This is a genomic window from Trichococcus collinsii (assembly GCF_900107505.1).
GTDB classification, from domain to species: domain Bacteria; phylum Bacillota; class Bacilli; order Lactobacillales; family Aerococcaceae; genus Trichococcus; species Trichococcus collinsii.
The window spans coordinates 1-230,686 of sequence record NZ_FNQH01000004.1 but is presented as its reverse complement, the minus strand read 5'-3'; the positions used below and the strand labels follow the sequence as shown (position 1 = coordinate 230,686).

At 46.6% G+C, this 230,686-nt stretch carries 207 protein-coding genes, 1 rRNA gene, 3 pseudogenes and 1 other annotated feature (1 of these 212 cut by a window edge); of the genes and pseudogenes, 158 read left to right on the top strand and 53 right to left on the bottom strand.

Going from position 1 to position 230,686, the window contains the following annotated elements:
• The 4 genes from BLV66_RS11180 to BLV66_RS11170 form a co-directional block, all read left to right on the top strand.
• Positions 1-255: the final stretch of a DUF4153 domain-containing protein gene (locus BLV66_RS11180; RefSeq protein ID WP_086986244.1), read on the top strand. 1,554 nt of this gene lie to the left of the window's left edge; 255 of the gene's 1,809 nt are visible here — the last part of the coding sequence; its start codon lies beyond the left edge, outside the window; its stop codon occupies positions 253-255.
• A 306-nt stretch (positions 256-561) separates the two neighbouring features.
• On the top strand, positions 562-1,782 hold the full coding sequence (locus tag BLV66_RS11175; protein ID WP_218131841.1) for a MalY/PatB family protein: 1,221 nt from the start codon (positions 562-564) through the stop codon (positions 1,780-1,782).
• A gap of 50 nt (positions 1,783-1,832) precedes the next feature.
• On the top strand, positions 1,833-1,961 hold the full coding sequence (locus BLV66_RS15805; protein WP_256327902.1) for a hypothetical protein: 129 nt from the start codon (positions 1,833-1,835) through the stop codon (positions 1,959-1,961).
• Positions 1,962-2,143: 182 nt separating this feature from the next.
• Positions 2,144-3,034, top strand: coding sequence for a DMT family transporter (locus BLV66_RS11170; protein ID WP_086986243.1), 891 nt, complete (start codon positions 2,144-2,146; stop codon positions 3,032-3,034).
• 235 nt (positions 3,035-3,269) lie between these two features.
• Here the strand turns inward: BLV66_RS11170 and BLV66_RS11160 are convergent, their stop codons facing one another.
• From BLV66_RS11160 to BLV66_RS11115, 10 genes are all read right to left on the bottom strand, one after another.
• The gene (locus BLV66_RS11160; protein WP_086986241.1) at positions 3,270-3,641 is read right to left on the bottom strand and encodes a hypothetical protein; all 372 of its coding nucleotides are present in this window, start codon (positions 3,639-3,641) and stop codon (positions 3,270-3,272) included.
• Positions 3,642-4,043: 402 nt separating this feature from the next.
• Positions 4,044-4,898, bottom strand: coding sequence for a MurR/RpiR family transcriptional regulator (locus tag BLV66_RS11155; protein WP_086986240.1), 855 nt, complete (start codon positions 4,896-4,898; stop codon positions 4,044-4,046).
• 11 nt (positions 4,899-4,909) lie between these two features.
• Complete coding sequence (locus tag BLV66_RS11150; protein ID WP_086986239.1) at positions 4,910-5,833, bottom strand: exonuclease domain-containing protein; 924 nt, start codon at positions 5,831-5,833, stop codon at positions 4,910-4,912.
• 48 nt (positions 5,834-5,881) lie between these two features.
• Positions 5,882-6,172 carry a hypothetical protein gene (locus BLV66_RS11145; RefSeq protein WP_086986238.1) on the bottom strand — a complete coding sequence of 97 codons (291 nt, stop codon included), beginning with the start codon at positions 6,170-6,172 and terminating at the stop codon, positions 5,882-5,884.
• 108 nt (positions 6,173-6,280) lie between these two features.
• Positions 6,281-6,991: a Crp/Fnr family transcriptional regulator gene (locus BLV66_RS11140; protein ID WP_086986237.1), complete on the bottom strand. Its 711-nt coding sequence runs from the start codon at positions 6,989-6,991 to the stop codon at positions 6,281-6,283.
• Between the two features lie 82 nt (positions 6,992-7,073).
• Entirely contained in the window at positions 7,074-8,945 is a 1,872-nt protein-coding gene (locus BLV66_RS11135) for a heavy metal translocating P-type ATPase (protein ID WP_086986236.1), read from the bottom strand.
• A gap of 393 nt (positions 8,946-9,338) precedes the next feature.
• Positions 9,339-10,733 carry an L-cystine transporter gene (locus tag BLV66_RS11130; protein ID WP_086986235.1) on the bottom strand — a complete coding sequence of 465 codons (1,395 nt, stop codon included), beginning with the start codon at positions 10,731-10,733 and terminating at the stop codon, positions 9,339-9,341.
• A gap of 544 nt (positions 10,734-11,277) precedes the next feature.
• Positions 11,278-11,499 (bottom strand): heavy-metal-associated domain-containing protein, encoded by a 222-nt coding sequence (locus tag BLV66_RS11125; RefSeq protein WP_086986234.1) that lies wholly within the window; start codon positions 11,497-11,499, stop codon positions 11,278-11,280.
• 296 nt (positions 11,500-11,795) lie between these two features.
• Positions 11,796-12,146 carry a YtxH domain-containing protein gene (locus BLV66_RS11120; protein ID WP_086986233.1) on the bottom strand — a complete coding sequence of 117 codons (351 nt, stop codon included), beginning with the start codon at positions 12,144-12,146 and terminating at the stop codon, positions 11,796-11,798.
• 141 nt (positions 12,147-12,287) lie between these two features.
• Complete coding sequence (locus BLV66_RS11115) at positions 12,288-13,160, bottom strand: MurR/RpiR family transcriptional regulator (RefSeq protein ID WP_086986232.1); 873 nt, start codon at positions 13,158-13,160, stop codon at positions 12,288-12,290.
• Between the two features lie 167 nt (positions 13,161-13,327).
• On the opposite strand from BLV66_RS11115, the gene BLV66_RS11110 reads away from it, so the two are divergent.
• From BLV66_RS11110 to BLV66_RS11095, 4 genes are all read left to right on the top strand, one after another.
• On the top strand, positions 13,328-14,737 hold the full coding sequence (locus BLV66_RS11110; RefSeq protein ID WP_086986231.1) for a glycoside hydrolase family 1 protein: 1,410 nt from the start codon (positions 13,328-13,330) through the stop codon (positions 14,735-14,737).
• Between the two features lie 53 nt (positions 14,738-14,790).
• The gene (locus BLV66_RS11105) at positions 14,791-16,128 is read left to right on the top strand and encodes a PTS sugar transporter subunit IIC (protein ID WP_086986230.1); all 1,338 of its coding nucleotides are present in this window, start codon (positions 14,791-14,793) and stop codon (positions 16,126-16,128) included.
• A 36-nt stretch (positions 16,129-16,164) separates the two neighbouring features.
• A complete protein-coding gene (locus BLV66_RS11100; protein WP_086986229.1) occupies positions 16,165-17,655 on the top strand; it encodes a glycoside hydrolase family 1 protein in 1,491 nt (496 codons plus the stop codon).
• Positions 17,656-17,971: 316 nt separating this feature from the next.
• Positions 17,972-19,402 carry a 6-phospho-beta-glucosidase gene (locus tag BLV66_RS11095; protein ID WP_086986228.1) on the top strand — a complete coding sequence of 477 codons (1,431 nt, stop codon included), beginning with the start codon at positions 17,972-17,974 and terminating at the stop codon, positions 19,400-19,402.
• 247 nt (positions 19,403-19,649) lie between these two features.
• Here the strand turns inward: BLV66_RS11095 and BLV66_RS11090 are convergent, their stop codons facing one another.
• Together BLV66_RS11090 and BLV66_RS11085 are read right to left on the bottom strand one after the other, a co-directional pair.
• Positions 19,650-20,333: a response regulator gene (locus BLV66_RS11090; protein ID WP_245826686.1), complete on the bottom strand. Its 684-nt coding sequence runs from the start codon at positions 20,331-20,333 to the stop codon at positions 19,650-19,652.
• Complete coding sequence (locus BLV66_RS11085; RefSeq protein ID WP_245826685.1) at positions 20,330-21,889, bottom strand: Spo0B domain-containing protein; 1,560 nt, start codon at positions 21,887-21,889, stop codon at positions 20,330-20,332. Before BLV66_RS11085 ends, BLV66_RS11090 begins: the two co-directional genes overlap by 4 nt.
• 233 nt (positions 21,890-22,122) lie before the next feature.
• Here BLV66_RS11085 and BLV66_RS11080 point away from each other — a divergent pair, with 233 nt between their 5' ends.
• The 3 genes from BLV66_RS11080 to BLV66_RS11070 all read left to right on the top strand — a co-directional run bounded on the left by BLV66_RS11080 (position 22,123) and on the right by BLV66_RS11070 (position 25,607).
• Positions 22,123-23,421 (top strand): 2-hydroxycarboxylate transporter family protein, encoded by a 1,299-nt coding sequence (locus BLV66_RS11080; RefSeq protein WP_245826715.1) that lies wholly within the window; start codon positions 22,123-22,125, stop codon positions 23,419-23,421.
• Between the two features lie 49 nt (positions 23,422-23,470).
• Complete coding sequence (locus BLV66_RS11075) at positions 23,471-24,643, top strand: NAD(P)-dependent malic enzyme (protein ID WP_086986226.1); 1,173 nt, start codon at positions 23,471-23,473, stop codon at positions 24,641-24,643.
• 280 nt (positions 24,644-24,923) lie between these two features.
• Positions 24,924-25,607, top strand: a complete 684-nt coding sequence (locus BLV66_RS11070; RefSeq protein ID WP_176974245.1) for an RraA family protein — start codon at positions 24,924-24,926, stop codon at positions 25,605-25,607.
• A gap of 66 nt (positions 25,608-25,673) precedes the next feature.
• Here BLV66_RS11070 and BLV66_RS11065 read toward each other — a convergent pair whose 3' ends face one another.
• Positions 25,674-26,831 (bottom strand): ROK family transcriptional regulator, encoded by a 1,158-nt coding sequence (locus BLV66_RS11065; RefSeq protein WP_086986224.1) that lies wholly within the window; start codon positions 26,829-26,831, stop codon positions 25,674-25,676.
• A gap of 145 nt (positions 26,832-26,976) precedes the next feature.
• Here BLV66_RS11065 and xylA point away from each other — a divergent pair, with 145 nt between their 5' ends.
• The 3 genes from xylA to chvE (BLV66_RS11050) all read left to right on the top strand — a co-directional run bounded on the left by xylA (position 26,977) and on the right by chvE (BLV66_RS11050) (position 31,121).
• Positions 26,977-28,284 (top strand): xylose isomerase, encoded by a 1,308-nt coding sequence (xylA, locus tag BLV66_RS11060; RefSeq protein WP_086986223.1) that lies wholly within the window; start codon positions 26,977-26,979, stop codon positions 28,282-28,284.
• Between the two features lie 52 nt (positions 28,285-28,336).
• Positions 28,337-29,830 carry a xylulokinase gene (gene xylB / locus BLV66_RS11055; protein WP_086986222.1) on the top strand — a complete coding sequence of 498 codons (1,494 nt, stop codon included), beginning with the start codon at positions 28,337-28,339 and terminating at the stop codon, positions 29,828-29,830.
• Between the two features lie 202 nt (positions 29,831-30,032).
• Entirely contained in the window at positions 30,033-31,121 is a 1,089-nt protein-coding gene (gene chvE, locus BLV66_RS11050; protein WP_086986221.1) for a multiple monosaccharide ABC transporter substrate-binding protein, read from the top strand.
• 280 nt (positions 31,122-31,401) lie between these two features.
• Here chvE (BLV66_RS11050) and BLV66_RS11045 read toward each other — a convergent pair whose 3' ends face one another.
• From BLV66_RS11045 to BLV66_RS11035, 3 genes are all read right to left on the bottom strand, one after another.
• Complete coding sequence (locus BLV66_RS11045) at positions 31,402-33,024, bottom strand: glycoside hydrolase family 13 protein (RefSeq protein ID WP_086986220.1); 1,623 nt, start codon at positions 33,022-33,024, stop codon at positions 31,402-31,404.
• Complete coding sequence (locus tag BLV66_RS11040) at positions 33,021-34,646, bottom strand: glycoside hydrolase family 13 protein (protein WP_086986219.1); 1,626 nt, start codon at positions 34,644-34,646, stop codon at positions 33,021-33,023. Before BLV66_RS11040 ends, BLV66_RS11045 begins: the two co-directional genes overlap by 4 nt.
• 69 nt (positions 34,647-34,715) lie before the next feature.
• Positions 34,716-36,479, bottom strand: a complete 1,764-nt coding sequence (locus tag BLV66_RS11035; protein WP_086986218.1) for a glycoside hydrolase family 13 protein — start codon at positions 36,477-36,479, stop codon at positions 34,716-34,718.
• A gap of 297 nt (positions 36,480-36,776) precedes the next feature.
• Here BLV66_RS11035 and BLV66_RS11030 point away from each other — a divergent pair, with 297 nt between their 5' ends.
• The 3 genes from BLV66_RS11030 (at position 36,777) to BLV66_RS11020 (ending at position 40,357) form a co-directional block, all read left to right on the top strand.
• On the top strand, positions 36,777-38,051 hold the full coding sequence (locus BLV66_RS11030; RefSeq protein ID WP_086986217.1) for an extracellular solute-binding protein: 1,275 nt from the start codon (positions 36,777-36,779) through the stop codon (positions 38,049-38,051).
• 79 nt (positions 38,052-38,130) lie between these two features.
• A complete protein-coding gene (locus tag BLV66_RS11025) occupies positions 38,131-39,480 on the top strand; it encodes a carbohydrate ABC transporter permease (RefSeq protein WP_086986216.1) in 1,350 nt (449 codons plus the stop codon).
• 4 nt (positions 39,481-39,484) lie between these two features.
• Positions 39,485-40,357 (top strand): sugar ABC transporter permease, encoded by an 873-nt coding sequence (locus tag BLV66_RS11020; RefSeq protein ID WP_086986215.1) that lies wholly within the window; start codon positions 39,485-39,487, stop codon positions 40,355-40,357.
• Between the two features lie 195 nt (positions 40,358-40,552).
• On the opposite strand, the gene BLV66_RS15700 is transcribed toward BLV66_RS11020, so the two are convergent.
• Together BLV66_RS15700 and BLV66_RS15695 are read right to left on the bottom strand one after the other, a co-directional pair.
• Positions 40,553-40,783, bottom strand: a complete 231-nt coding sequence (locus BLV66_RS15700) for a hypothetical protein (protein ID WP_218131840.1) — start codon at positions 40,781-40,783, stop codon at positions 40,553-40,555.
• A gap of 51 nt (positions 40,784-40,834) precedes the next feature.
• Positions 40,835-41,125, bottom strand: coding sequence for an NAD(P)H-binding protein (locus tag BLV66_RS15695; RefSeq protein WP_218131839.1), 291 nt, complete (start codon positions 41,123-41,125; stop codon positions 40,835-40,837).
• A gap of 893 nt (positions 41,126-42,018) precedes the next feature.
• Between BLV66_RS15695 and BLV66_RS11010 the strand changes: the two genes are divergently transcribed.
• Positions 42,019-42,510: a DUF5626 family protein gene (locus BLV66_RS11010; protein WP_086986214.1), complete on the top strand. Its 492-nt coding sequence runs from the start codon at positions 42,019-42,021 to the stop codon at positions 42,508-42,510.
• A gap of 285 nt (positions 42,511-42,795) precedes the next feature.
• Here the strand turns inward: BLV66_RS11010 and BLV66_RS11000 are convergent, their stop codons facing one another.
• Positions 42,796-43,023: a helix-turn-helix domain-containing protein gene (locus BLV66_RS11000; protein ID WP_086986212.1), complete on the bottom strand. Its 228-nt coding sequence runs from the start codon at positions 43,021-43,023 to the stop codon at positions 42,796-42,798.
• 284 nt (positions 43,024-43,307) lie between these two features.
• Between BLV66_RS11000 and BLV66_RS10995 the strand changes: the two genes are divergently transcribed.
• The 5 genes and pseudogenes from BLV66_RS10995 to BLV66_RS10975 all read left to right on the top strand — a co-directional run bounded on the left by BLV66_RS10995 (position 43,308) and on the right by BLV66_RS10975 (position 46,919).
• Positions 43,308-43,850 (top strand): hypothetical protein, encoded by a 543-nt coding sequence (locus BLV66_RS10995; RefSeq protein ID WP_086986211.1) that lies wholly within the window; start codon positions 43,308-43,310, stop codon positions 43,848-43,850.
• Positions 43,851-43,993: 143 nt separating this feature from the next.
• Positions 43,994-44,788, top strand: coding sequence for a hypothetical protein (locus BLV66_RS10990; protein WP_086986210.1), 795 nt, complete (start codon positions 43,994-43,996; stop codon positions 44,786-44,788).
• 548 nt (positions 44,789-45,336) lie between these two features.
• The gene (locus BLV66_RS10980; RefSeq protein WP_086986920.1) at positions 45,337-45,915 is read left to right on the top strand and encodes a recombinase family protein; all 579 of its coding nucleotides are present in this window, start codon (positions 45,337-45,339) and stop codon (positions 45,913-45,915) included.
• A gap of 272 nt (positions 45,916-46,187) precedes the next feature.
• Positions 46,188-46,418 (top strand): hypothetical protein, encoded by a 231-nt coding sequence (locus tag BLV66_RS15985; RefSeq protein ID WP_501037488.1) that lies wholly within the window; start codon positions 46,188-46,190, stop codon positions 46,416-46,418.
• Between the two features lie 48 nt (positions 46,419-46,466).
• Positions 46,467-46,919: pseudogene (locus tag BLV66_RS10975) on the top strand (HIT family protein).
• 319 nt (positions 46,920-47,238) lie between these two features.
• Here the strand turns inward: BLV66_RS10975 and BLV66_RS10970 are convergent.
• From BLV66_RS10970 to tnpB, 3 genes are all read right to left on the bottom strand, one after another.
• Positions 47,239-47,670, bottom strand: a complete 432-nt coding sequence (locus BLV66_RS10970) for a VOC family protein (RefSeq protein ID WP_086986208.1) — start codon at positions 47,668-47,670, stop codon at positions 47,239-47,241.
• A 39-nt stretch (positions 47,671-47,709) separates the two neighbouring features.
• Positions 47,710-48,084, bottom strand: a complete 375-nt coding sequence (locus BLV66_RS10965) for a DUF1801 domain-containing protein (protein WP_086986207.1) — start codon at positions 48,082-48,084, stop codon at positions 47,710-47,712.
• A gap of 480 nt (positions 48,085-48,564) precedes the next feature.
• Positions 48,565-49,731, bottom strand: coding sequence for an IS200/IS605 family element RNA-guided endonuclease TnpB (gene tnpB / locus BLV66_RS10960; protein ID WP_086986206.1), 1,167 nt, complete (start codon positions 49,729-49,731; stop codon positions 48,565-48,567).
• Between the two features lie 461 nt (positions 49,732-50,192).
• Between tnpB and BLV66_RS10955 the strand changes: the two genes are divergently transcribed.
• Positions 50,193-50,396: a hypothetical protein gene (locus tag BLV66_RS10955; RefSeq protein ID WP_086986205.1), complete on the top strand. Its 204-nt coding sequence runs from the start codon at positions 50,193-50,195 to the stop codon at positions 50,394-50,396.
• A gap of 310 nt (positions 50,397-50,706) precedes the next feature.
• Here the strand turns inward: BLV66_RS10955 and BLV66_RS10950 are convergent, their stop codons facing one another.
• On the bottom strand, positions 50,707-52,152 hold the full coding sequence (locus tag BLV66_RS10950; protein ID WP_086986204.1) for a glycoside hydrolase family 1 protein: 1,446 nt from the start codon (positions 52,150-52,152) through the stop codon (positions 50,707-50,709).
• Positions 52,153-52,267: 115 nt separating this feature from the next.
• Positions 52,268-52,996: a MurR/RpiR family transcriptional regulator gene (locus tag BLV66_RS10945; protein WP_176974244.1), complete on the bottom strand. Its 729-nt coding sequence runs from the start codon at positions 52,994-52,996 to the stop codon at positions 52,268-52,270.
• A gap of 208 nt (positions 52,997-53,204) precedes the next feature.
• Here BLV66_RS10945 and BLV66_RS10940 point away from each other — a divergent pair, with 208 nt between their 5' ends.
• The 16 genes from BLV66_RS10940 to BLV66_RS10865 all read left to right on the top strand — a co-directional run bounded on the left by BLV66_RS10940 (position 53,205) and on the right by BLV66_RS10865 (position 70,385).
• Positions 53,205-54,038, top strand: a complete 834-nt coding sequence (locus tag BLV66_RS10940; RefSeq protein ID WP_086986202.1) for an AraC family ligand binding domain-containing protein — start codon at positions 53,205-53,207, stop codon at positions 54,036-54,038.
• 97 nt (positions 54,039-54,135) lie between these two features.
• A complete protein-coding gene (locus BLV66_RS10935) occupies positions 54,136-55,446 on the top strand; it encodes an alpha-glucosidase/alpha-galactosidase (protein ID WP_086986201.1) in 1,311 nt (436 codons plus the stop codon).
• Between the two features lie 324 nt (positions 55,447-55,770).
• The gene (locus BLV66_RS10930; protein ID WP_176974243.1) at positions 55,771-59,190 is read left to right on the top strand and encodes a polysaccharide lyase family 8 super-sandwich domain-containing protein; all 3,420 of its coding nucleotides are present in this window, start codon (positions 55,771-55,773) and stop codon (positions 59,188-59,190) included.
• A gap of 253 nt (positions 59,191-59,443) precedes the next feature.
• Positions 59,444-60,196 (top strand): GntR family transcriptional regulator, encoded by a 753-nt coding sequence (locus BLV66_RS10925; RefSeq protein WP_086986199.1) that lies wholly within the window; start codon positions 59,444-59,446, stop codon positions 60,194-60,196.
• Positions 60,197-60,224: 28 nt separating this feature from the next.
• Positions 60,225-61,433 (top strand): glycoside hydrolase family 88 protein, encoded by a 1,209-nt coding sequence (locus BLV66_RS10920; protein WP_086986198.1) that lies wholly within the window; start codon positions 60,225-60,227, stop codon positions 61,431-61,433.
• A gap of 18 nt (positions 61,434-61,451) precedes the next feature.
• On the top strand, positions 61,452-61,946 hold the full coding sequence (locus BLV66_RS10915; RefSeq protein ID WP_086986197.1) for a PTS sugar transporter subunit IIB: 495 nt from the start codon (positions 61,452-61,454) through the stop codon (positions 61,944-61,946).
• Positions 61,947-61,974: 28 nt separating this feature from the next.
• Positions 61,975-62,769 (top strand): PTS mannose/fructose/sorbose/N-acetylgalactosamine transporter subunit IIC, encoded by a 795-nt coding sequence (locus BLV66_RS10910; RefSeq protein ID WP_086986196.1) that lies wholly within the window; start codon positions 61,975-61,977, stop codon positions 62,767-62,769.
• Positions 62,759-63,574, top strand: a complete 816-nt coding sequence (locus BLV66_RS10905; protein WP_086986195.1) for a PTS system mannose/fructose/sorbose family transporter subunit IID — start codon at positions 62,759-62,761, stop codon at positions 63,572-63,574. The genes BLV66_RS10910 and BLV66_RS10905 overlap by 11 nt, the downstream gene beginning before the upstream one ends.
• 16 nt (positions 63,575-63,590) lie before the next feature.
• Positions 63,591-64,004 (top strand): PTS sugar transporter subunit IIA, encoded by a 414-nt coding sequence (locus BLV66_RS10900; protein WP_086986194.1) that lies wholly within the window; start codon positions 63,591-63,593, stop codon positions 64,002-64,004.
• 6 nt (positions 64,005-64,010) lie between these two features.
• Positions 64,011-64,295, top strand: coding sequence for a preprotein translocase subunit YajC (locus tag BLV66_RS10895; RefSeq protein WP_086986193.1), 285 nt, complete (start codon positions 64,011-64,013; stop codon positions 64,293-64,295).
• Between the two features lie 10 nt (positions 64,296-64,305).
• Positions 64,306-66,237: an alginate lyase family protein gene (locus BLV66_RS10890; protein WP_086986192.1), complete on the top strand. Its 1,932-nt coding sequence runs from the start codon at positions 64,306-64,308 to the stop codon at positions 66,235-66,237.
• A 19-nt stretch (positions 66,238-66,256) separates the two neighbouring features.
• Complete coding sequence (locus tag BLV66_RS10885) at positions 66,257-67,051, top strand: hypothetical protein (protein ID WP_086986191.1); 795 nt, start codon at positions 66,257-66,259, stop codon at positions 67,049-67,051.
• Positions 67,052-67,108: 57 nt separating this feature from the next.
• A complete protein-coding gene (locus BLV66_RS10880; RefSeq protein ID WP_086986190.1) occupies positions 67,109-67,756 on the top strand; it encodes a bifunctional 4-hydroxy-2-oxoglutarate aldolase/2-dehydro-3-deoxy-phosphogluconate aldolase in 648 nt (215 codons plus the stop codon).
• A 66-nt stretch (positions 67,757-67,822) separates the two neighbouring features.
• Positions 67,823-68,662 carry a 5-dehydro-4-deoxy-D-glucuronate isomerase gene (gene kduI / locus BLV66_RS10875; protein WP_176974241.1) on the top strand — a complete coding sequence of 280 codons (840 nt, stop codon included), beginning with the start codon at positions 67,823-67,825 and terminating at the stop codon, positions 68,660-68,662.
• Between the two features lie 24 nt (positions 68,663-68,686).
• A complete protein-coding gene (locus BLV66_RS10870; RefSeq protein WP_086986189.1) occupies positions 68,687-69,490 on the top strand; it encodes a gluconate 5-dehydrogenase in 804 nt (267 codons plus the stop codon).
• A 94-nt stretch (positions 69,491-69,584) separates the two neighbouring features.
• The gene (locus BLV66_RS10865; RefSeq protein ID WP_176974240.1) at positions 69,585-70,385 is read left to right on the top strand and encodes a sugar phosphate isomerase/epimerase family protein; all 801 of its coding nucleotides are present in this window, start codon (positions 69,585-69,587) and stop codon (positions 70,383-70,385) included.
• 385 nt (positions 70,386-70,770) lie between these two features.
• Here BLV66_RS10865 and BLV66_RS10860 read toward each other — a convergent pair whose 3' ends face one another.
• Positions 70,771-71,484, bottom strand: a complete 714-nt coding sequence (locus BLV66_RS10860) for a GntR family transcriptional regulator (RefSeq protein ID WP_086986187.1) — start codon at positions 71,482-71,484, stop codon at positions 70,771-70,773.
• A 150-nt stretch (positions 71,485-71,634) separates the two neighbouring features.
• On the opposite strand from BLV66_RS10860, the gene BLV66_RS10855 reads away from it, so the two are divergent.
• The 19 genes from BLV66_RS10855 to BLV66_RS10765 all read left to right on the top strand — a co-directional run bounded on the left by BLV66_RS10855 (position 71,635) and on the right by BLV66_RS10765 (position 90,554).
• Complete coding sequence (locus BLV66_RS10855; protein ID WP_086986186.1) at positions 71,635-73,407, top strand: glycoside hydrolase family 35 protein; 1,773 nt, start codon at positions 71,635-71,637, stop codon at positions 73,405-73,407.
• 17 nt (positions 73,408-73,424) lie between these two features.
• Positions 73,425-73,910 (top strand): PTS sugar transporter subunit IIB, encoded by a 486-nt coding sequence (locus tag BLV66_RS10850; protein ID WP_086986185.1) that lies wholly within the window; start codon positions 73,425-73,427, stop codon positions 73,908-73,910.
• 24 nt (positions 73,911-73,934) lie between these two features.
• Entirely contained in the window at positions 73,935-74,822 is an 888-nt protein-coding gene (locus BLV66_RS10845; RefSeq protein ID WP_086986184.1) for a PTS mannose/fructose/sorbose/N-acetylgalactosamine transporter subunit IIC, read from the top strand.
• Entirely contained in the window at positions 74,809-75,618 is an 810-nt protein-coding gene (locus BLV66_RS10840; RefSeq protein WP_086986183.1) for a PTS system mannose/fructose/sorbose family transporter subunit IID, read from the top strand. The genes BLV66_RS10845 and BLV66_RS10840 overlap by 14 nt, the downstream gene beginning before the upstream one ends.
• 13 nt (positions 75,619-75,631) lie before the next feature.
• Entirely contained in the window at positions 75,632-76,039 is a 408-nt protein-coding gene (locus BLV66_RS10835) for a PTS sugar transporter subunit IIA (protein ID WP_086986182.1), read from the top strand.
• A gap of 395 nt (positions 76,040-76,434) precedes the next feature.
• On the top strand, positions 76,435-77,163 hold the full coding sequence (locus BLV66_RS10830; RefSeq protein WP_086986181.1) for a GntR family transcriptional regulator: 729 nt from the start codon (positions 76,435-76,437) through the stop codon (positions 77,161-77,163).
• 384 nt (positions 77,164-77,547) lie between these two features.
• Positions 77,548-78,276: a GntR family transcriptional regulator gene (locus tag BLV66_RS10825; RefSeq protein ID WP_086986180.1), complete on the top strand. Its 729-nt coding sequence runs from the start codon at positions 77,548-77,550 to the stop codon at positions 78,274-78,276.
• 43 nt (positions 78,277-78,319) lie between these two features.
• Positions 78,320-79,495 (top strand): SIS domain-containing protein, encoded by a 1,176-nt coding sequence (locus BLV66_RS10820; protein ID WP_086986179.1) that lies wholly within the window; start codon positions 78,320-78,322, stop codon positions 79,493-79,495.
• A gap of 26 nt (positions 79,496-79,521) precedes the next feature.
• Positions 79,522-80,676 carry an N-acetylglucosamine-6-phosphate deacetylase gene (gene nagA / locus BLV66_RS10815; RefSeq protein WP_086986178.1) on the top strand — a complete coding sequence of 385 codons (1,155 nt, stop codon included), beginning with the start codon at positions 79,522-79,524 and terminating at the stop codon, positions 80,674-80,676.
• A gap of 19 nt (positions 80,677-80,695) precedes the next feature.
• Positions 80,696-81,136, top strand: a complete 441-nt coding sequence (agaF, locus tag BLV66_RS15600; protein WP_176974238.1) for a PTS galactosamine/N-acetylgalactosamine transporter subunit IIA — start codon at positions 80,696-80,698, stop codon at positions 81,134-81,136.
• On the top strand, positions 81,137-81,412 hold the full coding sequence (gene yajC / locus BLV66_RS15595; RefSeq protein ID WP_176974237.1) for a preprotein translocase subunit YajC: 276 nt from the start codon (positions 81,137-81,139) through the stop codon (positions 81,410-81,412). It begins immediately after the preceding gene.
• A 130-nt stretch (positions 81,413-81,542) separates the two neighbouring features.
• Entirely contained in the window at positions 81,543-82,019 is a 477-nt protein-coding gene (gene agaV, locus BLV66_RS10805; protein ID WP_086986177.1) for a PTS N-acetylgalactosamine transporter subunit IIB, read from the top strand.
• Positions 82,020-82,048: 29 nt separating this feature from the next.
• A complete protein-coding gene (locus tag BLV66_RS10800; protein WP_086986176.1) occupies positions 82,049-82,861 on the top strand; it encodes a PTS mannose/fructose/sorbose/N-acetylgalactosamine transporter subunit IIC in 813 nt (270 codons plus the stop codon).
• Positions 82,851-83,891: a PTS system mannose/fructose/sorbose family transporter subunit IID gene (locus tag BLV66_RS10795; protein WP_086986175.1), complete on the top strand. Its 1,041-nt coding sequence runs from the start codon at positions 82,851-82,853 to the stop codon at positions 83,889-83,891. The genes BLV66_RS10800 and BLV66_RS10795 overlap by 11 nt, the downstream gene beginning before the upstream one ends.
• A gap of 124 nt (positions 83,892-84,015) precedes the next feature.
• Positions 84,016-84,957, top strand: a complete 942-nt coding sequence (gene lacC / locus BLV66_RS10790; RefSeq protein WP_086986174.1) for a tagatose-6-phosphate kinase — start codon at positions 84,016-84,018, stop codon at positions 84,955-84,957.
• 19 nt (positions 84,958-84,976) lie between these two features.
• A complete protein-coding gene (gene lacD, locus BLV66_RS10785) occupies positions 84,977-85,969 on the top strand; it encodes a tagatose-bisphosphate aldolase (RefSeq protein WP_086986173.1) in 993 nt (330 codons plus the stop codon).
• A 722-nt stretch (positions 85,970-86,691) separates the two neighbouring features.
• Positions 86,692-88,281, top strand: coding sequence for an alpha-glucoside-specific PTS transporter subunit IIBC (locus BLV66_RS10775; protein ID WP_093114562.1), 1,590 nt, complete (start codon positions 86,692-86,694; stop codon positions 88,279-88,281).
• 61 nt (positions 88,282-88,342) lie between these two features.
• A complete protein-coding gene (locus tag BLV66_RS10770) occupies positions 88,343-89,686 on the top strand; it encodes a 6-phospho-alpha-glucosidase (RefSeq protein ID WP_086986171.1) in 1,344 nt (447 codons plus the stop codon).
• A 100-nt stretch (positions 89,687-89,786) separates the two neighbouring features.
• Positions 89,787-90,554 (top strand): MurR/RpiR family transcriptional regulator, encoded by a 768-nt coding sequence (locus BLV66_RS10765; RefSeq protein WP_086986170.1) that lies wholly within the window; start codon positions 89,787-89,789, stop codon positions 90,552-90,554.
• Between the two features lie 263 nt (positions 90,555-90,817).
• Here the strand turns inward: BLV66_RS10765 and BLV66_RS10760 are convergent, their stop codons facing one another.
• Positions 90,818-91,636 (bottom strand): endonuclease/exonuclease/phosphatase family protein, encoded by an 819-nt coding sequence (locus tag BLV66_RS10760; protein ID WP_086986169.1) that lies wholly within the window; start codon positions 91,634-91,636, stop codon positions 90,818-90,820.
• A 14-nt stretch (positions 91,637-91,650) separates the two neighbouring features.
• Positions 91,651-93,321 (bottom strand): PTS transporter subunit IIBC, encoded by a 1,671-nt coding sequence (locus BLV66_RS10755; RefSeq protein WP_086986168.1) that lies wholly within the window; start codon positions 93,319-93,321, stop codon positions 91,651-91,653.
• A gap of 256 nt (positions 93,322-93,577) precedes the next feature.
• Between BLV66_RS10755 and BLV66_RS10750 the strand changes: the two genes are divergently transcribed.
• The 14 genes from BLV66_RS10750 (at position 93,578) to BLV66_RS10685 (ending at position 108,102) form a co-directional block, all read left to right on the top strand.
• Positions 93,578-95,854: a glycoside hydrolase family 65 protein gene (locus BLV66_RS10750; protein WP_086986167.1), complete on the top strand. Its 2,277-nt coding sequence runs from the start codon at positions 93,578-93,580 to the stop codon at positions 95,852-95,854.
• Between the two features lie 23 nt (positions 95,855-95,877).
• Positions 95,878-96,543: a beta-phosphoglucomutase gene (gene pgmB, locus BLV66_RS10745; RefSeq protein ID WP_176974236.1), complete on the top strand. Its 666-nt coding sequence runs from the start codon at positions 95,878-95,880 to the stop codon at positions 96,541-96,543.
• 1 nt (position 96,544) lies between these two features.
• Positions 96,545-97,564 carry an aldose epimerase family protein gene (locus BLV66_RS10740; protein WP_086986166.1) on the top strand — a complete coding sequence of 340 codons (1,020 nt, stop codon included), beginning with the start codon at positions 96,545-96,547 and terminating at the stop codon, positions 97,562-97,564.
• Between the two features lie 37 nt (positions 97,565-97,601).
• Entirely contained in the window at positions 97,602-98,618 is a 1,017-nt protein-coding gene (locus BLV66_RS10735; RefSeq protein ID WP_176974235.1) for a LacI family DNA-binding transcriptional regulator, read from the top strand.
• A gap of 228 nt (positions 98,619-98,846) precedes the next feature.
• The gene (locus BLV66_RS10730; RefSeq protein ID WP_086986164.1) at positions 98,847-99,803 is read left to right on the top strand and encodes a sugar ABC transporter substrate-binding protein; all 957 of its coding nucleotides are present in this window, start codon (positions 98,847-98,849) and stop codon (positions 99,801-99,803) included.
• The gene (locus BLV66_RS10725) at positions 99,803-101,095 is read left to right on the top strand and encodes a sensor histidine kinase (protein WP_086986163.1); all 1,293 of its coding nucleotides are present in this window, start codon (positions 99,803-99,805) and stop codon (positions 101,093-101,095) included. The genes BLV66_RS10730 and BLV66_RS10725 overlap by 1 nt, the downstream gene beginning before the upstream one ends.
• Before the next feature lie 91 nt (positions 101,096-101,186).
• The gene (locus BLV66_RS10720; RefSeq protein WP_086986162.1) at positions 101,187-102,284 is read left to right on the top strand and encodes an RNA-guided endonuclease InsQ/TnpB family protein; all 1,098 of its coding nucleotides are present in this window, start codon (positions 101,187-101,189) and stop codon (positions 102,282-102,284) included.
• Positions 102,285-102,439: 155 nt separating this feature from the next.
• A complete protein-coding gene (locus BLV66_RS10715) occupies positions 102,440-103,120 on the top strand; it encodes a response regulator transcription factor (RefSeq protein ID WP_086986161.1) in 681 nt (226 codons plus the stop codon).
• A complete protein-coding gene (locus tag BLV66_RS10710) occupies positions 103,113-104,405 on the top strand; it encodes an ABC transporter substrate-binding protein (protein WP_086986916.1) in 1,293 nt (430 codons plus the stop codon). Before BLV66_RS10715 ends, BLV66_RS10710 begins: the two co-directional genes overlap by 8 nt.
• Positions 104,406-104,761: 356 nt before the next feature.
• Positions 104,762-105,187: a PTS sugar transporter subunit IIA gene (locus BLV66_RS10705; RefSeq protein ID WP_086986160.1), complete on the top strand. Its 426-nt coding sequence runs from the start codon at positions 104,762-104,764 to the stop codon at positions 105,185-105,187.
• 13 nt (positions 105,188-105,200) lie between these two features.
• Positions 105,201-105,695, top strand: coding sequence for a PTS sugar transporter subunit IIB (locus BLV66_RS10700; RefSeq protein ID WP_086986159.1), 495 nt, complete (start codon positions 105,201-105,203; stop codon positions 105,693-105,695).
• A 24-nt stretch (positions 105,696-105,719) separates the two neighbouring features.
• On the top strand, positions 105,720-106,553 hold the full coding sequence (locus BLV66_RS10695) for a PTS mannose/fructose/sorbose/N-acetylgalactosamine transporter subunit IIC (protein WP_086986158.1): 834 nt from the start codon (positions 105,720-105,722) through the stop codon (positions 106,551-106,553).
• 1 nt (position 106,554) lies between these two features.
• Positions 106,555-107,391, top strand: a complete 837-nt coding sequence (locus BLV66_RS10690; protein WP_086986157.1) for a PTS system mannose/fructose/sorbose family transporter subunit IID — start codon at positions 106,555-106,557, stop codon at positions 107,389-107,391.
• 342 nt (positions 107,392-107,733) lie between these two features.
• On the top strand, positions 107,734-108,102 hold the full coding sequence (locus tag BLV66_RS10685) for a YccF domain-containing protein (protein WP_086986156.1): 369 nt from the start codon (positions 107,734-107,736) through the stop codon (positions 108,100-108,102).
• A 123-nt stretch (positions 108,103-108,225) separates the two neighbouring features.
• Here BLV66_RS10685 and BLV66_RS10680 read toward each other — a convergent pair whose 3' ends face one another.
• Positions 108,226-109,095 carry an SDR family oxidoreductase gene (locus BLV66_RS10680; protein WP_086986155.1) on the bottom strand — a complete coding sequence of 290 codons (870 nt, stop codon included), beginning with the start codon at positions 109,093-109,095 and terminating at the stop codon, positions 108,226-108,228.
• Positions 109,096-109,231: 136 nt separating this feature from the next.
• Here BLV66_RS10680 and BLV66_RS10675 point away from each other — a divergent pair, with 136 nt between their 5' ends.
• The 3 genes from BLV66_RS10675 to BLV66_RS10665 all read left to right on the top strand — a co-directional run bounded on the left by BLV66_RS10675 (position 109,232) and on the right by BLV66_RS10665 (position 112,822).
• Positions 109,232-109,576, top strand: coding sequence for a winged helix-turn-helix transcriptional regulator (locus BLV66_RS10675; protein WP_200831811.1), 345 nt, complete (start codon positions 109,232-109,234; stop codon positions 109,574-109,576).
• Positions 109,577-110,031: 455 nt separating this feature from the next.
• Positions 110,032-110,697 (top strand): beta-phosphoglucomutase, encoded by a 666-nt coding sequence (gene pgmB, locus BLV66_RS10670; protein WP_086986154.1) that lies wholly within the window; start codon positions 110,032-110,034, stop codon positions 110,695-110,697.
• 415 nt (positions 110,698-111,112) lie between these two features.
• Entirely contained in the window at positions 111,113-112,822 is a 1,710-nt protein-coding gene (locus BLV66_RS10665; protein ID WP_086986153.1) for a glycoside hydrolase family 3 protein, read from the top strand.
• A gap of 214 nt (positions 112,823-113,036) precedes the next feature.
• On the opposite strand, the gene BLV66_RS10660 is transcribed toward BLV66_RS10665, so the two are convergent.
• A complete protein-coding gene (locus BLV66_RS10660; protein WP_245826714.1) occupies positions 113,037-113,609 on the bottom strand; it encodes a histidine phosphatase family protein in 573 nt (190 codons plus the stop codon).
• Positions 113,610-113,978: 369 nt separating this feature from the next.
• Here BLV66_RS10660 and BLV66_RS10655 point away from each other — a divergent pair, with 369 nt between their 5' ends.
• Positions 113,979-115,193, top strand: a complete 1,215-nt coding sequence (locus BLV66_RS10655; protein ID WP_176974234.1) for an MFS transporter — start codon at positions 113,979-113,981, stop codon at positions 115,191-115,193.
• Positions 115,194-115,399: 206 nt separating this feature from the next.
• On the opposite strand, the pseudogene BLV66_RS10650 reads toward BLV66_RS10655, so the two are convergent.
• Positions 115,400-115,630: pseudogene (locus BLV66_RS10650) on the bottom strand ((4Fe-4S)-binding protein); the annotation flags it as partial.
• A gap of 387 nt (positions 115,631-116,017) precedes the next feature.
• On the opposite strand from BLV66_RS10650, the gene mgtE reads away from it, so the two are divergent.
• From mgtE to BLV66_RS10580, 14 genes are all read left to right on the top strand, one after another.
• The gene (gene mgtE / locus BLV66_RS10645; RefSeq protein ID WP_086986149.1) at positions 116,018-117,355 is read left to right on the top strand and encodes a magnesium transporter; all 1,338 of its coding nucleotides are present in this window, start codon (positions 116,018-116,020) and stop codon (positions 117,353-117,355) included.
• A 138-nt stretch (positions 117,356-117,493) separates the two neighbouring features.
• Positions 117,494-118,816, top strand: a complete 1,323-nt coding sequence (locus tag BLV66_RS10640) for a purple acid phosphatase family protein (protein ID WP_086986148.1) — start codon at positions 117,494-117,496, stop codon at positions 118,814-118,816.
• A gap of 100 nt (positions 118,817-118,916) precedes the next feature.
• Positions 118,917-120,212, top strand: a complete 1,296-nt coding sequence (gene rpoN, locus BLV66_RS10635; RefSeq protein WP_176974233.1) for an RNA polymerase factor sigma-54 — start codon at positions 118,917-118,919, stop codon at positions 120,210-120,212.
• Positions 120,213-120,368: 156 nt separating this feature from the next.
• A complete protein-coding gene (locus tag BLV66_RS10630; RefSeq protein WP_176974232.1) occupies positions 120,369-120,809 on the top strand; it encodes a NanQ anomerase/TabA/YiaL family protein in 441 nt (146 codons plus the stop codon).
• A gap of 92 nt (positions 120,810-120,901) precedes the next feature.
• A complete protein-coding gene (locus BLV66_RS10625; protein ID WP_086986145.1) occupies positions 120,902-122,806 on the top strand; it encodes a sigma 54-interacting transcriptional regulator in 1,905 nt (634 codons plus the stop codon).
• Between the two features lie 176 nt (positions 122,807-122,982).
• On the top strand, positions 122,983-124,245 hold the full coding sequence (locus tag BLV66_RS10620; RefSeq protein WP_086986144.1) for a four-carbon acid sugar kinase family protein: 1,263 nt from the start codon (positions 122,983-122,985) through the stop codon (positions 124,243-124,245).
• On the top strand, positions 124,227-125,411 hold the full coding sequence (locus BLV66_RS10615; RefSeq protein WP_086986143.1) for an iron-containing alcohol dehydrogenase: 1,185 nt from the start codon (positions 124,227-124,229) through the stop codon (positions 125,409-125,411). Before BLV66_RS10620 ends, BLV66_RS10615 begins: the two co-directional genes overlap by 19 nt.
• A complete protein-coding gene (gene pdxA / locus BLV66_RS10610; RefSeq protein ID WP_176974231.1) occupies positions 125,404-126,435 on the top strand; it encodes a 4-hydroxythreonine-4-phosphate dehydrogenase PdxA in 1,032 nt (343 codons plus the stop codon). Before BLV66_RS10615 ends, pdxA begins: the two co-directional genes overlap by 8 nt.
• An 18-nt stretch (positions 126,436-126,453) precedes the next feature.
• Positions 126,454-127,350 carry a 4-hydroxy-tetrahydrodipicolinate synthase gene (dapA, locus tag BLV66_RS10605; protein WP_086986142.1) on the top strand — a complete coding sequence of 299 codons (897 nt, stop codon included), beginning with the start codon at positions 126,454-126,456 and terminating at the stop codon, positions 127,348-127,350.
• 121 nt (positions 127,351-127,471) lie between these two features.
• Positions 127,472-128,644: a sialidase family protein gene (locus tag BLV66_RS10600; protein WP_086986141.1), complete on the top strand. Its 1,173-nt coding sequence runs from the start codon at positions 127,472-127,474 to the stop codon at positions 128,642-128,644.
• A 103-nt stretch (positions 128,645-128,747) separates the two neighbouring features.
• Complete coding sequence (locus tag BLV66_RS10595) at positions 128,748-130,037, top strand: SLC13 family permease (protein WP_086986140.1); 1,290 nt, start codon at positions 128,748-128,750, stop codon at positions 130,035-130,037.
• A 92-nt stretch (positions 130,038-130,129) separates the two neighbouring features.
• Entirely contained in the window at positions 130,130-131,758 is a 1,629-nt protein-coding gene (locus tag BLV66_RS10590; RefSeq protein WP_086986139.1) for a CE1 family esterase, read from the top strand.
• Positions 131,759-131,778: 20 nt separating this feature from the next.
• Positions 131,779-133,572, top strand: a complete 1,794-nt coding sequence (locus BLV66_RS10585) for a PHB depolymerase family esterase (protein ID WP_086986138.1) — start codon at positions 131,779-131,781, stop codon at positions 133,570-133,572.
• A 24-nt stretch (positions 133,573-133,596) separates the two neighbouring features.
• Complete coding sequence (locus tag BLV66_RS10580) at positions 133,597-134,352, top strand: SDR family NAD(P)-dependent oxidoreductase (protein ID WP_086986137.1); 756 nt, start codon at positions 133,597-133,599, stop codon at positions 134,350-134,352.
• A 107-nt stretch (positions 134,353-134,459) separates the two neighbouring features.
• Here BLV66_RS10580 and deoD read toward each other — a convergent pair whose 3' ends face one another.
• Together deoD and BLV66_RS15450 are read right to left on the bottom strand one after the other, a co-directional pair.
• Positions 134,460-135,164 carry a purine-nucleoside phosphorylase gene (gene deoD / locus BLV66_RS10575; RefSeq protein WP_086986136.1) on the bottom strand — a complete coding sequence of 235 codons (705 nt, stop codon included), beginning with the start codon at positions 135,162-135,164 and terminating at the stop codon, positions 134,460-134,462.
• A 168-nt stretch (positions 135,165-135,332) separates the two neighbouring features.
• The gene (locus BLV66_RS15450; protein WP_176974230.1) at positions 135,333-135,989 is read right to left on the bottom strand and encodes a Crp/Fnr family transcriptional regulator; all 657 of its coding nucleotides are present in this window, start codon (positions 135,987-135,989) and stop codon (positions 135,333-135,335) included.
• 49 nt (positions 135,990-136,038) lie between these two features.
• Here BLV66_RS15450 and deoB point away from each other — a divergent pair, with 49 nt between their 5' ends.
• The 15 genes from deoB (at position 136,039) to BLV66_RS10495 (ending at position 153,305) form a co-directional block, all read left to right on the top strand.
• Positions 136,039-137,211 carry a phosphopentomutase gene (gene deoB / locus BLV66_RS10565; protein ID WP_086986135.1) on the top strand — a complete coding sequence of 391 codons (1,173 nt, stop codon included), beginning with the start codon at positions 136,039-136,041 and terminating at the stop codon, positions 137,209-137,211.
• Positions 137,212-137,237: 26 nt separating this feature from the next.
• A complete protein-coding gene (locus tag BLV66_RS10560; RefSeq protein WP_086986134.1) occupies positions 137,238-138,269 on the top strand; it encodes a BMP family lipoprotein in 1,032 nt (343 codons plus the stop codon).
• A 13-nt stretch (positions 138,270-138,282) separates the two neighbouring features.
• Complete coding sequence (locus tag BLV66_RS10555) at positions 138,283-139,815, top strand: ABC transporter ATP-binding protein (protein ID WP_086986133.1); 1,533 nt, start codon at positions 138,283-138,285, stop codon at positions 139,813-139,815.
• Positions 139,816-139,819: 4 nt separating this feature from the next.
• A complete protein-coding gene (locus BLV66_RS10550) occupies positions 139,820-140,890 on the top strand; it encodes an ABC transporter permease (RefSeq protein WP_086986132.1) in 1,071 nt (356 codons plus the stop codon).
• A complete protein-coding gene (locus tag BLV66_RS10545) occupies positions 140,891-141,838 on the top strand; it encodes an ABC transporter permease (RefSeq protein WP_086986131.1) in 948 nt (315 codons plus the stop codon). It begins immediately after the preceding gene.
• Positions 141,835-143,130, top strand: a complete 1,296-nt coding sequence (locus tag BLV66_RS10540) for an NCS2 family permease (protein ID WP_086986130.1) — start codon at positions 141,835-141,837, stop codon at positions 143,128-143,130. The genes BLV66_RS10545 and BLV66_RS10540 overlap by 4 nt, the downstream gene beginning before the upstream one ends.
• Positions 143,131-143,356: 226 nt before the next feature.
• Positions 143,357-144,340 (top strand): LacI family DNA-binding transcriptional regulator, encoded by a 984-nt coding sequence (locus BLV66_RS10535; RefSeq protein WP_086986129.1) that lies wholly within the window; start codon positions 143,357-143,359, stop codon positions 144,338-144,340.
• A complete protein-coding gene (gene rbsK / locus BLV66_RS10530) occupies positions 144,333-145,238 on the top strand; it encodes a ribokinase (protein WP_086986128.1) in 906 nt (301 codons plus the stop codon). The genes BLV66_RS10535 and rbsK overlap by 8 nt, the downstream gene beginning before the upstream one ends.
• Positions 145,213-145,608 (top strand): D-ribose pyranase, encoded by a 396-nt coding sequence (gene rbsD / locus BLV66_RS10525; protein ID WP_086986127.1) that lies wholly within the window; start codon positions 145,213-145,215, stop codon positions 145,606-145,608. Before rbsK ends, rbsD begins: the two co-directional genes overlap by 26 nt.
• A gap of 11 nt (positions 145,609-145,619) precedes the next feature.
• Complete coding sequence (locus BLV66_RS10520) at positions 145,620-147,101, top strand: sugar ABC transporter ATP-binding protein (protein ID WP_086986126.1); 1,482 nt, start codon at positions 145,620-145,622, stop codon at positions 147,099-147,101.
• Positions 147,102-148,076: an ABC transporter permease gene (locus BLV66_RS10515; protein WP_086986125.1), complete on the top strand. Its 975-nt coding sequence runs from the start codon at positions 147,102-147,104 to the stop codon at positions 148,074-148,076. It abuts the gene before it with no gap.
• Positions 148,077-148,087: 11 nt separating this feature from the next.
• Positions 148,088-149,017 carry a substrate-binding domain-containing protein gene (locus BLV66_RS10510; RefSeq protein WP_086986124.1) on the top strand — a complete coding sequence of 310 codons (930 nt, stop codon included), beginning with the start codon at positions 148,088-148,090 and terminating at the stop codon, positions 149,015-149,017.
• 277 nt (positions 149,018-149,294) lie between these two features.
• The gene (locus tag BLV66_RS10505) at positions 149,295-150,458 is read left to right on the top strand and encodes an ATP-grasp domain-containing protein (RefSeq protein ID WP_086986123.1); all 1,164 of its coding nucleotides are present in this window, start codon (positions 149,295-149,297) and stop codon (positions 150,456-150,458) included.
• A 15-nt stretch (positions 150,459-150,473) separates the two neighbouring features.
• Complete coding sequence (locus BLV66_RS10500; RefSeq protein WP_086986122.1) at positions 150,474-151,223, top strand: esterase family protein; 750 nt, start codon at positions 150,474-150,476, stop codon at positions 151,221-151,223.
• 417 nt (positions 151,224-151,640) lie between these two features.
• The gene (locus BLV66_RS10495) at positions 151,641-153,305 is read left to right on the top strand and encodes a peptide ABC transporter substrate-binding protein (protein WP_086986121.1); all 1,665 of its coding nucleotides are present in this window, start codon (positions 151,641-151,643) and stop codon (positions 153,303-153,305) included.
• A gap of 92 nt (positions 153,306-153,397) precedes the next feature.
• On the opposite strand, the gene BLV66_RS10490 is transcribed toward BLV66_RS10495, so the two are convergent.
• On the bottom strand, positions 153,398-155,224 hold the full coding sequence (locus BLV66_RS10490; protein ID WP_086986120.1) for a glucose PTS transporter subunit IIA: 1,827 nt from the start codon (positions 155,222-155,224) through the stop codon (positions 153,398-153,400).
• A gap of 269 nt (positions 155,225-155,493) precedes the next feature.
• Between BLV66_RS10490 and BLV66_RS10485 the strand changes: the two genes are divergently transcribed.
• Positions 155,494-156,693: an enolase C-terminal domain-like protein gene (locus BLV66_RS10485; protein WP_086986119.1), complete on the top strand. Its 1,200-nt coding sequence runs from the start codon at positions 155,494-155,496 to the stop codon at positions 156,691-156,693.
• A 15-nt stretch (positions 156,694-156,708) separates the two neighbouring features.
• On the opposite strand, the gene BLV66_RS10480 is transcribed toward BLV66_RS10485, so the two are convergent.
• On the bottom strand, positions 156,709-157,416 hold the full coding sequence (locus BLV66_RS10480) for a GntR family transcriptional regulator (protein ID WP_086986118.1): 708 nt from the start codon (positions 157,414-157,416) through the stop codon (positions 156,709-156,711).
• Positions 157,417-157,518: 102 nt separating this feature from the next.
• Here BLV66_RS10480 and BLV66_RS10475 point away from each other — a divergent pair, with 102 nt between their 5' ends.
• Entirely contained in the window at positions 157,519-158,166 is a 648-nt protein-coding gene (locus BLV66_RS10475; protein WP_093114559.1) for a bifunctional 4-hydroxy-2-oxoglutarate aldolase/2-dehydro-3-deoxy-phosphogluconate aldolase, read from the top strand.
• Positions 158,167-158,233: 67 nt separating this feature from the next.
• Here the strand turns inward: BLV66_RS10475 and BLV66_RS10470 are convergent, their stop codons facing one another.
• Positions 158,234-158,803, bottom strand: coding sequence for an NADPH-dependent F420 reductase (locus BLV66_RS10470; RefSeq protein WP_086986116.1), 570 nt, complete (start codon positions 158,801-158,803; stop codon positions 158,234-158,236).
• Positions 158,804-158,993: 190 nt separating this feature from the next.
• On the opposite strand from BLV66_RS10470, the gene BLV66_RS10465 reads away from it, so the two are divergent.
• The 11 genes and pseudogenes from BLV66_RS10465 (at position 158,994) to pepT (ending at position 170,579) form a co-directional block, all read left to right on the top strand.
• Entirely contained in the window at positions 158,994-159,353 is a 360-nt protein-coding gene (locus tag BLV66_RS10465; RefSeq protein ID WP_086986115.1) for a putative quinol monooxygenase, read from the top strand.
• Between the two features lie 24 nt (positions 159,354-159,377).
• A complete protein-coding gene (locus BLV66_RS10460) occupies positions 159,378-160,238 on the top strand; it encodes an SDR family oxidoreductase (protein WP_086986114.1) in 861 nt (286 codons plus the stop codon).
• Between the two features lie 226 nt (positions 160,239-160,464).
• Positions 160,465-160,724: a binding site (T-box leader), on the top strand.
• A 52-nt stretch (positions 160,725-160,776) separates the two neighbouring features.
• Entirely contained in the window at positions 160,777-161,823 is a 1,047-nt protein-coding gene (locus BLV66_RS10450; RefSeq protein ID WP_086986112.1) for a uroporphyrinogen decarboxylase family protein, read from the top strand.
• A gap of 142 nt (positions 161,824-161,965) precedes the next feature.
• The gene (locus BLV66_RS10445; protein ID WP_086986111.1) at positions 161,966-163,024 is read left to right on the top strand and encodes a Gfo/Idh/MocA family protein; all 1,059 of its coding nucleotides are present in this window, start codon (positions 161,966-161,968) and stop codon (positions 163,022-163,024) included.
• The gene (locus BLV66_RS10440; protein ID WP_086986110.1) at positions 163,008-164,111 is read left to right on the top strand and encodes a uroporphyrinogen decarboxylase family protein; all 1,104 of its coding nucleotides are present in this window, start codon (positions 163,008-163,010) and stop codon (positions 164,109-164,111) included. The genes BLV66_RS10445 and BLV66_RS10440 overlap by 17 nt, the downstream gene beginning before the upstream one ends.
• 33 nt (positions 164,112-164,144) lie before the next feature.
• Positions 164,145-165,017 (top strand): transporter substrate-binding domain-containing protein, encoded by an 873-nt coding sequence (locus BLV66_RS10435; protein ID WP_086986109.1) that lies wholly within the window; start codon positions 164,145-164,147, stop codon positions 165,015-165,017.
• Between the two features lie 47 nt (positions 165,018-165,064).
• A complete protein-coding gene (locus BLV66_RS10430) occupies positions 165,065-165,775 on the top strand; it encodes an amino acid ABC transporter permease (protein ID WP_086986108.1) in 711 nt (236 codons plus the stop codon).
• Positions 165,776-165,799: 24 nt separating this feature from the next.
• Positions 165,800-166,477, top strand: a pseudogene (locus BLV66_RS10425) (amino acid ABC transporter permease); the annotation flags it as partial.
• Between the two features lie 82 nt (positions 166,478-166,559).
• Positions 166,560-167,300 carry an amino acid ABC transporter ATP-binding protein gene (locus tag BLV66_RS10420; protein ID WP_086986106.1) on the top strand — a complete coding sequence of 247 codons (741 nt, stop codon included), beginning with the start codon at positions 166,560-166,562 and terminating at the stop codon, positions 167,298-167,300.
• Positions 167,301-167,515: 215 nt separating this feature from the next.
• A complete protein-coding gene (locus BLV66_RS10415; RefSeq protein WP_086986105.1) occupies positions 167,516-169,183 on the top strand; it encodes a peptide ABC transporter substrate-binding protein in 1,668 nt (555 codons plus the stop codon).
• 130 nt (positions 169,184-169,313) lie between these two features.
• Positions 169,314-170,579: a peptidase T gene (gene pepT, locus BLV66_RS10410; RefSeq protein WP_086986104.1), complete on the top strand. Its 1,266-nt coding sequence runs from the start codon at positions 169,314-169,316 to the stop codon at positions 170,577-170,579.
• Positions 170,580-170,679: 100 nt separating this feature from the next.
• On the opposite strand, the gene fghA is transcribed toward pepT, so the two are convergent.
• Positions 170,680-171,510, bottom strand: coding sequence for an S-formylglutathione hydrolase (fghA, locus tag BLV66_RS10405; protein WP_086986103.1), 831 nt, complete (start codon positions 171,508-171,510; stop codon positions 170,680-170,682).
• A gap of 4 nt (positions 171,511-171,514) precedes the next feature.
• On the bottom strand, positions 171,515-172,630 hold the full coding sequence (locus BLV66_RS10400; protein WP_086986102.1) for an S-(hydroxymethyl)glutathione dehydrogenase/class III alcohol dehydrogenase: 1,116 nt from the start codon (positions 172,628-172,630) through the stop codon (positions 171,515-171,517).
• A gap of 124 nt (positions 172,631-172,754) precedes the next feature.
• On the opposite strand from BLV66_RS10400, the gene BLV66_RS10395 reads away from it, so the two are divergent.
• The 11 genes from BLV66_RS10395 to BLV66_RS10345 all read left to right on the top strand — a co-directional run bounded on the left by BLV66_RS10395 (position 172,755) and on the right by BLV66_RS10345 (position 188,562).
• Positions 172,755-173,093 carry a winged helix-turn-helix transcriptional regulator gene (locus BLV66_RS10395; protein ID WP_083546523.1) on the top strand — a complete coding sequence of 113 codons (339 nt, stop codon included), beginning with the start codon at positions 172,755-172,757 and terminating at the stop codon, positions 173,091-173,093.
• A gap of 320 nt (positions 173,094-173,413) precedes the next feature.
• On the top strand, positions 173,414-176,149 hold the full coding sequence (locus tag BLV66_RS10390; protein ID WP_218131838.1) for a lipocalin-like domain-containing protein: 2,736 nt from the start codon (positions 173,414-173,416) through the stop codon (positions 176,147-176,149).
• 214 nt (positions 176,150-176,363) lie between these two features.
• Positions 176,364-176,948, top strand: coding sequence for an NfeD family protein (locus BLV66_RS10385; RefSeq protein WP_086986101.1), 585 nt, complete (start codon positions 176,364-176,366; stop codon positions 176,946-176,948).
• Between the two features lie 12 nt (positions 176,949-176,960).
• Entirely contained in the window at positions 176,961-178,457 is a 1,497-nt protein-coding gene (locus tag BLV66_RS10380; protein ID WP_281251193.1) for a flotillin family protein, read from the top strand.
• 158 nt (positions 178,458-178,615) lie between these two features.
• Positions 178,616-179,704, top strand: a complete 1,089-nt coding sequence (locus BLV66_RS10375) for a glycerol dehydrogenase (RefSeq protein WP_086986100.1) — start codon at positions 178,616-178,618, stop codon at positions 179,702-179,704.
• A 5-nt stretch (positions 179,705-179,709) separates the two neighbouring features.
• Positions 179,710-180,822 carry an alanine dehydrogenase gene (ald, locus tag BLV66_RS10370; RefSeq protein WP_086986911.1) on the top strand — a complete coding sequence of 371 codons (1,113 nt, stop codon included), beginning with the start codon at positions 179,710-179,712 and terminating at the stop codon, positions 180,820-180,822.
• Positions 180,823-180,955: 133 nt separating this feature from the next.
• Positions 180,956-182,032, top strand: coding sequence for a GntR family transcriptional regulator (locus BLV66_RS10365; protein ID WP_086986099.1), 1,077 nt, complete (start codon positions 180,956-180,958; stop codon positions 182,030-182,032).
• A 252-nt stretch (positions 182,033-182,284) separates the two neighbouring features.
• Entirely contained in the window at positions 182,285-183,895 is a 1,611-nt protein-coding gene (locus BLV66_RS10360) for a xylulokinase (protein ID WP_086986098.1), read from the top strand.
• Between the two features lie 16 nt (positions 183,896-183,911).
• Complete coding sequence (locus BLV66_RS10355) at positions 183,912-184,610, top strand: L-ribulose-5-phosphate 4-epimerase (RefSeq protein ID WP_086986097.1); 699 nt, start codon at positions 183,912-183,914, stop codon at positions 184,608-184,610.
• 13 nt (positions 184,611-184,623) lie between these two features.
• Positions 184,624-186,048, top strand: a complete 1,425-nt coding sequence (gene araA, locus BLV66_RS10350) for an L-arabinose isomerase (RefSeq protein WP_086986096.1) — start codon at positions 184,624-184,626, stop codon at positions 186,046-186,048.
• Positions 186,049-186,156: 108 nt separating this feature from the next.
• Positions 186,157-188,562: a phosphoketolase family protein gene (locus BLV66_RS10345; protein ID WP_086986095.1), complete on the top strand. Its 2,406-nt coding sequence runs from the start codon at positions 186,157-186,159 to the stop codon at positions 188,560-188,562.
• 154 nt (positions 188,563-188,716) lie between these two features.
• On the opposite strand, the gene BLV66_RS10340 is transcribed toward BLV66_RS10345, so the two are convergent.
• Both BLV66_RS10340 and BLV66_RS10335 read right to left on the bottom strand, forming a co-directional pair.
• Entirely contained in the window at positions 188,717-190,498 is a 1,782-nt protein-coding gene (locus BLV66_RS10340; protein ID WP_086986094.1) for an ABC transporter ATP-binding protein, read from the bottom strand.
• Positions 190,479-192,236, bottom strand: a complete 1,758-nt coding sequence (locus BLV66_RS10335; RefSeq protein ID WP_086986093.1) for an ABC transporter ATP-binding protein — start codon at positions 192,234-192,236, stop codon at positions 190,479-190,481. The genes BLV66_RS10340 and BLV66_RS10335 overlap by 20 nt, the downstream gene beginning before the upstream one ends.
• 123 nt (positions 192,237-192,359) lie before the next feature.
• Here BLV66_RS10335 and BLV66_RS10330 point away from each other — a divergent pair, with 123 nt between their 5' ends.
• Positions 192,360-193,199 carry an AraC family transcriptional regulator gene (locus tag BLV66_RS10330; RefSeq protein ID WP_086986092.1) on the top strand — a complete coding sequence of 280 codons (840 nt, stop codon included), beginning with the start codon at positions 192,360-192,362 and terminating at the stop codon, positions 193,197-193,199.
• 212 nt (positions 193,200-193,411) lie between these two features.
• Here the strand turns inward: BLV66_RS10330 and BLV66_RS10325 are convergent, their stop codons facing one another.
• From BLV66_RS10325 to BLV66_RS10315, 3 genes are read right to left on the bottom strand one after another with little or no spacing between them, the layout of a single operon-like run.
• Positions 193,412-194,986: a helix-turn-helix domain-containing protein gene (locus BLV66_RS10325; RefSeq protein WP_086986091.1), complete on the bottom strand. Its 1,575-nt coding sequence runs from the start codon at positions 194,984-194,986 to the stop codon at positions 193,412-193,414.
• Positions 194,987-195,001: 15 nt separating this feature from the next.
• Positions 195,002-196,426, bottom strand: a complete 1,425-nt coding sequence (locus tag BLV66_RS10320) for a sensor histidine kinase (RefSeq protein WP_086986090.1) — start codon at positions 196,424-196,426, stop codon at positions 195,002-195,004.
• 12 nt (positions 196,427-196,438) lie between these two features.
• A complete protein-coding gene (locus BLV66_RS10315; RefSeq protein WP_086986089.1) occupies positions 196,439-197,407 on the bottom strand; it encodes an ABC transporter substrate-binding protein in 969 nt (322 codons plus the stop codon).
• Positions 197,408-197,637: 230 nt separating this feature from the next.
• Between BLV66_RS10315 and chvE (BLV66_RS10310) the strand changes: the two genes are divergently transcribed.
• The 4 genes from chvE (BLV66_RS10310) to BLV66_RS10295 all read left to right on the top strand — a co-directional run bounded on the left by chvE (BLV66_RS10310) (position 197,638) and on the right by BLV66_RS10295 (position 201,861).
• Positions 197,638-198,726: a multiple monosaccharide ABC transporter substrate-binding protein gene (gene chvE / locus BLV66_RS10310; protein WP_086986088.1), complete on the top strand. Its 1,089-nt coding sequence runs from the start codon at positions 197,638-197,640 to the stop codon at positions 198,724-198,726.
• Positions 198,727-198,791: 65 nt separating this feature from the next.
• Positions 198,792-200,324: a multiple monosaccharide ABC transporter ATP-binding protein gene (mmsA, locus tag BLV66_RS10305; protein WP_086986087.1), complete on the top strand. Its 1,533-nt coding sequence runs from the start codon at positions 198,792-198,794 to the stop codon at positions 200,322-200,324.
• Positions 200,325-201,524 (top strand): multiple monosaccharide ABC transporter permease, encoded by a 1,200-nt coding sequence (gene mmsB, locus BLV66_RS10300; protein ID WP_086986086.1) that lies wholly within the window; start codon positions 200,325-200,327, stop codon positions 201,522-201,524.
• 13 nt (positions 201,525-201,537) lie between these two features.
• The gene (locus tag BLV66_RS10295) at positions 201,538-201,861 is read left to right on the top strand and encodes a PTS sugar transporter subunit IIB (protein ID WP_086630159.1); all 324 of its coding nucleotides are present in this window, start codon (positions 201,538-201,540) and stop codon (positions 201,859-201,861) included.
• Positions 201,862-202,253: 392 nt separating this feature from the next.
• On the opposite strand, the gene BLV66_RS10290 is transcribed toward BLV66_RS10295, so the two are convergent.
• Complete coding sequence (locus tag BLV66_RS10290) at positions 202,254-202,622, bottom strand: VOC family protein (RefSeq protein ID WP_086986085.1); 369 nt, start codon at positions 202,620-202,622, stop codon at positions 202,254-202,256.
• Positions 202,623-202,802: 180 nt separating this feature from the next.
• Between BLV66_RS10290 and BLV66_RS10285 the strand changes: the two genes are divergently transcribed.
• Entirely contained in the window at positions 202,803-203,489 is a 687-nt protein-coding gene (locus tag BLV66_RS10285) for a CBS domain-containing protein (RefSeq protein ID WP_086986084.1), read from the top strand.
• A 65-nt stretch (positions 203,490-203,554) separates the two neighbouring features.
• Here the strand turns inward: BLV66_RS10285 and BLV66_RS10280 are convergent, their stop codons facing one another.
• Both BLV66_RS10280 and BLV66_RS15900 read right to left on the bottom strand, forming a co-directional pair.
• Positions 203,555-204,547 carry a SulP family inorganic anion transporter gene (locus tag BLV66_RS10280; RefSeq protein WP_086986083.1) on the bottom strand — a complete coding sequence of 331 codons (993 nt, stop codon included), beginning with the start codon at positions 204,545-204,547 and terminating at the stop codon, positions 203,555-203,557.
• Positions 204,457-204,705, bottom strand: a complete 249-nt coding sequence (locus BLV66_RS15900) for a SulP family inorganic anion transporter (protein WP_369596127.1) — start codon at positions 204,703-204,705, stop codon at positions 204,457-204,459. Before BLV66_RS15900 ends, BLV66_RS10280 begins: the two co-directional genes overlap by 91 nt.
• A gap of 50 nt (positions 204,706-204,755) precedes the next feature.
• Between BLV66_RS15900 and BLV66_RS10270 the strand changes: the two genes are divergently transcribed.
• Positions 204,756-205,022 carry a helix-turn-helix domain-containing protein gene (locus BLV66_RS10270; protein ID WP_245826683.1) on the top strand — a complete coding sequence of 89 codons (267 nt, stop codon included), beginning with the start codon at positions 204,756-204,758 and terminating at the stop codon, positions 205,020-205,022.
• Positions 205,023-205,086: 64 nt separating this feature from the next.
• On the opposite strand, the gene BLV66_RS10265 is transcribed toward BLV66_RS10270, so the two are convergent.
• Entirely contained in the window at positions 205,087-205,890 is an 804-nt protein-coding gene (locus tag BLV66_RS10265; protein WP_086986081.1) for a Cof-type HAD-IIB family hydrolase, read from the bottom strand.
• Positions 205,891-206,039: 149 nt separating this feature from the next.
• Between BLV66_RS10265 and BLV66_RS10260 the strand changes: the two genes are divergently transcribed.
• Complete coding sequence (locus BLV66_RS10260) at positions 206,040-206,333, top strand: hypothetical protein (RefSeq protein ID WP_245826682.1); 294 nt, start codon at positions 206,040-206,042, stop codon at positions 206,331-206,333.
• Between the two features lie 24 nt (positions 206,334-206,357).
• Positions 206,358-206,669 (top strand): hypothetical protein, encoded by a 312-nt coding sequence (locus BLV66_RS10255; RefSeq protein WP_086986080.1) that lies wholly within the window; start codon positions 206,358-206,360, stop codon positions 206,667-206,669.
• Here BLV66_RS10255 and corA read toward each other — a convergent pair whose 3' ends face one another.
• Positions 206,670-207,623 (bottom strand): magnesium/cobalt transporter CorA, encoded by a 954-nt coding sequence (gene corA, locus BLV66_RS10250; RefSeq protein WP_086986079.1) that lies wholly within the window; start codon positions 207,621-207,623, stop codon positions 206,670-206,672. It lies immediately after the preceding gene.
• 145 nt (positions 207,624-207,768) lie between these two features.
• Here corA and BLV66_RS10245 point away from each other — a divergent pair, with 145 nt between their 5' ends.
• Together BLV66_RS10245 and BLV66_RS10240 are read left to right on the top strand one after the other, a co-directional pair.
• Positions 207,769-208,572: a Cof-type HAD-IIB family hydrolase gene (locus BLV66_RS10245; protein WP_086986078.1), complete on the top strand. Its 804-nt coding sequence runs from the start codon at positions 207,769-207,771 to the stop codon at positions 208,570-208,572.
• Between the two features lie 130 nt (positions 208,573-208,702).
• Positions 208,703-209,086 carry a MerR family transcriptional regulator gene (locus tag BLV66_RS10240; protein WP_176974248.1) on the top strand — a complete coding sequence of 128 codons (384 nt, stop codon included), beginning with the start codon at positions 208,703-208,705 and terminating at the stop codon, positions 209,084-209,086.
• A 409-nt stretch (positions 209,087-209,495) separates the two neighbouring features.
• Here the strand turns inward: BLV66_RS10240 and BLV66_RS10235 are convergent, their stop codons facing one another.
• Positions 209,496-209,951 carry an OsmC family protein gene (locus tag BLV66_RS10235; protein WP_086986076.1) on the bottom strand — a complete coding sequence of 152 codons (456 nt, stop codon included), beginning with the start codon at positions 209,949-209,951 and terminating at the stop codon, positions 209,496-209,498.
• Positions 209,952-210,230: 279 nt separating this feature from the next.
• Between BLV66_RS10235 and BLV66_RS10230 the strand changes: the two genes are divergently transcribed.
• Positions 210,231-210,578, top strand: coding sequence for a hypothetical protein (locus BLV66_RS10230; protein ID WP_086986075.1), 348 nt, complete (start codon positions 210,231-210,233; stop codon positions 210,576-210,578).
• Positions 210,579-210,668: 90 nt separating this feature from the next.
• On the opposite strand, the gene BLV66_RS10225 is transcribed toward BLV66_RS10230, so the two are convergent.
• Both BLV66_RS10225 and BLV66_RS10220 read right to left on the bottom strand, forming a co-directional pair.
• Positions 210,669-210,902, bottom strand: coding sequence for a hypothetical protein (locus BLV66_RS10225; protein ID WP_086986074.1), 234 nt, complete (start codon positions 210,900-210,902; stop codon positions 210,669-210,671).
• A gap of 157 nt (positions 210,903-211,059) precedes the next feature.
• The gene (locus BLV66_RS10220; RefSeq protein ID WP_086986073.1) at positions 211,060-211,989 is read right to left on the bottom strand and encodes a LysR family transcriptional regulator; all 930 of its coding nucleotides are present in this window, start codon (positions 211,987-211,989) and stop codon (positions 211,060-211,062) included.
• 423 nt (positions 211,990-212,412) lie between these two features.
• On the opposite strand from BLV66_RS10220, the gene BLV66_RS10215 reads away from it, so the two are divergent.
• The 3 genes from BLV66_RS10215 to BLV66_RS10205 all read left to right on the top strand — a co-directional run bounded on the left by BLV66_RS10215 (position 212,413) and on the right by BLV66_RS10205 (position 216,246).
• Complete coding sequence (locus BLV66_RS10215; protein WP_086986072.1) at positions 212,413-213,348, top strand: nitronate monooxygenase; 936 nt, start codon at positions 212,413-212,415, stop codon at positions 213,346-213,348.
• A gap of 83 nt (positions 213,349-213,431) precedes the next feature.
• Positions 213,432-215,000 (top strand): acyl CoA:acetate/3-ketoacid CoA transferase, encoded by a 1,569-nt coding sequence (locus BLV66_RS10210; RefSeq protein ID WP_086986071.1) that lies wholly within the window; start codon positions 213,432-213,434, stop codon positions 214,998-215,000.
• Positions 215,001-215,013: 13 nt separating this feature from the next.
• Positions 215,014-216,246 carry an L-lactate MFS transporter gene (locus tag BLV66_RS10205; RefSeq protein ID WP_086986908.1) on the top strand — a complete coding sequence of 411 codons (1,233 nt, stop codon included), beginning with the start codon at positions 215,014-215,016 and terminating at the stop codon, positions 216,244-216,246.
• Positions 216,247-216,305: 59 nt separating this feature from the next.
• On the opposite strand, the gene BLV66_RS10200 is transcribed toward BLV66_RS10205, so the two are convergent.
• Entirely contained in the window at positions 216,306-216,860 is a 555-nt protein-coding gene (locus BLV66_RS10200) for a plasmid pRiA4b ORF-3 family protein (RefSeq protein WP_086986070.1), read from the bottom strand.
• A gap of 176 nt (positions 216,861-217,036) precedes the next feature.
• Here BLV66_RS10200 and BLV66_RS10195 point away from each other — a divergent pair, with 176 nt between their 5' ends.
• The 4 genes from BLV66_RS10195 to BLV66_RS10180 all read left to right on the top strand — a co-directional run bounded on the left by BLV66_RS10195 (position 217,037) and on the right by BLV66_RS10180 (position 221,637).
• A complete protein-coding gene (locus tag BLV66_RS10195) occupies positions 217,037-217,375 on the top strand; it encodes a thioredoxin family protein (RefSeq protein ID WP_245826681.1) in 339 nt (112 codons plus the stop codon).
• Positions 217,376-217,491: 116 nt separating this feature from the next.
• Positions 217,492-219,240: a sensor histidine kinase gene (locus BLV66_RS10190; protein WP_086986068.1), complete on the top strand. Its 1,749-nt coding sequence runs from the start codon at positions 217,492-217,494 to the stop codon at positions 219,238-219,240.
• A gap of 2 nt (positions 219,241-219,242) precedes the next feature.
• Positions 219,243-219,977, top strand: a complete 735-nt coding sequence (locus BLV66_RS10185; protein ID WP_086986907.1) for a LytTR family transcriptional regulator DNA-binding domain-containing protein — start codon at positions 219,243-219,245, stop codon at positions 219,975-219,977.
• Positions 219,978-220,134: 157 nt separating this feature from the next.
• Positions 220,135-221,637: a carbon starvation CstA family protein gene (locus BLV66_RS10180; RefSeq protein ID WP_086986067.1), complete on the top strand. Its 1,503-nt coding sequence runs from the start codon at positions 220,135-220,137 to the stop codon at positions 221,635-221,637.
• Positions 221,638-221,704: 67 nt separating this feature from the next.
• On the opposite strand, the gene BLV66_RS10175 is transcribed toward BLV66_RS10180, so the two are convergent.
• Positions 221,705-221,962 (bottom strand): hypothetical protein, encoded by a 258-nt coding sequence (locus BLV66_RS10175; RefSeq protein WP_086986066.1) that lies wholly within the window; start codon positions 221,960-221,962, stop codon positions 221,705-221,707.
• Between the two features lie 336 nt (positions 221,963-222,298).
• Here BLV66_RS10175 and BLV66_RS10170 point away from each other — a divergent pair, with 336 nt between their 5' ends.
• From BLV66_RS10170 to BLV66_RS10140, 7 genes are all read left to right on the top strand, one after another.
• A complete protein-coding gene (locus BLV66_RS10170; protein ID WP_176974227.1) occupies positions 222,299-222,670 on the top strand; it encodes a CidA/LrgA family protein in 372 nt (123 codons plus the stop codon).
• The gene (locus tag BLV66_RS10165; protein ID WP_086986064.1) at positions 222,663-223,361 is read left to right on the top strand and encodes an LrgB family protein; all 699 of its coding nucleotides are present in this window, start codon (positions 222,663-222,665) and stop codon (positions 223,359-223,361) included. The genes BLV66_RS10170 and BLV66_RS10165 overlap by 8 nt, the downstream gene beginning before the upstream one ends.
• 208 nt (positions 223,362-223,569) lie before the next feature.
• A complete protein-coding gene (locus BLV66_RS10160; RefSeq protein WP_086986063.1) occupies positions 223,570-224,325 on the top strand; it encodes a nucleoside phosphorylase in 756 nt (251 codons plus the stop codon).
• Between the two features lies 1 nt (position 224,326).
• Positions 224,327-224,935 carry an ECF transporter S component gene (locus BLV66_RS10155; RefSeq protein ID WP_086986062.1) on the top strand — a complete coding sequence of 203 codons (609 nt, stop codon included), beginning with the start codon at positions 224,327-224,329 and terminating at the stop codon, positions 224,933-224,935.
• A gap of 12 nt (positions 224,936-224,947) precedes the next feature.
• On the top strand, positions 224,948-225,715 hold the full coding sequence (locus BLV66_RS10150) for an energy-coupling factor transporter transmembrane component T family protein (RefSeq protein WP_086986061.1): 768 nt from the start codon (positions 224,948-224,950) through the stop codon (positions 225,713-225,715).
• On the top strand, positions 225,712-226,563 hold the full coding sequence (locus BLV66_RS10145) for an energy-coupling factor ABC transporter ATP-binding protein (RefSeq protein WP_086986060.1): 852 nt from the start codon (positions 225,712-225,714) through the stop codon (positions 226,561-226,563). The genes BLV66_RS10150 and BLV66_RS10145 overlap by 4 nt, the downstream gene beginning before the upstream one ends.
• Positions 226,556-227,371, top strand: a complete 816-nt coding sequence (locus tag BLV66_RS10140) for an energy-coupling factor ABC transporter ATP-binding protein (RefSeq protein WP_086986059.1) — start codon at positions 226,556-226,558, stop codon at positions 227,369-227,371. Before BLV66_RS10145 ends, BLV66_RS10140 begins: the two co-directional genes overlap by 8 nt.
• 69 nt (positions 227,372-227,440) lie before the next feature.
• On the opposite strand, the gene BLV66_RS10135 is transcribed toward BLV66_RS10140, so the two are convergent.
• Positions 227,441-228,568, bottom strand: a complete 1,128-nt coding sequence (locus BLV66_RS10135) for a CdaR family transcriptional regulator (RefSeq protein ID WP_176974226.1) — start codon at positions 228,566-228,568, stop codon at positions 227,441-227,443.
• 219 nt (positions 228,569-228,787) lie between these two features.
• Here BLV66_RS10135 and BLV66_RS10130 point away from each other — a divergent pair, with 219 nt between their 5' ends.
• Positions 228,788-229,948 (top strand): glycerate kinase, encoded by a 1,161-nt coding sequence (locus BLV66_RS10130; protein ID WP_086986057.1) that lies wholly within the window; start codon positions 228,788-228,790, stop codon positions 229,946-229,948.
• Between the two features lie 571 nt (positions 229,949-230,519).
• A 16S ribosomal RNA gene (locus BLV66_RS10125) occupies positions 230,520-230,686 on the top strand; the annotation flags it as partial.

The window sequence follows — 230,686 nt, the reverse complement described above, 5'->3', positions numbered from 1 at the left end:
GATGGAACGTATTATGTTTTGACCGTAAAGGATGCGACAGGAGAGAAATTGATCGTTTATAATACCCGCGAAGTGTACGATGCGATTTTCGAGGAGGCTGCGACTTCCGGATTCGACAAAGGGAATCTGACAATCGAGGATGCGACGGTAACTACCGAAAATGACCAGATCAGAATGAATATTTTGGTCAATTCCTTGGAGCGCACACCGGATTTTACCGGTGGAGATCTCTATATCTTCATGGAATTCAAGTAAATAAGAGGTCCGCAAGTATACTTCAAAGCCCCAGTGCGCAATTAGAGCGTAACCGGGGCTTTTTTGATTTTTATCAATGAATGAACATGTAAGGAATAGTGACGCAGAAGAAGGGTAGTTAGATGGGGTTTCGGCGATTGGATTATATATGGTGTGAGGTTTTGTGACCCAAATTGTTATGATAAATTAGACTTTTGGAAAAAACCCCCTTATAGTTAGTTTAATAATTGAATTGCATCCTGAAACGAGGTGCTTATCTGACTTTTGTGTGACTAAATCTCACGCAATCGGGAAGGGAGAGATAATATGGTGTATGGGATGGAGATTGAAGGAAACAAAAAAATATATGATTTCGAATCGGTCATCAGCAGAAGAGACAAAGGTTCCGTGAAGTGGCAACAGATGTATCAATGGATGCCGGATGTAGCGGATGATGTGGTGCCGCTTACGGTGGCGGACATGGAATTCAGGACTGCGCCCGAAATCACCAAAGGGCTACAGGAATATTTGGAAGACAACATATTGGGCTACAGTATACCCACCGAAGGCTACTACCAAGCAGTAATCGATTGGCAACGGCGCCGGCACAATTTTGAGGTGGAGAAGGAATGGATTCTGACCAGTCCTGGCGTCGTCTCTGCCTTTTATGCAGCGGTCCGGGCTTATACTCAGCCAGGTGAAGGTGTCATCATCATGACGCCGGTCTATTATCCGTTCTTTGGAGCTATCGAAAACGCAGGCCGGAAAGTCGTCAGGAATCCGCTCTTGAATCGCGCGGACGATTACACGATCGACTTTAAAGGGCTTGATCATTTCTGCCGTAAGAAGGAGAACAAGCTGATTATTTTCTGCAGTCCGCATAATCCGGTCGGCAGGGTGTGGACGGAAGAGGAACTGGCCCGTTTAGCAGATATCGTGCTTCGCTATGACATGATTATTGTTGCGGATGAAATCCATCACGATTTGATTATGCCGGGCTACGAACATAAGGTTTTCCAGACGCTTTCCCATGCGGTGGCGGAAAGGACGATCACCTGCACTGCACCATCAAAAACATTCAATCTAGCTGGCCTGTGCACGTCCAACATCATTATCCAAAATGAAGTTTTGCGGAAGAAAATGTCCGATGCGCTTGGCAGTGTCGCCTGCGGTATGGTTGGGACGCTAGGCTTGGAAGGGTGCCGGATTGCCTACGATGATGCGGAACAGTGGCTTGATCATCTGATACCGGTCATCGACAGGAATCAGCATCTGGTGCGCGACTTCTTCGCCGCAAATTTCCCTAAAATTACCGCACCCTTGGTTGAGGGGACTTATCTGCAATGGGTGAACTTCAAGGCACTGGGACTAGCGCCGGAAGAACTGGAAAAGTTTATGCGGGAAGAAGCGCAGTTCTTTACTGATGAAGGTTATATCTTCGGTGAAGAGGGCGAGGGCTATGAGCGCATCAATCTGGCAGCGCCAACCAAAGTGATCGAAGACACGCTTGATCGCCTTGGGGAAGCTTTATATAGAATCCAACATTAACCAGTAAACTAGTTAGTTGTGCGTTTTATCGAGAAGGAGGGAGCAATACCATGAAAAATTTTATTAGATGGGAATCCGTTGTCCGTTATTTCGCTGAAAAGAAACCTGAAAAGGCAAAGAAACCAAAAAAAGTAGAAGAGATCAGGGAAGCTTCCATCATCACTGCGGCAATCGATTAGTTTCGGAAAAACTCGCATGAGGAACGTACGAGGTAATGGCTTAATGGCAAATAATTCATTCAAAAATACGGAACGCGGTTGGCTGCGCGTTCCGTGTTTTTTTGCGTCAAACCTGTCCCGGCCGGTAAACTCTGTGATATGATGGGTGTACTATTTTTATCAATAAGGAAAGGTGTGGGGTTGTGTCGAAAGGAAAAGGGAAAGTGATGCTGTCGATGCTGATATTCGGGACGATCAGCATCTTCGTTAAAAATATAGATTTGGCTTCCAATCAGGTTGCCTTCTTCCGGGGGGCTTTGGGGAGCCTGTTCCTTTGGGGAACCTTGCTGGTGCGCAAGGAAAGGATTCCTTTGGCGCTAATCAGGGAAAATGCTAAATTCCTGTTGCTTTCGGGTTTTGCGGTCGGCATGAACTGGATTCTGCTGTTTGAAGCTTTCCGTTACACGACTGTATCGAATGCGACATTGAGCTATTATTTCCAGCCAATCTTCATGACGCTGTTGGCGCCATTCGTTTTCAAGGAAGCCTTGACCGCGAAGAAACTTGCTTGTGTTGCTTTGGCGATGTTGGGGATGTTCCTGATTATCGGAGTGAGCCCCAACGCGGCAGGATATAATCATCCAATCGGGATCGGATTCGGATTGGGTGCAGCATTTTTCTATGCGGTTGCTATCCTCTCAAACAAAAAAATCACTGGTCTTGGCGGGATCCCTCTGACGGCTCTGACGCTCGTCATCGCTACCGGAATCCTGACGCCTTACGTCGCGCTGACTTCCGGTTTCGGATTAGGACAATTGACTGGGGGCTCCATCACCAATCTGCTTTTTCTGGGGATCATCCACACGGGGATAGCTTATGTGCTGATGTTTGCAGGCGCCCAAGCGGTCGAGAGTCAAACGTTCGCTGTACTCAGCTATGTGGACCCGGTGACGGCAATCGTTGTTTCAGCGGTATTCCTGAAAGAAGATCTGTCACCCGTGCAATTGGTGGGGGGCGTGCTGATATTGGCTGCGGCCTTCCTGAATGAATTTTTTGGCAACAAAGAGAAACAAATAGCGATCAGCGAAAATTAGCGAAAAGGCCGTCTCCCTTCTATATGGGAATTGAATTTATGCTCAGAAATAACCCGTCAAAAGCTTTTCAGCGGGGAAAATCAGTTCAAATAATAGTCAGAAAAACCGCCGAAACCACGTTGGTGGGGAATTCCGCCACGAATGCGAAACCCAGAAAAAACATACTAGCAAGCAACAACGAAAGGGGTGGCCTCCAAATTGAGACCACCCCTTTCGTTCGGCAAACGTTCAGTTGTTAAGCGATTTTTGTCATGCGTTTCAGGAGGGCTTTTTCCCATGTGTCATAGTGGGTGACTGCAAACTTAAAGAGGGTCCCGTCTTTCTTTTCAATAATCAGCGCTTTGCGGAGGCCGTAAGTACCTGGACGTACGCTTCTAATGTCATCGTATGGGATGGCGATATCGTAGATGCCGTCAGCGAAGGCCTTTGAGAAGGGTTTAAAGAAAATTTTCGTCATGATTTTGGCTATTTCCGGCATATCAAAGCGGAGTTGTTTGTCAGTCAAAAAGCCAAAGCCATCCAGGGCGGACTGTTCGCTACGGCACCAACTCATCCTACCGCTGTACAAGGTGACTTCCCCTGATCTGTCTCCTGTCTTTTTAAACATATCGATTCCTTCTTTCGCAAGAAAAACAATAGCAATCCTTCGTGCCTATTATACCAAGAAGCTAAGCACAAGCCTAAAATAAACCAAAAACCCGGACAGATTTGTCCGGGTTTCATAGAGAAGAAGGCCTCATTGCATATGGCAGTATGCAGTTGAAGGACTTTCTTCTCAAGAATGGAGTCATTTTTCCGACGCTTACTGACTGAGCGATCTCACGCCGGGAAGAGGAACCTGTCATTAGGAAATGAAGGCAACTCTTTTATGGATGCACTTAGTATAAGACATAACTGTTTATGAGAAAAGATGTCGAGACCCGAATGAAAGAAATCTCTCATAACTTACATCCCTATAGTTGGAACACTGAGAGAATCCTTTCAGAAGGAGTGGCCGTTCTGATGATCATCACCAAGTGATTCGGCTAATTTTTTTGTAGTAATCCATTTTCAGTGCGACATTACGCTCGTAGTCGAGTTTGAAATAGCTGGTATAGAGACAATCCAGCAAGAACAGCAAAGAAAGCCTAGTCGAAAATGAAGAAATCTTATTGTAATGGCTTTCGTTTGAGCTCATGTACAGGTGGTGCGTGGCAGCGCTTGCGAAAGGAATCTCTTCAGTGGATGTGATCAACAGGATGGGCGATCGGTTATTCTTCAGAATATTCACGATTTCGGGAATGACCGTGCCCCGTCCTCCGTATGAAACAACGATGGAAAGATGCGAAGGATCGCTGGCGGCCGCAGTCAAACGTTGATGATACTCCTCAATCGGGACATTGACGAATCTGCCAATTTCCTGCATCTGAAACTTGAAGTTTTCGGCGAAAAATAAATTCCCGGCAGAGGTATATAGGTCAATCGCTGTCATCTTCTTCATCAAAGAAGCCGCCTGCCGCAGCTGTTCCAGATCCAGATTGTTGAGCGAGGACACCACCGTCTGCTCATAGAGTTCCTGCATCGTTCGCGTAATCTGGTATTGGGTTTCGTTGGGATGGATCGGATAATTGAAATCCAAGGTCGTACGTTCCTTCAGATAGTCGCCGACCGAAGCCGAGACCAGGATCTTCAATTCAGAAAGTCCGGCCAGATCCAATTTTTTGCACAAACGGTAGATCGTTGCGTTCGAAATGAAGCTGGCTTCGCTGATTTCCGCGGAAGTCATCTTCACGAAAGTTTCGGGATTTTCTTTTATATAGGAAACCAAAATTTTCTCGTTTTCGGTCAGGCTCACTAAATTGTCCATTTTACTGAAGATATTCATCTGTTGTTACCTCATTTCTTCAAAAAAATGCGCAAGAAGTCCGATTCGGAAAGCAGGGTCAGATTGTGGCCGCTGCCTTGCAGTTCGCGGACGGCTTGGATTTTACGGCTCTCGCTCGGTGTGCCGATTTTGCGCCAATCGCTGTCGGCGACGACCAGGTAAAGCGTCTCGTAGCTCAGATTGGCGTCGAAGTGGCCGCCGACATCAACAACGAACTGAGCCAAATCGTTGCGCTTCAGTTTTTGGAACCGGCCGGTAAAGCAGACGTGCTTGTCGTAAAAGACGTGTTCCTTATCGAAAAGCAGGCTCTTCGGCTTCAGTGGTGCTGCCGTTTTTGCCCGTTTGGCGGGGGTACTTTTGCCGCCTTTCGCGACTCCGAAAGCATGCGAGAACAATTTCCCCATCCGGTATTGGTATTCGTCCAAAAAGCCTTGGATATCGTAGTCGTATTGCGCCAACATTTTGCTGGTGATCAGCCCGCAGGCGACCGCATCCTCCACGGCGTTATGGTGGTTATCAATCGTCATGCCGAAGTAGTCCAACACTGTCGGCAAGCGGTTATTGTGCAGGTCCAGCATACGCTGCGCCATCTTGCAGGAACAGAAAAATTCATTCTGCATCTTCGGCAGCTTGTAGGTTTCGATCGTTTGCTGGAGGCAACTCATGTCGAATTGGGCAAAGTGGGCCACCAAAGGATCTTCCCCTATGAAGGAACGGATATCCGGATAAAGTTCGTCGAAGGAAGGTTCCCTGGCGACCATGGCCTCGGTGATGCCGTGGATCTGGATATTCCCGCGGCTGAAATATTGGCGCGGATTGATGAGCGCGTAATAGCGATCGATTTCCTTCCCTTCGGAAAAGCGGCTCAAGCCGATGGAACAGACGCTGTCACCACGGCTGTTTGCAGTTTCAAAGTCAATGGCGACGTAATCCATGTTTAGGCATACTCCTTTTGGTTATTTAGTGAATAATGAATAAATAGGCTATTGCTGCTGCAAAGCCATAATCTGTTGGTAATAAGGGATCATGCTGCCCAAAGCCGCGCCGATGATGAAGAACAACAGCATGCGGATCAAAATATAGGGCCAGCTTGCTGTATAGTCCCGGGACGGGTTTTTATTGGAGCGTCGGAAGAGGAAAAACATGCCGATTCCCGCAATCCAACCGATGGCTGATAAGAGCGCTTGGGAAGTCTCCGGATTCAGGTAGCCGATCACGAAACCGACAACCGTGGCAAAGGCCAACAAAAGCCCCTGCTTCATTTTTTCTGTCATCAAAATTTCCCCCTTTTTCGTAAGCCTATTCTACCACAAAGGTCGCTTGTGGAGTACGGTTGTGATCCGACAAAAAACCTTCCCGCTTGGCGGAAAGGCAATCGTGTTTTATAGAAACAGTAGGCCATCGAGATCGAGGATGACGATTTCCCGGTGGCTCAACTGTTTGATGAGGTGATGGTCCTCCAACGAACCCATCTTTCGGCTGATTGTTTCCGGAGTCGTCCCGAGGTAGGAAGCCAGATCCTTCTTAGACATCGGCAAAGTGATGGTGTCGCCGTCCTTTGTGGCCAATTCGGCAAGATATAGGGCCAAACGGGCTTCGACTTTTTCGGTCGCCACATAGGTTGTCTGTCTTTCCGACTTTTCCAGACGGTTAGAAAATTCCTGCAGCAACTTTAGGGAGATCGCCGGGTATTTCAACAAAAAGTGCTGCAGATCGCTCCTTTGCATCCGGCAGACTTGGGTCTCTTTCACGGCTTCGGCATAGGCTTCGTGCTTCGATTCGCTGAAGATGGCCAACTCACCGGTGAAATCGCCCGGATTAAGGAAACGCACGAGCTGCTCTTTTCCGGACTCGGCCAGCCGGTAAATGCGGATCAGGCCAGAATGGAGGATGTAGAGTGTATCCGACGTATCACCGGGGCGGTAGAGCAGTTCGCCTTTTTTGTAGGTCGCCGGATGCGTGACGGACATGATTTCGTCCATCTGGTCCGGCTCCAAGTGATTGAAGATCGGCACAAGCGAAATGCAGGAGCGGTGGGCGTTGCAAGAGCACGCGCCACTGCAGTTGTGGGCAGTTTTAGTTTGTTCGTTCATTTGGCAAATCCTCCGTTTCGGAATGGGACATGCAGTCTTGGTTGCTTAAATTGTACCGCAATCCGTCGGCTGCATGCGAATTTTATCTTAGTGCGGCGTTCGATTTCCGGTTGAATCCGATCAGTCGCATGGCGTTCAGGATGACTGCCAGGATGCTGGCTTCATGGATGAACATGCCGCTGGCGAGGTGGACGGAACCCAGCAGGACGCCCGCCAAAAGGAAGAGGACAACCCCAACCGCAATAGCAATATTCTGTTTCATGTTGCGCATCGTCGCCTTTGACAGCGAGTAAGCATGGGAAAACTGCATCAGCTTATCGGCCATCAGTACAACATCGGCCGTCTCCATCGAAATGTCGGTTCCGCCTTCTCCCATGGCCAGGCCGATGTCCGCTGTCGCGATGGCAGGTGCATCGTTTATGCCGTCCCCAGCCATGGCCACGACGGCGCCATCTGCCTGGAGTTTTTTGACGAAACGTACTTTGTCCTCCGGTAACAGCTCGGCGTGGAAGGCATCCAGCCCCAATTGTTTGGCGACCGCTTGGGCGGTATGGCGGTTGTCACCCGTCAGCATGATGATCTGTTTGATGCCTTTGCGGCGCATCTCGGCCAAAGCTTGCGGTGCGTCCTCGCGTATCTGGTCGGCAATGGAGAAGAGCCCGGCAAGCGTGCCGTCGATGGCTGCAAAAACGACGGTATTGCCGGTCTTTTCGCGCGCAATCGCATAGCTTTCTGCGGCTCCATTTATCGAGATTCCGGACTGTGCCATCAGCTTGCGGTTTCCGGCGATGAGACTGCGGCCGTCCACTGTGGCTTTTAATCCGTGTCCTTTGATGGCTTCCGCATTTTTCGGCGCAACAGTTTCCAGGCCTTGTTGATGTGCGTATTTCACGATCGTCTGTCCGAGATGATGCTCGGAAATCTGCTCCGCCGAAGCCGTCAGCTGCAGCAGTTCCTTGCGGTCGACGGCACCAAGGATATGGATGTCGGTCACTTCCGGCTTGCCTTTCGTCAGCGTGCCGGTCTTGTCGAAAACGAGCGTATCGACTTTGGAGAAGCGATCCATGACTTCGCCGCCTTTCACCAGCACGCCGTATTTGGCGCCGTTGCCGATGCCAGCCACGTTCGATACCGGAGCGCCGATCACGAGGGCGCCAGGGCAGGCGATCACAAGGAAAGTGATGGCAAGATGCAGGTCACGCGTCCAAGCGTAAACGATGACGGAGAGCACCACGATGGCAGGCGTGTAGAAGTTGGCGAAAGCATCGAGGAAACGTTCGGCCTTGGATTTGGATTCCTGCGCCTCTTCGACCAATTCGATGATTTTTGCGAAAGTCGTGTCATCGCCGATCTTTTCCGCGATCATTTCGATGAAGCCATCGTCCACCAAAGTCCCCGAAAAGACTTTATCGTCCAAGGATTTGTTGGCCGGGATCGCTTCGCCCGTCACAGCGGCTTCGTTGATGGCCGCCTGACCCTTCACGATGATGCCGTCAACCGGAATTTTGCCGCCTGGTTTGATGAACAGCCGATCCCCGACAGCCACGTCCTCGACCGGAACGACGACTTGATCGGTGCCATGCAGGACGATGGCTTCCTGAGGCGCCATGTCAATCAAGGACCGCAGAGAAGAGCGGGTCTTTTCCAAGGTGCGTGCTTCCAGGAAATCACCGAAAAGAAACAGAAAAGTCACAACGGAAGACTCCGTATATTCGCGGATGAACAGCGCGCCGATGACGGCAATCATCACCAGCAATTCGATGCTGAAAGCCTTCATCCGCAACGCCAGGTAGGCTTTGTACATAATAGGCACCACTGCGATGAGCGTTGCTACGATGAGGGCGTAGTCAGCAGCTGCGGCATATCCAAGGGTCTTCAAGGTGAAGCCGAGCGCAATCAGGATTCCTGAGAGTGCGGTGATGCGGTTTTTGTATTTGTTGATCCATTTGATCACTAGGATGACCTCCTTTTATATTTCCTATAGCCTTATCATACGCCACCAGGCAGGAAAGCGACTTGATCATAGTCAAGCTTTAGTTGCGGAATTTCGATAAGCAGAACCTCAACCGTTCTCCTCCGGCGAACGGAGGCTACGCCGGAGTACGACCCACATTTAAGGTTTGTGCTCCGATGAGGACAGGCTCGCAGGAGAAGAGGCCGTAAATTACCGCTGTTCTCCGTTGTGGGAAGCCCCACCGGAGGAGCGCAGCGACTTCGAGTACTTCGACGCTCAACTCCGATGAGCGGCACGCCACCGCTCAATAGCATCCGAACACAAAAAAGCTGCCTGCAAATTGCAGACAGCTGAGTCATTCGGCAGGGCCGAATATTATTATAGAAGAGAAGACTAGATAGCATCCCCATCAACAACGGCAGCGTCGTCATTCAGGATGGAGGGGTCGAATTCCCCGATGTTGCGGGAAGAAACGACGCCCGCCAGCATGCTGTCGTTGACGTTCGTCAAGGTACGCATCATGTCGATGACTGGTTCAACCGAGATGACAAGTCCGGCAATTGTGACAGGCAAGTTCATGGCGCCCAGAACGATCAAAGCGGCGAAAGTCGCACCGCCGCCGACACCGGCAACACCGAAGGAACTGATGGTAACGACCAGGATCAATGTCAATACAAAACCGATGCTGGTGACGTCGATGCCCAAAGTCGGTGCCACGATGGTAGCTAACATGGCAGGGTAGACGCCCGCGCAACCATTTTGACCAATCGACAAGCCGAAGCTGGCAGCAAAGTTGGCGGAGGCATCATCGACGCCCAAAGCTTTCGTTTGCGTTTCAACGTTCAAAGGCAGTGCGCCGGCGCTGGAACGGGCAGTGAAGGCGAAGCTCAATACCGGGAAAGCTTTCTTGAAATAGGTGATTGGATTAACGCCGACGCCTGCCAGAATCAAGCTGTGTACCAGCAGGACGACAAGCAAAGCGGCATAGGAAGCGATCACGAACAGTCCCAAGTTGACGATGGCCTGGTAGCTGGATGTCGCCATCATTTTGGTCATCAAGGCCAAGATTCCGTATGGAGTCAAGCGAAGGATCAAGGTAACGATGCGCATAACGATTGATTGGATGACTTGCAGTCCTTTATTGAACAAAGCAGCATTTTCGGGTTGTTTTTTCTTGATGCCCAAATACGCGATCCCGACAAAAGCGGAAAATACAACTACAGCAATCGTGCTTGTGCTGCGCAGCCCCGCCAAATCTTGGAAGATGTTGGTCGGGATAAAGCTGAGCACTTGACCAGGAATCGTCAAGTCAGCCACTTGCGTCTGTTGGGTAGTCAAGGCTTCGATTCTTGCAGTTTCAGCGGAACCTTGCGTGAATTGTGCGCCGTCAAGATTGAACAGGATGACGGATGCCCATCCGATAAGAGCGGCGATGGCGGTTGTGCCCAGCAAAGTGCCGAGTACGGATCCACTGATTTTGCCCAGATTTTTGGTTTCTTCGATGCGAGTAAAAGCGCCCACTATCGATACGAAAATCAATGGGATGATCAGCATCTGCAGGAAGCGGACATAACCGTTACCGACGATATTGATCCAATCGATGGCAGTGATTGTAATTGTGCTGTCCGGTGCGAATAGCAGCTGGATGGCGGCCCCGAAGATAACCCCTAAAGCTAACGCGATGAAAACACGTTTTGAAAACTTAACGTGTTTGGCGCCCAAACGATAAAGTGCGAAAAGCAATGCCGCAAATACGGCTAGAATAATGATGATGGAAATGATGTCCATTTGAATTCCTCCTTTAATTTATCTATCTCGAGAACAAAAAAAGCCCTCGTCCCTATACTCCAAATGCTTGGAATACAGGGACGAAAGCTCTTCGTGATCCACCCTTATTCGCACGACCCTCGCGGATGGTGCCTTATGAAGTACGCAAAATCAGCCATACTTCTGTATGCTATCGGGTACAAACCGAAATGACACTAACGCATCATTTTGCTCCGAGACGCATTTTCGCTTTCCAGACCATGCCTCTTCTCACCGACTGAGGCTCTCTTTGATGACCCTGAAAGGTACTTCTTCTCTTCAACGCACAACTTATTTTCATTTGTGTTTTCATGATAGCATGCTTATTTTTCGAAAGCAACTAATATCCCTCGATTCAGGAATAACCGGATTCTGTATAACATTGAATTGATGCGGTCAGAAATAACTCGTCAAAACCAATTTTGCGGGGAATCTCGCCAAAAAACTCGAACCCCAGACCAGACAATCACGGATCCAAACCACAAAGAAAGGGGATGCCTCGAAATGAGACAGCCCCTAAAATAATCTAGGATTCTTTGACCGAGTGGACTTCGTAACCCAGTTTTTGGATCGTTTCGCTGATGTCATTCCCTGAAGTCTTGTTGCCGTCGAATTCGGCTTTGACTTTGCTTGAGTTGAACAACACTTTGACGGTTTCGACCCCGTCGATTTTGCTGACGGCGGATTCGATTTTCTTGACGCAGGATGGGCAAGTGACGGGTCCTAATTGGATAACGGCTTGGCTCATGATTGATTCCTCCTATTTGTCTGGTATGACTATAGTATAAGCGGAATCGCTGAGAGAATACTTGACCGGCGTCAAGTATTCGAAATCATTTTTAGTTTTGAGATACCCGCTGCCTATCCGCACCGTATTTTTAAACAGTCGGAAGGGTGCTCTTGACGGGGCGTCTTTTTTGTTGCGCGCGGGGGTGGAACCCGAGCGACATTCGATAATTTGGCCCACCTGCTTATCGCGCCCACAACCGCAAGAGAACAAAAGAAGAGGTAGCTCCCTATCGAGGCAACCTCTTCTCTTCGCACTCACAATGTTTTCAATGCTTCCTCGATCGGATCGAGTTTGTCCACTTCGGTCACGGGAGCTTCCGTTTCGGCATCGAATTTTCCCCCTGCTTCAGGAGTCTTCGCGGCGAATTTTTGCTTGACTGTGTCGGTCGTTTCCTGGGCCTTTTCTTTGACTTGCTCGACGGCCTCTTTCGCAGTTTCTTTGGCGGTTTCCGTGGCCTGATCGGCGTAGTCCATCACCTTGTCTAACGCTTCATCGGCTTTTTCAGCCAAATCTTTGCGGATATCCTTGCCTGGCTTTGGTGACAGAAGCAGGGCGATTCCTCCGCCGATCAAAAGCCCTCTGACGAAACTAGAAAATTTTCCCATTGTCGGTTCCTCCTTTATTTAGTACAAATACCATCATACAAAAGAACGGGTTGGATGCTTGAAGTGAAGAACAAGGACAATTTTACACCCTCAGTATAAGCCACTCGCAACCGTAAACAAAACAAAAACCACTGGCTTGGACTAAATATCGCTCATCTTCTTATTGATCTGAACCATGCTCAAGCGGCCTGTATGTTCCAGCATGTATTCGTAGTTGGCCAAGTAGTCCTTTTCGAAGATGCCGCTGTAGAAAAGATCTAGGATATAGCTGAAGCCAGCGGAAGAAGCGAATTGGCCGATTTTCGAATAGTACTTTTCCCAAGGCGGGATGAAGAAATTGTAGTCGCAGGCTTCGCTGAGGCTGTTCTGTCCGAATGACGTGATCGAAATCGTCTTTGTTCCGCCGTAACGGCACAATTTGGCATCGCCGATCGTTTCATGGGTTTCGCCGGTATAGGACAGCAGAATCGCCACGTTTTCCTCGGAGGAACGGCTGGCGTAATAGTCCTGTTCGCCCGGTCCGCTGGCGACAATCACGCGCTTGCCAATGCGCATGCAGTGGTATTGGAACTCCTTGGCATGGGCAATCGTCGAGTGGGAACAGTAAACGTTGATCGTTTCGGCCGACTCCAGGAGCGCGAGGGTCTCCTGCAAACATGTGTAATCCAGCAAGCTTTTGGTTTCCTCGATGGCGGCTTCCTTCAAGGCTGCAATGTTGGTTGCGATTTTCTGCACTTTGTCGCCGCTTTGGATTGGGAAGTTGGCGTCCAATTTTTGGCCCGAGTGGAAGTCCGATTTCTGTTCCGTCAAGTATTTGAGTTTGAAATCATTGAAGCCTTTATAACCGAGCTTCTGGCAAACCCGGACGACGGTGGCGTTCGACGTGAAGGTGTGCTTGGCCACTTGTAAAGTCGTCATATCGACAACACTGTCAAAATGATTGATGAAATATTCCACTACTGCCTTTTCCGTTCCGGAAAAGGATTCCGAAGCAAGCTTCGTCTGCAAATCCATTCTGCTCTTCACCTCATTCAATATGCTGTAATCCGTAATGTCATTACATGCAAATAGCGTAATAAAAACAAATTATGTAACCGCTTTCCGGATGCGTCCGGAAGTATATACGCGGGGTCTCTTAATGGTTATGATAGCATTAATAACAGCTTTAGAGGAGGAAAAAAATGAGTAGATTTCCAAAAGGATTTTTGTGGGGCGGGGCGATCGCCGCGAATCAAGCGGAAGGCGCCTATCTAGAGGATGGCAAGGGTTTGGCCATCTCCGATGTTTTGACGAATGGGGTGCTGTCGCAACCCGATGAGGCAATCGATCCGGATAAATTCTATCCGAGCCATGAAGCGATCGATTTTTACCACCGTTACGGAGAAGACCTGCAATACATGGAAGAAATGGGCTTCAAGGCTTTCCGGACCTCGATTTCCTGGGCGCGCATTTTCCCGACAGGTGAAGAAGAGGAGCCGAACGAAAAAGGTCTGCAGTTCTATGATGACCTGTTTGCGGAAATGCTGAAGCGCGGCATGGAGCCGGTTGTGACTTTGTCGCATTATGAAACGCCTTATGCCTTGGTACAGAAGTACAACGGCTGGGAAAGTCGCGAACTGATCGGGCTGTTCGAGAAATATTGCCGGACCGTTTTCGAACGCTACAAGGACAAAGTCAGCTATTGGATGACCTTCAACGAAATTAACAACATGCACACAATCCCCTTTGCGGCAGGTGCCGTGATTTTGGATGAAACGGACGAAAATGAAAAACTGCGAGTCATCTATCAGGCTTCGCACAACATGTTCGTCGCCAGCGCCAGAGTCAACAAGCTTTGCCACGAAATCATGCCAGAAGCGCAGATCGGCTGCATGCTTTCCTTGAGCGCGGTCTATCCGAATACCTGCAAACCGGAGGACGTCTTCGGGGCGATGTCGTTGCGAAGACGCTCCTTGTTCTTCAGCGATGTGATGCTGAGAGGGAGATACCCATCCTATGCCGACCGCATTTTTGAGGAGTACGCCATCCAGCTTGAGATAGGCGAAAATGATCTGGCGGAAATCGCCGCTTATCCGAGCGATTACCTTGGTTTCAGCTATTACCGCAGCACGACCTATAAAGATGGTATGAAGATTTTGGGCAACACGGGCGGCATCATCGGCGAGAAGAATCCGTACCTGGACGAAACGCCTTGGGGCTGGCAGATTGATCCATTGGGACTGCGTTACGTCTGCAACGAGCTCTACGACCGTTATCAAAAACCGCTGTTCATCGTTGAGAACGGTATGGGCAGCAATGACGATGTGACTGCGGACAACAAAATTCATGATGACTACCGCATCGATTACACGAAGAAACATCTGGTCGAAGTGGCCGAAGCAGTGAAGGATGGCGTTCCGGTCATGGGCTATACCTACTGGGGACCTATCGATATCGTCAGTGCCGGAACCGGCGAAATGAAGAAACGCTATGGCTTCGTTTACGTTGACAAGGACAACGAAGGTAACGGTTCGCTGAAGCGCCTTAAGAAGGACAGCTTCTATTGGTACCAGCAAGTCATCACAACAAACGGAGAAAGCCTGTTCGAATAGGACGGGTTGATCATAAGCAAGACAGCTTGAAACAGTTGAAGGAGGAATTATAAATGGGTTTCATGGACAAACTTAGCTCAGGGATCGATGTCGTTGCCGAAAAGGTCGAGGGGAACAAATATCTCCGTGCCATCAAGGATGCATTCACAGCCTACATGCCTTTCATCATCATCGGCTCGTTCGCGTTGCTGTTCAATGTGCTGCTGACCAGCCCGACGACCGGACTTGCCCAGTTCGCGCCGTTCAGTTTTCTGACCGCATTGGCACCGGCGTTCAGCACGATCAATTTCGCGACGATGGACATCATGTCGCTGCTCATTCCTTTATTTTTGGCTTCAAATCTTGCAAAAAGCAATAATACGAATCCGTTGATCACAAGCGCGGTCGCATTGATCGCTTACGTCATTGTGGTTCCGCAATTCTTCACTACGACAGTCGATGGTGTACAGCAGGTTGTCAAAGGGTTACCGGCTACCAGCACAAACGCTTCTGGCTTGTTCATCGGGATGATTTTGACGATCCTGGTTGTCGAACTGTTCACAAAATTATCCAATGTGAATGCTTTGCGCATCAAAATGCCGCCGAGCGTGCCGGGCGGTATCGTCGCTTCCTTCAACGTGCTGTTGCCGATTTTCGTGACGTTGATCATCGTGGCACTTGCAGCTCAATTGTTCCTGAATACCACTGGCATGTACATGAATGAATTTATCTACAAAATCGTGCAGGCACCGTTGGAAAGGTTGGTCCAAAGCCCAGGCGGTATCATGCTGCTGGTTATTGTCAGCCAAATCTTCTGGTTGGTGGGCATCCATGGCGGTTTGATTATTTCACCGATCCGCAATCCGTTATTGATTGCAGCTTTGGCTAACAACATTGCAGCCGTCCAAGCCAGTGAGCCAGCAACGAATCCTGTCACAATGGGATTCTGGATGTCCTTCATCGTTCCTGGCGGAGCCGGGTTGACGTTGTCGCTGTTGATTGCCATCCTGATTGCTTCCAAGCGTGATGACCACAAGGCTGTCGCAAAAGTGTCCTTCATGCCCGGTTTGTTCGGGATCAGCGAACCTGTCGTTTTCGGTCTGCCTTTAGTGTTGAATCCGGTTTTTGCGATTCCTTTCGTCTTCGCCTCCAGCATCGGCACGGCAATCGCGCTGTTCTTCAACCAGATCGGCTTCCTGCAGCCGAATACGGTGGACGTGCCATTCGGGCTTCCGCTTGGCGTAGGCGCCTTCCTTGGCTACGGCATCAACGGCGTCATCGTGCAGCTGCTGATCATGGCCTTGGGTGTCGTGATGTATATGCCGTTCGTCTTGGCTGCCAATAAAGCGACGGTTGCGGCAGAGGAAACGGAAATCGAAACAGAAAGCCAAATTGCCACAGAAAAAATTTAAGCACAACCTAACCAAAACAGAAAAGGGGACATATAAATGGAAAGTTACTATCCGAAAGATTTTCTCTGGGGCGGCGCCATCGCCGCCAACCAGGCGGAAGGTGCCTGGAATGTGGACGGGAAGGGCATGTCGGTAGCCGATGTCGCCCGTTTCAAACCGAACATCTCGGTTGAAGACTACAAATCGCAATGGCACGTTTCTTTGGAGGACATTGCCATCGCGAAGGAGACCGATGATGTCGTTTATTATCCGAAAAGAAGGGGCATCGACTTCTTCCACCGCTACAAGGAAGATATTGCCTTGTTCGCTGAAATGGGCTTCAAAGTACTGCGCGTTTCGATTGCCTGGACCCGGATTTTCCCGAACGGAAACGAAGCGGAGCCGAACCAAAAAGGCTTGGACTATTACCGCGATCTGCTGGAAACGCTGCGGGCGCACAACATCGAACCATTGGTGACGCTGTCGCACTATGAAATGCCGCTATATCTGGTGGAACACTACGATGGCTGGGTTTCGCGTGAAGTCGTCGGTTTCTTCACCAAATTCAGCGAGACGGTCTTCCGCGAGTACAAGGATTTGGTGACCTACTGGCTCTCCTTCAACGAAATCGATAGCGTCTTCCGCCATCCGTTCACGACGGTCGGCGTGGTCGAAGAGAAATACGCTGACAAAAAAGCTGCCGAAGAAGCCATCTACCAAGCGTTGCACCACCAATTCGTGGCCAGTGCGGAAGCGACCAAGCTGTTGCGCGAAATCATCCCTGGTGCGCAGATGGGCGCCATGTTGACGAAGACGATGACCTATGCCGAAACTTGCGATCCGGATGAGGTGCTGATGGCGCAAAAAGCCAACCGCGACAATCATTTCTATGCGGATGTGCAGATTTTCGGAGAATATCCGAAGTATGTATTGAATTACTTCGAAGAGAATGGCTTCAAGATTGATAGGACAGAAGAAGATTTACAGTTATTGAAAGATTATACGGTCGATTTCCTTTCCTTCAGCTACTACATGTCGATGGTCGTGTCGAAAAACGCGTCCCAACGCGAAAAAGTCGGCGGCAACCTGATGACTGGCGTGAAAAATCCGTATCTGAACACCTCCGAGTGGGGCTGGCAAGTCGATCCGGTCGGGCTGCGCATTTCCTTGATCGATCTCTATGATACTTATCGCATCCCGCTGTTCATCGTCGAGAATGGTATCGGCTCGACCGATGTGCTGACCGAAGACGGCACAGTAGAGGACGATTACCGGATTGCTTATTTCCGCGACCATTTCGAACAAATGAACTTGGCCATCAAGGATGGGGTCGAATTGATGGGGTACACTTCGTGGGGGTGCATCGACATCGTCAGCGCTTCGACTTCCCAGATGACGAAACGCTACGGCTTCATCTATGTGGATTCCGATGATCTTGGCAACGGCACCTACAACCGCTTCAAAAAGAAATCCTTCCATTGGTACAAGGATGTCATCGAAACAAACGGCGCCAGCCTGTATGCTGAATTGCAGACCGCAGCAAAATAATCAAAAAAACCAAATCAGGTGGCGTGTGACTTGCCATCCGATTTGGTTTTTTAAGTCCGGAAAAATTGTACAGTCGGCAAAGAGGGTTTCACAGGAGAAAAACAAGCTCGCCAATATTTTGCCTGAGAGTCCACAATAATTCGACTTCTTGTCTAACAATATTTACATTGTCCATCCAAAAGTGTTAGTATTATTAATGTAACCGATACCGAAAAGATCCAAAAAAATGGTAGCGGTTACGGAGAGGCCTTCCGCAAGCGTAGGCAATTAACAGTGTATTCAATTTTTATGTATAAAAGATCGAGGAGGATGGCAAATGGCTTTAAGAGAAGACTTTTTATGGGGTGGCGCTACTGCTGCCAATCAATGTGAAGGTGGATACAACGAAGGTGGACGTGGTTTGGCGAACGTTGACGTTGTTCCCGTCGGCAAGGACAGAGGGGCCATCATCACAGGCAAAATGAAAATGTTCGATTTTGACGATGAGCATTTCTATCCTGCGTTGGAAGCTATCGACATGTACCACCGCTATAAAGAAGACATCGCACTTTTTGGCGAAATGGGCTTCAAAACATACCGTTTATCAATCGCGTGGACACGCATCTTCCCTAACGGCGACGAGCAAGAGCCGAATGAAGAAGGTCTGAAATTCTACGAAGACTTGTTCAAAGAGTGCCATAAATACGGAATCGAACCATTAGTGACAATCACGCATTTTGATTGCCCGATGCACTTGATCACAGAGTACGGCGGCTGGCGCAACCGCAAAATGGTCGGATTCTATGAGAATCTATGCCATGCCATTTTCAACCGCTACAAAGGTCTGGTTAAATATTGGTTGACTTTCAATGAAATCAACATAATCCTGCACGCGCCATTCATGGGTGCCGGTCTGTACTTCGAAGAAGGCGAAAACGAAGAACAAGTCAAATTCCAATCTGCGCATCACGAGTTGATGGCCAGTGCGATCGCTACCCGCATCGCGCATGAAGTGGATCCTGAAAACCAAGTAGGTTGTATGTTGGCGGCTGGTAACTACTATCCATATACTTGCGATCCTAAAGACGTATTCAAAGCGCAACAAGAAGACCGTGAAAACTACTTCTTCATCGATGTGCAATCACGCGGCGAATACCCTGCTTACGCGCTGAAAAAATTGGAACGCGAAGGCATCGAGATCCAGATGGAGGAAGGCGACAAAGAAATCCTGAAAGCAAACACAGTCGATTTCATTTCCTTCTCCTACTATGCTTCACGCGTAGCTTCTGCAGATCCTGCAGTAAACGCAAAAACAGCAGGCAATATTTTTGAATCCGTGAAAAATCCATACTTGGATGCGAGCGAATGGGGATGGCAGATTGATCCATTGGGACTGCGCATCACGATGAATGCGATGTACGATCGCTACCAAAAACCATTGTTCATCGTTGAAAATGGTTTGGGAGCTGTCGATGTGCCGGACGAAAACGGCTATGTCGAAGACGATTACCGCATCGCCTACATGGCGGCGCATATCGAAGCCATGAAAGATGCCGTGAACTTGGATGGCATCGATCTGTTGGGTTACACAAGCTGGGGCTGTATCGACCTTGTCAGCGCGGGAACAGGCGAAATGAAGAAACGTTACGGTTTCATCTACGTCGACCGCGACAACGAAGGCAAAGGTACGCTGAAACGTACGAAGAAAAAATCCTTCAACTGGTACAAACAAGTCATCGCCAGCAACGGGGAAGATTTGTCGTTCTAATGGCCAATTGGTTCGCTTGCTAGAGCAAGCGGATAATGCATAAGAGAATAAAAAGAGCAGCAGCGAGGCGGAGAATGCCTCGCTGCTGCTCTTTTTTGTGGGGTGCTCACTATTGGGGTTGTCTCCTCCGGCGAGGGCTTGCTTCCCGGAGGAACCGGACGAAATCTGATTACCAACTCGGGCGAGGATCCGCTCATCGGAGTAAGCGGCTGAAACCGACCAGTCAGCTCCGATCAAGACGTTCCGTTTATTTTTTCCGGTAAAACGCGGTCGGTCTTCCGACTGTCCCGTATTCCAACCGCATTTCGATGACATGTTTGTCCTCCAGATAGCGCAGATATTTCCGGACCGAAACATGGGAAAGGTTCGCCAGACTGGTGATGTCGTTCACGGTAAAATCGCCTTTTTGTTGGTCGACGCAAGCCATGATCATGCTCAGAGTCGAGGGGGTCAAGCCCTTATCGATGGCATCGTCATCTTTCTCCTCAGGTTGCTTATCTAGCGATCGGAGCTGATCCAACTGCTTTTGCGTGACTGGCTGACGGGAATGAAGAAGTTCTTGGCGCTGCACGAAAGCTTCGATGCTCTTTTCGAAGCGTTTGAACTGGAACGGCTTGAGGATGTAGTCGACGATGCCGCACTGCAGGCCGATCCGGATGGCTTCCTGTTCGCCGGCCGCCGTGATCATGATCAGATCGGCCGGGTAATCCCTTTTCCGCAGCGATCGGATTAGATCCAAGCCGCTCTTCCCCTGAATGTTGACGTCGACCAACAGCAAATCGTAAGTATGCTTGCTGGTCAAGCGGATGGCCTCCTCAAAGCTGCCGCAAGTCCCCGATACGATAAAGCCGGGTATTTTCTCAAGATAACGACGATTGATGGACAATACCATCGGGTCGTCCTCCACAATCAATACATGATAGACCATCATTTACCGTCCTTTCGGTACGCCGTCTTCAAAGAAATCTTGATCCGGCGCTCATTACTTTCGAGATCCAGTTGCCCATCCACTCTTTTCAGCAGTTGGGCAATGACCGGTGCATGCAGTTCTTCCGTTAGCCGTTCCTTCATGGCGGGCTCCAGCTGCAATTCATACACGGTCTCCAACCGGTCGTTCCAGAAGCCGAAATGGATCTGTAGGTCATCCGCGAGCCTGTTTTCCAAAATGAATTGGTCTAGAAACCGGATGATGTTGATCCAACACTGGACAGCCGTATGATCGGTCGTCGGCGGCACATCCGGATAGACTTCGATCATGAACGGATAGTTTTGCTCCGTGAATTTGCTACGCTCGCCGATCAGGAAGCCTGCGATGACCGGATTTTTGACCAGGAAAATCATACGATGCGAAAATTCCTGCTCCGGTTCGAGGATTTTGCCGAGGTAGTCGTTCAGTTCCTCGTATTCTTCCAGATCCGCCAAGCCGTAGATGACATGCAGCTTGTTCAGGAAGTCATGCGATTGCGTCTGCAGAGTGGTGGTGTAGGTAGCGGCATTGAATAACTGATCCGTCAGCAGATAGAGCTCCGTGGCATCCCGCATCAGGATGATCTGGCCGATGACCTTTTTGGCGACGGTGATCGGGGCTGTCGAAAGCAGGTAGTCCACGCCGTCCTGATGATAGATCCGGTCAGTCGTTTTGTCCTGTCCGACCAACTGGTTCAAGTCCTGCGCAACGGGCAACAGCGATTGGATGGGCATGCCGACGATGGCCTCATCCACTTCGTCCCGTTGGAACAGTTTTTTCGCCTCCAGGTTGGAGAGGACGACTCGGTTGTCCTTGTCGGTGACGATGATGGCGTCCTTCGTGTTCTCCAGCATCGCATTGCGTTCTTCCAATAATCTGGCTATTTCGATGGGCTCCAGATTGTACATTTGGTTTTTGAGCTGGAAAGCCGTGAAAATCGCGGCGGCAGCGCCGAATAGCAGGCTGACCGCGAAACTGACGGAGAAGGGCTGCATCGTTTTCTTGGCGATCGAAGCAAGCGTTGTCGTCTTGATGCCAATCGCGACGACGCCTATTTCTACGTTTTCCGCATTGAAGACAGGGACGAAGGCGCGTAGCGATTGTCCTAGCGTACCTTGCGCGATTGAAGTTGTCTCCTGTCCCGAAAGTGCGGCTTCTTCATCGCCGCCCTGGAAAGGGGCGTTGATTTTTTCCGGATCGGGATGGGTCAGGCGGATGCGGTCCATCGTCATGACCACGACGAAGTCCAATTGGTAGGTTTCGGTTATTTGATTAGCGTAGGCCTGCACTTCCAGATTGGTTGCTCCATCGCTTAAAGTCTGGATCACCAAGGGCTGCGCGGCCACGATTTCAGCGATGGACAGGAGTTCCTCCTCTTCCTGCGTCTGCGTCGCTTCATAGATGCGGTTAGTCAGCGAGAGGTACAGGACGCTGACCGTCAGAGCCACCGTGACCAATACCATCAAGGTGAGCTTCACCCATAAGCGCTGGTTTTTCCATTTTTGCTTCAGTTTGATCATTCATCCATTTTCCCTTCCTATTACACAGCCATTATACCAAATGAAAAGTAGGCGTTCTTAATTTAATTAATTGAATAACACTTAAATTAATTAAATAATCTATTTTAAATCTGTAAGCGGTAGCATAATGAAATCAGGTTAAAGAAAGCGCTTCAATATTGCGGTTAATCAAAAGGAGGAGAAGGAAAGTGAGAGATACGACAAAAGAATTGGAGCTTGAACAGCTCCCGGGCATTTCAGAGTTGACGGTTTTCGACAGATTTAAGAATGCGAAGGTAGGCGCGATTCCGTTGCCGACTTATCTCGTGATGTCAGCCATTATAATAGCTTCTGCTTATCTGGGCGAATTGCCCGTCAACATGCTTGGCGGTTTCGCAGTCATCTTGAGTTTGGGTTGGCTTCTGGGAGGAATCGGCGCAAGTATCCCGGGATTGAAGAATTTCGGGGGATCGGCCATCCTTTCGCTGATGGTGCCATCGATCATGGTATTCATGAATATTTTCAATCAAAATACGCTGGATGCGGCGAACATGCTGATGAGGGAAGCAAACTTCCTGTATTTCTACATCGCTTGTCTTGTCTGCGGCAGTATTCTGGGGATGCACCGCAAGATTCTGGTTCAAGGCTTGATCCGGATGATCATCCCGATGGCAGTGGCGATGATCGCCGCTTTGATCGTCGGAACTTCAATCGGAACTTTGTTGGGACTTGGGTTTGAGCATACGCTCTTCTACATCGTGACACCGATCATCGCAGGTGGAATCGGCGAAGGCATCCTGCCGTTATCGTTGGGTTACAGCGCCATCACCGGCATCCCGAGTGGAGAACTGGTGGGTCAACTGATTCCAGCAACGATCATCGGCAACTTCTTCGCAATCATCTGCTCCGGTATTTTGAACCGTTTGGGCGAAAAATATCCTGAGAAAAGCGGCAAGGGCCAATTGATCAAATTCGGCGGCGACGACGATATGGCTGACGCCATGCAGGAAGACAAGAGCCCGCTGGACATCAAATTGATGGGCGCTGGCGTATTGACGGCTTGCACACTCTTCATCGCAGGCGGACTTTTGGAAAGACTTACGGGATTCCCGGGACCGGTCCTGATGATCCTGATCGCTGCAACCATCAAATACTTGAGCTTGTTGCCTAAAGATGTTGAAAAAGGTTCGAAACAGCTGTACAAATTCGTTTCCGGCAACTTCACTTTCCCGTTGATGGTCGGCTTGGGCTTGTTGTACATCCCACTTAAAGACGTCGTCGGCATGCTTTCTTGGCAGTATTTCGTGGTCGTGATCTCAGTCGTGTTGACCGTTGTCTTGACCGGTTTCTTCGTCGGCGGAAAAATGAACATGAACCCGATCGAAGCAGCCATCGTAACAGCTTGCCAAAGCGGCATGGGCGGAACCGGGGATGTTGCCATCCTATCGGCTTCCAACCGCATGAATCTGATGCCATTTGCTCAAGTAGCTACACGTTTGGGTGGAGCCATCACCGTTATTTCCATGACATCCTTATTGCGTTTCCTGTTCTAACGACATAAAAACCAAAAACTAAAACGAGAAGAAAGAGAGTGTGTTCACTATGACAAATGTAAATGAAAAAGCATTAGCTATCAGCAAAAAATTCGGCGGTAAATTGGAGATCATTTCAAAAGTGCCGATCGAAACGATGGAAGATCTGAGCATCGCCTATACACCGGGCGTCGCAGCTGTCTGCATGGAAATCGCAAACAACAAAGAATCCGTCTATACTTATACCACTAAAAAGAACCTGGTTGCCGTCGTAACCGATGGATCGGCTGTCCTGGGCTTGGGCAATATCGGACCGGAAGCAGCCATTCCGGTTATGGAAGGCAAAGCGGCCTTGTTCAAACGCTTCGGGAATGTGGATGCCGTTCCGATTTCCTTGAATACGCAGGATGTTGAAGAAATCATCTCGCACGTTGCTGCCATCGCACCTTCTTTCGGCGGGATCAACCTGGAAGACATCAGCGCGCCTCGCTGCTTCGAAATCGAACGTCGCTTGAAAGAGATGTTGGACATTCCGGTCTTCCATGATGACCAACATGGGACCGCGATCATTGTTCTGGCTGCCCTTTACAATTCCTTGCGCCTGACAGGCAAAAAAATCGATGAGATTCAAGTGGTCGTCAATGGCGGCGGTGCTGCAGGGATCGCCATCAGCCAAATGTTCCTTTCCGCTGGCATCAAGAATCTGATGGTCGTGGATCGCACCGGCATCATTTCCGAAACCGATCCTGAATTGGCCGAACGCCATGTGGAAATCTCAAAAGTGACGAACCGCAGTTTCCGGACCGGAACTTTGGAAGATGCAGTTGTCGGAATGGACGTATTCGTCGGCGTATCCGCGCCAGGCGTCCTGAAGAAGGAATGGATCGCGACCATGAACGAAAAACCGGTCATCTTCGCGATGGCGAACCCGACACCGGAAATCTTCCCGGATGAAGCAAAAGCAGGCGGCGCCTATATCGTCGGCACCGGCCGCAGCGACTTCCCGAACCAAATCAACAATGTGCTGGCATTCCCGGGAATCTTCCGCGGCGCCTTGGATGCACGTGCCAAAGACATCACAATCGAAATGCAGCTTGCCGCAGCGCGCGGCATCGCCAGCATCGTCAGCGATGAGGAACTGAACGTCGACTATATCATGCCGGATGTCTTCACTCCGGGCGTGGCTGACATCGTAGCCGCCAGCGTTATGAACGCAGTCAAAAAAGAGGAAGTACTTGTTTAAAGCATAAATGTAGAGGGAAGAAGGTACCGACCGTGTCGGTGCCTTCTTTTTTTCGCGGTTTCCGGTATTTTTGGGTTCGGAAGTCGGAGGTGTCGGTTGAATGGATGATGAAGAATGCGGAAAAGCCGATTCTCTTTTAGAGCATTATTGAGTCACCCCGTAAAATATGAAAAAAATTTCATCAAATTCGGATATGTACAAACAACTGCTTCATCTGTTATGGTTAAACCATCATAAAAGCATCAATATTCAGATGAAACCACAAAATGGAGGCGTGACAATGAGTGAGAGCAATCAAAGAATGGGCTTCAGAATAAACCAAGATATTCCCCGGCCGACCCCGGATCTGCTGGAAAGACTGAACAAATTTACTGTGCCTGAATTGTGCGACGGGATGGATCTCTTTCGGGCAATGGATTACCAAATTAAGCCGATGGTGACAACGCAAAAAATCATCGGACCTGCCGTCACGCTGCAACTTACGCTCGGTGACAGTCTGGTCGTACCGAAAGCCCTTGAAGTGGCGCAACCGGGTGATATCATCGTCATCGATGCGAAAGGAAGTTGCAATAACGCTGTTTGGGGCGATAATCGCAGTCGCGTGGCTAAAGGGCTTGGAGTTGCAGGAGTCGTGATCGACGGTGCTTTCCGGGATATCGAAGAAAATGAAGCGATTGGCTTGCCAATTTATGCTCGTGCAAACACGTGCGGCAGAAGTACGAGGAGCGCGAAAGGGGAAATTAATGTGCCGATTTCCTGCGGCGGCGTGTCGGTGCGCCCCGGGGACATCATCGTCGGGGACCGCAATGGGGTCGTCGTGATTCCGTTGGAGCATGCCGAGGAAATCATCCAAGCAGCCCAAGAGCAAGTGGATAAGATGGAGGCGCAAATTGCGAAATTCGAAGCGACCGGCCAGATCGTCCCGGACAGCCTGGAAAAGGAATTGAAAAGATTAGGCTATTAAAAGAGTACTAACATTCGAATAAATAAGGCAAAACCACCTGTGCGCCCTGCACAGGTGGTTTTGATTTTAGCTGTCTTTATTCATTTTCAGATTCTGGATGTTCAGGAAGTTCTGCGTGGATTTGGCTACACCCCCGAATAAGGTCGCTTTTCGCTTGAGCGAACTGCTGACGACACTGGTATCACACGAAAGTTTACCTTTGAGATCTCCCTTAAGAATGCTGATCAATTCAGGGATTTGCGAATAAATGGAACTGTTGATCACCACAAGATCGGGTTCGTAGATCACCGCCAAATTATTGACGGCGATGCTCAAATAATGCGCATTGGTCCGAAGTGTTTTTTGGACAACAGGATCGCCTTTTTTGTAGCGTTCAATCACTACAGATGAATTGAGGTCAGGTAATGCAAGCATCTGTTCCAATTCGCTGTAGATGGCCTGGTGGGATGCGTACTGTTCGAGGCAACCGTCATTGCCGCAAGGACACTTCCGGCCATCGGGGTAGAGGATACTGTGGCCAATTTCACCGGCTATACCTTTTTTACCAGTCCTCAGTTTCCCATTTTCCACAATTCCGGCTCCGATGCCCGTATGGATGCTCAGGCTGACGACGCTGTCCGAAATGGACCCAAAAGTATATTCACCAAGCGCCGCCAGATTCGCTTCATTTTCCAAATATACATAAAAGGGATACATTTCTTCTAATTGTGCTTTCAGATCGCTCTGCAAAACATAGTTGGGCGTAAAGGTGATTTCTTCCTGATTGACGAGCCCGTGGATCGCAACACAGAGTCCGGTGATGCCGTGCGGCGTTTCCAAAGCATGTTGCGTCAATTTTTCAACCATTTCCGTGATATAGGCGAGGACATTGTCGTAAGAAACTTTGATGCCTCTGATTTCGGATTCATAAAGAATCTTGCCATCAATATAGGCGATGAGACCTTCGATGTAGTTGGGTGCGACATCCAAGGAAAGGGTAAGCGCAGCTTTTCCATTAAAAGTGAGCATGATGGGCTTCCGTCCGCCGATTCTGGCTGCATCGCCGATACGGTCTTCATGGATCAACTCATCTTCCAACAGTTTCTTGGTGATAGAGGATACGGAGGCCTTATTCAGACCTGCAAGGACGGATAATTCAGCGCGGGAAATCTCTTTCTGGCTGATAATAGCATTCAAAATAATTGCCTCATTGTTTTCGCGGATCGTATATTTGCTGTGAATCAATAAAACCACTCCTTCTTCCTTCGTTATCTATCATATATCTTCTGAAAGCGCTTGACAACAAAAAAATAATCGTTTATATTATGTTCATGAGTTAGTTGAGCGAACTAACTCAAAGACGAGATAACATTTTTGAGGAGGAAAAGAAATGAGTTATTTTTCAACAGTAGATAAAATTAAATATGAAGGCGTTACCACAGAGAACCCGATGGCATTCCGTCATTACAATCCGTCAGAAGTCGTGATGGGCAAAACGATGAAAGAGCATTTACGCTTTGGTGTTGCTTATTGGCACACAATGACGCAGGACGGCTCCGATCCTTTCGGAAGTCCTACGAACATCCGCACGTGGGTAGGGTCCACTCCGATGGAAACCGCAAAAAATCGCGTGGAAGCTTTCTTTGAAATTTTGGAAAAACTGGATGTTGAATATTTCTGCTTCCATGATGTTGATATCGCACCAGAAGGAAATTCATTGGGAGAATTTTTCAATAATATCGATGAAATCACGGATCTGTTCAAAGAAAAAATGGATCAAACCGGCATCAAACTGTTGTGGAATACAGCAAATATGTTCTCTCACCCACGATATGTGAACGGAGCAGCTTCTTCCAATAGCGCTGAAGTTTTTGCCTTTGCAGCGGCACAAGTGAAAAAAGGCTTGGACATCAGCAAGAAATTGGGCGGCGCAAACTACGTCTTCTGGGGTGGCCGTGAAGGCTATGAGTCTTTGTTGAATACGGACATGAAATTCGAACAGGACAATATTGCCCGATTGTTCAAAATGGCCGTTGCTTACGGCGAGAAAATCGGCCACAAACCTCAGTTCCTGATCGAACCGAAACCGATGGAGCCATCGAAACACCAATATGATTTCGATGCGGCAACAACAATGGCCTTTATCCAAAAATACGGCCTCGAAGGCGACTTTAAACTGAACCTGGAAGCGAACCACGCGACATTGGCAGGACATACGTTTGAGCATGAAATGAATGTAGCCCGTTGCTACGATGCACTCGGATCGATCGATGCCAACCAAGGCGACATGTTGTTGGGCTGGGATACAGACGAATTCCCGACGAACATCTATGATACGACATTGGCTATGTATGAAATCCTTGAAAACGGTGGGATTGCGCCGGGCGGAATCAATTTCGATTCCAAAGTACGCCGCTCCTCATTCGAAATGGAAGATCTTTTGTTGGCGCATATCGCCGGGATGGACACTTTTGCCCGCGGATTGAAAGCTGCTGCCAAGTTGAAAGAGGAACGTTTCTTCGATGATCTGAAAGACAAACGCTATGCTAGCTACAATGATGGGGTTGGTGCAAGGATCTTGTCGGATCAAGAAACGTTGGAATCATTAACAGAGTATTCCATGCAAAATGGAGACATCAAACTAGAGTCAAGCCATCTTGAATTCGTCAAATCCCGTTTGAACGACTACCTAGTATAATCCATTCCGAAGTCGTTCGGCTGATGGATGCAACAGAAGAGGAGCAAAGATTATGGCGTATGTATTAGGAATAGACTTGGGAACAAGTTCATTGAAGGGTCTGCTGTTGGATGAGCAAGGCAAGACAGTATCTTCCGCTCAAAAAGAGTATCCGCTTATCCATCCGAAATCTGGATACAGTGAGCAAGATCCGGGACAATGGATTCTTGCCTGCGAATATGTACTGGATAAACTGAAAGCTGAAGTTGCGGACTTCGCTACACAATTGGAGGGAATCAGCTTCTCCGGCCAGATGCATAGCTTGGTTGTGCTGGATGAAGAGAATAATGTCCTCCGCAATGCGATTTTGTGGAATGACGTCAGGACAACCAAACAGTGCAAGGCGATCATGGATGCCTTCGGAGAAGAACTGCTTGCAATCACGAAAAACATCGCCTTGGAAGGGTTCACTTTGCCGAAAATTCTGTGGATCCAGGAAAACGAGCCGGAAATCTGGGACAAGGTGCGGCATATGCTGCTTCCAAAGGATTATCTGGGATATTGGATGACCGGTACCATGCATATGGATTACTCGGATGCAGCCGGAACGCTACTGCTGGATGCGGAAAAGAAAGAATGGTCCAAAGCTGTTCTCGAAGAATTCCGCATTCCGGCTGCTTATCTGCCTGAATTGATCGGATCTTCGGGCATGACCGGAAAGCTGCGGCCGGAACTGGCGAATCGCTTCGGCTTTGAAAAAGAAGTGAAAATATTTGCGGGTGGGGCGGATAACGCCTGCGCTGCGATTGGCGCCGGGATTGTGAATGCTGAGACAGGCATGGCCAGCATCGGAACTTCCGGTGTGTTCCTCGCCTTCGAGGATTCGGCTGAGCAGGATTACCAAGGCAAATTGCATCTGTTCAACCACACCATTGAGGGTGGCTACTATTCAATGGGCGTCACCTTGGCGGCTGGCCACAGCCTCAACTGGTTCAAGGAGACGTTCGCACCGGACAGCACGTTCGAGGAATTGCTAGAAGGGATGGATGCGATCAAACCGGGTGCAGACGGCTTGCTGTTCACCCCGTATATCGTTGGCGAACGCACGCCGCATGTCGACAGCAAAATCCGCGGCAGTTTCATCGGGATGGACACGAATCATACGATCAAACATTTTGCGCGAGCGGTCCTGGAAGGGATAACCTTCTCCTTGAAGGATTCACAAGTATTGATGGAGAAAGTGGCTGGGAAATCCTTCAAGCGCATCGTTTCCGTCGGCGGGGGCGCCAAAAATCCGGATTGGCTGCAGATCCAAGCAGATGTTTTCGATGCCGAAATCACTTGTCTGGAAGCTGAACAGGGACCTGGATTGGGTGCGGCGATGCTAGCTGCGGTCGGACTCGGGTGGTTTCCGACAGTGACTGCTTGCGCGGACGTATTTGTTGCCTACAAAGATGTCGTCCGGCCGATTCCGAAAAACGTTGCAGCCTACAAAAAAATATACGCACTTTATACGCAAGTTTACGGAGCGACTAAAGAATTGTGCCATGAGTTGGCGAAAGAATAGCAGTCTATTTGTGCAAAAAATTGAGCGGGTAACCTTAAGATTTTGGGTTTGAATCATGGAAACGAATCGTGTCTGGATGGTTTCATGCCATCCAGACACGATTCGCGAAATGATGCCAAGGAGCGGACAATCCATTTAATGTAAGCGTTATTTTATCGACGTGGTACAGATGTGAAATTAATCAGCAGTGGAGGAATTTGGAATGAAATTCAGTTTAAAAAAAGGTATCCTTGCAACAGTAACTTTGTTATCTGCAGTGGTCTTGGGAGCTTGTGGAAGTGGTAATGCTTCTACCGGAGAAAGTGGCTATGTCGGGATTGCGATGCCAACGAAATCGATGGAACGATGGATTTCGGACGGTAACAATATGGTGACGGAATTGGAGAAGCTGGGGTATAAAACGGACTTGCAATACGGAGAAGACAAAGTCGAAAATCAGATTGCGCAAATCGAGAACATGATCACAAAAGGCGTGGATCTTTTGGTGATAGCCCCCATCGACGGCTCTGCTTTGACAAACGTTCTGGAAAAAGCTGCGAACGAGGATATTGAAGTCATCGCTTACGACCGTCTGTTGATGAATTCCGAGCACGTGGATTACTATGCCACATTCGATAACTTCGGCGTTGGGGTTCTGCAGGCTTCCTATATCGAAGATGCATTGAACTTGAGTGAAGGTGAAGGCCCTTATAATATTGAATTATTTAGTGGATCTCCAGATGACAATAATGCTTTGATCAATTACGATGGTGTGATGTCCGTATTCCAACAGTACCTTGACAGCGGTCAACTGGTTGTTCGTTCCGGGCAAACAAAATTCAGCCAAATCGCAACGCTGCGTTGGGACGGATCGACTGCCCAAGGACGGATGGATAATCTGTTGAGCGCAAACTATTCAGATGAAACATTGGATGCTGTCTTGTCTCCCAACGATACGATCAGTTTAGGGGTCATCTCTTCCTTGAAAGGGGTAGGCTACGGATCATCAGACAAACCGATGCCGGTCATCACCGGACAAGATGCAGACCAAGCAGGTGTGAAATCGATCATTGCGGGCGAACAAACGCAGACGGTATTCAAAGATACGCGTATCTTAGCTAAAAATACTATCGAGATGATCGAAGCCATCTTCAAGGGTGAAGAAGTGCCTGTCAATGACACCGAAACCTACGATAACAGTGTTAAAGTGGTGCCGACCTATTTGGCGAACCCGATCTCTGTCGATAAAGAGAACTATAAAGCAGAACTGATCGATACCGAATATTATACAGAAGAAGATTTAGCGCAATAAGCAGAATGCACGAAGAAGGGGTCGTCTCATTCGGGACAGCCTCTTCTTCGTGCATTCATTTTAGCGTTTTGTAAAACTTTATTCGGGGTGACAGATGCTAGCAAGGGAACGCGCACGCGCTCCTCCGGCGAACGGAGGACGCCCACATTTGAAGACTGTGCTCCGACTAGGATAGGCTCGCAGGAGGGGAGACCGTAAATTACAGCCGTACTCCGGCGTGGGAGAACTCTCGCCGGAGGAGCGCACCCGCTTCCGCCGCTCAACTCCTGTCAGCGAGCACCTAAATAATTTCCTCAAACACCCAGGCATCATAAGGCTGCAACCGTACCCGTTTTTCGATTGCCGGCTTTTCCGAATTTGTCAGCAGCAAGTGCCATTTTTTGTTGGCCACCCGTGTCGGCAGATCGATTTGGCAAGAATTACGGCTAAGATTTGTGAGCACGAGCACCTGTTTTTTCTCCGATTTTCGCAAATAAGCGAAGACCTGCGGATGATTTTTCAGAATCAATTCAAATCCGCTCTCAGCAAACAAGGGCTGGGTCTTCCTCAACCGGATCAATTGTTTGTAATGACTTAAAACGGATTGTTCATCTTTTTCCTGCTCGGCGATATTCAAATGTTCAGCGTTACTGTTCACAGCCATCCAGGGTAGCAACTCGGAAAATCCGCCGAACATTCCGCCTTCCCATTGCAGTGGCGTTCGCGAATGGTCCCGCGTCCAATGGGTGACGTTCCTTAACGCTTCTTCTGGGGAAGAGCCGTGTTCCAAGAGAATCCGGTAAAGGTTATGAGAATCCTGAGCATCGACTTGTTCCATCGACTGAAAAGCAAAGTTGGTCATGCCGATTTCCTGGCCTTGGTAAATGAAGGGCGTTCCTTTCAGCAACATATACATCGTCGCAATCGCCTTGGCGGATTTGGGCGATTCATCCCCCAGAATCGAAGCGATCCTCGGATTATCATGATTCTCCACGTATAAGGCGTTCCATCCGTTCGATCCCAAGTCCTTTTGCCAACGGGAAAGCACCTTTTTGAATCCCAAAAGATTGAGCCGTTCCGCACCTGGTTGGCCTTCGCGCACGTTATGCTCCAACTCAAAGATCATATTCAAATAGCCGTCTTCTTTGGTCCAATGCGCGGCTTTTTTGCTGGAAACACCGCTCGCTTCGCCGACCGTCATGATCGGGTAAGCATCAAAAATTTCCTTCAGCTCTTGCATATAGACTTCGATTCCGGAGACGTTCATGAAGGGTGCCCAAGGATTGTCGGTGATTTTGAAATCCCACGATTCTTTCTGGATATGACTGATCGCATCCAGACGGAAGCCGTCGATCCCCAAGTCTAGCCACCAGCGGATCATCCGGTAGATTTCTTCCCGCACTTTCGGATTTTTCCAATTCAGATCTGGCTGTTCCGGAGCAAAGACATGGAAAAAGGCCTGCCCCGAGCGGTCGTACGTCCATGTCGAGCCGCCGAAGAAGCTTTTCCAAGCGTTCGGCATTTTGTTTTCGGTGGCATCCGCCCACAAATAATAATCGCGGTACGGGTTATCTTTGCCTTTTTTCGCTTCCAGAAACCAAGGATGCTGGTCGCTCGTATGGTTCACTACCAGATCCATGATGATTTTGATGCCTGAATCATGGGCTGTATCCAACAGTTCCTTGAAATCGGCCATCGTCCCGAAATCGGGATGGATGTCCTGGTAATCGGAAATGTCATAGCCGTTATCGACATTCGGCGAAGCATAGACTGGGTTCAACCAAATGAAATCCACGCCCAATGACTTCAGATAGGGCAGTTTTTCGATGATTCCCTGTAGGTCGCCGATGCCGTCGTGATTGGCATCCCGGAAACTCCGGGGGTAGATCTGATAGCCTACCGCATTTTTCCACCATCTGCTCATGCTTTCACCTTCACAACAAAGGCTTGCCAAGGCTTCAGCTGCAGGTCCTTCAAACCGGTAATCTCATTCCCGTCATTCTGGATGATCATTTCAACTATCTCGTCCTCAACCGAGAAAGGCTGTGTCTCATCGGAGAAATTGGTCACGACCAACCAACGCTCGCCGTCATATTCCCGGCAATAGCTGATGACTTCGTCGACCGTATCAACCAGCTCGAATTCGCCCCAAATCATGATTGGATGCTCTTTGCGCAAACGGATTAGCTTTTGGTACGTATAAAAAATCGAATCTGGGTCCGCCAATACAGTCTCCGCATTGATCAACGGATAATTCTCATTCACGCCGATCCAAGGGGTGCCGGTCGTGAAGCCGCCGTTCGAGGAAGCGTTCCACTGCATCGGGCGACGGGCATTATCGCGGCCTTTGGCGTTGATGGATGCCAGGATCTCTTCCTCGGAATAGCCTCTCGCCAGGCGCTCGTGATACATATTGATCGTTTCGATGTCCCTTGCTTCCGCAATGGATGCGATTGGCGTGTTGGTCATGCCGATTTCTTCGCCTTGGTAGATGTAAGGTGTGCCCTTCATCATGTGCAGCAAAATCGCCAGCATTTTGGCGCTTTCCGAACGGTATTCTTGGTCATTGCCCCAACGCGAAAGCATCCGCGGCAAATCGTGGTTGTTCCAGAACAAGGAATTCCAGCCGTCCTGACCGAGTTCCGTCTGCCATTTCGTCAGAATCCGCTTCAGTTCGGCCGCCCGCATCGGCTGCAGATCCCATTTTTCGCCGTCCGGCTTCTGATCCAGGCCGATGTGTTCGAATTGGAAAACCATGGACAGCTCCTTGCGTTCGGGAGCGGAATACAATTTGGCGATTTCCGGGGTCGCTCCCCAGGTTTCGCCGACGGTCAACAGGTCGTGGGCGCCGAAAGTGGCTTGATGCATTTCCTGCAAAAATTCATGCAGCTGCGGGCCGTTTCCGGTGATTCCCTCTTCGGGTATTTTGCCAATCAGGTCGATGACATCCATGCGGAAGCCGCCGATGCCTTTAGCGATCCAGCGGTTCATCATTGCGTAGATTTCCTGGCGCATCTTTTGGTTCTGCCAGTTCAGGTCAGGCTGTTTTTTGCTGAAAAGATGCAAGTAATATTGTCCGCTTGCGGCATCCCATTCCCAAGCCGGGCCGGAGAAGGCCGAGCCCAATCCGTTCGGCACGCCCCCGTCTGCGGCAGGATCTGCCCAGACATAATAGTCGCGGTAAGGATTGTCTTTGCCTTTTTTGGCTTCGACGAACCAAGCGTGCTCGTCCGAAGTATGGTTGACCACCAGATCCATCACCACTTTGATGTTGCGCTTGTCGGCTTCCGCGATGAAATGCTCCATCTCTGCCATCGTGCCGAATTCATCGAGAACGGCTTCGTAATCGGAAATGTCATACCCGTTGTCGTCGTTCGGCGACTGGTAGACGGGCGAAAGCCAAATCGCCCCGATCCCCAATTTTTCCAGGTAGTCCAATTTTTCGGTCATGCCGGCGATATCGCCGATGCCGTCGCCGTTGCTGTCTTTGAAGCTCCGCGGATAAATCTGATAAACGACAACCTCTTGCCACCAATGTTTTTCCATGCTGCAACCTCATCCCTTAGTCATTTCAGAAAATTTACTATCGCATCTGCCCGCCGCAACGTGCAGTCGTTATTCTTTCATCAACACAAAACCTTTGCGTTCCAATTCGACCGATCCGTCCGACACGTCCGCAAGGTTCGAGAACAAAGCCTCCCCGATCAGTTCGACCCGTGCCGAGTGTTCACCGGTATTGAAGGCGCCGCGGATGACCTCGCCGCCCAGCATGCGCTCAAAAATGATCACACCGGACTCTTCGGATACTTGCCGCCAATAAACGGTGCCTTCCGAAAGGACTTTTTGTTGCTCTTTGCGGATGCCGTTCAGCGTCTTCACGAATTGGTGCAGATCACGGTCCTGCTTGTCTTCTTCCCAGACCATGCACTTGCGGCAATCCGGGTCCATCCCGCCGGTCAAGCCGATTTCATCTCCGTAGTACAGGCATGGTACACCAGGTTGGATATAAGTGAACGCCATAGCTTGTTTCATGATGTCCTTGTCCTCGTTGGCTTCCGTCAACAGGCGTGGCGTATCATGGGAATCGAGGATGTTGAACTGCATCTGGTTCGTCTGATTACGGTAGAGCATCAATTGGTTGTTCATTTCCGACACCATTTTACTCAATGATAGTTCATTCTTCACGAAATAGCCCATGATCGCATCGGTGAAGGCGTAGTTCATGACGGCATGGAACTCGTCGCCTTGCAGCCAGTTTTGGGATGAATGCCAAATCTCGCCGAGAATGTAGAAATCTTTTTTGGCTTCATCGCAGACGATCCGGAATTTTTTCCAAAATGCGTGGTCGACTTCGTTCGCGACATCCAAGCGCCAGGCGTCGATGTCGAAAGCTTCGATCCAATAGCGGGCGATGTTCAGCAGATAATCCTGCACTTCCGGATTGGCCGTATTCAGCTTCGGCATGTGCGGATTGGCGGCAAAGACATCGTAGGTGATATCATAGGCATCCTCGAAATTTTCGCCGCGCTTGTAGGAAGGCGGGAACTCATTGATGTGGAACCAATCGACATATTTCGAATCTTCCCCATTTTTAAGCACGTCTTGCCATTGCGGAGAAGAGTCACCGATATGATTGAAGACGGCATCCAGCATGACTTTCATGCCGCGCCTGTGGCATTCGTCCACGAGTTTTTTGAAGGTTTCGGCATCGCCGAAAGCCGGATCGATTTTCAGGTAATCGATCGTGTCGTACTTGTGGTTGGAAGAAGCTTCAAAGATCGGGCAGAAATAAATCCCGTTGATTCCCAGATCCTCCAAATAATCGAGGTGATCGATGACTCCCTGCAGGTCGCCGCCGAAGAAGTTCTGTCTGTTCGGGTCTTCCGAGCCCCAAGCCAGCGTACCTTCCGGATCGTTGCTAGGATCCCCATTGGCGAAACGCTCCGGGAAAATCTGATACCAAATGGTTTCTTTGACCCATTCCGGTGTTTTGTAGCGATCGACTTCATGGAAGAAGGGCATCCGGAAGTAATTATTCGGCATCCGCAAATAGTTTTCTTCCAATGGGTAAACACCGTGATCGCCATAAAAGACGGAAATTCCGTCATGGCCTGTTAAGGCAAACGCATAGGATAAGCGTTTTAACGGTGCATTCACTTGCACGAACCAGTAATCGTATAGATCGGTGGAAAGTGTTTTGATCATCTGAAGCGGTTTGCGGAACCACTCCTCTTTGTCCAAAAAATAAGGGTCTCCGTAAAGCAGCCCCATCTCTCTAACGTCTCCGCGGGCAGTCCGCAGGCGGACGTGCATCGTTTCTGGGTCATATAGATAGGCAAACTCGCTTTCGGGACGATGGTAAAGCGCTGAAGTGTTCATAGTAGTATCGGCTCCTTTTCACTCTTTGTTTTCCCACATTGTGGCACATCAGATAATCGGTTGCAAGAACTTTTAGCAATCGGTTGCATTTTATTTTTGGAGTGGAGAATCATCTCCTTTGGATTTTTGATTGTTAAAAACCCTTGATATACTTATATAACCAAGCTTTTCACAATCGATCTGACGCATCAAAAAAATAAACCGTTTTCTTTTTTTGAGAAATAACGCTTGACTATCTAAGCAATCGGTTGCATAATCTAGAGTGTAAAGGAAATTCATTTCAAGGGGGACAAGTAAGTGAAGACGAATTGGAAAAAATATTTTGGAAGCGGTTTAATTTTGGGGGCATCTGCTTTAATCTTGGGCGCATGCGGTGGCACAACTGATGCAAGTGACACAGGCTCGGCTGAGAACACATCCGGAGAAGTCGTCGTAGAAGGCGATGTCAAATTGTGGGTGGACACGGATCATGTCGAAGTCTTCAAAGGAATCGTGGCAGATTTCGAAAAAGAATTCCCTGAAGTTACCGTTGAAGTGGCAGCAGGAAGTTCAGCAGATGCAAAAAAAGATGTCTCTAAAGATCCTAAAGCGGCTGCCGATGTTTTCATGATGCCGCATGACCAGGTCGGTCAAATGGCAGAAGCAGGTCTGTTGTACCCGAACACAAAATACGCAGATGAAGTAAAAGCAAATAACGTGGAATCAGCTGTGGAAGGCGTAACGTGGAACGATGAGCTTTACGGCTACCCATACGGCGTTGAATCACAAGTTCTCTACTATAACAAAGCGAAACTTACTGAAGATGATGTGAAGAGTTGGACGACATTGTCTGAAAAAGGCAAAATCGGCACAAACTTTGCTGAAGCTGGAGCCAACTATATCTTTGGGCCGCTGTTCATGAGTAACGGGCTTTACTTGTACGGTGAAAACGGTGAAGATCCAAGCGGAACTAACTTCAATAACGAAAAAGGTGCTGAAGTACTTGCATGGATTGCAGCTCAAAAGAACAATCCAGGCGTGATCCAGTCCGGAGCTGAAGCTTTGGCAAACTTGGAAGCAGGCGTTTCGGATGCTTTCCTTTCCGGTCCTTGGTCCAAAAATGACGTAGTCAAAGCATTGGGCGAGAACATGGGCGTTGCGGCTTATCCGACAGTCGATTTCGGCAGCGGCGAAGTTCAAATGAAAGCTTTCTTGGGCGTCAAATTGTTTGCCGTAAACCAACAGACAGATGCTCCTTTAGCATCCATGGCTTTGGCTAACTACCTGTCCAATGAAACTTCCCAATTGACTGAATTCCAGGAAATGGGCGTCATCCCATCTAACAAAGTCGTTCAGGAAACAGCGGAAGTGCAAGAAGACGCTGTTGCAAAAGCGGTCATGGAAATGTCTCAACCCACTCATTCAGTCGTAATGCCTAAGGTTCCGGAAATCGTTTCGTTCTGGCCAGCAATGGATGCCATCATCAATGATGCATACAAAGGCAACATCACAGAATCTGAGTACATGGAAAAACTCGATAAATTGGTCGAAGACACATCCAAAGTAACAGAACCTAAAGAAGAAAAAGAATAAAAGAAATTAAAAAGGGAGGGCGAAAGATCACGCATCTTTCGTCCCTCCTATTTAAATGATGAAAGTGAGTGGGGAAGCCATGTTCAAGAAAAAAAGTTACAGCCAGCAGATGACCTTTCGGGAATTGTTCAAAGAAGGGGACGTCGCAACAAAACTTTCCTTTGTTGTCATGGGAGCTGCCAATCTTGCCAGTAAACAATACTTAAAGGGTTTGATTTTCCTGTTTTCGCAGATCGCCTTCTTCTATTGGCTGATCCGCAACGGACTGCGGGCGCTGGCCATGTTGGCGACGTTGGGTACTCAGGGGCAAGGGCTCGTTTTTGATGAACGCTTAGGGATTGAAGTGCTGCAAGAGGGCGACAACTCAATGTTACTGCTATTATTCGGCATCGCTGCCATTGTGATTTGTGTGCTCCTTGTTGGTTTGTACATCATCAATCTGAAAAGCGCGCGGCATATTCATGAGCTGAAGCAAGCGGGGAAAAAGATCCCGAGTACGATGGATGATCTGGGAAGCTTGCTGAACGAACGCTTCTACGCCACCTTGATGACGATTCCGTTGTTGGGCGTGCTGCTGTTCACGGTCCTGCCACTGCTCTACATGATTTCGATCGCCTTCACAAACTATGACCACACGCACTTGCCGCCGAAAAACCTCTTTACTTGGGTCGGTTTGGTGAACTTCGGTAACGTCATTTCCGGAAATATGGCAGACACCTTCTTCCCTGTCTTGGGCTGGACGCTGATCTGGGCTACGCTGGCGACAGTCACTTGCTTTTTCTTCGGCATCCTGCTCGCGCTTTTGATCAACACTAAAGGCCTGAAATTCAAAGGCGTTTGGCGCACAATTTTCGTCATCACGATGGCAGTGCCGCAGTTCATCTCGCTGTTGGTTATGCGCAATCTGTTGAATGGCGCGGGTCCCATCAACGCAACGCTGCTGAGCCTGGGCCTGATCGATTCGGCCATTCCGTTTTTGACGGATCCGATTTGGGCAAAAATCACGGTCATCGTCGTCAATATGTGGATCGGTATTCCTGCCACGATGCTGGTTTCGACGGGGATTATCCAAAACCTGCCGACTGACCAGATCGAGGCTGCACGGATCGATGGCGCCAACAAGCTGCAAATTTTCAGGAACATCACTTTCCCGCAAATTTTGTTCGTCATGATGCCAGCGTTGATCCAACAGTTCATCGGCAACATCAATAACTTCAACGTCATTTTCCTTTTGACAGGCGGTGGCCCTTCAAATTCCGATTTCTACGGAGCGGGTTCGACGGATTTGCTGGTTACGTGGCTGTACAACTTGACGGTCAACACGATGGACTACAACTTGGCGTCCGTCATCGGTATCCTGATCTTCATCCTGTCCGCAGCTTTCAGTCTGCTTGCTTACACAAGAACGAATTCATTCAAGGAGGGCTAAAAACATGGCAATAGCAAAGAAAACAACAGGATACAAAGCGCAGCGGCGGTATTCGCTGGCTGCAGTCTACGCCATCCTGGCTGTACTGTCGGTCGTTTGGCTGTTCCCTATCGTATGGATCGTTTTGACCAGCTTCCGGGCAGAGGGCGGGGCGTTCGTTCCTTACATCATTCCAAAATCATTCACTTTGGAAAACTACAAAATTCTGCTGCAGAACACAACCGGAAACTACCCGTTTGTGCGCTGGTTCCTGAACACGTTGTTTGTTTCCGTGATCAGCTGCATCCTGTCGACTTTCATCACGATCGCAATGGCGTACGCACTGTCGCGCCTGCGCTTCAAGATGCGGAAACCGTTCCTGAAAGTTGCGCTGGTCCTGAATATGTTCCCCGGATTCATGAGCATGATCGCCGTGTACTACATCCTGAAAGCCCTGAACCTGACGGAAAGCCTGCTTGCTTTGATTCTGGTCTATTCCGCAGGCTCCGCGCTGGGATTCTACATCGCCAAAGGCTTCTTTGATACGATCCCGATGGCGCTGGATGAATCGGCTATGATCGACGGCGCAAACAAGTGGGAGATTTTCACGAAAATCACGCTACCCTTGTCCAAACCGATCATCGTGTACACGTCTTTGCTGGCTTTCATGGGACCGTGGATGGACTTCATCTTCGCCAAAATCATCATGGGCGACAACATCCCGAACTACACGATCGCGATCGGGCTGTTCACGATGATGACCCGCACAACCGCGAACTCGCTGTTCATGGCGTTCACCGCCGGCTGCGTGCTGATCGCCATCCCAATCACGATTCTGTTCATTTTCATGCAACGCTTCTACGTGGAAGGCGTGACTTCCGGATCAGTCAAAGGATAAGAATGTATAGTGAAAAAGCCCAAAAGGCGCTCTTGCCGGAGCGCCTTTTGGGCTTTTTGTGTTTTGTGTTTTGTTTTTGTTGGGGTGGGGTGGGGCGATTTGGTCGTGAAAACATGGATACTTTGGAGTTAGTTATGATTAAGACGGTATTCGAGCTCAAAAAGATGAATACTTTGGATTTATTCATGGTTTCAATCAACATTCCGCCGCACTGCCGAGCAATTTTTCGAAATCATCGCTCTCGACATCCAACGAACCCTCGCGGATGCTCTTTTGGATAGCGAGCAGGATCGGGATTACGAAATCCGGAACGCCCTGGATGCTGGAAACATCATTCTCCAAGTACCAGTTGTTGCGCAGGAAGGAGTAGGGGATGCCGGTTTTCAGGATGGCGTTTTCTGTAGCCTGGTGCGTCGGAGCGAACAAGTTGGTACTTTACTGCGCCTTCGCCAGACTGGTGTACGCGATGAAGCCAACTCAAGCCCGCTTTGCTGTAGCTACAGCGTTGGCATGTTGGCGGATCCGGGTTTCGTTGTCTCCGTCCGCAGAAACAAGCAAGATGCGATCGATGCCTGCAAAAGCGGCATACAACGTTTCCGGATGATCAAAGTCCCCTTGGCGGACATCCACCCCGCGAGTGCTCAATGCTTCTGCTTTCTTCGGATCGCGGACACTGACTGACAATTGGTTGGCCGGTGCTGTCTTCAAAAGAGTTTCTACAACTTTCGTGCCGAAATTTCTGGTTGCTCCCGTTACTAATAATTTCATGCTGGGTCCCTCCGATTTTTGTTTGCTTATTTTATGTAACCTAATGATATAGCATCCGGCTTTAGTTGGAGAGCCGTTACACTTAGAGTTGCGTGTGGATGAAAAATTGGCAAGGGAGAAAGGGAATGGGTGATGAATATGTAGAGAATCTCCGATATTTATCTTGTATTCTCGGTAGTTCGCGACGGAGGTGTGATCCTCCGATAATCTTCCTGAAATATCAGAGCTTTCGACCGATGAATCTGGATAAACGAAAAAATTACTGCCTCAATTTATTAGAAAAGAGGTGCTTTTTATTTTAATGTAGATTTAGTGTGTACCCAAATCAGACACCTGTACATTGTTGGTTTTATTGAATGCTACGTGTGGATTATAAGTGTCGAATAAATGTAATGGAGAAAAGATGAAAAGAAATGAGGATTGGTATGCACGAATGTTAACCGTAAGCTAGAATCTAGAGTGATAGATTGATACTTTAAAAAATCAGGAGGAGAAAAAATATCTTGAGAAGCCTGACACAAGAGGATCCACTACCAGAGGCACCGTTATTTGTAAGCTACTGACACGCTTGGCGTACTCAGTCAAATGCGATTTATGTGGTCTATTAGGTTTAGCAATTGTAAAAGTTAGGCGTTTCTTCTTTTTTTTGGAATGCAGACATGAAGAGAATCCCTTACTATGGTTTCAGTGCACTAATCTGACCACAATGCCGCCATGATATTAGCTCTTTCCATCATTTATGGCTTACTTTGTGTAGTTTCCAGATACGGACATACTTAATGTTAAGCCGCAACCAGTAGTTGCTGGCGACGAAACCAATAAGTGCTTCCTAAAGGCTTTGGTTTCTTATATGGTAGAGAGGTAAGTATCTGTAACATTTAGGAGGAAAAAGAATGAAAAAAATTTTAGTCTGGGCGGTTTTATTAGGCTTCTCGTTAAATGTTTTTACCCCGAATACTGCTCATGCTGCAGAGTTGGAAGAATCCACCTTCATTTATAATCTGGATGAAGGGGGTCGGCAAGAATTTTCCGGAGTAACGGAAGATGGCGAGGAAATACTGGTAGTGGTCGAGGAAGTTTTTCCTGAACAAAATACTAGAAATTCCTTCTCGCTATTTTCCGTTGCAAATGGAAACTATAGAATATCCGGGAAAAAAATCGGCCAATGGGAAGCGAGTTACTATGTGACGGTTTCCGGAGATCGATTGACAAGAGCCTATGCGCCTGTTACATCTGAAACAACTGGTTCCTTCACGAGGACAAGTTTAGCTCTCTTATCTAACAAAAAAGCAAGTTATGAACTGGTTTGGAAATATGGGTTGTTAAGCACTACATCTTATTTGAACGCAATACTAGGAAGTAGCTCAATCTCCATTACCTATTGATTTCCTATATACTCCACGCTAGAGGGTCCGCCCCAGGGGAATAGATTGCCTAAGTGCGCATACAAACCGAATACGTTGACCAAGAGACTGATCACTCCCGCAACAAACACCAGTTTATAAAAGGTGTTTGTTGCTTTATTTCTTTTTAGGACAACCGGAGTGATGATCAAACCTAATGGAGCAATCAAACAACTGAGAAGATTAAGCATCAGCAGTACCAATCCTTCATCCCGCTCACCATTCATTTGGATATAGGCTAGCTTCTTTTGGGAGTCTTTAATCTTTTCATTGTTTGCTTCTATTTTTTTTTAATCCTTGATTTTCTTTCAAAAGATCATCAACAGTGACTTCGTAATATTCACTCAATCGCACGAGATTGTCCAGGTCTGGATAGCTGCTGTTGTTTTCCCACTTAGAGATGGACTGACGGCTAATATTTAGGTGTTCAGCAACCGTACTTTGAGATACACCTTTTCTTTGTCGGGTTTCTTTCAATCGTTCTCCTAATAACATCCTTTTACACCCCTTTTATCCTACTTTTCTTCATAATAGCGTAGATAGTCTTCTTTTTCTAGGACCGAATGATTGCCTATCCGCAATTCCTAGTTGCTAATGGTAGGGGAGCCTATAAAGTGCGGCCATGTAAACCGCTGGTTGCTTTTATATTTACCAGATTTACCTTAAGTTAGATGTATAGATAAAAATATATACCGATCAAATTTATTCAGGAAGGAGATGACATCAAGTTTTAAGTGTATTCGTTTTTGAAATTTGAAAGGATGTGAGGAGGAGAAATTATGTCACGTGTTCTGTTTATCATTTTTGGCCTTACTTTCTTCTTGCCGAATTTATTTTTTCGAAGAAAATCTAAAATGACCAGAACAAGTGGCCGACTCAAAGTAGCAACACTCGAAAGGAGAGGGAACATTCAAAGCGAGTTCTTTCAATATAAGTCCATAAGATTACACGATTTAATAAATGATTCCTTGCGTCAAATAGTCTTAAAAAATGCCTCTGCGTTATTCATCTATCCCGCTCAGTTCTCCAAATTGACTCAAAAAGAGTACCGAGAGTCTTTGCAAAAGATTGCCCGAGAAATACCAATAGTAGTGATTGGAGCGAAGATACTTAATTCCGATCCCTTCTGTGAAGAAATCCTGCCGGGATCGGAACTGAATGAAACCATTCAAGCTTTTTTCTACTTTCCTAATGGCGACGATTGTTTCTTCAGAACAGATGAGTCCACCTATCAAGACCAAAAAGAATTATACCAAGCCATCCTCCTCATGCGTAAGACAGCTTGCTATGCTGATTGGGAAAAAATTTTCTATGACTACTAAACGTTCTTTCCAGTAGTGCGTCAAAGGATTTAAAGTTTTCTTGAAAAAGATGTCGTTCCAGTAAGTGAACGCTTGATTTTAGTAACGCTTACAGATCAAGTAACAAGCTTACAACAAAGTCAACAGCGAAGGGAAGTTTAAAAATGAAAAAAATAGTTCTAAGTCTACTAGCCAGTAATATATTAATTAACGCTATTTCTCCTACTGTAGCATTTGCTTCTGAGCAACCCACAAGTGTCATTTCTACACTCACATCTCATAATTCATCTTCCGAAGAGAAAAACTATTTGAGGCTCGAAAATGGTGATGAAATTGTAACGAAGATAGGCACAGAAAATTTAGTTGAATTCCGTATTACTGAAGATGGGGAGGAGTTTGATTTAGTTTTTAATTTTGAAAAGGGTGAGGTAACTGTCGATGATAAGGTATATAATATGGAGGAGTACCTATCTGCAATAAACGGAGAAGGTTCTATCAAGGAAACTGTGACTCTAATTGAGCCTCTGAGATTCTCTCAATCTGAAGAATCTGCGCTTGCACCAACATTAGAAAATTCTCCTAATATTTCCATCATGGCTATACTACCCACTACAGGCTATAATCCTTTGGTAAACTATGGAACATATAGACAAATCAATATGAAAATAGGATTTGCAACTGCGGCCCTTACTGCAATAGCAGCTTTTGTATTTAAAGGAAATGCCAAACTTAGTCAAGCTTTTGTAAGTTCTGCATTGCAAAGAGCTGTAGAAGCAGGAATTATTGCAAGTACCACCGATTACTTCTTCAGTGATGTTTACTATATTAAAAGACAGGCTACCCATCCCACAGCAGTAGGAGCCGTTAAAGAAACTCGGGAACCATATACCCTTATTCAAAATACGAGGGTTTATGGATCCACTGCCACTTGGTATTTTTGGAGTGTAAATCCTTACTAAAATTACTATTTATTTGAGAGGATGTTAAATTATGAAATTCTCCCGAAAAAAACGGAGTCATGGCGTTATAGATTATTTTAAAAAGAATAAATACCTTCTCGTTATATTCATTTATTGCATTATAGCTGCTTTGTTTTCTTCCCGACTCATTATTGAGTATGGCGAAAGTAAGTTTTATACAATCTTTTTCTTAGCTGGCCTCCTTCTAATAGTTTTCCTTAAAGTCGCTTCTTTGGTAACCTCGTCTGAAAATAAAAAGTAAAAGACTCGCCACAGGCATTAGTAATTTAAGGCGAATCTAGTTCGTTAAATAATAAACTGAGTTACTCTACAGATTGAGGCGGGAGAAAAATAATCTGTCCATTATACACAAACGGTAAAATCCTGATTATGTATCTGCATAATCAGGATTTTACCGTTTTGTCTTGGGGCATAAAGTAGCTAGATATAGTCAGAACTCAAGAGTATTGACCATGCTTCCTTTCTCTAGTAAAATCAAGGGATACAACGGTGTGATAACTTATAGTCAAAAGCGAGGGCAAAAAAAGATGAAATATGGCTATGCACGGGTGAGTACCCGCCAACAGGATCTGGAAGGACAGCTGCGTCAACTCGAGGAAGAACGCTGCGACCGAGTCTACTTCGAGAAAATTACCGGAACAAAAAGTGATCGCCCCGAATTTCAAAAACTCCTTCAGGAAATTGACACAGGAGATACGCTTGTTGTGACGAAGTTGGATCGCTTCGCTCGTAGCACGCAAGACGCATTGAATACGATCAAGCTCTTATTCGAGAAGGGTGTTCGGATCAATGTGCTGAATTTAGGAATTATCGAAAACACGTCCACTGGAAGATTGATTTTTACGATTTTGAGCGCTTTTGCGGATTTTGAGCGCGATTTGATTGTGGAGCGTACGCAAGAAGGGAAAGAGCTGGCTAAATTGAAACCCGACTTCCGGGAAGGGCGACCAAAAAAATTCAATCATCAACAAATCAATCTGGCTATGCAGCTTCTCGAGGCGCACTCTTATAAAGAAGTAGAGAAGATGACCGGAATTAGTAAAAGTACTTTGACAAGAAATAAGAGAACAATGCAAATGAATATTGAGTCACAGAGTGTAATCTAAGCATATGGAATTATACATGAGTTACTTGAAGAAATGTAAGACAAATACCTAGGATATATCGCTGAAAAGGGAGTGCTGTATTTTGAGAGAAGCTTTGCGAGCATTTGTAAAAATTAGTTTGACTCTCATATTTTGGTTCGTCATTAATGAAGCAGTTTCAATTTTATTTGGTAATAGGATACCTCTTCCTACCACAGAGGATTCTAGCGTTATTTTGCTATATCTTTTGATTTTTCTATTGGAATTTATATTATCCTGTCTGCTTACCTATCTTGTATTTAAAATTGCTAAAAAATAATATTTTTGAACCGTCACTGACAAAGCCATTAAAACTGGAATATGTTCTTGAAATCCTTATAAAGAGTTCGTTTCTTTATAACGTCTACTCAGTATTTCTTATTACTTTTAAAGAGGTAGAAAAAATGACTGGCATCAGCAAAAGCACTTTGACGCGTAATAAAAGAAAAATTATAGATACATCAGGTAATAAGCTGAGCGATTAGATAATTTGTTATACTAAAAATTATCCAAGTCAAAAAGGAGTGATTTACATGGAATGGTATGAGAATCGAATTTTATCTGCAATAAATGGGACTAATCCAATGCTGATAAAAGAATTATAAGGTGGCTATGCTGTTTTTGGAGATGTTCAATTTTTACCTGGCTACTGTGTGCTATTACCTAAAAAGGAAGTTAACTCTTTGAATGTCCTATCTCTAGGAGAACGCGAACAGTTTCTTTCCGATATGAGTATTCTAGGAGATGCTATTATTCAGAGTTGCACACCTATTAGAGTTAATTATGACATTTTAGGAAATACTGATAATTTTCTGCATGCCCATGTTTTTCCACGTTATGAATGGGAAAGTGAAGAACGGAAAAAAATGCCTGTATGGCTATACGATAGTTCCAACTGGCACAATAAAGAAACCGCCTATAACCCTATAAAGCATGATGAAATACGTAATAGCATTCTAGAATATTTGAACAAGAATTATGAATAAGAGTTACTTAGTCATGGAATTAAACATAAGAGGCCGTCTTCTGTACAGCTTAAATATTTTTTCTGATAATTTTGTAACAAATAACTTGTTTTTCAATACATGCAAGGACCTCTTGCTGTACTATTTCTTTTTTCTACTAAACAAAACGCCATACATAGTCACTTTTTTTATTCTTTTCTGATATATTCATTCATCCTTAATTTTTTCTTTTAAATCTTTGTATTTCATTGACACACTTATCTTAATAAAAATTTAAAGGTTCTCAAACGCTTTGAGTTTTATTCAATTAAATTAGTAGTAAGACAAACTCGATATTGGATTAAAACTCCAACATATTATTTTTATCAAAAGTAAAATCAGGACCCCAAGCAACTTCCCAATAGTATCCATCAGGATCAGAAAAATATGCATGATAGCCTCCCCAAAAGGCATCTTGTGGTTCTTTTTCTATCTTGGCACCCGCTTTTCTTGCAAGTTCAATAACACTACATACTTCGTCTTTACTTTTTGCATTATACGCAAGGGTAAAACCACTGAAACCAATTGTTCTCTTAGGTGTATTCTTTTCATTGATATCTTTTGCTAATAAATCGATTGGATATAACGACAATTTTGTTCCAGAAGTATCAAAAAATATGATATTTGGATTATTTTCTTTTTCATCTGTTTTAAATCCAAGCTCATCCCTATAAAACTGAATGGATTTCGCCATATCTTTTACACCTAAACTAACTATATTCATTCTATTCATCAAATAGACCTCCTTAATTATCAATCAATTTATATCTTGTCATGTATTATTAAATGAACCTATCGTTTCTTTGATAAAAGACTCAACTTTTTTCTCCTCAATATCTGCCAACGATTTAATTTTAATATGTCTTCTTTTCTTTCCAGCGCCATCTAAAATATTATTGGAATCTTGTAATTTAAAGCCCTCTGTAAACTCAAATGAAACATGGTTTTTATAAGCAAAAATACCGCCCCAGTTTTCGTCTCGTTGATTCGAAAACATAATGCCACCATACATGATTTTTTCATTTGTTTCTTCAAAATTTGTAAAGACTATTTCTCGTAATTCTTTTAAAATAGAAAACTTTTCTTCATTGGTAGCCAAGATTTCTTCTAAAAAATCTTGAACTTCTTTACTCTCCGATAAATTCATATTATCAATAACCTCCTCATTTTTAAATTTAAGAATTGAATTTTACTCCATTCTTATTGTGATAAACCTTCTTTTTATTTTAGGATACACTATTTTCGATAAAATCATGTATCTGGAACCCCAGAAGTCTTGAATTTTTAAAAACTAAATCGGCTCCAATGTCCCAATTCGATTCTCCGAACAAATTTCCTTATTCAGATTCTCAAGCCTATAATATAGGTGCACAACTATTGATTAATTGGACATAGAATTTGTTACGGGTTTATGGACACATATTTCAGATCATTTAGAGAAAAATCATACCAAAATAGAAGTGTCCAGAAATGAACCATTTTCTGGACAGTCTGTTAAGCGATGACAGAGGTGCTTATTGTGTGGAAAATGCTGTAGAATGAGATGCAGTAAATAATTTTGAACTACCTCCACCTACGCATTCGCTTAGAGGTGGAGAATTCCTACGAACACCGAAGTATCCCCCGGTTAATTGAGTAGGCTATCCCCGCAGATTCCTGCGGTTAGAAGCCTTAAGGCTTCATTCCTGATATTTATGCTTGCGTTCAGATCCCGGTCATGGTGGGTGTGACATTCCGGGCACTCCCATTCACGGACGGCGAGATTCTTCAGGTCTTTGTTTTGGTATCCGCAGCCGGAACAAAGTTGGCTGGATGGAAAGTTCCGGGCCACTGCAACAACCTGCTTGCCGTACCAGCACGCTTTGTATTCCAGCATGGTCCGGAACTGGGACCAACTGGAGTCGCTGATGGCTTTTGCCAGCTTATGATTCTTGACCAGGTTGGAAACCAGCAGATCCTCGATGCCGATGATGTCGTGGTTTTTGACGATCTCGGTCGATATTTTCTGCAGATAATCGGTTCTGGCATTGCTGATTTGCTCGTGGATTCCGGCGACCCTGGCGCGTTGCTTCTGGTAGTTTTTCGATTCGGACAGTTTGCGCCGATCCTTTTTGGCTTGCTCCCGCCGTCTGGAAAGCACTTTTTGCTCATTGGCAAGGTTCCGCTCGAGTTTGCGGAAAGGTCGCAAGTTCTTGTAGACGGTTTCATCGGAAAGGACGGCAAAATCCTTCAAGCCGACATCGATACCGCAAACGGAACCCGTCTTGGGCAGCTCCTGAACCTCGGTTTCGACCAAAATGGAGATGAAGTACTTGCCCGATGGATTCCGCCTTATGGTGGCGTTCAGGATCCTTCCGTCCAATTCCTTAGACTTGGCAAACGGGACCAGCCCCAATTTGGGCAGTTTCAGTTTGTTTCCCACGACGGCGATGTTCCCATTGGTCAGTTTGGTGGTGTAGGACTGAATGGGATTCCGTTTGCTATTGAAGCGCGGCGCGCTGTTCTGCTTTTTGAAAAAGCGATCGAAGGAATCGCTGAGATTCCGCAAGGATGACTGCAGCGCGATGCTGTCCACTTCCTGCAGCCACAGCGTGTCTGTTTCCTTTTTAAGCGCAGTCAGGCTGGCTGAACAGGTGCCATAACTTAGCCCTTTGCCTGTATCCTCATAACATTGGTTCCATTTGGACAGAAAATGGTTGAACACGAAACGGGAGCAGCCAATGGTCTTCCCAATCAAGATCTGTTGCTCCTTCGTGGGGCAGAGTCGGAACTTGTATGCTTTGTGGATGATCATGTTGCTCACCTCCTTCTATCACCCATTATACGCGAACGTGAGTTCGATTCCAAATGTGAAGGTGTAGGAAGCGAAAAGATTTTTCGACAAACAAATAGGCTGACGCCTACCGATATTCATCTCCCGCCTACTCAGTGGGCGATGCCCTATCATTCCTTGAGGCGGGAGTCTTCTATCGGATTGAAGATAAATTCTAATTTGAGGAAGAGGTAATGTCATGAAAAAGAAAGGATCAATACTCCTGGATCAGATGAATCGGTACATTAAAATGAGCAATGTTTACTAAAAATTCAGTTTAAAAAAGGCAGGAGTCCATTTCAATCCCGAAACTAATAGTGATTTCTGATATTGGGCCTGTGCGTATCATTTGTTATTTTGTTTTGCTTGTTATAGAATGAGTGGAGTATAATGTAAGCGTTTTTAATTCGTTTATACGTTGTGAATCAGAAGGAGGAACAGTAATGGATAAGAATTCTGAATTTGAAAAAGAATTACACGAAAATGAAGTGGCCGCAGCAAATGCTGCCCATTCCCATCCAGATCCAGTTTCCGGAGAAGCAGAATCTGAAAGGGACTATCAAATACCAAAATCCAAACATCCGGACCCAGAATTGGATGCCGAAGGAGAAGAGATTGTGAAATTCAATTCGGATGGTGACGCTTAAGAGAATACACAGATAGAGACTGGACAAAACCCAACTGAATAATAAAGATAGGCGCGAACTTACCTGAGTTGGGTAATTTCGCGCCTATTTTTTTATCTTGCTACGGAGGTTTGTTCCATAGGTGTGTCCTTTCAGAAAAGCGAATTCATCAACTTCTTCAGGAAATCCAGACAGGGGACACGCTGGCCATGAACCTATTGAAGGACCGTTCCTAAGGGCACTACTTACTTTTATTGAATAACATAAGGTGCTAGTGTATCTATAAGCAAAGGGGCTGCCTCATTTTTGAGACACCCCCTTTAAGTTCTATCTATAGTTCTTCTCCATTTGTAGTAATTACCTGCTTATACCAATCAAATGATTTTTTCTTGCTTCTCTCTAAAGTACCATTGCCATAATCGTCTTGATCAACGTAGATGAAACCGTAACGTTTAGACATTTCAGAGGTGCTTGCACTAATTAAATCGATACAACCCCAGCTTGTGTACCCAATAAGATCCACACCTTCTTTGATCGCTTCGTTCATTTGCTCAATATGTGCACGCATATAATCAATACGATAATCGTCGTTGATTGAGCCGTCTTCCTCTACTTTATCATAGGCTCCAAGTCCATTTTCCACGATAAACAACGGTACTTGGTAGCGATCATACATTTTCTTTAAGGTAATACGTAATCCTTTAGGATCGATTTGCCATCCCCAATCAGAGGACTCTAAATAAGGGTTTTTCACACCACTAAAGAAGTTCCCTTTTTCCTTCTGCTTACCAGGTGCTCCGCTAGCAACCATTGACATATAGTAACTAAAGGATAAGTAATCCACTGTATGTTGCAGTAATATTTCTTCATCGCCAGGAAGCATATCAAGCTTAATATCATTTTCTTCAAAATAACTTAACATGAAACTTGGATAGTATCCACGAACTTGGACGTCAGTGAAGAACAGGTTCATTTGGTCTTCTTTCAGTGCTTCTAATACATCATCTGGACTGCAAGTTTCTGGATATACTTCCATACGAGCCAGCATACAACCAATCATGGCATCAGGGATCATTTCATGACAGGCCTTGACCGCTCTGGCACTGGCTACAAACTGATGATGTAATGCTTGATAAACCGTTTGTTCCTTGTTTTCTACTTCATCTATAAGAACACCACTACCGATATATGGAGACAGCGTTGAAATATTAATTTCATTGAACGTTAACCAGTATTTCACTTTTCCTTTATAACGATTAAATACCGTTTCTGCATAATGAACAAAGAATTCAACTACGCGTCGATCTGCCCAACCATTATATTTTTGAACTAAAGCAAGCGGAATTTCATAGTGTGATAACGTCACAAGTGGCTCAATTCCATATTTCAGTAATTCATCGAATACTTTGTCATAGAAAGCTAGCCCTTCTTCATTTGGCTCTGTCTCATCACCATTTGGAAAAATACGAGGCCAAGAGATGGACATACGGAATGTTTTAAAGCCCATTTCTGCAAACAGTGCAATGTCTTCTTTATAACGGTGGTAGAAGTCGATACCACGACGTTTCGGGAAGTTATCTCCAACGTTTCCTGCTAAAAGATCCTCAAGTTCCTTTTTGCTTCTGATATCCATTTCGATTTCATTTGCACGTTCTTCTTTTGGTACAAATTGAACCATATCAAAAATGGAAAGGCCTTTTCCACCCTCGTTGTAAGCTCCTTCTAATTGGTTTGCAGCCGTAGCTCCACCCCATAAAAAACCTTTTGGAAATGTCATATTATATTCCTTCTCTCGACTTTTTTTGTTTCTAATTTTATTATAATTTAGTGATGCTAAAAAAACTGGTCAAAAAGAGACCAGTTTAAGGCTAAGAAGAATGTTGCTATTGGGATCAATGAAACAATACATCAAACAATCTTAATAACGTTTGACTACTGACAGCACTATTTTCAATTTTTCCACACTGTAAAATTTCATCAAATAATTCTAGATGTTGATGTGGCTCCGAGAAGGTAATAAGTAATTTCTTTCCCTTTGTCCTTTTAAGTTTTTCAAATAAGAGGAATTCTTCTGATAGTAAGTATCCCTGTATAGAAATAGTGATAATCATATCTTCCTCTGTCAATATGTCCAGAACATCCATTTGTTTAAAAATATTTGTATTGCATTCACAAAATTTCCCTGCAAGAAGTATTTTTTTTTGTAACTCCAAAGCTTGGATTTGATGCTTTTCAAAACCTAGTATTACAACTCTACGGGATTTGCTGATTTGTTTTACAATCCGCTCAATCTGTTCCCTTGGGATATTTTCAATTATTTCTACGTTTTCCTTTAATTGCTCTATAAACCTATCTCCACTTAGGTAAATATCGTTCTTTTCAAGAGGTGCCCCATTCTTAATTACAGAATTTCTTAAGTTCGAAAAATTTCTAAAACCAATTCTTTTGCAGAAACGATTCATTGTAGAAGGAGCTACATTACATATCTCTGCTGCTGTTTCTAATGAAAACCCCTCAATCTTATGAAAATTTTCGAGCAATGTTTTCGCTATATGGTAGTTAATATCTTTGTCGAGAGAGTTATTTATGTATGCTAAAAGATTATAAATCAATGTTTCCACATTTCCCACCTCAAGTGAATAATTCATGTTAGTTGGACAATCACCTCATTATTTTAACATTAATTCCCTTTTTTTATTTGTGATTAGTGCTAAAATCTACGTGTATAACGGTACTGAGGAATGACCCCATCGAAGCCGGTCCAATCGGAAAGCAGCGTTGCCCGGCCTTTATGGTTATGATAAATAAACAGATAACAGAGGATATGCCATGAATGAAAAACCATTTAAGGATTTATTTTTTAAAGAATATTATTTCTCGGATTTTTATTTTTTTAATGTGGGATTTGAGAAGTGCCAGAGCAGGCATCGATTTGGGCCTTCATTACGGGATAACTATATCGTGCACTTTGTGATCGGCGGAAAAGGGCGGTATACGGTGAACGATACAACGCATCACTTGGGTGCGGGGGATTTTTTTCTGATTCGACCGAATGAACTGGTCGATTATGAAGCGGATGCGGAAAATCCCTGGGAATACTATTGGATAGGATTTTCGGGCAACAAAGTTAAAGAAATCCTGCATACAAACGGCATCGGCATTAAAGACTATATTGGGCAAGTTGATACGAAAGAAGCGTTGCGGGAAAAATTCGAGAGTTTTATGCAATCCGATTTCTTTGATGATTCTAAAAAACTAGTAAATCAGGCGCTCTTCTATGACATTTTTTCGTTCTTCAAAATCCATAATGAAGGTGTGGAAATGGAGGTCCGAGTCAGCCAAAGGACGAAATACAGCGAAGCTTTTTTGTTGTACGTGGAAAATAATTATTATCGCGAGGATTTGACGATCGAAGAAATTGCGAAATCGATGTACCTGCATCCTTCCTATTTCAGCCAGGTGATCAAAGAGGAATTGGGCTTGAATGCTTTAAAATATTTGAACCTGTACCGGATGAACAAAGCCAGCCAACTGCTGAAAACGACCGAATTGTCGATCGAGGAAATCTCGAGCGCGGTAGGATATGAGAACCGACACTCTTTTTCGAGGGCCTTCAAAAACAGGTTTCACAGTTCACCGACCGAATATAAGGCTGAAAAATAAGACCTACAAAATTGTACCCTGTAACTAAAATCATGCACTTTTGTTTCAGTAAGAATAAACTATACTGGAGACATCAAATGGAAAAAGGAGCATGGATATGGTTAAAATTTGTTTTATCGGTGCAGGCAGTACGATTTTTGCAAGGAATGTTTTAGGGGACGCGATGTTGACGCCGAGTCTTCAAGATGCAGAGATTGCGTTATACGATATTGATGAAAAACGCTTAAACGAATCCGAATTGATGCTTAAGACTATCAACAAAAACTCGAATCAAAACCGCGCTAAAATAAAATCTTTCAGCAACAGAAAAGAAGCGTTGAAAGATGCGAATTTCGTCATCAATGCAATCCAAGTGGGTGGATACAAACCGAGCACTGTGATTGATTTTGAGATCCCTAAAAAATATGGATTACAGCAGACGATCGGGGATACGACCGGCATCGGCGGTATTTTCAGAGGATTGCGCACACTTCCAGTAATGTTTGAATTTGCCAAAGACATGGAAGAGGTTTGTCCGGATGCCTGGTTATTGAACTACACCAATCCGATGGCTATTTTAACGATGGGCATGCTGAAAGCGACGAAAATCAAGACGGTAGGCTTGTGCCACAGTGTTCAAGTTTGTGTGCCAGAATTATTTGAACATCTGGGGATAACGGATCAATACAATCTGGATGAATTCCAATGGAAAATCGCCGGCATTAACCACATGGCTTGGCTGTTGGAAATCAACCGGAACGGAAAAGATTTCTACCCTGAAATCCGCAGCCTGGCTTCAACAATCGCTGATCCCCACAAGGATTCTGTGCGCTTTGAATTGATGAAACATTTTGGCTACTACATCACGGAATCCAGCGAGCATAACGCGGAGTACCATCCTTATTTTATCAAAAAGAATTATCCGCAACTGATTGATCAATTGCAAATCCCGATTGATGAATATTTGCGAAGATGCGTTACCCAAATCGAAGGCTGGGAACTTCAAAGGGAAGAGATCGTCAATAACGGTTCGCTGGAACACACAAGAAGCCGCGAATATGCCTCTTATATTATGGATGCGATCACAACAGGGAATCCGACTGTGATTGCTGGAAATGTTCTCAATAAAGGCCTGATCACGAACCTGCCTCAAGATTGCTGTGTGGAAGTTCCGTGTTTGGTGGACAAAAATGGCGTTCAACCTACCTATGTTGGCAACCTTCCTACGCAACTGGCTGCATTGAATCGAACAAACATCAATGTCCAGGAGTTGACGGTTGAGGCCGCAATGACGCTTGAGAAGGATAAAATCTATCAAGCGGCATTGTTGGATCCTCATGCGAGTTCAGAACTGTCCATTTCAGAAATAAAAGCAATGGTGGACGAATTGATCGCTGCCCATGGCGACTATCTGCCGACTTATAAATGAAAAAAAAGGGGATTTCAGGTATTCTGTAACGACTCCAATCCCGCTAAAAAACAAGCGCAACCTCAATTACGAGAGGCTGGGCTTGTTTTTTGTATTCCGAGTATGAAGTCACAGCGTGCAGAAACCATAACGGTGGTAATGGATAAAAATAAGTTGCTTAAGTTCTTTTATTCGAGTATTATTGCGTTAACGGGTTAACACGTTAACTTGTTGAGATTTGTTATGAAAGGGGTTGCATTCAGTGCGGTTTTTATTGTAATAATTGCTATTTTTTGGTGGCGTGCGTATTTAAGGCGTTTTGAGCTAAGGATTAGGAGGAGTGGAATGAAGCGAGTGAGTAGGAATGTACCTGTATTGTTGTGTGGCTTATTAATACTATCTGCAGATACTGTTTTAGCGAGTGAAAATGCAGTAGTGAATGGTAGTTTTGAGCAAGTGATAGCTTCGGATGGGAAGTGGACAGGAAATAAAGCTGAAGCTTGGAATGATGTTTGGGTTCCGACAGGAGAACCGATTATCACTGTAGATGACACGCAGGCGTATGATGGAGAAAAATCGCTGTACATTTATGCGACGGATACCGCTAGGGTTGCGGTTTCCCAAGATATTACAGTGGATCCGTCATCAACTTACGATTTGTCGGCGTTTATAAAAACAGACAATGTGGTCAGCTCACAAGGTGTTAGGCTGCGCATATTATATTATGCGAATGGTGTTCAGAAATCTTTGGAATATTCGGATCGCTATACTGGAACAAACAATTGGACTGAAGTTCATCAGAAAATAACGACAGGTATAGATATCGACTCCATCAGAATTCAATTATTTTTTGAATCTGGAATAGGGAAAGCCTGGTTTGACGCAGTTTCTTTAGAAAAAATTCCGGTTGTCGAGATGCTAAAGCTTGAGCAAGAAGATATTCAGTTAACTTTAGGCGAATCAAAAATGCTTGAAGTGCAAGTGGAGCCGGCAGATTTTGCTGTAGAGTCACTGAACTGGCAATCAACGAATAATGGCGTAGTGAATGTTCAAAATGGTGTTATTACGGGTATAGGAGAGGGTAGCGCTACGATATCTGTTACATCACCAGATGGGAGTTTATCAGATGCGGTATCAGTAGTTGTGACAGCAGATTCATCGATGGGGACTACGCTACCGAATTTTTCGGATACGGTTCAAATGGTGCAAGGGCAGGTCTTATTACCGTTCGAAACAACATTGCCTTCCGGCTTTACGACTGTTTCGTCGGATGAAGAGGTCCTAGTTGTAAAAAATGGTGTGCTACAGGCAATTAAACCTGGAACTGCAACCGTTTCTATTTTGGATGCAGAAGGAAAAGCGGCAGGAGCAATTGCGGTAGAGGTCACTGCTGCAGAGTGGACCGACTTTGATACGTTACGCATTCGCTGGGAAAATCTTATTTCTGGAGAAGAATACTATGATGCTGATGATAGCAACATGAATGCCATGCAGGTAAAGAAAGACGCGGCCGCACAAGAACTATGGGATACGATGTATAAGAGTAACGATCGCGTTTATCTTTGGGATTCTGAAGCATCGGGGACCTCGGCAACCATCACAAGCAGCTACAGGAAAATATACAAACTTGCTGAAGCTGCGGTTACACCGGCATCCACGTTATTTCATAATGAGGCATTGATTCGTGACGTGCTTTCCGCCATGGAATGGTTATATGCAAATAAATACAACGAAACAAAAACCATCACCGGGAACTGGTGGGACTATGAAATCGGAACGCCTCGTGCCATCAACGATATTCTGACAGTATTCCATCCTATCCTGACAAAAGAACAGATCATGAAATATACTGAACCTATCAATATATTTGTCCCGGATGTGAATAGTATGATGGCAACTTTGGGATCAAAGAAACAAGAAGCGACCGGTGCGAACCAAATTGATATCAGCAAGGTCAAGTTGATACAAGGAATTTTACGCGAAGATTCCCAAGCGATAATGGAGGCAAAAGGTGCCTTGAGCAAAGTGTTCAGTAATGTGGAAAGCGGAGAGGGGTTCTATTCGGACGGCTCCTTTATTCAACATACGAATATCCCATATACGGGTTCATATGGAAACGTATTGATTGATGGTTTGTCTCAATTGCTTACTGTGGTGCAGAATACTGATTATCAAATAGACGATCCGAATCTGACAAATGTGTATAGTTGGATCGATAATAGTTTTTCCCCCGTTCTTTACAAAGGGTCTTTGATGGATATGGTACGAGGACGTGCTATTTCCAGACAAAATTTGCAGGATCATGCGGCATCTATGGAAGTCATAAGGGCTGTTATTCGTTTTTCCGAGTTTGCCCCCGAAGAGATAGCAACGACTTTTAAAGAATTGGCCAAGAGTTGGTTAATAAGTGACACTTATTTTGACTACATTGCGAGTGTGGGGAATTACCGGGATATGGCATTAGCATCAGAGTTGTTATCAGATGAAACAATCTTCGGTGCGGAGCAGTCACAATTGTTTAAAAACTTTGCCAATATGGATCGTGTTGTATACCGTAATCCAAATAAAGACTTTGCATTTGGAATAAGTATGCATTCCACAAGAACGCAAAATTATGAAGACATGAATAACGAGAACAGGCAAGGTTGGTTCACCGGGGATGGAATGACTTATCTATACAACGGGGATCTTGGGCAATTCAGCGGAGACTATTGGGCAACTATAAACCCCTACAGACTGCCTGGAACAACAGTGCTGACCTCACCAAGGGTTGATGGGAGTGGGGAAACCGTTTCTACGAAAGCGTTTGTTGGAGCCTCGGTTATAGATAACCGGTTTGGGACAGTCGCGATGGATTTTGAAAACTGGACGAGAGATCTGTCGGCAAGAAAGTCGTGGTTTATTTTCGGCAATAAAATTGTGGCATTGGGTGCCGATATTCAAAATAGTTCCGGTGTGAACGCTGAAACCATTATTGAAAATCGAAAACTGATTGCGGAAGAAAATTATGCAGTTCTAGGCGATGGCGAGCTGTTAAACACTGAAAAAGGTCAGGCGGCTGTTGTATCCAATCCGAATTGGCTGTTGTTGCAGGCTCCCGAAGCAACACAATCCATCGGGTATGTATTCCCTGACAATCAAGAAGTGCATTACCTATTAGAAAACAGGAGCGGAAGTTGGAAAAATATCAACTACACTCAAAGCGCAGCGGTTGTTTCAAATGACTTCTTTACGATGTGGTTGGACCATGGCAAAAACTCAAATGGGGATACATACAGCTATATTTTATATCCGAACGCTACAGAGGAAGAACTAGTAAAAGCTGTAGAAGCCGATAGTGTTTCGATCATTAAGAATGACGGAGTCGTACAAGCGGTGCACGATGCGGAAACGGGTGCGACCGGAATCAATTTATGGGAAAATATCCCAACTACAATTGGTGCGGTAACGCTGTTTCAAGCAGCCTCTTTAACTATGGAGGAGACCGAAGAAACAATCAAAATTTCTGTATCCGATCCAAGTATGTTGAATAATACTGGTATTAATCTGCGACTAGACGGTAAAAAATTGCAAGTTCTTAACAAGCCGGAAAATGTAGTTGTGAAAACTACGGGAAATCGTTTGGAAATACAGATTGATCCAAGTGGCTCAGCTGGTAAATCCACTGAACTGATAATCTCAAAAGGAAAAAAGAGTAAAGCTGAGAAGTCTGAAAAGTCTGAAAAGACTCTGAATAATAATGAATCCAACAATGCAAATAAGTAGGTGGATCCAGAAATGAAAATGAGACAGGTTTTTAGGGCGGTCAGAAGTTCAGAAGGAACTGAATAGATGACTTTAGATGCTTGGTCCTATTTTTGACCATGAAAAGTGTTGATTTAGCGGGAAAATTAAGCCACCTTTTCCCGCTTTAAAAAATTCGAATAATTAACGAAAATACTTGCAAAATGATCCTCAAAGATATATTATGACATTAACGGGTTAACACGTTAAGTTAGGAAACGGAGGATGCATCCACATGAAATACAAATACGAGATAATTGAGGGCGACATTAAGCGCATGATTGAAGATGGGACTTTGAGCCCTGGAGACCGCATTTATTCAGAAGACGAAATCAAAAAGAAATACAACGTAAGCAGTACGACTGCTGTGAAAGCTTTGCAAAACCTAGTAGCAGAAGGATATCTGATCAGAAAACAAGGGGAAGGCACTTTCGTCAGAAAAAGCTACAAACATAAAAAAGTCTATGTCGATGAAGAACTACCAATGCATCAAAAATTGAAAGCATCTACCATTGGCGGAAAAATCGAAGAAACGAAAAAATGGGTGTTCGTCAAAGAAATCGTAGATGCCCAAATTGCTGAACAGTTGAAGATTGAACCAAATGATCCGATCATTCATTTTTGCAGAGTAGGTTTGGTGGGTGGCACACCATGGACTTTTCAAAATAGTTATATTGCAAAAAAACGTTTGCCGGCAATCGAGGAAACAAAAATAAAAGCGTCATCTTCTCTTTCGGATTTCTTGAAGGCTGCGACAAATATCAATTTATTTGGACTCCCGATGAAAGCGCGGGTATCCATTGCATTCCCAATAAATGAAATGGTTGCGGAACAATTGGAAATTGATCAGAATGTACCCGTCTTCTTGAATGAAAGAGTAAGCTATCATCCAGATAATACGCCGTTTGAATATTCGAAAACCTATATTCATCCGGATTACTATGCTTTACAAATTATGTCCGACGTACCGCTGCATGATATTGAGTAACAAATATGGAGGAGGAAATCGAGAAAATATGAACTGCGAGGAATTGGAAAGTAAAGAATTAGCTATCGAGAAATTGATCAGCAGTGAACGTTACTTCAAAGAAGGCTTGTTATCAAAGCAAGTTGTAGAGGAAGCTATCGAGAAAGCAATCAAGAAAATTGATCAGAACATAACGCAATTTGGAGAACGCTTCCCTGCACCAGCTACAAAAAACAACAGTTATGAAACAATTGGAAATATTGAGTGGACGAATGGTTTTTGGACAGGTCAGTTGTGGTTGGCATACGAATATACCGGCGATAAAAAGTACAAAGAACTTTCAGAAAAGCATGTCGAGTCATTCTACCATCGCATAAACAATAATATTGAAGTCGATCATCATGACTTAGGTTTTTTGTACACACCTTCATGTGTTGCAGCCTATAAATTGACTGGAAATGAGGCTGCGAAACAAGCGGCTATTCTAGCGGCTGATAAACTAATCAGCCGCTACCAAGAGAATGGTGAATTTATTCAAGCTTGGGGAGAACTAGGGGCAGAAGATAACTACCGTCTGATTGTGGATTGTTTATTGAATATTCCACTGCTTTATTGGGCGGCGGATATAACCGGAAAAGATCATTATCGAGAAATAGCTCATAATCATTATCAAACAACGATAAAGAATGCTATTCGTGAAGATGCGTCAGCATTCCATACATTCTATTTCGATCCAGCGACAGGTAATCCATTATATGGAAAAACACGTCAGGGATATAGCGATAGTTCTTCTTGGGCACGTGGCCAGGCATGGTTGATTTATGGAATCGCATTGAATTATTCCTATCTTCCAAATGAAACCGCTATCCCTCAATTTGAAGCCGTTACCAATTATTTTTTGAATCGTCTGCCAGAAGACTTTGTCTGCTATTGGGATTTAATATTTGGTAAAGAAGACAATCAGTCACGGGACAGCTCTGCAGCTGCAATTGCTGTGTGTGGCATGAATTTGATGGATAAATATCTACCGGCAACACACCAATATAAAGAAGTGTACAGATATAGCGCACACGCTATTTTAAAAGAACTTATCGCACGCTATACAGATGATTTGAGTAATAACGCAACCGCCTTGATCAATCACGGAGTCTATTCATGGCATTCGGGCAAAGGTGTGGACGAGGGGAATAACTGGGGTGACTATTATTACTTAGAAGCACTTATTCGCTATTACAAAGACTGGGAAATGTACTGGTAAAAAATAGGAGGAAAAATAATGAATCAACCAAATGTTAAGATGCTTCGGATTGATGAACGACTTATTCATGGGCAGGGTCAATTATGGTTAAATTCTCTAGGAGTTAACCTCGTGATTGTCGCAAATGATGAAGCTGCAACAAATCCCATTCAACAAACGTTAATGAAAACAGTAGTTTCTAAGGATATAGGCATGCGATTCTTTTCAATCGATAAAACAAATGAAGTGATTTTTAAAGCCAGCCCTCAACAAACAATATTTGTGGTTGTGAAAAGTCCGGAAGATGCCTTGAGACTAGTAGAAGGTGGGTTTCCGATTAAAGAAATCAACATTGGAAATATACATTCCGATCAAGGGAAACAAAAGGTCTCACAATTCATTTATTTGGGTGAAAAGGATAAAGAATCTTTAAGAACTTTACGCGATAAACATCACATTACGTTCAATACACGCACTTCTCCAATGTCAAATGATGGAGAGAAAACAGCAGCTACTTTAAATAACTTTCTGTAGGAACTAAGTTTGAGGAGGAAATAATAGTATGGACATATCCATGGGACAAGCATTATTGATTGGTTTAGTCACGGCATTTTGTTTTGCAGGGCAATTGATGGGTCTTTATACAAATCGGGTTATCGTATTATCTTTCTTTATGGGATTGATTTTGGGTGATCTGCCGACAGCGTTGATGATGGGCGCTATTGGTGAATTAGCGTTTATGGGATTTGGTGTTGGTGCGGGTGGTACAGTTCCTCCGAACCCGATGGGACCTGGTATTGTCGGAACAATCATGGCCATCACTTTGAAAAATAGCGGGATGACGGTAGAATCTGCTTTGGCGTTGTCATATCCGTTTGCCGTTTTATTCCAGATAGTTGTTACCGCAACGTATACAGCGATGGCAGGTACAAGCGCAACGATTAAAAAGGCTATCGAAAAAGAAGACTATAAGAAGTTCAAATTTCTTTCCAACTCCACCTTTTTAACGTTTTTAGTCGTAGGATTTTTCATCGGGTTCGTATCTGCAGTAAGTATGTCCAGTTTGCAAGCTTTTGTTGAAGCGTTCCCACAATGGTTAGTCACTGGCTTGACAGTTGCAGGAGGCTTATTGCCGGCTATCGGGTTTGCGATGATCATGACCGTTATGTTCAAAAAAGACTACGCAGCCTATCTTTTATTGGGTTACGTTTGTATCGCTTATTTAGAACTGCCTGTTATGGGCGTGGCAATCATCGGTGCTATCTTCGCTTTGATTGACATGTATAACAAACAAAATGATGTTTCAAACAGTGCAGTAGTAGCGACGACAGGGGAGGACTTTGAAAATGGGATCTAAACAGCCGGTATTAACAAAAAAGGATTATATTAAAACGTCATTACGCTCCTATTTTATGCAAAATGGTTTCAACTATACCAGTTACCAAGGGACTAGTTATGCCTACAGCATTTTCCCAGCTTTGGAAAAAATATATAAAGATGAACCGCAAAAATTAAAAGAGGCTGTCGATGGAAATATCGAATTTTTCAACACGAATCCTCAGACGGTTCCTTTTATCTCTAGTTTGCAATTAGCGATGTTGGATCACGGCGAAGATGTGGAAGATGCTAGAAGTATCAAACTTGCTTTGATGGGACCTCTTTCTGGTATTGGTGACTCCATTGCCCAATTCGGTTTGGCACCCCTCATCTCCACTATTTGTGCAGGTATGGCCTTGGATGGAATTGTTGCGGCACCAATCATATTCTTGATTGCTATGATCGGAAGCATGTTATCCATTAAGCTGACAATGGGACTATTAGGTTATAAGTTGGGGACAAGCATCATTGACACGTTAAGCCAACAAATTTCTAAAATATCAAGAGCAGCCACTATTGTCGGGGTTACGGTTATCTCTGGATTGGCTGTGAATTTCGTAAAGGTGAACATGAAATTACAATATGCCACAACGTTGGCATCCGGTGAGGAACAAATCGTAGCTTTACAAACGATACTGGATAAAATCATACCAAAATTAGGCTCTGTTTTAGTGACAGTGGTCGTTTATATCTTGATCAAGAAATATAATTGGACCACTTATAAATTGATCGGTTTATTGATGGTTGTCGGAGTTGCATTATCTGCATTAGGAATTTTAGGGTAAGGATTGGAGTAGAAGAATGTATAAAATTGCAATAGTTGGACATGGGAACTTTCCTGAGGGCGTTTTATCCGCGCTCAGCCTATTAATTGGAGAAAATGAGAACGTTGTCGCATACAATCTGAACGACGAAAGAACACACGAAGTATTGGAACAGGATGTTACTGCACTTCTGAAAGATAATGAACAAGTCATTATTTTTGCTGACTTGACTGGCGGGGCTCCCCATCAAATTTCAGCTCGTGTCATGTTGGAAAATAAATTCTCCGAAAATCAATACGTCATTTCTGGGATCAACTTGGGCTTAGTTGTCGAATTGACAATGAAATTCCTTTATTCCGAAATAAAAGATGAAGAAGCGGCAGCAGCCATTCAAGAGGCTATCGAACAAAGCCGAGGCATGATAATGTCTATGCAGAGTGGAATGGTCTAGTAAACGATGAGGGAATATTGGATTTGGGTTTTGGTAGGCATTACTTTTTTACTAAGCTTTATAATCCAGCCGTTCCTTCGATACCGTAATCGCAAAAATGACAAAGAATCCTATCTTCAGTTTCGAAATAAGCTGAAGATAGGTGATTTTGTTTTACTCTCTTCTGGTATTTTCGGCAGAATTACACAAATGAATAGTGAAAAGTACAGCGTTGAGATTGCGGATAAGGTCATCATACAAGTGATTCCGCAGGCCATTATTGGTATTGATAAAGAACGGATTCAAGGATAGGGGGGAGAAAGTGGTTGATAAGCATACGTTTCAAATGTATGAAAATCTTTTTTGTGAACAGGAATGGCTTACTTATGTAAAAGATACACGGCGTGCGAAACATATCATCTACAAGGCGAATTTAATCTGTCAGAACATCTTTTTGTTTGATGACCCGTTGGACATGGAGTGTTGTTATATTCCCCACTATTTTAAGGATATAGATTGGGTGTTCACGCCAAATGGAGATGACGAGTGGGTCTTTATGCTGAACAGACAAGGCTTTATGGTGGAACTCAGCCAAGCATTTTTGTTGACCAAAGAAGAGAAGTATATTCAAAAATGGAAAGAACTTGCATTTGACTGGATTGAAAAAGTAGGTGTCAAGAACGAAACAAATCAGACGGCATGGCGGATAATCGACACGGGAATCCGTTGCAGAAACTGGGTGACATCGCTTCTACTTTTTCAACATCTGGCACCGTTATCTGAAGCAGAAGAGCAACGGATTAAATATTCTTTGGAATTACAGGTTAAGGATATTTTCGCCAACTACAAGAAAAAATATCTTCTTAGCAATTGGGGAGTACTCGGAGTGACTGGAATATTGGCCGTAGATCTACTATATCCAGATACATTAAAAAAAGAAGAACGTGGATGGGCTTGGAATCAATTTGAACAACAATTGCGTATTCAATTTTACCGAGATGGCTATCATTGGGAACAAAGCCCCCTGTATCAATTTGAAGTATTGATGAGTAGCGCCACGATAATGATGCATTATGATTATCTCGAGCGTGAAACACCCTTTTCTATTCGTGAAAGACTTTTGAATGGCGTTCAAGCAAGTTATTATTTGGAGGACTTGTCAGGTAAGCTGCTGGCGTTGCATGATAGTGATCCTGTTGATATCCGGATTGAAAGGGATTGCTTGAATGCGGTCTTTTCTACGGATGAAGCTGTTCGTACGGATGAATATTTGCTTTATGTAGGGATGAAATTCAAACATAATCAGGTGGACTCGGAGAAAAAACCTCTCTATTCAGGAGAAGCGAGCGGCAACATTATCTATAAAAATCCTGAGAAAGACGTATTCTATAGCCTTCATAATGGAAAACATGGTAGCGGGCACGGGCATGCGTGCTTAGGTAATTTTTCTTTTTCATTAGGGGGAACACCTGTCATAGTCGACCCGGGGAGGGGGACTTACATGGAATCTCCCCTAAGAAATTATTTGAAGTCGGAATACGCCCATAATGTGATCATTCTGGATGGACATCCAACTACCGTTCCGAAGGGTTCCTGGGAATATGAGCGAGCAGGGAATCCCGTTGCACAATCGGTCTATGAAGATGATGAAGTTCAAGTATCTGAAGTTGTTTATGCTGGGAAAACATCCGAACACACAAATGCTTGCTTCAGAAGGATTGTGTTGTTTTTTAAAGAGTCGTTTTATGTTGTGATCCTTGATATCGTTGATGCGCCAGGTGTGCATATGGCTTCTCGCTCGTTCCAACTGCACCCTTCTGTAGAGGTGACAGAGGAGGGCGAGTCGTTGAATCTTTTTTCAGCTGGATCGAATGTATTCATGCAGCAGCTTCAAGCTGATCATATCAAGGTGAAAGGCAGTCTTTATTCACCGCAATATAATCAGCTGCAATCCAACAAAATGGTCGTTGCGGAACAGTCTTTCGAAAATGTCGGTATATTTGCGACCATTCTTTCGAAGGAACAGGTACATCTTCAGGAAGTCACTGTTAAACAAGATGGAGTACCGGCTGAGGTGAAAAAAGATTATATGCATGGTTTCGAAATCAAGGGTGTAAAGGATAATGAAAAAGTTCATATTTTCTATGCTCATAAAGATACGTTTAAAGGAAATAAGCTCTATTTTTACGAAGAAACGCCTTTGTACGGAAGACTGAATATAAAAACGCATCAGGGTAACAAAAGAATTTATTAGTGAAGGGAGGAGGCGTTGGATGGTGAAGATGACAATATCCTGGCTAAATAAGGAAAATGTGTGCATTAAGGCTGTTAAAGGAACCGACCAGGTTTATTTGGATTTTAAATATATGCATTATTCTGAAGGGGACAAACTAGTATTTACAGTTGATAGGCCGGAACAATATCTGATAGTGAAAGTTGACGATGCCATCGAGAGCGCAAAAATATATTTGCCGGGCTTAAGTTGGGAATATCCAATCATATTGGATCCGGAGGCGAAACGAGCCTTCTCTCCACGGGCCTTCGAAGGGGAACGTCATTACGTGGCTGCCCGATTGGCAAGTGAGCAGGAAATAAACGCATACCAAAATTTAGCCCTGAATCCGGCTGATCATGGAGAAAGTAGCGCGTATCCGCATGCTACAGCCAATGTCGAAACACGGAATGAGTCAGTGTTTGCGGCCAGAAATGCCATTGATGGCATAATCGCAACGAACAGTCATGGCGCGTATCCCTATCAATCCTGGGGAATCAACCAGCAAGCGGATGCAAGCATGCGTGTAACCTTTGGAAGAATGGTTGAAATCGATCGCATCGGAGTTGTACTGCGAGCCGATTTTCCGCATGATTCCTATTGGGAAAAGGCGACCTTCCGATATTCCGATGGATCAAATGAGGTAGTTCACTTTGGAAAAAGCGGGACCCCACAATACTTTGATATTCAGCCACGCAAAGTAGAATGGATCGAAATTGGAGAACTTATCAAAGCCAGCGACGATTCGCCTTTTCCTGCATTGACTGAATTAGAAGTATATGGGAAGAATGTTTAAATTTGAAGTATCTCAAGGTTAAACAGTATGCTAACGAGTTAAGAAAGTGGGAATCGGATGAAACGCGTATCTATTTTGAATCGTTTGGAGAAAACGGGGGTCGTGGCAGTTGTCCGCGGCACCACGAAAGAAGAAGCATTGAAATCTAGCCACGCGATCGTCGCGGGCGGTCTGAACGGCATCGAACTGACATTCACTGTCCCGAATGCGGATGAAGTCATCCGCGAATTGGCGACATGTTACAAGGATCAACCGGAAGTCGTGGTTGGAGCGGGAACGGTATTGGATGCCATCACTGCCCGTCTAGCGATACTGGCCGGTGCCGAGTTCATCGTCAGCCCGAACTTCGATAAAGAGACGGCTGAGTTATGTAATTTGTACCAAATTCCTTATTTGCCGGGCTGCATGACGATCACGGAAATGAAAGAAGCGCTGAAGAGCGGCTCCGACATCGTTAAACTGTTCCCGGGCAGTGCCTACGGTCCGAGCATCGTGTCGAGCTTCAAAGCGCCGATGCCGCACCTGAACTTGATGCCGACAGGCGGCGTCAGCCTTGCGAACATGCAGGAATGGTTCGATGCCGGCGTCATCGCGGTTGGCGTCGGCGGCAACCTGCTGGCACCCGCTGTGACCGGTGATTTCGCTAAGGTGACCGAAGTGGCAAGGCAGTACGCGGATAAGTTTGCGGAGATCAAAGGGAAGTAAAGGTCAAAGGAAAGTCTGCAAGATTATATAAAACAACAAGAAATACAAAACAAAGGGGATCATCACATGCAAAACATGGAAACACGTTATACACACAGTCCGGAGGATATCCGTCATTACTCAACAGAACAACTGCGCAAGGAATTTCTGGTCGAGAATGTTTTTGTACCGGGCGCAATCAGCCTGACGTACACCCACAATGACCGCATGATCTTCGGCGGCGTCACTCCAACAGATAAAGCATTGGAGATCGTCCTGGACAAAGAGTTGGGTGTTGACTACTTCTTGGAGCGCCGTGAGATGGGTGTCATCAACATCGGCGGACCGGGCCATATCGAGATCGACGGCAAAAAAGAAGGGATGAAAAAACAAGACGGTTACTACATCGGCAAAGAAACACGCCAAGTCGTCTTCACGTCCGAGGATGCAGCCAATCCGGCCAAATTCTACATCAGCTCCGTGCCGGCGCACCACAAACATCCGAACGTAAAAATCAGCATCGATGCCATCACTCCGATGGAAACCGGCGAGCCCTTGACGCTGAACCAACGCAAAATCTACCAATACATCCATCCGAACGTTTGCGAAAGCTGCCAACTGCAGATGGGCTACACGATTTTGGAGCCGGGCAGCGCTTGGAACACGATGCCGACACACACGCACGAACGCCGGATGGAAGCCTACGTTTATTTCGATATGGAAAAAGACACGCGCATTTTCCACATGATGGGCAAACCGGATGAAACAAAACACTTGGTCATGGGCAATGAACAGGCTGCGATCTCTCCAAGCTGGTCCATCCACTCCGGCGTAGGCACAAGCAACTACTCGTTCATCTGGTCGATGTGCGGCGAAAACATCACCTACACGGACATGGATATGGTTCCGATGGAACAATTAAAATAAACAAAACAAGAAAGAGGGATACGCATGGACGTTAATATGGATATGTTCCGTTTGGACGGAAAAGTGGCACTCATCACGGGTGCGGTATATGGAATCGGCTTCGAGATCGCGAAATCATTGGCTGCGGCCGGTGCGACAATCGTTTTCAATAATTTGGACCAAAAATCGGTGGACGATGGGATCGCCAATTATAAAGCTATCGGCATCGAAGCGCGCGGCTATGTCTGCGACGTGACCGACGAGCCGGGCGTGCAAGCGATGATCAAACAGATTAAAGAGGACGTCGGCTCCGTGGATATCCTGGTAAACAATGCCGGCATCATCAAACGCACACCGATGATCGAAATGGCCGTGGCGGACTTCCGCCAAGTGATCGACATCGACCTGACTGCACCGTTTATCATGGCCAAAGCTGTGCTTCCGGACATGATCGAAAAAAGAAGCGGCAAAATCATCAACATCTGTTCGATGATGAGTGAGCTTGGCCGCGAAACCGTCAGCGCCTACGCAGCCGCCAAAGGCGGACTGAAAATGTTGACGAAAAACATCGCTTCCGAATACGGTCAATACAACATCCAGTGTAACGGCATCGGACCTGGCTACATCGCGACGCCGCAAACAGCGCCACTACGCGAACTGCAGGAAAACGGCGAACGCCATCCCTTCGATCAATTCATCGTCGGCCGCACACCAGCCGAACGCTGGGGCGAACCAATCGACTTGGCTGGCCCGTCGATCTTCCTGGCGTCCAACGCTTCGGATTTTGTGAACGGCCACGTGTTGTATGTAGACGGCGGCATCTTGGCTTACATCGGCAAACAACCTTAATACTTATGTAACCCCCACCGCTAAATTATCGTGTGGGGGTTTTTGAATATAGCTATTCAACGATTGTATATTAATTATGGAAGGGATGGGGAGGGTGCATAAAAGTGGCTTAGTTTCTGCTACATTCAGAAATCTAACTGTTGAAGAAATCATAGCCCTTGCCATAGAAGGGAATCTTAGCGGAATAGAATGGGGAAGCGATATTCACGTTATCCCTGGGGAATTCGAGCGAGCAAGGCAAGTTTCTGAGCTGATGAGGAAAGCAGGATTGGAATCAGTCGCCTATGGATCTTATTACCGTGTTGGGGAAATCCAACAGGTACATTCATTCGAAAAAATTCTGGAGACGGCCATTCAATTGGAAGCTCCGGCTATCCGTGTTTGGGCAGGGCAGAAAAGCTCTGATGAGGCAACTGTAGCTTATCGTTCAGAAGTTATAAAGGATGCGAAACGAATTAGTCTGATGGCAAAAAAAGTTGGGCTTAAAATTTATGTTGAGTATCACGGAAGGACATTGACAGACACCCCCGAAAGCGCACAAGAATTAATGGAAGCCATTGCGCAAGAGAATATCTTTCTTTATTGGCAAGTGGCAATAGGCTTAGAGGCAAGTGAACATCTGAATAGTATTTCCAGACTGATCAAGTGGTTAGCGCATGTCCATGTTTTTCATTGGGAGGATACAGAACGTTTGCCATTGTTACAGGGAGCAAGCGTCTGGGAGACATATATAGCTGTTTTTTCTAGATTTTCGAATAGTGAGATAGCTGATCGTTATTTTATGTTGGAGTTTGTCAAAGATGACGACAAAAAACAGTTCTTACAGGACGCACATGCGCTGAATAGATTGTTGGCAGAAAATACGAAAAATAGTTCTGAAAGGCTAGGGTCATGAAATAAGCAACAGAAACAGAAATTCATGTATTGTGTTGAGATGTTGAAACAACTCCTATAATACTTACAAAAAATTGACAAAAGTCATTCGAATTATATAGGTATAATTTCCACCGATATTAATGGATATGCCGGATTGTTAACGACGAAGTATGCCACTGACTATCACCATTTCAGGGGAAAATATTTGTTCAATTAGGAGGTACTTAAATGGCCTTAGCTATCAAGTGGCTTCTTTAGATGTCTTTCAGAAATAGTTCTAGTTATTATAGAGTCATCGTTTGATTGAATTTGACGGGACTCTTCATACGACAACAAAAGAGATGTCTTCGCATTTTTGCGAAGACATCTCTTTTTTTACATTCCACAACTCAATCGAACGTATCTTAATATTGATTTTTAAATGAAGACAATTCTATCTTATAATAATTCCATTTTTTGTAGCTGATTACCATTTCAGCTACAGTTCCGTCTTCTAAGATCGTCTTCTTTTCTTGCCGTACTGAAGGTTCGTTTGGTTTCATATTTAGTAATTTGGCAATATTGTCATCAGTGGGAAAACAAATTTCATTTGTTTCTTTGGAATCCGCATCATATAGGTTGATGCTAAAGTCACTCTTGAAACGATTATAAATAGAGTCGTAATAGCTGAGATCCGGAATATCTTTTTTGATAAATTGGCTGGGGATATAAGAAATATGAAGTAAAAAAGGATCACCATCAACTTTTCTTATCCTTGTAATTTTATAATACTGTTCATTCTTTCTTAATTGTAACGCTTGGTTCATTTCATCGTCATTCTGAATTTCCATACCCAAAACCTCTACTGTTTCTATTTTTCCAGCATAAATTTCAATATCAGAGAATTCAACAAGTTTGCGTTTACGCGAACGAGAGACGTAGGTGCCTTTTCCTTGGATCCGGATGAGGTAGCCTTCGTTAGCGAGCTCTTGTATCGCTCTGATAACTGTAATAGAGCTTACATTGTAGAGCTTTACCAATTCTGCTTCACTATAAAAGCGATCACCGTGTTGGAATTCGCCGGATTTGATTTTTTTGAGTAAATCTTCTTTAATTTTTTGGTATTTTGGAATCCTCATGATTATCTCCTTTTTTAATACACTTCACTTAATATACTAACTTATATAAAGGCAAATTACCAGTTTTTTAATGGCTAAAAAAATAGTTTACAGAATTCGGCTTAGTATGTTAATATACTAACTGTAAACGTTTCAGAAAGGGTGTAAGCAATGAGTAAATTTGAAATAAAGGAAGATTTTTTACTGAATGAGGAGCCGTTCAAGATTTTATCCGGAGCCATCCATTACTTCCGGGTTCTTCCCGAAGATTGGTATCATTCTTTGTATAATTTGAAAGCGCTTGGATTTAATACCGTGGAAACCTACATTCCTTGGAATGTGCATGAGCCAAAAGAAGGGCAGTATAACTTTTCGGGACAGTTTGATATAAGGGGGTTTGTCCGAATCGCAGAAGAATTGGGTCTATTTGTAATTCTAAGACCCTCCCCTTATATTTGTGCAGAATGGGAATTCGGCGGATTACCGGCGTGGTTATTGACTTACAAAAATATGCGCATACGCTCCAGTGACACCCTTTTTATCGAAAAAGTTTCTCGCTATTATGATAAACTGTTTGAGGTTATTTCACCTCTGCAATTTGATGGTGGCGGTCCTGTTATCATGATGCAGGTCGAAAATGAATACGGTTCATATGGCGAGGATAAAGAATATTTAATGGTGCTGCATGAATTGATGTTAAAACAAGGAGTAACCGTTCCGATTTTTACATCGGATGGAGCTTGGAGAGCAACACAAGAAGCCGGAACACTAACTGAATCCGATATCCTGACTACAGGTAATTTTGGATCTCGCTCGAAAGAAAATTTTCAGGATTTGAAAGAATTTCATGAATTAAAAGGGAAGAAATGGCCACTGATGTGTATGGAGTTTTGGGATGGTTGGTTTAATCGCTGGAATGATCCAATCATAAAAAGAGATCCACAGAATTTAGCTGATGATGTGAAAGAGGCGCTGGAGATCGGGAGTGTCAATCTCTATATGTTTCACGGTGGAACAAATTTCGGGTTTATGAATGGTTGTTCTGCAAGAGGACGCAAAGATCTTCCGCAAGTAACCTCCTATGATTACGATGCGCCATTAAATGAGCAAGGTAATCCAACCGAAAAATACTTCGCTTTGAGAACAATGATGAAGCAATTGTTTCCTGAAATTGAACAATACGAACCGCTAGTCAAGGAAAGCATGAGCATAAGGGACATCCCGTTGGCCGGAAAAGTCAGTTTGTTTTCCGTTATAGATGATCTTGCCGAGAGAAAAGTGTCTAAATACCCAAAAACAATGGAAGAGTTGGGTCAACAATATGGGTATACATTGTACCGAAGTTATGTGAATAAAGACAGCGATGAAGAGTTTTATCGTGTAATAGATGGTAGCGATCGTATCCAATTCTTCCTCAACGAAGATAAACTAGCTACACAGTACCAAGAAGACGTCGGAGAAAAAATATACGCCTACCCTAAAGCGGGAACCAATCAGTTGGATGTGCTAGTGGAAAATATGGGACGAGTCAATTATGGTCATAAGCTGCTGGCGGACACACAACAAAAAGGAATCCGAACAGGTGTCATGTCCGATTTACACTTTATTACCGATTGGGAGCAATACAGCCTGGAATTTACAGATCAGCTATCCATAGACTTTGAGAAAGGCTGGAGAGAGAATACGCCTTCCTTCTACAAATATGATGTCACCATCGATGATCCTAAAGATACTTTCATCAATATGGAGTTGTTCGGGAAAGGTATCGTCCTTGTGAACGGCTTCAATATCGGCAGATTCTGGAACGTGGGGCCAACGCTCTCGTTGTATGTTCCGAAGGCTCTCTTCAGGAAAGGTCAGAATAAGATCGTCATTTTTGAAACAGAAGGCATCTGGTCGGAAACAATTAGTTTAGATAGTGAGCCAAAATATAAAATAATATAGGAAAAGGGGAAATTATCATGAGTATTACAGCAGTAAGAATTGACGGAAGGTTAATACATGGTCAAGTTGCAAATTTATGGACAACCAAATTGGACATCGGCAGGATCATGGTCGTGGATGATGAGATAGTAGACAATGCAATTGAGAAGAGCGGGCTGAAATTAGCAACACCAGCTGGAGTGAAGCTAAGCATTTTGTCTGTTGAGAAAGCAGCCGCTAATATTCTGGCCGGTAAATATGATAGTCAACGTTTGCTGATCATTGCTAAAAGACCAGATCGATTGTTGCATTTGATTGAGTTAGGCGTACCAATCAAAGAAATTAACGTGGGAAATATGTCGCAGTCAGAGCATTCAAAATCGATCACAAGGTCAATCAATCTATTGGATGAAGATATAGAAGTATTTAAGAAACTTGATGAAAAAGGGATACAACTGGTTTCTCAGATGGTTCCGAACGATCGCGCTGAAAACTTTATGACGTTATTAAAACCACACATTTAGTGGATAAAAAAGGAGAATAGAACAATGACAATAGCATGGTGGCAAATTATTTTACTTACATTGTATGCAGCTTATCAGATTTTAGATGAATTGACAGTTTATTCAACGCTTAGTCAGCCGGTGTTTGCTGGGTTGATCGCTGGGTTGATAATGGGTGATATGACAACTGGTTTAATAATCGGTGGTAGTATGCAGTTAACTATTCTGGGTGTAGGAACGTTTGGTGGTTCATCCAGAATTGACGCAAATTCAGGGACGGTCTTGGCTACGGCTTTTTCGGTTGGATTAGGAATGAACCCTGAACAAGCGATTGCAGCCATCGCAGTTCCTGTAGCGGGTCTGATGATTCAAATGGATATTCTGGGACGATTTGCAAATACTTTTTTTGCTCATCGAGTCGATGCAAAAATTGAAGAAATGGATTACAAGGGGATTGAGAGGAATTTCCTTATGGGATCGCTCTCTTGGTCATTGTCCAGAGCCTTACCAGTGTTTTTGGCTTTAAGTTTTGGCGGCGGGTTTGTGAACACTATCGTTGGATTTTTGAACGGTGATTTGAAATGGCTGGGTGATGGATTATCAGTAGCCGGAGCTGTATTGCCTGCTGTTGGTTTTGCTATTTTATTAAGATATCTGCCAGTGAAAAAACACGCACCTTATTTGATTTTAGGCTTTGTCATTACAGCACTCCTTACAACTGTATTCGGAAATATTCAGCGGATCGGCGGTTCTGTAGCTGGGGTTGTGGAAGGCCTTAACGCCAACTTTACAGCGATGCCGATGCTGGGTATAGCATTGATTGGTTTTGCTTTAGCCTTTAATGAATATAAACGGTCAGTAGAAGCACCAATAAATTCCTCTTATAACGCTTCCGGATCAGAAGAAGGAGAAATCGAAGATGACGAAATCTAATTACAAATTAACAAAAAAAGACTTTAACCAAATTAATAGAAGAAGTTTATTTGGATTTCAACTGGGGTGGAATTACGAGCGCATGCAAGGTACGGGGTATTTGTATACCATCCTGCCTCAGTTGAGAAAAATATATGGAGACGGAACTCCAGAATTAAAAGAAATGATGAAAACGCACACGCAGTTCTTTAATACTACCAACTTTCTGAATACAATCATTACAGGTATCGATCTTGCTATTGAAGAGAAAGAAGGAATTGCCTCTAAAGAAACAGTATCTGGGCTTAAAGTTGGTTTAATGGGACCTTTTGCAGCTATCGGAGACTCTATTTTTGGAGCTTTGTTGCCAACGATTTTTGGAGCTTTAGCAGCAAATATGGCGGTGAACGAAAACCCTATTGGAGCTTTTCTATGGATGATTGTGCAAATTGGAGTGATGTACTTCCGTTGGATACAAATTGAGATTGCCTATAAAGAAGGGGTAACGCTTGTTACAACAATGCAAAGCCGTCTGAACGCTATCACTAATGCTGCTACATTAATGGGAGTATTCATGGTTGGAGCTTTGGTTGCTACTATGATTAATGTACGTTTATCCTGGACACCGTCAATCGGTTCTTTAGTGATTGATGTCCAAAACAATGTTGACATGATTATGCCGCGGTTGTTGCCGGCAGCCATTGTAGGAGCTGTTTACTGGTTGCTAGGAAAGAAAAATATTACTTCGACTAAAGCAATCTTTATAGTATTGGTTGTATCTGTAGCTTTATCCGCACTAGGTGTTATAGCTAAATAAAGGAGTGAGTGATTTGACTAATTTAATATTGATCAGTCATGGAGATTTTTGCATAGAGTTAAAAAGAAGCGCAGAAATGATTCTAGGACCACAGGGAAATATTTATACTGTATCTTTGCTTCCTAACGATGGTGAAAAAGATTTTACGGAAAAATTCGATGCAGTAACGAATCAATTGGGCGGGAATTACACTGTTTTTTCCGATTTGATGGGTGGAACCCCCTGTAATATTGCTTCAAAAAAGATTATGAATGGTGCTGAATTTGAATTATATGCTGGGATGAACTTGCCAATGGTGATCAGCTTCGTAAATGCTGCTTTAATCGGCAACGCCCATTCTCTCGTTATGGAAACCAAACAAAGTATTGTAAAAGTAAATGATTTGTTAAACGCTGGAGTTTTTGATGAAGAGGATGAATAGTTAGAGGACGACGTGTAACGCAGTTTCTCGAATTTACATATTTCAGGAATCAAACCTTTAAAATGTTCATGGATAAGTTATCTTACCGGGCGTTTTAAAGGTTTTTTTGTTTGCGGAAAAGATAGAGTTTTTTTTGAATGGAAAAGCTTATCGCTACAGTTGTCCCAAATATTTTCATAATGATCCACATCTCAAGAGATAGCTGACTTCCTGCATTAGCCTTTCGGGAAGTGTGGTCAGAAAAAATTGGGAGGCTTTATTCTTCTTGAAGACTGTTATTGACAAATGAAATTGGATGGATTATTATTTGTTCTTTATTGGTAACTACCAGCAATCGCCAGCATAGAATAAATTTTATTGTTTATGAGTCCGTTCTCAAAAAGGAGTATAAAGATATGCTTAAAAAAAATAATTCAATCCCCTTATATAATCAACTAGTGGATGTATTAATCGAGCACATAAAGACCAATTTGGATATTGATGAAAAAATGCTATCCGAAAGAGAAATTTGCCTTAAATATGATGTCAGTCGCACAACTGTCCGAGCAGCATTAAATGAACTTGAAGAGATGGGCTACATATTCAAACGCCATGGCAAAGGAACATTCGTTTCAGGATTGTGGAAAGAGATGCAGAATCTATCGGAAGCGTATAGTTTTACTGAACAAATGAAACAAATCGGGAAAACACCGCACTCACAAGTGCTCTCCCTTGATTACATCGTAGCCAATCAAGACCTCGCAAAAAATTTAGGCATTCAGGAAGGTGAGTATGTATACAAAATGAAACGTCTTCGTTCGGCAGATGGGATGCAGATGATGTATGAAACAACATTTATCCCCGCATATTTATTCCCGAATCTGACAATCAGCAAGCTTGAAAGTATGCCTTTATACGAATTGTATCCACAAGTGTACAATCAGGACATCAAGTGCGCAGATGAAGAATTCTATGCCTCAGTATTACAGGGGAAAGAATCTGAACAACTAGGGCTGCCAGCAGGATCGGCCTGCTTACGAATTCGTCGGACAACCTATAGCCAAGAAAATAAAATTATTGAGTATACATTGAGCGTGGCGCGCGGGGACCAATTCGTCTATAAGATTCGCCACTCTAAAAAATAACAGTGAAATATCATAAGTAATACCAAAAAAAGATGGTTCAACGTGATTTCAGTACCCAGAACATTATTTAACTTTTCTGGGTACTGAAATCACGACAAGAGAAATCAAGCAATAATCAGAACTAGCCGGATGCGCCGCGTTTTTTCGCGGGTATCCGGCTAGTTTTTTATTTGTGCTGCAAACAATTGGAGTGCGTATCCTGCAACAATCATGTCTTCGGAGAAAAAGCGGACGGCGTAATGAATTCTGTGAAGATTATTGTTGACAAATGAAATCGTGTGCATTATTATTTATTTATAACTGGTAATGACAAGTAACTACCAGTTGGGGTTATGCGTCAATTTTCTTGGCAATGAATGTTATTTCAGGAAAGAGGATGGAAATATGCTGGATAAAAATAGTTCGGTTCCTTTATATAATCAGCTAGTTGATGTCTTAATCGAGTACATAAAAACGAACTTAAACGTTGATGAAAAAATGCTTTCGGAGAGAGAAATTTGTGTGAAATATGATGTGAGCCGTACAACTGTCCGCGCTGCATTGAATGAACTTGAAGAAATGGGATACATTCTTAAACGCCATGGCAAAGGAACATTTGTCTCAGGACTATGGAAGGAAATGCAAAATTTATCGGATTCCTATAGTTTTACTGAGCAGATGAGACAACTCGGAAAAATACCACAATCACAAGTGCTGTCACTTGATTACATCTTAGCCAATCAAGATCTCGCAAAAAATTTAGGTATTCAGGAAGGTGAATATGTTTACAAAATGAAACGTCTTCGTTCGGCAGATGGGATGCGGATGATGTATGAAACAACATTTATCCCAGCATATTTATTCCCGGATCTGACAATCAGTAAGCTTGAAAGTATGCCTTTATACGAGTTGTACCCGCGATTTTATAATCAGGATATCAAGTACGCAGATGAAGAATTTTATGCTTCAGTATTACAGGAAAAAGAATCTGAACAATTGGGATTACCAGCCGGATCGGCTTGCTTACGAATTCGTCGGACAACCTATAGCCAAGAAAACAAAATTATCGAGTATACATTGAGTGTGGCGCGCGGCGACCAATTCGTCTACAAGATTCGCCATTCTAAAAAGTAACAGCTGAATTAGTACAAGCAAGACCAAAAAAGGAGGATACAACGTGTTTACACTTTCAGAAGAACGCTTGGTCTCTCTTGGTGCTGAAATCACGACCAGAGAAATCGAGCAACAACCAGAATTATGGCAAGAAGCGTTTGACTACTACAAACAAGAGTCTCAACGTATCGCAGACTTTCTTAAAATGATTACGGATACACATGAACATGCGCGCGTCATTTTTACAGGAGCTGGAACATCCGCCTATGTCGGAGATACCATCGTACCTTATCTAAAAGAAAAAGGTGATGAGGCTCACTTTGAGTTCCAAACAGTAGCTACGACGCATCTTGTTTCTAATCCGAAGAGTTATTTCAAATCAGAAATACCAACCGTATTAGTATCCTTTGCCCGTAGCGGAAATAGTCCAGAAAGTTTGGCTTCTGTTGAATTAGGAAAACAAATAGTCAACGATTTTTATCAAATCACCATCACTTGTGCACCGGATGGAAAGCTTGCTCAACATGCTGCCGGAGACGACAAGAACCTGCTGCTGTTGATGCCGAGCCGTTCAAATGATCAAGGTTTCGCTATGACAGGTAGTTTCACTTGTATGACATTAACGGCACTTTTAACGTTCGACCCAACCGGGTTGGAAGGAAAAGAAGCTATCGTTACTCAGCTCATTGCAATGGGAAATGACGTCATAGTCCGCGAAGCGGAGATCCAAGCATTCGTAGATTTGGATTTCAATCGCGTTATCTATCTAGGATCTGGTGGTCTGGCGGGATTAGCCCGTGAAGTACAGCTTAAGATTCTCGAGTTGACAGCCGGTAAAGTCGCGACCGCTTTCGATAGCTCTCTGGGTTTCCGACACGGCCCGAAATCTTTTGTCGATGAGAAATCACTTGTATTCCTGTTTGTATCCAACGATGCCTACACACGCAAATACGACATCGACATGTTGACAGAGTTGGACGGAGACAAAGTTGCTCAAACGATTTGCGGCATTTCTGTGGACGGAAATATGAAATTTGAAGGAACTAACTTTCTGTTTGAAGGAAGCTATGCACAAGTGCCCGATGCTTATCTGGCTTTACCGTACGCGATGTTCGGACAAACCCTGTCCCTTTTCACTGCAATCAAAGTAGGAAATCGCCCTGATACACCATCTCCATCTGGAACAGTGAATCGCGTGGTGAAAGGTGTAAATATCTATAGTATCGCCGATGCAGAATAAATAACAAAAGAGAAGAAGGCTTGAAAATGAAAAAATATGTTTTCGCGGAAACGTTTTATTTCACCGATGGAGAAAAGGGACCAGGTTACCTCGAGATAACAGAAGGTAAATTTGGGTCATTTACAAGCGAAAAACCATCAGCTGGCGACATTATCGACTATAGCGGCAAACGGATCGCTCCGGGTTTGGTCGATACACATATTCATGGCTATAAAGGCCACGACGTGATGGACAACGATTTGGGAGGGCTAAATGTTATTGCCGAGGGGATCCTTTCCTGTGGAGTAACGTCATTCCTTCCGACGACACTAACTGCCTCGACGGAACAACTGGATGCTGTATGCGCCATGATCGGAGAGAACATAACTAGCATCCGGGGCGCGAAAATACAGGGGATTTTCTTGGAAGGACCGTTCTTTAGTGAAAAATATAAAGGGGCTCAGAATCCTAAATACATGGGAGATCCCTCTATCGAAAAACTAGCCAAATGGCAAAAATTAGCTAGAGGCAACGTGAAAAAAATTGCGTTGGCCCCAGAAAGAGCGGGTACGTTGGATTTTATTGATTATGCAACAGAACATAATATCCGTACGGCTATTGCCCATACAGAAGCCACCTATGAGCAGTGCAAAGAGGCCGTTGAACATGGTGCGAACATTTTTGTACATACATACAATGGCATGCGCGGTCTTCATCATCGTGAACCAGGCGTTGTCGGAGCAGCCATAACTCTAAAGAATGTATTCGATGAACTGATTTGCGACGGCCATCACGTGCATCCGGTATCCACTCAAGTTGTAATGGATGGCCACGGCCGTGATAAGACGGTATTGGTTACCGACTGCATGCGTGGTGGTGGGCTCGGAGAAGGAGAGTCGATGCTGGGAGAATTCCCTGTTTTGATCAAGGATGGCGCCGCACGATTGGTATCCGACGATAGCTTGGCAGGCAGTGTTCTTGAACTTATTCAGGCGGTGCAAAACGTCGTATCATGGGGGATTGCCACACCCGCTGAGGCCATAAAAATGGCGAGTTTTATTCCCGCCCAAAGTGTTGGCATCGATGGCGTCTGCGGACAAATCGCTAAAGGACATGCAGCGGATTTTATTGTATTGAATGAAAATTTAGAATTGGAAGAAACTTATTTAGACGGAAAGATAGCTTATATGAAGTATAAATGAAAATAAGGAAGGTGATTTGATGATTGGTTGTATTGTTACTGGACATGGAGAATTTGCAATTGGAATGACAAAGGCATTAACAATGATTGGAGGAGATCAAGAACACTATGCAGTCGTTCCATTTTTTGAAGAAGATTCACTGGAAATGTTTGAAAATAATATGGAGGAATCCATAGCAAACTTGCGTCAGCATACGGATGGTGTCATCATTTTCACTGATTTAATGGGAGGGACGCCATTCCGTACAGCTATGATCAAGGCATCCGAGTACGATAAGGTTGAGGTTATCACCGGAACGAATTTGCCTATGCTGATTGAAATAGGCTTAGGGCGTACCTACAGTGAAGATGTGGACGCATTGGCTGAGCAAGCCGTGCAAGTGGGAATGCAGGGTGTCCAACATCCCAAACTGCCGGTAGATAAGGAAGAGCAAGAAAACGAAGAAATGGAGGGGATTTAGATGTGGGAAATCATATTAGGTTCATCCATCGTGATGATAGCCTTCATTATCCTGGTGCTTATTGTTTATTACTTGACGAGCTTTCGTGGTGTGAAGAAGCAGAAAGAACATTTCTCTCAGTTGCATACAGCGCTTGCTAAAGGGCAAAAAGTCAGTTTTGCAAATGGTATTTATGGGGTCGTCAGTTCAGTCGGTACCGATACGGTGGATATCCAAGTGAAATCTGGGGCCATCATGACGATTTCCCGGTATGCCATTTCTGAAATCATGAAATAGAGCAGCCTTGTTCAGAAAGTATTTTTGGTGAGTGTCCAATGGATTTTAATTAAATAAAAAGTCCAGCAATCCTGCGAGTTTTGTAAGCGCATCCTTTTTAAAGGTAGATAGTCAAGAGAGGAGCAATACCATGCCAAACATATTATTGACAAGAATAGATAATCGACTCATTCACGGACAGGTGGCCACCCAATGGAACTCAACTTTAGGGTCCAACCTGATTCTCGTAGCGAATGATAAAGTTGCAGGAGACAAAATGAGGCAAGGCTTAATGGACATGGCGGCACCATCCGGAGTAGCTACACGTTACTTCACTTTGGAAAAAACCATTGAAATTATTCATAAAGCAACTGAGCGTCAGAAGATTTTTATCATTTGTGAGAATCCTTCAGACGTTTTGAAATTAGTGGAGGGAGGTGTACCTATCAAGAAGGTCAACATCGGTAATATGCATATGTCCGAAGGGAAGCGTCAAGTAGCAACATCTGTTGCTGTTGATGAGAATGATATTGCAGCCTTCAAAAAACTTCAGGAGAAGGGCGTAGAACTGGAAATTCGACGTGTACCAACGATGGCAGCTGAAGATGTATCAAAATTATATAGTTAAGCGTTTCAATTTGAGAGGGGAAATACATAATGGAATTTGATTACAGCATTATTCAAATCATTCTCGTTTTCGTTGTAACTTTCATTGCCGCAATTGATCAATTCAGTTTCTTGGAGTCGCTGTATCAACCAATTGTTATGGGTCCGGTCATTGGCTTGATTTTGGGCGACGTAACCACAGGATTGATTGTCGGTGGTACCTATCAGCTGATGACCATAGGGAACATGCCGGTTGGGGGAGCCCAACCACCTAATGCCGTTATTGGGGGTATCATGGCGACAATTTTGGCAATCTCGTTGAAGTTGGAACCAACCGTTGCCGTAGCGACTGCGGTACCGTTCTCGTTGCTTGGTCAGTATGGTGTGACGCTAATCTTTTCAGCAATGTCTCCAATGATGTCAATAGCTGACAAGTATGCACACAATGCGGATCATAAGGGTATCGAGAAACTGAATTATCTGGCAATGACAATATTAGGACTTATCTTTGGTGTTATCGTAACGCTATTCTTTATCGGTGGAGCTGCTTTCGGAGACTCTGTAGTAGGTGCTATTCCAGCTTGGTTAATGGGTGGTTTAAGTGCGGCCGGTGGTATGATGCGTTATGTCGGGTTTGCAATTCTATTAAAAGTTATGGTTTCACGCGAAATGTGGGGATTCTATTTCATTGGCTTCGCTCTAGCAAATATCGTAGCCGGTATTCCAGCTTTAAGCGGATCTGCCTTATTACTACTAGCATTAATCGGCTTCGGCTTTGCATTCTGGGATTACCAAATACAAACAAAGTTCAAGACTGTAAACGTAGGTGTGACAACTGACGGAGGTGAAGAAGATGGCATATAACATTCCAGATACATATAAAAACACAACGGCAGCCCCTCAACTTGATCAGAAAACATTAAATAAAATGGTATGGCGTTCATTGTTTCTGCAAGCTTCTTTCAACTTCGAACGGATGCAGGCAAACGGATGGTTATACGGAATTTTACCGGGTCTGAAAAAAATCCATACAGATGAAGATGACTTAGCCGCTTCCATGTCGCATAACTTGGAATTTTTCAACACGCATCCATTCTTGGTAACATTCGTAATGGGTATTGTATTATCACTTGAACAGAATAAAACAGATATTCCAACTATCCGCGCCGTACGTGTTGCTGCAATGGGTCCTTTAGGCGGCATCGGTGATGCACTGTTCTGGTTCACTTTGGTTCCGATCACAGCGGGTATCACTGCAAACATGGCTTTGACCGGTAATATCGCGGCACCATTCATCTTCCTGCTGGTTTTCAACGCAGCGCAATTCGGTATCCGGTTCTTCTTGATGAATTGGTCATACAAATTAGGCACGGATGCAATAGGACTTCTGACCGAGAACGCAAAAGAATTCACACGTGCTGCCAGCATCTTAGGGATTTTCGTCGTCGGTGCATTAACAAGTCTTTATGGTGCAACTAAATTAGGCGTTGAAATTCCCAATGGGAGTACATTTGAAACTGTAGCCATCACTACTGTTGTCGATGCCGGTGCATTGGATAATTATGCTGATCAAATCTACAGTATGGATGAAGCTGGAGAACCCGTTATCGATGCTACCACAGGTGAGCCTGTTCTGGCTGAGGGCGCTAGCATTCGTGAACTTTCGAATGGCGACAAGCAAATCACTTACAATGAATTTGAAGAAGTACCAGTAACAATCAATATCCAAAGTATTTTGGATGGTATTTTACCACAATTGATTCCATTGTCCTTAACCTTGATGCTGTATTTCTTCTTTGTGAAGAGGAATTGGACACCCTTGAAAGCTATCGGACTATTGTTGGTACTTGGCTTGATAGGGTCTGGGTTCGGAATTTGGCCGTCCATTTGGTAAGCAGCAATACAAGCGCATATAGTATTGCCTGAATTGTTTATTGTCCAACGGCACCGGTTGCCGTTGGATGTATTTTTGAAGATAGTTGGGCTAGCTGTGCTCAACCGGTAAATGAGGTGGAAGTGTGATTTTAACAGTAACTATGAATCCTTCTGTGGATATTTCTTATCCACTGGAAAAGCTGATCATCAATGATGTCAACCGAGTAGCGGATGTATCTAAATCAGCAGGCGGGAAGGGCTTGAATGTAAGCCGTGTCGCAAGACAACTCAGCTGTAAAGTAGTGGCGACCGGAATAATCGGTGGGACTATCGGCGAATATATCCAAGAACAATTGGATCAACAAAAAATTCAACATAACTTCTATCGAACGACCAAAGAATCGCGGAATTGTATTGCCATTTTGCATGAAGGCAATCAAACAGAGATTCTGGAAGATGGCCCGATTTTAAGTGACCAAGAAGAGACTGATTTCCTACTGCATTTTTCCAGTATGCTGATGGATAATCAAATTTCCGTCATCACGATTTCCGGAAGTCTACCTAGAGGATTATCGCAGGATTGTTATGTGAAAATGATTGAACATGCAAATGCAAAAAATATCCTGGTTGTCCTAGACACATCCGGGGAACCATTCCGAAGAGTTTTGGAAACCACCAACATCAGACCGACCGTTATCAAGCCGAATATCAGTGAACTTAGCGCACTGGAAGATAAAGCTTTTGATGGAAACTGGAAGGAATTAAAGGCCGTATTGGAAGGCCCGCGTTACCGTGACATAGAATGGATTATTGTCTCTATGGGAAGTGAAGGTGCTTTTGCCAAACACCATGATAAGTATTACCATGTTGAAGTTCCTAGAATTACGGCCATTAGCCCAGTGGGTTCTGGGGATGCGACAGTAGCAGGTATAGCGAAGGCTCTTGAAGCCGGACGCACTGACGAAGATTTGTTGAAGATGGCTATGACCACCGGTGTATTGAATACGTTGGAAGAGCGGACCGGATACATTAACTGCGAAAACTATGATTTCTATTATGAACAAATAAAAATAACTCAGATCTAAAAATTAAAGGAGTGTACTCATGCATACATTAACAAAGGGAAAATACGAATATTTAAAGAAAGTTTCCGACCGAAACAATGTCATTGCAGCATTGGCAATTGACCAAAGAGGATCACTGAAAAAAATGATTGCTGATAACAGCACAACAAATATTGGGGATGAAGGCATTATCAACTTCAAAAAGCTAGTATCTCAAGAATTGACGAAATATTCATCTTCCATCTTATTGGATCCCGAATATGGTCTGCCTGCGGCAGGTTTACGCGACGAAAATGCGGGTCTATTAATTTCATATGAAGAAACAGGTTATGATGCAACAGAAGTAGGCCGTCTGCCTGATTTATTGGGAGTCTGGTCTGCGAAACGCATCAAGGAAATCCCGGCAGATGCCGTAAAAATTTTGCTATATTACGATATAGATGAAGATGAAGCAATAAATGATCAAAAACATGGCTTTGTGGAACGTGTTGGTTCAGAATGTATTGCTGAAGATATTCCTTTCTTTCTTGAAATTGTAACGTATGATGCAAGTAATATCGATGTGAATTCTTCTGAATATGCAAAATTAAAACCACGCAAAGTCATTGAATCCATGAAAGTATTCTCTGATCCGCGCTATGCTGTGGATGTGCTGAAAATGGAAGTCCCTGTCAACATGAACTATGTTGAAGGATTTTCAAAGGGTGAAGTTGTTCACACACGTAAAGAAGCTTTAGCATTCTTCAAAGAACAGTCTGAAGCGACAGAATTACCATTCATTTTCTTGAGTGCGGGTGTTTCCGCAGAATTATTCCAAAAAACATTGGAATTCGCAAAAGAAGGCGGATCGACATTCAATGGTGTACTGTGTGGTCGTGCAACATGGAAAGACTCAGTAGTCATTTTCGCCCGCGATGGCGTTGATGCTGCAAGAGAATGGTTACAGACAGTTGGACGTAAAAATATCGAAGATCTGAATGCTGTCATTGAAAAAACTGCAACACCATGGTCTGAAAAAATCACAGTAGAATAATACGATAATAAATTAAGAAAAGAGTGAATTCAGCTCAGCTGAATTCACTCTTTTCTTTTCTGTGTGGACTCCTTAGTAAGTATAAAATCTCTTCCTGAATATGTCTGAGATACAGGTTGAAAACAATATGAGAAGACAGCTCTTTAAACAAAAACCATTCAAAAAAACTTATTTGCCCGAGAGGTTGGGCGACGAGGATGAGCGGAAACGCTATGATGAAATCGCGGCGGAACATCCCAGTGTCCTGCAGTTGCATCCAAAATGTCATTACAGATCAACCGGTTGACGAAATATGACGGCAAGATATGTGCATAAATGAACAGTGGCTGATCTCAACTTTACTTGTTGAGACAGTTTGAGCCCACAGTAAAGAGGATGTCCTCGGATCATTTTTATGGTTTGCGAACTTCCTTTTTATTTAGCTGATAAAAAGGAAGTTCGCAAAACCTCAAACTCTTAATGGTCGGAGATGCAAGGATATTTTTTTCCGTCGAACTTGGCTTCGAACGCTTGCGGAGGATTCAATATAATGAAGGGGGGTGCGCATTGGCACGTCTTGTAGATACCTAGACAAACCCCTTGAGAAATTTCCCGGGAAATGGTAAAAAGGCCAGTGTGAGAACGCTTTCCCTAAAGGGGTCCAGCTTATTGTTGGGCCCTTTTTCCCGTGCTATAGTAGTCACATGGAAAGGATTTCAAAAAACAAAAGGAGATGAAAAATGATGATGCAGAAATTGCAGCGCTTTGGTGGCGCCATGTTTACACCTGTTTTATTATTCGCTTTTGCAGGGATTATCTTGTCGCTCTCGATCATGTTCCAAAATGAAATGCTGGTTGGTGGAATCGCAGCCGAAGGAACGATATGGAAAAACTTCTGGGCGGTTGTTGAATCCGGTGGGTGGACAGTTTTTAATCAGATTGAGTTATTATTCGTTATTGGTTTGCCTATGGGATTGGCGCAAAAAGCAAATGCTCGTGCAGCTTTGGAGTCGTTCGTTGTCTATACCACATTCAACAACTTCTTAAGCAAAATTCTTCAGCTGATGGGACCGACATTCAATGTTGACTTCACCCAAGAAGTCGGCGGTAACAGTGGTCTGAAAATGATCGCCGGGACTAAGACGCTGGACACTAATTTAATCGGTGCTATCTTGATTGCGGCAATTGTTGTGTGGATCCACAATCGCTATTTCGAAAAGAAATTGCCTGATTGGATCGGTATTTTCCAAGGTTCTTCGTTAGTCGTGATCATTGGGTTCTTCCTGATGTTGCCCGTAGCGTTTTTGACGGCTTGGATTTGGCCGATCATCCAAAGCGGCATCGGATCAGCACAAGGCTTCATGGCCAGTTCCGGTACATTCGGCGTTTGGCTGTACGTGTTCCTCGAAAGAATTTTGATTCCGACGGGCTTGCACCACTTCATCTATCAACCGTTTATCTTTGGGCCAGCGGTGGTCGAAGGTGGGTTGACCGCCGCTTGGTTGGAAAACCTGAATACATTCGCACAGTCGAGTGCGCCTTTGAAAGAGTTGTTCCCTGAAGGAGGATTTGCGCTGCACAATGTTTCCAAGCTGTTCGCACCTTTGGGGATTGCGGCTGCCTTCTATACGACAGCCAGTCCTGAGAAGCGTAAAAAAACATTGGCGCTGTTGATACCTACAGCTTTGACCGCCATTCTTTCCGGGATCACGGAACCGTTCGAATTCACGTTCCTTTTCATCGCACCGCAGTTGTTCTTGGTTCATGCTTTGTTGGCGGCAACTTTAGGCGCGACCGTATATGCTTTCGGAGTTGTCGGAGATATCGGTGGTGGGTTGATCACGAACCTGTCGCAGTTCATCATTCCGATGTCGATCAATCATATGGGATCGGTCCTGACGCTTTTCGCAGTCGGCTTTGCTTTCAGTGTCATCTACTTCTTTGTGTTCCGATTCGCCATTCTGAAATATGACCTGAAAACACCTGGGCGTGAAGATGCGGAAGAAGTCAAGATGTACAGCAAACAAGAGTATCGGGAAAAGCAAGCCAAGAAAAATGCTGGCGAGTTGGCAGGAAATCCGTACACTGTGAGAGCTGCGCATTATATGGAAGCTTTAGGTGGCGTTGATAACATTGTCGAGGTGAACAACTGTGCGACAAGGCTACGCGTCACGGTGGCGAATGAAGCATTGGTGGCAACCGATGCGGAATTCAAAGAAGGCGGCGCTCATGGTCTCGTCAGAAATGGAAAGGCGTTCCAAGTGATTGTGGGGCTGGATGTTCCGCAAGTCAGGGAAGCATTCGATCAGTTGGTCGAACAAAGGCCGATTTAACAACATACCCAATAGATTTATCAGCATACATTTAAGTTAACAGGAGAAAGGGAGAATAAACATGGAATTAAAAAAACAATCGATCGCTATCGCAGGCGGAGGCAGTACTTTTACACCGGGAATCATCATGATGTTGTTGGAGAATCTGGAGATTTTTCCGATCAGACAAATCAAATTCTATGACAATGATCCGGAGAGACAAAAGCAAATCGCGGATGCATGCGAAATTATCCTGAAAGAACGTGCACCTGAAATCACTTTTGTTGCAACGACTGATCCCGAAATTGCCTTTACAGATGTCGATTTCGTAATGGCCCATATCCGTGTCGGAAAATATGCGATGCGTGAAAAAGATGAAAAAATTCCTTTGAAATACGGCGTCATCGGCCAAGAAACTTGTGGACCAGGCGGGATTGCGTACGGCATGCGTTCAATTGGAGGCGTGTTGGAATTGGTAGATTACATGGAGCAATATTCTCCGAACGCATGGATGCTGAACTACTCCAATCCAGCAGCGATTGTAGCAGAAGCGACGCGCAAACTGCGTCCGAACAGCAAAATCATCAACATATGCGACATGCCTGTAGGTATCGAACATCGCATGGCGGAAATACTTGGAATGAAATCCCGCAAAGAACTTTCCATACGCTACTATGGATTGAACCACTTCGGATGGTGGACAGATATCCGTGATAAAGACGGCAATGACCTGATGCCTGCAATCCAAAAGCATGTCAAAGAGCACGGCTACCTCACGCCTGCCGAGCTGGAAGGAAAGGGCAGCGAGGAAGTCGAAGCAAGCTGGGTGCACACATTCGGAAAAGCCAAAGAAGTTTATCCACTGGATCCAAAAACCTTGCCGAACACTTATTTGAAGTACTATTTATTCCCGCAAGATGAAGTCGAAAAAGCCAATCCTGAATATACCCGCGCAAACGAGGTGATGGATCACCGTGAGAAGATGGTCTTTGGGGAATGCAACCGCATTTCGCAACTAGGGACTGCGGTAAATTCCGAACTGGAAATGGATGATCACGCTTCTTACATTGTCGACTTGGCTCGGGCGATTGCCTACAATACAAAAGAGCGCATGCTGCTGATTGTGCCGAATAATGGGGCGATCGCCAACTTTGATCCGACAGCTATGGTGGAAATTCCGTGCATCGTCGGTTCGAATGGTCCGGAACCACTTGTTCAAGGCGAAATTCCCCGCTTCCAAAAAGGCTTGATGGAACAGCAAGTTGCTGTAGAAAAACTGGTTGTGGAAGCCTGGGAAGAAGGCTCCTACCAAAAATTGTGGCAGGCACTGACTGTTTCCCGCATCGTGCCGAATGCCCGCGTGGCCAAAAATATTCTGGATGATTTCATTGCCGTCAACACGGAGTTTTGGCCAACTTTAAACTAAGAGTTCCTTCCTGAAACAGACACTTCATATGATACAATAGAGTCGCAAACCAAAGAGAGTTGCTCTTGGTAGGCGACTCTTTGTTTACGGAGGGATACAGGTGGAATTAGAAGGCATCATCAATGAGCACTTCCATGAACTGAATGAAAATGAAAAAGCCATTATTGAATACATTATCAGGAACAAGGCGAATTGCCAAGAAATGACCATCATTGAATTGGCGAAAGAGACGCTGACATCGAAATCATCCATATTACGCCTGACGCAAAAGCTGGGATTCAGCGGATACAGTGAGTTCAAATACAGCATCCGCAAGGATATTTCCAAGCAAAACGTTACCGGAGAAAACAATGATCTTTACAGTCTGCAGATCAAAGACATTGAAGCGACAAAGAAAATTTTTGAACAAACTGAATTGACACCTATTTTGAAGCAATTGCATGAAGCAAATCGGATTTACTGTTATGGGACAGGCTGGGGACAGCGCAACGTTTTAGCCGACTTCTTACGCTCTATGATTGCTGTCGGCAAATATCCTGTTGTCCTTGAAGCCAAAAGGGAACTGGAAATGGCATCCAAAAGTGATATCCAGCCAACGGATTTATTGATTGTAGTATCTTTAAGCGGCGATATCCGCGAAGTCGAAAAAGAAATGGGCATTTTGAAGTTGAAAGGCATTCCGATTGTCTCGATCACAAGTTTGAGCAATAACAGTTTAGCGTCTTTAGGGAAGTATAATCTGTACTTCCAAAGTACTCCGGTCATGCAGGGCGATACCGAAATTGTTTCCTTCCTGCCCATCCACCTGACTTTGGATAGCCTCTACCGGAAGTATGTGGATTACACGAATCAGATTCTCAAGCAGTGACGTCAGAGCTGATAACGCTGCGACTTAGCCCGCCAAACGTTATTTGGCGGGCTTTTTGGACCGGATTAGACCAGAAATAACCTTCCAAAACTGCTTTGGAAGGTTATTTCGGTGTGGAACGCTCTATTTTTCCCCGCCAAAATGCTTTTGGCGGGGAATTCCGCATTTCACGGCGGCGCCGCCTCCGTGCCCAACAAGACTAAATGTAAAAAGAAGGTATACCTCGCGCGAGGTATACCTTCTTTCATCCAAATGTATTAAGTTTAAGCGTACGTTACCGCAACCCCATAATGGTCAGACACGATAGGCAATTTCTTACCATCGAACTTAACTTCATACGTTTCGACAGCTTGCGGTTGATCTGAGAAGATATAATCGATGCGCAACGGCACTTCGTTTCCTTCCCAGCCGTCGATCGCTGGAGGAACGGTTGCGGTTCCGATTCGCGTTGCGGCGACGGCGTAGGCATCTTGCCAGCCGGCGCTCGTGATCAGGTCGTAGCCTTCGTTATGGACATCGGCTGGGTTGTTGACGTCACCCATCACGTAGATGGGCTTGATGCCGCGCAGTTTTTTGACTGCAGCCTCAACTGAAGCCCACTCGCGCAGGAATGGATTTTCTTCTTCCTCTTTCCACCAGGATAGGTGGACGGAGACGAAAGCGGCCGCTTCGGTCTCGAGGACCAAAGCGCGGCGGGTGTGGATGCTTTCGAAATCATTGACTATAGAAAGTTGGACCTGATCGACTGACTGAATCGGCGCTTTGCTGAGGATAGCGACACCTTCATCGAAGCGGAAGTAGCCTTGGTGGCAAGGCACCCAGGACCAATGGTAGAAAAGACCTTTCTCCGCCAGAGCCTTCACCAAGAAGTAGGCAAAGTTATCCGATTTGATAGGGATTTCGTTCTGAGTGGGCAGATAGCCTTCCGGATTGTTGATGACCGGGCCGGAAGAGAGCTGATTCACCTCCTGCAAAGCGATTGCGTCATATTGGTTTTCCAGGATATCGGCAACAAGTGGGGCAAACAGGCTAGGGTCTGCTGTTTGGACCCAGCTGTACGTATTCAAAGTCAGTAGTTTCATGTGGTCCTCTCCTTCTATTTTCCTAATAAATCTATTATATCAGATTTCAGGACATCTGCTTGAGGGCCGTACACGACTTGGATGCCTTTGCCTTTACGGATGACGCCGCGTGCGCCCAATGTGGACCATTTTTTGTCTTCCGCAACTTGTGTTTCATCTTTGACCGTTACGCGCAAACGTGTCATACACGCATCGACTTCAGAAATGTTGTCTTGCCCGCCGAATGCGCCGATGATGTTCCAAACAAGTTTGTCGTTATCGGATGCATCAGCGTTGCCTGCCGTTGTTGCAGTGGAAGAAGTAGCTTCTTCGCCTTCACCATCGAAGTCGGTATAGTTGCCCAAACGGCCTGGTGTTGCGAATTTGAAGCGTTTGATCATGAAGTTGGCAACGAAGTACATAATCACAGCGAATGCGAGCGTCACCCAGATGTAGTTGACGACATCCAACCATAAGCCGGCTTTCAAGGACATAGGGATGCGGGTCAGGAATTCCAGCGTACCGAAGGAGTGGACGCGCAGGCTGATGATGTCGGCCATGGCAAAAGCGACTCCTTGAAGGACTGCATAAACGCCGTAAAGCAATGGTGCAGCGAACATAAACATGTACTCAAGAGGCTCGGTTACGCCTGTCAGGAAAACAGCGATAGCTGCCGAGAAGAACATAGATTTGTATTTCGGACGTTTGTCTGCATCGACGTTGCGGTACATTGCATAAGCCAAGCCCATCAAGCTGCCGGCAGCGCCGATCATTTGGCCGACTTTGAAGCGGGCTGGAGTGAATGCGCTAAGCAACTCGTTGTAGCCTGCGGTATCGCCAGTGTTGTTCAAATTCACCAAGTCACTAGCCCAAGCCAACCATAAGGGATCTTGTCCGAACACTTGCGAACCTGCAGCGGCGCCAGTCAAGATTGTGTAAGTTCCGCCCAAGGAAGTGTAGTTCATTGGAATCGTCAGCATATGGTGCAGACCGAACGGCAACAACAGGCGCTCCAGTGTACCGTATACGAACGGCGCCAAGATCGGTGCTGTATCCGCGGAGTCCGCGATCCAAATCCCGAAATTATTGATGCCGGTCTGAACGACTGGCCAGATGATTGCCAAGACAAGGGAAATAACAACGGATCCACCGATGACGACGAAAGGCACGAAACGTTTGCCGTTGAAGAAGGACAATGCTTCAGGCAGTTTGCGGTAGTTGTAGTACTTATTGAAGATGACCGCACCGACAAAACCGGCGATGATGCCGACAAAGACTCCCATATTCAAAGCGGGTGCGCCCAAAACGTTAGTGAAGTAGCCGTTCACCAAGATATCCTGGCCGAACAAGGTTTTGGTTGTTGCGCCGTCAGTAGCCAACATATCCGCGGTCACTCCGAAAAGTTTACCGGTCGTGCGGTTGATCAGGATGAAGGCAAGCAGTGCTGCGAAGGCTCCGCCGGCACGTTCTTTCGCCCAGGATCCCCCGATTGCGACAGCGAACAGGATGTGCAAGTTGACGATGACTGCCCAACCCAAGTCTTCGATAACCCCAGCCGTTGTCAGCAACAGTTGGACATCCCCCGAGAACATAGCGATCATCTTGCCGATACTGATCATCAAACCAGCTGCGGGCATGACCGCGATAACGACCATCAAAGCTTTACCAAATTTTTGCCAAAAATCAAACGTAAATATTTTTTTCATTTTTAAAACTCCTCTCAAAATTTATTAGTGCAATCGATTGCAACGTTTACGATTCGAAGTATAGAACATATCCAGAGATTTTGCAAGCGTTCTATTTGAGAATAATTCTGTTTTCTAACAGATATTCAGCGAATAGATGAAGGGAAAGGTTCACATTCTGCTAAATAATGCGGCAAAAATAATAATGCAACTTTTGCATTGACAATGCAACCGATTGCACTTAAACTAAGGGGGAAGAACAAATAAGGGGGAACTAATGATGACACAACAAATTTTTGAAATCGATCCATGGAAAGTGACAACCAAACAATTAGATAAAGAAAACCGCCGCTTGCAGGAAAGTTTGACTAGCCTCGGCAACGGCTATATGGGCATGCGCGGAAATTTCGAAGAAGCCTACTCGGGCGATCATCATCAAGGCACATATGTGGCGGGCGTCTGGTATCCCGACAAAACACGCGTCGGCTGGTGGAAAAACGGTTATCCGGAATATTTCGGAAAAGTAATTAATGCGATGAATTTTCTCTATATGCATATCTTTGTGGACGGGGAAGAAGTCGATCTGCATAAGGATACAGTGAAAGACTTTGCTTTGACGTTGGATATGGAAAAAGGCCGCTTGGAACGCTTCTTTACGGTAGTGAAAAACGGCAAAGAAGTCACTGTCCATTTCACGCGCTTCCTGAGCATCGACATCAAGGAGCTTTGTGCCATCAAAGTGGAAATCACGGCTTCAGAAAAGGCTGCTATCCGCATCGAAAGCGCCCTGGACGGGAATGTCCAAAACGAGGATGCCAACTATGATGAAATGTTCTGGGAATGGGTCGAACAGACTGACGATACGTTGGTCGTCGAAACAATCCCGAACAACTTCGGCATCGAACGCTTCAGCGTGGCTGCCACGATGCGCCATAAGGCGACTGGCTTCGCGCAAAAAGGCAATAACAGCAAAGCGTTGTTCGTTTCCCAGGTGTTCGAAGGGGAAACCGGAAACGGCCAAGTGCTTTCATTAGAGAAATACGTGACGCTGACAACGAGCCGCGATTATGCGAAGGACCAGCTTGCAGCAACTGCTGAAGAAATCTATGCCACAAAAGTAGCTGGCCAAAGTTTTGAGGAATTGGAAGCAAAACAAGCAAATCTATGGACAAATCGCTGGGAACTGGCGGATGTCGAAATCGGCGGAGATGACGAAGCGCAACAAGGCATTCGTTTCAACCTATTCCAACTGTTTTCCACTTATTATGGAGAAGATGAACGCTTGAACATCGGACCGAAAGGCTTCACCGGCGAGAAATACGGCGGTGCTACTTACTGGGATACGGAAGCTTACGGCGTACCGTTCTACTTGGCAGTAACCGAGCCGGAAGTTACCCGCAATCTCTTGAAATACCGTCACAATCAATTGCCGGGAGCTTTCCACAATGCCGCGCAACAAGGATTGAAGGGCGCGTTATATCCGATGGTGACCTTCACCGGCGTGGAGTGCCACAATGAATGGGAAATCACGTTTGAGGAAATCCACCGCAACGGTGCGATCCCTTACGCAATCTACAATTACACTGCCTATACCGGTGATGAAAGCTACTTGGCCGAAGAAGGGCTGGAAGTGCTCAGCGCCGTCAGCCGTTTCTGGGCGGACCGCGTACACTTCTCGCAGAACAAGCAATGCTACATGATCCATGGCGTAACGGGCCCTAATGAGTACGAAAACAACATCAACAACAACTGGTACACAAACCGCTTGGCTGTCTGGGTGCTGCGTTATACCTTGGAGAGCCTGGAGAAATATCCGGAGCGTGGAGAAGCGTTGGGCATCACCGCAACTGAAAAAGAACAATGGCAGGATATTATCGACAACATGTACTTCCCGTACGATGAAGAGCGCCAAGTTTTCGTGCAGCACGACACTTTCCTTGATAAGGATTTGAAACCGGTCAGCGCGTTGGACAAGGCTGATTTGCCATTGAACCAACACTGGTCATGGGACAAGATTTTGCGTTCTTGCTTCATCAAGCAAGCGGACGTCCTGCAAGGGATATACCTGTTCGGTGACGAATTCACGATGGAAGAAAAAGAACGCAACTTCGACTTCTACGAGCCTATGACCGTGCATGAATCAAGTTTGTCGCCATGCATCCACGCCATCCTTGCGGCTGAATTGAGCAAAGAAGAAAAAGCTATGGATCTTTACCGCCGCACCGCGCGCTTAGATCTGGACAACTACAACAATGATACCGAAGACGGCTTGCACATCACTTCGATGACCGGCAGCTGGTTGACGATTGCGGAAGGGTTCGCTGGCATGCGCGCCAAAGACGGTCTACGTTTTGCGCCGTTCTTGCCGAAAGACTGGACGCACTACCAGTTCCACATCAACTACCGCGGCCGCTTGATCCTGATCGCAGTGAACGAAGAAACCGTCAGTCTGAGCTTGGTGAAAGGCGAAGCATTGCCAGTCCGCATCTATGGCGAAGAGCTGCAACTGAAAGATAAAATCAAAGTCGCACTGAAAAAGACCGTGTCCGTATGAGCGACACTAAAGGAGAGAAAGAAATGTTGAAAGCAGTATTGTTTGATTTGGACGGCGTCATTACCGACACCGCCAAATTCCATTTTTTGGCCTGGCGTGACCTCGGAGCGGAGTTGGGGATCATCGTTGATGAAGCATTCAATGAAGAACTGAAGGGCGTAAGCCGAATGGATTCTTTGGAGCGCATCCTCGCATACGGTGGATTGGCTGACAAGTATTCTTTGGCTGAAAAAGAAGCCTTCTGCACAAAGAAAAATGACCATTATCTGGAATTGATCAAAGAAATGACACCAGCTGACATCCTGCCAGGGATTCTGCCGCTGTTAGAAGAATTGCGCGAAGCGGGTCTGAAGACAATCATCACCTCAGCCAGCAAGAACGCACCCGGCATCTTGGCGCTGCTGCAGGTGAAGGATTACTTCGACGGCATCGTCGATCCGGCATCAGTGGCAGCCGGCAAACCGGCTCCGGACATCTTCTTGGCCGGCGCGGAGCTTGCAGGCGTGCAACCAGCCGAGTGCATCGGTGTGGAAGATGCCGCTTCAGGCGTGGATGCCATCAAAGCAGCGAATATCACCGCGATCGCAATCGGTGATGCAGCCGTGCTCGGGCATGCCGACCGTGTGTTGACGGACACGAGCGATTTGGCGCTTGCTGTCTTGCGCGATACTTGGGAGCTGGCGGTTTAAAATGAATAGCATAACGATCCGCGAATGGGGCAGAATGGGAACGGAACAAGTGCTGCACATCACCTTGAGCCAGCCGAACGGGATGTCTGTCAGCTGCATCAACTACGGCGCTCGGCTGACACGGTTGCTTGTCCCGGACCGGGAAGGCCATAGTGAAAATGTTGTCCTGGGCTTGGCTGATGCCGAAGCCTACGGAAACGACCGCGCTTCCTTCGGCGCCACCGTTGGACCGGTTGCCGGCCGGATCGCTGAAGGCAGATGGGGCGCAGTGAAGCTCGAGCAGAATGCAGGCGAGCACCATATCCACGGCGGCAGCCGGGGCTGGGGCCAACAGTTTTGGGATTTCACGACCGAAGAGACGGCAGAAGCGATCACCGTCACTTTCGTGTTGGAATCAACTCCGGAAAAGGTCGGCTATCCCGGCCGTCTGCAGGCGAAAACCAGCTACTCCCTCGATACGGAAGGCTGCCTGACGATCAGGATGGAAGGGATCAGCCGTGAAACTGAAGAAACGCTGTTCAATCCGACCAGCCATATCTATTTCAACTTGAGCGGCGATGCCAAACGTCTGATAACCGATCACAGCCTGCAATTGGTCTGTGAGGAAGTGCTGGAGCTGGATGTCGACAAGCTCCCGACCGGAAAAAAACAAACAGTGACGGGGACGGCTTTCGATTTCCGCGAAGCGACTGTTATCGGCGAAGCCATCCGCAAGCGTACAGAAGGGTTCGATGATGTTTTCCTGATGCAGCCGAATCGACAGCCACAGCTGATCCTCAGTGATGAGGGGAGCGGCCGGAAAATGACATTGTCCAGCAACCGCAGCAGCATCGTGCTTTTTTCAGCGACGGACATGAACGAACCGTACCTTGTGAACGGACGTCCGATGCAGAGCCATCTCGGTTTGGCGATCGAAGCGCAGGAAGTGCCGGATGCCATCCACCAACCGGGATGGGACAATATCGTTCTGGCGCCAAATACTTTGGCTGCAAGGGTTCAAAATTACAACTTTAAATGGTAATCTAAAGATACAAAAATGAACTCTGAGGAAAATGCCTATGACAGTTACGATAAAAGATGTCGCCAGAGAAGCAGGCGTCGCGACTTCAACCGTTTCACGCACGTTGAAGGACAGTCCGCTGATCAGCGAAAACACAAAAGTGAAAGTGCGCCAAGCGATGCATAAACTGGGCTATACGCCCAACTTCGCCGCCCAGAACCTGGCCAACAAGTCCACGCAGACAATCGGCGTGATCCTGCCGGTGGGGACGATGGGGAATCCTGCGCAGAATCCGCTCTTCCTCGAGATGATCCAGGAAATCGGCGTCGTATGCAACGAACAGAAATACATGATTTCCCTGGCAACCGGGAAAACGATGGCGGAACTGAAGGACAGCGTGCGCCTGATGCACCAACGCAAACTGGTCGATGGTTTCATACTGTTGTATTCGGAGGCGAAAGATCCGATCCGCAAGTTCCTGCACGATGAGAAGATTCCTTACGCACTGCTGGGGAAACCCGATGTCTACGAGAACGAGACGATCTACATCGACAACGACAACCGCCTGTCCGGCAAATCGGCGGCCGACTGCCTGATCCAGCATGGACACCAGCGGATTGGCTATGTCGGTCTGACTCCTTCCCAAGTCGTTGATAAGGAACGCTACAAAGGCTATTCCGATGCCTTGCGCGACGCCAATCTGACCGTCCATCCGGAACTCTATTTCGAAACGCCGACTGATTTCATGGCTTTCCAGGAGTTCCTCGAAGAGACCAAACCGACCGGACTTGTCGTCGGCGATGACCGCCTGGCCTTAAGGGTCCTGCAGTATCTGCAGCTGGACAAGTACAAAGTGCCGGACGACATCTCCCTCGTCAGCTTCAACAACTCCGTCTTTGCGACATTGTCCCATCCATTCCTGACGACCATCGACATCCATGTCCAAGAACTGGCCAGACAAGCCGCTGCTCTCCTGATCCGCCAACTCCAAGAACCGAGCGCCTTGCTGCCGAAGATGATCGTGCCGCATGAAGTGATCGAGCGGGAGACGGTTATGCGGGTGAGGGGTGAATAATTCCTCAATAGATAAATTTTTCAAACCAGCAAGCCCCCAATTTCCGATATCCAATCGGAGATTGGGGGCTTGCTATTTTTTTGAGGAATTTCTAATTATGCCTCATATTGTATCCCGAGAATGATTTAGTCAGGGATTTCAGAAAACGCCCGCATAAATTAATTACTTTTGTCAATTTACATACGTGACAAAAGTATATAAACTGTGAGGTGGGAGCGTGAGGATTGGATGAGAAAGATAAACAAAATGATGGTTATAATTGTCTCTGTTTGTGTCATCGCGGTTTCATTCATCTATTATAATTATAAATTCGTTAGATATGACAGTGAAAAAATAGTTTTTGGTGCTACTTATATGACTATGAATAACAGCTTTTATAAGGCTATAACAGATGAAATAGAGAAACAAATCAATGATCGTGGCGATATCTTGTATACCCGTGACCCTGCTTTGGATGTCGACAAACAAAACGAACAAATCAATGATTTGATCGATATCGGAATTGATGTATTGATCATTAACCCGGTCGATTATTCGAAAGTGAATGAGTCTTTGAAAAAAGCTAAGGAAAAAGGCATCAAGATAATTGTCATTGATGCGCAGCTGGATGATGACACAATTGCCGATACCACTGTTTTATCCAATAATTATGATGCCGGCGTGCAATGTGCCAAGGATATGATGCGGAATCTAGCCTCAGCAAAGATTGTGCTTTTGAAGCACAGCGCTGCTTTATCGTCTGTTGATCGAATCAACGGATTTCTGGATACTATCAAAGATAATGCTAATTATACAGTTGTTGCAAGTGAAGAGTGTTTAGGCCAAACGGAAGTTGCGATGCCCGTAATGATTGAAATCATTGATAAAAAAATCGATTTCGACGTTGTGATGGCTTTAAATGATCCAAGTGCATTAGGCGCTTTGGCGGCGATAAAAGATAAACAAATCGATCATAAAGTGCTGGTTTATGGCGTGGATGGGTCACCGGATATGAAAAAACTATTGATCGACAGTGATGAAGTTCAAGGGACTGCCTCACAATCGCCTACTACCATGGGGGCAAAAGCGGTTGAAGCAGCATATAAAATTGTTAATGATGAGCAATATGAGAAGTCGATTGTCGTGCCGGTTACCTTAATAACAAAGGACAATATCAGCGAATATGATATTTCGGGGTGGCAATAATGATCAATTTAGGGACGAAGCATATAGCTTATATTCATAATGCCTTATTGCTACTGAATTTTATTATCGTATTGTTTAATGCCTCCATCTTTTTACTTTCAACTAAATACTTGCAAGCCCGTGGGTATGCCTCTGCTTTTTTGGAAAACCTGTCTTATGTCCCTCCGGCGCCGGAAAAGACTTTTTTTTGGGCGATCTTGTTGTTCTTGGTATTGCTGGCGAGCATGTATTTCCGCACAAAAGACAGTTATATTGTTTATTGGTTGATCTATTTGGAAGTAATCGTAATGATAACGTTGATAATCGTTTTGAACGGCAGTTACAACGGCATCGTGTTGTTGGTGTTCGCCGATATTTTGTACAATACCAAAAACATCAAATATTGGCCGGCGCTGCTGATCATCAGCTTTGGCCTGTTAATCATCTCTGATTATGATATTCTTTCGCTCATCGTCAGAATGCCATCGATTGAAACCTATATTAATTTTTATCCCAGCGGAGCCAGAACGTTACTATTGTTTTTCAGAAATATCCTTGCCTCGCTGAATATAGTGGGCTTCATTTCTTTTCTGGCGACTTCCTTATTTGTCCAACAAAGGGAAAAACAGCGGTTCGGGGAACAACTAGCGATGGTTTCACGCGTAAATGTCGAATTGAAGAACTACGCCAATCTGACTGAAAAAATCGGTGAAGACAATGAACGGAAAAGAATCTCCAGGGAAATCCACGATACGCTGGGCCATGCTTTAACAGGGATCTCGGCTGGCGTGGATGCTTGTATTGCCATCATCGATATCGATCCGGAAAAAACGAAACAGCAATTGCTGCTGGTCAGTGACGTTGTCAGGATGGGCATCAAAGATGTGCGACGTTCCTTATATAAATTGCGCCCGGGCGTTTTGGAAGACAGCACGCTAAAAGATGGATTGACCAAAATGATCGCCGAATATGAAGGCGTGTCGAATCTGAAAATAGACTTACATTACAAATGGGATAATATTGATATTGAGAATACCAAAGAGGACATCATTTTCAGGATGATCCAGGAATCCATCACCAATTCTTTGCGGCACGGGCACGCCACGGAGATCGAAATAAATATGTTCGTCTACGATGATGAATATGTCATCATCATTCAAGATAATGGCACGGGTTGCGAAAGCATCAAATGTGGTTATGGGTTAAAGCAGATGTGTGAACGCGTATCGATTTTAAACGGTACAGTCAGATTTTCTGGCGAGAACGGTTTTAGAACTGCCATAGAAATACCGATCGAGAGGGGAGGATATTAGCAATCAATAAAAATCTCTTCAAATGTATTCAAATCTTTTATTTTTGACTCTGAGTCCTCTATACTTTGCGTATAGAAAGGGATGATCTGAGATGATGCTGACGAAGAAGGTCCGTTTGATTGTGACAGACGAAACTTCCAAACTCTACCAAGCGGCTGGCGTCGCTCGCTGGGCCTACAACTACACAATCCGCATGCAGGAGATGAACCATCGCTTCGGTGGGACGTTCATCAGTGACAAAGACTTGCGCAAGCACATCACCAAGATGAAGAAACGCAAGAAATACGCTTGGCTGAACGATGTTTCCAACAATGTCGTCAAACAAGCAGTCAAGGATGCCTGTAAAGCTTACAAAGCCTTCTTCAATGGGCAAGCCCAGCATCCCCGGTTCAAGACCAAACGCCGCTCCACGCCGAGTTTCTACAATGACTGCGGCAAGCTGAAAGTCAAAGGCAACCGCGTCCTGTTGGAAAAGATCGGTTGGGTAAAAACCAACGAGCCGTTGCCTGTGGACTGCAAATATTACAATCCGCGCATCAAGTTCGACGGCAAATATTGGTACCTGACGGTCGGCATCGAGGTGAATCCGAAAATCGTCGAATTGGACGATCGGATTATTGGGGTGGATGTCGGCGTCAAGGAGTTGGCTGTCACCTCCGATGGCGTTTTTTACAACAATATCAACAAAACAGCCTCCGTGAGGAAAGCGGAGAAACGCCTCAAGAGATTACAGCGGCGTGCAAGCAGAAAATACAAGAAAGGAACGCCTAAATCTAACCATCTCCTAAAACTAGAAGGTAAAATCCGAAAACAACACAGACGTTTAGCCAACATCCGAACCAATCATGTCCATCAAGCAACAGCGGAGATCGTGAAATCCAAACCCTCCCGCATTGTCATGGAAACGCTGAACATCCGCGGCATGATGAAGAACAAGCATTTGGCTAAGGCAATTGCAAATCAGAAACTCTATTTCTTCAAACAATGCCTGCGATACAAATGCGAACTGCACGGCATTGCCTTTGTGGAGGCGAACATGTGGTATCCGAGTTCCAAGTTGTGCAACAACTGCGGAACGCTCAAAAAGGATCTGAAACGCAGCGACAGGATCTACCACGGCACCTGCGGCCACCATTGCGATAGGGATCTGAACGCAAGCTACAATCTGAGGGATTACCAAGTAGTCTAACGGTAACTCGGATATGTACGATTCGTTGCATCGGAATTTACGCCCTCGGAGTGCTGCATCAAACGAAAGTAGTCCGTCAGGACCAAATCGAGCACGAAGAACAGGGAAGCAAACATAAACTAGATTTAGCTAGATTTATGGCAACGGAATAAATTATGATTAAAGTAATGATTGCCGATGATCAAGAGTTGATAAGACAATCGCTGGAAATTGTTTTATCGACCAAACCGGGTATTGAAGTTGTCTCTACCGTAGCTGATGGGTTTGAAGTGTTGGAAAGCATCAAAAAATGCCACCCGGACCTTATTTTGATGGACATCCGCATGCCTAAAATGGATGGCGTCTACTGCACGAAGATGGTTAAGGAACAATATCCTGATATCAAAATCATTATCCTGACTACTTTTGATGATAATGAATTTGTGTTCAGTGCTTTAAAATATGGAGCCAGTGGTTATTTATTGAAAGGAGTCAGTATGGATGGGTTGCACCAAGCCATTCTGACCGTCGTTAATGGGGGCGCGATGATCAACCCGGATATCGCCACTAAAGTATTCAAAAAATTCTCTCAAATGGCAACCAGCAATTATGCGATTCAAGTGGATGAAAAAAATGTTGCGGATATCTCAAACCGTGAAATGAAGGTCATTCAACAAGTGGGATTCGGCTTGTCCAATAAAGAAATATCTCAAAAGTTATTCTTATCGGAGGGGACTGTCCGTAATTATCTCAGTACCATTTTGTCAAAATTGGATTTAAGGGATCGAACCCAACTGGCCATTTGGGCAGTCCAAACGGGTCAAACCACAAAAGATTTCGGTAATGAGCATGACTAAAATGAAAAAGGGAATCCTCGCTTTGATAGGCTGCAGTCTATTGATGATCTATCTGTTTGTCAGATCTCACAGGGAAATCACGATTACGCTGGGGATGTTCACCGGCAGCAATTGGGATGTCTACAATGCGGAAAGCTATAAAGTGATCGATGATGCTATTGAAAAATTCGAAAAGGAACATCCTAATGTAACAATAGAATATAAGAGCGGCATCTTGAAGCAAGATTATTCAGCCTGGTTAGCTTCCAATATCGCCAGTGGGGACCAACCGGATGTCTTTATGGTTCTGGCTGAAGACTTCAATAAGTTATCTTCTTTGGGCGCATTAATGCCGTTGGATGATTTGATCAAAGCTAACAATATAAGCACCGATATCTTCTATGAGAGTGCGCTCAGTTCGGGCAGCTACCAAAATACGCAATATGCCTTACCCTATGAGATCAATCCGACCATGATGTTTGTCAACCGCGATCTGTTGGAAAAGGAAGGTATTGCCATACCTGAGGGCAATTGGACGATCGAAGAGTTTTATCAAATCTGCGCACAAGTGACGAAGGATACGGATAATGATGGCACGATCGATCAATATGGGTCCTATGGTTTCAAATGGCAAGATGCGGTCAATGGTTATGGTATCAGTTTGTTTGATGATGAGGGTGCATCAAGTAATCTGAATCAAAGTGATGTAAGGGAAGCCTTATCCTATGTTCAAAAACTGAAGGATCTGAATAAAGGCTATCAAGTATCGTCGGAGGATTTCGATAAAGGTAATGTCGCTTTTTACCCGTTGACGTTTGCCCAATACCGGACCTATCAACCTTATCCTTACCGCGTCAGCAAATATTCCACCTTCAAGTGGAGCTGTTTAGCGATGCCGGGGACGACAGCTAATCAAAAGACTTCCCAAATAGCCACTTCTTTGATAGCCGTAAATTCCAAAACGACACAGCGGCAATTGGCGTTTGAGTTTCTGGAAACCTTGACGATCGATCAAGAGATCCAGCAGGAATTATTTGAAAATTCGCAAGGGGCTTCGGCTTTGAAAAGCGTGATGGCCAGCGCCAGCACGAAAGCGTTACTGGATCAGGATGCCATGAGCAATTATTCCTTAAAGCAAGATGTGTTGGATGACATTATCGAAAACGCAGTGATTGAACCGAAATTCAAGAAGTACAATAATATCATTGAAAGATGCGATTATCTGATTACGAACGCTCTGAATGAAAATCGGATCGATGATGCGCTGGTTGACATCGAAAAAGAAATCGACAACCAATTGAAATAAGCGGAATGACAAATGTCACGCGGATGATGCGGTTTGTTAAGAACCGAGTAACCCGTTGGAGACTGCAACATGAATAGGAGGCTTTATCAGAACCAGAATGGGATCTTCTGGCTTTGATAAAGCTTTTTTTGTATGGGAATTGGATTTATGCGCAGAGATAGCCCGCCAAAATCGATTTGGCGGGGAAACGCACCACCAGACCCGGATCCCGGACCGGACGATGGTGAGGCCAAACAATTTTTTTAATTATTTCGTGCCAAATGTCACATGAATGTGTTGACACGCGACACGATGCAAGCGCTTCAATGGGTGCTATTCTATAGAGGTTAATTCATATACGAGTAGGAGGAAATAATGTGAAATATGTGGTTCTGGTAAGCCACGGTGATTTTGCAATGGGCTTAAAATCATCATTGAATATGTTGGCTGGAAAACGGAATGATGTGATCGCGGTTGGATTGCCTGATGGGAAAACAGCAGATGAGTTTGCTTTGATGTTTAAGGAAGGCATTCAAGCTGTGACTGGGGATGATGAAATCATCTTGCTTGCTGATATTATCGGCGGCTCCCCTTTGACAACAGCATTAACCGTTTTGGCGAATGAAGGCAAACTAGCCAATACAATCACTATCGGAGGCATGAACTTGCCGTTGGCTTTAACTGCTGTTCTGATGAAAGACAGCTCTGACAGAGAAACTTTTATCGCTACCGTAGTATCCGAAGCGAAAGCAGGTTTGCAAGAATTCAAATTAGAACAACCAGAAGAGGACGACGAAATTTAGAGGAGGAAAGAAAATGACAGTATCATTTATTCGGATTGATGATCGGATGATTCACGGGCAAACATGTACGCGTTGGGCAAGAGAATTCCCTTGCGATGGGCTAGTTGCTGTGAATGATAAAGCGGCTCAGAGTGACGTCTTAAAAGCGGCCTATAAGAGTGCCAGTGGTTTAAAAACGTTCATTTGGACCAATGAGGAGTGGCAACAAAAAAATCAAAAAGTATTGGACAGCAAAGATCAATATTTCTTAATCACCAAAGATCCTTTAGATATGAAAAAGATTCTGGTGGACCAAAAATTCAAACCCGGAATCGACACTATAATCGTAGGTCCGTGCAATGATCGTGAGGGCACTACTAAATTGGGAAATAACCAATCGATCACACAAGCAGAAGCAGAGGCTTTTGAAGCGATGTATCAAGCTGGTTATAAAATAAAATTTGCCTTACTGCCTGATGTTTCAATCGGAACATGGGAAAACTTCAGAAGCAAATTTGGTTTTAAATAAAAAAACAAAAGGGGAGAAAGAATTATGACAATTAGTTGGATCCAAGCAGCTATACTAGGGCTGTTCGCCTGCTTATCAAGTATGCCTGGTTTAGGCGGTACATCATTCGGAAATTATACATTAGGTCGTCCTTTAATCGGTGGTTTAGTATCAGGTATTATTTTAGGCGATATCCAAACGGGTATTTTGGTAGGGGCTGCAATGCAAATCGTCTACATCGCATTGGTCACGCCTGGTGGTACTGTCTCAGCTGACGTTCGGGCAGTCAGTTATATCGGTATTCCGCTTGCGATGGTCGCTTTAAAAAGCTATGGTTTGACGGCTTTTAGCATAGAAGGTGCAGCATTAGCTACATCATTCGGTACGATGGTCGGGACTTTGGGTACCGTATTATTTTACGGAACTGCAACAGCTAACTTAGCATGGCAACACATCGGTTGGAAAGCGGTGGAAAAAGGAGAATTCCGTAAACTATATACAGTCAACATGGGCTTGCCTTGGATTTCCCATTTCTTCTTCTCATTTATCCCAACCTTAATCATGTGTAAATTGGGAGCTGATGTTGTAGAGGTAATCAAAACAACCTTACCAATGGATGGGTTGGCAATGAAAACCTTATTCACAGTCGGATCCTTGCTTCCTTGCGTCGGTATTGCGATTCTATTGAAACAAATTGTTACGAAAGCAGTAGACTTTATTCCCTTCTTCTTCGGCTTTACTTTGGCTGCGTCATTAGGGATCAACTTGGTTTCAGCAACAGTGGTTGCGGCTATGTTTGCATTAATCAACTATCGTATCAAACTGCTGTCATTGCAAAGAATGGTATCAGTGAGTGGCGATGAAGAGGAGGACATTTAAGATGATGGATAAGGGATTGAGCAAAAAAACATTAAATAAATCTTTCCACAATTGGTATTACGGAAACCTGACCTGTTTCTCCCAAGAACATATGCAAACATTTGGCTATCTATGCTCGATGTTGCCAATCGTAGAAGAATTGTATGATAAAAAAGAAGATCAAGAAAGATCGATGAAAACCTATACCGCCTTCTTTAACACTGAACCGCAAATTGGTACGGTCGTAGTCGGTATTGCAGCTGGGCTGGAAGTGGCTCGTGCCAATGGTTCAGCGGATGTTGATGATGAAACGATCAATGGCCTGCGTGCTGGTTTGATGGGGCCTTTGGCGGGTATCGGTGATTCGCTTATTGTTGGAACGTTGATTCCGATTCTACTTGGTATCGCACTGGGCTTGTCCACTGATGGCTCACCGTTAGGCGCAATCTTCTACATCATCGTGTGGAACATCATCGCCTATCTTGGAATGAAATTCCTTTACTTCAAAGGATATGAATTAGGCGGTAAGGCTGTTGATTTCTTAGTAGGACCACAAGGGTTGGCACTACGTGAATCCATTACCTTATTAGGAGGAATGGTCATTGGGGCCGTTGCTGCTACTTGGGTAAGTGTTAAAACTTCGTTCATGTTGGTTGGAGCGGATGGCAACAGCCTCTTAACCCTGCAAGACAAATTCGATTCCGTATACCCAGGATTATTGACTGCTTCATTTGTAGTAGGCTGCTGGTATTTGCTGTCCAAAAAGAATATGTCACCAATCAAAGTAATGTTGATATTGGTAGTAATCGCATTTGTCGGCGTCTTGGTTGGATTCTTCAACCCAGGATTGACTTATTAATTCGAAGAAACATTGTGGGGCCGTCTCTTTGCGAGGCGGCTCTTTTTTCGGAGCAGAAGAGAGGGTGACTGGTAGCCGGAGGAGCGCGGTTTGAAACGGTCGTCAACTCCGGTTAAGCGTCCGCTCCCCTGAGAACAGAGTTAACTTTCGTCCCCACCTTCGACGAAGCCAGTCTTATCGGAGGACGCAAATTAAATGTTGGGGGACCTCCGGTGAGGCCTGCGTTCACCGGAGGTCAGACCGTGAGCAAATCCTAGACCAGGGGTGAAAAATTCAGTACTTAGTCTGATGCCTTTGTGCATAGCAAGGATTATAATATAAGGGAAAGAGAGGTTGAGGATCATGAATTTCTTAATGAATCTGATTTGGTTTGTGTTAGGTGGTTTCATCAGTTTTATTTCTTGGATCGTTATCGGAATCCTATGGTGCCTGACCATCGTCGGGATTCCTATCGGTATGCAATGCTTTAAGTTCGCGGTGATGGCGGCAGTGCCGTTCGGCAGGGAAATCCGCATCAGCGACAGTGGCACATCGTTTGTGTTCAATATAATTTGGATGTTGTTGGGCGGCTTGGCATTGGCTGCCGAAGAAGTCATAATGGGTGTCATCTTCTGCATGACAATCGTAGGTATTCCGTTCGGTCTGCAGCATTTTAAACATGCTAAGTTGGCATTGATGCCATTCGGAGCGGAAATCTATCGGACTGCGTAACAGGCAATATCATTGTTGGATGAGCACGCTACCGAAGACTTTACTTTAAAAAGCAATGAGGTCCTTTGTTCCCAGTCAATCACTGGGAACAAAGGACCTCATTTTTACGGTTCAATGCAATAATTAATTTTGTGTAAGTCCATTTACGATTTGGCTCAAAGCCTCATTGATTGGAGTTGCTGGACGACCAAGAAGTTTTTCGAAATCATTGCTCTCAACATCCAGGGAGCCCACTCGAATGCTTTTTTGGATTTCAACAAGGATAGGGATAACGAAATCCGGCACCCCAGCATCCTGCATAATATCAGCATAGGTAGCGTAATCAACTTGTTGTACAGTTACTGCTTTGCCCCATACACTTCCGAGGGCTGCTGCTATTTCTTCTTGAGTCAATACCTTACCAGAAAGCTCGTAGATTGTGTTTTCGTGCCCGTCACCGGAAAGTACAGCAGCGGCAGCCTCTGCATAATCTTGTTGAAGTGCCCAGCCTACTTTGCCGCTTTCTGCTGATGTGACCCATGGAGCACCTGCCAGGACACCTTGAATACTTGAAATCTCATTCTCCAAGTACCAGTTGTTGCGCAAGAAGGAGTAGGGGATCCCCGTTTTCAAAATCGCTTCTTCTGTGGCCTGATGCGTTGGAGCGAATAAGTTTTTACTTTCTTTTGCATTCGCTAAACTGGTGTATGCGATGAAACCGACACCAGCGCGTTCTGCCGCAGCTACTGCGTTGGCGTGCTGACGAATTCTTGTTTCATTATCCCCATCCGCAGAAACAAGCAATAAACGATCAACACCTGCAAAAGCACCATCCAATGTTTCCGGATGATCAAAATCACCTTGTCGGACTTCTACTCCACGAGCCATTAATTCTCCCGCTTTTTCTGGGTTACGAACACTGACAGCCAGTTGACTGGCCGGTACAGTATTCAATAGCGTTTCTACAACCTTTGTGCCGAATTTTCCTGTTGCTCCCGTTACTAATAATTTCATATTGCATCTCTCCCATTCTTTTGTTTACTTATTTAATGTAAACTAATAGTATAGCAATAGATAGATTTTTGGAAGTAGGCACTTTTTTATGACCTAGTCACAAAAAAAGTACCATCAGGAATGGGAGGCATTTATCATGGCAAAAAGTCGGTTTGGTGAACCTGTAGGGGATCAAATAGAAGTTTGCCCCGTTACGCAAACGCAAGACATCATTGCAGGGAAATGGAAAATCATCATATTATGGAATTTAAGCACGCAGACAAGAAGGTTTAATGAACTTCAACGGTTGTTGCCGAATATTTCAAAAGGGATCTTAACAAGGCAATTGAGAGAATTGGAAGAAGACCAGATGGTTCACAGAGAAGTCTATAAAGAGGTTCCGCCGAAAGTAGAATATTCCTTAACACCTTTGGGGCAAAGTTTTATTCCTATACTGCAGAGTATGGGCGAGTGGAGTAAAAAAAATTTGGTGAGTAAGTAAAACTTCGCGGTGAGAGCGGCAGTACCGTTCGGAGTGGAAATCTATCGGGTTGCGTAACAGCTGAAGGCAGGATTTGGCGGTTGTGATTATGTAAAAATATTTATTGGTTTCTAGCGGGAATTGATTGTCTGTGGTGGATCCGGTGTTTTCGGACTTGCTGCAGACGGATCAGTTCCCGTTTTTTGGGTTGGATGTAAATAGATGACATATCTTAATAGAGGTAGCTTTTTGGCGTAGGAATTGATCGTGCGGTGCATCTGTTTTGCAAATGATAACGAAATCATTTCAGAATCGGATGAATGAACGGGGGCAACTGGCGGCCAGTGAATATCTGTTTGTAAAATAATTGACTGTCTAAGGCGTCCGTTGACAATGTCCTATTTCTTGCGTATCCTTTGAACTAATTTTAAGCTTAAGGCAACTGAGGCAGAAATGCAGACGAAAGGGATGGGGACATGAAAGCGGTACTATTTGATTTGGATGGTGTGATCACCGATACAGCGAAATTTCATTTTTTGGCTTGGCGCGATTTGGGCGCGGAGTTGGGCATTGAAGTGGATGAGGCGTTCAACGAGGAGCTGAAAGGGGTAAGCCGCATCGATTCGCTGGAGCGCATATTGGCGCAAGGCGGGGTTGCGGATAAATATTCCTCAGCTGAAAAAGATGAATTGTGCGTGAAAAAGAATGCCCATTACTTGGAATTGATAAAGGAAATGACGCCGGATGACATTTTGCCGGGCATCATTCCGCTGTTGGAAGAACTGAAGGCTGCTGGCATCAAAATGATCGTGACTTCCGCAAGCAAGAATGCGCCGGAAATCCTTGATCTGTTGCAGGTGCGTCCTTACTTTGATGGCATCGTCGATCCGGCGACTGTTAAGGCAGGCAAACCGGCTCCGGATATTTTTCTGGAGGGTGCCAAGCTTGCGGGCGCTGACCCGACTGACTGTGTAGGGGTAGAGGATGCCGCTTCAGGAGTTGAAGCCATCAAAGCTGCCGGCATCGTTGCGGTTGCGGTTGGCGATGAACAGGTTTTGTCTTTGGCGGACCGTGTGCTGCCGAGCACGGCTTACCTGTCGCTTACCGTGTTGCAGGAAGCATGGGCGAACAGCAAAAAGTAACGGATCGCTAGCTGCGCGATGAGCGAAAAAGCTCCTCGCAGAGAACAATAAAAGTGGACTTGCCAGATGGTAAGTCTATTTTTGTTGTCGTTTTTGCGGTTCGGATTTGCTGTGGTGGCTTCGCCGGAGCAGACGCGAGCGTAAAACTATCACCTCCGACGAACACCTGTTCGTCGGAGGACTGCATCTGACCACGCATCCAGCTCCGACCAACATTCGCTCGCAGGAGTAGAGCAAATCACCGGAACCGCAACTCCGTTAAGAAGGGCGCTCACCGGAGGAAGTGCCAGCTCCCGCGGATACCTTAAAAAATGTCGTGAATGCGAAAAGAATGGACCCTATGTACTTGCGTTAATGCGTCGGGAACTTCGGTATAATAGGCGTTAAGAAGGAATAATAATAAAGGTGTGATTTGATGGTACGTTTAACAGAAAAGCCGTTTTTTTTAACGGATTACCAAATTTCTTGGGTAGAAAATACACTAAGCGAGATGACAGTGGAAGAAAAAATCGGGCAAGTTTTCTGCCCAATCGCCGGGAATCCGGATGATCAAGCACTGACGGAATTTGTGCATAAATACCAACCAGGCGGTATGATGTTCCGCCCAATGCCTGCCAAAACGATCAGACAGGCGCACGGAGTTCTGCAAAATGAAAGCAAAATCCCTTTGTTGTTGGCGGCCAATCTCGAAGCCGGCGGAAACGGAATCTGCTCGGACGGAACCTATTATGGCCGTCCGATGGGTGTCGCGGCGACCGCCGATGAGCAGGAAGCCTATCAGTTGGGCTTTGTTTCCGGGCGTGAGGCGCAGGCTGTCGGCTGCAACTGGGCGTTTTCCCCGATTGTGGACATCGATATGAACTTCAAAAACCCGATCACGAACGTCCGGACGTTCGGCTCGGACGTCGATCAAGTGATTGATTTTTCCCGCCAGCAAATGAAGGGCCTGCATGAGAACGGCATCGCCACGGCGGTCAAACATTTTCCGGGCGACGGCGTGGACGAGCGCGACCAGCATCTGGTGAGCACCGTGAACAGCCTGTCCGTTCCGGAATGGGACGAAAGCTACGGCAAAGTGTACCAAGCCATGATCGAAGAGGGCGCACTTTCCGTCATGATCGGGCATATCCTGCAGCCTGCCTACAGCAAAGCGCTCAATCCCGCTTTGGAGGACAAAGATATTCTGCCGGCTTCCTTGTCGACGGAATTGGTGAATGGCTTGCTGCGCGAGCGCTTAGGATTCAACGGCGTAGCGGTGACGGATGCGACGCCGATGATCGGCTACAATGCAGCGATGTCCCGTAAAAAGGCAATCCCGACAACTATCAATGCCGGCTGCGACATGATCCTGTTCAACAAGAACATCGACGAAGATTACCAAGCGATGCGCGATGCGGTGAGTAGCGGCGAGATTTCCCTGGAGCGGCTGGATGAAGCGGTCACCCGCATTCTGGCGATGAAAGCGAGCATGGGCTTGGTGGATAAACAGAAAGCCAATAGCCTGATTCCTACGCCTGAAGCGTTGGACATCGTGGGCTGTCCGGAGCATCTGGAATTGGCAAGAAAGAGCGCGGACAAAGCCATCACCTTGGTGAAGGACACTCAAAATCTCTTGCCGATTTCGCCGGAGAAAACGCCACGCGTACGGGTCTATATGCTGGAAGACCGATTGAGCGGAGGCTTTAAGGATGGCGGTGCCTCCGAAGGTTCCTTCATCGAAAAACTGAGTGAAGCCGGGTTTTCGGTAGAAACATTCAAATACGAACAATTGAACTTCCATGAAATCTTTGAAGAAGGCGTGGACGATCTGAAGGCGAAAGTGGATCTGGTCATCTATGTCGCGAATTATGATACCGCGAGCAACCAGACGACACGCCGGATCGATTGGGTTCGCTTGATGGCTGCAGATGCGCCGTGGTTTGTCCAGGATATCCCGACCTTGTTCGTATCCTTGGCGAACCCTTATCATCTATTCGATGCGCCGATGATCAAGACTTACATCAACGGCTATTCCGCGAACGACACAGTGAATGAGATCCTCGTCGAAAAATTGATCGGCAAGTCCGAATTCCAAGGCAAGAGCCCGGTCGATCCGTTCTGCGGTGTCTGGGGCACGAACTTATAAAGTGGGGGGCCTCAGAAAGATGAATAACAGTGAGATATTCATGGTTTCAGAGCACCGGGGACCGAAAAAGATGAATAATAAAATTTATTCATCTTTCTGAACTATTCGGCAACCAAGTAAATGTAGGAAAAGCGCAAAAAAGTTAAGGGACGCCTCGAAATAATGAGGCGTTCCTTAACTTTTTTCGTTCATCCAGATTTGTTTTCAAGAAACTTTAGAACCCGTGCCGTTCGACTTCCAACAGCGCGAAGGTTTTCTCCTCCACGTCGTATTCGTACTTGAAGACGCAGCAGTTGGTGATGCCGTCCTTCATCACTTCGCGGGGATCCTGCCAAGCGCGCAGGAAGTGGATGCAGGCGCCGGCGTGGGAGACGGCGAGCACAGTCTGGTGGTCGTCCTGTTCTATGATTTCGGTGCAGGTCCGGACCATCCGCTCGCGGACTTGATCGCCAGATTCGCCGCCGTATTGCACGAAAAAGGTGCTTTTATCTTTGGGATTAAGGTCTTCGCTTTCGCCTTCGAAGGTGCCGAAATGCATTTCCTTCAGGCCTTTCAGGCGTTGGTAGGGCATCAATTCGTTTGTCACGATCTCCAACGTATCGCATGCGCGCTCGGCTGTGGAACTGTAGGCGTGGTCGAGATCGATATCATCAAAGTAGGCACTGGCGATTCCGGCTTGCTGGATGCCGAGCTCCGTCAAAGGAGAGTCGCAGGCGCCCTGGATTTTTCTGCGGACATTGAATAGGGTCTGGCCGTGGCGCATCAGGTATAAAGTTTTTTTCATTATAGAACCTCCTGGTATGTGAAGCGTATACAACTCAATTATACTACTTGTTTGGGGAAACGAGTCAATATGAAGCATCTTCGTATTCTCACCACTCTCATACATATGGCTGAGGTGATAAGCTACACTGGTGTTCTCCTCCGGTGAACGGAGGCTACGCCGGAGTACGCCTCACATTATAAGTGTGTGCTCCGACGAGGACTGGCTCGCCGGAGGAGCACACCGATTCCGTCGCTCGGCGCGGGAATCCACTGACGTAAATATTTTTTTGAAAACGCTTGACCTGGAGTTCACTTCAGGTGTTATGCTTAGCCTAACAAGTCAGGGATTACAAATTTATGAGGTGCTTTGTCGCGGAAAGGCGGTATCGATTTGAAAAAAGACCTGCTATTGAAAATTTCCATCCTCTCGGCCTCGTTAGTCGTGGTTTCGGGAGGGGCCATTGCTGCCAATATCCCGGCCATGGCGAAAACATTCGCGGATGTTCCGCTCCAAACCGTAGAAATGCTGTCGACCATTCCATCCCTATTCATCATTATTTCAGTATTGATGAGCAATCTGTTCGCGCGTTATTTGGGTTACAAACGCACAATCCTGATCGGAATCGCCATCGTTCTCATCTCCGGCATCATACCGGCGCTGATCGACAATTTTTGGATCATTCTCATATCGCGTGCGCTCTTCGGCTTCGGCGTGGGGATGTTCAATTCGCTCCTCATCGCCATCATCAGCCATTTTTACGAAGGTGACGAAAGGGCGGCCATGATCGGTTATCAGAGCGCCTTCGAAGGGCTGAGCGGGATGTTTATGACTTTCGCCGTTGGACAGCTGCTGAAGGTCCATTGGCAAACCTCCTTTTGGGTCTATCTGATCGCATTGCCCGTCTTCATCCTGTTCCTGTTGTTCGTCCCGAATGTCGCGTATGACGATATCGGGAAAGAAAAGCCTGCGGACGGGGGAATGAAAGCAGCGGCCGTCCCAAAAAACAGCGAGCCTGTTCTCGGCAAACGGGACTTCCTTGGTTATATCGTGCTGCTGGTCATAGCCGTCATCATCTACATGTCAATCGCTGTAAAAGGCACGACCTTGATGACCACGCTGGGATACGGCGATGCGACGGATGGCAGCAACATCCTGGCGCTGATCGGGGTGGGGGCCATGTCAGCTGGCTTCCTTTTCGGGAAGGTGTACCGGATTACCCGGACCTATACGCTTCCGATCTCATTTTCCGTCATGAGCATCGGCATGTTTTTGATTGCTTCATCGAACACTGTCCTGCAGACCAGCATCGCCGCCGTTATCTGCGGCTTCTCCTTCAGGACATTCCTGCCTTATCTTTTCAACAAGGTCAGCACGTCCTCTGCCGGCAACGCGGCTTACCGGACTTCGCTCATTCTGGTAGGATTCAATGTTGGAGCAGCCTTCTCCCCATACGGCATCGTGGTGTTGGAGCGGCTGTTCCGTTTGACCTCGGTGCGCGGTATCTTCTATATAGAAGCAGCGATCCTGCTCGGGTTGGCGGTCTTCAGGTTTGTGATGACCTTGAAGAAACCCTGGAGATCTGCGCAAGTAGCTGCGGCGGAATGAAACGAATGAATAATACTTAGGCGAAAAAAATAACCCGCGAAGGATCTTGATGTCCTTCACGGGTTATTTTTTGGGTAAAAGGTGTGGACAGCCGGCTATTTTTTAGTTTCATCCGGTGGGCAATCGTTTTTTTCCTCAGTGCTGTCTTCAATTTGCTCGGGCTTCATTGCTCCCAAGGGAAAGGTCGGCAAGATTTCTTCCGAACCTTTCAAGCGGTACTTCAATGCTCCGGATGGGCAAGTGTGGATGACGCGGGCCACTTCTTCGGGAGAATCAGCATCAGGCAAAATCCACGGTTTTCTTTTCGTGTCGAAGATTGCGTGATTCCCCCGCACGCAGTTGCCGGAGTACGTGCAGACGCTTAAGTTGAAGTAGACATCGACCTTTTCCCCTGTGTATTTTCGATAACCGTTCGCTAATAGGTCAGACTCGTTCATAATAATGGCTCCCCTCTCGGGCTGCTTTTTGGCAGCGGATTCATTTGCGTCTATTATAACATTCTGATCTTGAAATCAGTACAGGAAAGGTGGTCATATGCGGTGATAAGTAGTAGACTAAGTATGGAGAGCAGGGGGATTTTCGATATCCTTGTGCGTAATGAAAAACAGAAAGATTGAGGTGAGGTCAAATGGACGCGGACAGTAGTCAGGGTATAGCAGATAAAACACCTAGGTGCGATTTTAGCCTGAATGGTTCCAACCGGAGCCAGCCATCAGGTCTGTTTGTATCCTCAGCCCAATCGCAGATAATATAAACCGGAAACTTGTCATCTAGAATCCGTCTGTTATGCCTTCAAAAAAATGAATCAATTTGGAGGTGTAGACATGGAATTGAACGAATTGTTGTTAAACGCAGTAGCAAACCAAAATGTTAGGGAATTGAAAGAGCTCATCGATGATCACTATCCGGTGGACGTCGCAACGGCTCTGTTTGAATTTGAAGATGAAGAATTGGCTGCCTTGCTAAACCTGTTGGATGCGAAGGAAATCGCCGCCATCATAGAGGAGGCGGAAGAAGAACTCCAGCAGGGCATGATTGGCTTGTTGGACTCGAGGAAGATCGTCAAGTTCTTCGCCTATATGTCGCCCGATGACATTACTGATATCCTGGGAACAATCAGCGTCGGACAACGCAAAGAAATCTTGGGGATGATGAAAAAAAGCGACTCGAATGAGATCCAGATGCTGTTGGGGTATGGACCTGACACGGCTGGGGGGATCATGACGACGAAATACATCGCCTTGAGAAACGAGCTAAGTATGAAAGATGTGCTGCAGGAAATCCGGCGCATCGGCCCTAAAACGGAAATCATCGAAACGATTTTTGTCGTCGATAAGGCGAATGAACTGATCGGATCAGCCGACTTGCGGGATATTTTGGCCTCCGCTGAAGATATCAGCTTGGAAGAAATCATGAACGACAATGTCCTCTCGGTTCGCCCGGAAACCGACCAGGAAGAAGTTTCGCTGATCGTTTCCAAATACGATCTGAAAGTCATCCCGGTCGTGAACCGCAGAAACGTCATCCTCGGCATCATCACGATCGATGACATCATCGACGTTATCGTTGAGGAACAAACAGAAGACTTGCTGATGCTGTCAGGGGTAAGCAAAGATGAAAAGGTAGGCAACAAAATCAGCACTTCTGTTGTCAGAAGGCTGCCTTGGCTGGTCATCAATTTGATGACTGCCTTCCTGGCTTCCTTTACGGTCGGGATGTTTGAGGATGTCATCATCCAAGTGGTCGCCCTTGCGGCTGCGATGCCGATCGTTACCGGAATGGGTGGGAATGCTGGTTCCCAGACCTTATCAGTGGTCATCCGGAGCATCGCCTTGGGGGAAGTGGATATAAAAAACGATTGGAAATATGTTTTCAATGAGGTCGGCTTGGGTTTGGTCAACGGGTCGGTGACCGGGTTGATCACTGGCATCATCCTTTACTTGAGATACGATAATTTCTTTTTGGGACTCATCATTTTCATTGCCATGATCGGAAATCTCATCATCGCGGGCTTCTTTGGGTTCTTGATTCCCTTGGCCTTGAAGAAATGGAATTTGGATCCGGCGATTTCTTCCTCCATTTTCTTGACCACGGCGACCGATGTATTCGGGTTCTTTCTTTTTTTGAGCTTGGCTAAAATGTTCTTGCCGCACTTGTTGTGACAGGCATGCGCAAAGGGTTATCCGAGGGGCGCTTACGAGATAAGCGGCCTTTCTTTTTTTTGATTTATGGCTGATGTTATATAATGTATGTAAATCAATTTTCTTGCAAGTGGCTCTAGTACGTTTTGGAGGGGATGGATGATGTTCAACAGAAATCGTAGGATGAAAATCCTTTTTGTAATACTGATAATGGTGACGGCTATGGCTGGCTGCACGAAGGAACCATACAGTGATTTCGCGGTCGAAGAATCGGTGGCAACCAAAGATGCTCCTTATACATTGGATGTATTCCATATAGCCTTTGCCCCAGGATCTGATGAAACGGAGCGGACGTTCAGTTGGCATACCCGAGGCATGAACAAAAAAGCCGTAGTGGAGCTGAACCGTCTGGATGAAGCAGGCAATATTCTGTCGAGTGAGACGTTTGAGGCGACTGTCGAAAGTCTTTCGGGCGACCAATCCAGACACAAAGCCAAGATCACCGGACTGAAGGAGAACCAGCTTTATTCCTATCGGTTCGGGGACGGCCACCGTGTCTGGTCGGAATCCTATACATTCCGGACACAGGCGACCGAAGACAGCGACTTCAACTTCCTTTTCTTCGGCGATCCGCAGATTGGAGCGGGTGATAGTGCCCAGATCGATGCGGAGGGATGGGACCAGACGGTGACGACCGCGACGGAGATGTTTCCCGATACGGCCTTTCTTGTATCGGCGGGAGATCAGGTGGATACAGCCTACAATCTGAAACAATATGACGGCTGGTTCCTCCCGAAAGAGCTGACCGCCTATCCCATTTTGCCTATTGTCGGTAACCATGATGCGGCCTCATTTGCGGATTATTTTAATGTGCCGAATGAAACAGGCTTGGGAGGGGATTCCGAAGGCAGCGATTTTTTCTTTTCCTATGAAAACACTTTGTTCATGGCTTTGAATTCCCAAAGTAGTGATGTCGAGGAGCATCGTAAAGCGATGGAGTTGGCGATTGCGGAAAACCCCGATGCGACCCACAGGTTTGTTTTGCTGCACAAATCGCTATACAGTAGCGCGGATCATGCGCGCGACGAGGATATCCTGACCTTGCGCGCGGGTTTGGTGCCAGCATTCGATGAGTTGGATATCGACGCCGTTCTGATGGGCCACGACCATGTGTATGTGCGGACCGACCAGTTGAAAGGAGATCAGGTGGTCGAGGAAATCAGCTACAATGAAGAAGGGGCGGCTGTCGATCCGGATGGCACCGTCTACTTGACCGGCAATTCGGCTTCCGATTCGAAATATTATGAGATGCAAGACCCTTCCGTTTATGAACGCTACTCCGCAGTCGCGCTGCAACTGGAGGAACCAACATATATGAACGTCGAAGTGACGGATGATTCCCTCACCTTCACCACGTACAAAGTGTCCGATCGGTCTGTGGTGGATGAGTACACCGTTGTTAAGACGGTTGGGGAGGAATAATAAAGAAGAACGATAAGGTTTTTTGTGCTTGATGTTAGGCCGGAAAGATGTTCTAATGGAATCATCGAATTATCGCAGAACCAGAAAAGAGGAATAAATTGTGAATCTAAGCCAAAGCCACAATCTGACCCAGACGCAGACACAAAAGCAAGCGCTTTCCCAAAGGACGCTGCAGGGGATTCATTTGCTGCAATTGGGCAGATTGGATTTACGTGATTATTTGGAAAACAAGGTTCTGGAAAATCCTTTCCTGCAGCTGGAAGTCAGGGAGTCGCGAACTTCGGGAAACAAAAGCCAAGCCAATGATCTGAGCTGGATACCCGACCGCAAACAATCCCTTTTTGAATACGTTACGGAGCAAGTTATGCTGACTTACCGCGATACGTATCTCCGCACGTTGATTTTTTGGTGGATCAACCAGTTGAACGATAAAGGCTATGTCATCAAAAGCCTCGAAGAAGCAGTTGACGAAACAAAGGCTGCCCCCATCCAATTGATGGATGCCCTGACGTTGCTGCAGCAACTGGATCCGCCGGGCATCGGCGCACGCAATCTGCAGGAGTGCTTGATGTTGCAGACAGAACGGCGGGAGGATGCGCCCGACATCGCTTATCTTGTATTAGAAGAATCATTCGATAATCTGATCAACAGAAAATGGGGAGCCATTTCCAAAAGGTATGCGGTATCGATGGAGAATATCCAAGCGGTTTTTGACTTTATCCAGCATCTGAATCCTTCTCCCGGGGCAGCTTTCCAAGCTGAAGAGCAGATTTCCGTCAGGCCGGATATCATCGTCACCATCAAAAACTCGCAGCTGACGATAAGAGAAACCAGATATGGCGTGCCTATTCTGTCCTTCAACAAAGAATACGCGGGGGAGCTGGAGCAACTCCAAGATAAAGAAGTAGAGCAATACATTAAAGACAAAAAGAAGGAATACGAAGTGTTGCAGGAAAGTTTGGCGCTCCGCAGCGAAACAATCTTACGGGTCAGTACGGCAGTCGTGCACAGACAGACAGCTTTTTTCTTTGATGAAGCCCATCCGCTTGTTCCGCTGCAATTGAAGGATATCGCGGATGAGCTGGGTCTGCACGAGTCCACCATCAGTCGCGCAATCAACGATACGTACATCCAAACGGCTTCTGGCATCTATGAACTGAAACACTTTTTCTCCCGGAAAGCAAAAACGGAAAACGAAGATGCGCTCTCCACAACATCAGTCCAACAGATGATCCAAAAACTGATTGATGAAGAGGACAAACGCAAACCTCTGTCCGATCAGAAAATAGTCGATCTATTGGTAAAGGAACAAATTGATATTTCTAGGCGGACAGTGGCTAAGTACCGGACAGAACTCAACATTCCCGCCACTTCCAAAAGAAAAAGATTCGATTGACCCTTTGTTTTTGACATTCTTTTTGACTGACCGGCAAGCCGCGAAAATCGGCTTGCTTTTTTATGTTTTATACTTTACTATTACGATGTAATCCGCTTTCTTTCTTATGGATGTTTCTTTCTCTCACACACAACATTTATGAAAGAAGGTTTTACTGTGATTTATGATTATGTGAAAAATTTGGATGTGTACGCAGCTTTGCTGCCAAGGATCGAAAACTACATCAAGTTTATGGTTGATTCCTGGGATTTGCCTGTCGGCCGCTATGAATTGAGTGACGGCGATTTTGTTCTTGTTCAGGAAGGGGCCACAAAACCTGTTTCTGAAGGCAAATTTGAGGCGCATAAAAACTTTTTGGATTTGCAGGTAGTAGTTGCCGGCAAAGAAAACATCAAGTGGCAAAATATCGCTTTCCTTAACGAGACTGTACCTTACGATGAAGCCGTCGATAAAGTGAATTTTTCCGGTGAGGGAGATACCCTGAGCATCAATGAAGGCATGTTTTACATCATGTTCCCGGAGGACGGGCATATGGCTTGTGTGCATCTTGACGCACCTAGCTCCTATCGGAAATTGGTTATAAAAATCAAATTGTAGACCTTTAATATAGAAAAACCGCATTGAAACGGGGAATGAAACCTCGTTTAATGCGGTTTTTGCATAAACCCTCATGACTGGAGGCATCGCGGATGGCTGGAATTGTATTCATCAGTCCTTATCAAGAGTTGACGAATACCGTCAACAGAGTAATCGAAAAGTATCAAATCACCAATATGGAGGTTCTTGAAGGCAATCTGGATCAGGGACTGATTTTGGCGCAAAAAGCGGTCAATGACGGTGCGACAATCGTCATTTCCCGGGGAGGTACCTACAAATTATTAAAAAGTAAACTGCATACGATCGTGTTGGAACTGAAGCTGACGATTTTCGATATCGAGAACAGCATCGGGACGATCGTGAAATCAGAAGAAGATATCGCGATCATGGGCTACGATAATATGATCCAGGCCTACAGAATGTTGGCCAACCTGAACCACGATCACATCCATATCCATCAGCTGCAATACGACGAAAAAGTGGAACCCTACATCAAGAATTTCGTGAAGAAAGGGATCCATTCTTTTATTGGGGATACGATCGTAACGGAGCACTGCAGGAGGCTGGGCTATCCTTGCCAAATCATCGCGAGCAGCGATGAGTCCGTCAAGATGGTGATCGATGATGCCCAAGCCGTTCTGGAAGGGCAAAAAAAAGAGAGCGAGTTCAACAAACGCTACACAGCTCTGATGGACAGTGTGCATGATGGCTTTATCGCAACGGATGAGAAAGAAACTGTGATTGCCTGCAACCTGATGGCTGAAAAGATTCTGAATCTGGACAAGAATCATCTGATCGGAAAGACGATCCGATCAGTGCCTGAACTGAAGGATTTCTTGAAGATATACAGCGAAGAAGAAACCGTCATCGAAGAGCTGGCCCTTATCGACGGCAGGAATATGGCCGTCAGCAATGTACCGATCCAAGTGCAGAACGTAAATCGCGGTTCCGTTCTGATTTTCCAGGAAGTGGCCACGCTGCAAAAATTCGAGAATAAAATCCGGAAAAAGGTTCTGGGAACGGGCTTTGCGGCGAAATATCTACTTTCGGACATCAAGCACAGTAGCCGCATCATGCGGGAGTGCATCATCCGCGCAAAAAAATACAGTCAATATGACAGCACAATCCTGATTGAAGGAGCGACCGGCGTCGGCAAGGAACTGTTCGCCCAAGGGATCCACAATCAGAGCTCGCGGAGGCATCAACCGTTTGTGGCTGTGAACTGTGCGGCGCTGCCTGAAAGCTTGATAGAGAGCGAATTGTTCGGTTATGAAGAAGGTGCCTTTACGGGAAGCCGGAAAGGCGGTCGGCCGGGCATGTTTGAAATGGCCCATAACGGCACGATCTTTTTGGATGAAATAAGTGAATTGCCGCTTCAAACCCAAGGGCATCTGCTTCGCGTGCTGCAGGAACGCCAGATTGTGCGGGTAGGCGGGACCTCGATTGTGCCGATCGATGTGCGAATCATTTGTGCTTCGAACAAAAACCTGGAGAAGGAAGCAGCGGCAGGAAGGTTCCGTGAGGACCTACTGTATCGTGTGAATATTTTGAGCCTGAAGATCCCGCATTTAGATGAGCGCAAGGAAGATATCCCTATCTTGATGAATTTTTACCTAAGTAAATACAGCACAAAATACGATAAAAAAGGACTCGGTTTCAGCGAAGAAGTCGTTGAATATCTGACCGACTATCATTACAAGGGCAATGTTCGCGAACTGGAAGGGTTGATCGAAAGAGGGGTCATTCTGGCGGATGACGACAAAATCGCATTGGCCGATATCCAGAAAGAATCCTCCGTTAATGATAGCGTGCAGCTCGAAAAGACCGAAATAAAATCGGTTGAGGGATTATTTGCGGATTTGCCGACCCTGAAAGCATTGGAAGAAGAATATATCGCGTATCTTCAAAATAAGGTCGCGACCACAAACGAATTGAGTGAAATTTTAGGGATCAACCGATCCACTTTGTACCGGAAATTGAACGAGAACAAGAAATGATGCAAAAGAAGAACACGAATGTTGCATAATGATACAAATTTAACATCGAGAAGTGATGAAAAAAAGCGGAAAGCTTGATTTCATCACTTTTTGTGTTGAACGAAAAAGTTGGCACGCTACTTGCTAATATATAAGTGTGAGAGTAAGAAACCATTACAGACAAAGGAGGGCGGGGCATGATTTTTATTGTTGCTGACGATTTGACAGGCGCCAATGATAGCGCTATTCAGTTCACAAAAAATGGATTCGCGACCTATGTTGCGATAACAGCCAATAATTTGGATCAAAATCAAATATCCGATTATGGTGCTGTCGCCATCAATACTGATACGAGAGCGATGCCACCAGCGGATGCATTTGCAGCGGTTCATCAATTGGTCAAGGAACAAAGAGTAGCATTCCCTGATGCATACTATTACAAAAAAATAGATTCCCTGTTTCGCGGGAATCCTGTACAAGAAATTGAAGCAGTGATGGATGCCGGCGCGTTTCATTCAGCCTATGTGGTACCGGCGTTCCCTGAAGGCAACCGCAGCATGACCCAGGGGAAAATTTTGAACCTGGGAAAAACAATCGATGTGGCTGACTTGTTCAACAAAGAATCGATAAAAAAAATAGGGCATGTCGCTATCGAGGAAGTCCGCAAAGGAAAAGAGCATTTACTTGCGTTTGTTGAAGAATTAAAATGTAAAGGTTGTCAAATCATTTTGTTTGACGGTGAAAGCAACGCTGATCTGGAAACGGTCCACTCCGTTTTTGAAGAAGCAAAGAAAGATGTTCTGTTGTGCGGAAGCGCCGGAATCGCAAGCTACATAAAAAATCAGTCCGAACAGACAAAAACCAATCAGCCTCAGAATATAAGGGAAGGCATTTTGCTGTATGCCATCGGTTCAAGGAGTCAGGTGACGGCAAAGCAAGTGAGACACCTGATGAGAGAGGGCTCAGACCTCAGCATCGCGATCCTCAACGCTGAGGAAATCAAGCAGGGCGACGCAGCAAAGGAAGTCGCCAGAGTGTTGGACGAACTTTTCAAAGAAAATCTGAAAGATGAATGCCTGCTTGTCTTGGATAGCCTTTTTGAAGAATCTGATTTCAATCTGAAAGTCACTGCCGAAATGGAAACGGCAGCCAAGAAAATAATGAAAGTGATCGGTGACATCGCTGTCCAGATCAATGCCAACAAACCCATTTCCAAGATCATTGCGACAGGTGGGGACACGGCCCTAGAGATATGCAAAACGTTTGGAGCCAGCGGCATCATCCTTAGGGAAGAAATACTGCCGGGTGTCCCTTACGGGGAAATCGTCGGAGGCGACTTGGATGGAGCGGTCATTGCTACGAAGTCGGGTGGCTTCGGAGAAGAACAAGCACTCATTGATATAAGGAATTTCTTCCTAAATACATCGAAAGAGGTAAAAAAATGGCAATCAATCAATTAAAAGTACCGGGAAAGGTCTTCTCCGGAAATGATTCCTATCTGAAAATGAAGGACATCATCGAGAGCGAAGAAGTCAAGAATGTCCTGCTGATCACCGACAAAGGCATCGAAGGCGCGGGCATCATCCAGCCTGTTCTGGAGTTGCTGCGTGAAGCGGGAGTGAACTCGGAAATATTCTATCATGTCCAAGCAGAGCCTACCCATAATGACGTGACACAGCTTGTCAGCGAGATTGGGGATACGCCAGCCGATTATATCGTCGCAGTAGGCGGAGGAAGCGTTTTGGATGTCGCAAAATTGGTTAGCGTCCTTAAAGGAGCGACTTATTCAATCGGAAATCTGTTGGAAACGCCGGGAATCGCCAAGAAACAAGTGAAATCATTATTGATCCCAACAACATGCGGGACGGGATCTGAAGCAACCTGCAACGCAATCGTCGGGGTTCCTGAAAAAGGAATCAAAATCGGAATCGTCAATGATGCCTTGATTCCGGATGCAGCAATCTTGGATGCGGTCTTCGTTAAAAATCTGCCGCAAAAACATTTGGCAGCCGCAGCGGTTGATGCGTTATGCCATTGCGTGGAGTGCTATACATCCAACAAAGCGAATGCATTCAGTGATATGTTTGCCGCTGAAGGGGCAAAGCTGATCTTCCACAATATCCGTGAAGCTTATGCCAATCCGGCGAATCTGGAAGCACGCTCGCAACTGTTGATCGGATCTTTCTATGGAGGGGTTGCCATCACTTCTTCCGGAACTACCGCGGTGCATGCGTTGTCCTATCCTTTGGGCGGGGAGTTCCATATCCCGCATGGCGTAGCGAACGCGATTTTGTTTGAAAAGGTGATGCGGGTCAATAAACCGGATATAACCAATGAACTGGCTGCTTTATGTGATACGGTTTACCCTGAAAAGGCGACGTTGTCCATAAACGAAAAAGCTGAAGTTATGATTGAGGACATCGCAGATATCGTCCAAAAATTGGACATTCCTACCGATTTGGCAGGGTTTGGCGTAGAACTGAAAGACTTGGATTTCCTTGTCGAAGCCGGAAGCGGTGTGCGCAGACTGTTGGACAACAACAAGCGCGCATTGACAAAAGAAGAGATCACGGAAATCTATCTGTCTGTACTGAATGATCAAACTGGGGGCGAAAAGAATGAGTAAAACGTTACCGATTATAGGAATCACGATGGGAGATCCTTCAGGAATCGGGCCTGAAATTGGCGTAAAAGCGTTGCTTGATGGATCGCTGTATGAACGCTGCAGACCATTATTCGTAGGTGACCCGAAAGTTTTTGAAAAGGCAGCTGGCTTCATTGGAGTGATAGATATTGAAATCATACCGATCAAAGAGGTTTCTGAAGCGAAGTTCGAACCGAACAAAATCGAAGTGATCGATATCGCTACTGAGGAATTCGATTACCCAATCGGAAAGGTATCAGCGCAATCCGGGGACATTGCTTTCAGAAGCATTGTTAAGGTCATTGATCTGGCCATGAAAAATGAAATAGATGCAACAGTGACAAATCCGATCAATAAAGAAGCAATGAACTTGGCGGGCCATCACTTCGCAGGGCATACGGAAGTCTATTCCCATTATACGAATACACCGAAATATTCCATGATGCTAGCGCATGAAGATTTAAGAGTCGTTCATGTGTCCACCCATGTTTCGTTGCGCCAGGCCTGTGATCTCGTCAAAAAAGAGCGCGTGCTGGAAGTCATCAAATTAGCGAATACCGCTTGTAAAGGCTTGGGGATTGCGGAGCCTAAAATCGGGGTGGCGGGTTTGAACCCTCATTGCGGTGAAGGCGGCCTTTTCGGAACAGAAGACATCGAGGAAATCCTACCGGCTGTGGAAGCGGCTAAGGCTGCTGGGATAAATGCAGAAGGCCCGATTCCAGCGGATACGATTTTCTCGAAGGCTCGCGGCGGTTGGTACGACATCGTTGTTGCTATGTATCATGACCAAGGACATATTCCTTTGAAGGTTGTCGGCTTTGTCTATAATCGCGAAAAAGGCCAATGGGATGATGTTAGCGGAGTTAATGTGACGCTCGGTCTGCCGATCATCCGCGCCTCAGTCGATCACGGAACAGCGTTTGATAATGCGGGAAAAGGAATATCAAGTGCAGCAAGCTTGGTGAATGCAATCGATTATGCTTGTATGTTATCTGAAAATAAATAGGACCGGGAGGAAAAAATAGTGGTAGATATTAAGGGAATCATTTCCGCAAACGTAACACCGATGGATGCAAACGAGGACATCAACGAAAAAGAACTCCGCAACCATGTGAACCGTTCGTTGGCTGCCGGTGTGGATGGCGTGTTTTGCCTAGGAACAAACGGTGAGGCATACGCCCTCAACAAGGAAGAGAAAAAATTCGTAATCGAAGCTTTTGTTGATGAGGTGAAAGGAAGAGTTCCTGTCTATGCAGGGACCGGAGCTGCCACAACAAGAGAAACAATCGAATTGTCGAAAATCGCTGAAGCTGCGGGTGCGGATGTATTGTCGATTGTAGCGCCATTTTTCGCCGCTGCTTCACAACAGGAAATCTACAACCACTATGAAGCAATTGCCAAGAGCGTGAACTTGCCGATCGTGATGTACAACATTCCTGCCCGTGCGGGGAATGCTATTGCTCCGGAAACCGTTCAGAGACTTGCGCAACTGGATAACATAGTTGGCGTGAAGGATTCAAGCGGGAACTTTGACAATATCCTGCAGTATATCGAGTTGACAGATCCAAAAGAATTCGCTGTCCTATCGGGCAATGATTCGTTGATCCTGTGGACGCTTCAAGCCGGGGGAGCGGGCGGCATCACAGCTGTAGCCAACCTGTTACCGGAAATCATGGTTTCGATCTATTCCAAGTTCTTGGAAGGCGATTTTCAAGGAGCCAAAGTGTTCCAGGATTCCATCCGCCCGATCAGAAATTGCTTTAAATACGGCAACCCGAATACAATCATTAAAAATGCAACCAATATGCTTGGTATGCCTGTAGGTAATAATCGTGCGCCATTCAATTATATTTCACCGGAAGCGAAAGATGCGATCCAAGCGACGTTGGAGCAATATTACTCTGAATATTTCGTGAAATAAGTCATAAACAAGCCGGCATGGGCCTTGTAACCATGCCGCTTGTGACTCGAACGAATGTAACCGTTAGCAAAATTAGATTCAGAATATAAACCAGAAGAATTCAATTATAGGAGGAATTATAGTGGCAGTAAAATTACCGAGTGTTAGACAATCTGAACCAAATGGTGTGGTGTATCATGATGAATTTTTGAATGTGGACTATGCTTTGATTCCAACAGGAGGAAAAAATACAGCGCATGCTCCAGCTTTGATCGAAACCGAAGATGGCGGTCTGTTATGTGCTTGGTTTGCCGGAAGTTTTGAAGGCAGTGGCGACATCTCTATCACTGTTTCAAAATTGGACCCGGAAACGCAAGTCTGGTCAGTGCCTGAAATTGTGTCCAGAGGTGTTGATCGCAGTGAACAAAACCCTGCTTTCTTCAGAGCACCGGATGGCCAAATTTGGTTGATCTACACTTCTCAAGTAAGCCGTCAAGAAGGCAAAGACAATATGCAATTCACTTCCATCATTATGGTTCAAAAATCAAGTGATGAAGGCCAATCTTGGGGAGATCCGGAAGTGCTGTTTACAAGCGAGGGAACATTCTCAAGACAAGCTATTCAAATATTAAGCAATGGGCGTTGGATTTTCGCCACTTGGCTATGCGAAGACTCGCCAGAAGGGTTGACCAATGACCCGACCGAATTTCAAGTGTCTGATGATCAAGGCCAAACTTGGAAAGCGGTGCGCATGCCGGACAGCAACGGTCGTGTGCATGCCAATGTGGTTGAAGTCGAAGAAGGCCATCTAGTAGCCTTCATGCGCAGCCGTTTCGCTGACCATGTGTATACGAGTGAATCCCATGATTTCGGGGATACTTGGACTGTTCCGGAAGCGAATGTATTGCCCAACAACAATGCAAGCATCAGCGCCATTAAACTGCAATCCGGTGAAATCGCTTTAGCTTATAATGAGAACGCAGCCAACAATGCCGAATTCGGAAAAGTAGCTTGGCCGGGCCTGCGTAACCCGGTAGCCGTTTCCGTTTCGGAAGACTTCGGCAAAACATGGCCGATTGGAAGAGTGTTCGAGTGTGCAGAAGGATTTATCGGAATCGAAAACAAGACGAACAATGCCCAATACGAATATCCTACACTTTACCAAGACAGCAAAGGCGTTCTGCACCTGGTGTATGCATACAAAAACAGACTTTGCGTAAAATATGTTCGTTTTACAGTTGAAGATCTGTTCGGAGAAAAGAGAGAGACGGAAGGATTGTACAATCCGACTTCCGGAGAAGGCGTAGAAAAATAATAAGGCCCGGTCCGACGCGGTCAGCAGCTGACCGCGTCGAGACAAAGCCAAGTCAACAAAATATCCAATCAACTTAGTCATGAAAGAAAGAGGAGATGTAAAAATGACACTACAAATGATTCTCGCCCTTGGTATCCTGATTCTTATGATCGTAATGATCATGTCCGACAAATTTGCTTTCGGAGCACCGCCCCTTATGGCCTGTCTTCTTTTGGTAGTCACTGGTCTGTCCACTGTCCAGGAAGCTTTCGCAGGTTTCATAAACCCAAGTGTCGTCATGGTAGCTGGGTTTATGGTCGTGATGGCGGCGCTGATGAAAACCAGCTTGATCAGTAAGGTTCAGTCCGCTATGGTCGCTCTTGTAAACAAGGGCGGATATAAGAGTTATGCCCTTTTGCTAATCGTTGTTATGCTGGGTGCCAGCCTTGCGGGCGCCGGCGCCACTGGTTATTATGTACTTATTCTATCCTTAGTATCCACTATCCCTTACAATAAAAAAATGCCTACTTCCAAGCTGATGATGCCATTGGGATTTGCGACCAACCATCCTTTGATTCCTTTCAATGTAGCGCTCTTCTATGGAGTAACTGTTAGCGTGCTTGAGACCGCGGGTTATAGCGGTGGACTTTCCATGCCAAGATTTGCTATCGTGAATTTCATCTTGGCTCTTGGGTTCTTGGCATGGAGTCTGGTTGCTTATCGTCTGCTGCCGGATCATCCGATCATGCAAGCTTCTGAAGAAAGTGCGGCGGCGCAGCAACAAAATGCAGCACCAGTGATGCCTGCATGGAAAGAAACCATCACCATCGCTGCCTTCATCATCAGTGTTATCGGTATGATGATGATGAGCGTTTTGGGAAATGCAGCCTTTGTCATTCCTGGTATTGCAGGAGCAGTCTTGCTGATCATCGACGTGCTTGACTTCAAGGAAGTCCGTGACAATATGGGTGCACCTGTAATCATTATGATGGCTGGTGTAATCGGTGTGGCTGACGCTTTGGCCAACTCTGGATTCACCGTTATGATTGGGGATGTTGTGGCGAACACATTGGGCAACAATATCAATCCATTCATTCTTATCCTTATCTTCGCGCTTCTGACAAGTACAAGTGCTACTTTTACGGGATCAAATATGGGTTCTGTCTACATCTTTGCGCCAATCGCGATTGCAACCAGCATGAGCTTGGGACTTAATCCTGTCGCGGCTGCAGCTGCAGTTGTCGTATCCGGATGGAACGGCGGCTACATGCCAGTCGATGGCATGCCTGCTATGATCTTGGGTATGGGTAAATACAAACTTCCGGAGTTCTGGAAGTTCTCAGTGCCAATGTACCTGATCCGCATTCTTGCGCTGTGTGTAGCTGCTATGGTTATGTTCCCTGTGAACGGATAATCTGACAGTAGGAGCATTTTGTTAAAGGGGCTGTCTCATTCGAGACAGCCTTTTATACGTTACTTTCAATACGACTGGGAAGGGTGAATCTGATGGTTGATATTATTTCCACAAAAGCACTTTATTATTATATTTCCAGTAAGGCAGGCTGTGATCCATGTAAAACCATATATCTTTGCGCACCAACCGAAGCATCCACTTCAATAGAATCTGCTGAACAGTTTGCATTGAAGTCTGGTTGGCAAGCAATTGCAGAAGAACAGGGAGCAATACTGGTGGTTCCTGTGGCATTGAACGGGTGGAATGCAGAAGCGGTATCTCTCTTGATGGACATCTATAATGAGTCCAAAAACAGCTTCCACACTCGCAGTGGAGAAGCTATCTGGGGACGCACGGGAACCCTATGGTGTTGGGAAACGATCCTATATCTGGTAGGTTATGAAGAGGGTGCAACGTTTGCTGGCAACGTACTGGTCAGTCATCCGAATATGTTTGCAGGAGTGGCATTGGTCAACGGTTTACCCAATGACTACTCTAAAGCAGAGGCACCGTCCAGTCATTGGATGATAAAAACTGTGAGTGAAGACTACGCTGTGAAGAACAGTGGAATTCCTGTACATCTTTGGTTGTTTGAAGAAAACGAAGAAATAGCGCAAAAAGCAGTAGACTACTTTGGCAACAGCAGATCCGACGATAACCCGGAAGAACAGGTTCGTCTTTTCGTGGGTGACTATTCCTCGGAGGACACTAGGCTGAGTAAGATGATTTTTGAAGAATGCTTCAACCATGTCATTCGCTGGAAGAATAGCCCGGATGGGACTCTTGCTCAGATAGACAGTAAGAAAGAATTTTATGCAGATCCTCGTTTTATCCGAAAAAAAGCAGTTGTAGGGGAGCTCAGTTATGATTATTTTATTCATCTGCCCGAGAAGAAGACTGCCGATCAGGTTACGGGGCTTCCACTGGTGTTTACGCTTCATGGAAGAGGGGAACCGGCTTGGATGTTCACAACAAAAAACGGATGGGACCTATTAGCGGATGAGACCCAGGAATTTGTACTAGTGTCTCTTGATTCGCCGGGCAATATTTGGTTTATGCTTCGAGATAATGAAGTGTTCGAGAAAGTAATTGCACAGATGATTGAGGACTATCGAATCGATGAAACTCGTGTATATTTGACAGGTTTCTCTAACGGAGCAATAATGGCTCGTGAAATGGCATATTGCCGACCTCATCTATTTGCCGGCATCTCGCCAAGCAATGGTCCGTGGTTTGATTCACGCAGTATGCAGCTAAAGGATGATTCCAAACCGCCAAAAGAAATGGCGCCAGAAGTATCTCAGATGATGAAAGAGTTTGAAAAGTCCGGATGGGAAATGCCTTGTGCTTTTTTCTATGGGGATAATGATCCTGCTGCAAATGCGCAGGAAAATTCAGCACTTGAATTCATGCTGCGAGTGAACCACTGTGAAGAAGGCTTATCCCGAGCATACACAGAGGAAAATTACTTTACACTGGGTAAAGGATATAAAGAGGGCGATCGGTTTCAAACAGAAGTATATTTCCGGGAAGATCAGAGCGCTCGTGTCTGTGTCACAGTGATGAAGAACATGCCACACGGTGCAATCGCAGAAGAAGCACGCTTTACGTGGGAATTTTTGAAACAATTTTATCGGCCTAAGGGGAGCAAAAAAGTATCTGAGATTTTAGGCATTAAATAAAATTTGGAAGGGTGAATCCGATGATAGATACGATGAATGAAGTTACGCTAATCTCACCGTTGGCCGGGAAATTGTTCCTGGAAAAGGTGGAAGGAAATGTCGCAGCTCAGAATACCCCTGAAAACAATATAGAGGTTGCTGTCGGGGAAAATCGGACGATGTATGTGTATGCCCCCGCATCAGGCTGCTTCGATCCTAAGCAGACGCAGGTGCTGATGATATTGAGGGATGAGGCGGATGAGGAATCCGCAGCAAGGTTGATGGTCTCTTTCGGTCTCGATAAATTGGCTGAGGAGAAACATTTGATTTTGTTGTTCCCGAATCCAACTGAGCTGGGGTGGAACTACGCAGAGAAGCAAGATCTTGAAAATGATATGGAGTTCCTGAAGCGCTGCTTTGTGAGTCTGGCTTTAGGTAAAGCAGGCGTAGCCGGGTTCAATGGGATGATTTTCTATCTCGCAACATCGGAATCCGCTTCTGCCATGATATTTACCTTGGCATCCCTTTCGCCTGTAGATGCTGCCGGAATCATGATCTCGGATTTTCCATCCGATTATCGGATTCCTTCCGGTGCACTGTACGCTCCGCAAGTGGCTTACATCAATAGCGAAAACAAATTGGCGGAAGAATACTTGCGGAAAAGCAACGGCATCTGCGGGATGAATAGCATAGAGGGTGGACGGCTCGCTTATTCAAACAGCAACAACGAATGCATCAGACATGTCGTTTCCAGAAATAAGCTGGATCAGGAGGAAGTTTGGTTCGCTTGGGAATATCTTTTTTCCGAAACCAGACGTTGGCGAAATGATATTTTTGGCACATATCAGAGACGGACAAACTTCTCGGAGCGCGGTTTTGAACCGCATGTCAATGAATCCTTTCCTGATTTGACGGATGGCTCAACGCACACGTGGTATGAATATGTTCCCCCGCAACTGAGGGATAGCCAAGAAAAAGTCCCGTTGGTCATCTATTTCCATGGCATCGGCTGTGTGCCGCTGTATGGTGCCGAGCAAAGTGGGTGGCATGATATAGCCGACAGGGATAATTTCATAGTGGTTTATCCCGAGCCTTCGATAGAAAAAAGATGGAATGTTTGGGACGATGACCGTTTGCCAAGCGACTTTGATTTCATTTTTGCTTTGATTACGTATATGGAAAAGAAATATGCCATCGATTCCACACGAATCTATCTTTCCGGCTTCTCGATGGGGAGCATGATGACGAATGCCTTGGCAGCCGCGTACCCGGAAAAATTTGCGGCAGCGGCACCCTGCAATGCGCCGCATCTGGGCTATTTATCAACGCTATCCGGGATGGTACCGCTCATCATGAAATTGAATCCCAAATCGAATGTCCGCAATCTTACGTTGGAGCCGGAAGGTAAGGAGTCCGCAGTGAAAAGACTGGCGGATTCCAAAAAGCAGGCATTTGATTACCGGATGCCGGTCATCCAAAATATCGGTCTGTTGGATTTGGAATGGTCCTTGACGGATCCGGACGGGCCATGGCGAAAAACGTTCGATTACTGGAAGGAATATAACGGCATTGCCGACCAAGACCGTGAGACTGAGAGTCCGTATGAATCAGGTTTGATTGCGGATGAAAATGTGTATGAGGATCTGGATCAACGTTTTTTGCATCACAAATGGCACAGAGAAGATCATCCGAGCAAGCCGCTCTATGAATTGATCTATGCGAAAAGGATGCCGCATGCTGTTGATCTCAGGCAGATTGAACTGGCGTGGGAGTTCATGAAGCAGTTTTCAAGGAACGCGGATGGCTCGTTGGCTTTGGTGCATGAGCGAACTTAATGAGTGTGTGAGGAGTGTGAGAAGATGAATAGCGATTCATTCAAAGATAAAATCGTTCTGATCACTGGTGGTGGCCAGGGCATCGGTAAGGGAATGGCGCTGACATTGGCAAAGGAAGGGGCTTCGCTGGCAATAATCGGCAGAAATCTTACTGCGTTGGAAGAGACTCAAAAAGAGATCAGGAATTTAGGCGGAGAATGCCACTGTTTCCAAGGGGACATTTCGGAGGAACAAGCTTGTCAGGAAATAGTCGGAAAAGTAGTGGACACCTACGGAAGAATCGATGTTTTGATAAATAATGCTGGGATAATGAAGAGGGAAAGCACACTGGATACAAGCAATGATGATTGGCGAAGCGTCATTGATGTGAACCTCAACGGCGTTTTTTACTTGTCGAAGCTTGTATTGGCTGGAATGAAGGAAAGAAAAGCCGGCAACATCATCAACATCACCTCCGCTAATGGCGTCACGCCGCATCCGAACGCTGCTCCCAGTTATGGGGCTTCCAAGGCTGCCGTGACCTATTTGACCAGGCATTTCGCAATGGAATTTGCCGGTGACGGCATTCGCGTGAACGCGATCCAATGCGGTCCGATTGAGTCGAAAATGACCGATCAATGGTCGGATGGATACCGTCAGAAATCGCTGGGGAACATTCCGTTAGCAAGGCTAGGGACTGCGCAGGATGTGGCTGCTGCCGCTCTGTTTTTAGCATCCGAAGAGTCCGCGTTCATAACCGGGACAAGTTTGAACTTGAGCGGCGGGAAATTGATGCAGTAGTATTCGACAATTCCCCAAAAACATAAGACGAAATCACCAAAAAAAGCTGATTGCATACCCGCAATCAGCTTTTTTCTGTGGAACAAGCGCCTGTTTAAGTCTAAGTATTACTCCTGGATGGCTGCTTCCAGCGCAACTATAATCATATCGTTGAATGTTGTTTGACGTTCTTCGCTGGAGGTCAATTCACCGGTGATCAAGTGATCGCTGACCGTCAGGATGCTGAGTGCGTTGATATGGAATTTAGAGGCCAAGTAATAAAGCCCAGCTGTTTCCATTTCGACCCCGAGTACGCCATATTTGCTCATATTGTCTGTGATATTGGAATCACTGTAAAAGCTGTCAGATGAGTAGACATTTCCGACATGGATGTTCATCCCTTTTTCTTTCCCGAGCGTGTAGGCTTTATTGATCAAGTCATAATTTCCGATAGGCGGGAAATAGGCTGGCGAGAAATCTTTGTAGATCATGGAAGAATCCGTTGCCGCCGCTTGTGCGATGATGACGTCGCGGATATGGACATCTTCTTGAATAGCACCGCATGTACCGATACGGATCAAGTTTTTGGCGCCAAAATCATTGATCAATTCATGGATATACAAGGTTGCGGATGGCATCCCCATTCCCGTGCCTTGTACCGATATTTTTTTGCCCTTATAAGAGCCCGTGTAGCCCAGCATATTCCTGACGGTGTTGTAGCATACCGCATCTTCCAAGAATGTTTCCGCGATATACTTCGCACGAAGCGGATCCCCTGGTAATAGAACGATTTCCGCGATTTGCCCTTTTTCTGCATCAATGTGAAGACTCATAATGATTTCCTCCTCTTTAGTGGTTAGTACCAATGATAGAGTAAAGGAGGATGAAGCGTTATGAAATCGCTCTCATCATAAGTGTGAGGATGTTCACACTTATTTTGTTAAAAGGTTCATTCGTAGAAAGCGTTTTCTTTGTTAACATGAAGGCACGACATCAGGGACTTAGATGTTTGCGTAAGCTTCCAACTTTGAAAGGTTTAAGATGCGGATCTTTTTTGATTCCAAAGCAATGATTTTTTCGTCCTGCAGATCTTTGAATGTCTTTGAGACGGATTCCCGGGTCGCGCCGATTATGCTGGCAATCGTGCTTTGGTTCGTATGCTGGATGATCAGATCAGTGGAAGCTTCACTGTTCTCAAGAAAGTCAAGTAAGGTACGACAGACGCGGGTGTGGACGCTATGGAATGTGAGATTCTGTATTTGCCTATTCAATGCTTTAAATCTTTGGTTATAAATACGGAAGATATTTTTAAGAAGGGCTTTATTTTCATATAGCAACGTAGTGAAATCTGCTTGTGATAAATAGTAAATTTCTCCGTCTTCAATCACTTCAACAGAAGATAGTGCATTGCCGTCCGAAAAAAGTTCGATTTCACCAAGCACTTCATGTTTTTTTACGAAACCGAGTATGAGCTCCTTCCCTTCATACATGCGATATACCTTCAGCATGCCGCTCTTGATGATGTAAATCTTTTCGATGGGATCATCCTCGAAGATAAGCATATGGTTTTTCTTGTACTTCCTCGATGGGAGCTTTGAAAGGATGGTTTGTACTTGTTTGTCGATCATACCATCAAATAGTTGAATGCTTTTACTCATAATTTCACCTCGTTCAAAATTGTAACATGAAACAGAAAGGAAGGGTATCGTGAAAAGTAAACGAATACATTTGATCGTTTTGGACTCTGTTGGAATCGGGGAGGCTCCGGATGCGGCAGTTTTCCAAGATAGCGGGGCCCACACCATCGGCCACATTGCCGAGAACATGGCATTGCGGCTGCCCCATCTCGAAAGCTTAGGATTAGGCAATATCGCTGACATAAAAGGGATAAAAAAGGCGATCCCAAGCAAAGCGTATTGGACAAAGCTGGCTGAAAAGAGCGCAGGGAAAGACACGATGACAGGCCATTGGGAAATTGCCGGCCTGCAGATCGATACGCCCTTCAGGGTGTTCCCGGACGGCTTCCCTGAGGAACTGTTGGAAAAAATAGCGTCCTACTCAGGCAGAAAAATCATCGGCAACAAGCCCGCTTCGGGGACAGCCATCTTGGATGAGCTGGGGCCGGAACAAATGGAGACGGGAGCCTTGATCGTCTATACGTCCGCTGACCCTGTCCTTCAAATCGCAGCACATGAGGGCATCATCCCGTTGGAGGAATTGTATGATATCTGCGAATATACGCGCCAAATCACAAAAGACGATCCTTACATGATCGGACGGATCATCGCACGGCCATACATAGGCGAACCCGGTTGCTTCCAAAGAACGGCTAACCGACATGATTATGCACTGAACCCATTCGGGAAGACCGTATTGGATCAGTTGAAAGACAACGAGAAAGACGTCATCGCCGTCGGGAAAATCAACGACATTTTCAATGGCCAAGGCATCACCAAGGCCATCCGAACAAAGAGCAATATGGACGGCGTGGATCAGTTGCTGAAGGTTATGTCCCAGACGTTCGAAGGGCTCTCACTTACAAACTTGGTCGACTTCGATGCGCTGTACGGGCATCGCCGGGATGTTCAAGGCTACGGGGAAGCATTGATCGCCTTTGATGCACGCATGCCGGAAATACTTGATCAAATGGCCGAAGATGACCTGTTGATCATCACGGCAGATCATGGAAACGATCCGACAGCACCGGGAACGGATCACACGCGTGAATATGTACCGTTGCTTGTCTATTCAAAACAATTGGTTCAACCAGGTGAATTGACCACAGCCCATCATTTTGCGGATATTGCCGCAACCATCGCGGATAACTTTGGTGTACCACAAGCAGAGCATGGAACAAGTTTCTTGGCGGAATTACAATAAAAAAACAGATCATAGGAGTGATTCAGATGAAAAAATTTACAGTTAAAACGATCGGACTTTCCTTATTGGCAACAACCCTATTAGCGGCCTGCGGAAGCGGTGGCTCAAGCAACAGCAGCGAAAGTGGCACAACTGCAGGGAAAGAGTTTAAAGTCGGAATGGTAACGGATTTGGGCAGTGTCAACGACAAATCGTTCAATCAAAGCGCCTGGGAAGGATTGCAAAAATTACAAGCAGACTTCGGCTACGATGTGAAATATCTTGAACCACAATCCGATGCGGAAGTGGAACCGAGTTTGCTGCAATTCGTCAACAGCGGCACGGACTTGACATGGGCAACAGCAGCAACGTTAGCGGATGCCGTTACAAACATAGCCAAAAACAATCCCGATGCTAAATTGGGGATTGTCGATGCTGATATTGAAGGGATCGACAATATTGTATCAATTTCATTCAAGGAGAATGAAGGGGCATTCCTGGCGGGCATTGTGGCAGCAAGCATGTCTGAAACGGATAAAATTGGATTTATCGGTGGAATGGAAATCCCTGTTATCCAACGATTCCAAGCCGGTTTTGAAGCCGGAGTCCGTGAAATCAAGCCGGATGCAGAAATCGTCGTAAACTATGCAGGTGTATTCAACCGAGTGGATATCGGGAAATCCGCTGCCTCAACAATGTACAACGATGGCGTGGATGTCATATTCCATGCTGCAGGCGGAACTGGAAACGGCATTTTCAATGAAGCACAAGAACGCTTCAAAGCAGGCGAAAAAGTTTGGGTCATCGGCGTTGATAAAGATCAGTCCTTGGAATTCGGGAATGATGTTACGTTGACATCCATGATCAAGAATGTCGACAATGCGGTCTATGAAGTATCCAAACAAGCAGCCGAAGGGGAATTTCCGGGTGGACAAGTGGTGCGTCTAGGCTTGGCTGAAAATGGCGTTGGTTTAGCGGATACGTCTGATATCAATGTGCCAAAAGAAGTATTAGATGTAGTGGAAAGCTACAAGGAAAAAATCATTTCTGGAGAAATCACAGTGCCTGAACAGCCGTAAGGAGAATCCTATGATGAATCAAACGAAGGTCAAAAAAGTATTGGAATTGAAGCACATCACAAAGAAATTTGGCGATTTTGTCGCTAATGATGATATTTCGTTGACAGTAGGACGTGGAGAAATCCACGCCTTGCTTGGCGAAAATGGGGCTGGGAAATCCACTTTGATGAATGTGGTGTTCGGGATGTATCAACCAGATGGCGGTGCCATATCCGTTTATGAAAATGAAACGAAAATTGAGAACCCGAATCATGCTATCCATCTGGGCATCGGAATGGTTCATCAACATTTTAAGCTGATCGAAAATTTTACTGTGACCGAAAACATCATTTTGGGGATGGAACCAAAGGATGGAATACGCATCAATATGAAGGCAGCGGTCAAGGAAGTCAGCGATATCTCAACAAAGTACGGATTGAAGGTGGATCCGACCAGTAAAATAGAAAATCTGCCCGTGGGTATGCAACAAAAAGTTGAAATCTTAAAATGTCTCTATCGCGGCGCCAACTTGTTGATTTTTGATGAACCGACGGCGGTACTGACCCCAGATGAAATTGGGGAACTGCTGCAGATTATGAAAAAATTAGTGGCTGAAGGTAAGTCCATCATTCTGATCACCCATAAATTAAAGGAAATCATGCAAGTGGCCAATAAATGCACCGTCATCCGCAAAGGGAAATTCATCGCCAGCGTGGATGTGGCAGAAACGAATGAAGAAGAGCTTGCGGAGTTGATGGTCGGAAAGAACCTTTCCCGTGAAATTGAGAAAGCAGCCTATAATCCGCAAGCAACCGTGTTGGAAATCAAGCAGCTTACCTCGTTCAGCGCCAGTAAAAAACGTGTTTTGGATGACATTAATTTGACGGTTGCGGCAGGCGAAATTTTGGGGATTGCCGGGGTGGACGGGAATGGGCAAAGCGAGTTGGTGGAAGCAATCGTCAAGATGCATGCGTTCGAAGAAGGGGATATCCTTATCAACGGCGTTTCCGTCAAGGAGAAAACAACGCGTGAAATCTATGAGTCCGGTGTGAGTTATGTGCCGGCTGACCGGCACAAGCATGGGCTTGTTTTGGATAATAACATAGCCGAAAACCTGATTTTGATCGAATATTATAAGGAAAAGCATAACCAAGGGATCAGATTGGACAAAGTGCGGATGTATCAAGAAGCGCGTGAAGCGATGCAAAACTATGATATCCGTGCTAAAAATGAATACACGGTTGTGCGGGGCATGTCCGGCGGGAATCAACAAAAAGTCATCCTGTCGAGGGAAATCAGCCGCGATCCCAAACTCCTTATCATCGTGCAGCCGACGAGAGGGCTGGACATAGGCGCCATCGATTTTATCCATCGTCAAATCGTGCGTTTGCGTGACAAAGGAGTCGCTGTTCTGTTGGTTTCTTTCGAATTGGAGGAAATTTTGACCTTGTCGGACCGGATAGCGATCATCTTCGACGGTAAAATCGTCGGGGAAACAAAACCAGAGACAACAACCGACAGAGAGCTGGGTCTGATGATGGCGGGTAAAGGATCGGGTGAGGAATGATACCATGGAAAAAGTGAAAAAAAAGACAAAAAACAGTAATGTAATAGTTCCGGTCATAGCCGTACTGATTGCACTCGTCATCGGAGCCATCGTGATGGTCATCGGTGGGTACAACCCGTTGATTGCCTATCAGTCGTTGGTTACAAAAGTATTCGGATCGGTTTATGATATCGGGGAAACGATTCGTGCTATCATTCCGCTACTTTTGAGTGGCCTTGCTGTTGCTGTGGCCAATAAAGCGGGTATATTCAACATCGGGGTGGACGGCCAAATCATCATGGGCGCCGTCAGTTCCCTTTTGGTAGGTACGCTCATCGAGATGCCGCCTATTCTGCACGGCATTGTGGCCATCTTGGTCGGTGTTGTTGCCGGTGGGTTATGGGGTGTTTTGGTTGCGGCCCTGAAGACTAAATTTGGAATCAATGAAGTCATCAGCTCGATCATGCTGAACTATATTGCTTTGTATTTCAGCCATATTTTGATCAAGAATTTCGCGACTCAGGAAGGGACGCAACGTTCCGCCATGATTAAAGAATCTGCTGGTATCACGTTCCCTTCCTTGAATGAAGTATTCAATGGTGCACGGATCCATTGGGGATTCTTTCTTGTCCCGTTCATCATCTTTGCTTTCTACTACTTCTTTGAGAAGACCCGCTGGGGATACGAAACCAAAGTAGTAGGCTTGAATCCGAATGCAGCTTCCTATGCCGGCATCCGGGTGAACCGCATTATGACCCGCACGATGTTCCTTTCAGGGGCTTTAGGTGGCTTGGTCGGCACGTTGGATACGCTGGGCGTTTATGGGTATGTCGCAATCAGTTCATCCACAAGCGGCATCGGTTTCGATGGTGTGGCCATTGCGTTGCTGGGCGGGAATTCCGCATTGGGAACGACCTTATCCGGGATCCTGATCGGGGCCTTGAATTACGGTTCTCAAGGGATGCAGTTCGGTGCGGGCGTGCCAAGCGAAATCATCGGTATTGTGATATCGCTGATTATTTTCTTTGTGGCAGCACCCGGCATCGTCAAAGCAGCATTGCCAAAGAAACCATTGCATAAAGAGGAGGCGAAATAGATGGTAGCCAATATTATAAGCGGCAGTTTGATTTTTGCTACAGCACTGTTGTTCGGTGCACTCGGCGGGATGCTCAGCGAGCGGGCAGGAGTCACCAACTTAGGAGTGGAAGGATTCATGATTTCTGGGGCCTTCTTCTCCGCTATCGGCGCCAACTTCGCCGAATCGATGGGAATGGGCGGGTTCAGCCCGTGGATTGGGTTGCTGTCGGCCTTTGTGTTCACTTCCTTGTTCTCAGGGATGCATGCGTTGGCGACCTTGAAATACAAGGCTGATCATGTCATCAGCGGGGTGGTCATCAACTTGCTGGCGGCCAACTTCACCTTTTTCTTGGTTAAATTGTTGTTTGATGGCGCGGCTGATACACCACGCTTGCGGAATATGTTCGCAAAAGTGAACATACCGGTATTATCCGACATACCATTCATTGGGGATGCCTTGTTCCGTTCCTATCCTACAACCTATTTGGCCTTCATTCTGGTCTTTGCCATCGGATTTTACTTCTTCCGTACACCTGCAGGCTTACGTCTGAGAGGGGTCGGCGAAAATCCTGGGTCCATCGATACTGCCGGGATCAACGTCATGAAAATTAAATTCTGGGCTGTGATGCTCAGTGGTTCGATTTCTTCCTTGGGAGGAGCGACGATTGTATTGACGACAAACGGAAACTTTTCGTTCAATACAATCGCCGGGCAAGGCTTTATCGCGATTGCGGCAGTCATTCTGGGACGCTGGAACCCATACGGCGTCATGATGGGAGCGTTACTTTTTGGATTCGCACAATCCATCAAAGACCAGATCCAAATCTTGGACTTTGCAAGTGCCATTCCGACTGAATTCTTCTATATGTTGCCATACATCGTGACCTTATTGGCGCTTATCTTCACAGGAAGAAAAACTAGGGGGCCAAAAGCGCTGGGTGTCCATTATGACGCGAGCGTGAGATGATGGAGCTATTGCAAGAACTTTTCCATGTGAAAGAGAAAGGCAGTTCGATACGGAGCGAAATGTTGGCGAGTGCGACTTCCTTCTTCTCCATCGTGTATATTGTGGCTGTCAATGCGCTTATTTTGTCGCAAGCAGGCATGGATTATAATTCTGTTGTGATCGCGACGATACTGACGACAGCCATCAGTAACATTCTGATGGGGCTGTATGCCAACTCCCCTTTGATACTTGCTCCGGGAATGAGCGACAATGCGTTCTTCACCTACATCTTGGTCGGAGCCTTTGCTTTTACTTGGCAAGAAAGCTTATCGATTATCTTTATCGTCGGTTTGCTCTTCTTCCTGTTGACGCATTTCAATGTGGTCAATCAACTCCTTCGCTCCATCCCGGTGACTTTGATCAAAGGGATGAGCGCGGGGGTCGGCTTCTTCCTGATATTCCTTGGCTTGAAGAACGGCGGAATCATCGTATCCTCAGAGGGTACAATCGTGGCACTGAACAATATTTTTCAACCGGTGCCGGTGACGCTGTTGGCTACCCTGTTGGTCGGACTGATTCTGTTCGTCAGAAATGTAAAAGGCAATTTTTTATTGACGATTATTTTCGGTGTTCTCATTTCCATTACTTTAGGGGTAACGGACATCAGCTCTTTTTCCTATTCCTTCATCGACCTGGGTTCCTTGGAGCCGTTTATCTTCCAACTTGATTTTTCGGGTGTGCTGTCGATGGACTATTGGGTTGCCGTATTTTCGCTCTTGATTTTGGTCGTTTTCCAAAATTTGGGGACACAGGTCAGTTTTTTGACCTCCGAACAACCCAAAGTGTTGAAACGAACGCTGGAATCGAATGCCTTGTCAGTGATGATTGCCGGTTTATTGGGATGCAGCTCCATCTGCACGAGTGCGGAAGGCGCAACGGGCATCGCAGTGGGAGGAAGGAGCGGCTTGACATCATTTATGGTGGGCGTTTATTTTCTCTTCACCATCGCATTGATTCCCTTCATCGCCCTTATTCCACTGGCTGTCATTTCGGCTTTGCTCATCATTGTGGGATCCTTGTTGGCTGCCAACAATCTGAAAGGCATCAATTTTGATGACTTCACGGAATATTTCCCGGCCATCCTGATGGTGCTGATGATGGTGTTGACGTTCAACATCGCGGACGGTATCGGCTGGGGCTTTATCCTGTATACGTTCATCAAAGTATTCTCGGGTGATCGGCAAGCTGTTTCGAAAATGATGTACGGATTGACGGGCATCTTTGTTCTGTATTTTGTTTTGAAATTCATTTAAAAGGGCAAAAAGCCTGTCTCTTTTTCGAGATAGGTTTTTTGCCTTTTGAGCAATACGCAGGATTGCCGGATTTTCACTCTGGAGAGTTGGTCCCCGTATGGATGCAGTGCTTCTTCTTTTATGGGCAGAAAATTTATTTGCACTTAAGGGTTGCAAACGCTTTCCGAACGTGCTATATTATTTGTGTAATCGGTTACACATTTACAACCAGCGGAGGTGAAGGAGAATGGCGACTATCAAGGAAGTGGCAGAATTGGCAGGTGTATCCGTGGCAACCGTTTCAAGGTTCATGAACAACAGTGGATATGTAGGGAAGGCTTCACGCGAAAAGGTCGAAAAAGCAATCAAGCTATTGAATTTTTCACCGAATGAAGTTGCGCGGTCCCTCTACCAAAAAAAATCCAAGCTGATCGGATTACTTTTGCCGGATATCGCAAACCCATTCTTCCCATTGGTTGCTAAAGGTGTGGAAGATAAGATAAATGAACTGGGCTACAGTTTGATTTTGGGGAATGTACAAGGCGATCTAGAGAAGGAAAAGGATTACTTGAAAATTTTCGCGCAAAATAATGTGGCGGGAGTCCTTTCCGCAGTACAAGGGAGTACGAAAGAGTTCCATGGCATGCCATTCGTGTTGTTGGATAGGGTCAGCGAGGATATAGAATTTGCCGTTCACACGGACGATTTTCACGGTGGTGAGTTGGCGGCGCAAGCAATCAGCGAGAGACAAGCAAAACATGTCGTCATCATGGTCGGACCTAAAGATGTGCCTAGTTCCCATGATCGGCTTTCCGGAAATCTGAAGGTATTGAACGAAAAAAATATCCCATACCAGCTGTACCAGACCGATACGTATCAATTTGATTCGGCGGAAAAGACTGCGCAGCATTTTTTGGACCAATTTCCGCATGCGGACAGCGTGATTGCTTCCAATGACGTGTACGCATTAGCAGTCATGAAGGAAGCTATCAAAAGAGGAATACGTATCCCAGAGGAACTTCAGATCATAGGCTATGACGATATGCCATTCGCTGCACTGATGTTTCCTGGGCTTTCCACAATTGCGCAACCAGCTTATGAGATAGGCTATCAAGCGGCAGATCTTCTGTGTAGACATATCGAGAACAAAATCATTCTGAAAAAAAGGATACAATTGCCTGTAACGTTAATAATAAGAGAATCATTGAGGGAGAAGATGGAAAATGGGTAATATTATGGTGTTAGGAAGCATTTCAACTGATTTTGTCGTCACAGCCGACAGACGCCCAGAAACCGGGGAGACCATCACGGGGAAGGACTTCAGGACCACTTTCGGAGGGAAAGGCGCTAATCAAGCGGTTGCCAGTGCGCGCTTGGGCGGACACGTATCGATGGTAGGAACTGTAGGCAACGATTTGTTCGGTAAGGAACTGATTGAGAACTTAATAAAAAACGGAATTGATACAAGCAATGTGGAACGGGTTACACATTTGCCTTCAGGATCAGCCCATATCACGATTGTCGACGGCGATAACGCGATCATCTATATCCCGGGTGCAAACAACGCTTTCGAAAGCGCAAGGCTGCAAAATCTGGAAACAGAACTTGAGAAAGTCGAGCTGATGGTCATCCAGAATGAGGTACCGCAAGAGATTGTCGAAGCCGTTATCGGACTGTGCTTTGAGAAAGGTGTAAAAGTACTCTACAATCCTGCACCTGCAAGGACAGTGGATGAGGCTTTATTGGAGAAAGTCACTTTCATGACACCAAATGAGAGCGAATACAAAATCATGTTCCCTGAATTATCACTTTCGGAAGGAATCAAGAAATACCCTGGAAAACTCATCGTCACACTTGGCTCCAAAGGCGTCTGCTACCATAATGGCTCGGTTGAGAGGAACGTTCCGGCATATGTTGTCGGACCAGTGGACACTACCGGAGCGGGGGACACGTTCAATGGTGCCTTTGCGGTAGGCATCGCATCAGGATTGGATATCGAAGCCAGCCTGCAACTCGGGAATCTGGCAGCGGCATTATCCGTACAGAAATTTGGAGCGCAAGGCGGCATGCCGACACTAGCTGAACTGAAGGAGAACGAACATTATGAAAAAACATGGAATCTTGAATAGTGATATTGCAAAAGTTTTGGCGGATCTGGGACATACAGATAAAGTTGTGATCGGTGATGCAGGTCTTCCGATACCGGAAGGCGTCAAAAAGATTGATTTATCCATACGTTTGCACGAACCTTCCTTTCAGACTGTTTTGGAGTTGTTGATGGAAGAGATGGAAGTGGAAAAAGTATTTTTGGCTGAGGAGATAAAGGTGCAGAATCCAGACCAATTTGAGCGTACTATGGATCGGATGGCAGGCGTTGACGTTGCCTTTGTCAGTCATGAGACCTTTAAGGAAATGACGGGTGATGCTAAAGCCATTATCCGGACAGGCGAAGCGACACCTTATTCCAATATCATACTGCAATCAGGAGTCCTATTTTAGGAGGGAAACAAATGGAAGTTGTGATGAAAGGAATCACGAAAAGCTTTGGCACCAACTACGTATTGAGGGGCGTTGACTTCACCATCAAAGCGGGAGAAGTGCATGCCTTAATGGGGGAAAACGGGGCCGGCAAATCGACACTGATGAATATTTTGACCGGACTTCATAAGCCGGATGCAGGCGAGATCCTAATAGATGGCAACCAAAAGCAATTTGATAGCCCTAAGGAAGCAGAGAAATTCGGATTGAGCTTCATCCATCAAGAAATGAATACCTGGCCTGAAATGACGGTAGTCGAAAATTTGTTTTTGGGAAATGAAATCAAAAACGATATCGGATGGATCGACAACAAAAAAATGAGAGCACTTGCCCTTGAGACATTCCGTGAGCTGGGTGTATCCTTGAATTTGGATGAAGAAGTGAAGAATTTGTCGGTAGGGCAACAACAGATGATCGAAATCGCGAAGTCCTTACTTTCCGATGGTGAAGTGATCATTATGGACGAACCTACGGCAGCCTTGACGGAAAGGGAAATCGAGGTATTGTTCAGGATTATCCAGAACCTGAAGCAAAAGAATGTGGCCATCATCTACATTTCCCATAGAATGGAAGAAATCTTCAAAATCAGTGACCGCATCACGGTCATGCGTGACGGTATATCCGTTGACACGAAGCGGACAGCGGACACTAGCAACGATGAAGTGGTGCGTAAAATGGTCGGTAGGGACCTCGCTGATTATTATCCGGCGAAGACCTCCAAAATCGGACCTATCGTTTTCGAAGCAAAGAAACTTTCATCTGAACGGAAATTCCAGGATGTGTCCTTCCAAATTAAAGCAGGGGAAATCGTTGGTTTTTCGGGACTCATGGGAGCAGGTCGGACTGAAATCATGCGGAGCATCTTTGGAATCGATCCGCTCGACAGTGGCGATATTTATCTTGAAGATAAGAAAATAACAATTTCCAATCCAAATGATGCCATTCGTCAAGGCATCGGTTTCTTGACGGAGAACCGAAAAGAAGAAGGTTTAATTCTAGATTATTCCATCAGTGAGAACATCAGCCTTCCTTCAATAGACGGTTTCCGTAAGAATGGCCTGATCGACACACAAGCTGAAAAGGATTTTGTTGAACTGCTGATGGAACGCTTGCAGGTCAAGGCCGAAGGGAGCGACGATATCGTGTCCGGATTATCTGGAGGGAACCAACAGAAAGTCGTTTTGGCCAAATGGATCGGCATCGGCTCCAAAGTTTTGATTTTGGACGAACCGACGCGCGGTGTGGATGTAGGCGCCAAACGTGAAATCTATCAATTGATGAATGAACTGGCGGACAGAGGCGTTGCCATCGTTATGGTTTCGAGTGATTTGCCTGAAGTGCTTGGTGTAAGTGATCGCATTGTGGTTGTCCATGAAGGGAAAATATCCGGTGAGTTGCAGCGTGGAGAGGCGACAGAAGAGAAAATCATGAAATTAGCAACGGGGGTAATGTAAATGAATCTAGGAATACAAGCCTTAAAAAGTAACAAAGAAAAGGGTCCGGCAAAAAAAAGGCTGAATAAATTGGGACCTTTGCTCGCATTAGTTGTGCTGGTCATATTTGTCACCATCATGAACCCGAGCTTCATGTCACCCACCAATCTCCTGAACCTTTTGAGACAAGTTTCCACAAATGCACTTATCGCTTTCGGTATGACCTTTGTCATCATCACGGGTGGAATTGACCTTTCTGTAGGTTCGACGCTTGCGCTCAGCAGTGCTTTGATGGCAGGCCTGATCGCTTCCGGTCTGAATCCTGTCCTTGCGATGGGAGTGGGCTTGGTGCTTGGTGCCTTTTTGGGAGCCTGCAATGGTGTAATGATCACAAAAGGTAAAATGGCGCCATTCATTGCGACGCTTGCAACGATGACGATCTATCGCGGACTTACTTTGGTGTACACGGATGGGAATCCTATCACCGGTATCGGGAATAGTTTCATATTCAAATATATGGGCCGAGGCTATCTTTTCGGCATTCCTTTCCCGGTAGTTGTGATGCTGCTCTTCTTCGGAGTGTTGTATGTGCTTTTGCATAAAATGACATTCGGCAGAAAGACGTTCGCACTTGGTGGGAATGAGAAGGCTGCGTTCATTGCCGGCATCAAGAGTGACCGCATCAAAATCGCCATCTATTCCATTTCCGGATTGATGGCTGCAGTCGCTGGTATCATCATCACTTCTCGTTTGAACTCTGCTCAACCGACTGCGGGTAATGCCTATGAAATGGACGCGATCGCATCCGTTGTTCTTGGAGGAACCAGTCTATCCGGAGGACGCGGAAGATTAGTGGGGACATTGATCGGAGCGTTGATCATCGGTACGCTGAACAACGGCTTGAACCTATTGGGTGTATCGAGTTTCTATCAGCAAGTGGTTAAAGGTGTTGTCATCATCATCGCTGTTTTATTGGATCGTAAGAACAAAAAATAGGAGGAATAAAAATGAAAAAATTATTGGGATTGACTGCTGCTTCTTTGTTACTGTTGGCTGGATGCGGAGGCGCTACATTGGAAGGCGACAACGCAGAAAGTGTTGCTGTCGAAGAGAAGGAAGCTTCTGAATTGGTTGTGGGTGCCTCTATTTCAACTTTGAACAATCCGTTCTTTGTTTCACTGGAAGCCGGCATCACTGGACTAGCGGAAGAAAATGGTACGAGAATCATCACTGTCGATGCCCAGGATGATACGGCAAAACAGACGAATGATGTGGATGATCTTATCCAGCAGGGAGTCGATGTATTGCTGATCAATCCGGTTGATTCGGCTGCGATTGCTCCTGCTGTGGAAGCCGCAAACAGCGCTGGCATCCCTGTCATCACAATCGATCGTTCCAGCGACGGCGGCGAAGTGGTTACCTTGGTTGCCTCAGATAATGCAGCCGGAGGAGAGTTGGCTGCGCAATACATTGTCGAATTATCAGGAGAAGGAGCCAACACAGTCCAATTGGAAGGCGTTCCTGGTGCTTCTGCAACCCGTGAAAGAGGAGAAGGCTTTGCGAAAATCGCTGAGGAGTCATTGAATCTATTGGACAGCCAAACAGCCAATTTTGATCGCGCTGAAGGACTGACTGTTATGGAAAATATGCTGCAGGCGCATGCGGATATCCAAGCGGTATTTGCTCAAAATGATGAAATGGCTTTGGGTGCCATTGAAGCGATTGAAGCTGCCGGTTTGACCGGCAAAATCCAAGTGGTCGGCTTTGACGGAACGGAAGATGGTATGAATGCCGTTGAAGAAGGAAAAATGAGTGCGACAGTCGCACAACAACCTGAAGAAATGGGTAGATTGGCTTTACAAGCAGCCTTTGATTTCTTTGCCGGCAAGGAAGTGGACGCGTATATCCCTTCTCCGCTTGAGTTGGTCAAAAAATAAATAAAAAGTGTCTTGCAGCAACTCGAAGTGACTGCAAGTGAAGAAAGCCCCTGCTCTCGCGCCTTAGTTGCGTGAGGGCAGGGGCTTTCTGGTGCAATCCAGTTTAGTGCGCTGCGCATGGCTTTAGATATACGGGATTTAGCAGTCTCAGCTGATCTGAATAGCTCCTCGATTATATCAATATTTCCCCTTTTCTGCTGAAAAACTCTTGTAAATCTGCCTTCAAAATGGTACATTCTCATTGTAATCTAATGTTCGGAAGAAAGAAGGAAATTCCATGAACTACGTATTTATCTCTCCCCATTTCCCCAGTAATTTCAAGAATTTCGCAGTCGGTCTGAAGCGAGCAGGTGTGAATGTCTTTGGTGTCGCCAGCGAGCCGTTTGAGTTGCTGGATGCTGACTTGCGTGAGAGCTTGACCGAGTATTATCGCGTCAATGATATGGAAAATTATGACGAAATGCTGCGCGCCGTGGCTTACTTGACTTACAAACATGGCAAGATGGACCGTATCGAATCGCATAACGAATATTGGTTGGCGCAGGATGCGCGTCTGCGCACTGATTTCAACGTCTTCGGCTTCAAAAATGAGGATATGGCCTTCGTAAAACTGAAGTCCGCCATGAAAGAAAAATTCAGAGAAGTCGGCATTCGGGTAGCGCGCGGGCGCGTCATCGGCGACTATCACGATGCCCTCGGGTTATGCCACGAATACGGCTTCCCGGTCTGCATCAAGCCTGATTCCGGTGTAGGTGCGGCGGATACGCACAAAATCCGTTCTGAAGAGGAGCTCGGACACTTTTTCCATGTGAAGAATCCGTATGAATCCTATATTCTTGAGGAATTCATCGACGGAAAGATCGTTACGTATGACGGTCTGACCGATGCCGCGGGGAATATTCTTTTTGATGCCACACTTGTGTACGAAAAAGCAGTGTTGGAAATCGTCGAAAAAAATGCGGATATGTTCTACTATGTCGACCGCAATATGCCGGAAGACTTGCGCGAAATCGGAACCAAGCTCGTTCAGGCCTTCAATGTCCGCGAGCGTTTCTTCCATTTTGAGTTTTTCCGTTTACCTGACGGCAGCCTTGTTGCCTTGGAAGCCAACCTGCGTCCGCCTGGTGGGCATACGATGGACATGTGGAACTGGGCAAATGATGTCGATCTCTACGCCGCTTACGGAAATCTGGTTGCGACCGGCAATTTCACGGCGCAGATGAACACGCCTTACTATTGCTGCTACGTCAGCCGCAAGGGCGTCCATCCTTACCGCTTCACGCATGAGGAAGTGATCGCCCGTTACGGAGGCAATGTCGTCCTGTTCGAAGAAATGCCGGGGATTTTTGCGGCTATCATGGGGGATTTCGGCTACGTCATACGTGCAGCAGAATATCAAGAACTGATGGACATTATCCATATGATTTCCATAACCGAATAGACTGGGGGAAATAAAATGCACGTAGAATATTCATCACAATGGAGCGGTCACTTGAACCGTGAGATGCGTTTCAATCGCTATGGACATGCGGGTAAACCGATCATCGTCTTCCCGTCATCCGGAGGCAGCCACAACGAATACGCGGACTTCGGCATGATCGAAGCCTGCCAGTGGTTCATCGACCAAGGCTTGGTGCAGTTTTATACACCCGACAGCATGGATAACGAATCTTGGCTGTGCGAATGGAAAAGTCCGTACGACCGCGCCAACATGCACGAACGCTATGACCGCTACATCATCGAGGAACTCGTGCCGCACATCAAGCATCAGACGAACCACCAAGGACCGATGATCACGACCGGCTGCAGCATGGGCGGCTACCACAGCCTGAACTTTTACCTGCGCCATCCGGATGTTTTCGATAGTGTCATCGCGCTGAGTGGTCTTTACGATGTCCGTTACTTCTTTGGAAATTACCATGATCGCAACGTCTATGAGAACTCGCCGATCGACTACCTTTGGAATCTGAACGACGGCTGGTTCCTGGACAAATACCGTTCCGGCAACATCATCGTCGCGACCGGCCAAGGCAACTGGGAAGAAGTCAGCATCCGCGACACGCGCAAGATCGAAGAAGTGATGCGCTTCAAGAACATCCCCGCCTGGATCGATTTCTGGGGCGAGAACGTCCACCACGACTGGGAATGGTGGCGCGTCCAGATGCCTTATTTCCTGGGCAAACTGAATGAGCAAGGAAAGCTATAATAAATAAGAAACTCCCGTCCTTTCAGCGTTTTTGCTGAGAGGGCTTTTTGTTGAGTGGGGATGAAATCGTCGGGGCCGAGGTCGGGCCGGCCACCTTTTTTGCGCGTAACCATGGATAACTGGCCATTATCCATGGTTTTCGTCCGGTAGCGGTTCGAAAAGATGGATTAATAAATTTTATTCCTCTTTTTCGCACGCCAGACACTCAAAACCATGAATACTTTTCGGTTATTCATGGTTTAGCCAGGCATTATACTTAAGCCAAGCAACCCGCTGAACGTTTTTACCTATCAATAGTGATCGGTAATCTGGATTATCGTAAAATTTATATAAATGCTATGATAAGCAAACGCAAATGTAAATATGAATAATTAATTTGGATATAATATAATGCGAAAAAGTACCAGGGGGAACGATATGAGAAGAGAAAAATGGTTGTTTTCAACAACATTGGCTATAAGTTTGGTACTGGCAGGTTGCTCAACAGGAGGGGCTGAAAGTGCAGATAGTGAGGCTGCAAGTAACGCCAATGCCAAAGCGGAAGTGGAACAGGTCATCACCGTGACGAACAGCGGCGAATTGGGAACTTTGGATAACGCCTTGGCTCCTGATATATCGAGTATGGTCGTCATCGGGAACGCTATTGAAGGCTTGTATCGTATCGGTGCTGATGGCGCATTGGAACTTGGGGTTGCTTCCGAGGAACCAAGCGTCAGCGAGGATGGTCTGGAATACACGTTTAAGATCAAGGAGGATGCGAACTGGTCCAACGGAGATCCGGTTACGGCGGAGGATTTTATTTATACCTATCAAAAAATTGTGGATGCGAATACCGGCTCTCCAAACGTAAACAAGTTTTATGTCTTGAAGAATGCCCAAGCGATCAATGGCGGAACATTGGATAAAACGGAACTAGGTGTGGAAGCCATCGATGAAAAAACAGTCAAATTTACTTTGGCGTATCCGACCACTTATTTCAAGGAACTCTTAGGGATGGTGGCTTATCTTCCTCAGAACCATATCGTGGCCACCGAATTGGGCAGCGCGTACGGAACGAATAGTGAGAATACCGTGTACAACGGTCCTTTCATCGTGGAAGGCTGGGAAGGTACAGACCTGAACTGGTCATTTGTTCCGAATGAAGAATATTGGGATGTGGAAAATGTGCAACTCGACCAGATCAATTGGGAAGTCACTAAGGATGTGGCGACGAACGTCAATCTTTTTGAATCAGGCGATGTCCAGTTTACCCAAATCGGTAACCCACATATCGAGCAATATGAAGGCTCCGATGCTTTGGTCACCGAACCTAAAGCTTTGGTCGGCTATCTGTGGTTCAATCAAGACCGAACAAGTACGGGAAATGTTCATCTGAGAAAAGCGTTATCGCAGTCTTTCGACAAGGAGGCCTATGTTGAAACGGTCCTGAATGACGGATCTGTGCCTTTAAACGGCCATGTTCCTTCAAACTATGCCTATAACCCGGAGACGAAAGAAGATTTCCGTGCAGAAAATGGCGATTTGAGTGTGAGCGACATTGAGGCTGCCCAAGCAGAATGGGAACTTGCCAAAGCTGAATTGGGCATTGAAACGTTGGAAATCGAACTGTTGACATCCGATGCGGATACATCCAAGACGACTTCCGAATTCCTGCAGGCTGAGTGGCAAAAAAATCTGCCTGGACTGACCGTCACAATCCGGAATGTTCCTTTGAAGAGTCGTCTGGAAGCTACTGCCAACAGTGAATATGACATTGCCTACGGTACCTCAACTCCTAGCTATGCCGATCCGATTGCCTTCTTGGATATGTACGAATCGACGAATGCTATGAACAGCTCCAATTACGCCAATGAGGAATACGATGCGTTGCTTGCCGACACAAGAGGTGCATACGCAAACGATCCGGAAAAACGTTGGGGAGCTTTGCTGGCAGCCGAAAAATTGTTGCTGACCGAAGATGCTGCGGCAGCACCGATCTATCAGGGAGCCAACGCAAACTTGGTTGATCCTTCTTTGAAAGATGTCCAAATACAACCGGTTGGTATTCCTATGTACTTCCGTACGGCTTACGTTGCAGAATGAAAAACTGTTATAAATAAAAACCTCCCGCCCTTTCAGGTACCTGAAAGGGCGGGAGGTTTTTGTTGAAGTATTTAATCTATACCTTGAAGAAACTAAGCCAAAATCGCTTTTTCTAGCGGAGACCCGTTCTTATGAAAGCCTTCCATTTTGTATTCGCCTGAAAATTTAGAAACTTTATCCATATTTGTAATGACTACTATGATGGATGAATCTTTCTTTTCATTCGCAAGAGTTTGTAGATCCACGTGAGCAATTTTTGTTTGTGGTGTAACAGAGTCTCCTTTTTTAACGAATACATCAAATCCCTTTCCGTTTAAACTTACTGTATCGATACCCATGTGAATCAATATTTCTAAGCCGTTATCAGTAGTAATACCAATGGCATGTTTCGTAGGAAATATTGTATGGATAGTTCCACTAACGGGTGCATAGATATCACCTGAATTTGATTTCATAGCATAGCCATCTCCAACTAGCTTACTAGAAAATACATCATCGGATACATCTTCTAATGGAACATAAACACCGTCAGTTACTGATAGTAATTCAACTTCATTAGCTAGAGAGGTACTTGATTGATTGGGTACCGTAACATAAACAATGATGAAGGAAAGGACTAAAGCAATCCCAATGCCTAAAACTGCAAAGATGAAGTATTCTCCGATGTAGGCTGGCAAACTAAAAATACTTGAGAGAATATACCCGTAAATTCGAACCCCGAAGAAACTAATGAAAGCGGAAGCAACTGAACTTCCGATAGAAGCAGCAATAAATGCTTTTTTGTATTTTGTTAAAACCCCAAATAATGCAGGTTCCGTAATCCCAAGTAAGCCAGATACAGCAGCGGAGACAATAATTGATTTTTCTTCTTTTGTTTTTACTTTGGTATACATTGCTGCAGTCGCGCCTGTGATGGCCATATTTGCCATCAACATCATAGGCATCAACATGTCATACCCTTGAGTTGCAAAATTTTGTAAGGCGATGGGTGTCATCGCATGATGTAGTCCAGTTAGGATGGCAATTGGACGAATTACTCCGACCACTACACCCGCTAGTACTGGCGATATGGTAAATAACCAGCTTACTCCATCGGCCAATAGATTTCCTAAATGAATGCCGATTGGGCCAATGACTACTAATGTGACTATACCGGAAAGAAACAAAGAAATTGTAGGTGTAAAAACTGTCCTTAATACTTCAGGTAAATGTTTGTCAACCCATCGATAAATGTAGCTAAGCGCTAATACCGCAAAAATTATCGGGATTACGGTTCCGGCGTAGTTGAAAACAGGTACTGGTAAAATCCCAAACAATAAGAATTGTGAAATTTCTCCTGCGACAACTGCTTCGGTCATTGTTGGAAATTGTAAGGTAGCTGCAATAGCAATTGCTAAATACTGGTTTGTTTTGAATATTTTTGCAGCGGATACAGCAACAAAGAACGGCATAAAAGTAAAAACGCCACTTGCTAACATATTGATTACTTGATACGTCGGAGTGGTATTAGAGATCACATTTGATGCAACCAGACCGGCTATTAACCCCTTGATCATTCCAGCGCCTGCGATAGCTGGTACGATAGGTCCGAAAACACCTGATACAGTATCCATAAATACTGACACTAAACCTTTACTCTTAACCTCTTGCTTAAGCTCATTGTTAGCAAGGTCAAGACCTAATTGCTTTGATAGTGGTGTGTAGTAATCTTCGACATTTGTGCCAATAACAATCTGTAATTGATCACTCTGATATTTCGTACCTATAACTTCAGAGATATTATTGAGATTATCGTAGTTAACCTTTTGAATGTCTTTAAGGTTAAACCGTAACCGGGTCATACAATGCCAAGCGTTGTTTACGTTCTCTATGCCGCCAATATTGTCAATAATCTGCTTTGCAACATCTTCATGTTTCATTATACTCATCCTTCACTCATTTATTTTCGCATAGCTATGTGTCCGCTTGCAAGATGAATCATAGCATAATATATAAGATTGTAAAACCAGTCCTAATTACATATAAAACGATAAAAAACGTTGATATATAAGTGTTGTGTCGTCATTTCGGTTGGGATTGGACTGGTTCTTTTGCGTATAGGCATTGTTTTTTATGCCAAATTGACAGCGTATATACGGACATGATTCAATAGCAACGTAAGGCACACTAATTTAAGGGATGATGATAAATGATGCCAACCATAATTACAGATGTAAAGAGTTTTGCAATAAAGCCAGACAGACATAATCTAGTTATCGTTAAAATTGAAACAAATAAAGGCATTTCTGGGTTAGGGTGCGCAACGTTTCAATTTAGGCCATTGGCGGTAAAATGCGTAGTCGACGAATATCTAAAACCACTTTTGATTGGTCGAGATGCCAACCAAATTGAAGATTTATGGCAGATGATGACAGTAAATTCATATTGGAGAAATGGCCCGATTACTAATAACGCTATTTCAGGGGTCGATATGGCCTTATGGGATATCAAGTCAAAATTAGCTGATATGCCGCTGTATCAGTTGTTGGGTGGGAGAGCACGTACAGCTATTCCTGCTTATACGCATGCAGTAGCTAAGGATTTAGATACTCTTTATGATGAGATTGATAAGTTTTTAGAGGAAGGATATAAATATATTCGTTGTCAACTAGGGTTTTATGGAGGCAATGCTGAAACTGTAGCAACACCTGAGAATCCGTTGGAAGGATCTTATTTCGATCAAAATGAATATATGAATACCACTTTGGAAATGTTTGAAGCAGTTCAAAATAAATACGGTAATTCATTTCAAATGTTGCATGATGTACACGAAAGGCTTTCCCCGAATCAAGCAGTTCAATTTGCCAAAAAATCAGAAAAATATAATTTATATTTTCTGGAAGATATTCTTCCCCCAAACCAAAACGAATGGCTGGATCAAGTACGCAATCAAACTTCTACACCAATCGCTACAGGCGAATTATTTAACAATCCAATGGAGTGGAAAGAATTGATTATCAAGCGTAGGTTAGATTATATGAGAGCCCATGTCTCCCAAATTGGTGGCATAACGCCAGCACTGAAGCTTGCTCATTTTTGTGATGCTTTTGGTGTTCGAGTAGCTTGGCATACGCCATCAGATATCTCACCAGTCGGATTGGCAGTGAATACGCACTTAAATATCCATTTGCATAATGCTGCAATTCAAGAAAATATTGATATCCCAGAAAACACAAAAAGAATATTCAAAAATATTCCTGAACCCGAGAAAGGGTTCTTCTATCCCATTGAACGTCCTGGTATTGGAATAGATTTTATAGAAGAGATAGCTGAAGAATTCCCTATCGAATATCGCCCGCATGAGTGGACTCAGAGCCGTGTACCTGACGGGACGCTAGTAACACCGTAGGCAAAGCCAATTAGGTTAACTTTGCCTGGATTTATGTGTTTCTTTGTCAAAAGGGGTGATATAGGTACAAGTGTAATCTATCGCCGTAAGTTCGCTATATTCATACACTCGCCCATCATCCAACAGACACCGATTTGTAATTTTCATGGCAGGTGTTCCCTTCTTACACAAAAGTAGCTCTGCCTGGTTTTTGGTTACAGCAGTCGGACTATAACTAGTAATATAGTGAGAAATATTATACCCAAGACTTTGAACGTACTCTTGGATTGAATGTTCAATATGAACTTGATTCAGATTAGGAAATAGTGAAACAGGCATTTTTGAGACTTCAATTTGTTCAATTTTGTAATCGACAACACGTACACGCTGAAATGTCCAAATGTCTTCAGACCGTCCTAACTGAAAGATTTGTTCTTCTTCAGGAGTAGATTTTTCTTTATTAATGGAAATCATTTTTGATGAAATCCTTTTATAAGGAGTCCTGGTCAAGGAATTGAAAATTAAAGGATTATTTTGTAGGTTCTCATAAACATACATGCCCGAACCTTGGACAACTTTGATTATGCCGATTTCATTCAAATTTTTAATCGCTTCTTGGATAGTATAACGGGAGACGTGATAGGTTTCTGCCAACGCTCGTTGATCAGGCAATTTGCCGTTCGGGAATTGTTTCTGATAGATTTTACTTAATAAATCTTGGATAATAAATTCTTTCTTTTTCACTTTACAAATCCTTTCCTAATAACCGATGATTTACTTGTTCTAAGTATATTTTCTATTCTTGAATTGTCAACATCGTAAAAGAAAAAAGAAAGTGGGAGACAGATGAAACGCGTATCTATTTTGAATCGTTTGGAAAAAACGGGGGTCGTGGCAGTCGTCCGCGGCACCACGAAAGAAGAGGCTCTGAAAGCCAGCCACGCGATCGTCGCGGGCGGTCTGAACGGCATCGAACTGACATTCACTGTCCCGAATGCGGATGAAGTCATCCGCGAATTGGCGACATGTTACAAGGATCAACCGGAAGTCGTGGTTGGAGCGGGAACGGTATTGGATGCCATCACTGCCCGTCTAGCGATACTGGCCGGTGCCGAGTTCATCGTCAGCCCGAACTTCGATAAAGCGACGGCTGAGTTATGTAATTTGTACCAAATTCCTTATTTGCCGGGCTGCATGACGATCACGGAAATGAAAGAAGCGCTGAAGAGCGGCTCCGACATCGTTAAATTGTTCCCGGGCAGTGCCTACGGTCCGAGTATCGTGTCGAGCTTCAAAGCGCCGATGCCGCATCTGAACTTGATGCCGACAGGCGGCGTCAGTCTTGCGAACATGCAGGAATGGTTCGATGCCGGCGTCATCGCGGTTGGCGTCGGCGGCAACCTGCTGGCACCCGCTGTGACCGGTGATTTCGCTAAGGTGACCGAAGTGGCAAGGCAGTACGCGGATAAGTTTGCGGAGATCAAAGGAATCTGAATAAACAACAAAAAGAGGTTGGAACATTTTATTGTTCCAGCCTCTTTGAATTATCATCCTACTTACACTATTTAACGATCCCAAAACCGCCGGCCCAAGTGATTTCTTCTTTGACGGCCAATGTCATCTGCAGGAAACCGAATGCTTCCAGCTCGCGTGCGCGTTTCAAGCTGCCGGCGTCAATGACAGTTAACGGGCAGTCTTTCAGTGCAGTGATCAATTGATCTTTCGCGTCTGCGAAATCAGAAGCCAGCAACACGACTGTAGGGATTTCACCGCCGACTTTACCTGAATCCAATGTTCCGGCGAAATTTGTGTTGAAACCTTTGACAACTTTGCTGTTTGGAAGTTTCTTTTGGATTTCTGAAGCAGCAGATCCGTCCGCCGGCACAACCAATTCGTCCCACGTTTCAAAATTTAAGGGATTGGTGATATCAACGACAATTTTTCCGTCCAATTGCTCTTTATAAAGGCTGATCACTTCATCTACTGCAGGATAAGGGACTGCCAATACAACGACTTCAGACAGTGTTGCATTCGTCTCATGTCCAACATAATTCACTGCATTTCCTGTAGCTTCAAAATTCTTTGCGATTGCTGCTGCCATATTGCCTTTTCCGAAAATTGTTACGTTCATTTTGGTTCCTCCTGAGAAATTTATTGTGTATGGAATGAGATATTCGTCCCATGCATTTATTATAGACATCCCAGCTATCAAACTGTAAGTAGGCACTTTTTAATCAGTAGGTTACAAAAAGGTGCGTACTAGGCAGCCGGGATGTTGTCCTATAAGATGGGGATAATTAAATTTGATTGGGGATGTAAACATGTTTGAACATATTGCGTGGATTTTTGAGTTAACATTAAATACGAAAGAGTTATCTGGTTTGAAAGAACTAATGAATGAAATGGTGAACGCAACAAAGGAAAATGAGCCCGGCACATTGGCCTATGAATGGACTGTTTCGGAAGATGGAGAAATTTGCCATATTTATGAATGCTACGAAAGTGATGAAGCTACTTTAGCGCATCTTGCGACATTCAAAGAAAAATATGCTGCACGTTTGATGGCTTTCGGTGATGCAACCAGTTTTGTCGTTTATGGTGCACCGGATGCAGCAGTAAACGAAGCTTTGGACGGTTTTGGGGCTAAATATATGGCGCCTATCGGTGGGTTCAGACGTTGATACAAAAGGAGCGGAATATTAATCATGAAAAGTATCGAAGAATTATTAGGCTATCAAGGTAAGGCAGTCGTAATCACCGGCGCGGCTTCAGGCATGGCAAAATCTGCCGCAGAACTATTATTGAGCCTAGGAGCAAAGGTCTACGCTGTCGATCGCAATGAGACGGACTTACCCGTATTTCAATTCATTCCGGCTGATTTAAGCCAAAAAGCGACAATCGATGAGGTTGTGGCACAATTACCCGAGAAAATTGATGCATTGTTCATGTGCCATGGTGTGGGTATCGGCAAAGGCAAAGAAAAATTCATCCAGATGGTCAATTTTGTTGGTCAACGCTACATGGTTGAGGAACTTTTGCCGAGAATCACAGATGGCGGTTCAGTGACTTTCATTTCCTCCACTGGCGGCTACGGTTGGGAGCACAACATGCAGAATGTTGGCGAAGTATTGGCTTGCCCGACCTTCGAAGCAACTGAAAAATGGGTGGATGAGCACGTAGATCTGTTTACAGATGGACAGACTCCGGATCCTTATCAGTTCTCTAAGCAATGCGTCACTGCATATGTCAAATCAAAAACGCGTGCACCGGAGTTCATTGGACGTAAAATCCGCATCAACGCAATCGGGCCAAGCTTCACTTCTACGGCTCTGATCAAAGAGTTCAACTTGGCTGCCAGCAGTGATGGCACGGAAGCCGGTGGCGCACAAGTGCTGCACGATCTATACCTGAAGAGCTGGAACGGCCGAGCAGGTCTACCGGAAGAAATGGGTTATCCGTTGGTATTCATCGGCAGCGACCTGTTCAGTTACCTGAGCGGGCAGGTTTTGTACATCGACTTTGGTATGACCGGTGAATTGGATTATCAGGCAGCAACGGCAAAATGATGTTTTTATAATAGTATAGGTATGAAGAGGGGCCGTCTCAATGCGAGGCGGTTCTTTTGTCGCGTGGACATGGATAATTGGCCGTTATCCATGTTTTATCGATCCATAAACAGCCTAAGCCGACCAACCCGCTGTTCGGTTTTCCCTGTCAACCCTGTTCGGAATCGTGTGCTTTTCAGGCCTTGGCTGCGGTGATAGACTGTGTCTATGAATTAAAACCATACAGAAAAAAGCAAAGAAGAGGAAAGTACTTGTTGGATAGTCCTTCAGAGAGCTCTTGGTCGGTGGAAAAGAGCGGACGGCAGCACAGGAAAAATGGCCTCAGAGTTGATGCGCTGACAGGGAGATCCCTGCAGGCGCGTCCGGATGCCCCCGTTAGACAGGCAGCAGTATCGGAGGCGATGAATCCCTCTGTACTGATTGAGATGGCAGTCGTAAGATTGTCATGAAGCAAGGTGGTAACGCGATCTAACCGTCGTCCTTTCTGGAATCGATCCAGGGAGGGCGACTTTTTATTTACATCTGAGGAGGAAAACATATGACAGACAACAACAGAAGAAAATTGATTTTTGATGCTTTCGACAACAAAGAAACGGAGCGTGTGCCGGTTGGTTTTTGGTTTCACTTTGTTTTCGGTGATGATCAATTCCGTGGTTTGGAGGACAGATTGGTTTTGGATCGAGTGATTGACGGGCACAAGGATTTCTATGATGCCTTCAACCCGGATTTCGTGAAGATCATGAGCGACGGCTTCTTCGGGCATCCGAGCCTGTTGGAAAAAAAGATTGAGCATGCGGATGACTTATACAACGTCAAGGCTGTGGGGCCGAACCACCCTTGGATAACGGAGCAGGTCAAGACGGTCAAACAAATCAAGGAATCCTTCAACGGCGAAATCGCAACCTTCTATAATATCTTTTCGCCAGCGAACTATATCCGGATCGCCTTCGAAGCGTGGGATAAGGATTCCGAAAAATTCACCCGTTTCTTTGAAACGGATCCGGGCGCTCTCGCTTATGCGGCTAACGAAATCGCCAAGGATGTGGCGGTTTTGACACAAAAAGTCATCGAAGAAGCAGGTGCGGACGGCATCTACTTGAGCGTGCAGAATGTCCAAACCAGTGCAGCAACGAAAGAAGCCTACCACACCTATATCGCGCCGAGTGAATTGGATGTGTTGGCGGCGGCGAATGCAGCCAGCGACTACAACATCCTGCATATCTGCGGCTATGAGCATAATCAAAACAACTTATCATATTACCAGGACTATGAAGCAAAAGCCTACAACTGGGCGGTCCACACAGAAAAAATCAGCCTAAAGGAAGGCAAAGACTTCTTCGGCAACAAAGCGGTGATCGGCGGATTCGACAATAACGCCGGCACGCTGTTGGATGCAGGAAACGAAACGGACATCGCCCAATTCACAGCCGACCTCATCCACGAAATCGGTGAAACAGGCGTCATCATCGGAGCGGACTGCACCGTCGATCCGAAAATCGAACTGGAACGTTTGGAATTGGTTAGGCAAACAGCTGCGGGCGTCTCAGGCAAAAACAGAAGACAAACGGCGTCGCTGCACAATTGAAAAATTCGTGGTGTTCGGCACAGGCGGTCAAGCCTGATAGCCAATCGGTATTATATTTGATAGAGCAGCCGTGATAGAATCAAGCACATAACTTAAACAGCCATCTTCCGAAGAACCGGAAGGCAAAGAAAGGAGGGGTCCTATGGTCGGGATCGTCATCATCGGTTGCGGGGATGTTTCGAAACAGAGGCACGCCCCTCTAAGCCATAAAAACGAAAAAGTCGATATGATCGGATTCTATAACCGTACGATTGCCAAAGCAGAAGCATTCCAAAAGAAGTACGGTGGAAAAGTCTATCGGACCCTTGAGGAAATCTGGGAAGACGGAACGGTCGATGCCGTCATCGTCGCTACAAACGAACAATCGCACAGCCCTATCACCATCGCTGCGCTGGAAGCAGGTAAACATGTGCTGTGTGAAAAGCCGATGGCGGATTCGGTGGCCGAGGCAGAACGAATGCAGCAGGCGGCTGAGAGAACGGGCAAAAAACTGATGATCATCCATAATCAACGGTTGTATCCCGCACATCAGCTGCTGAAAAAATTACTGAGGGAGGGGACACTCGGAAAGGTCCATGCTTACCGGACGATGTTAGCCAACCAAGGCCAGGAAAATGACGGTTGGGGTACGGCATTCCCTGATTTCTACGATCGGATTGGCCATACAAACGGGGCTTTGGCGCAAGTGGGCGTCCACCGCATCGACTTGCTGAACTACTTGTTCAGCGAAGATCCCGTCACCGCAGTGTTGGCTCAGACTGCGACGCAAGGCAAGCAGTTGGAGGACGGAAGCCCGGTTCCTTATGAGGATTACGCGGTACTGCAACTCCAACATCGCTCAGGCATCCAAGGGACCTTGCTGACCCACTGGTTCGATTATTCGAACGAAAAGCAGACCGTCATCTACGGAGAAAGGGCTACTGCCGTTACTTATGCGGACGGGCACCCGGTGGCAATCTACCGGAAGAACGGGGAAAAGACCTATTTGGATGATCCGTCGCAGGATGGCTTATATACAGAACCATTGACACCGATCGTCGACAAGTTTGTCGAAAGCATCGAACAGGACACTATCCCTTTTGTGACAGCGGAACAGGGGATAACGGCATTGCGCATTCTTGCCGCCGCTTACCGATCGCGAGCAACGCAGACATGGACACCAATCGAACAGGAGGACGCACAACATGACAGAAACATTTAATGGAAGAAAACGAATAGAAGCAGCTCTCGCAAAGCAACCTTTGGACAGACCGGCCATTTCCGGTTGGCGCCACATGCCGTTGGTGGACAGGGATGTTGAGGCGTTCGCCGAAGCGACGATCGCCTTCACGGATGAGAATGATTGGGACCTGATCAAGCTGATGTCGCAAGGGCAATTCTTTGCGGAAGCCTTCGGAACTCCGATTACCTTCTCGACGGATGCGAAGGAATGGGCAGGGAAAATCCTGGAGTATCCGATCCGGAGCGCGGAAGATTTGGCCCGCTTGGAGCCGCTACGGGCGGGAAATCCGGTGATCCGTCGCGAAGCCGCTTTTGCCAAGAGAATCGTGGAACACTACAATGGCGAAAGAGTGGTCGTCGGCACCGTGTTCTCGCCATTGTCTTGGGTGAAGCAATTTGCTCCAGGTAACGATTCGATCGCGCATATCGTCGACGGACCGGAAGAAAGTCCAATCGCAGATTTCCTGGAGAACCACCGTGAGGAATTGAAGGCAGCGCTCGATGTGCTGCATGCCTCCAATAAGGTGTTCGTGGACGAATTGATCGCGGCGGGCGTGGACGGTTTCTTCATCGCCGAGCAGTACAGCCAGCGCGGCGACATTTCCGAAGCCGATTATGCAGCTTTTGCAAAACCTTATACGGATGACCTTTTGGCATACATCAAGGACCGCACCTGGTTCAACATCATGCATGCCCATGGACATGTCGATCTGGCTGTGGAACGTTTTATCGATTACGATGTCCAAGCCATAAACTGGGAAGACGGCAGCGATCACGCGGAGGATCCGACCCGATTGAGCTTCCGGAAGTTGCGTGCATTGACGGACAAACTGCTGATCGGTGGCATCTCGCCAAAAACCGATCTGACGTTCTCGAGTCATGCGCAGGAAATCGAAGACTTGTTGGTCGATCGCTTGGCGGATGTCATCGCCGAAACGGGAGACACGGGAATCGTATTTGCGCCGGGATGCGCAATCTCATTGGAAGCCAACCCGGATTTTTATCAACGCATCAACGCGGCTGCCCAAAAAGTGCAGGCGACAATCATAAAAACAGCGAACCATTAAACGAATCAGAAACATACAGGAGGAGTAAATTATATGAAGAGAAGAAGATTATTGACGACAGTGAGTTTATTGGGAGCAGCATTTTTGGCCGGATGCGGCCAGACGGATGCGGAAACGACGAGTGAAGCAACGAGCAGTTCCGCAGCTGAGACGGTGGAAGTGACCACAGTGACAGTAGCGCATACGCAAAGTTCCGCGCCGATGAATTATGTGGATGAGAACGGCGAATCGACCGGCTATGAAGTCAGCGTTTTGAAAGCCATCGACGAGTTGTTGCCGCAGTATGAATTCGAATATGTGCCGACTTCCGACGAGGATCTGCTGATCGGGATCGAATCCGGCAAGTATGATGTCGGAACAAAAGGCGCTTGGTACACAGAGGAACGCGCTCAGAAATTTATATTCCCTGAAAATTATATCGGTGCCAGCAGTATCGGGGTGCTGATCCGTTCGGAAGATGCGGCTGAAATAACCGATTTGGAATCATTTGCGGCTGCCGGCAAGAGCCTTGTTCCGATTTCACCGAACAATGCCCAGTACAACGTGATTCAAGCCTTCAATGATGAACACCCGGATACGCCGATCGAATTGACTGCGGCAGATGTGTTCGAAATCGCGGATGCCTACACATGGTTGTTGGAAGGACGCTATGATGGCTATTTCGCCGTTAAGACCGCTTATGAGGTAAATGTGCTAGCGGAAGGTGCACCATACAGCCAATACAAGGATGATTTCTCCTACTTCGTCTACGAAGCGCTGCCGACTTGGCCGTTGTTCAACAAAGAACAGCAGGAATTGGCCGACGCATACGATGAAGCCTTCCTGCAATTGGAAGAGGACGGTACGATCGATGACCTGATGATCGAGTTCCTTGGCGAAAACACATTCCAATACGTGAAAGAATAACAATAAGAGCGCCACGGAGGACAGGATAGACAAAGGGAGGCTAAAAAATGAATCGTCCATTCGACATCACTTATATTTGGAAGTCCGTTCCGGAAATCCTTTCCGGTCTGGGCGTGACGCTGCAATTTTTGATCGGAACGATCGTGATCGGAGGGATCTTGGGATTCTTGGCGACTTGGGCAAGGCTCAGCGGTCCAAAATGGCTGCGGGCAATCGTCCATAGCTATATCTGGATTATCCGCTGCACGCCTTCGATCGTCATGATGTTTTTGGTCTTTTACGGCTTGCCAGAGTTGCTGTTGGGCGTTTTTGACATCGACATCAACAGCTGGAATCGCCTCTACTTTGTCATTATCGCTCTGTCTCTTCTGTTCTCGGCGCCATGTTCAGAAATCATGCGTTCGGCTTACTTGGCAGTCGCCAAAGTGCAACGCGAGGCTGCCCTCAGCATCGGCCTCACCGAAGCACAAGCGTTCAGAAGAATCGTTTTGCCCCAAGCCCTCGTGAGTGCATTGCCGAACCTCGGTAATTCGTTCATCCTGTTGATGAAAGAGGGGGCTTTGGCCTACACCATCGGCATCGTCGACATCATGGGCAAAGGCCAGCTGATCATCGCGCGCAATTTCGGCGGTTATTCGATTGAGACCTACATTGCATTGGCGGCCATCTATTGGCTGTTGACGTTGGCGATCGAGAAGGCATTCAAGCTGGCGGAAGACAAATTATCGGCAGGAAAACAACCGCTGCGCGCGGCATAAGAGAAAGGAGCAAGACGCATGACCATTGATTTAGCCTATGTGCAGGAAATTTTGTTCCTTGTGTTGAAGGGCATCCCGACAACGCTGCGCTTGACCTTTATTCCCTTGCTTATCGCGCTGCCGTTCGCTTTCCTGATCGCCGTGGCGAGACAGCGCAACATTAAAATACTGGCCCGCGTTTCCCAAATTTACGTGTCCTTCATCAGAGGGACGCCCTTAATCGTTCAGATTCTGGTGATGTACAGCCTCTTCCCGAGTCTGCTGAACGTACTCGTGAGAAGTCAGGGACTCGATTATGACGTCTTCGGCATTAATCCAATCTATTACGCCTATATCGTTTTTACTTTGAATACGATCGCGATCCTGTCTGAGGTTTTCCGTTCGGCCCTCGAAACGGTCGACAAACGCCAGCTTGAGGCGGCCCTTTCGATTGGGCTGCTGCCGGTCCAGGCCTACAGTCGCATCGTGATTCCACAAGCATTGGTGGCGGCAACGCCGAACTTGTGCAACAGCACCGTCAATCTGCTGAAATCGACCTCTTTGGCTTTTCTGATGTCGGTGCAGGATATCACAGCCATCGCCAAGACGGAAGCGGCATTCGGCTACAACTATCTTGAGTCCTATCTTGTGATTTTCATTGTGTACATCGTCCTCTGCTCGCTCGTTCAGGTATTCTTCCAATTGTTGGAGCAGCGCCTGTCCCTCTACAAGCGCGGACGTACCGTTACGAAAAAAACAGTGATGGAGCCGGAATACTATGAGGATGTACGAAAGGAGCGATACCATGCTGGAATTGAGGAATATTCATAAGAAATTCGGTGAACTGGAAGTCTTGAAAGGTGTGGACATCGCAGTCGAAAAAGGCGATATCGTCGTGATCCTAGGCCCAAGCGGTTCGGGCAAGACGACCTTGTTGCGCTGCATCAACTTCCTGGAGCGCGCCGACGAAGGCTCGTTGCATTTCGACGAGATTCAGACCGATTTTTCGAAAGCAAGCAAGAAAGACATCAACGCGGTAAGGAAAAAATCGGCGTTCGTTTTCCAAAATTATGGCCTGTTCGACAATAAGACGGTGTTGGATAATGTCACCGAAGGCCTGATAATCGGAAGGAAAGTGCCGAAGAAGGAAGCCATCGAAACCGCCATCCGCGCCTTGGAAAAAGTAGGCCTGAGCGACCGCGTGGCTTACTACCCTTCGCAATTGTCAGGAGGCCAGCAACAGCGGGTTGGCATCGCCCGCGCTTTGGCGGTGAATCCGGACGTCATCCTGTTCGACGAACCAACATCGGCTTTGGACCCGGAACTGGTCGGCGAAGTGCTGCAGGTCATCCGCAAACTGGCCGAGGAAGGTACCACCATGGTCGTCGTCACGCATGAGATGACCTTCGCCAAGGAAGTTGCCAACCGGGTCATCTTCATGGATCAGGGCGTCATCGTGGAAGAAGGCCCGCCGGAGGATATTTTCGGCAATCCGAAAGAAGCCCGTACCAGAGAGTTCCTGCAGCGGATTCTGGTAAGGGTTTGATCTCGGAGCAATCCCCTGCATCGCTCGTCCTGCCGTTCACAACTGGGGCCGGGCTTTTTTGTGTTGCAGGATGTATCGGTTCTGCCTGTCACAGGTGTTCGGAAATCGGAATTATACGAAAGCAATCCGAGATGGTAAGATACTCATACGCGCTATAAACGGAATGACTTCCAATATAGGATGAATAAATATGAAAAAACGTCAGGAGGAACAGTATGTTGAAAGATAAATGGGTCATCACTACAACGCTAGCAATCAGTTTGGTGTTGGCGGGCTGTTCGACTGGTGATGCCGCAAATACAGAAAACAGCGAAGGAACTGCCGCTACATCAACACCCGCCGCAGCCGAGCAAGTCATTACGATCACGAATACGGGGGAGTTGGCTTCCTTGGACAATGCCGTTTCGGCCGACAACTCCAGCTTAGTGGTGCTCGAGAACGCAAATGAAGGTCTTTACCGCGTCGGTGACGATGGCGCGTTTGAACTGGGTATCGCAGCAGAAGAGCCTGTCATCAGCGAAGACGGACTGGAGTATACCTTCAAAATCAGGGAAGATGCAAACTGGTCGAACGGTGATCCGGTGACCGCGGAAGATTTTGTCTATACCTACCAAAAAATTGTGGATCCGGCGACGGCGTCCCCAAACATCAATAAACTGTACCCATTGAAGAATGCGGAAGCGATCAACAATGGGGAGTTGGACAAAACGGAACTGGGTGTCGAAGCAATCGACGAGAAGACCGTGAAGTTCACTTTGGGAAATCCGACCGCTTATTTCAAGGATCTGTTGGGGACATCTTCATACTTGCCGCAGAACCACCAAGTGGCGAACGAATTGGGCAGTGCCTACGGAACAAACAGTGAAAACACTGTGTACAACGGACCTTTCGTCGTGGAGGGTTGGGAAGGCACGGATCTAAACTGGTCGATGGTTCCTAATGAAGCCTATTGGGACGCGGAGAACGTCCAATTGGATCAGATCAATTGGGAAGTCAGCAAAGAAATCGCCACGAACATCAATCTGTTCGAATCCGGAGCAGTCCAGTTGACGCAGATCAGCAATCCTTATATCGAGCAGTATGCAGGGTCCGAAGCTTTGGTGACGGAGCCGAAAGCTCTGTCCGGCTATGCCTGGTTCAACCAAGGCCGCACGAGCACAGCCAATGTCCATCTGCGGAAAGCTTTGTCTTATTCGTTCGACAAGGAAGCGTATGTGGATACCGTTTTGAATGACGGATCCGTACCTTCGAATGGTTTTGTTCCTTCCAATTACGCCTACAATCCGGAAACGGATGAAGATTTCCGCGAAGAGAGCGGCGACTTGGCCGTCTATGATGTGGAAACGGCTCAGGCCGAGTGGGAAACTGCGAAGGAAGAGCTCGGCATCGAAACGCTGTCGCTCGAATTCCTGACTTCCGATACGGAAACATCCAAAACAACGGCCGAATTCCTGCAATCGCAATGGCAAGATAACTTGCCGGGTTTGACGATCACGATCCGCAATGTGCCGCTGAAGAGCCGGATGGAATCGACTACGAACGGCGATTACGATATCGCCTATGGAACGTATACCCCGAGTTATGCCGATCCGATCGCCTTTTTGGAGATGTATGAATCCACAAGCGGCCTGAACAGTTCTCGTTTTGCGGATGAAGGCTACGACGCTTTGCTGGACGAAACCAGAAGTACGTACGCCAACGATCCGGAAGGCCGTTGGGAAGCACTGTTGGCGGCTGAAGAAACACTGATAGCCGAGAACGCCGTGAATGCGCCAATCTATCAAGGTGCCAACGCCAATTTGATCGATCCGTCCTTGAAGGATGTGCAGATCCAACCAGTGGGTGCAGCGATGTACTTCCGCACGGCTTACGTGGAAGAGTAAATTGATAACAGACTGAAAACAAGCACTTGAGAAAATATCCGCTTAACGGACTTGCCTTCATAAGGCAACCGTTAGTCGGATATTTCCTTATATCGATGCGAAAAGCGTCAAAGAAAGGCGGATGAGGAACATGAACGAAAAACTATTGGAAAGATTCATCGCATACGCAAAGGTCGACACGCGTTCGGACGACAGCAGCTACACGGTACCATCCACGCACAGCCAGGTGACATTCGCCCTGGAATTGGCGAAAGAATTGATTGCAAGCGGTTTGGAAGAGGTAGAATACAATGAAACGAACGGCTTCCTGACGGCGACCTTGCCGAGCAATACGAAAGAGGCAGTGCCGGTCATCGGTTTCATCGCGCATCTGGACACGGCCGATTTCAACTCGTTAAACATCTGTCCCCAAGTCCATTATGCTTATGATGGCGGCGACATCGTCCTGAACGCGGATGAACAGATCATCCTTTCGCCGAAGGAATTCCCGCGCCTGCGCAACTATATCGGGGAGACGGTCATCACAACGGACGGCACGACCTTGTTGGGCGCCGATGACAAAGCCGGTATTGCCTCAATCGTTACCGCCTGCGAGCAATTCATCGCGCATCCGGAACGGAAGCACGGAAAGATCCGCCTCGCTTTCGGACCCGACGAGGAGCTGGGAGCACGCGGGGCAAAGCTGTTCGATGTGGACCATTTTGCAGCCGACTTCGCCTATACGATCGATGGTGGGCCAATCGGAAATCTGACCTACGACAACTTCAATGCGGCCCAGGCGGAGCTCACCATCCGCGGCACGAGCGTCCATCCGGGTTCCGCAAAGGATACGATGGTGAATGCTTTGCTGGTCGCCAGTCAATTTGCGACAGCTTTGCCTCAAGCGGAGACTCCGGAACGCACCAGCGGCTACGAAGGCTACTACTTCCTGACTTGCCAGAGCGGGACCGTCGACGAAGTCAAACAGACTTACTACATCCGCGATCATGACCGGGAAGGTTTCGCTGCCCGCAAGCGTTTCTTCACCGAACAGGTGGCGGCTTTCAACTCGCAATTTGCCGAGCCGCGTATTTCTTTGACGTTGTTCGACCAATACTACAATATGCGCGAAATCATCGAGCAGCATCCGGTCGTCGTCGATCTGGCTGTGTGGGCATATGAAGCCTGCGGCATCACGCCGGTCTTCAAACCGATGCGCGGCGGAACGGACGGCTGCATTATCTCGCACAAAGGCTTGCCGACCCCGAACCTGTTCTCCGGCACCGAAAACGGCCACGGAAAATACGAATTCGTGACGCTAGAGACGATGGGGAAATCAGTAGATGTCATCATGGCGATCGTCGAACAGAGTGCAGCGGTTAACAGCATTATTCGCGCGAACAAACAGCAAGGTTAGTCCGGTGATTATGGTAAGGGCAAAAAAACGGATCCCTGGTCGGAATCCGTTTTTTGAACATACTGTTTTGATTGCAAGGCAAATTCTTGCATACTGTTTTCTACTTCAAATAGTCTTTATGGAATTGCAGATGTTCTTCTATGAAAGAAGCAATCGTAAAGTAACTGTGATCGTATCCGACCAATTTTTCGTAGTTCACTTTTTTGCCGTCAGCAACCTGCAGGAAGGCTTCCTCGTTCAGCTGGACTTCATAAAAAGCATCAGCTGTCCCTTGCGAAATAAGGATGGATGGAGCGATAGCAGTTTCCGCAATCAAGCTGGTCGCGTCCCATGCTGCCCAAGCTTTTTCATCCGACCCCAAGTAGGCGGTGAAGGCCTTTTTTCCCCAAGGAACCTGTGATGGATTCAAGATAGGTGCGAAAGCGGAAATGGAACGGTAGCGCTCCGGATTTTTCAATCCGATGACCAACGCGCCGTGTCCTCCCATCGAATGGCCCATGATGCTCTCTTTTCCTGAAAAATTTGGGATCAGAGTGTAGACAAGCTCAGGCAATTCTTTCGTTAAATAGTCATACATCCGATAATTTTTTGCCCACGGTTCCTGGGTAGCATTCAGATAGAAACCGGCGCCTTGACCCAGATCCCAGTTTTCGTCATCCGCCACATTCGTTCCGCGCGGAGAAGTGTCCGGCATGACAACTGCCAACTGATGATGGCTTGCGTATTTTTGGAATGCGCCTTTTTGGCTGAAGTTGTCGTCCGTGCAAGTTAGTCCCGAAAGCCACCAGACCAAGTCGGTCAGCATGTTGTCCATTTGTTTCGGCAGGAACAGGCTGAAAACCATGTCACAATCCAGCGTTTCAGAATAGTGACGGTATTTTCTTTGTTCGCCCTCAAACACTTTATGCGTTTCGATTAAGATTGTTGTCATATCTTTATTCTCCATAGGTCAAGATGGTACGGATGGATTCCCCTTTGTGCAACAGATCGAAGGCTTCATTGATGTCGGTGAAATTCAGGTGATGCGTGATGAAACTGTCCAGATCGATTTCGCCATTCATGAAATCCTCCACCATTCCGGGTAGTTCCGTGCGGCCTTTGACACCGCCGAATGCGGAACCTCTCCACACGCGTCCTGTCACCAATTGGAACGGGCGGGTGTGGATTTCTTTGCCGGCACCGGCAACACCGATGATGATGCTTTCGCCCCAGCCTTTGTGGCAAGCTTCCAAAGCGGCTTTCATGACTTCGACATTCCCGATGCATTCAAAACTGTAATCCACGCCGCCGTTGGTCATTTCGATCAAGACTTCCTGGATCGGGCGATCATGCTCGCTTGGGTTGACGAAGTCAGTGGCGCCCATTTTTTTAGCCAGTTCCCACTTGTCGGGATTCATATCGACCGCGATGATGCGTTTGGCTTTGGCTTTTTTCAAGCCTTGGATAACGGCCAATCCGATCGCGCCCAGTCCGAATACTGCAGTCACTGCACCTTCTTCAACTTTTGCCGTGTTTTCGACAGCACCAAGGCCGGTCGTCACGCCGCAGCCGAACAACGCGACTTTATCCAGAGGTGCTTCCTTATCGATATTGACCAGGTTGATTTCATTGACAACGGTGTATTCGCTGAAAGTGCTTGTCCCCATATAGTGATAAATAGGATCACCATTATAGGAGAAACGGGTCGTGCCATCCGGCATCAAGCCTTTTCCTTGGGCTTCGCGCACGGCTGAACACAAATTCGTTTTACCGGACAGACAGAATTCGCATTCCCCGCATTCCGGCGTGTAAAGAGGAATGACATGGTCCCCCGGCTTGACGGAAGTGACTTCATCGCCTACGGAAACGACAACGCCGGCGCCCTCATGCCCCAACACGGCAGGGAAAACACCTTCCGGATCGTCGCCCGACAAAGTGAAGGCATCGGTATGACAGACGGAAGTGTAAAGGATTTTCACCAATACTTCTTTGGCTTTTGGCTCTGCCACATCTATTTCCACGATCTCCAACGGTTTGCCTGGTCCAAAAGCGACAGCTGCTCTACTTTTCATAATTTTATTTCCTTCTTTCTTTAAAAATGGTATTTCGTTCTGTTTCAGAATACTATATAATGACTCATGTGTGAATACTGACATAATTGTCACTATGATTAATTTTATGAAAAGAGGCTGCCCAATGATCCAATACCAAGAGAAAGAATTTTACAATACAAAAGATTTAGCCTTATCTGTTGTGGGCGGAAGATGGAAAATTGCAATCATCTGGTCCTTGCTCCACAACGGTACGCTGCGGCTGAGCGAGTTCAACAAGATCCTTCCTGACATCAACCAACGGATGCTGATCCGCCAGTTGCGGGAGCTGGAGCGCGACCTGATCATCGCAAGGACGGTCTATCCCGTTGTTCCTCCGAAAGTCGAGTATCATCTGACCGACATCGGCAAGGAATTGGCGCCTGTCGTCCAATCCATTTGCGACTGGGGAGACCAATATCTGAAAGTCATAACAGAAGAATAGCCTCTGATTGAATCATTAGCCGGATGATTATCAGGCTGCAAGAATCCTGAAAACCCGCCAAACCCGTTTTGGCGGGTTTTTAGTGTCGAAAGGTGAGTGGAATACCCCGCCAAAAACCAGTTGGCCGCTTATCTCAGCGAATATAACGCAAAATAAACGGCCAAACGACCGTTGGCGGGTTAATTCAGCCAAATCAAAAGAAAAATACCCCGACACACTCCTCAAAATATAAAACTAACCGTCGACCACCATAATAGTTGTACGAACAAATTAAGTATGCTATCTTAATTTGTAAGTACATCTATTTTGTGCGGATGCAAATGTTAACGGTTGCAATTATAAAGGAGGCGTTTTTTATCATCACCAGATCGAGAATATCCAAATTGTTGCTTTGCGGTATGGCCATCAGCATGGCTGCCGCGGTCCAGTCCAAGTCACAGGTGCACGCGTCGGAAACGGATGAGCCCACCACTTTCTCGAATGCATCGGTCCACGATCCGTCCATCATCCAAGATCAGAAATCCGGGATGTACTATGTGTTCGGCTCACATATCGCAGCTGCGAAATCGTCGGATCTGATCAATTGGCAGAATTTCACCAACGGCTACACCAGTACGGACAACACGATTTACGGGGATTTGAGCGAAAATCTTTCCGAATCCTTCGCCTGGGCAGGGGAAGATGATGCTGACAGCACAGGCGGCTACGCGGTATGGGCGCCGGATGTCATCTGGAACAAACACTATCGAAATGCAGACGGCAGCAAAGGCGCCTACATGCTGTACTACAGTGTTTCCTCCACCTATATCCGCTCGGCGATCGGTCTGGCTGTGTCCAAGAATATCGAAGGACCATACGCGTATGTCGATACGATCATCTATTCCGGATTCGCGGAGGAAGAAGCGTATGATGCGAACAGTGACGTCAACAAGCAATGGGAGAGCACGAATATCGATGAACTGATCGAAGAGGGCGTGCTGGAAGAGCCCAATCCCGAGTGGTTCACGGAAAACGGCGCCTACAACAATGCAGACTACACGAACGCCATTGATGCGAATATCCTTTATGATAAGCAAGGGAAACTGTGGATGACATACGGTTCGTGGTCAGGCGGGACGTTCATTCTTGAGCTGGATAAAAAAACGGGCATTCCGCTTTATCCGGGCGAAGACGGAGTGACTAAGGACGGCAGAATGATCGATAGGTATTTCGGGACCAAGATTGCCGCTGGGTATGGGCGTTCTTCTGAAGGGACTTATGCCGTCTACGACAAAGAAGCAGGCTATTATTATCTTTATTTGACCTATGGCGGACTGGCTTCGGATGGCGGTTACCAAATGCGCCAGTTCCGATCGAAGTCGATCACGGGACCTTATGTGGATGCGGCCGGCAATGAAGCCGTGTATCCTGAGTCCTTCAACAAAGGCGTAGGCAATTTCCCTGGGGTCAACGATCACCAGGATATCGGCAACAAGCTGATCGGAAACTTCCTCTTCACCCGGGAATTGGGTGAGGACGGAACCGGGGACGGCGTCGGTTATCTGTCGGCGGGACACAATTCCTATTACATCGATGCAAAAGCTGATAAGGAATTTCTCGTATTCCATACTCGCTTCCCGAACAAAGGCGAGACGCATGAAGTGCGTGTCCATCAGACATTCAAGAACAGCAACGACTGGCCGGTTCCGACACCGTATCGCTATGCTGGCGAGACGATAACGGAAGTGGCGCAGGAAGAGGTCACCGGCACTTACAAGTTCGTCAACCACGGTAACCAGATCACCGGCCAATTGACTGAGTCCACAATGGTTCAGTTGCAGGCTGACGGTACGGTTGAGGGTGCGCAGGAAGGTACATGGCGGCTTTATGATGGCTATCGGGCCGAGCTGAAAGTGGCGGACGGCACTTATGACGGGGTCTTCATCAGCCAATGGGATCCGACGACAGAAGCTTGGGTCATGACCTTCAGTGGTATGTCCGAGAACGGACATGTCATTTGGGGAAGCCAAACAAGCACGGCAACGGACTCGGAACAGATGGAGAAAATCAAAGCCGAGCTTACGGCGTCCATGCCTGAATCCGTCATGAAGGACATCGTACTGCCGACAACCGCTGCGGGCGGCAGCACCATCGAATGGGCTTCCTCCGATCCTGCTGTCATCTCAGAAACGGGCATCGTCACTCGTCCCGAAGCGAGCCAACCGGCAGCGCTCGTGACGCTGACCGCACTCATCCAAAATGAGCTGCAATCGGAGCAAGTCAGCTTCGAAATCCAAGTCGAACCGAAGGAAGCCGGCAAGCTTTCGGCTTATTATTCCTTCGATGATACTTATCAGAATTCGGCAGGCGATCAGACCGATGCGCAAGTGACTGGAGACCGGATCAACAACACGGGCGGAACTGTGCCGTTCGTTGATGGTATGAAAGGGCAGGCCGCTTCGTTCGACGGCAAATCCGGACTGTCGCTTGGAAAGGGCTTGATCACTCAGAATGCCTATACCGTAGCTTTTTGGATCAATCCAGCCGAGCTGAATCAGTTCACGACTGCTTTCTTCGGCGCTGCCACAGAGCAAAGTTGGATCAGTCTGACACCTGTCGGGCCGGCCAATCAGACGATGCTTTGGTCCGGCCAGCAATGGTACGATGCGCCCATCGGTTCCACCATCCCTGCTGATGCGTGGACGCATTTGGCCTTTACGGTAGATGCCGGCAAAATTTCGGTCTATATCAACGGCGAGGCGAAGTTCGCAGGAGAGGCATTCCCGAACATCTTCGAAGGTGCGGCAGCATCGTTCAGTCTGGGAGTCAACTACTGGGATCAACCGTTTGAAGGGCTGATTGATGAACTGTACATCCAAGACGGCATTGTCCTTCCGGCGGATGAAATCAAAGCGTTGTACGATGAGGCTTCCGCAGCAAATCCGGATGCGCTCGTCGCCGAAGAAGCCATCAGTCAATCTACTTTGTTGTATGGCGCACTCGCATTCGGAGCTGTGGCAATTGCAAGGGTACCGATGCACTATTACAAAAAATCAGGTAAGAAAATAGAAGAGTAACTTATTCAAGGGAAAAGTATTTTTTCCCTTGAACGGGAACGCAAAAGAGGGCCGAATCGTTGATTCTGGGCCTCTTTTGGTGGTTTCCGGCTATGGCTGAGCCGAAAAGATCAGAAGGGTTCTGGCTTTACTTCAGGCTACGTTTGTTCGATAATGAACATGAATGTGGCTCATTTTTATTACAAACTTTTGTCTGATAGGAGGATAATGAAATATGATTACACTTTTTCAAACGATTGAGCCGTTGGAATTGCTGTTCATCATTGGTGTGGCCGGCACTGTCTTGACATTCCCGCTCAATGATATTTTGTCTGTGGGCTTCTACGACATCACTGACTTTTTCCTGGGTATTTTGATGACGAGCCTGCTTGTCAATGCGCTGCAAAAATCGGATGGCTGGTCATTTGGCTTGTTCGCATCGGCTTTTCTGGTTGTTTCAGCCCTCATCATCGCCTTCAAAATTTTCTTTGTACTGCCCTTATTGAAACGGGCAGAAAACAGCACCATCACGAGTTCAAAAGATTTGGAAGGCAAAGAAGCGACGGTGACTGTGCCGATCGGGCAGAAAACGATCGGGGAAATCATCGTATCAACCGGATTCGGTAAAATGAACAGAATGGCGCTCATCTATGCCTGTTCTGCTACAGAGGATGTGTTGAACATCACCAACGGGGAAACGGTGTTGATCATTGAAGTTCGGGATAATATCGCATATGTGACACCGTACAAAAATGCTGTCCACGATTTGGTGGATGAACCTGCTACATGGAATCAAAAAAAATATAAAGGTGGGAAATAAATGACGAATTTTTTGGATCAGTTTATGGGTATCGGTATTTTAGTGGTTTTACTGGTGGTTGCCTTGATAATTTTCATCGGGCGCTACAAGACGGCTTCGCCGGATAAGGCGCTGATCGTCAGTGGGAGTTTTCTTGGCAGAAAAAATACTTATATCGATAAAGCGACAGGCAACACGATGAAAGTTGTTCGCGGTGGCGGTACTTTTGTCATACCAGTATTTCAGACAGCCAAGGAATTATCGCTCTTGTCGAGTAAATTGGAAGTCAGCACGCCGGCTGTCTATACGGAGGAAGGGGTTCCCGTTTCTGCGGATGGGACGGTCATCATCAAGGTCGGTTCCACAGTGGAAGAAATTGCCACGGCGGCCGAACAATACTTAAGTAAGCCAACAGAGGATCTGGAGAATGAAGCCCGCGAGGTTTTGGAGGGCCATTTGCGTTCCATTCTGGGTTCCATGACTGTCGAGGAAATCTATAAGAACCGTGATAAGTTCTCACAAGAAGTGCAAGCGGTCGCCAGTGTGGACCTTGCGAAGATGGGATTGGTCATCGTCTCTTTCACTGTGAAGGAAGTGACGGATGAAAATGGTTATCTGGATGCCCTTGGGCAACCGCGTATCGCCCAAGTCAAACGGGATGCGTATATCGCTCAGGCAGAAGCTGACAAGGAGACGCGCATCAAGCGTGCCCAAGCGGAACAAGAATCGCAGCAAGCCGAAATTTTGAGAGAGACCCAAATTGCGGAATCAAATAAACAAAAAGAATTGAAGTTGGCTTCATTCCGCCAGGAGCAAGATGTAGCCAAAGCGAAAGCCGATAATGCCTATGCCTTGGAAAAAGCGCAGCTGGATATCTTGTTGAAAGAAAAAGAAATGAACGTTGAAATCACGGAACGTGTGAAACAAATCGAACTGGAAGAGAAAGAAATCGTCCGGAGAGAAAGACAATATGATGCAGAAGTGCGTAAGAAAGCCGATGCAGAGCGGTATGCCATCGAAACAAAAGCGGCTGCCGACAAACAAAAAGCGATCTGGGAATCCGAAGCGCGGGCCAAGGAGAAAGAGCTGAACGGTTTGGCGGAATCCGCCAGCATCCTTGCAATCGGGGAAGCCGAAGCGAAAGCGAAGGAAGCTTTAGCGAACGCATTGAAACAATACGGGGAAGCAGCCATCTTGACGATGCTGATCGAAAAATATCCGGATATCGTGCGTGCTGCTGCTGAGCCAATTTCCAATATCGACAGAATCACGGTAATCGATGGCGGCAACGGCAGCCAAGGCGCTGCCAAAGTAGCCAATTATGCCAGCCAAGTCCTGACTGCCACACAGGAAGGTCTCAAAGAAACGACCGGTTTGGATGTGACGGCGTTAATCGAATCGTTCGTCGGAAACAAAAATATCGGCAGCAAATTGGGTATGCTCAATGAGACAATGGCAACTGAAATTTCAGCAGATAAGGCAATGAGTCCATCTGGATCCGACAAAGAACCGGAAGTCTCCGTTTCTTAACAGCAGGCATGCAGGTATGATTTTGCAAACAGAATACGCATAAAATCAGAATCCTTCGGAAGCATAAGAGCTCCGAAGGTTTTTTTGATTTTGATCGGGTCAGCTGTGGTAAAATAAAGGAATAATGAATAAATCACAAATGGAAAAGGGGCGCACATATGGCTTATCATGTTTTTCGGTCGCCTAGCCGGTATATTCAAGGAGTAGGTGCTATAGACGCATTGGGGAAGGAAGCGGCTGTCTACGGAAAAAAGGCATTCCTGCTTACGGATGATTTCGTTTGGGGCTTGCTCCAGGGAAAAGTGGAACGGGCTCTGGAGGGTTTTCCCTATCATTATGAAGCATTCACTGGCGAAGCCTCGCTGGAAGCAATGGTCCATTTGGCTGACGAGGTCGCTGATGCGACGGCGGACGTCATCATTGGCCTCGGAGGCGGCAAAATCATCGATGTTGCGAAAGGCATCGCAGCTGCATGCGAATTGCCGGTCGTGATTGTCCCAACCACTGTATCCACGGATGCGCCGACCAGCGCCATATCGGTGCTCTATACGCAGGACGGGTTGTTCGACCATTACCGTTTCTATGCGAAGAACCCTGATCTGGTTCTTGTTGATACGCAAATCGTTATCCAAGCACCGATCCGTTTTTTTGCAAGCGGGATGGCGGATGCCTTGGCTACCTGTGCGGAAGCGTTGGCAACAACGGCCTCCGGAGAGAATGCGTTAGCCGGAGGATTGCCAACGATTGCCGGCACCGCCATTGCGAAGGCCTGCGAAGAAACCTTGTTCCGTGAAGGCCTCAGCGCGTTCACTGATGTCCAAAAAGGATTAGTGACGCCGGCTGTCGAGGCGATTGTTGAGGCGAATACGCTGCTGTCGGGACTGGGGTTTGAAAATGGCGGCTTGGCTGCCGCGCATGCTATCCATAATGGCTTCACGGCCATCAAAGGCGAGGTCCATCGCTTGACGCACGGGGAAATAGTTGGCTTTTGCCTATTGGTCCAACTCGTTCTTGAAGGGCGCCCTCAAGAAGAATTCAAAAAATACAGCCGTTTCTTGGCGGCAATCGGCATGCCGACGACTCTGGCCGAGATGCATCTGACCGGAGCCACGCGTGAAGAGCTCGTTAAAGTCGGAAAACTTGCTGTATCCCAGAGCAACACCATGAAAAATCTAAACAAAAACATAACGGCTGAGCAAGTCGCCGACGCCATTTTGGCGGTGGATGGACTTGTCGGAAAGGAATGATCGGGATGATCATCGGAGTGCCGAAAGAAATCAAAAATAACGAAAACAGAGTGGGGGTGGTGCCTGCAGGTGTGCAGTTGCTGGTCCAGAACGGCCATCAAGTCTGGGTCCAATCCGGCTGCGGTGTCGGATCGGGATTCGAAGACAGACAGTACGAAAAGGCAGGGGCGACGGTGTTGGAAGACGCAGCCAAAGTCTGGGCCGCCGAAATGGTCATCAAGGTGAAGGAGCCTTTGGAATCGGAATATCGATACTTCCGCGAGGACCTGATTCTGTTTACCTATCTGCACTTGGCGGCCGCACCGGAATTGACGAAGGCGATGTTGCAAGCGGGCATGACCGCAATCGGCTACGAAACGATGGTCGGCAAAAAAGGCGATTTGCCGCTTTTGACACCGATGAGCGTCATAGCGGGCCGTCTTTCCGCCCAAATTGGTGCGCAGTTCCTGGAAAAAACCTACGGCGGCAAAGGCGTTCTGCTGAGCGGCGTTCCGGGTGTGGCGAATGGGAAAGTCGTCATCATCGGCGGCGGTGTGGCCGGACGCAACGCTTTGCAGATCGCGTTGGGACTCGGCGCCCATTGCACGATCCTGGACGTCAGACCGGAGATCTTGACAGAAATCGAGAATTTGTACGGGAACGCGGTCATCACCTTGCTGTCGAACGAGTGGAACATTGCCCATGCCATCAAGGATGCTGACGTGGTCATCGGGGCTGTCCTGATTCCCGGTCGGAAAGCGCCGACCTTAGTGACCGAGGAAATGGTGAAAAGCATGCAGCCGGGTTCCGTGATTGTCGATATTGCGGTGGATCAGGGCGGCATCTTTGAAACCGAAGACCGCAAGACCACACACGATGATCCGGTTTATGAACGGCATGGCGTCCTGCATTATGCGGTGCCGAACATGCCAGGAGCCGTTCCGCGCACTGCTACGATCGCGTTGACGAATGTCACATTGCCTTATGCAGTGGAGATCGCGAATCAAGGTGCGCGACAAGCGGCAGTTAACAATCCGACCATACTGACCGGATTCAACGTGCACCGCGGCAAGTTGACGAACAAAGATGTCGCCGAATCGATCGGTGCAGTCTATACTCCAATCGAAACTTTATTGTAAAAAGTACTGGATTTCCTGGGATAACAAGCAGGAAATCCGTTTTTTTTGCGTAGAATCAGTCAACGTGCACTTGTATTTTTCCGGTTGGTTTACTATACTATTTGTACGGACATATACAAAGGGAGAGCATACCATGAAAACAAAATACCAGGTGATTGCCGATGAGATACGCTCAAAAATACTTTCGAACGAATTTGTGGTCGGCAAAGTCATTCCGCCTGAACTGCAGCTGCAGAAGGACTATGGGGTCAGCCGCCATACCGTCCGGGAAGCAATCGCCTTGTTGGTGAACGAAGGCTTTTTACGCAAGGAGAAAGGTTCCGGTACCTATGTCGATGACATTTATCAAAGGCGCGGTGACGGGGTATCATCCAGCAAAACGATCGGCGTCATCACGACTTATCTGTCGGACTATATTTTCCCATCAATCATTCGCGGCATCGAGCAGAAGTTGCGGGAGAATGGCTACTCTTTGCTGCTGGCGAGCACAAACAACGATGTCGATCAGGAACGGGAGTGTCTGGAACAGATGCTCAGCCAAGGCGTTTCGGGGCTGATCGTGGAACCGACAAAAAGTAACCAATACAATCCGAATTTGGCTTATTACCTTTCTTTCAAGGAACGCGGCATACCGGTCGTCATGATCAATGCCTACTATGAAGAACTGTCGGTCCCTTTCATTTGCGTAAATGACACGAAAGCGGGCTATCTCGCCACGAAACATCTATTCGAGCAGGGCCATCAGCATTTGGCTCTGATCACGAAAATCGATGACCTGCAGGGGAAGTACCGGATGAAAGGCTTCATCAAAGCCCACGAAGAGATGCGGACAAATTTCGATCCGAAAAATGTGTATACGTACACGACCGAAACCAAAGAGCAAGTGTTCCAGACTATTCGGGAGAAGCTGGCGAGCGATCAGGAGGTCACCGGAATCGTCTGTTACAATGATGAAGTGGCGCAGGGCTTGATCCAAGCGCTTGCTGACATGGGCAAACGGGTGCCGGAAGATTATTCGGTGGTCGGCAATGATGACTCGTTCTTGAGCACGGCAGGCAGCGTCAAGCTGACGACCCTTTCCCATCCGAAAGAGGAATTGGGAGCGGCAGCTGCCGAGTGGATCATGTTGGCCGTACAGCAAGAAGTGACAGGCAACAAAATATTCGAGCCGGAACTGATCATCCGTGACTCGGTCAAACGGATCCAATAACTGGAGAACGGAGCTGTCCCTGAATCGGGATGGCTTCTTTTTTGTTGCTGCATCAGGTTTTTGGCCGATCTTGAGGCTGCGTTTCGGAAGGGAGCGATGCACAATCGACAGGAAGTCGATTGTGCGTTGTTTTTTTGTGTTCGGACAAATATTTAAATTCCCTATTTACATGTACGGACATATAGCATATAATATCCCTAAGAAGAACGGACAGCATCCGGAAAGGGTGCACCGCAAAAAGGAGGAAATATTTTGACTGAGAAGTTACAAGCGATAGTCACTGATATCGAATCGCGGCAGACGAGCATCGGAATCGAATTCGGCTCTACCCGCATCAAGGCGGTGCTGATCGACTCCCGCTTCGCTCCGATCGCATCCGGCAGCTACGAATGGGAAAATCAGTTAGTCGATGGCATTTGGACGTATTCATTGGACCAAATTTGGAAGGGCCTTCAAACAAGTTACGCAGAATTGACGCGTGAGGTTAAAGAAAAATACAGCGTGACCTTGACCGCGGTCGGATCGATCGGTTTCAGCGCGATGATGCACGGCTACATGGCGTTCAATCAGGAAAACGAGTTATTGGTGCCGTTCCGGACTTGGCGCAACGCCACTACGGCTGATGCCGAAAAGGAACTGACCGCACTGTTCAAATACAATATCCCGCAACGCTGGAGCATCGCCCACCTGTATCAAGCGGTTTTGAATAAGGAAGAACATACAAATGAAGTCGCTTACTTTACGACTTTGGCAGGCTACATCCATTGGCAATTGACAGGCAAGAAAGTTTTGGGAATCGGTGATGCGTCCGGGATGTTCCCGATCGATGTTGAGAAGAAAAATTACGACGAACGCATGATCGGTCAGTTTGATACCTTGGTCGCAGAAAAAGGCGCGACTTGGAAATTGGCGGAGCTGCTGCCGGAAGTATTGTTGGCAGGGGACGCGGCCGGGAAGCTGACGGAAGCGGGAGCAAAACTGCTCGATCCGACAGGCACGCTCGAAGCGGGCATCCCGTTGTGTGCGCCGGAAGGGGACGCCGGGACCGGAATGGTCGCCACGAACAGTGTGGCGGAACGCACCGGAAATGTATCCGCGGGGACTTCGGCATTTGCGATGATCGTCTTGGAGCAGGACTTGAACGAAGTGCATCCGGAAATCGATCTCGTGACGACACCGGCAGGCAGTCTGGTCGCGATGGTCCATACCAACAATTGCTCATCCGATATCAACGCTTGGGTCAAGCTTTTCCGGGAATTCAGCGAGGCAGCCGGTTTCGCGATTGATACGGACAAATTGTTCGCCACGTTATTCAACAAAGCGCTTGAAGGCGATGCCGATTGCGGCGGATTGCTCTCGTACGGTTACTACTCGGGCGAGAACATCACCCATTTGGCGGAAGGACGGCCGTTGTTTGTCCGCACACCGGAAAGCAACTTCAACTTAGCCAACTTCATGCGCGTGCACCTCTTCACCGCTTTCGGCGCGATGAAGATTGGCATGAACATCCTGAAGCAGGAAAACGTCGCGATCGACAAAATCGTCGGCCACGGCGGCATCTTCAAAACCCCTGAGGTCGGCCAGAAAGTGTTGGCTGCCGTCATGGACGCACCGGTCACCATCATGGAAACGGCAGGAGAAGGCGGCGCATGGGGAATCGCGTTGTTGGCTGCCTACACTGACCGCAAGGAAACGTCAGAGACTTTGGATGCATTTTTGGACAAGAAAGTATTCGGTGCCGATGAAGGCATCACGATCGCTCCTGATGCGCGCGACGTTGAAGGTTTCGGAATCTTCATCGAACGTTACCAAAAAGGGCTGGCGATCGAACAAGCTGCAGTCGAGCATTTGAGTTTGAGATAGAAGGGAAGGAAACATCTTGCTGGAACAATTAAAAGAAGAAGTTTTTCAAGCCAATCTGGAATTGCCGGAACGGGGCCTGATCAAATACACGTGGGGAAACGTCAGTGCGGTCGACCGCGAAAAAGGCTTGTTCGTCATCAAGCCCAGCGGTGTCGGCTATGACGACATGCAGGCGAGCGATATGGTCGTTTGCGACTTTGACGGCAACGTCATCGAAGGGAATCTGAACCCGTCATCCGACATGCCGACGCATGCCGTCCTGTACAAAGAATTCCCGGAAATCGGTGCGGTTGTGCACACGCATTCGACTTGGGCCACGATTTGGGCGCAAGCCGGATTGGATGTGCCGGCCATGGGTACGACACATGCCGATACCTTTTACGGCACGGTTCCTTGCGCACGTTTCTTGACGCAGGCAGAAATCGACCGGGGTTACGAGGAAGAAACGGGAAACGCCATCGTGGAAACGTTCCGCGAACGCGGCATCAAACCGATGGAAGTTCCCGGCGTATTGCTGCATGGGCACGGGCCCTTCACTTGGGCCAAGGACGCGAAGGGTGCAGTACTGAATGCCGTCGTATTGGACGAGGTCTGCAAAACCAATCTGTTCGCCCGTCAATTGAATGCCTTCGCGGAAGAACTGCCACAACGCATTCTGGATAAACATTATTTGCGAAAACACGGAGAGAACGCCTATTACGGGCAAAAAAAATAAGGGAGCTGAAAATATGTTAGAAGTAGGGAAAAAAGAATTTTGGTTCGTAGTCGGTTCACAACATTTATACGGTGAGGAAGCTTTGCAAACAGTAAAAAACAATGCAGCGGTCATCGTGGAAAGCCTGAACAACAGCGGCAAACTGCCTTATCCGCTTGTGCTGCAGGAATTGGCGGTAACGCCCGATACAATCACGAAGATCATGAAAGAAGTGAATTACCGTGATGAAGTGGCAGGTGTCATCACTTGGATGCATACTTTCTCGCCAGCCAAAATGTGGATCCGCGGCACGAAATTGTTGCAAAAACCGTTATTACATCTGGCAACTCAATTCAACGAAAGCATTCCATGGGCAACAATCGATATGGATTTCATGAACTTGAACCAAGCAGCACATGGCGACCGCGAGTACGGCTTCATCAACGCGCGTCTGAAAAAGAACAACAAAGTCGTTGTCGGTTATTGGGAACGTGAAAATGTCCAAACCCAAATCGCGGAATGGATGGACGTGGCGGTAGCCTACAATGAAAGCTTCTCCATCAAAGTGGCGCGTTTCGGCGATAACATGCGTAACGTTGCCGTGACGGAGGGCGACAAAGTGGAAGCGCAAATCCAATTCGGATGGACAGTCGATTACTACGGTATCCGTGATTTAGTGGACTATGTCGATGCGGTCGAAGATGCAGAAGTCGATGCATTGTTCAATGTATACAAAGATTTGTATGATTTCGACTACGGCGACTATGAACAAGGCAAATGGGAAGCGCACGTCAAAGTGCAGGCACGTCAAGAAATCGGCATCCGTCGTTTCTTGGAAGCGGGTGGCTACACTGCCTTTACGTCAAACTTTGAAGATCTGCATGGCCTGCAACAATTACCTGGTCTTGCCGTACAACGTTTGATGGCAGAAGGCTACGGATTCGCAGGCGAAGGCGACTGGAAAACAGCAGCAATCGACCGCTTGATGAAGATCATGTCCCACAACATCGACACCGGCTTCATGGAAGACTACACGTATGAAATGGCTGAAGGCAGAGAAGCGATTCTGCAATCACATATGTTGGAAGTCGATCCGGGACTGGCGTCCAACAAACCAAAAATCTTGATTGCGCCATTATCGATGGGGAACCGTGAAGAACCAGCCCGCCTTGTCTTCGACGGCAAAGCAGGGGACGGCGTTGTCGTTTCGATGGCTGACTTCGGAACGCACTACAAATTGTTAGTGAATGAAGTTCTTGCTTTTGAACCCACTGAGGCAGCTCCGAACCTTCCAGTCGCACGCGTCCTTTGGGAAGTGAAACCGAATTTCCATGACGGCATCCGCGCTTGGATCGAAGCTGGCGGCGGCCACCACACTGTCGTTTCATTGAGTTTGAGCACAGATCAGATCCTGGCTTGGGCAAAACTGGTCGGTCTTGAAGTAGCCTTAATCAAATAGTTTTTTTCGATCGGTTTGACAGAAAATCGTCAAACCGATTTTTTGGAGAACATTTGTGAAATTTTTAGCAAGCGTTTTCAATAATAAAAATGAAAAGGAGCAACAAAAATGACTGCATTTGATTCAAAAGAGTATCTGGACAAGGTGGATGCCTTCTGGCGCGCCGCCAATTTCATCTCCGTGGGGCAACTGTACCTGAAGGACAATCCCTTGTTGCAACGCTCGATCGAGGAAACCGATGTGAAACTCCATCCAATCGGCCACTGGGGGACGATCTCCGGACAGAATTTCATCTATGCCCACTTGAACCGCGTCATCAACAAATATGACCTGAACATGTTCTACGTCGAAGGACCGGGACATGGCGGCCAAGTCATGGTTTCAAATTCCTATCTGGACGGCTCCTATACGGAAATCTATCCGGAAATCACCGAAGATCTAGAAGGGCTGACGAAACTCTACAAACAATTCTCCTTCCCGGGCGGGGTTGCTTCCCATGCGGCACCGGAAACACCCGGCTCGATCCATGAAGGCGGCGAACTCGGCTATTCGCTTTCCCATGCAACAGGCGCCATCTTCGACAATCCGGAAGTGATCGCAGCGACTGTCGTTGGTGACGGGGAAGCTGAAACCGGTCCGTTGGCGGCTGGTTGGTTCTCCAATGTGTTCATCAATCCGGTTACGGACGGTGCCGTTTTGCCGATCCTGTACCTGAACGGCGGAAAAATATCCAACCCGACGATCCTTGACCGCAAATCGAACGAAGAGTTGACGCAGTACTTTGGCGGCATGGGCTGGGAGCCGTTGTTCGTGGAAGGAACCGAACCGGAAGCGGTGCATCCGATCATGGCGCAAGTGCTGGATACGGCTGTTGAAAAAATCAAAGCGATCCAAACCGAAGCCCGCAAAGGCTCCGCTGCCGAAGCGAAGATGCCGGCTTGGCCGGTCATCATTTTCCGCACACCGAAAGGCTGGACGGGCCCGAAAACGTGGGACGGCGAACCGATCGAAGGCGGCTTCCGTGCCCACCAAGTGCCGATTCCGGTGGATGCGCACCATATGGAACACATCGATGCGCTGGTGGATTGGATGCAGTCCTACCGTCCCGAAGAGCTGTTCACGGCGGATGGCCAACTGGTGGCTGAATTGAAAGAGATGGCACCGAAAGGCGACCGACGGATGGCTACAAATCCGATCACGAACGGCGGAATCGATCCGAAACCGCTCGTCATTCCGGATTGGAAGCAGTATGCCGTCGACACGACCGTTCCGGGAGCAGTCATTGCCCAGGATATGATCGAATTCGGCAACTTTGCGCGCGACCTGATTGTGGACAATCCGGATAATTTCCGCATCTTCGGACCGGATGAAACCAAATCGAACCGCCTGAACAAAGTCTTCGAAGTGACGAACCGCGTCTGGATGGAAGCGATCGATCCTGCTTATGACGAATGGCTATCCCCATCAGGCCGTGTCATCGATTCGCAGTTGTCTGAACACCAGGCGGAAGGTTTCCTGGAAGGGTATGTCCTGACTGGGCGCCATGGTTTCTTCGCAAGTTACGAGGCCTTCCTGCGCGTTGTGGATTCGATGATCACCCAACATTTCAAATGGTTGCGCAAAGCCAAAGAACAGACGTGGCGCAAACACTATCCGTCCTTGAATCTGATCGCAACATCGACAGTTTTCCAACAGGACCATAATGGCTACACCCACCAAGATCCCGGTTTGTTGACGCACTTGGCTGAGAAGAAACCGGAATTCATCCGCGAATACTTGCCCGCGGATGCGAACTCCTTGATGGCCGTGATGGCAGAAACGATGGCTTCCGAGGAACAAATCAACCTGATCGTATCTTCGAAACACCCACGTCCACAATTCTATTCTGCTGAAGAAGCCGAGGTATTGGTCAAAGATGGCCTGAAAGTGATCGACTGGGCTTCGACTTGCAGAGACGAAGAACCGGATGTCGTGATCGCAGCGGCGGGAACGGAACCGAACCTGGAGGCACTTGCGGCAGTCACGATTCTGCACAAGCAGTTCCCGACATTGAAGATCCGTTTCATCAACATCGTCGACCTTTTGAAACTGCGCCATCCGGATGTGGATCCGCGCGGCTTGAGCGACGAAGCCTTCGACGCCTATTTCACGGCGGACAAACCTATCGTCTTTGCCTTCCACGGCTTTGAAGGCTTAATCCGTGACATCTTCTTTGATCGTCACAACCATAACCTGCACATCCACGGCTACCGTGAGAACGGGGACATCACGACGCCGTTCGACATGCGCGTATTGTCGGAGATGGATCGTTTCCACTTGGCGCAGGATGCGGCCAACGCTGTCTATGGCGAAGAAGCGGCAGTCTTTTCACAAAGGATGACGGAAACGGTTGATTTCCACCACCGCTTCATCCGTGAGAATGGCGATGACATTCCGGAAGTGATGGAATGGAAATGGGAAGCACTGGAAGGTGCGGCAGCAGCCAAAGAACTGATCGCAAACAAAGCGGACTAAAGATTTTAGAATAAGTATTGAATTTTTGGAAAATTAAAAAGATGCGTTCCCGGCCTTGGAGCAGTTGCTCCAAGGAACGGAAACGCATCTTTTTCGGATATTTTTTGCTAGTGATAAACAAAGCAGTTGCACCAAACCGTACAGCTTCAGTTCTTCACACGGCCTGCAGGAGGTCGTATTGGGACTGGTAGAGATGGTGATACAAGCCTTTTTGGGCCATCAGCTCTTCGTGGGTGCCTGCTTCGGCGATGTTGCCGCCTGCCACGTAGAAGATCTGAGAGCTGTTTTTGATCGTCGACAGCCGGTGGGCGATAATGAAGGAAGTCCGATCTTTCAAAAGTTTCTGGAGACCTTCCTGCAGCAGCTCTTCGGTCCGAGTATCGATGCTGGCGGTCGCTTCATCGAGGATCAGGATCTTCGGATCGGCAAGCAAGGCCCGCGCAAAGGAAAGCAACTGCCGTTGGCCAGCCGAAAGGGTGCTGCCGCGCTCCTCAACGACGGTATAGTAGCCGTCCTTCAGGTGTTGGATGAAGTCATGTGCGCGTACTACTTTTGCGGCGGCGATCACTTCCTCCTCGGTAGCATCCAGCTTTCCGTAGCGGATATTATCCAGGATCGTACCGGAAAAGATGAAAGTATCCTGCAGCATAACGCCCATCTGGCTGCGTAAGGAGTTGAGTGTGACTTCGCGGACATCATGGCCATCGATTTTAACGCTGCCTTCGTTTATATCATAGAAGCGGGTCAACAGGTTGATGATGGTCGTCTTACCTGCTCCCGTCGGTCCTACCAAAGCGATGCTCTGGCCCGGTTCGATATGGAAGTTTACCTTGTGCAGAATATCTTTGCCATCCTCATAGCGGAAGGTGACGTCCTCGAAGTTCACTGCTCCGGAGACCGAGGGCAGTTCGTAAGCATTCGGTGCATCCTGGATCGAAGGCACCTCGTCAAGTGTTTCGAAGATACGTTCCAGATAGGCTGTCGCTGTGATCAAGGAATTATAGAAGTTGCCGATATTGATGACGGGATTCCAGAAATTGTTGATGTAGCCGATGAAGGCGATTAATGTTCCTGTCGTTACGGATACGCCGATTTGACGGATGCCCACAAAATAGATCAGGCAGGTCGTCAGGACCGAAATATTCAGTACCCCGGGCCACATCAGGAATTGAATTTTGACGGCTTTCATCCAGGAAGTCCGGTATTCCTCGCTCACTTCATTGAAGATGTCATAATTGACCTGTTCGCGGGCGAACGATTGGGTGATTTTGATTCCCGAAATGCTTTCGTGGATATAGGCGTTGAGGTTGGATTGTTTGTTGCTCAATATCTGAAAGGCTATCCGCTGGCGCTTCTTGATGAACAGCACCAATCCGAACAGTACCGGCAGCAAGGCCATACTGTAAAGCGTCAGCCGCACATCGATGAGGAGCATGAAGCCTAACGTGATCACTACGTTGAAAAGGTCGGATATCAGATTGATGAGACCGTTGCTCAGCAGGTCGCTCAGCGTATTGATGTAATTGACTACGCGGATCAGGATCTTGCCGTGAGGCCGGTTATCGAAGTAAGCGAACGGCAAGCTCTGCAGATGCGCAAAAATATCGTAGCGCATATCTTTCAGAATATCCTGGCCGACTTCGGTGATGGCGTAAATCCGATAGCGCATGCACCCGCCGATCAGGACAAGGGAAAGGATGAAAATGCCGCCCAGTCCCAGCAACTGTTGCACGTTTCCTGCTGGTATCAGGTCATCGATTGCGATTTTTGTGAAATAAGGACCTGCCATTCCGGCAATGTTCGCCAGAATGATGACAGCCAATATTTTTGAAATTGGTTTTTTGTAGGGACGGATATAGCCGGCCAGGCGCCGGTAGTGCGCCCAATTGAATTCTTGCTCTAAGCTTTCATCGACATCATACGTATTGCGTGCCATTGGTTTCCCCTCCTGTCAATCCGAGTTGCTTGCAGTAAACGTCATAATATTTGCCGCGCTCGGCCAAAAGCTCCGCATGGGTTCCTTGTTCAACGACTTGGCCTTTTTCCATCATCAGGATCAAATCTGCATCCCGCACCGACGAAATCCGGTGGGCGATGATGAAGGTCGTTTTATTTTCCGTCAAGCCGAACAATTCCTGTTGGATCTTCGATTCAGTTTCCATGTCGACCGCGGAAGTGGTGTCATCCAAAATCAAGATGGCTGGATCCTTCGCCAACGCTCGGGCTAAGGAAATGCGTTGCTTTTGCCCTCCCGATAAGCCGACCCCTCGTTCGCCGACGACAGTGTCGTATCCTTGCGGCATGCTGGTGATGAAGCCGTCCGCATCGGCGATTCGGGCCATCTGCTGGATGTAGGAGCGGTCCACCTGCGGATTTCCGAAAGCGATGTTGTCTTCGATTGTGTCCGAAAACAGGAATACGTCCTGCATGACCATGGCGATGTTCTCCCGCAACTGGCGGACCGGATAGTCCTTGGCATTTTTGCCGTCAATCAGGACGGTTCCCGAAGTCGGATCGTAGAATCTACCGACCAGATTGACGAGTGTCGTCTTGCCGGAGCCAGTTTCGCCCAGGATGCCCAACGTCTGCCCGGGACCGACCGTAAAGGAGACGTGCGACAGGATATCCGTTCCGGGGTCATCCGAGAAGGCGAAGGAGACATCGTTGAAGGTGACGGTCCCCTTGATCCGAAGCTGTTCCTCGTCAGCCATAACCGGGATTTGCGCTTGTGTATCCAGCATGTCACGGATCTTGACGCAAGCAGCGGAGAAGCGCTGCACATCATTGATGAGCCAACCGCTCATGCGCATCGGCATGTTCAGCATCCAGAGGAACCCGTTGAAGGCGACCAGATCCCCCATCGACATCTCCCCGCGGATGACATACAGGCCGCCGAGCACCAAGGCGATTGCATTCAGTGTTCCGGCGAAGCCGTCGAGCCAGGGAAGATACGTGCGGGATACGGCTGCGGAATCCAGGTTGCGGCGCTTGAAATCCTCATTGTGCTTCGTGAATTTTTCGATTTCATACTCTTCCCTTGCGAAAGCTTTGACTATACGGTTGCCGCCGATGTTTTCTTCCACCATCGAATTCAGCCGGGAGAAGCTTTCCCTGATTTGAAAAAACAGCGGGAATGCTTCTCGGGACATCTTTTGCGTCAGGATGAAAATAATCGGCGTGACTGCCACTAACGACAGCATCAGCGGAAAGTGGATTGTACCCATGACTGCGACTGCCATCACGAACCAGAGGATGCTTTCCAAGATATTGTAGGTGACCCAGGATACGAAGTGGCGGATAGCATCGGTATCCCCGGTCATCCGAGCCATGATGTCCCCGACGCGGGTATGGTTGAAGAAGTCGAAATCCAGCTCCTGCAGTTTCCGGTACATGTCCTGGCGCAGCACGAAGAGCGTATTTTGGCCAATCTGCTCGAATAGCATCTGGTAGCTGTAGCGGATGGCCGTTCGGAAGAGTGTGATGCCGATCATGATTGCCAAAATCGGCACCAACAAGTCATCCTGTCCACCATCGATGACTTTGTCGACCAATTCTCCGGCTAAGAGAGGATTGACGATGATCAGAAGGGCATTCACGAAAATAAATAATAAAGCCAGTAAGCCTTTGGATTTGTATGCCTTACCATAGCGCCAAATCCATTGATAATGATTCATAAAATAGTCCTCCTCAAAAAAAGTGTATGTTAACAGGTTACTGCTTTTTGGAGGAATGAGAATGGCTTTTCTTCGTCAGATTCCTGTACAATATAAGGGTAATTAATAGAAAGGACTTTTGCGATGGCCTATACACACGTACAAACATTTAATCCTGAAATTCTGTACGCTTTCGATCCGTTGAACGAAGCCGGAAACTATTCCAAAACGCACAGTCACAACTTCCTGGAAATCAGCATCCTCCTGGAAGGGGAAGCTGATTACCTGGTGGACGGAGAACGGCAGGACTTGGGAACCGGCACCGTCATGCTCTTCAATCCGGGCGTCAAACATGCGGAAAGCCAAAAAGAGGGCACATTTTCCCATCAGCTGCATATCGGCCTGACGAACCTTTCGCTGAATGGGCTTCCGCGCAATCATTTCCCGAACAAGCGCGCTTTGCTGGATCTCGGCTGTTATGCGGAGGCCTTCATGGAGAAGGCCTGGCGGGTGACGAAAGAGTTCAACGAACAGCGGAGTGAATATCAGCTGATGGGGAAAGGACTGATATTGGAGATGCTGGGGTTGTTGCTGAGGAGTCTGGAGGACGGATCCGACAATACACTTCCCACGGCGCTTTCCCAAACGGCTGTGCGTCAACAGCATTTGGTGAACCATGCTGTTTATTATTTGGAAAACCACCATTCCGAAGAAATCACGCTGGAACAATTGGCGCAGCAACTCTTCGTCAGTCCGGCTCATCTTTCAAAAATCTTCAAGGAAGCGACCGGATTGAGCCCAATCCATTACCTGATCCACGTGCGCCTGAAGCATGCGAGGGAACTGCTGAAGCAGGAAGAGTGGACCATCAAAGAAGTCGCACAGGCTGTCGGCTATCAAGATGCGTACCACTTCAGTAAACTGTTCAAAAAATACTACGGAACCGCGCCTTCGCAAGTCGCCAAGGAAGAGCGAACAGTGTAGGGAGTATTGATAACAAGAAAAGGGCTGTATCAGAACCAGAACAGAATTTTCTGGATTTGATACAGCCTCTTTATATGGAAGTTTAATTTACGCTCAGAGATACCCCGCCAAAACCTATTACGCGGGGTAAAACGTCCGAGAACAACACGAGATTCCCCTTCAAAGACAATTTGGCGGGGAATTCCACCCCCTAACCCCCTAACCGCGATTCATCACGCTCTGGCATGTGTTCTTCGGAATTCTTTTGGGGTCTGGCCTTCCCGTTTTTTAAAGAGGTAGCTGAAATAATTGGGATCGTTGTAGCCGATGTCCATCGCGATAGTGGACAGTTTGTCATCCGTCCCGACCAACAACTCCTTCGCATGCTGCAGTCTGCATTCTGTCAGGAAGTCGATGAAGGTCTGCCCCAAAGATTGCGAGAAGATGGTACTGAAGTGCGACGGACTCAGATTTACGGCATCGGCCACGACATTCAGGGAGATATCTGGATCGGTAAAATTCTCTTTGATGAATCCCAAGGCTTTTTGGATGACGCTCTGATACTTCACCATAGAAGGATGGATATGAGCCGCCATCAGGAAAGCCAATAGCTTTTCGATGATTTGGGTATATTCCGCGGCATCTGCAGCCACCGACGCCAACTGGTCAAGGTCATTCATTTTTTCAAGCAAAGGCTGCTCCGAACCGGGCTTCTTTTTTTGGACAAGGTGGCCCAGCTCGGTCAGCACGAAAAAGCGGAAGAGGCGGTTGCGTTCTTCAGTATCACCGGGCGTTCCCTGAAGTTCCAGCACCAGTTCCTCGAGCTCATCAGCTTCGGTCTGGGCAATTTTTTGGGCCAAATCTAGTTTGAAAGGATTCGTCGGGGAAACTTCGCCGTCCTTGATGTCATCCTCGTAGCTGATGATCCGTTCGGTCCTCAGAACGCCGTAAGTCTGGAGCATGTTCTGCGTGTAGCGATAGGCTTGCGGAATTTCGCTCAGCCGTTCGACGATCGGTCCGATTGAAACAATCAAATCATCCGCTTCTTCGTCTTTCAGTTCATGGACCAATGTCTGGGCTAACTGGTAACTTTTTTCCAACAGCCGATCAGAATCGCTGTCCATCAGCAAAAACTTGATAAAGCGCGATGAGATGCTGGAGAAAATGATGCTATCATCTTCTCCAAAAAGGAAATGCAGATAATTGCTGAAACGGAAATAATCGTCGAAATTCTTGTCGTAATGATTGGTGGCCAATACGACGCAGGTCTTTTTCCCGACGATTGAGCGCTTTAAGGCTGCGGATTCCTGCAGCACTTCCGGAACCGATAAGTCCCCGCGGAAGATGCCGTTCAGGAAATGATTTTTTTTCAGCTCGAAGACGAAATTATCCGCATGCGTATCCCGTTCCGTGACGGGTTCTTTTTGTTTGTCCAATACCGCGATGACGTTTTCGAGCGTTTGGATCAGTTCGGTGTCTTTGATTGGCTTCAGAAGATAGGCGTCCGCCTGCACTTGGATGGCGGTGCGTGCGTATTCGAAATCATCGAAACCACTGATGAAGATGATGCGGATCCAAGGGAAGATCTTCCGGACTTCCTTTGCTAAACTCAGGCCGTCCATGAAGGGCATCCGGATATCGGTCAGCAGGATATCCGGTTTGACGTCCATGATCGAGGCCAAGGCCATTTCCCCGTCGGAGGCTTCCCCGGAAAAAATTAACGGGTGTGTTTCGGCAAGGGACAGCAGCTGGTTCCTCAGGCTGTCCCGGATCAGGTGCTCATCCTCGACAATAAAGACTTTATACATGCTTGTTCGCTCCTTTTAGGTAATCTTAGGTACCGTCACTGTGATGGTCGTGCCTTTTCTGTAGGTGCTGTCGATAGAGAGGGAAGCGGTGTTGCCGTAGTACAACAGCAGCCGCTTGCGGACGTTATAAAGGCCATACCCGCCTTCACCGGAATCATCGACAGTGGCTTGAGCAATCCGTTCCTGGATTTTGAGGAGCCGCTCTGCCTGCATGCCGATGCCGTTGTCGGTCACAAAGAATTGGATAGTGTCAGCTGTATAGGTTGCCGTGACGGTCACTTTCCCGGCCCGGCGGACATGCTTGGTTCCGTGGTAGACTGCATTTTCCACTAATGGCTGCAGAATCATCTTCAGCACTTCCGTTTGGAGGATGGCATCCGGGATATCGATGGCGAACGTCAGCATGGTCCCGTAGCGAATCTGCAAAATCGTCAGGTAATCTTCGACGTGTCGGATTTCTTTCTCGATCGTTATCCAGTCCTGGCCTTTGCTTAAGGAGATGCGCAGGAAATCGGAGAGGGCGTAGGTCATCGTCTTCACCTGCTCGCTGTTGCCTTGTTCAGCCAAGGACAGGATGGCGTCCAGGGTATTGTAGATGAAGTGGGGAGTAATCTGCGCCTGCAGGACACGTAACTCGCTCTGGGCCAAATCAAATTGCTTCACGGCATTTTCTTCGATCAGGACATGCAGATTCCGCGCCATGTCATTCATGCTTTCCGTTACGACGCGCAACTCGGCGACTTCTGGCTCTTTTGCCTGATAATCCAGATGGCCTTGCGACAGTTCCTCGGAAAGGACGATCAGATCGTTCAACGGCTCCTGAATCTGCTGCGTTAAAAAGCGGTTATTCTTCCGGGCATAATAGACGATCGTAAGGACGATCACGAGTTCGAACAGCATCAGATAATAGAGCGACACCAGCATATCATCGCTGGTTTGCCCTGCAATTTCTATTTCGACACGCACAAAGTCCTGCAGGATAGCATAAAGCAGGACAGTTACGGCATCAACTTGGACCATAATGGCTTCGTTCTCATCGAACGGCCGGCCGTTGGCGATATTGTTTTCCATCTCGGAAATGTAATTGTCGAGCGTGTCCAAGGTCCGCAAAGCGACATCCAGTGTGGCGGATTCCTTGGCAGTGGTGGTGTTGGCCTGGATTTCTTTGATGGCCAGCCGCACCTTTTCCAGCTCATTGCCGGACTCGTAATCGGTGATGTCGATGAGCCCGAAGACCAGGTCCCACAGTTCCTCCAAAACATTTTCCTGGACGATGGTGGAAACGGTATTCGCTTCTTCGACATTCGCCAGTGCGCTGCGGTAGATTAAGATATTGCGCGTGTAGAAGATGCTGATCACAAGCAAGGGAATCAGGGTGATGCTGAAGAGTAAGCGGTTGGTCTGCTGAAAAATATCTTTGATACTGGCTATTTTTTCCATCATATAGCCTCCCTAATATTCCCGTGGCGGAATGCTGTCGAGATTCCCTTTATCGGAAAAAACGGTTTCGGGCATGTAAATTTCATTCGGGATAGTATTGCCGTTCAAATAACGCTTAATCGTGTTGCGGACATACCAGCCGGCGTTCGGATTGCATTCGACGACGCAATTTACTTTGCCGGTGCGCAGATTTTCGATCATCTCCGCTTGGCCGTCGATTGTGACGATGAGGATGTCCTGGCCGGGGACGATGCCTTTTTCTTCCATGACCTCCAGCATGCCTAGCGTCATCTCGTCGTTATGGCTGTAGAGAACATCGATGTCTTTCCAGCCGTTCTCCTCTATGTATTTCCGGAAGACATCCTTCGCCTTGGAACGGATAAAGTCCCCTTCCAAGGATGCTGCGATGGATATCCGCGAATCGCGGCTGATCACTTCCAGGAACCCTTCACTGCGGAAATTGGTCGGCGAAGTATTCGCAAGCCCTTTCATTTCCAGGATTTTCACGGAGGATTGGGAGCTGCTTTGGAAATGATTGGTGATGTAGAGTCCCGCTCGGTTTCCTTCAGCCTTGAAGCTGGAACCGATGTGCGTCAAAAACAGATTCTCTTCTGCTGTGCGGATATGCCGGTCGACAACGATAACCGGTATGCCTGCATCTTTTGCTTCCAAAAGAACCGCATCCCAACCATCTTCCACGATCGGCGTGAAGACAATCATATCAACTTTATAGGCGATGAAGGTCCGTATGTCCTGGATCTGGCGATCTTGGTTCATGAAGCCATTCCGGTACAGCACTTCGTAGCCTTCTTTATCCAATTCTTCTCTTATTGATTCTGTGTGGCGCTTGCGCCAATTGCTCTCCGTTCCGGATTGCGAGAATCCGATGACGATGTTCCCTGGAGCTTCTTCCGCATCAGGGTTGTTCGCGCAGCCGCCAACAACAAAGAGTAGGAGGAGCAGATGCAATAGATACTTCATAGCGGGAAACTTCCTTCCTATATATAACCAAAATGAAACGCTACCATCGAATAGTTTAGCACAGTTTATGGAGCCTTCGAAAAAAAACAAAGAAAATCGGAAAAAATTCATATGGAAACGGATACAAATCAGTAAGAATATCAAGAAACTGGAAAAGATAGTGAATGTAAGCGGTGTCTGTTAGCGATACAATGTGTTTATCAAATAAAACAGCAGTGGAGGAATCAGGGATGAAATTCAATTGGAAGAAAAGTTTTCTTACAGCAGCAACGTTATTATCCGCAGTAGCGCTAGGTGCTTGCGGGGATGGCGAAGCATCTACAGGGGATGCTGGTTATGTAGGGATCGCGATGCCGACGAAGTCAGCCGAGAGATGGATTGCGGACGGCAACAACATGGTTACCGAGTTGGAGAAGCTGGGCTATAAGACAGACCTTCAATACGGGGAAGATAAAGTGGAAAACCAGGTGGCGCAGATCGAGAATATGATCACAAAAGGTGTAGATATTTTGGTAATCGCTTCCATTGATGGGTCCGCATTGACGGATGTGCTTGGAAAAGCAGCGGACGAAGGCATCGAAGTCATCGCGTACGACCGCTTGTTGATGAATTCCGAACACGTTGACTACTATGCAACTTTCGATAATTTTGGAGTGGGTGTGCTTCAGGCTTCCTATATTGAAGATGCATTGAACTTGAGCGAAGGTGAAGGCCCATACAATATCGAACTGTTCGGCGGATCCCCGGACGACAACAACGCCTTGATCAATTACAACGGCGTGATGTCCGTATTCCAACAATACATCGAAAGCGGCCAATTGGTCATCCCTTCCGAACAAACAAAGTTCAACCAGATCGCAACCTTGCGTTGGGATGGATCGACTGCACAAGCCCGGATGGACAACCTGTTAAGCGCGAATTACACGGATAAAACCTTGGATGCAGTATTGTCTCCTTATGATCCGATCAGCTTGGGAATCATTTCTTCCTTAAAAGGTGTCGGTTACGGCTCAGACGAAAAACCATTGCCGGTCATCACCGGTCAAGATGGAACCCAAGCGGGAGTGAAATCGATCATTGCTGGCGAACAGACACAAACTATCTTTAAAGATACGCGTATCTTGGCTCAAAACACAATCGAAATGATCGAAGCGATCTTCAACGAGGAAGAAGTACCTGTAAACGATACAGAAACGTATGATAACGGTGTGAAAATCGTACCGACTTATCTGGCTAATCCGATCTCAGTCGATAAAGAAAATTATCAGGCGGAATTGATCGATACAGACTACTATTCTGAAAAAGATTTAGGTTTATAAAAATGTGAATAACGGAGACTTCCTTTGCGACGCCAAGGAAGTCTCTTCCATAGAGGAGGGGTATCATGGCGGATTATATATTGGAGATGCGGAATATCGTCAAAGAATTTTCTGGCATCCGGGCATTGAGTGATGTGAATCTGAAAATTGAGCGTGGCGAAATCCATGCCCTATGCGGCGAAAATGGTGCGGGAAAATCAACGCTGATGAATGTGTTGAGCGGTTTGTATCCTTACGGTAGTTATGAGGGGGATATCGTCTACAACGGTGAGCCCTGCAAATTCAAGAATCTGAAGGACAGCGAAAATGAAGGCATCGTCATCATTCACCAGGAGTTGGCGCTCAGCCCGTATCTGTCCGTAAGTGAAAATATTTTTCTCGGTAATGAACAAGCGAAGCACGGTATCATCGACTGGGACCTGACGGAAAAGAAAACAACCAATCTGCTGAAAACAGTCGGCTTGAGAGTGAATCCCAATACACTCGTTTCCCAGATTGGGGTCGGGCAGCAGCAATTGGTCGAAATCGCGAAAGCTTTCTCGAAATCGGTACGCCTGTTGATCCTGGATGAACCGACAGCCGCACTGAATGAGGAAGAGAGTGCCAACCTATTGGAGCTGATCAAGGAATTCAGAAGGCAAGGTATCGCTTCCATCATCATTTCCCATAAGTTGAATGAAATCGTCAACGTGGCTGACCGCATAACGATTCTGCGCGATGGCAAAACGATTGAAACGTTGGAAAAAGAGGCCATCAACGAGGATCGCATCATCCGCGGCATGGTCGGAAGGGACTTGACGAACCGTTATCCCGAACGCCATCCGAACCTCGGCGATGTTTACTTTGAAGTGAAGGATTGGACGGTGCATCATCCGATTGATGCGCACCGCGTCATGAACGAGAAGATCAATTTCAAGATCCGCAAAGGCGAAATCGTCGGGATTGCCGGATTGATGGGGGCAGGCCGGACCGAATTCGCGATGAGCGTCTTCGGACGTTCCTACGGTAGCAACATTTCTGGCAAAGTTTTCAAAGAAGGGCAGGAAATTTCGGTTAAGGATGTGCCAGCAGCCATCGAAAATGGACTTGCTTATGTATCCGAGGACCGGAAAGCACTGGGATTGAATCTCTTGATGGACATCCGCGAGAACACGACGATCGCAAGCTTAGGGAAAATCAGCAAAAAAGGCGTCCTGGATAAAGAAAAAGAAGTCCAGATAGCCGAGGAATACCGCAAAAAAATGCGGACGAAGACAAGCTCCATTTACCAAAAAGTCAGCAGCCTCAGCGGAGGGAACCAACAGAAGGTCGTCCTTGCCAAATGGCTGATGACGGAGCCAGACGTCCTATTCCTGGATGAACCGACGCGTGGAATCGATGTCGGCGCCAAATACGAAATCTACACAATCATCGAAGAGATGGCGGCTGCCGGCAAATGTGTCTGCATCATCTCGTCCGAACTGCCTGAAATCTTAGGTATGTGCGATCGCATCTACACGATGAATGACGGCAAATTCACGGGTGAAGTTTTACGCAAAGACGCAAACCAAGAATCGCTGATGAATCTAATGACTAGGGAAGAAGAAGGTGTGCTATAGATGGAAACGACTAACGGTATAAAAAAAGAAAAGCAAACAATGGATCTAAAAACAAAGGCGCTTGATATTTTCAGTAAATACAGTATGGTCATCATTCTGATCGGCCTTCTGATTGCATTTCAGCTCATGACGGACGGCATCTTCTGGCGACCGCTGAATATCACGAACATCGTACTGCAGAACAGTCATATTTTGGTGTTGGCGGCGGGCATGTTGTTGGTTGTCCTTTTGGGCCATGTCGATCTTTCGGTAGGTTCCGTAATGGCTTTCGTAGGTGCCATCTCCGGCATCTTGATGGTGAATTGGAATATCAGCCCTTGGTTGGCAGTGCCAATCTGTATCGCAATCGGAGCGATCATCGGTGCTTGGCAAGGCTATTGGGTAGCCTACTTCGGCATCCCGGCTTTCATCGTGACCTTAGCAGGGCTGTTGATGTTCCGTGGCTTGACGCAGGTCGTGCTGGGCGGGCAATCATTGGCGCCTTTCCCGGAAATATTCCAAAAAATCTCTACAGGTTACTTACCTGATCTGACTGACAGCAGTATCCATCTATTGACGATGATCCTGGGCGTCCTCATCGCCGCAGCGCTCGTTTTCGGTCAATGGCGTACACGCGAAAAACGCAAAAATAATCTGTTCGAAGTGGAATCAATGAACGCTTTCACGCTGAAAGCAGTCATGACAGCAGTAGTAATGATCGGTGTGACTTATATCTTCGCATCTTACCAAGGCTATCCTGTCATTTTGGTCATCTTGGGAGTCATCGTAGCAGCCTATGCGTTCTTGACGAACAAGACAGTTGCGGGACGCCAAATCTACGCAACAGGCGGAAACCGTAAAGCGGCAGAATTGTCAGGTATAAAAACGAAAAAAATCACTTTCTGGGTATTCGTAAATATGGGCGCAATGGCTGCATTAGCCGGACTTATCTTGGCTGCGCGTCTGAATGCGGCCACACCGCAAGCGGGTACATCCATGGAATTGGATGCAATGGCAGCCGTGTACTTCGGAGGAGCCTCCACTTCAGGCGGAATCGGCACCATCGTGGGAACGATCGTCGGCGGTTTGGTTATGGGTGTCTTGAATAACGGAATGTCCATTCTCGGTGTCGGTGTCGACTGGCAGCAAGCAATCAAAGGTTTGATTCTGTTGTTGGCCGTCGTATTGGATATCTACAACAAGAAAAAGAAAGCAGCATAAGGGGTTGAAGCAGATGACCGAACAAAAGACAGCCTTATTGATTTGTACGGCAGGAATTACGACCGGCTTACTGGTGAAGAATGTGCAGAATGCGGCGGATGAAAGGGGACTGGACATCCACGTCTACTCCGCGCCGGCGATCATCGCGGAGCAGGCGATCCAAAGCCAATCGATCGATGCTCTGATGATCGGCCCGCAATCCAAATACGAAATCGCGCGATTGAAGGATTTTCTGACCTATAAGGCGGTGCCATACAAGCTGATTTCGAGGGAAAATTATGAAATCCTGGACGGGGAAGCTGTTCTTGAGGAGATCATTGCGTTGATCGGGAAATAAGAAAAAGAATAAGTGTGGGAGCCGTCTCAAATTGAGGTGGCTCTATTTTCTGGAAACTTTTATATTCCGGATAAAATATTTGCGAACGGCTTTTCGGCTCTCAGCTCCGATGAACGGAGGTTTGGCCGGAGTTTGGCTTGCATTTTTAGTTGTTCTCCGATGAGGATGGCCTCCCCGGAGAAGGTGCCGATAGTTAAGTTGTCATCCGGCGAGCGGCTGCCTCTCCGGAGTTGGGGCTACGTTTTAAGTTGTCCCTCGATTGTGATGGTACCCGGCTGATCTATCTTTCGGAGTTGAGCTAAGAAACAAAATAACCACCGAAGCCAAGGCGTTTTGCCCTCAGATCCGGTGGTTATTTATGTTGATGGCTTGGTTCGGAGCATGCAGTCGGCTTATTCAGCCGTTTCCCGGACAGCATAGTAGTCGCCATTCCTGTCGGGGAAGTTGAAGGTCCTGGCTCCGCCCATTTCGATGATTTCGCCGACCGTCTCGTTGTTTTCCTTGAAGCGCGCGTACAGCCCATCGAAATCGGAGATGTCGAACAATAAAGAAGGCTTGTTGTCGACCACTTCAGGTGAATTCTTTCTGATGAAATCGATATTGAACAGCTGCAGATTGCACGCAGGGTTCACCGCCAGCACAATGCTGATGGAATCCCCAAAGTCAAAGCGGTCAACCTCTTTGAAATCGAGATAGTGTTTCCAAAAATCGGCATTCGCCTGAACGTCCTTAACATAAAGCATGATATTCGCTGTGGTCATATCATTTCCTCCGTTTCTTGTCGGTGATAGATTTATTATACTTCGGGAATTTCGGGAAGGCCAACGGGAGGATAGTTTGCGGAAGGCTTTTTTGGATGAAAGGCTTTGGATTCGTATTTCCCGCGTTGAATTGTTAAAATAGAAGCATAAAGAGAGTAACAGGAGAGAGGGCGACGGCGATTGAGCAGCAATAACGAAGCATTTATGGGTTATTTCAATGATATCGAGAGTTTCTTCAACAAGGAATACAAGCCCGACCGCGGGAAATCCTACTACAGCTTTTACGAGTTGGTGGATAACGCTGCGCGCTACGACAGCTATGTGAAAAGGGTACGGGATGACTTCCAGATATTAGGGGATCTGCGCAACTTCCTGAGCCATGGAAACCAGAGCGATCTGGTGCTCGTCAACGAGGCGGCGCTGAATATGATCAAATCAATCCACGAACAACTGTTGAAACCGAAGACCACTTTTGATATCAAGTCGAATGATGTGAAATTTTTCAAGGAAACGACCCCGCTTCCCGCAGTCCTTGAAACTATCCGGAACACCGATCTGACCCAATTTCCAATCAAGGATGGAAACGGAAAAGTGATTGGGTTGTTGACCGAGAATGGCATCACGCACTGGCTTTCCCAATATGCGCACGAAGCCAGCATTTCGATCGCCGGAACGCTTGCGCGGGATATACTTGTGTTGGACGAGAACAAAAATAATTTTGCCTTCATCAAGAAGGATGCGACCATCTATGAAGCCGAAGCACAGTTCGATAACCAAAAAATTGATGCGCTGTTGGTGACGGATAGCGGCAAAAATACAGAGAATCTGCTCGGCATCATCACGCGTTTTGACTTGGTTGAAGTCTAAATACAGGCATTTATTTAAAAAACACCTCCCTCACGCTGAAGATTCAGGGTGAGGGAGGTATTTGTCTATTTTTTGTTGTGGATAGATATCCGGTTGAAAAGAGCAGAGCTTTGTTGGTTCGCACCGGTGAGCGTCGTTTTAACACCCCGTTTGTTGTTGCGGGTGATGAGCTTATCGATCGCATCGACAGCTGTGGAATCCCATAAAGTCATGGCGCTGATGTCGATGACGACTTCTTCCTCGTGTTCGATTTCTTCGGTGAAAAAGTCCAGGAATTTTTCGGCGGAAGCAAAGTAAAGGTGGCCATCCACTTTGTAGTGGTGATCAACATCGGAAGTTCCAACTGCAACATGGAGATGGGACATTTTGAAAGCAGCGAAGACGGCGCTGACCAAAGTGCCGGCTACGACACCATAAGCCAAGTTATGCGTTACGATAACGATGGCGACGGTCAGGATCATTGCGAAGCTTTCGTTTTTGGGGTTCGTACGCAGGCGTTTGATCGAATCCCAATTGATGGTTTCGATGGAGACAACGACCATGACTGCCGCCAAAGCGACAACCGGAATCTGCACGACAGAACCGTTCAAAAGAACGACGGACAACAACATGAAGAATCCGGACAGGAAAGTCGCCAAACGGCCAAGTCCGCCGTAATTCAGGTTGATGATCGTCTGACCGATCATGCCACAACCGGCGATACCACCAAAAAAGCCAGAAACGATATTCCCAAGACCTTGGCTCAACGTTTCCTGATTTTTGTCGCTCTTCTCTTCAGTGATTTCATCGACCAATTGTGCAGTCAACAAGGACTCAACCAATCCGACGATAGCAACCGAAAGTGCAGTTGGGAAAATGATCCGCAAAGTTTCCAATGTCATCGGAACAGCTGGGATGCCGAAGCGCGGCAAATCCGTAGAGATGGAACCCATATCGCCCAACGTTTTCACATCCAAGCCAAAGCCCATCACAATCGCGGTGATGACGAGAATTGCAATGATAGGCGCAGGGATTTTCTTCGTGACTCTAGGGAACAGGAAGATGATCGCGATGCCCAAAAGCCCAGAAGCGGCAAAAGCAGGCTGCCTTGGAAATGATCCAATTGCGAAGTGAACATCATGATTCCCAATCCGTTCACGAAACCGGTCATGACTGGCTTCGGAATGTAACGCATTAAGGTGCCGATTTTGAGGAGTCCCAGGACGAGCTGCAGCACACCAGCCAGAATCGTGGCGGCAAATAGGTACTGGATGCCGTATTCAGGAATTGCGCACACTGAACAAAATAACGGCAAAAGAATTGGCTGAGCAGATCGACGTTTCGCCTTCCTTCATTTCAGCCATCGAACACAATTCGACTAAGTTGTCCCTGAAGACACTTAACCATATCTGCGAGGTTCTCGGCGTCACGTTGGCGGAATTCTTCAATGCGGAAATGAGCCCGGTGGAAAAGAAACTTACCGCTCAAATCAAAAAAATGCCCGAAGAGAAAAAGTATGAATTATTGGCCTTTTTGACAGGCTTGATTTCCTAGTAAGAAAAGAAAAGGAAGATGCATCCCGCTTCAATATGAGGCGGGGGCATCTTCCTTTTTCCGTCTATTCCATTTCGAGCAGCTGTTCGATTGCAGCCAACACACCTTCTTCGTTGTTCGAAAGGGCACGGTATTTGGCGGCTTTTTTGACGTCGTCGGATGCATTGGCCATCGCAAAACTGTAAGCCACATGCTGCAACATCTCTATGTCATTCCCACTGTCGCCGAATGCTGCGGTCTCCTCATCGGAGATGCCCCACAGTTTCTGCAGCAATTGGATGCCGGAAGCTTTATGCATGCCAGGAATGATGAGGTCGATGGAGCCATGGCCGGTCGGTACAGGGGAGACGACATCGCCTACTTCGCGTGTGAAGTGTTCCAAGAGTGCGGGTACTTCATCCTCACCAAATCCGGATGCAAATTTGAAGATGATGTCGTCTATTTCGGAAAAAGAATCCACACGCTTCAAGCGATGATAGAAGCGTTTCGTATTTTGGTAAAAGTAATCGGAAACGGATTTGTCGACATAGGCACTGTTTTTGCCGCAAACAACCAATTTTGAATAGGCATCCAATTCCTTGAAAATCCGGAGTACTTTATCGATCGTATCCTGCGTCATCTCACCGACGGACAGCTCTTTGTTACGGTCCACGACAAAGGCTCCGTTTTCCGCGACAAAAGCAATATCATCCTGTATTTCAGGAAAAAAAGAACGCAGTTGATAGTATTGGTTTCCGCTGGCCACGACAAAGCGGATATCCTTTTCGAGCATGCGTTCGTACAGAGCCGCGAAACGCTCCTTGTTGAATTCCTTCCGGCTGTCCAGGAAAGTCCCGTCCATATCGACGGCGATTAGTTTGATGGGCATGGCAAATCTTCCTTTCGTCAGATGCAAAACAACCCGGTTGAGGTCGCCAGTTTTTAGCATCCGCTTATGTTTAAAACATCTTAACATGTTTCCTTACTATTCTAAAAAGGAAAAGAATGCCTTCAGCGATTTTCCCGAGAAGGAAACAGTTGACAAAAAGAACGTATGTTCGTATTATGGTGTTGAAGGATGTGACTGATATGGAAAATGGGATTTGCTTGAAAGGTTCAGTGGAAAAAATCAAAATTCTCAAACTGGAAGAGACGCCGCTGATCCGCTTCACGCTGACGGTGGACAAGGAAGAGAAGCAGAATTGCCTGATTCGCGCGCATTCGTTGGATTTTTTGTATCAGGTCACCGAAGGGAACGCAATCGTGATCTACGGCAGGAAGAACAAGCGCAATCAAATCGTGGTGCAGAAATATCATGTAAATCAAAAATGATAGCTGATGGATAGGGTGAGGAAAATGAAGCTGATGCAAAAAGGAATCTGGAGAAAAAAATTGGATGTCGCCGATCTGCTGGAACGAAAAGGCTGCTGTGAGTTTACGCTGTTGGAGGATAAGTTTTCCTTTAGGGGAGAGATGTTCGAAATCTGGTGGTACGTTTATGAGGGCAACAATCATATTTTGGCCAAAAGCAAACGTTATCCTATCCGCCTCTATTTCTTTTTGCTTGAGCCAGGTGATCTCTTTGCGGTGAATGATTTCCGAATCTATCTGGCGACAGGGAAATTGAAATATCCTGTCGCCACCTATTACAAGAAAAACGGCGGGTGATCAGAACCAGCCACTTTTTTTGAACCAGTGATACATTGCCAACCCGATTCCAAACATCAGGCCGATAGCTAAAAAATAGCCGTATTTCCAAGTCAATTCGGGCATATGTTCGAAGTTCATCCCATAGATGCCAGCAATCAATGTCAAAGGCGAGAAAATTGAAGTGATGATGGTAAGGACCTTCATCACATTATTGGTCTGATGGGAATTCAGCGATAGGTAACTATCGCGCATATCCGTCGTCACCTCACGGTTTGAGGTGATCATCTCGGATACCTTCAGCAGGTCATCATGGATATCAGAAAAATAACTCCGTCTTTTGCTGACTCCTTCCAGGTGTTGGGAATTCAGCATGCGGTAAAGCAGATCCCGCATCGGAGTGACGGTCTGCAGCAGACCCAACAGAAGATGCCGAGACTCCATCAATTCAGGTATGAATGCGGCAGTCGTTTTGTTCAGGTTATCCTCTTCAAGTTGAGCAAGACGGTCTTCGATGTCGTGGATTAAAGGGAAATAATTATCCACAATCTGATCAAGGATTCTGTAAAAAATAAAGTACGGGTCCCAGTTTTCGGCATTATATTGGGTCAGCAATTGTTTCTGGATATAGGCCACTTCTTTTGAGTGGGTAAGCTGAAAAGTGACGATGAATTTTTCACTGACAAAGAAGTCCAATTCTTCCTTGAAGAGCTCCCTTCCTTCCTTACGAACATGATGCGTCACATAAAATGTGTAGTCTTCATAATAATCCAGCTTCGGACGCTGCAGTATTTGCAGGCAGTCTTCTATAGCAAGTGGATGGAAGTGGAAGGTCTTCTCAAGATATTTTACTTCGGATGGGCTAGGCTCATTGAAGTCGGCCCAGATCCATTTATAGGATGAAAGGTCGGTTGTATCCAAATCGATATCTGTGTGGACGAGATTGTCAGCTGTGATGCCGGTAACTGTTATCATATAATTGCACCTTCTTTACGAGTGATTTCAATATTCATTATACGGGAAATGCACTGCCGATGCCATTTTTGGGTCATTTAGCGGTCCGAGATGGAGAAATATGCGATAATGGGAGCGATAAGATAATCGGAATGGAGGACATCGGATGATCAAGTTGATTTTGACGGATATGGACGGCACGTTTCTTAATAACGAAGGGGATTTCAACAGGGAACTTTTCAAGCAGGTAAAGCAGTTGATGACGGAAAAGGGGGTCGTTTTCGCTCTATGCACCGGCAAACAGAGCGAGCGCGTCGAAGAAATATTCGGCGAAGATGCCGCAGGTTTTTGGATCCTGGGGGACAGTGCCTCGCGGATCAAACGCAACGGCGCAGTCGTCTACGAATCGTTGTTGGAGAATGGGACAGGCCGTGCCATCCTGCGCGAACTGGAAGAGATGCAACTTGGGCATACCTTGATCGCCTGCACGAAAGAAGCCGCCATGATTAAAAATGATTTGTCGCCCGAGGAATCTGCAGCGGTCAGGAGCTCCTACAAAAAGGTGGTTACGGTGGCGGATTTCGGAGCCATCAGGGACGATTTCATCAAAATTACGGTCCGCGATATGCAAGAGCGCTGCGTCGATACTGCTGAAAAATTAGCCGATTACAGCGACCGGGCGCATATCGTCGCTTCGGAGAAGGCTCGGTTGGACATCACGGACCTGAATGTCCATAAAGGGAGTACGGTTGCCCGTCTGCAGGAGTTGCTGCAGGTCACTCCTGAAGAAACGATGGTGTTCGGTGATGGGATGAACGACATCGAAATGATGAAGAGCGGCAGATACAGTTTCGCTGTGCGGAATGCTTATCCGATCATCAAGGACACGGCGGCCTTCATCACAGGCAGAACGAATGATGAGGACGCGGTGTCGCACACGATCCTTCAGTTGCTTGCATTGCAAGGGTGACGGTTTACTGAAGAGGGTTAGTCCTCGCTGTCCGAAATTCCCGTTTGACTTGGAGTCCACTCCAAGGTGTAGGATATAACTGAAGCTAACTGTCAGGATAGGTTTTGATGCCGAAAGGATGGACGAGATGATAAACATAAAGAAAGCCAGTGAGCAAACGGGTGTATCCACTGATACAATCCGCTACTATGAGAGGATCGGTCTGATTCCTCCAATAAAAAGGAATGAGAACGGGGTACGTGAGTTTGATGAAGAAGATCTAAAGTGGATTGTCTTCAGCCGCCAGATGCGCAATGCAGGTTTATCGATCGAATCGTTGATCGAATATCTCGCGCTTTTCCGCAGCGGAGAAGAGACCGTTCCGGCAAGGATGGATCTTTTGGTCGAACAACAGCGTGAACTCCAAGAACGGATTGATGTTATGAAACAAGCAATGGATCGTCTGACTTTCAAAATCGAAAATTATACGAGCCATATGGTTCCAAGCGAAAACAAGTTGAGAGAATTCAAGTAGATGGAACCACAAAAAAATCCCATCAGGCCGCCTAATTTGCTCGGCTGATGGGATTTTATTCAAAATATATAATATTTCGAATCTGAAAGTGTGTCACCGTAGTTGTTTAACAGATTTGCAAAATGTTTCATGCAATCAAATTAGATGGCTAACTTCACGGGTAAGCCTTTCGGAAGGGATTAAGGAACCCCTTGTCTCTACGAGCCAAGGATACTGTTCGACTAACCTGCTGACGCAGGAAGTCCCTCAGCATATTGCGCTCTACGATGCTCAGTTGTATGGCTCGATTTCCTAAATTGTCATGTCTCTTGCGATTTCAATCGCTTAGAGGCATGATACACTTGACCGATTAGGTCACAGTGTTTCCTTAATAAGGGCTGAACGAACCCGTTCCGCTTTTCTGATTTTTTTAATTGGTCCGGATCCACTGGGTCGACATGTCGACACCCGCATCCAGCATGAGGTTATAGACCGGACATCTTCTTTCGACTTCAGCCGCCAGCTTCTCGATGGCTTCATCGGTCTCATCAGTCTCGATATGGTTGATGAGCGTGACTTCCTGAAAGTAGGTCCGGATATCATCCTCTCCGGCAAAACCGCGCGGATCAAAGGTGCCTTCAACGGTAAACGAAAGGCCTCTGTAGGCGAGCCCTTGTTGTTCGGCTACATAATAGGCAATGATCGAGGTACAACCTGCCAACGAACTCAAAAGATATTCCAACGGATTTGGCCCTTTGTTGTCGCCACCCATCCGTTCCGATTCATCCACAAAAAATTCAGGCAGGTTACGGACTTTTACCGTAGTGGTGATGCCTTGGTGTGATTGGCCAGTGATTCTCAGTTTCGATAGTTTTGTTTCTGTCATCTGGGTAACCCCGTTTCTGTATTTGTTTTAGTTTGCGCTTACAAGTTTATTTTATCATAGCGGTGAAGGATAAACTTAACAGAAGCACTCCCTCAAAACGAGGAATGAGCAACGGAAATATAGCCCTCATCTGTAGCTCGGCTGATGTCCAAAACCGTCCGGGAGTGGTATAATATGCTTGAAGGTAAAAGTGCGGGTAAGTTTTGCAGGACAAGCCTGTGTTCACGTTTTTAAATAAATAATCGTCTGTTTGATTCATGAAGAAAAGGGGTTTTTTTAATGGAAAAGAAGGATTTGGAACTGATATTGGCTAATTTCGGACCGGAAAAGGAATTCATCGGCGATGGCTATTTCCGCATCCGCGACAAAGGCAACGAGCATTATGAAATCGCCTATCTTGTCTCAGCATGCTGCGGAACAACGAACTACTACCCACAGATCGCTGTCCATGTCGAAGGAGACAAGGTGGTTCCCGACTCCGTTCTGGATCTGGTATCCAATCCGGCAAAAATGCTCAGCTATTCACCTGAGACGAGCGCTGTGATGGAAGAAGAATTGGATAAACTCTGCCAAAAGTTTTTGGATATCAAGAACTTGAAAGCAACAAACGGTGGAACACCAGACTAATCTCTGGTGTTTCTTTCATAGCAGGAATCAAAAGGAGCAAGTGAGTGCGTCATTCCGCATTCCCTTGCTCCTTTTTTTTTTTCGATTGGATTAATAAGGCTTTACTGCTTCAAACGAACCTTCGATGACGCGATTGCAGTCTCCGCACTTCAGCCAATGGCCAAGATCGTTGCTTTCGGGGTAAACGCTAGACGGCTTCTTGCATTGGCAGTAAAGAATTTCGGTTTCTTGAGGGGGATCTTCGGGAATGATATCCAGATAGGGATCTTCCGTTAACCAAGTGGCATCGATAGAATCGTGGTCATCTTTTGGTAGTTTATCCATCATAACCCCTCCTATGGGTAAGTTATCCGTTCTTGTACGCAAAGTATGGCAGTCCATCATTGTTCACTTTGATGATACAACTTCTGGTGCCGAAGGCCAAATGATATGGTTCCGAAAAGAATAAGAGGGGTCTTTTCGTTGCTGCAGACCGCAAGCATCAAATCGAGTCACTGTATGCTTTCATCAGTTCCTTCGCCATATCGATCATGGCCAAGTCGACAGAGGAAAGGGTCTTTTCTTTGCTGTAGGCAATGAAATAGCGGGTGTGGACGAAGGTGGTCTCGATATAATAAATATTGTAGCTGTCCATCAATTCGCTATTGTTGAGCGCGCTTTTCGGCAGAAAGGTCAAGCCCATCCCTTTTCTCGCAAGTGCTGCCGCTGTAGAGATGTTCTGTGATTCCATGACGATATCTGCCTTTATGTCCAGATGCTTCAGAAATTCATTAGCTTGCTTGCGGATACCGGATTGGGAAGTGGTCAGCACATACTTTTCATTCTTCAACAGGTTCAAAGGATAAGGAAATTTTTCGATTTCCTTCAAGCCGGGTTGATACAGCGGGCTTGTATCGGGAACGATGACGCACCATTTGTCATCCGCAAGCACGGTATAGGAAAGTTGTTCGTTATGGATCGGCATCATCCCCAAATAGAGATCGACTTTGTTTTCCAACAAGTCCATTTCTGTTGTTTTGGCGTCCTGTTCCATTATTTTCAGGACGATGCCGGGATATTTTTCATGGAACTTCGGAAGAATCAAGGGAAGCAAAAAGGAACCCATAATCGGATGGACACCGATGCGGATCCGGCCGTATTTCAGCTTTGTGATCATGGTCAATTCGTTGACCATATCTTCGTATTGGTTCTGCATCTTTTTCATATGGGTCAGGAACCTTTCGCCCGCATAGGTCAATTCCATCGGAGTACGATTGCGTTCGACCAATTGGGTTTGGAGTTCCTCTTCCAATTTTGTGATGGTTTTGCTGAGGTAGGGTTGGGAAATATATAGGGACTTTGCCGCCTGGGTGAAGGTTCCTTCACTGACGATGGCATCCAGGTAGGCAATGATAGTGGTCTGTTGCATCATTTTTTGTCATCCTTTCGTTCAAGACGTTCTACTGTTGGTTATACGGGAAAACGATAAAGAATTACAAGCGTTATTGTACCTCATTTTATGATTGTGAAAGATAAAATAATCACAATTATAACAGAAGAGTTATGGAAATGATATCTGTTCAGAACAAAAAAGATATGAACAAAATACACTATCTCAAAAAAGAGGTGTATTATTTTTATTTTAAAAATCAATAATGACGGGCTTTCTGTTCCAAATCAGATTATTTCATATAACTAAACAGTTATGATAAACCGTTGAAGATTACTATTTCACAATTAATCATATAAATTCTATAATGCAACTATTAAGAGAAAAGGTGAGCAAATAAAAGCGGTAATTTCAGACGGTGCTGCAGACTCATCACTCACAATTCAAGGAAGAAGGAAAAACAAGATGACAACATTATGCGAAATGCTAGGAATAAAATATCCTATTTTTCAAGGAGCAATGGCCCGGATTGCAACGGCTGATATCGCTTCTGCCGTTTCAAATGCAGGCGGACTTGGCATCATCGCTTCAGGCGGGATGACAGCAGATCAATTGCGTGCAGAAATTCAAAAATGCAAATCCATGACGGAGAAACCTTTTGCGGTCAACTTGATGTTGATGATGAAGAATTGCCCGGAATTGGTTGATGTCGTGATCGAAGAAGGCGTCAAAGTCGTGACAACAGGAGCGGGCACACCGAAACCGTTCATGCCGAAATTCAAAGAAGCCGGCATCAAAGTCATTCCGGTAGTCGCTTCCGTGAAGCATGCACAAAAAATGGAAGCTTTGGGCGCGGATGCAATCGTAGCTGAAGGAACAGAAGCGGGCGGACACGTCGGCGAAACAACAACCATGTGTTTAGTGCCGCAAGTTGTCAGCGCGGTCAACATCCCTGTATTGGGAGCCGGCGGAGTCGGTGACGGCCGAGGCGTCGTTGCTATGTACGCAATGGGTGCTCAAGGGATCCAAGTCGGAACACTGTTCTTGTCTGCTGAAGAATGCCCGGTTCCGGCTACATTCAAACAAGCGGTACTGGATGCTGACGATACAGCTACAATAGTTACAGGCCGCCGCAACGGAGCACCTGTCCGTTCCATCAAAAACAAGATGCTTACGAAATTCCAAGAACTGGAAAACAACAATGCATCCCGTGATGAATTGGAAGAGTTGGCGTTGGGCTCATTGAGCAAAGCTGTATTCGAAGGTGATGTAGAGAACGGATCGGTCATGGCCGGCCAAATCACCGGTATGGTCCGCACTATCCGTCCTGCCAAAGAAATCATCGAAACTTTGTTCAAGGATGCTGAAACAATCGCAAAATCATTGAAGATCGCTTATTAATCAAAACTGAAAAGCTCAGAGAAAGACTGAGCTTTTTTCTTACTTACTTATGTGAATGAACGAGCAAATAGGAGGGTACACTTATGACAAAAGTAATCACAGCTGCGGAAGCGGCAAAATTGATCAAAGATAACAGCACAGTGGCGTTGACCGGATTCGGTATGGCCTGTGTAAACGAAGAAATGGCCATTTCCATCGAAGATCGCTTTAAAGCGGAAGGGCATCCGAACAATCTGACAGTCATCCACGCGAGCGCTGTAGGGGATCGCCGCACAAAAGGGATGAGCCACTTGGCACACGAAGGCCTGATCAAACGTTGGATCGGTGGTATCGTCAGTGCTTCTCCGCAAATTAGTGATCTGATCGTCGAAAACAAATGCGAAGCCTACAACCTTCCGCAAGGGGTCATCACCCAATTGTACCGTGAAATCGCCGCAAAACGTCCGGGCTTGTTCACTAAAGTCGGCATGCGCACCTTCGTTGATCCGCGTCTGGAAGGCGGCAAGCTTTCCCCGCGCACAACTGAAGATATCGTCAAAGTGGTTGAAATCGAAAATGAAGAATGGTTATTCTACCCGACTTTCCCGATCAATGTCGGTCTGATCCGCGGAACGGTAGCCGATGAAAAAGGCAATTTGACGCTTGAAAAAGAAGGTTTGCACATGGAAGTGCTGCCGGTCGCGCAGGCTGTCAAAAACTCAGGCGGTATCGTAATCGCTCAGGTGGAAACATTGGCGGCTGCAGGTACGCTGCATCCTAAAGACGTAAAAGTACCGGGTATCATGGTCGATTACATTGTCGTGGCACAACCAGGCAATCAATTCCAAACAGAAAATACTGAGTACAATCCAGCTTTCTCCGGCGATACAAAAGTACCAATGGATGCTGTGGCAGCACTACCCTTGGATGCCCGTAAGGTTATCGCCCGTCGTGCTGCGATGGAGTTGGTTCCTTCTGCTATCTTGAACCTTGGCGTAGGGATCCCTGTCAATGTCGCAACGGTAGGTGCCGAAGAAGGCATCAGCGATCAATTAGTGTTGACTACTGAAGCAGGATCAATCGGTGGCGTCCCGGCAGGATTGCGGGATTTCGGACATGCCTTCAACAGTGAAGCAATCATGGATCACCATGCCCAATTCGACTTCTATGATGGCGGCGGCTTGGACTTATCCGTGTTGGGACTGGCTCAAACCGATGCCTGCGGAAACGTGAATGTATCCAAGTTCGGCAACCGTGTCGCTGGTTGCGGCGGATTCATCAATATTTCCCAAGCGGCCAAAAAATTGGTGTTCGCAGGAACCTTTACTGCCGGCGGTTTACAGCAGGAAGTCAAAGATGGCCGTCTGACGATCATCCAAGAAGGCAAAGCGAAGAAATTCGTAGCTGAAGTCGAACAGGTTACTTTCAGTGGAGAATATGCGTCTGAAGTGGAACAGGAAGTATTGTATGTGACCGAACGCGCGGTGTTCGACCTCGAGAAAGGCAAATTGCGCCTGATCGAAATCGCGCCTGGCGTCGATCTTGAAAAAGATATTTTGGGACAAATGGGATTCAAACCGGTAATTGCCAAAAATCTGAAAGTAATGAACGAAGGCATGTTCCGCGAAAATTGGGGAGAACTAAAAAACATCGTCATGGCGAATGGAAAATAAGGGAGTGTTGTTGATGAAAAAGGAAATTAATCGTTGGGCTGTCTTGGTCAGTTCTATGGGTATCTTGATGTGTACGGGGGCGGTTTATGCTTTCAGCGTATTGGCAGGACCGTTGTCTGCCGCAAGAGGTTGGACAATGGCTGAGGTCATGGTAGCCTTCGCTATTAACGCGGCTTTAGGACCGATTCCGATGATTTTGGGCGGCTTCTTGACCGACAAAGGTTGGTCAAAATGGAGCACGATGGCCGGAGCGGTATTGTTCGGTGTTGGTTTTGCTTTGGCGGGAACGGCAACGACTTTGACTGAATTGTACGTGTATTATGGTTTGATGGCCGGTTTCGGACAAGGCTTCGCTTACTCAGGCTGCCTAAGCAACACGATCCGTTTCTTCCCGGATAAAAAAGGGTTGGCTTCCGGATTGATTACAGCAGGTATGGGCGGAGCGGCCATCATCGCAGCTCCGATCGCGAATCAACTAATCCAAAGTATTGGCGTTGCCGATACTTTCGTGCGGATGGGGATCGCTTATGCCATCATTAGCTTCACTTGCAGCCTCTTCATCAAGGTTGCACCGAAAGATTACATGCCAAAAAATATGAACGCAGCGGCAACTGCAGCAGCGAATAAACCGGTAGTAAACAAGAACTGGAAAGAAATGTTGCAGGATCCAAAATTCTATATGATCATTCTGATGTTCGCCATGGGTGCGTTCTCAGGCTTGATGATCGCTTCAAACGCTTCACCGATCGGACAATCCATGTTCGGCCTATCCGCAGCAGCGGCAGCCGTTTATGTCAGCGTGTATTCTCTCAGCAATACAATGGGTCGGGTTATCTGGGGAGCTGTTTCCGATAAATTGGGCCAACCAACGACTATCAGTATCATGTATAGTGTCATTATTCTTACTTTCTTGATCCTTATTTTCGTCAAATCAATGTTCGGTTTTACACTAGGGATCATTGGTTTAGGCTTATGCTTCGGCGGAGTGATGGGCGTGTTCCCTTCATTGGTCATGGATAACTTCGGACCGAAATTCCAAGGCGTCAACTACGGTATCGTGTTCATCGGTTACTCGACATCCGCTTTCGTTGCACCTAAAGTAACAGCGGGTATCGCTGCTGCGAACAACGGTGACTTCACCAAAGCTTTCTATGTCGCGATCGTGGTTGCGGCTGCAGGTCTGATCCTAGATCTTGTTTACAAGAAAAAAACAGCAACCAAAACGATCACAGAAACTGTTCAATAAACATAAAAAAGCATATCCTACGCTCCAATATGAGTGCAGGATATGCTTTTTTTTGCTTTTCACAGATGGCCGCCGTCATCTTCCCATTCATCTTCGTCATCATCCAGGGCTACCCATTCATCTTCATCGAGCCCCGGCAGGCCTTCGCCTAGACCGCTGACGTTCAGGTAGGCCAATTCCTCATTGATCGCTTTCGCGATTTCCCCGGAATCTTTATACGCGAGGTCCAGTGTGCCGTCTGTGATGTCCAAGCGGGTATGGTCTTCCTCAGGCGTCAGATTCTCTGCGCGCACGCAACGGGGATAGAGCACGTCCGCCTTTGCTTCAAATGCTTTTTGCAGGATGATTTCATGCTCCCAATTTTCTTCCATGTTGTACGTGTAAATGATTTTATCATCTTTTCCTTGGATATGGTCCCGCAGACGATCGGTTTCTGCCAATGTATCTTTATGCGGCGAGGCAAACTTGAACGTATGTGGGTGGAGATCGGACCAATTGAATGCACTTTGGAGAATGAAATGCAGATCGGAGAAAGTCGTGTCATCATCCAATTGTATATCTCGCCAAACCGGTATGCCAACATCCAAAAGTGTAACCCTGAGTTCGAACATCATATGAAAAACCACCTTTTTTTATTTTCAGTATAGCGTTTTCATAGAGCAAGTTCAAATAAGAAGAGCGACGGAATTACAAAGAGACTTTAGGTCAGCGCTGCCAAATCCGCAAAACGGATTTATTCCGATTCACGTGCTATAATAACGAAAAAATGAAAGAGGAAGAAGGTCAACCAGTGTTTTATCCAAATAATTTTCAACAAGCAACTTCAATAGAAGAAATCCGTCACTTCATCGCTGATAACAAATTGGCGTTTGTCTATATTTCCCGGACGAACTGTGGCGTCTGCCACGCGGTCCAACCGCAAGTACAGGAGATGCTGGAAGAATTCCCTACAATCAAAGCAATCCAGGCAAACGCCGATGATATCCCGGAAGTTGCGGGCGAATTCACAGTCTTCACTGCACCTGCTTTGCTGTTGTTCGTCGAAGGCAAAGAGATGATCCGCGAAGCCCGCTTCGTGGTGATGGACGAGCTGCATCACCAATTCCAGCGGATTGCGGATAATTTCTGATAGCTTGATAAGGAAACGATAGCCTGGAGCGCAAAGCTTGGGCTATCGTTTTTTGTGCACAAATTAGTTATTTCTGGTGTAAACTAAAGATAATCATTTTCCGGAAAGGAGCGGCCATGTTTAATTTATTTATTTTGATATTGGAACGGGTCGGGCTGATCATCATCTTGGCCTACCTGCTGATGAATGTCCATTATTTCAGGGACAAATTGAGCGAACGCCATCACTTGAGCACAAAAGTGGCATTGATTGTCGTGTTCGGCCTCTTCGCTGTCATTTCGAACTACACCGGCGTTGAAATCAGCCAGGACCGCGTCGTATCCGATCAGGTATTGATGAAGCTATCCGAAGGGGCTTCCTTGGCGAACACACGGGTGCTCACGATCGGCGTCGCCGGTCTGATCGGCGGGCCATTGGTCGGTACATCCGTCGGCATCATCTCGGGCGTCATTCGTTTCTTCCAAGGTGGAGAAGAGGCTTATATTTATGTGATTTCTTCCATCTTGATTGGGCTCATTTCCGGTCTGTATGGCATCAAAACGATGCGGAAAAATACCTATCCGACGATAAAGGAAGGCTTTATGATTGGAGCCATGACGGAGGGTGTCCAGATGCTCAGCATCCTGATCTTGAGCCGCAATCTTCAGTCCGCCTGGGATCTGGTGACGTTTATTGCATTTCCGATGATTCTCGTCAACAGCATGGGGACCGGCATTTTCCTTTCCATCATCGGATCCACGTTGCGTCAAGTCGAACAGACGAAGGCGGTGCAGACACATGATGTGCTCCAATTGGCGAACGAGACGATGCCTTTTTTCCGTTCCGGCATGAACGAAGCATCGTGCACGGAGGCGGCCAAAATCATTCAACAATTGATGAAGGTATCCGCCGTCAGCATCACAAACACCGAACGGATTTTGGCTTATGTCGGCGCAGCCAGCGACCACCACATCGCCTCGAACGAAATATTGACCGAATTATCAAAAGAAGTGCTGCGGACAGGGGAAATCAGGGAAGTCCATTCCCATGACGAAATCGGCTGCAACCATCCGGGCTGTCCTTTGCAAGCGGCGCTCGTCATCCCGCTCAAGGCGCAAGGGAAAACGATCGGCACTTTGAAGCTGTATTTCACGGATGCAGCGAAATTGACCTTTGTCGAAAGGCAGTTGGCGGAAGGACTCGGCAATATCTTCTCCAGCCAGATCGAATTTGGAGATATCGAACTGCAGAGTAAGCTACTGCAGGATGCAGAAATCAAATCCTTGCAGGCGCAAGTGAATCCGCATTTCTTCTTCAACGCCATCAACACCGTTTCGGCATTGATCCGGGTCGACAGCGAACAGGCGCGCAGGCTGCTGATCCAACTCAGCAACTTTTTCCGGGCCAATTTGCAGGGCGCCCGCACCAACTTGATTCCGTTGATGAAGGAACTCACGCAAGTGGAAGCATATCGTTCATTGGAGCAGGCCCGTTTCCCTGATCGCTACCAAGTCGAGATTTCTATTGAGGAAGGCTTGGAGGAAGTGCTGTTGCCGCCTTTCCTAATCCAGATTTTGTTGGAGAACGCGTTCAAGCATGCTTTCGGCAGCCGGAAAATCGACAATCGCGTATGGATCGATGTGAAAAACAGTCCGGATGGGGTATTCATTTCCGTCCGTGACAACGGCGAAGGCATCGACTCCAATCACTTGGAGAAATTGGGCAAAGAAGCCGTGTCCTCGCTGGAAGGCACTGGATCGGCGCTGGAGAACTTGAATAAACGGCTGATCAGCCTGTTCGGCGAATCGACGAAACTTCATTTCGTATCTTCAGCAACAGGAACGACCGTCTATTGCACGGTACCTTATCAAGAAAGGCAGGGATGAGTATGCGGGTGTTGATTGTGGATGACGAACCTTTGGCAAGGGATGAACTGGCCTACCTGCTGGGGAAATGCGAAGACGTGAGTGCCATCGCCCAAGCGGATTCTATTGAAGAAGCGCTGGGAGCGATGCTCGAGGAATCGGTGGACCTGATTTTTTTGGACATCCACCTTACGAATGAGAGCGGCCTGTCGTTGGCTGCTAAAATCAATAAACTCAAGAAACCGCCGATGATTATTTTTGCTACGGCCTATGACGATTATGCCGTCAAAGCATTTGAACTGAATGCGACCGATTACGTCTTGAAGCCTTTTGAATTTGAGCGGATCCAGCAAGCGGTCAAAAAAGCCTACGGACAGTATCGCAAGCAGGAAATCGGAGAGTCGGAACCATCGAAGCTGAAGGCTTTGGGGCTGCAGGTGCTGCCCATCCAGATGGACGAGCGCATCTATATGTTGCAGGTCCCGGAAATCATCTCCATCGGAATCGAGAACGGCGGGACGACCATCTATACGAAAAATATGGAGTACATCATCCACGAGCCGCTCAGTGCGCTCGAGAAAAAGATTGGCGGACATCCTTTCCTTAGGGTCCATCGTGCCTTTCTCATCAATCTGAAGGAAATCAAGGAAATCCAACCATGGTTTAACCATACTTTCCAACTGACGATGAGCAACGGCTTGAAGATACCTGTCAGCCGTTCTTATATGAAGGAATTTAAGGGGAAAGTAGGCATTTGATCAAAAAATAAATGAATTTCAGGACTGCAGGCGTGCAACTCAGCCTGCAGTTTTGTCGTTTCGGGCGCAAATGACCCAAAAGTTTCTTTTTCTCAAGTAAAGTTAGGCCATAGAAAGAACGTGTTGGCCGCACGTTTATTTTGAAGGAGGAAAAAAGATGCTTACTTTACTTGGAGGAATCGCCTTACTGATTCTAGGTTACTTTACTTATGGGCGCTACATCGAAAAGAACTTTTCCATCGATCCGGAACGAACGACCCCTGCTGAAGCACTGAAGGACGGATATGACTTTGTCCCGATGTCAAAATCAAAAAATGCCATCATTGAATTGTTGAATATCGCTGGAACGGGTCCTATTTTCGGCCCGATTATGGGAGCGCTTTATGGGCCGGTTGCCTACATCTGGATCATCGTCGGCTGTATCTTCGGAGGAGCCGTCCACGATTATATGGTCGGGATGATTTCCTTGCGGAACGACGGCGCGCACTTGCCGGAATTGGCCAGTAAATACCTAGGCAAACCAGTTAAACACGTCGTCAATATCTTTGCTATGTTGCTGTTGATGCTGGTGGCTACGGTCTTTGTTATCTCGCCAGCCAATCTGATCGCCAGCATCACGCCCGATTGGATGACGATCGGCATCATTACGTTTTTGATCTTTGCTTACTATCTCATCTCCACCATCCTGCCGATCGACAAGGCGATGGGAAAAGTCTACCCTTGGTTCGGTGCGATCCTGATCATCAGCACAATCGCCATCGGCATCAGCTTGCTGACGGGCGGCCATAACCTGCCTGAATTGACAATGGGCACTATGCAGAATTTCCATCCGAAAGGCACACCGATTTTCCCGGCAATCTTCTTTACGATTTCCTGTGGCGCCATTTCCGGTTTCCATGCAACCCAAGCGCCGATGGTTTCCCGGACGTCCACTAACGAGCGGGAAGGCCGCTTCCTTTTCTACGGCATGATGATTGCCGAAGGCGTCATCGCTATGATCTGGGCTGGAGCTTCGATGGCCTTGTTCGATGGCCAAACGTTGAGCCAAATGATTGATGCCGGTACGCCATCAGCCGTTGTTAACCAAGTTTCCACGCTATTGTTGGGCAATGTCTTCGGTACGGTCGCCATCATCGGCGTTATCGTATTGCCGATCTCTTCAGGACTTTCAGCTTTCAGAAGTCTGCGCACAATCTTGGCTGACTACATGAACATCAAACAAGATTCAATGAAAAAAATCCTGATGATGACAATTCCGTTGTTCGTCATCTCGTTCTTCCTTACGAAAGTGGATTTCAACCTGATCTGGAGATACTTCAACTGGGCGAACCAAGTCACAGCAGTTATCGCTTTGCTGATGTCAACGCGTTACTTGTATCTTAAAAACAAAAATTACTTGGTTACTTTATTACCTGCAACCTTCATGTTGTATGCCTGTGTCGTCTATATCTTGAGTGAACCGATTGGATTCAGGATGGGGCTGCAGACGGCCACTTACTTAGTCGGGCTGGTCGCAACCGTCGCGATCATGGCACTTTACTGGACGACCGGCGTGAAACAAAAGGCAGCGCTGGATCCGCAATCGGAACTGTTGAACGATCATCTGCCGATTGGGACGTTTTCTTCCGCTGACGCACTACCGGCAGCGGTAGCTGAATAACTAATTCAAGATAAAGAAACTCCCTGAAGGACCTGTAAAATGCAGGGCTCCTTCAGGGAGTTTCTTTTTATAGATATTGTTTTAAGGACTCAGCGATATCTTCAAGCATAGCCAATTCATCATTTGACGGGTTTTCCAATGTAATCAATGCTTCCTCAGCGCGGGCTGTAGCATTGCCCTCTGCATCTGTTACGACATCCAGTATCAGCAGTTCGGCATAAAGATCATCCAAATCCCTTTGCGGCTGCACGAAGAATTCAAACGTACCTTCGGGATGGCTTGCTTTGAACGCTGCAATCTTTTCAATCAATTTTTCTAAGTTCATTTATTTTCGCCTTCTTTCTGTTCTTGTTCATTTGCTCCACGGCTTATTATACATCATTAACCCATCGTATGTATCGTGTAGCAGGATTAAACCGATCCGGAAAGCAAGATTTTGGGTTGGCGGATATATCGTTTCGGGTCGGAAACCAGTATACTTGATAATGAAATAGTCCGCTTGCTAAGTGAATTCGGGCCGGGTGTCCTTATGTAATTTGGGAAAAAATGACAACTTACTTTGGGCTTTTGTCAGAATGCATCTTTTCAATTCAGCTTAGGCTGATATGATTAAGCAATAGAATTCCAGATTACTTTGGACAAGGAAGGGGCCGTCCTATCATTGCAGTATTTAAAACAATTTACCGTCATCATCGCTATTTCATCCGTAAGCGAATTACTGACCCTTCTCATCCCGTTGCCCATTCCGGCCAGTATCTATGGCATGTCGCTGTTATTCCTGTTGCTGATGACAGGTGTGCTGAAGCTCCAACAAGTGGAAAATGCCGCCAATCTGTTGTTGGGAATCCTGCCTGCGCTGTTCGTCGTGAGCGGCGCAGGCCTCATCACTTCCTACGAGCAGATCGCCGAAAACTTCATCAGTTGGGTAGCCGTCAACATCGGCTCCACCATCGTGATTTTGGCGACGACCGGGCTTTTGGCGCAAGGGTTGATAAGAAGGAAGAAAGCGAAGGAGGCTGACGGGAATGATTGATCATCTGTTGGAGACGACCAAATATCTCGGGCTGTTCATCAGCTTGGGGGCTTTCATGATCGGATTGAAGCTGAACAAAAAGTATCCCTACGCCTTCATGAATCCTTTGCTGATCGGGACTATCCTGGTCATCGGCTTGATCCTTGCGTTGGACATCGAAGTGGCTGTTTTTCAAAAAAGTGCGCAAGTCTTGTCCGATCTCCTGACGCCGGCCACGATATGCCTGGCTGTTCCGGTCTATCGACAATTCAAGATTTTGCGCGACAACAGTAGGGTCGTCTTGATCAGTTGCATAGCTGGAATGATCAGCGGTCTGATTACGATCATCGGCTTGGCTCTGGTTCTTCAGATGAGCAAAATCACGACCCTTTCCACTTTGGCGCGTTCAATCACGATGGCCATTGCCTTGGATACGACCGAATTGATCGGCGGGATCGTAGGGATTATAGTGGCAGGAGTCATCTTCGCCGGTATTTTCGGGACGGTGGTTTCCAGCTTGATTTTCAGAATCTTCAAGATCGAAGAGCCGATCGCAAAAGGCTTGGCCTTGGGTGCGGCTTCCCACGCCATGGGGACGGCCGAATCGTTGAAAGCAGGCGAACTGCAAGGTGCCATGAGCAGCTTGGCGATGGTCGTTTCCGGCGTCATGATGGTGGGATTGGTCCCACTTGCGGCGCTGTTCGTCCAGTAAGGCTAATGAGTAAGAAAACATCAGAAGCAACTCTCATTTTTTAAGAGACTGCTTCTTTTTTTGCACCGGAAAGGTCTTTTTCCATCAAGGGTTATCCGATGCCAGACGATTGGCTCTGTGCTATACTGAGTGCATAATAGGGTATCAGTATCTTGAAGTTTTGTCTGGCTATTCCGAAGTCGATCATTGCGAAAAGGATGGTGGAGAAATGGGACAAATATTGCAGGCGCACATTCAATTACCAGCCGATCTGGATGTGAAATATGCGCTGTTACCGGGTGATCCAGCCCGCGTTGAAAGAGCGAAATTACTGTTGGAGGATGCTGTCGATTTGGCGTTCAACCGTGAGTACAAGAGTGTTCTGGGGACTTATGAAGGGATGAAGGTATTGGTTATTTCCTCCGGTATCGGCGGGCCATCAACAGCGATAGCAATCGAAGAGTTGGCAAGGATCGGAATAGAAGGCATCATCCGCATCGGCAGCTGCGGCTCCTTGCATCCGGCAGTGCATCTGGGTGATGTGATCATCGCAACGGCAGCGGTCAGGGATGATGGCGCCAGCAAGGCCTACGTCGATTCCGGATATCCCGCCGTTGCCGATTTGGATTTGTTGATGCATCTGCGGATAATTGCGGAAACGGAGCGGATCCCTCATCGTTTGGGGATTGTCCGCAGCCACGACAGTTTCTACACCGCCCGTGAAGCGCAACTTACTGCTTATTGGAGCGGCAACGGCATCATCGGGTCGGATATGGAAACGGCCACTTTGTTCGTTGTTGGGACGTTAAGGGGATTAAAGACCGCTTCGTTGCTGAATGTGGTCGTAGGTCCGGATGAAGGGATGGAGGAAGGCGTCCGTCAATTCGTTTCCGGAGAAGCGGCGACTAAGCAAGGGGAACAGAATCAAATCAAACTGGCATTATCCGCTTTCTGTGCGTGGCATCAGGCAAAAGGAGGAAAATAAAATGAATGCAGAAACAAAAAACAAACTGAGCTATAAGTTGTCTACGGCTTCCATCGTCTTGATCCCGATTGCTATCGGGATCAATTATCTCGGGAAATACATCGCGGGCGTATTGCGCCTGCCGCTTTGGTTGGACTCGATCGGAACGGTATTGTCCGGTATGTTGGCGGGACCGGTCATCGGTGCGGCTTCCGGGATCATTAACAACATCATCTACGGTGTGACGGCCGATCCGATTTCGACAGTTTATGCGGTTACGAGTGCGTTTATCGGTTTGATGGCGGGTCTATTTGCTGCCAAAGGCTGGTTCAAGGACATCAAGACCGTGCTGTTGGCAGGTTTGATCATAGGTGTGGTTGCGGCCACCGTCTCGACGCCTTTGAACATCCTCTTTTGGGGCGGGCAGACTGGTAACGTCTGGGGAGATGCCCTCTACGCTTTGTTGATCTCGAATGGGCAACCGCAGTGGCTGGCTTCTTTCCTGGATAGCATCGTGGTGGATGTGCCGGATAAACTAGTGACGGTGCTCATCAGTTACTTTATCTTCAAGGGTTTACCGAAGAAACTTACAAACACCTTCTTGAAGGAAGGCGCGATAGAAGAATTATAGGGGCTGATTTGAATGGATGCACTGACATTATATGTACCGCGCAACTCGCCGATCCATCGCTTGGATCCGTTGACGAAGATGCTTTATGTCGTCGTAAGCATCGCTGCGGCCTATTTGCTTGATAATCTGTGGGAAGTCGCGGCAGTCATGCTGGTCAGTTTTGGCATTTTGTTGCTGGGGAAAGTTTTCCGCAATATTTTGCCGGTGATTGCGCTCAGTTTTTTGTTGATTTTGTCCATCGTCATTGTGCAGGGATTTTTCAATCCTGCCAATGAAACGTTGCTTTATGAATTTGGCCCAATAAAATTCTACAAAGAGGGATTGGTTATTGCCTTGCGTCTGACTCTGCGCGTCATCAATATGGTCTGCGCCTTTGGGGTATTGGTGCTGACGACTTCGCCGACTGAACTTGTCGAACGGCTGCAGCAGAAAGGCATGTCGCCGAAAATCGGCTATGTCATCCTTTCGGTTCTGCAGATCATCCCGCAGCTGCGGGCCACGTACGGCAAAATACAGGATGCGCAAAGGTCGAGGGGGATGGAGACTGAAGGCAGTCTGTTTGTCCGGATAAAGGCATTTTTCCCGTTGTTGGGACCGGTCATCCTGAACGCCTTGAACGATACCCGGGAGAGAGCGATCGCGCTTGATGTCCGCGGCTTCGACAGGGACACGCCGAAAACCTATCTGAATGAAGCGAAGTCCTATCGTTACAGTACTTTGTTGAATATCTTGCTGTTGTTGATTCTGGCTGGTTTGATCGTCTGGAGGGTGATGGGATGAGCATCATAGAAGTGAAGGATCTGAAATATCGCTATCCCGACACGACGAAATTAGCGTTGGACGGCATCAGCTTTTCGGTCGAGAAGGGCGAATTCATCGGGCTGATTGGGAGGAACACCGCAGGAAAATCAACTTTGTGTTATGCCTTGAGTGGTTTGGTACCGCACTTCTTCAAGGGAGCCTACGGCGGATCGGTAATGATAGCCGGTTTGGATGTGCGCACGACGGATGTGAGTGAAGTCACTGCAGCAGCCGGGTTGGTGTTCGAAAATCCGTTTTCCCAGATCACCGGCTCGCGTTTTACAGTATATGAAGAGATCGCATTTGGTCTGGAGAACATGGGACTGGCGCGCGAGGAAATCATCAAGCGGATCGAAGAAAGCTTGGACTTGCTGGACATCCGCAAAGTGAAGGACAAGAATCCGTTCGATCTTTCCGGCGGCCAAATGCAGCGGGTTGCTATCGCAGGTGTGGTGGCAATGAAGCCGAAAGTGCTGATTTTGGATGAACCCACTTCCCAATTGGATCCGCAAGGGTCGGAAGAGGTATTCAAAGTGGTGGAGAACCTGACGAAGGAAGGCATCACAATCATCATGGCCGAGCAAAAGATGGAAAAGATTGCGCAGTATGCCGACCGGGTCTTGCTTTTGGATGACGCCAAATTGATCGCCTATGATACGCCCGAAGCCGTTTTTTCACGCGAGGACTTGGCGTCTTTGGGAGTGCAACCGCCAGCCGTGACAGCGATCGCCCGCCACTTGAACAAGCGGCAGGCCGGCGGGCATTACCCTGTGGCGTTGGATGAGCTGAAAAGGCTGCTTGCGGAAGTGGGTGTTCCGCATGAATAAACTGGAAATAGAGAAATTGCATTTTGCATACGATAAAGCGACGCCCGTCATAAAGGGCATCAATCTGGTGTTGGATGACCGGAAAACCGCCATCATCGGGCAGAACGGCTCGGGGAAAACGACCTTCGTGAAATTGTTGAAGGGGCTGTTGCGCCCTGATTCCGGCAGGATTCTGCTGGACGGTACCGATCTGTCGACTTTGACGGTTGCCCAGATTTCCAAGAAAATCGGCCTGGTTTTTCAGAACCCGGATGATCAGATTTTCAAGAATACGGTTTTGGACGAAGTTATGGTGGGTCCTTTGAACATCGGGCTGTCCTTGGATGAGGCGAGGGCCAGTTCCCGCACGGCTTTGGCCCAAGTAGAGCTGGCTGACGTCGAGAAGGTGAACCCTTACGATCTTAATTTAGCGCAAAGAAAGATGGTGGCTTTGGCTTCGATTTTGGCGATGGATACACCCATCGTCATCTTCGATGAGCCAACGATGGGTCAGGACGTGGCCGGAAAAGCGATCATCAGAAAGGTGATCGAAGATCTGCAAGCAGAAGGCAAAGCCGTACTGTGCATTCTGCACGACATGGACTTTGCGGCGGCCGTTTTTGAACGCGTCATTGTCTTCAGCCAAGGACAATTGCTGATCGAAGGCGATGCAAGGGAAGTCTTCAGCAAAAAAGAGCTCCTGCAGCAGGCGTATTTAGATCAGCCCCAAGCCATGAAAATCGCGCAGGCTTTGGGCATCCCAGGGAATCTCTTGAGTGTTGAAGAAGTGATGGCAGCGATAAACGGGAATGAAGTGAAACTGCCATAATAGTGCAGTCAGAAAGCAGTCTAGGCATTGTCCGTCAGGGATGTTGCCGCGTCTGCTTTCTTTTTATCTTCAATTTTTATTCAAGATACTTTGCAATTTGAATGCGAGGGACAGGATAGTATAGCTGTCCAATTCGCGCGGATTGTAACCGGTCAATTTGTGAAGCTTGTTCAATTTGTATTGCAAAGTGTTTCTGTGGATGAACAAATCATCGGCGCACCTGTAGATACTGCCATTATTGGAACCGTAGACGGAGAGAATTTCAGTGTATTCTTCCAATTCTTTCCAATCCAAATTTCTTAAAATTTGGTGAACGAATTCTTCGGACTTGTTCTTGGGAATGTTGGCGAGAATCATACCCAAGTCAAGCTTAGAATAATATTCGATGGTATGATGCGAGCTCAGGGTTGACCAATCCAACGCCGTGCGAGCTTGCTCGTGGCTGTTCCGGAGCGCGGTAGGTGTCTCGCCAGGCAAACCGACGCCTATATGCAAATGCAAGTCATATTGCTCCTCTGCCTGACGGATAATTTTGTTTAGTTGGTATGCAAGAGTGGGTTCTGGTAGGCTTGCTCTGAATAGAATCGTTATTTCAGGCCCAGCGACATTATAAATCGTTTGTGGGTCGTTCAATAGGATTGTCTCCAACAGCTTCATCATGTTCTCGATTTTATCGTTGCGATCGACTGAGAGATTTTTGATGTGCCCGGCGACCACGAATCTCGGGATGTTCAAATCAAATCCTAGTAAGTTTGCAAGTGTCTGGATATTCTCCAAATCCGGACGGATCATCAATAACTCTTCAATCAGCATCCGATAGTTATCGCGTTTTTTGAATGATACGTCTTTGAGCCAAGCTTCCTTCACGAGGATTTCGGTCATGGACTTGATGATTTTGCCGTATTTCACTACTTCGTCTTTATTGCCAGTGATGCCGATCACGCCTAACAGGTATTGGTCATTGAAAATGGGGATATTGATGCCCCTCTTCGTGCCTTCGAAATGGGTGTCATCTTTCACGATTAGATCAGTTTTCGTTTCAATCACTCTTTTCGCCCCGGCGTGTTGCTCGCCGATTCGAGTATCATCCGTGCTTGCGATAATGACACCATCGATGTTGATGAAATTCAATTCCTGATGGATGATTTCTTTCATGCTCACTACGATCCTTTGCGCCAGTTCAGTAGCTATTTCCATGGGTTCCTGTCCCTCCGATTCGAAAAAAATGAAATGTGTGCTGGGTGACATAATTATCTTCGATTTTACAGTAAATGTTTGGTTTGTAAAACATATATTCCGGAAATAAAAATCGTTACACTATAGATATTCAAACACGTACCGAAAGTTAGCAGAATCTGCAATAAGCGTGTAGCGGATTATATCGTTTGGGAAATGCTAAAAGGAAGTGATTAATCAATGGAGAAACAATTCAAAATAGTCATCGCTGCCGATTCCTTTAAGGGCAGCGCGTCAACCATCCAGGTGGAGGACTACATCGAGCAAGGAATCCTGAGACTGAACCGACAAGTGGAAATCGTCAAGGTTCCTGTAGCTGACGGTGGTGAAGGGACCGTGGATGCTTTGGTGATCGGATGCAAGGGGGAATACCGCTATGCTACTGTAACCGGGCCGATGGGCGATAAAGTCCAGGCAAAATTCGGCATCATCAAAGAAAACATCGCCGTCGTCGAAATGGCTGAAGCCTCGGGATTGACCTTGGTTGACCTCGCAGATAACGACGTTTATCGCGCGACGACCTATGGAACCGGGGAATTGATCCGTGCCGCTTTGGATTGCGGCGTCAAAGAAATCTTCATCGGTGTCGGGGGCAGTGCCACCAATGACGGGGGAATCGGAATGGCGCAGGCGCTGGGGGTCTCTTTCAAGGACAGCGAAGGGAACGAAATTCCGTTTGGTGCAGGGAAGCTGGGTGACATTGCTTCTATAGATGACAGTGGTTTGGATACACGCATCCATGACGTCACCTTCACGATCCTGTCCGATGTTACGAACCCTTTATGCGGGGAGAATGGGGCATCTTATATTTACGGGCCTCAGAAGGGGGCGACCCCGGAAGATGTCCGTAAATTGGATCAGTTATTGCATCGCTATGGGAAAAAAGTCGAAGAATGCTTAGGGATATCTGTTCTTAAAGCGCCCGGAGCGGGTGCGGCAGGAGGCTTGGGTGCCGGTTTGATGGCTTTTTGTGGAGCGAAAAGCTACAGCGGCATCTCGAAAGTCCTGTCCATCCTCGAAATCGAATCACACTTCAAGGATGCCGATTTGGTCATCACTGGCGAAGGCAGAATGGATTCGCAATCATTGAACGGCAAAGCACCGGTGGGCATCGCCAAACTGGCGAAGAAATATCAATTGCCGGTCATCGCGGTTGTTGGCAGCAGCGATGATGACCTCGGTCCAATCTATGCGACAGGCATCGACCTGGTTGTGGACATCATCAACAAACCAATGGATTTGGAAACAGCCATTTCGCAAGCGGAGAAGCTGATCGCAAATGCCGGCGAGTCGGCCTTCCGGGCTTTTCTGTTGGCAAGGAAAGTGCCTCTTTCCGTGTGATTGATCTTGTAGAAACTGCATCAGCAAGTCTTCCTGCTTCCTTGGAAGTCCTTGGTGATGCAGTTTTTTTGCCAAATTGGCTGGGGCTGATCATCTTTTTGCGCAGGAGTATAGATGAGCATCTAATGATACTGAAAGAGCCAATCTCATTTTGATCAATTTTGTGTTCCGCAAGCATTGACAAAGGCTGGGGCTAAATGTTAGTATTAATAAGTTATCTGAAGTCCCGAACAATTAAATGCAAAAAATGTGTTGACAGTGTGGCTTTGTAATGATAATATATAAAAGTTGCTGCTCAAGCGATTTTACTTCAAGAATAATAAGAATAAATAATTCAAAAAAGTTCTTGACGAAATCGGAAAGTTGCGATATTATAAATAAGCTATCACGTACCAAGTGATACACGATTGACCTTTGAAAACTGAATAAAGAATGAACGAACCAAATGTGCAAGGAGCTTAGACTTCGGTCGAAGCAAACGAAGACGATACTTTGTATCGCAAACATAAAGTCAGCAAAAAATTAAGAGCAATCAGCTTAACGTGTAGGATTTCTGTACAAGAGTCCACATTTACATGAGAGTTTGATCCTGGCTCAGGACGAACGCTGGCGGCGTGCCTAATACATGCAAGTCGAACGGTCTTTTCTATGGAAGCTTGCTTCCACTGAGAAGATAGTGGCGGACGGGTGAGTAACACGTGGGTAACCTGCCCATAAGAGGGGGATAACATCCGGAAA

Excerpts from the sequence above, each read along its gene's own strand:
- BLV66_RS10720 (WP_086986162.1), top strand. The coding sequence starts at position 101,187 with ATGATGCTGACGAAGAAGGTCCGTTTGATTGTGACAGACGAAACTTCC.
- chvE (WP_086986088.1), top strand. The coding sequence starts at position 197,638 with ATGAAATTCAATTGGAAGAAAAGTTTTCTTACAGCAGCAACGTTATTA.
- BLV66_RS10900 (WP_086986194.1), top strand. The coding sequence starts at position 63,591 with ATGTATAAAATTGCAATAGTTGGACATGGGAACTTTCCTGAGGGCGTT.
- BLV66_RS10845 (WP_086986184.1), top strand. The coding sequence starts at position 73,935 with ATGACAATAGCATGGTGGCAAATTATTTTACTTACATTGTATGCAGCT.
- BLV66_RS10995 (WP_086986211.1), top strand. The coding sequence starts at position 43,308 with ATGTCACGTGTTCTGTTTATCATTTTTGGCCTTACTTTCTTCTTGCCG.
- BLV66_RS10980 (WP_086986920.1), top strand. The coding sequence starts at position 45,337 with ATGAAATATGGCTATGCACGGGTGAGTACCCGCCAACAGGATCTGGAA.
- BLV66_RS10220 (WP_086986073.1), bottom strand. The coding sequence starts at position 211,989 with ATGATGCAACAGACCACTATCATTGCCTACCTGGATGCCATCGTCAGT.
- yajC (WP_176974237.1), top strand. The coding sequence starts at position 81,137 with ATGTGGGAAATCATATTAGGTTCATCCATCGTGATGATAGCCTTCATT.
- mmsA (WP_086986087.1), top strand. The coding sequence starts at position 198,792 with ATGGCGGATTATATATTGGAGATGCGGAATATCGTCAAAGAATTTTCT.
- BLV66_RS10375 (WP_086986100.1), top strand. The coding sequence starts at position 178,616 with ATGGCTTATCATGTTTTTCGGTCGCCTAGCCGGTATATTCAAGGAGTA.
- BLV66_RS10445 (WP_086986111.1), top strand. The coding sequence starts at position 161,966 with ATGGTCGGGATCGTCATCATCGGTTGCGGGGATGTTTCGAAACAGAGG.
- rbsD (WP_086986127.1), top strand. The coding sequence starts at position 145,213 with ATGAAAAAACATGGAATCTTGAATAGTGATATTGCAAAAGTTTTGGCG.
- BLV66_RS10340 (WP_086986094.1), bottom strand. The coding sequence starts at position 190,498 with ATGGCACGCAATACGTATGATGTCGATGAAAGCTTAGAGCAAGAATTC.
- BLV66_RS10925 (WP_086986199.1), top strand. The coding sequence starts at position 59,444 with ATGAAATACAAATACGAGATAATTGAGGGCGACATTAAGCGCATGATT.
- BLV66_RS11150 (WP_086986239.1), bottom strand. The coding sequence starts at position 5,833 with ATGGATTACGTCGCCATTGACTTTGAAACTGCAAACAGCCGTGGTGAC.
- BLV66_RS11035 (WP_086986218.1), bottom strand. The coding sequence starts at position 36,479 with ATGAACACTTCAGCGCTTTACCATCGTCCCGAAAGCGAGTTTGCCTAT.
- BLV66_RS10140 (WP_086986059.1), top strand. The coding sequence starts at position 226,556 with ATGAATAAACTGGAAATAGAGAAATTGCATTTTGCATACGATAAAGCG.
- ald (WP_086986911.1), top strand. The coding sequence starts at position 179,710 with ATGATCATCGGAGTGCCGAAAGAAATCAAAAATAACGAAAACAGAGTG.
- BLV66_RS10215 (WP_086986072.1), top strand. The coding sequence starts at position 212,413 with ATGACAACATTATGCGAAATGCTAGGAATAAAATATCCTATTTTTCAA.
- BLV66_RS10825 (WP_086986180.1), top strand. The coding sequence starts at position 77,548 with ATGCTGGATAAAAATAGTTCGGTTCCTTTATATAATCAGCTAGTTGAT.
- BLV66_RS11160 (WP_086986241.1), bottom strand. The coding sequence starts at position 3,641 with ATGTTTAAAAAGACAGGAGACAGATCAGGGGAAGTCACCTTGTACAGC.
- BLV66_RS11010 (WP_086986214.1), top strand. The coding sequence starts at position 42,019 with ATGAAAAAAATTTTAGTCTGGGCGGTTTTATTAGGCTTCTCGTTAAAT.
- BLV66_RS11155 (WP_086986240.1), bottom strand. The coding sequence starts at position 4,898 with ATGAATATCTTCAGTAAAATGGACAATTTAGTGAGCCTGACCGAAAAC.
- BLV66_RS10420 (WP_086986106.1), top strand. The coding sequence starts at position 166,560 with ATGCTGGAATTGAGGAATATTCATAAGAAATTCGGTGAACTGGAAGTC.
- BLV66_RS15450 (WP_176974230.1), bottom strand. The coding sequence starts at position 135,989 with ATGAGTAAAAGCATTCAACTATTTGATGGTATGATCGACAAACAAGTA.
- BLV66_RS10965 (WP_086986207.1), bottom strand. The coding sequence starts at position 48,084 with ATGAATTTATCGGAGAGTAAAGAAGTTCAAGATTTTTTAGAAGAAATC.
- BLV66_RS10620 (WP_086986144.1), top strand. The coding sequence starts at position 122,983 with ATGATTTTTATTGTTGCTGACGATTTGACAGGCGCCAATGATAGCGCT.
- BLV66_RS10460 (WP_086986114.1), top strand. The coding sequence starts at position 159,378 with ATGAAAAGTATCGAAGAATTATTAGGCTATCAAGGTAAGGCAGTCGTA.
- nagA (WP_086986178.1), top strand. The coding sequence starts at position 79,522 with ATGAAAAAATATGTTTTCGCGGAAACGTTTTATTTCACCGATGGAGAA.
- BLV66_RS10775 (WP_093114562.1), top strand. The coding sequence starts at position 86,692 with ATGATGCAGAAATTGCAGCGCTTTGGTGGCGCCATGTTTACACCTGTT.
- BLV66_RS10520 (WP_086986126.1), top strand. The coding sequence starts at position 145,620 with ATGGAAGTTGTGATGAAAGGAATCACGAAAAGCTTTGGCACCAACTAC.
- BLV66_RS10330 (WP_086986092.1), top strand. The coding sequence starts at position 192,360 with ATGGCCTATACACACGTACAAACATTTAATCCTGAAATTCTGTACGCT.
- araA (WP_086986096.1), top strand. The coding sequence starts at position 184,624 with ATGTTAGAAGTAGGGAAAAAAGAATTTTGGTTCGTAGTCGGTTCACAA.
- BLV66_RS10680 (WP_086986155.1), bottom strand. The coding sequence starts at position 109,095 with ATGAAATTATTAGTAACGGGAGCAACAGGAAAATTCGGCACAAAGGTT.
- BLV66_RS10200 (WP_086986070.1), bottom strand. The coding sequence starts at position 216,860 with ATGATGTTCGAACTCAGGGTTACACTTTTGGATGTTGGCATACCGGTT.
- BLV66_RS10160 (WP_086986063.1), top strand. The coding sequence starts at position 223,570 with ATGGGACAAATATTGCAGGCGCACATTCAATTACCAGCCGATCTGGAT.
- BLV66_RS10475 (WP_093114559.1), top strand. The coding sequence starts at position 157,519 with ATGAAACGCGTATCTATTTTGAATCGTTTGGAAAAAACGGGGGTCGTG.
- BLV66_RS10665 (WP_086986153.1), top strand. The coding sequence starts at position 111,113 with ATGGTACGTTTAACAGAAAAGCCGTTTTTTTTAACGGATTACCAAATT.
- BLV66_RS10915 (WP_086986197.1), top strand. The coding sequence starts at position 61,452 with ATGAATCAACCAAATGTTAAGATGCTTCGGATTGATGAACGACTTATT.
- tnpB (WP_086986206.1), bottom strand. The coding sequence starts at position 49,731 with ATGATCATCCACAAAGCATACAAGTTCCGACTCTGCCCCACGAAGGAG.
- BLV66_RS10880 (WP_086986190.1), top strand. The coding sequence starts at position 67,109 with ATGAAACGCGTATCTATTTTGAATCGTTTGGAGAAAACGGGGGTCGTG.
- BLV66_RS11075 (WP_086986226.1), top strand. The coding sequence starts at position 23,471 with ATGACAAATGTAAATGAAAAAGCATTAGCTATCAGCAAAAAATTCGGC.
- BLV66_RS10435 (WP_086986109.1), top strand. The coding sequence starts at position 164,145 with ATGAAGAGAAGAAGATTATTGACGACAGTGAGTTTATTGGGAGCAGCA.
- BLV66_RS10485 (WP_086986119.1), top strand. The coding sequence starts at position 155,494 with ATGATGCCAACCATAATTACAGATGTAAAGAGTTTTGCAATAAAGCCA.
- pgmB (WP_086986154.1), top strand. The coding sequence starts at position 110,032 with ATGAAAGCGGTACTATTTGATTTGGATGGTGTGATCACCGATACAGCG.
- BLV66_RS10400 (WP_086986102.1), bottom strand. The coding sequence starts at position 172,630 with ATGAAAAGTAGAGCAGCTGTCGCTTTTGGACCAGGCAAACCGTTGGAG.
- BLV66_RS10920 (WP_086986198.1), top strand. The coding sequence starts at position 60,225 with ATGAACTGCGAGGAATTGGAAAGTAAAGAATTAGCTATCGAGAAATTG.
- BLV66_RS10225 (WP_086986074.1), bottom strand. The coding sequence starts at position 210,902 with ATGGATAAACTACCAAAAGATGACCACGATTCTATCGATGCCACTTGG.
- BLV66_RS10395 (WP_083546523.1), top strand. The coding sequence starts at position 172,755 with ATGATCCAATACCAAGAGAAAGAATTTTACAATACAAAAGATTTAGCC.
- BLV66_RS11115 (WP_086986232.1), bottom strand. The coding sequence starts at position 13,160 with ATGGATTTGCAGACGAAGCTTGCTTCGGAATCCTTTTCCGGAACGGAA.
- BLV66_RS10590 (WP_086986139.1), top strand. The coding sequence starts at position 130,130 with ATGGTTGATATTATTTCCACAAAAGCACTTTATTATTATATTTCCAGT.
- xylB (WP_086986222.1), top strand. The coding sequence starts at position 28,337 with ATGGCGTATGTATTAGGAATAGACTTGGGAACAAGTTCATTGAAGGGT.
- BLV66_RS10440 (WP_086986110.1), top strand. The coding sequence starts at position 163,008 with ATGACAGAAACATTTAATGGAAGAAAACGAATAGAAGCAGCTCTCGCA.
- mmsB (WP_086986086.1), top strand. The coding sequence starts at position 200,325 with ATGGAAACGACTAACGGTATAAAAAAAGAAAAGCAAACAATGGATCTA.
- BLV66_RS10950 (WP_086986204.1), bottom strand. The coding sequence starts at position 52,152 with ATGACATTTCCAAAAGGTTTTTTATGGGGTGGAGCTACGGCTGCAAAC.
- BLV66_RS10755 (WP_086986168.1), bottom strand. The coding sequence starts at position 93,321 with ATGAAAAAAATATTTACGTTTGATTTTTGGCAAAAATTTGGTAAAGCT.
- BLV66_RS11070 (WP_176974245.1), top strand. The coding sequence starts at position 24,924 with ATGAGTGAGAGCAATCAAAGAATGGGCTTCAGAATAAACCAAGATATT.
- BLV66_RS10155 (WP_086986062.1), top strand. The coding sequence starts at position 224,327 with ATGAATGCAGAAACAAAAAACAAACTGAGCTATAAGTTGTCTACGGCT.
- BLV66_RS10500 (WP_086986122.1), top strand. The coding sequence starts at position 150,474 with ATGCACGTAGAATATTCATCACAATGGAGCGGTCACTTGAACCGTGAG.
- BLV66_RS10990 (WP_086986210.1), top strand. The coding sequence starts at position 43,994 with ATGAAAAAAATAGTTCTAAGTCTACTAGCCAGTAATATATTAATTAAC.
- pgmB (WP_176974236.1), top strand. The coding sequence starts at position 95,878 with ATGTTGAAAGCAGTATTGTTTGATTTGGACGGCGTCATTACCGACACC.
- BLV66_RS10860 (WP_086986187.1), bottom strand. The coding sequence starts at position 71,484 with ATGAGGATTCCAAAATACCAAAAAATTAAAGAAGATTTACTCAAAAAA.
- BLV66_RS11045 (WP_086986220.1), bottom strand. The coding sequence starts at position 33,024 with ATGAGCAGATGGTGGAAAAATGCGGTAGGCTATCAGATCTACCCCCGG.
- BLV66_RS10685 (WP_086986156.1), top strand. The coding sequence starts at position 107,734 with ATGAATTTCTTAATGAATCTGATTTGGTTTGTGTTAGGTGGTTTCATC.
- BLV66_RS11085 (WP_245826685.1), bottom strand. The coding sequence starts at position 21,889 with ATGATCAAACTGAAGCAAAAATGGAAAAACCAGCGCTTATGGGTGAAG.
- BLV66_RS10135 (WP_176974226.1), bottom strand. The coding sequence starts at position 228,568 with ATGGAAATAGCTACTGAACTGGCGCAAAGGATCGTAGTGAGCATGAAA.
- deoD (WP_086986136.1), bottom strand. The coding sequence starts at position 135,164 with ATGAGTCTTCACATTGATGCAGAAAAAGGGCAAATCGCGGAAATCGTT.
- BLV66_RS10235 (WP_086986076.1), bottom strand. The coding sequence starts at position 209,951 with ATGACAGAAACAAAACTATCGAAACTGAGAATCACTGGCCAATCACAC.
- BLV66_RS10795 (WP_086986175.1), top strand. The coding sequence starts at position 82,851 with ATGGCATATAACATTCCAGATACATATAAAAACACAACGGCAGCCCCT.
- chvE (WP_086986221.1), top strand. The coding sequence starts at position 30,033 with ATGAAATTCAGTTTAAAAAAAGGTATCCTTGCAACAGTAACTTTGTTA.
- BLV66_RS10390 (WP_218131838.1), top strand. The coding sequence starts at position 173,414 with ATGTTAACGGTTGCAATTATAAAGGAGGCGTTTTTTATCATCACCAGA.
- BLV66_RS11110 (WP_086986231.1), top strand. The coding sequence starts at position 13,328 with ATGAGTAGATTTCCAAAAGGATTTTTGTGGGGCGGGGCGATCGCCGCG.
- BLV66_RS10840 (WP_086986183.1), top strand. The coding sequence starts at position 74,809 with ATGACGAAATCTAATTACAAATTAACAAAAAAAGACTTTAACCAAATT.
- BLV66_RS10855 (WP_086986186.1), top strand. The coding sequence starts at position 71,635 with ATGAGTAAATTTGAAATAAAGGAAGATTTTTTACTGAATGAGGAGCCG.
- BLV66_RS10365 (WP_086986099.1), top strand. The coding sequence starts at position 180,956 with ATGAAAACAAAATACCAGGTGATTGCCGATGAGATACGCTCAAAAATA.
- BLV66_RS10940 (WP_086986202.1), top strand. The coding sequence starts at position 53,205 with ATGAATGAAAAACCATTTAAGGATTTATTTTTTAAAGAATATTATTTC.
- BLV66_RS10205 (WP_086986908.1), top strand. The coding sequence starts at position 215,014 with ATGAAAAAGGAAATTAATCGTTGGGCTGTCTTGGTCAGTTCTATGGGT.
- BLV66_RS10955 (WP_086986205.1), top strand. The coding sequence starts at position 50,193 with ATGGATAAGAATTCTGAATTTGAAAAAGAATTACACGAAAATGAAGTG.
- BLV66_RS10385 (WP_086986101.1), top strand. The coding sequence starts at position 176,364 with ATGATTACACTTTTTCAAACGATTGAGCCGTTGGAATTGCTGTTCATC.
- BLV66_RS11100 (WP_086986229.1), top strand. The coding sequence starts at position 16,165 with ATGGAAAGTTACTATCCGAAAGATTTTCTCTGGGGCGGCGCCATCGCC.
- BLV66_RS11125 (WP_086986234.1), bottom strand. The coding sequence starts at position 11,499 with ATGAGCCAAGCCGTTATCCAATTAGGACCCGTCACTTGCCCATCCTGC.
- BLV66_RS10550 (WP_086986132.1), top strand. The coding sequence starts at position 139,820 with ATGGAAAAAGTGAAAAAAAAGACAAAAAACAGTAATGTAATAGTTCCG.
- BLV66_RS10895 (WP_086986193.1), top strand. The coding sequence starts at position 64,011 with ATGAGGGAATATTGGATTTGGGTTTTGGTAGGCATTACTTTTTTACTA.
- BLV66_RS10265 (WP_086986081.1), bottom strand. The coding sequence starts at position 205,890 with ATGCCCATCAAACTAATCGCCGTCGATATGGACGGGACTTTCCTGGAC.
- BLV66_RS10735 (WP_176974235.1), top strand. The coding sequence starts at position 97,602 with ATGACAGTTACGATAAAAGATGTCGCCAGAGAAGCAGGCGTCGCGACT.
- BLV66_RS10675 (WP_200831811.1), top strand. The coding sequence starts at position 109,232 with ATGGCAAAAAGTCGGTTTGGTGAACCTGTAGGGGATCAAATAGAAGTT.
- xylA (WP_086986223.1), top strand. The coding sequence starts at position 26,977 with ATGAGTTATTTTTCAACAGTAGATAAAATTAAATATGAAGGCGTTACC.
- BLV66_RS10750 (WP_086986167.1), top strand. The coding sequence starts at position 93,578 with ATGATGACACAACAAATTTTTGAAATCGATCCATGGAAAGTGACAACC.
- mgtE (WP_086986149.1), top strand. The coding sequence starts at position 116,018 with ATGGAATTGAACGAATTGTTGTTAAACGCAGTAGCAAACCAAAATGTT.
- BLV66_RS10145 (WP_086986060.1), top strand. The coding sequence starts at position 225,712 with ATGAGCATCATAGAAGTGAAGGATCTGAAATATCGCTATCCCGACACG.
- BLV66_RS10535 (WP_086986129.1), top strand. The coding sequence starts at position 143,357 with ATGGCGACTATCAAGGAAGTGGCAGAATTGGCAGGTGTATCCGTGGCA.
- BLV66_RS10415 (WP_086986105.1), top strand. The coding sequence starts at position 167,516 with ATGTTGAAAGATAAATGGGTCATCACTACAACGCTAGCAATCAGTTTG.
- BLV66_RS10255 (WP_086986080.1), top strand. The coding sequence starts at position 206,358 with ATGAAGCTGATGCAAAAAGGAATCTGGAGAAAAAAATTGGATGTCGCC.
- BLV66_RS10180 (WP_086986067.1), top strand. The coding sequence starts at position 220,135 with ATGCTTACTTTACTTGGAGGAATCGCCTTACTGATTCTAGGTTACTTT.
- BLV66_RS10430 (WP_086986108.1), top strand. The coding sequence starts at position 165,065 with ATGAATCGTCCATTCGACATCACTTATATTTGGAAGTCCGTTCCGGAA.
- BLV66_RS10905 (WP_086986195.1), top strand. The coding sequence starts at position 62,759 with ATGGGATCTAAACAGCCGGTATTAACAAAAAAGGATTATATTAAAACG.
- BLV66_RS10850 (WP_086986185.1), top strand. The coding sequence starts at position 73,425 with ATGAGTATTACAGCAGTAAGAATTGACGGAAGGTTAATACATGGTCAA.
- BLV66_RS10770 (WP_086986171.1), top strand. The coding sequence starts at position 88,343 with ATGGAATTAAAAAAACAATCGATCGCTATCGCAGGCGGAGGCAGTACT.
- pepT (WP_086986104.1), top strand. The coding sequence starts at position 169,314 with ATGAACGAAAAACTATTGGAAAGATTCATCGCATACGCAAAGGTCGAC.
- BLV66_RS10800 (WP_086986176.1), top strand. The coding sequence starts at position 82,049 with ATGGAATTTGATTACAGCATTATTCAAATCATTCTCGTTTTCGTTGTA.
- BLV66_RS10495 (WP_086986121.1), top strand. The coding sequence starts at position 151,641 with ATGAGAAGAGAAAAATGGTTGTTTTCAACAACATTGGCTATAAGTTTG.
- BLV66_RS11145 (WP_086986238.1), bottom strand. The coding sequence starts at position 6,172 with ATGACAGAAAAAATGAAGCAGGGGCTTTTGTTGGCCTTTGCCACGGTT.
- BLV66_RS10130 (WP_086986057.1), top strand. The coding sequence starts at position 228,788 with ATGGAGAAACAATTCAAAATAGTCATCGCTGCCGATTCCTTTAAGGGC.
- BLV66_RS10470 (WP_086986116.1), bottom strand. The coding sequence starts at position 158,803 with ATGAACGTAACAATTTTCGGAAAAGGCAATATGGCAGCAGCAATCGCA.
- BLV66_RS10150 (WP_086986061.1), top strand. The coding sequence starts at position 224,948 with ATGGATGCACTGACATTATATGTACCGCGCAACTCGCCGATCCATCGC.
- BLV66_RS10970 (WP_086986208.1), bottom strand. The coding sequence starts at position 47,670 with ATGAATAGAATGAATATAGTTAGTTTAGGTGTAAAAGATATGGCGAAA.
- BLV66_RS10625 (WP_086986145.1), top strand. The coding sequence starts at position 120,902 with ATGGCTGGAATTGTATTCATCAGTCCTTATCAAGAGTTGACGAATACC.
- lacD (WP_086986173.1), top strand. The coding sequence starts at position 84,977 with ATGCATACATTAACAAAGGGAAAATACGAATATTTAAAGAAAGTTTCC.
- BLV66_RS10710 (WP_086986916.1), top strand. The coding sequence starts at position 103,113 with ATGACTAAAATGAAAAAGGGAATCCTCGCTTTGATAGGCTGCAGTCTA.
- BLV66_RS10505 (WP_086986123.1), top strand. The coding sequence starts at position 149,295 with ATGAACTACGTATTTATCTCTCCCCATTTCCCCAGTAATTTCAAGAAT.
- BLV66_RS11040 (WP_086986219.1), bottom strand. The coding sequence starts at position 34,646 with ATGGAAAAACATTGGTGGCAAGAGGTTGTCGTTTATCAGATTTATCCG.
- BLV66_RS10490 (WP_086986120.1), bottom strand. The coding sequence starts at position 155,224 with ATGAAACATGAAGATGTTGCAAAGCAGATTATTGACAATATTGGCGGC.
- pdxA (WP_176974231.1), top strand. The coding sequence starts at position 125,404 with ATGAGTAAAACGTTACCGATTATAGGAATCACGATGGGAGATCCTTCA.
- BLV66_RS10315 (WP_086986089.1), bottom strand. The coding sequence starts at position 197,407 with ATGAAGTATCTATTGCATCTGCTCCTCCTACTCTTTGTTGTTGGCGGC.
- BLV66_RS15695 (WP_218131839.1), bottom strand. The coding sequence starts at position 41,125 with ATGAAATTATTAGTAACGGGAGCAACCAGAAATTTCGGCACGAAAGTT.
- BLV66_RS10730 (WP_086986164.1), top strand. The coding sequence starts at position 98,847 with ATGAGAAAGATAAACAAAATGATGGTTATAATTGTCTCTGTTTGTGTC.
- BLV66_RS10830 (WP_086986181.1), top strand. The coding sequence starts at position 76,435 with ATGCTTAAAAAAAATAATTCAATCCCCTTATATAATCAACTAGTGGAT.
- BLV66_RS10210 (WP_086986071.1), top strand. The coding sequence starts at position 213,432 with ATGACAAAAGTAATCACAGCTGCGGAAGCGGCAAAATTGATCAAAGAT.
- BLV66_RS10640 (WP_086986148.1), top strand. The coding sequence starts at position 117,494 with ATGATGTTCAACAGAAATCGTAGGATGAAAATCCTTTTTGTAATACTG.
- BLV66_RS10335 (WP_086986093.1), bottom strand. The coding sequence starts at position 192,236 with ATGAATCATTATCAATGGATTTGGCGCTATGGTAAGGCATACAAATCC.
- BLV66_RS10165 (WP_086986064.1), top strand. The coding sequence starts at position 222,663 with ATGATTGATCATCTGTTGGAGACGACCAAATATCTCGGGCTGTTCATC.
- BLV66_RS11130 (WP_086986235.1), bottom strand. The coding sequence starts at position 10,733 with ATGGACATCATTTCCATCATCATTATTCTAGCCGTATTTGCGGCATTG.
- BLV66_RS10545 (WP_086986131.1), top strand. The coding sequence starts at position 140,891 with ATGGTAGCCAATATTATAAGCGGCAGTTTGATTTTTGCTACAGCACTG.
- BLV66_RS10540 (WP_086986130.1), top strand. The coding sequence starts at position 141,835 with ATGATGGAGCTATTGCAAGAACTTTTCCATGTGAAAGAGAAAGGCAGT.
- kduI (WP_176974241.1), top strand. The coding sequence starts at position 67,823 with ATGCAAAACATGGAAACACGTTATACACACAGTCCGGAGGATATCCGT.
- agaF (WP_176974238.1), top strand. The coding sequence starts at position 80,696 with ATGATTGGTTGTATTGTTACTGGACATGGAGAATTTGCAATTGGAATG.
- BLV66_RS10725 (WP_086986163.1), top strand. The coding sequence starts at position 99,803 with ATGATCAATTTAGGGACGAAGCATATAGCTTATATTCATAATGCCTTA.
- BLV66_RS10320 (WP_086986090.1), bottom strand. The coding sequence starts at position 196,426 with ATGGAAAAAATAGCCAGTATCAAAGATATTTTTCAGCAGACCAACCGC.
- BLV66_RS10450 (WP_086986112.1), top strand. The coding sequence starts at position 160,777 with ATGACAGACAACAACAGAAGAAAATTGATTTTTGATGCTTTCGACAAC.
- BLV66_RS10290 (WP_086986085.1), bottom strand. The coding sequence starts at position 202,622 with ATGACCACAGCGAATATCATGCTTTATGTTAAGGACGTTCAGGCGAAT.
- BLV66_RS11090 (WP_245826686.1), bottom strand. The coding sequence starts at position 20,333 with ATGATGGTCTATCATGTATTGATTGTGGAGGACGACCCGATGGTATTG.
- BLV66_RS10885 (WP_086986191.1), top strand. The coding sequence starts at position 66,257 with ATGGTGAAGATGACAATATCCTGGCTAAATAAGGAAAATGTGTGCATT.
- BLV66_RS11000 (WP_086986212.1), bottom strand. The coding sequence starts at position 43,023 with ATGTTATTAGGAGAACGATTGAAAGAAACCCGACAAAGAAAAGGTGTA.
- BLV66_RS10700 (WP_086986159.1), top strand. The coding sequence starts at position 105,201 with ATGACAGTATCATTTATTCGGATTGATGATCGGATGATTCACGGGCAA.
- corA (WP_086986079.1), bottom strand. The coding sequence starts at position 207,623 with ATGATAACAGTTACCGGCATCACAGCTGACAATCTCGTCCACACAGAT.
- BLV66_RS10185 (WP_086986907.1), top strand. The coding sequence starts at position 219,243 with ATGCGGGTGTTGATTGTGGATGACGAACCTTTGGCAAGGGATGAACTG.
- BLV66_RS10595 (WP_086986140.1), top strand. The coding sequence starts at position 128,748 with ATGACACTACAAATGATTCTCGCCCTTGGTATCCTGATTCTTATGATC.
- rbsK (WP_086986128.1), top strand. The coding sequence starts at position 144,333 with ATGGGTAATATTATGGTGTTAGGAAGCATTTCAACTGATTTTGTCGTC.
- BLV66_RS11105 (WP_086986230.1), top strand. The coding sequence starts at position 14,791 with ATGGGTTTCATGGACAAACTTAGCTCAGGGATCGATGTCGTTGCCGAA.
- BLV66_RS10510 (WP_086986124.1), top strand. The coding sequence starts at position 148,088 with ATGAAAAAATTATTGGGATTGACTGCTGCTTCTTTGTTACTGTTGGCT.
- BLV66_RS10325 (WP_086986091.1), bottom strand. The coding sequence starts at position 194,986 with ATGTATAAAGTCTTTATTGTCGAGGATGAGCACCTGATCCGGGACAGC.
- BLV66_RS10690 (WP_086986157.1), top strand. The coding sequence starts at position 106,555 with ATGATGGATAAGGGATTGAGCAAAAAAACATTAAATAAATCTTTCCAC.
- BLV66_RS10585 (WP_086986138.1), top strand. The coding sequence starts at position 131,779 with ATGATAGATACGATGAATGAAGTTACGCTAATCTCACCGTTGGCCGGG.
- BLV66_RS10910 (WP_086986196.1), top strand. The coding sequence starts at position 61,975 with ATGGACATATCCATGGGACAAGCATTATTGATTGGTTTAGTCACGGCA.
- agaV (WP_086986177.1), top strand. The coding sequence starts at position 81,543 with ATGCCAAACATATTATTGACAAGAATAGATAATCGACTCATTCACGGA.
- BLV66_RS10230 (WP_086986075.1), top strand. The coding sequence starts at position 210,231 with ATGGAAAAGAAGGATTTGGAACTGATATTGGCTAATTTCGGACCGGAA.
- BLV66_RS10175 (WP_086986066.1), bottom strand. The coding sequence starts at position 221,962 with ATGAACTTAGAAAAATTGATTGAAAAGATTGCAGCGTTCAAAGCAAGC.
- BLV66_RS11140 (WP_086986237.1), bottom strand. The coding sequence starts at position 6,991 with ATGAACGAACAAACTAAAACTGCCCACAACTGCAGTGGCGCGTGCTCT.
- BLV66_RS10555 (WP_086986133.1), top strand. The coding sequence starts at position 138,283 with ATGAATCAAACGAAGGTCAAAAAAGTATTGGAATTGAAGCACATCACA.
- BLV66_RS10190 (WP_086986068.1), top strand. The coding sequence starts at position 217,492 with ATGTTTAATTTATTTATTTTGATATTGGAACGGGTCGGGCTGATCATC.
- BLV66_RS11175 (WP_218131841.1), top strand. The coding sequence starts at position 562 with ATGGTGTATGGGATGGAGATTGAAGGAAACAAAAAAATATATGATTTC.
- BLV66_RS11020 (WP_086986215.1), top strand. The coding sequence starts at position 39,485 with ATGGCAATAGCAAAGAAAACAACAGGATACAAAGCGCAGCGGCGGTAT.
- BLV66_RS10515 (WP_086986125.1), top strand. The coding sequence starts at position 147,102 with ATGAATCTAGGAATACAAGCCTTAAAAAGTAACAAAGAAAAGGGTCCG.
- fghA (WP_086986103.1), bottom strand. The coding sequence starts at position 171,510 with ATGACAACAATCTTAATCGAAACGCATAAAGTGTTTGAGGGCGAACAA.
- BLV66_RS10245 (WP_086986078.1), top strand. The coding sequence starts at position 207,769 with ATGATCAAGTTGATTTTGACGGATATGGACGGCACGTTTCTTAATAAC.
- BLV66_RS10760 (WP_086986169.1), bottom strand. The coding sequence starts at position 91,636 with ATGAAACTACTGACTTTGAATACGTACAGCTGGGTCCAAACAGCAGAC.
- BLV66_RS10930 (WP_176974243.1), top strand. The coding sequence starts at position 55,771 with ATGAAGCGAGTGAGTAGGAATGTACCTGTATTGTTGTGTGGCTTATTA.
- BLV66_RS10935 (WP_086986201.1), top strand. The coding sequence starts at position 54,136 with ATGGTTAAAATTTGTTTTATCGGTGCAGGCAGTACGATTTTTGCAAGG.
- BLV66_RS10345 (WP_086986095.1), top strand. The coding sequence starts at position 186,157 with ATGACTGCATTTGATTCAAAAGAGTATCTGGACAAGGTGGATGCCTTC.
- BLV66_RS11095 (WP_086986228.1), top strand. The coding sequence starts at position 17,972 with ATGGCTTTAAGAGAAGACTTTTTATGGGGTGGCGCTACTGCTGCCAAT.
- BLV66_RS10740 (WP_086986166.1), top strand. The coding sequence starts at position 96,545 with ATGAATAGCATAACGATCCGCGAATGGGGCAGAATGGGAACGGAACAA.
- BLV66_RS10465 (WP_086986115.1), top strand. The coding sequence starts at position 158,994 with ATGTTTGAACATATTGCGTGGATTTTTGAGTTAACATTAAATACGAAA.
- BLV66_RS10615 (WP_086986143.1), top strand. The coding sequence starts at position 124,227 with ATGGCAATCAATCAATTAAAAGTACCGGGAAAGGTCTTCTCCGGAAAT.
- BLV66_RS15805 (WP_256327902.1), top strand. The coding sequence starts at position 1,833 with ATGAAAAATTTTATTAGATGGGAATCCGTTGTCCGTTATTTCGCTGAA.
- BLV66_RS11120 (WP_086986233.1), bottom strand. The coding sequence starts at position 12,146 with ATGGGAAAATTTTCTAGTTTCGTCAGAGGGCTTTTGATCGGCGGAGGA.
- BLV66_RS10295 (WP_086630159.1), top strand. The coding sequence starts at position 201,538 with ATGACCGAACAAAAGACAGCCTTATTGATTTGTACGGCAGGAATTACG.
- BLV66_RS10580 (WP_086986137.1), top strand. The coding sequence starts at position 133,597 with ATGAATAGCGATTCATTCAAAGATAAAATCGTTCTGATCACTGGTGGT.
- BLV66_RS11025 (WP_086986216.1), top strand. The coding sequence starts at position 38,131 with ATGTTCAAGAAAAAAAGTTACAGCCAGCAGATGACCTTTCGGGAATTG.
- BLV66_RS10870 (WP_086986189.1), top strand. The coding sequence starts at position 68,687 with ATGGACGTTAATATGGATATGTTCCGTTTGGACGGAAAAGTGGCACTC.
- BLV66_RS10560 (WP_086986134.1), top strand. The coding sequence starts at position 137,238 with ATGAAAAAATTTACAGTTAAAACGATCGGACTTTCCTTATTGGCAACA.
- BLV66_RS10695 (WP_086986158.1), top strand. The coding sequence starts at position 105,720 with ATGACAATTAGTTGGATCCAAGCAGCTATACTAGGGCTGTTCGCCTGC.
- BLV66_RS10715 (WP_086986161.1), top strand. The coding sequence starts at position 102,440 with ATGATTAAAGTAATGATTGCCGATGATCAAGAGTTGATAAGACAATCG.